Raw genomic sequence first — 222,744 nt, 5'->3', positions numbered from 1 at the left:
TGCGGCTGCGCCTGTGGATCGGGGAGGAGTGCTTCGGCGTCTTCTCAGGTCGGCGGGTGAGCCGAAATCCGTGACCGACACCGCTGACCGAATCCGCACCGCCGACTCCGCTCCCACCACCGCGACCTTCGCATCGGATGCGGAATCGCAGGCGTGGACTCCGCCCACCTGGGAGGAGATCGTCAGCACGCACAGTGGCCGGGTCTACCGCCTCGCGTACCGGCTGACCGGCAACCAGCACGACGCCGAGGACCTCACGCAGGAGGTCTTCGTCCGCGTCTTCCGCTCGCTGTCGACGTACACGCCGGGCACCTTCGAGGGCTGGCTCCACCGCATCACCACCAATCTCTTCCTCGACATGGTCCGCCGCAAGCAGCGGATCCGGTTCGACGCGCTCGGCGACGACGCGGCCGAGCGGCTGCCCAGCCGGGAGCCCTCCCCGCAGCAGGCCTTCAACGACACGCACTTCGACGCGGACGTGCAGCAGGCCCTCGACACCCTCGCGCCCGAGTTCCGGGCCGCGGTCGTCCTCTGCGACATCGAAGGACTGTCGTACGAGGAGATCGCCGCCACCCTCGGCGTGAAGCTCGGCACGGTCCGCAGCCGGATCCACCGCGGCCGCTCGCACCTGCGCAAGGCGCTCAAGCACCGTTCCCCCGAGGCCCGGGCGGAGCGTGCGCTGGCCGCCGTCGGCTGGGAGGGCGGAACGGCGTGAGCATCAGTCCTGCCGGCCCGACCCCCGCGGAGCAGCACCTCGGGGACCGACTCGCCGCGCTGGTCGACGGGGAGCTCGGCCACGACGCCCGCGAGCGGGTCCTCGCGCACCTCGCGACCTGTGCCAAATGCAAGGCGGAGGCCGACGCCCAGCGCCGGCTGAAGAGCGTCTTCGCCACCACCGCACCCCCACCGCCCTCCGAGGGGTTCCTCGCACGCCTTCAGGGGCTGCCCGGGGGCCCTGGCGATCCGGGGGGTGACGACCGTCGGGGACCCTTCGACGAGCTCTTCGGTCTGGGCGGCGGAGGCGGCGGCGTCGGAGGTGGCGGCGCCGGAGGCGTCGGGGGCGGACTCGGCGCGATGAGGTCGGACGGCTTCGCGACGGCCGCGCCCGTCTCCCCGCACCACTCCGGTTTCCGCATCCACGCCGTCGGCGGCCGCCCCGACCACGACCGCTCGTCCTGGCGGGGCCGGCGCTTCGGCATCGCGGCCGCCAGCGCGGTCTCCTTCGCCGCGATAGCGCTCGGCGGCGCCCTGCCGCTGGAGTCCACGGTGAACCTGGGCGCGCGCGGCGAGGGCACGGGCACGAACGTGACCCCGCTCAGGTCCGCCGCGGCCGGCACGGGCGCGGGATCCGGTACGGGTACGGGCTCCGGTACGGGCACGGCGACGAACGCGGGCACGGCCTCCGGGCGCGGCGGGCGCAGCGAGGAGCGGACGGCCATCGGCTCCTCGTCGAGCCCGATCGGCGCCGGTTCGACGACCGGCACGGTGGCGGCCGGACCCCTGCTTCCGGGCGGTTCGGCGGCGACCGCCTCGGCCGTCCGGCTCCGGGGTCCGTCGACGCAGTCGGTCTTCGAGCTCTCCCCGTTCGTACGACCCACGGGACCGGCCCTGAGCCTCGCGTTCACGTCCGGGTTCAACACGCTCGGCGGCTCGTCCGTCACCCCGGCTCCGTCCCCGCTCTCGGACTCCAGACCGACGACGACACCGCTCACCTCCCACCGCTGACGCCGGACCTGATTGAATCCTCGGCACGGGCGCCCGCCGTGAGGCGGGCGCGGACAGGCCAGCTGTTGCGGGGAGAGCATGAACGACGGGAAGTCGACCGGCCAGAAGCCGAAGTGGTGGAGTCGGCCGACGGGTACGCCGCCAGAGGCCGGGATACCGGAACCGCCGGTCGCGGACGAGGGTGACTTCACCCTCGCCGCCCCCGCGACCCCGGCCACGAACGACGCGCCCGCCTCCTCGACGGAGGACACGGCGCCCGTCCCCGTACCGCAGCAGGCACAGGCACAGGCGCCGGCTCCCGCGCCGGTCGAGCCGCGGGACCCGCAGGACCCTGTCCAGGCCCAGCCGCAGCCCCTGCACGAGCCCGACGAGTACCGGACACCGCCCTACGGTGAGCCCGGGCCCTGGGCGCCCGCGCCGCCCGTACAGCGGCCCATGGCGACCCCGGCCCACGGAGTCCCCGTACCGCCGCAGCCGACCGCACCGCAGCCGACGGCGCCGCAGCCGGTCGCCCCGCACCCCGTCGCGGCCCCGCCCGTCGCCGCCGCGCACCCGCCCGCGCCGCAGCCGGCGCAGTGGGTGCAGTACGACCCCTGGGGCGCGCCCGGCGCGTCCGGCGCGTCCGGCGCGCCGCTGACCATCGGGGCCGAGCCGATCGGCAAGCCGCGCCGCTCCCGCCGTGGCACCGCGATCGCCGGCGCGCTGCTGTTCGCGCTGCTGACCGGCGTCCTCGGCGGCGCCGTCGGCGCGTACGTCGAGCGCAACGGCGGCATCACCACCGTCGAGCTGCCGCAGGCGGGTGTCGAGGGCGGCGACCGCGCCCCCGAGTCGGTCGCCGGGATCGCCGCCAGCGCCCTGCCGAGCGTGGTCACGCTCCACGTCAGCGGCGCCGGTTCCTCCGGTACCGGCACGGGCTTCGTCCTGGACACCCAGGGCAACATCCTGACCAACAACCACGTGGTCGACGCGGCCGCCTCGTCCGGCGAGATCACCGTCACCTTCAGCAGCGGCGAGACCGCGCGGGCCAAGCTCGTCGGCAAGGACAGCGGTTACGACCTCGCCGTCGTCAAGGTCACCGGGGTGTCGGGCCTCAAGCCCCTCCCGCTCGGCAACTCGGACAACGTCCGTGTCGGCGACCCCGTCGTCGCCATCGGTGCCCCCTTCGACCTCCAGAACACCGTCACGTCCGGGATCATCAGCGCCAAGGAGCGCCCGATCACGGCCGGCGGCAAGAAGGGCGACGGCAGTGACATCAGCTATGTCGACGCCCTCCAGACCGACGCGCCGATAAACCCGGGCAATTCGGGCGGTCCGCTGGTCGACTCCAAGGCCCGGGTCATCGGCATCAACAGTGCGATCCGTGCGGCCGGTGACGGCTCCGGCGGCGAGGGCAGCGGTCAGTCCGGTTCCATCGGCCTCGGCTTCGCCATTCCCATCAACCAGGGCAAGCGGGTCGCCGAGGAGCTCATCAACACCGGCAAGGCCACCCACCCCGTCATCGGTGTGAGCCTCGACATGCAGTTCAACGGCGACGGCGCGCGCGTCGGCGAGAAGGGCAAGGACGGCACCGCCTCGGTCACCCCCGGCGGCCCGGCGGCGAAGGCCGGCATCCGGCCCGGTGACATCATCACCAAGGTCGACGGCCAGCGGGTGCGTAGTGGCGAGGAGCTGATCGTGAAGATCCGCGCCCACCGCCCAGGCGACCAGTTGGAGCTCACGCTGAAGCGTGGCGGCAAGGATCAGACCAAGACGTTGACGCTCGGTTCCTCGCAGGGCGACTGAGCGCCATGTGGGGGACACCGCAAGGTACCCGCCCGGCTGTTTCGGCGGGTACCGTGGAGCGGGCCCCGGACCCCGTGTAAGGAGCAGCAAGGTGTTCAACGACCTAGGCATACTCGAGCTCGTGGCGCTCGTGGTCCTCGCCGTGCTCGTCTTCGGCCCGGACAAGCTGCCGAAGGTCATCCAGGACGTCTCGCGGTTCGTCCGCAAGGTCCGGGACTTCTCCGAGAGCGCCAAGCAGGACATCCGTACCGAGCTGGGCCCGGAGTTCAAGGACTTCGAGTTCGAGGACCTCAACCCCAAGACCTTCCTGCGCAAGCAGCTGGACGGGAACGAGGATCTCAAGGAGCTGAAGGACCTGCGCAGCAGCTTCGACCTCAAGAAGGAGATGAACGAGGTCGCCGACGCGGTGCACGGCCGCGAGTCGGAGCCCTCGGCCGCCGCTGCCGCCACCGTCCCCGCGACGGTCAACGGCTCGCCGGACCTGCTGAAGAAGCAGGACAAGCCGGGCGCCGGCGAGCGGCCCCCCTACGACTCCGACGCGACCTGACTCTCCCTGACCACCTGGGCTGACGCACCCTGACGTGAGCCGGTGGCTATCCTCCATCTGTTGTCCGCCGTCGCGGACACGACGGATCGAGGAGGCGGCCGAGATGGAGACGACGAGTCGGGTGGAGGGAGTGCCCGCAGCCCGGCGTACCGCCGAAGGCTTTCTGCGCGCACCCTTCACCTGGTACGGACTTGACGACGCGTTCACCGGACCGCGCTGGCTGATGCAGGTCGGCACGGCGGCGGACGGGACCGTCCAGCACGGATCGATGGGCCACGGGGACGAGCCGTCGATAAAGTCCGACGCGAGTGCCGCCGAGAAGGAGCGCTTCGCCGTCGTCGTGACGGTCGCGGCGAGCCCGGTGCGGAGGTCGGGGGACGGTACGGGGGTGCTCGACGCGACCACGGTCTCGTCCGCGGCCTGGCTGGCCGGCTCGGGACTTCTCGCGTACACCTGGCCCGCGCAGCTGGACCACGCGCTGCGGGACGACTGGCTGGACCAGCAGACCGAGACGGCCTTCGAGCTGGCGGACGATCTGGCGGGGGCGGAGTGGTCGACCCTGTCGCTGCCGGTGGACGGGGTTCCGGTGCCGTTCCACTACCGGGAGTCCGAGTTCGGGTGGGTGCTGGCGGGGTCCGCGGGTGAGGTGCACATCGGGGCGTACGGGCGGGGGATGAGCGCGTACGGGTTGGGGTTCGCGGGAGTCCAGGACCTTGAGGCGTACGCCTCGTAGGAACGCGAAAGGGCGCCCCCGGCAGGGGGCGCCCTTTTCTCCGACCTCAGAACTTGTTGCGCGGGGTGATCCCCAGGCTCATGCCCGAGAGGCCCCTGGAGCGGCCGCCGAGTTTGGCGGCGATGGCGCGGAGGGCCGAGCCCGCCGGGGAGTCCGGGTCGGTGATGACGACCGGCTTGCCCTCGTCGCCGCCCTCGCGCAGGCGGACGTCGATCGGGATGGAGCCGAGGACCGGGACCGTCGCGCCCGTGGTCTTCGTCAGGCCCTCGGCGACCCGCTGGCCACCGCCCGTGCCGAACACGTCGACCATCTCGTCGCAGTGCGGGCACGGCAGGCCGGCCATGTTCTCGACCACGCCGACGATCTTCTGGTGGGTCTGGACGGCGATCGAGCCCGCCCGCTCGGCGACCTCGGCCGCCGCCTGCTGCGGGGTCGTGACGACCAGGATCTCCGCGTTCGGCACCAGCTGCGCCACCGAGATCGCGATGTCGCCCGTGCCCGGGGGCAGGTCGAGCAGGAGGACGTCCAGGTCGCCCCAGTACACGTCCGCGAGGAACTGCTGAAGGGCTCGGTGGAGCATCGGGCCGCGCCACACCACCGGGGCGTTGCCCGGGGTGAACATGCCGATGGAGATGACCTTCACGCCGTTCGCCGACGGCGGCATGATCATGTTCTCGACCTGGGTCGGACGGCCGTCCGCGCCCAGCATGCGGGGCACCGAGTGGCCGTAGATGTCGGCGTCGACGACACCGACCTTCAGGCCGTCGGCGGCCATCGCCGCCGCCAGGTTCACGGTCACGGAGGACTTGCCGACGCCGCCCTTGCCGGAGGCGACCGCGTACACGCGGGTCAGCGAGCCGGGCTTGGCGAACGGGACCTCGCGCTCGGCCGTCGTACCCCGCAGGGCCGACGCCAGCTCCTTGCGCTGCTCGTCGCTCATCACGTCCAGCGTGACGTCGACGGCGGTGACGCCCTCCACCCGGGCGACCGCGTCCGTGACGCGCTGCGTGATCGTGTCGCGCATCGGGCAGCCTGAGACGGTGAGGTAGACCGTGACGGCGACCCTGCCGTCGGATCCGATCTCCACCGACTTCACCATGCCGAGCTCGGTGATCGGTTTGTTGATCTCGGGGTCGTTCACCGTCGCCAGTGCTTCGCGCACCGCGTCTTCCGTAGCCATATGGAGATGGTACGGCGCGGACCACCGGCGCCGGAAAGAGTGTCAGCGGTCGGTTACGTCACGTCCGCGATCGCCGCCCGGGGGGAATAGATCGCGGCGGCCCCCTGACCCCTCCCGATGGCCGTCACGATGCCCGTCCCGGTGGCCGTCCACGCGCTCGTCCATCTCCTTGATCAGGTCCTGGAGCTCGGAGCGGATCCAGTCGCGGGTGGCCACCTCCCCGAGCCCCATCCGCAGCGCCGCGATCTCCCGGGTCAGGTACTCGGTGTCGGCGATGGACCGCTCGTTCTGCTTGCGGTCCTGTTCGAGATTGACCCGGTCCCGGTCGTCCTGCCGGTTCTGGGCGAGGAGGATCAGCGGGGCCGCGTACGAGGCCTGGAGCGACAGGGCGAGCGTCAGGAAGATGAACGGGTACTCGTCGAACTTCAGCGGACCCGGCGCGAAGATGTTCCACAGCACCCAGACGATGATCGTCAGGGTCATCCAGACGAGGAACCGCCCGGTCCCCAGGAAGCGGGCGATCCGCTCCGAGAACCGCCCGAAGGCCTCCGGGTCGTACTCGGGCAGCAGCCTGAGCCGTCGCTCCCGCGGCAGATCGAGCCGGATGCGGGGCATCGCCGCGCGCTCCCGTTCCCGCTCCCGCTCCTTCTCCCGCTCCCGGTCGTGCGTGCGCTCAGCCGCCATGCGTCACCCCCTCCTCGTGGAACTCCGTCTCGCGCCAGTCCTCGGGCAGCAGATGGTCGAGCACGTCGTCCACGGTGACCGCGCCGAGCAGCGACCCGCTCTCGTCCACCACCGGCGCCGCGACCATGTTGTACGCGGCGAGATAGCTGGTCACGGCGGGCAGCGGGGTGTCCGGGCCGAGCGGCGGCAGATCGCTGTCGACCAGCGAGCTGACCAGCGTGAACGGCGGATCCCGCAGCAACCGCTGGAAGTGCACCGTGCCCAGGTACTTCCCCGTCGGCGTCTCGTCCGGCGGCCGGCACACGTACACCTGCGCCGCGAGCGCCGGGGAGAGGTCCTGCTGCCGTACGCGGGCCAGGGCGTCGGCGACCGTGGCGTCCGGCCGAAGCACGATCGGCTCCGTCGTCATCAGACCGCCCGCGGTCCGCTCCTCGTACGCGAGGAGCCGGCGTACGTCGGCGGCGTCGTCGGGCCGCATCAGCGCGAGCAGCCGCTCCTTGTCCTCCTCGGGCAGCTCGGAGAGCAGGTCGGCCGCGTCGTCCGGGTCCATCGCCTCCAGGACGTCCGCCGCCCGCTCCTCCTTCAGCTTCCCGAGGATCTCGATCTGGTCGTCGTCCGGCAGCTCCTCCAGGACGTCGGCGAGCCGGTCGTCGTCCAGGGCGGCGGCGACCTCGGCACGCCGCTTGGGGGAGAGATGGTGCAGCACGTTGGCCAGGTCGGCGGGGCGCAGCCGCTCGAAGGTGGCGACCAGGTTCTCCGCCCCCTGGCCCTCCTCCTCCAGGGAGAAGCCGGTGACCGCCGACCACTCCACGGTCAGCGTCTCGCCCTTGCGGCGCAGCGCCCCCGGCTTGCCGCGCCGTACGAAGACCTTGTCGATCTCCCACTCGCGGCGGGCCGGGAGCTGCTGGATGGCGACGTCGAGGACGGTGACCTCCTCGTCCGACTCGACCAGCCGGACGCGGCGGTCGAGGAGTTCGCCGAGGACGAGTCGCTCGGTCGGGCGCTGCTCGAAGCGGCGCATGTTGACGACGCCCGTGGTGATGACCTGACCGGACTCGACGCCGGTGATCCGGGTCATCGGGAAGAAGATCCGGCGGCGGGTGAGCACCTCGACCACCATGCCGAGCAGCCGGGGCGGCCGGCGGCCCACCCGGAGCATGGCGACGAGGTCGCTGACCCGGCCGACCTTGTCTCCGTTCGGGTCGAAGACGGGGACACCGGCGAGGTGCGAGACGAAGATCCGGGGGGCGCCTGCCGCCATGCCACGCGCCTCCTCGGTGCCGCACGATTCGGGTCACTGCCGGGTCACTGCCGGGTCACTGCCGGGTCACTGCCGGGTCATTGCTGGGTCAATGCAGTGGTATGCCGGATTCAGGCTAGCCCGTGCCCATCCGTGGCGCCCGGGCGAGCGCACCCGTACGGCTGCCTGCGGCGACGGCGCCCGGCCCGGGTACGCTGCCACCTGCCGTCCTCCCCACCGACGACACGAGAGGCAGCGCAGGTGACCGCTCTCCCCACTTCGGCGCGCATCCGCAGGGCCGTCCTGCCGCTGGCGCTGTGCGCCGGTCTCGCGGCGGGACTCACCGCCTGTGCGGAGGATCCGGACGAGGGGACGAACGGCGTCGGGAAGCTGGCTCCGGGCGCGATCGAGGAGAAGGCGCAGGAGGCCGCCGACGGCGCGAAGTCGGTCCGGCTCGCCGGGACGCTGGTCAGCAAGGGCGGCACGTTCAAGCTGAACATGCGCCTCAAGGACGACGGCGCGACCGGCTCGGTCGTGACGAAGAACAGCACCTTCGAGCTGCTGCGGATTGGTGACGCGCTCTACATGAAGGCCGACGCGGCGTTCTGGGCGCACGGCGGCGGCGAGGCGACCACGGAGCCGTCGGAGACCGACAGCGAGGCCGCCGACAAGCTCGGCGACAAGTACGTGAAGGTGCCCCAGGGTGACCCCTCGTACAAGCAGCTGCGCGGCTTCACCGACATGGACCTGCTCCTGAACGGGCTGCTCGGCCTGCACGGAGACGTGGTCAAGGGTGACCGCGACAAGATCGGCGGCATCCGTTCGGTCAAGGTCAAGGGCGGCGCGGAGGGCGAGGGCGGCACGCTTGACGTCGCCCTGGAGGGCACCCCGTACCCGCTCCAGTTCGCGCGGGGCGGCGGCGCGGGTGTGGTCGTGCTCTCCGAGTGGGACCGGGACTTCCCGCTGGAGGCCCCCGCCCCGGGCCAGACGCTCGACTACGGCAAGCAGCTGCCGCGAACCTGACAGGGGCCTCCTGGCTCGGCTACTTCGTGGCGCGGGTCAGCCCCTGGGCGCCGGCGCCACGGGACATGACGGCCTCGGTGACGCGGGCGTCGACCGCCGCGTACCGCGCCTTCTTGCCGGCCGGCGCCTCGCACGACGCGCACACGACCCGGAACGGCGGGCTCATGTCGGAGTACTGGGTGAGGTACTCGGCCTTCGTCACCGTCCACCGGCCCGGGTGCTCCGTGGACGGCCCGAAGGTGAAGCGCGGGATCGAGGACATGTTGCCGCGCAGCTTGTCGGACGGGACGAAACTGGCGACCTGGTCGCCCATGCCGTAGACCACCCAGGTGCCGTTGACCTTCTCGTACGGCTGCGGCACGTGGTTGTGCGTCCCGATGACCAGGTCGATGTCGGGCAGGCCGTCCGTACGGGAGGCCGTCAGGGCCTGCGCCAGCTCGCGCTGCGCCTCGTCCGGGGCCTCCTGCCACTCGGTGCCCCAGTGGATGCTGAGCAGGACCACCTGAGCGCCCGCCTCCCGGGCGGCCCGCGCGTCGTCGATGATCCGCCGCTGGTCGGTCAGGTTGACCGCCCAGGGCTTGCCCTGGGGGAGCGGGATGCCGTTCGTCCCGTACGTGTACGAGAGCTGCGCGACCTTCGCTCCGCCGGCCGTGTACCAGGCGGGGGCCTTCGCCTCCTCGGCGTCGCGCGCCGAACCGACGTGCTTCAGGCCGACCCGGTCGAGCCCGTCGAGGGTCCGGGTCAGGCCTTCGAAGCCGGCGTCCAGGGTGTGGTTCGAAGCCGTCGAGCAGCCCTCGTAACCGGTCTCCTTGAGGGCGTCGGCGAGCTGGTGGGGGGCCTTGAAGGTGGGGTAGCCGGTGTAGGGGCCGCCGGGCTTCCCGTAGGGGATCTCGTGGTGGCATATCGCCAGGTCGGCGCCGGAGACGATGGGCTTGACGCCCGCGAGTATCTTCCGGAAGTCGTGGCTGCCGCCGCCCTCGGCGTCCATGGCGGCCCGCTGGATGATCGACGGGTAAGGGATGACGTCGCCGGTCGCGACCAGGGTGAACGGGCGGGCGTCCGGGTCAGGGGTGGGCTTCCCCGGGGTGTCGGAGGCGGCGGGGGCCGCGTTGCCGCCCGCGTCGCGCGAGGAGCCCTGCGAGGACCCCTGCGAGGCGGCCTGCGGGTCGCCGCCCGCCAGCCAGACGCCTGCCGCGCCGACGACGGCCAGACAGACGGCCGTCGCCACGGAGGTGGCTGAATTCCAACGCCACCTTCGGCGCTCCTCGTTGAGATTCGTCATGAACGCCCTGTCCCGAACTGAAGTAAATCGCCTGTCATATGAGCAGATGCGTGTCTTTCTGGTCAGGTTCCATCAGGAACGGACTATGCGCACGCCGAAGGCGCGCCGGTCCACAGGGCGAGGCGTGGGGCGCTGGGGGGTGCGGTTGCGTGCGGGTGAGGGCTCAGCCCTTGCGGCGGCGCTTGAACAGCAGGCGCGGGAGGCCGGCCGGGATCGGGCGGCGGGTGATCGCGTCGGAGGCCTGGGGGGCCGCCGCGAGCGAGCCCGTCGGAAGCTCGGTCGTGGAGTCGAGCGGAGCGAGCCGGAGCACCCGGCACTCGCGCGCCCACCGGTCCGGCATGGCCTCGCCGTCCGTCGCGTTCAGCCGCTTGCCCTTCAGCTCGGCGACCGCCGCGTCCCACTCCTCCGTACCGGGAGCGAGTTCGGAGACTGCCGCCGTCCAGGCGACGATCCGGCCGCCCTTGTCCTTGCTGCGGACCGTGACCTCGGCCGTCGCACCCGCGACGAGCCCCGGGAGCGGCTGCTCGCCCGGACCGTCGCCGACGACGTGCGCCGCGCCCGCGTGCCAGACGTGCCACAGCGCCCGCGCCGCGGGGGCGTCGCCCCGGACCCAGATGAGGCCGGACTTCTTCGTGGCCTCCTCGACGAGGGCGGGCCCGAGCGGCGTGTCAGTCATGGCCAGCAGCCTATCGGGAGCCGTCTAGAGCCAGCCGTTGCGCTTGAGGGTGCGGTGGATGGCGAAACAGATGGTCGTGATGCCGACGAGCACCATCGGGTACCCGTACTTCCACTCCAGTTCCGGCATGTAGTCGAAGTTCATCCCGTACACACCGCAGACCGCCGTCGGGACGGCGATGATGGCCGCCCAGGACGTGATCTTGCGCATGTCCTCGTTCTGCGTGACGGTCGCCTGCGCCAGGTTGGCCTGGAGGATCGAGTTGAGCAGCTCGTCGAAGCCGACGACCTGCTCCTGCACGCGCGCGAGGTGGTCGGCGACATCACGGAAGTACTTCTGGATGTCCGGGTCCACCAGCCGCATCGGGCGCTCGGACAGCAGCTGCATCGGCCGCATCAGCGGGGTGACCGCCCGCTTGAACTCCAGTACCTCACGCTTGAGCTGGTAGATCCGCCCGGTGTCCGTACCGCGCGTGGAGCCCTTCGCCGGCGGTGAGAAGACGTCGATCTCGATCTGGTCGATGTCGAGTTCGACGGCGTCGGCGACCGCGATGTAGCCGTCGACGACGTGGTCGGAGATGGCGTGCAGAACGGCCGAGGGGCCCTTGCTCAGCAGTTCGGGCTCGCCCTGGAGGCGGTGCCGGAGGTTGCGCAGCGAACCCTGGCCGCCGTGCCGGACGGTGATGACGAAGTCGGGGCCGGTGAAGCACATCACCTCACCGGTCTCCACGACCTCGCTGGTCGCGGTGAGCTCGGCGTGCTCGACGTAGTGGATCGTCTTGAAGACGGTGAAGAGGGTGTCGTCGTACCGCTCCAGCTTCGGTCGCTGGTGGGCGTGGACGGCGTCCTCGACGGCGAGCGGGTGCAGCCCGAACTCGGCGGCGATACCGGCGAATTCGGCCTCGGTCGGCTCGTGCAGACCGATCCAGGCGAAGCCGCCGCTCTCCCGCACCTGGGCCATCGCGCCGCGCGGCGTGAGGCAGGCACGGTCGTCCACGCGGCGGCCGTCACGGTAGACGGCGCAGTCGACGACGGCGCTGGAGGCGGACGGGTCGCGGGTCGCGTCGTAGTTGGCGTACGGCGAGGCACCGGCGGCGGTGGGCTTGCGCAGGGAGGTGCGCAGGGAGGGGCGGACCGCGGCGCGCAGGTCACGGATCATCGACATTTGGCATGCTCCTTCACGGAGAAGCCGTCGGCGAGACGTGGCACAGCCCGGAATGAGGACGTGGAGCTACATCGTCCACAAAGCGGGCGGCACCGCGGGATCGCGGTGACGGCGTTCGCTACAGACAGGCAAAGGCGAAGTGCTCTTCCGTCGTGCGAGATGCCGGGTGACGGTGGGCGGACCGGGTGCGGAAGGCCTCAGATCACCGGGGAGAACGCACCGGGCTCAGGTGCGGGGCGGAAGAGCGGTTGGTACTGCCCGATCGACTTCGATCCACGCAGCCCCACCTCCTCCAGCCGGTCCCCCTTGGGGGATGACGAGTGGTCGGGAGTACCGACCAGCGGCCAAGACTATCAGCCGACAGAGGGCCAATCCCTTTCTTTGCCCGTTTCCTACGGGCTTTATGCTCGCCGCATGGGAGAAGTTCTTGCTCTGGTCGAGGCCCGGCTGCGTTCGGCGCTCGGTGAACCGGACGCGCGCGCCGCGGTGACGTTTCTCGGCACGGATCGGATCGAGGTGCTCCGCTTCCTCGACGGCGATGTCGTGCGGTACGCGACCCTCGGCATGTCCGCGTACCCGATGACCGACCCGACGGCGGCGCTCGCCGACCCGGTGAAGGGCCCGCGCGCGGAGTTGGTGCTTTCGGTACGGGCCGGGCTCGCCGACACCGACAAGGTGCTGCGGCCGCTCGCCGTCCTCGCCTCGACGCCTCAGGTCGAGGGCGTGGTCGTGGCCGCCGGCGCCTCGCTCGACGTCGGCGAACCGCTCTGGCCGGGGGCGCCGTTCAGCTCGGTGCTCGTGGCGGAGTCGGGCGGGCTGGTGGAGGACCTGGATCTGAATGAGGCGATGTCGCGAAGCGACTCCTTGAGGGGTGGTGGTCGGGCGACGGGCGGGACTATGGAGCCGGTCCGGTTCCTGCCGCTGCTGCCGATGACGTCCAACGAGGCGGCGTGGAAGCGGGTGCACGGGGCGCAGGCGCTGGAGGAGCGCTGGCTCGCCAACGGCACGGACCTGCGCGATCCGCTGCGGCGTTCGGTGACCCTGGACTGACGGCGGGGTCCCTCGGTTGCGCGGTTGGTTGCCCGTTGTATCTACCACTCGGGGTGAACTGGTCGGTCCGGACGGGTGATCGTCCTTGACGCGGGCGCGGAGGGGTAGGACCGTTGGGCTCTATGAGGGGCGAACCCAGTTGCCCGAGGTGCGGTGGCCGGGTCAGGGCGCCCGGTCTTTTTGCCGACTCCTGGCAGTGCGCCGTGCATGGCCCGGTGCACCCGCTGCAGCCCGTGATCCCGCCCAGCGTCGAGGCCCTCGGTGTCGTCACACACCGGGCCCAGGTGCCGGTCTGGATGCCGTGGCCCCTGCCCGTCGGATGGCTCTTCACCGGGGTCGCGTACGCCGGTGACGACCGCAGCGGCGGGCGCGCGACGGCCGTCGCCTGCTCGGGGCCGGGGCCGCTCGGCGGGATCGGAGAGCTGCTGCTCGTGGCCGAGGAGCTGGGCGTCGGACTCGGCGCGCGGTACGCCGGCCTCGACGGCCCCGACCCCGGAAACGGCCTGTCCATCGACAAGCCCGCGCAGACCAAGGTCCTCGCGGCCGGCCGCCCGACGCCGCTCTGGCATGTGAACGGCACCCCGGAGGACCGGGCGGTCTTCGCGGGCGAGGCGCGGGGGCTGTGGCTGTGGGCGATCGTCTGGCCGGAGCAGTCGGGGCTGCTGATGTACGACGAGCTGGTCCTGACGGACCTGCGGGACGCGGGCGCGGAGGTCGAACTGCTGCCGTGCGGGGCGCTGACACCGCGTCTGCTGACGTAGTGCCGCCGTAGGGGATGACGTAGGGGGTGTAGGGGGCGCGCGGGCCGAGTGGGTGTGATTCGCCCGTTATGCTGGAGCGTCCCCTTGTCCGCCCCTCCTTGACCCTGGAGCAACGCGTCGTGCGCATCGACCTGCACACCCACTCCACGGCGTCGGACGGTACGGACACCCCGGCCGAGCTGGTCCGCAACGCGGCCGCCGCCGGGCTTGACGTCGTCGCCCTCACGGACCACGACACCACGCGCGGCTACGCGGAGGCGATCGGCGCGGTGCCCGAGGGGCTGACCCTCGTCACCGGCGCCGAGCTGTCCTGCCGCCTCGACGGCGTCGGCCTGCACATGCTCGCGTACCTCTTCGACCCCGAGGAGCCGGCGCTGGCCACCGAGCGCGAGCTCGTCAGGGACGACCGGGTGCCGCGCGCGCGGGCGATGGTCGGCAAGCTCCAGTTGCTCGGTGTCCCGGTCACCTGGGTCCAGGTCGCCCGGATCGCCGGGGACGGCTCGATCGGCCGCCCGCACGTGGCGGAGGCGCTGGTCGAGCTCGGGGTCGTACCGGACGTGTCCGGGGCGTTCACGCCCGAGTGGCTGGCGAACGGCGGACGGGCGTACGTGGAGAAGCACGAGCTCGACCCGTTCGACGCGGTCCGGCTGGTCAAGGCGGCCGGCGGGGTCACGGTCTTCGCGCACCCGCTCGCGGTCAAGCGCGGCGAGGTCGTCCCGGAGGCGGCGATCGCGCGCCTCGCGGAGGCGGGCCTCGACGGCATCGAGGTCGACCACATGGACCACGACGAGGCGACGCGGGCGCGGCTGCGGGGCCTGGCGAAGGAGCTGGGGCTCCTCACGACCGGGTCGAGCGACTACCACGGCAGCCGTAAGACGTGCGTGCTCGGCGAGTACACGACGGACCCCGAGATCTACGGCGAGATCACCCGCCGAGCCACCGGCGCCTTCCCGGTCCCCGGCACAGGCGGACCCGCCTAGGGCCTATGCGCCCTACCCCCTTACGGGGCTCCCGGCCCGTACGGGTCCTGCCACCCGCCACGGCATCCCTACGGGGAGGTCGGGGTCGGGCCCGCCCACGGCTCCCTTACGGGAGGCGGGGTTCGTCCCACGTCGGTCCTGGCGGCCGCCACGGCTTCCCTCCGGGGAGGCGGGGTTCCGGCCCGTGCACGGCCTGCCGGCTGTCTCGGCTCCCTGCGGGGAACCCGCTCCGGCGCCGCTTTCCGTCGTCCTCCCGCTTCCGCCTGAATATCCGGCCTCCGCCGGAGCCCCTACGGGACGCGAAGGCGGTGCCGGCCCGGGAAACCGGGCGCCGCTAGGTGGCGGGTCGCACGGCCCCGGGCCGTGTGGACCTGAGCCCTGGCAGGGCCCTTCCGGGACCCCTGGCGCCCGGGCGGCCCGTAGGCGCCCGCCCGGGCCCCTACGGGCCGCCCGCATCCCCCGCCGCTTCACCCACCCTCGTACACCCCTCATCGCAAGGCACACCGTGTTCGACGTCGCCGTATTCGGCTCGCTGTTTCTGACCCTGTTCGTGATCATGGATCCCCCGGGGATCACCCCGATCTTCCTCGCGCTCACCTCCGGCCGTCCCGCCAAGGTGCAGCGGCGGATGGCCTGGCAGGCCGTTGCCGTCGCGTTCGGGGTCATCACCGTCTTCGGGATCCTCGGGCAGCAGATCCTCGCCTATCTCCACGTCTCCGTACCCGCCCTGATGATCGCCGGCGGTCTGCTGCTCCTGCTCATCGCGCTCGACCTGCTCACCGGCAAGACCGACGAGCCCAAGCAGACCAAGGACGTCAACGTCGCCCTCGTCCCCCTGGGCATGCCCCTGCTCGCCGGGCCCGGTGCGATCGTGTCCGTGATCCTCGCCGTGCAGCACGCCGAGGGCGCCGACGCGCAGGTCTCCGTCTGGGCCGCGATCGTCGCCATGCACGTCGTGCTCTGGCTGACCATGCGCTACTCGCTGCTGATCATCCGCGTCATCAAGGACGGCGGCGTCGTCCTCGTGACCCGGCTCGCCGGCATGATGCTGTCCGCCATCGCGGTGCAGCAGATCATCAACGGCGTCACCCAGGTCATCCAGGGGGCGTAAGCGCCGCCCCGGACGCCACTGCGCCCCCGTACGGATTCCGGTCGACGGAGTCCATGCGGGGGCGCGGTGCGTTCGGGCTCGTACGCGTTACGAGGCCGTACTGTCGGCCGGGCGGATCCAGATGCGCTGGCCGATCGAGGCGGCCTGCTGCACGATCCGGTTGACGGAGGCGGCGTCCACGACGGTCCGGTCGACGGGCGTGCCGTCGATGTCGTCGAGTCGCAGGATTTCGAAGCGCATGGGCTTCTCCCTTCGTCTGGAGTTGATCCTCCTGTTGGAGAACTGCGGTGCGTGTTACGTACTGGTCCAACGAGATGCATCCTGCAAACATTCCCTACGCTAAGGAAATTTTTCGGATGGCTAACTACTAGGCGAGGTGGGACGTTGGCGGGAGCCGTGCGAGCGGCGGAGAATGAGCCCCGTATGAACGACGCAGAGGCACCCCCGACGCCGCCAGGCGACCCCGTCCACGCGCTGCAGGCCCGCCTGGAGCTCACCAATGAGCTCCTCCGGCGGATGCTGGCCGAAGTGGCGAAGACCCCCTCGACCCACGCCATCTTCGTCGACGCGGGTTACGTCTATGCTGCGGCCGGATTGCTGGTCGCGGGCACCGAGGACCGCCGCTCCTTCGAGCTCGACGCCGGGGGGCTGATCGAGGCCTTCATCGACAAGGCCCGCACGATCTTCGCCGACAGCCGCCTGCTGCGCGTCTACTGGTACGACGGCGCACGCCGCCGCATCCATACCCCCGAGCACCAGTCCATCGCCGAACTCCCCGATGTCAAGGTCCGGCTCGGCAACCTCAACGCCAACAACCAGCAGAAGGGCGTCGACTCCCTCATCCGCTCCGACCTGGAGTCCCTCGCCCGCCACCGCGCCATCAGCGACGCCGTACTGGTCGGCGGCGACGAGGACCTCGTCCCGGCCGTCGAGGCCGCCCAGGGCTACGGGGCCCGCGTCCACCTCTGGGGCATCGAGGCCGCCGACGGACGCAACCAGGCCGAGCCGCTGCTCTGGGAGGTCGACAGCCGGCGCACCTACGACCTCGACTTCTGTCGCCCCTACGTCACCCGACGGCCCGTCACGACGTACGAGAACGACGGCGAGCCCCCGCCCTCACGCGACGAGGTCCGCTTCATCGGCGCCCGGATCGCCGAGATGTGGCTCACCGAGAAGGGCCGCAATGCCATGGCCGAGCTGCTCCCCGGCCACCCCTACCTGCCCGGACCGGTCGACCAGGACCTCCTCGTCGAGGCCGAGAAGCTCCTCGGCCGGTCGCTGCGCGGCCACGCCGCCCTGCGCCGGGCGCTGCGCGACGGGTTCTGGCAACACCTGCAGGCGCGGTTCTAGCAGTTCTCGCGGTTCTAGCAGTTGTCGCAGCTCTCGCCGTTCTAGCGAGGCAGCGCCTGGGTCCGCGTTTCGTCGGCGTGGGTCCAGAACGCGGCAAGGCGTGCCGCCAGTTCCTCCGGGTGCGAGACGTTGGGGGAGTGGCCCGCGCCCGCGACCACCGTGTGGTGCGCGCCCAGGCTCGCCGCCGCCGCGGCAAGACCGTGCACCGGCCAGACCATCTCCTCCGCGCCGTACGCGATGTGCACCGGCAGCGGCAGCGCGGCCAGCCGTGCCGTACCGTCCGGATCGCGCAGCAACAGCCGCCCGGCGCCCGCGAGTTGGGCGATCCGGGTGCGCATCCAGCGCCGCCGCAGGAACCGTACGATCTCCGGCGGGTCGGCCGCCCCCGGCTCCTCGCCGCGGCTGTCCAGCCAGCGGGTCGCCAGCCAGACCCGCTCCTTGGGCAGCACGGCGAGTGCGCCGCGCAGCGCCAGGACCCTGACCCGCTGCGGGCGCGCGACCCGGCCGGGGCCCGAGGAGAGCAGCGTCAGCGAGCGGAACGCGGGGGGTGCGAGCTCGGCGGCCGCACGGGCCACCAGGCCGCCGAAGGAGTGGCCGAGCAGATGTACGGGACCGTCGCCCAGCACCGCCGCCTGCGCCACCACGTCCAGGGCGAGCGCCCGGCGGCTGTACGCGCGCCGGCCACGCGGCCCCGGGGTCTCGTGCTGGCCGCGCCCGTCGACGGCCACCGCGCGGTAGCCCTGCTCGCCGAGCGGGCCGAGCAGGGCGAGGAAGTCCTCCTTGCTGCCGGTGTAGCCGGGCAGCAGCAGCACCGTGCCGCGGGTCTCGCCCTCGGGCGCGGCGTCCAGGACGGCGAAGTCGCCGCGCGTGGTGCTCAGCCGGTAGGCACGGGTGCGCGGTGGCAGCGCCAGGGACCGGGGCTTGCTCATAGAGGGACTGTAACCGCTGTTCGGCGGGGGCCGGGAAGCACCGCGGCCCGGCCCCTGGGGAGGGACCGGGCCATCGGAAGGTGCGACCTCGCGTCAGCTCTCGGGCTGCGCGGCGGCCTTCTTCGTCGTACGGCGACGCGGGGCCTTGGGGGCCTCGGCCGCCTCGGCCGCGGCGGTGGCCTCCGCGGGAGCGGCGGCCGCCTTCTTGGTCGTACGGCGACGGGGCGCGGCCTTCGGCTCCGAGGCGTCCGGGGCCTCGGCGACGGCGGCGACGGCCTTCTTGGCCGTGCGGCGGCGCGGGGCCTTCGGGGCCTCCTCGGCGGCGGCCTCGACGGCCGGTGCCTCGGTGGTGGCCTCGGCGGTCTCGACGGCGACGGCCTTCTTGGCGGTGCGGCGGCGGGGAGCCTTCTTCGGCTCCTCGACGACCGTCTCGACCGTCTCGACCGACTCGGCGGCCACGGGGGCGGCCTCGACGACCTCGGCAGCGGCGGCCTTCTTCGTCGTACGGCGGCGGGGGGCCTTCTTGGGCTCCTCGACGACCGGCTCGGTGACCGCGACGGCGGCGACCGGCTCGGCGACGGTGACCGGCGTGGCCGCGGCGAGGGCGGCGGCCGCCGTCTCCACGGTCTGGAAGGACACCGTGTCCTCGGGCTTCACGACGCGCGCACGGCGGCGGCGCGGGGCCTTCGGGGCCTCGACGGCCTCAGGAGCCTTGGCGGCCCTGGTCACCGGCTTGGCGGCGACCGGCTTGGCCTGCTCGGCGCGCGGAGCGACGACGGCGACCGCGACCGGAGCGACGGCGACCGGAGCCACGGCGACCGGGGCCTCCGCGACCGGGGCAGCGGCGGTCTCGACGACCGGAACGCTAGACGCGCCCGTCGCACGGGTGCGGCGACGGCGGCGCGGGGTGCGCGGCTCCGCCGACACGTCCTCCGTCACCGGAGCGGCGGCTGCCGTGGTGGTGACAGCCGTCTCCTCGGCGGAACCGCCACGCGTACGGCGACGCTGGCGCGGGGTGCGCGTACGGGCCGGGGCCTCCTCGGCCGCCGGGGCGGCCTGCTTGGCGCCACGGCCGCCACGGCCACCACGGCCGCCGGGCTCGCCCAGGTCCTCGAGCTCCTCCGCGCCCAGACCCGCGCGGGTCCGCTCGGCGCGGGGCAGGACACCCTTGGTGCCCGCCGGGATGTCCAGCTCCTCGTACAGGTGCGGGGAGCTGGAGTACGTCTCGACCGGCTCGTGGAAGTCAAGGCCGAGCGCCTTGTTGATGAGCTGCCAGCGCGGGATGTCGTCCCAGTCGACCAGGGTCACGGCCGTGCCCTTGTTGCCCGCGCGGCCGGTGCGGCCCACGCGGTGGAGGAACGTCTTCTCGTCCTCGGGCGACTGGTAGTTGATGACGTGCGTGACGCCCTCGACGTCGATACCGCGCGCGGCGACATCGGTGCAGACCAGCACGTCGACCTTGCCGTTGCGGAAGGCGCGCAGCGCCTGCTCGCGAGCGCCCTGGCCGAGGTCGCCGTGGACCGCGCCGGAGGCGAAGCCGCGACGCTGCAGCTGCTCGGCGATGTCGGCCGCCGTGCGCTTCGTACGGCAGAAGATCATCGCGAGCCCGCGGCCGTTGGCCTGCAGGATGCGGGAGACCATCTCCGGCTTGTCCATCGAGTGCGCGCGGAAGACGTGCTGCTTGATGTTGGCGACGGTCACGCCCTCGCCGTCGGGCGAGGTGGCGCGGATGTGCGTCGGCTGCGACATGTAGCGGCGGGCGAGACCGATGACCGCGCCCGGCATGGTGGCCGAGAACAGCATGGTCTGACGCTTCGCCGGAAGCATGTTCATGATCTTCTCGACGTCGGGCAGGAAGCCCAGGTCGAGCATCTCGTCGGCCTCGTCGAGGACGAGGGCCTTGACGTGGGACAGGTCCAGCTTGCGCTGGCCCGCCAGGTCGAGCAGACGGCCCGGGGTGCCGACGATGACGTCGACGCCCTTCTTGAGCGCCTCGACCTGGGGCTCGTACGCCCGGCCGCCGTAGATGGCGAGCACGCGGACGTTACGGACCTTGCCGGCGGTCAGCAGGTCGTTGGTGACCTGGGTGCACAGCTCGCGGGTGGGGACGACGACCAGGGCCTGCGGGGCGTCGGTCAGCTGCTCGGGCTTGCGCCGGCCGGCCTCGACGTCCGCGGGGACGGTGACGCGCTCCAGGAGCGGCAGACCGAAACCGAGGGTCTTGCCGGTGCCGGTCTTGGCCTGGCCGATGACGTCGGTGCCGGAAAGGGCGACCGGAAGGGTCATCTCCTGGATGGGAAAGGGGCTCACGATGCCGACGGCTTCGAGCGCCTCGGCCGTCTCGGGAAGGATCCCGAGCTCTCGGAAAGTCGTAGTCAGGGTGCTGCCTCTTCTGTGAGACGCGGCGCGAGGCGAACGCTGGGGGTCGTACCGTGCCGATTCGCTTCCGGCCGGATCGACGAATGGATCACAGCCGGGTGGCGCGGGACCACTGCCGTCGCTCGAGCGTCGTGCCGCTGAGGGTCCCTCCTGCGGGTGCGCGGGGAGGGTTTGCGGGTCGGAGCCAGTCGGGCCACCGACCGGGCATCCTCATTCATGAGTCGGCCCACCGAGTACGTCCGAACGTGCGAAAACTTGTCCGCATACTCAGCAGGCGCTTTACCACTGTACCCCGGATTCGCGCATGTGTGTTGGGAGAATTGGTGATGAGGGCGCGGTCACAGTGACTGACCAGGGCCTTGAGCCCGCCGGGGAGCGGGCTATTGTGCGCTTCATGGAGACGCCTGACAACGCCACGCCCGCCGAAGAGCCCCTCACCGGGATCGCCGCCCAGGACTGGGCCACCGCTTCCGCCCAGCCGCAGTACCGCGCGGCGGTCGTCGATCTGCTCGGCGCGCTGGCCTACGGCGAGCTGGCGGCCTTCGAGCGGCTCGCCGAGGACGCCAAGCTGGCGCCGACCCTTGCGGACAAGGCTGAGCTGGCGAAGATGGCCTCCGCCGAGTTCCACCACTTCGAGCAGCTGCGGGACCGGCTGGCCGCGGTGGACGAGGAGCCGACGGCGGCGATGGAGCCGTTCGCCAAGGCGCTGGACGACTTCCACCGGCAGACCGCTCCGTCGGACTGGCTGGAGGGCCTGGTTAAGGCCTACGTCGGCGACTCCATCGCGAGCGACTTCTACCGGGAGGTCGCGGCCCGGCTCGACTCCGACACGCGCGGGCTCGTGCTCGCGGTCCTGGACGACACCGGCCACGGCAACTTCGCCGTGGAGAAGGTGCGCGCCGCGATCGAGGCGGACCCGCGGGTGGGTGGCCGGCTCGCGCTGTGGGCGCGCCGCCTGATGGGCGAGGCGCTCTCCCAGGCCCAGCGGGTCGTCGCCGAGCGCGACGCGCTCTCCACGATGCTCGTGGGCGGGGTCGACGGCATGGCGGCGGGCTTCGACCTGGCTGAGGTGGGGCGGATGTTCTCCCGGATCACGGAGGCGCACACGAAGCGGATGGCTGCGCTGGGCCTGGCGGCGTAACGGAGTACGTGTGGGCAATCGTCCCGCTGGGGCGGTGGCGGTCCCCCCGGACGAAGTCTGGGTGAGGGTGGGCACACGGGACGGCGCCCTTGCGGGCGCCTTCCGCACATGGCCCCCGTACCCCGGGACCGGCCGCGCGTCGGGCGGTCGTTGGTTGAGGCGCTGCTCACGCCGCCGCTGATCGGCGTAGGCGGGAGGCCGGGCGGATCAGGAGCGAGAGCAGGACCGCTGAGATCGCCACCGCGCCCGCGAGCGTCGACAGGGCGTGGCCCGGGCCGAGTGCGCCGTGGGTCACCAGGGCGCCGAAGACGGCCCCGAGCGTGCCGGTCGTGAGGACGACCGCGCGTGCGGGGAGGCGGTCGGGCAGCCGGTGCACGGCGGCCCAGGCCAGGGCGAATCCGAGCAGGGCCGAGCCGAGAGCTTCCAGGAACACGGGATCACCTCGCGTGCGGTGCGGGGCGGGCAGTGCGGTCGTAGGCGGTCCTACCCGGGCCGACTCACACGCAATCCTCCCCGCCCGCCTCACCTGCACCTTCGTCCCGTCCCCACACGCCCGCGCAGATACGAAACCCACCCGGACGGACGAAGGGCCCGGCGGAACGAATCCGCCGGGCCCTTCACCCATGTCTACGTGCCGTACGCCTCAGAGCGCGCCGAAGCCCACCCGGCGCACCGCCGGCTCGCCGATCTCCACGTACGCGATCTTCTCGGCCGGGATCAGGACCTTGCGGCCCTTCTCGTCCGTGAGGCTGAGCAGCTGCGCCTTGCCGGCCAGCGCGTCGGCCACGGCGCTCTCGACCTCCTCGGCGGACTGCCCGCTCTCCAGAACGATCTCCCGGGGTGCGTGCTGCACGCCGATCTTGACCTCCACGGCTATGTCCCTCCGAACGGTCAGCGTTGCGCGCCTCGCGCGCCGTACGCTGCACACATTAGCCCGGCGGGGGCACCCGCACGGCGTACCGGCGGAACGCCAGGAGCGAACAGCTCAGGAGCGAACAGCGGCGGAGCGGCTACTGCCCCTCGACCGGCTGCCCGTCCGTCGGGTGCAGCGGGAAGCCCGCGATACCGCGCCACGCCAGCGACGTCAGCAGCGCCACCGCCTTGTCGCGGGGGATGGCGGACTCGCTGGAGAGCCAGTACCGCGCCACGACCTGGGAGACACCGCCCAGGCCCACCGCGAGCAGCATGGACTCGTCCTTCGACAGGCCGGTGTCCTCGGCGATGACGTCGGAGATCGCCTCGGCGCACTGCAGGCTCACCCGGTCCACCCGCTCGCGCACGGCGGGCTCGTTGGTGAGGTCGGACTCGAAGACGAGCCGGAACGCGCCGCCCTCGTCCTCCACGTACGCGAAGTACGCGTCCATCGTGGCCTCGACCCGGAGCTTGTTGTCGCTCGTCGACGCCAGCGCGGTGCGGACGGCCTGCAGCAGTGCCTCGCAGTGCTGGTCGAGCAGGGCCAGGTAGAGCTCCAGCTTGCCCGGGAAGTGCTGGTAGAGCACCGGCTTGCTGACGCCCGCACGCTCGGCGATGTCGTCCATCGCGGCGGAGTGGTACCCCTGGGCGACGAACACCTCCTGGGCCGCCCCGAGGAGCTGGTTCCGTCGGGCTCGGCGCGGCAGGCGCGTGCCCCGAGGGCGTGCTGCCTCTGTCTGCTCGATGGCTGTCACGCCGCCTCCCAAAAATCGATCCATGCGCGCTGTGGCGCCGCGCCCGCCATCGTACTTTTGGGTAACCCGGCTGTGCGCGGTGCGGACGCAGAATTTCACGGACCGGACGCCGAGAGCGATAGGCGATTCAACGTTAAACCGAACAAATCAGCGGTAGTCGTCTTCGTCGAGCGCGACCACGCGCGCCTGTTCGGAGGAGTCCGCCTCGTTCGCCGAGTCCCGTTCGAGATGGGTGTGCGGCTCATCCTCACGCTGCTGAAGTTCCTTGCGCTGCTCGGCCGCGTCGGCCTCAGGGATTTCCTCGTCGAGCACGACGTCCTCTTCCTCGGCGAATGTGTTCGGCTCGGTCGGATCGACAGTCATGCGATTCCTTCCGGCATGCGGGACCGCTCCGATGGCCCTCACTACGAGCGTAGGAGCACACCCCGCGCGGCGCACCCGAGCCTGTGACGCCACACACACGCGCCGCCGCGTGATCGTCTCGTAATATTGCGGCCATGTCGTCGACCGAGCTTCCGGAGACCCGGACCGCCGCCGCCGCGCCGCACTCGTCGCGCATCCGCGCCGTACGGGTCGCCGACGGCGAGGAGCTGCGCTCCGTCGCGCTGCCCGGGCTCACGCTCACCGTGCGCGCCCGGCCCGGCCGGCGGCCGGGACTGCCGCCCGCGCTCTACGTCCACGGCCTCGGCGGCTCGTCGCAGAACTGGTCGGCCCTGATGCCGCTGCTCGCGGACCTCGTCGACGGCGAGTCCGTCGACCTGCCGGGCTTCGGCGACTCCCCGCCGCCCGACGACGGCAACTACTCGGTCACCGGACACGCCCGGGCGGTCATCCGACTGCTCGACGCCGCCGTCGGCGGCCCGGTCCACCTGATCGGCAACTCGCTCGGCGGCGCCGTCTCCACCCGGGTCGCCGCCGTCCGCCCCGACCTGGTCCGCACGCTCACCCTGATCTCCCCGGCCCTGCCCGAGCTGCGCGTCCAGCGCAGCGCCTGGCCGACGGCGCTGTTCGCCCTGCCGGGCGTGGCGCCCCTCTTCCAGCGGCTGAGCAGGGACTGGACGCCGGAGCAGCGCGTCCGGGGGGTGCTCTCGCTCTGTTACGGGGACCCCGGCCGGGTCTCCGAGGAGGGCCTGCGACACGCCGTGGAGGAGATGGAACGGCGCCTCGACCTCCCGTACTTCTGGGACGCCATGGCCCGCTCCTCGCGCGGCATCGTCGACGCGTACACGCTCGGCGGCCAGCACGGACTGTGGCGACAGGCGGAACGGGTGCTCGCGCCCACGCTGCTCGTGTACGGCGGCCGTGACCAGCTCGTCTCGTACCGGATGGCCCGCAGGGCGGCCGCCGCGTTCCGCGGCTCACGTCTCCTGACCCTCCCGGACGCCGGACACGTGGCCATGATGGAGTACCCCGAGACGGTCGCCCAGGCCGTACGGGAACTGATCGAAGCCAACGAACGCAGTACAGACGACAGTGGCGGGAGCTGATCCGGGGCGTGGGACGACATAGTCGCAAGGGCTCCGTGCCCGCTCCCCCCGCCGACGTGGGGCAGGGGCGAGAACCGGGCCAGGGGCGGGAAGCGACCGGGGCGGGGACGGGGTCGGGGCGCCGCAGGCGCGCACCGGGCGCCCCGGAGACCCACCGGCCGGACCCGTACGGACAGGCCGGCCCCGACCCCTACGGACAGGCCAGGCCGGACCCGTACGGACAACAGGACAGGCCGGACCCCTACGGGCAGGCCAGGCCCGACCCGTACGCGCAGGGCAGGTACGTCGCCGCACCGCAGGGGCAGCGGACCGGATACACGCAGGGCACGGGCGCCTACGGACAGCCGCCGAGTACGTACGGACAGCGGCGGCCCGCTCCCGCCGGGCGTCCCGTCTGGGACACGCCGATGCACGGCACCCCCGTCTACACCGCCCCCGCCGACGCATCCGTACGGGGCGGGCATCCCGAACACACCGAGACCGCGCCGCGGCCCGACCACTACGGCGACCGGCAGGGCAGGCGCCGGCACGGTCCCGCCGAGACCGCCGACGCGCCCCCGCCGTTCATCCCCGGTCCGCGCCGCGAGAGCGACGCCGAGGACCTTGCCGAGTCCCTCCCGGAGGAGGCGCCCGCCAAGACCGGCGGCAAGGGACGGACCTTCACCGGCATCGCGGCCGCCGCCGTCACCACCGTCCTCGCCGTCGTCGTGGCCGGTCAGGTCGCCGACCGGGACATCAGTGCCTCCGTCACCCGCTCGGCCGGAGGGCCCACCGACCGTGCCGCCGAGAACGGCGATGCCTCGCGCTCCGAGACCCGGCCCAAGCCCGTGTCCCCGGCGCCCGCCGCGCCCGCCAAGCCGCCCACGTACGAGCAGCTGATGGCCCGCCAGTTCCCGATCGACCCCAAGCTCACCGCTTCGGGCGAGTTCGAGGCCGTACCCGGCTTCGACAGGGCCCCGGGCAAGGGGCGCAAGATCCGCTACCGGGTCGACGTCGAGAAGGGGCTCGGGCTCGACGCCAAGCTCTTCGCGCAGGCCGTGCAGAAGACCCTCAACGACGAGCGGAGCTGGGCCGGTCAGGGCGCCATGACGTTCGAGCGGATCTCCAGCGGAGACCCGGAGTTCGTGGTCACGCTCGCCAGCCCCGGCATCACCGGCACGTGGTGCGCGAAGTCCGGTCTGGACATCACCGTCGACAACGTCTCCTGCGACTCCGCGGCCACCAACCGGGTCATGATCAATGCCTTCCGCTGGGCGCAGGGAGCGGAGACCTTCGGCGTCAGGGCGATGTTCGCCTACCGCCAGATGCTCATCAACCACGAGGTCGGGCACCGGCTCGGGCACGGCCACGTCAGCTGCCGCACGCCCGGCGCGCTGGCCCCGGTGATGCAGCAGCAGACCAAGTCCCTGGACATCGACGGAATCGAGTGCCGTCCCAACCCCTGGGTGCATCCCGGGAGTTGAGCCACCCGTCTATTCGAAGCCGGTCGGCCACGGATTTCCGTGCCTGAATTCCCTTCCTGAGGCGGGGACTTCACGTATTCGCCGTTCGCCGGGAATTCGCGCACCCCTTTTCCCCGGCCCTGCCGTGGCCGCAGCATGACTCTGCGTACGCGAAACATCCCGTAGCGCGACGAAACGCGATCCGGGTGGGAAAGTTACGTGCATTCACCCCTTCCGGTGGCGCGACGGACAACCGTCCATCGCGCCACCCGTGCATCCGCTTACGTTCTTCCCGCTGCGAGTCGCCGGACCACGGTGGCCGCCAGCCGAGCGAGATCGGGGGTGCACTCATGCGGATCGGACTGCTTACGGAGGGTGGCTACCCGTACGCCACGGGTGAGTCCAGGCTCTGGTGCGACCGGCTCGTGCGCGGGCTCACGCCGCACGAGTTCGATGTGTACGCCCTCAGCCGCAGCGCCCGCCAGGAGGAGGCCGGCCGGCTCGAACTGCCCCCGCAGGTGACCAGCGTCCGTACGGCCCCGCTCTGGGCCCCCGAGGACGACTGCAAGAGGGGCTGGCCGAAGGCCTTCGTCGAAAGGGCGGTGGTGGGCGACGGGCGGGCTTACGGGCGGCGCGAACGGCGGTGGTTCGCGGAGCACTTCGGCGCCCTCGTGACCGGGGTCTGCGCCGAGGACGGCGCGACCGGCGCGCGCGCCTTCGCCGAGGGGCTCTACGGCCTCGCCGAACTCGCCCGTGAGCGCGGCGGCCTCTACGCCGCCCTGCGCTCCGAACTCGCCGTCCGCACCCTGGAGTCCGCCTGCCACGCGCCCGGCGCGCGCCGGGGCGTGGCCGCCGCGACCGTCCCGGACTACCTCGACGTCGTCGACCAGCTGGAGCGCGCGCTGCGCCCGCTGTCGCTCGACTGGTACGGCGACGACGCCCTCGGCGCGGTCGACCTCTGCCACGCCGCCTCCGGCGGATCGGCGGCGCTGCCCGGGCTTCTGGCCAAACGCTTCTTCGGTACTCCGCTGCTGGTCACCGAGTACGGCGTCCGGCTGCGCGCGCACTACCTCGCCACCGGCGAAGCGCCCCGGTCCGCCCCCGTCCGCGCGCTGCTCGCCGCCTTCCACGGCCGGCTCGCGGGCGAGGTGTACCGGCAGGCCTCGCTCCTCACCCCCGGCAACACGCACGCCCGGCGCTGGCAGGAGAAGTGCGGGGCGGACCGGGCGAAGCTGCGCACGGTGTACCCCGGCATGGAGTCCGAGCGGTTCACCGAGGTCGGCGAGGACGAGGAGAGCGGCGACCCGGCGACGCTCGTCTGGGTCGGCCGGGTGGAACCCGCCAAGGACCTCATCGCCCTGCTGCACGCCTTCGCCGAGGTGCGCAGGGCCCAGCCCGACGTACGGCTGCGGATCATCGCCGCGCCGGTGCGCGAGCCGGGCGCGGACGCGTACGTGGCGCACTGCAGGGCGCTCGCGGCCCAGCTCTTCCCGGACGAGGCGCCCGGCGCGCACGCCGTCGGCGAGAACCCGGTCTCCTTCGAGGAGATCGGCGGGCCCGAGGCGCCGACGCTCGCCGAGGCGTACGCGGCGGGCGCGGTCGTCGTCCTTTCCAGCGTCGTCGAGGGCTTCCCGATCAGCCTGGTCGAGGCGATGTTCTGCGCGCGGGCCACGGTCTCGACGGACGTCGGCGCGGTCGTCGAGGTCATCGGCGGCACCGGCCTCGTCGTACCCCCGCGCAATCCCCGGGCGCTCGCGGACGCCTGCCTGGCGCTGCTGCGCGACCCCGAGCGCCGGTACCGGCTGGGGGCGGCGGCGCGGGCCCGCGCGCTCGAACTCTTCACCGTCGAGCAGAACCTCGCGGCGTTCCGCGGCATGTACCTCGAACTCCTCTCCCACTCCCCGGTGCGCCGCCGTGCCGCCGAGGACGTCCCCTTCGCCCACCCGGCGGAGGCGTACGTCCCCGGCACCTGGGCGGACCAGCCCGTGAGCGCCGCCGCAGGAGACCCTGATGCCTGAAGGAGGCACCCCCATGCGCGGCCCCGCCGCCCCCCTGAGCCCCGGCCCCCGGGACTCCCACTCGGAGACGCTGCTCGAGACGACGGCGTTGACGGTGGCCGTGACGGTCTCCGTGACGACGGACGGCCAGCCGACCGCACCGGCGCCGGCGACTGAGGGGCCTGTGCCGTCCGTGCCCGCGCCGTCCGTGCCAGCGCCGACCGTGCCTGTGCCGTCCGTGCCCGCGCCGTCCGTGCCAGCGCCGACCGTGCCTGTGCCGTCCGTGCCTGTGCCGTCCGTGCCTGTGCCGTCCGTGCCCGCGCCGTCCGTGCCCGCGCCGTCCGTGCCAGCGCCGACCGTGCCCGCGCCGTCCGTCGTACCGGACGCCGCGCGTCCGGTGCCGCCGTCGGACCTCGACCTGCGGTCGGACGCGGTCGCCGACACGATCCCTCTGCCCACCCCGACGCCCGCACCGGCGGCCCAGCCCACCCCCGCCCCCTCCACCCCCGCCCCCTCCGACGCCGGCCCGATAGTGGGCGGGGGCCGGCGGGGGCCCGCCGACCCCGTCAAGGCGCTCATGCACCGGCACCGGGAGCTGTGCGAGCAGGCCGTCGACCCGCTGGAGATCGCCGCCGGACTCGAAGCGCACGGCGTGACCGACCGGACCGCCGCGCGGTTCCGGCACCGGGACGTGTTCTCGCTCGCCGAAGAGCTGTACGCGCGCGTGCCGCGGGGAAACGGGGCGCCCGCACGCCCCGCGCACGAGGACGGGACGCGCGCCGGGTGGGCCGGGTGGACCCTGGCCGCCCTGGCGCCCGGCGCCGTCACCGCCCTCGCCGTCATCGGACTCGCGCTCACCGAAGGGCCCGTGCGCCTCGCCGTCGGCGTGGCCGGGGCCCTCGGCCTGGCCGCCGCGCTCGCCGTCGCCGTCCGGCGCGGCCCCCTGCGCGCCGCCGGCCGCACCGTCCCCGCCGCCCGCGTCTGGACCCTCTGGCTCCTCGCGTACGCGCTCGGCGGGGACGGTCTCCTCCGGGCGACGCTCACCGGCGGGCCCGAGGGCCCCTGGCCCGTCACCCCCGCCCCGCTCCTCGGCCTCGCGCTCGCCGTGGTCCCCGCCGCCTGGTGCGCCCGGCTCTTCGCGGCCCGGGCCCGCCGCAGGCTCGGCGCCAGCCGTGGCCTGGAGGACTTCGCGGCGGGTACCCGCCCCCTGCTCCTCGCCACCGTCGCACTCCATCTCGCGGCCCTCGCGGGCCTGCTGAGCCTGACCGGCTTCGCCCCCGGCGCCCTCGCCCTCGGCACCCTGCTCCTGCTCGCCCGGCTGCTCACCGTCCACGGCTTCCCCGAGACCGCCGCCGGCGGCCTCGCCGCGGCCTGCGCGGGCGAGGCACTCGCCCTCGCGAGCGTCCTCGCGGCCCGGGTCCCCGGCTGCGACCTCCTCGCCGTCCCCGTCCGGACCCTCGTCGACACCTGGGGCCCCGGAGCCGTACCGACCGCCGTCTGCGGCGCCGCGGCGCTCGGGCTCCTCGCCCACGCCACCGCCACCCTCTCCCGGGCCTCGGCCCACGCCCCGGCCCACACCACCCACTGAACCCCGGCGCACCCGCGGAGCCGACGCCGCGGGCGCACCTCTCGCGCAGGACCCCATCCCAAGGAGACGAAAGAGACATGACCTCCCTACCCCCAGCAACGGCCGGTCGGCACGAAGGGGCCGCACGATGAGGGTGCTGCTGCTCGGAGCCAACGGCTTCCTCGGACGTTTCGTCGCCGACCGGCTGCTCGCCGACCCGGCCGTGCACCTCACCGCCCTCGGGCGGGGCGATGACGCCGACGTACGGTTCGACCTCGCCGGGGGCAGCCCCGGCGCGCTGACCCGCTTCCTGGACGCCGTCCACCCCGGAGTCGTCGTCAACTGCGCCGGCGCCACCCGCGGCGGCGCCCGCGACCTGACCCGGCACAACACCGTCGCCGTCGCCACCGTCTGCGAGGCGCTGCGCCGCAGTGGCTGCGGCGCCCGGCTCGTCCAGGTCGGCTGTGCCTCCGAGTACGGCCCCTCCCAGCCCGGCTCCTCCACCGCGGAGGACGCCGTGCCCCGCCCCGGCGGCCCGTACGGCGTCTCCAAGCTCGCCGCCACCGAACTCGTCCTCGGCTCCGGGCTCGACGCCGTCGTCCTGCGGGTCTTCTCCCCGGTCGGCCCCGGCACCCCGGCCGGCTCCCCGCTCGGCCGGCTCGCCGAGGCGATGCGCCGCGCCATGCAGGCGGGCGACGGCGAGCTCAAGCTCAGCGGCCTCGGCGTGCAGCGCGACTTCGTCGACGTACGGGACGTCGCCCGCGCCGTCCACGCCGCCTCGCTCTCCGCCGCCCAGGGCGTCGTCAACATCGGCACCGGACGGGCCGTCAAGCTCCGTGACGCCGCCGCCGTCCTGGCCAGGGTCGCCGGTTACGCCGGGTCCCTGCACGAGCTCGACGGCCCGCCCCAGCGGCCGATCATCGGCGCCCCGCGCACCGAGACCATCGCCGAGCAGCTGGCCGCCGCGCCCTATCCGTACCCCGACGGCTGCGGCAGCTGGCAGCAGGCCGACGTGCGCACCGCCCGCGACCGGCTCGGCTGGCGGCCCCGGATCAACCTCGAGGAATCACTCGCCGACATCTGGATGGAGGCGGCATGCCGCATCTGACCTCGACAGGAACGACGGAAGCCGTCCAGGAGATGGGGTTCGGCGTCCCCGGCTACGCGCACCCGCTGCTCGCCCCCGTCGAATGGGCCGAACTGAGCCGCCCCGGCACGCCCCTGCACTGGGCGGTGCTCAACGTCGCCGACGGGCCGGGGGACCGGCCCGACCCGCACTGTCTGGAGGCGGCGGGCCGGCTCAAGAACGCGTTCATGGCAGCCGAGCGAAGCTCGTCGTTGAGGGGCGGTGGTCGGGCGACGGGTGGGCGAGTCCTGGGGCATCTGGATCTGCGGCACGGCTCGCGCGACTTCGGCGAGATCGTCTCGGACGCTCACCGCTTCCTCGACTGGTACAAGGTCGACGGCTTCTACCTGGACCGCTGTCCCACCGACCGGGCCGACCTGCCCGAGGTGCGGCGCGTCACGGCCACCCTGGAGGCGGTGCTCGACGGCGAGGCCCACCTCGTCCTCGGCCACGGCGCCCATCCCTACCCGGGCTATGCCGAGGCCGCCGACCAGCTGGTCACCTTCTGCGGGCCGTGGACCGACTACCGCTGGTCGCAGGTGGCCGAGTGGACCGCCGAGTACCCGCCCGAGAAGTTCGTCCACCTCGTCCACGGGGTGCCGCGCAGCCACCTCGACGAGGCGATGCGGATCGCCCGTTGGCAGGGCGCCGGGACGATCTTCTTCACCGACCAGACGGGCCGTATCGACCACAACGGAAGAATCGGGGCGTTCCAGACACTGCCCGGCTACTGGGACGAAATCGTCTCGCGCATTGGACCGGGTGTCTCGGAATGAGGAGGGCCGTGGCAGTGTTACGGGGAGAACAACCGTACTGACATACCGACCAACGGAGTCCCCGTGTCGCTGCCACCCCTGGTCGAGCCGGCTGCCGAGCTCACCGTAGACGAGGTCCGCAGGTACTCCCGCCACCTGATCATCCCCGACGTGGGGATGGACGGGCAGAAGCGGCTGAAGAACGCCAAGGTGCTCTGTGTGGGCGCCGGTGGCCTCGGTTCGCCGGCCCTGATGTACCTGGCCGCGGCCGGTGTCGGCACGCTCGGCATCGTGGAGTTCGACGAGGTCGACGAGTCGAACCTGCAGCGCCAGATCATCCACAGCCAGGCGGACATCGGCCGCTCCAAGGCGGAGTCCGCCAAGGACTCGGTCCTCGGCATCAACCCGTACGTGAACGTGATCCTGCACGAAGAGCGGCTCGAAGCCGAGAACGTGATGGACATCTTCAGCCAGTACGACCTGATCGTCGACGGCACGGACAACTTCGCCACCCGCTACCTCGTCAACGACGCGGCCGTGCTGCTGAACAAGCCGTACGTGTGGGGCTCGATCTACCGCTTCGACGGCCAGGCGTCGGTGTTCTGGTCCGAGCACGGCCCCTGCTACCGCTGCCTCTACCCGGAGCCCCCGCCGCCGGGCATGGTCCCCTCCTGCGCCGAGGGCGGCGTGCTCGGCGTGCTCTGCGCGTCCATCGGCTCCATCCAGGTCACCGAGGCGATCAAGCTGCTCGCCGGCGTGGGCGACCCGCTGGTCGGCCGGCTGATGATCTACGACGCCCTGGAGATGCAGTACCGCCAGGTGAAGGTCCGCAAGGACCCGGACTGCGCGGTCTGCGGCGAGAACCCGACCGTCACCGAGCTCATCGACTACGAGGCCTTCTGCGGCGTCGTGTCCGAGGAGGCCCAGGAGGCGGCGCTCGGCTCGACGATCACTCCCAAGCAGCTCAAGGAGTGGATCGACGAGGGCGAGAACATCGACATCATCGACGTCCGTGAGATCAACGAGTACGAGATCGTCTCCATCCCGGGCGCGCGGCTGATCCCGAAGAACGAGTTCCTGATGGGCACCGCCCTCCAGGACCTGCCGCAGGACAAGCGGATCGTCCTGCACTGCAAGACGGGTGTCCGCAGTGCGGAAGTCCTCGCCGTGCTGAAGTCCGCGGGCTTCGCGGACGCGGTGCACGTCGGCGGCGGCGTGATCGGCTGGGTCCACCAGATCGAGCCCGAGAAGCCGGTCTACTAGACCGTCGTACGTACAGGGTGAAGGGCCCGGACCTGGCATCAGGTCCGGGCCCTTCTCGCGTACCTCAGGAGCAGCGCGTGCCGTACGCCGGGACCTTGCCGTCCAGGAGATAGCCGTCGACCGTCCGCGTCACGCAGGCGGACGTGCCGTACGCGCCATGGCCCTCGCCCTCGTTGCTGACCAGGACGCCCACGCCCGCGCCCAGCTCCTTCGCCATCCGCTCGGCGCCCTCGTACGGGGTCGCCGGGTCACCGGTCGTACCGACGACGAGGATCGGGCCCGCGCCCGGCGCGCTCGCGTCCGGGTCGGCCCGCTGTCCCTCCACCGGCCACTCGGCACACCACGCGGCCGTGTCCCAGGCCAGGAACGGGCCGAAGACGGGCGACAGCTTCGTGAACTCCGGGACCAGCGCCTTCGCCTGCGCGAGCGTCGGACGTTCGCTGGAGTCGGCGCAGGAGATCGCCCGCTGGGAGTGCGACTGGGTGCCGTAGTGGCCCGTCCCGTCCCGGTCGTTGTACCAGTCGGCGAGGCGCAGCAGTTCGGAGCCGTCGCCGCGGTCGGCCTTGGCCAGGGCGGCGGTCAGCAGCGACCAGCTGCTCTCGGAGTAGAGCGTGATCGCGATGCCGGTGAGCGCGAGGCCGTCGGTCAGCTTCCGGTCGCCGACGGCCAGCGGCGCCCGGTCCAGCTTCGCCAGGAGGCGGACGATCCGGGCGTTGCCGGCGGCCGGGCCCTCGCCGGTGCTCTTGAAGTAGTTGTCCAGGGCCCGCTGGAAGCCGATGGTCTGGTTGCGGGCATGGCCCGCGCCGTCGGCCGTCGGGTCGACCACGGCGTCGAGGACGGTCCGGCCGACGTGCTTCGGGAAGAGATGGGCGTAGGCGGCGCCGAGTTGGGTGCCGTAGGAGATCCCGAAGTAGTTCAGCTTCGCGTCGCCGAGGACGTGCCGGATCAGGTCCAGGTCGCGGGCGGTGTTGTCGGTGGTGGTGTGCGGGATGACCGTGCCGGAGCGGCGGGCGCACCCGGCGCCGAAGGCGGCGCCGTCGGCGACGTAGCCGGCCTCCTCGGCGGCGGTGTCCGGCGTGACGTCGGTACTGGCCTCGGCGGCGGCGAGCTCCTTGTCGTCGCGGCAGACGACTCCGGAGCTGCGGGCGACGCCGCGCGGGTCGAAGCCGACCAGGTCGTAGCGGCGGTTGAGGCCGCCGTACTCCTGGGCCGCGCGGGGCAGGATGTCGACGCCCGAGGCGCCCGGGCCGCCGAAGTTGAAGAGCAGCGAGCCGAGCCGCCGGTCCTTGTCGCGGGCCTCCTTGCGGATCAGCGCGATGGTCAGGGTCTCCCCGTCCGGCTTCGTGTGGTCGAGCGGCACGCGGACCCCGGCGCAGCGCCAGTCGGCGCCGGGCCGCTCGCCGCCCTCGGGGGCGGCGCAGCGCTTCCACTCGGGGCGCTGCCCGGTGAGCGCGGCGGGGAGCGTGGGGGTGGCCGGTGCCTTCGGTGCCTTGGCGTCGGTGGAGGTGCCGCTGCCGTCGGTGCGCGGGGTGGCGGTGGGCGGTTCGGTGCTCGCGCAGCCTGCGACCAGCAGCCCGGCGGCGGTCAGGGCCGCCACCCGTATCCGTATGGACAAGACACGTGTGGACAAGACAACCCCCGTGATCCGGACCGGAAGCCGTCATCCTAGGGCTACTTGCAGACGGTCCCGGAGGCGGGCACCTTCCCGTCCAGGAAGTACGCGTTCACGGTGTTCCGCACGCACGCGTTGCCGCCGTTGTACGCGCCGTGGCCCTCGCCCTCGAAGGTCAGCTCCACGCCGACGCCCTCGCCCAGCGCGTCCACCATCGCGCGCGTGCCCTCGTACGGGGTGGCCGGGTCGCCCGTCGTGCCGAGCACGAGGATGGGGGCGGAGCCGGGCGCGGAGACGTCGGGGTGCTCCCAGGTGCCGGGGACCGGCCACTGCGAGCAGCTCGACAGCGCCCAGGCCATGTAGTCGCCGAAGACCGCCGAGGTCTTACGGAACTCCGGCAGCCGTTCCTTGGCCTGGCCGAGGGTGTAGCGCTCCTTGAAGTCCACGCAGTTGATGGCCGCGTTGGCGGCCTGGATGTTGCTGTAACTGCCGTTCTGGTCACGACCGTTCATGGAGTCGGAGAGGGCGAGGAGGAGTCCGCCGTCGCCGCCGTCCGCCGCGTCGAGGCCCTGCTCCAGGTACTGCCAGAACTCCTTGGAGTACAGGGACTGCGCGATGCCGTTGATGGCCTGCGTCTGGGTGAGCTTGCGGTCGCCGATGCCGGCGATCGGCTTCTTGTCGAGCTCGGCGAGCAGGTCGAGGATGAACGACTCGATCTCGGCGACCGTCGAACCGGGCAGCGTGCACTCGTCGCCCCGCGCCACGCAGTCCTTCGCGAAGTTGTCCAGGGCGAGCTGGAAGCCCTTGGCCTGGCCGAGGGCGCCCGCCTCGGTGCCCGAGGTCGGGTCGACGACCGCGTCGAAGAGGGCGCGGCCGACGTTCTCGGGGAACATGTGGGCGTACACGCCGCCGAGTTCGGTGCCGTACGAGATCCCGAAGTAGTGGAGCTTGTCGTCGCCGAGGACCTCGCGCATCAGGTCCAGGTCGCGGGCGGCGTTCTCGGTGCCGACGTGCGGGAGCATCGTGCCGGACTCGTCCTCGCAGCCGGCGGCGTACGTCTTCTGCCCGTCGGAGAGGGCCTGTTCCTCGGCCGCGTCGTCCGGGGTGAAGTCCATGGCGTAGTAGGCGTCCAGCTCCCTGTCGCCCAGGCAGTTGACGTCCGCGCTGCGGCCCACGCCCCGGGGGTCGAAGGAGACCAGGTCGTAGCGGGCGCGGAGCTTCTCGTAGTCCGGCGCGAAGGACGGCAGGCCGGTGACCCCGGAGCCGCCGGGGCCGCCGAAGTTGTAGATCATGGAGCCGATGCGGTTGGCCTGGTCGCGGGCCGGGGCCCGGATGAGGGCCAGCTCGATGGTCTCGCCGTCGGGCTTCGCGTAGTCGAGGGGCGCGTCCATGAAGGAGCACTCCCAGGCCGCGCCGCCGGGCAGCGGCGAGGGCGCCGCTCCGCCGCCCTCGGCGGCCGACGGCGGCGGGCAGGGCGCCCACTCCAGCTGCTGCGCCGTGAGCCCGGCGAGGTCCGTGGGCCGGTCCGACGCCTCGTCGTCACCGCCGTCCGAACATCCGGCGGCGAGCAGCACGGTGGTCGCGGTCACGAGGGCGGCGCGCTGCGCGGCGGAGATCGGCATAGGGCCATGGTCCGCCGGACCCCCGTCCCCCGCGCGGGCGAGTGGGCCAGCCGGGGGAGGGGTGGGTGGGGTTCGCCTACGCGGCGTGGACCAGCTGGATCAGGTTGCCGCAGGTGTCGTCGAAGACCGCCGTCGTGACCGTGCCCATCGCCAGCGGGTCCTGGGTGAACCGCACACCGCGCGCGCTCAGCCGGTCGAACTCCGCCTGCACGTCGTCCACGGCGAAGGAGGCCAGCGGGATGCCGTCCTGGAACATCGCGTCCCGGTACGGCTTCACCGCGGAGTGCCCCTGGGAGGGCTCGAGGAGCAGTTCGGTCCCGTCCGGGCTCTCCGGGGAGACCACGGTCAGCCACCGGGCCGCGCCCAGCGGGATCTCGTGCTTCAGCTGGAAGCCGAGCACGTCGGTGTAGAACTTCAGGGCCTTGTCCTGGTCGTCGACGTAGATCGGGGTCAGGTGGATCCTCATGGGGTGCTCTCCGGTGTATGGGGCCTGAGCCACCGGGTCACGATGAGCTCAAGTGGTTCGGTGTTCAGGTCGTGGAACTTGTAGCGACCCTGGCGCCGGGTGTGGACCAGGCCCGCGGATTCCAGTACGGCCAGATGCTGGCTGATCGCCTGACGGGACAGCCCGAGGCCGTGCTTCGTCACCAGCCGTGTGCATATCTCGAAAAGGGTCTGGCCGTCCCGTTCCACCAGCTCATCGAGGATGCGCCGGCGCGTGGGATCGGCGAGTGCCTTGAAGACATCCTCCGCCATGACCCCCACGATAGGCAAGTGAATGCTTGCCTATCAAGTTAGGCCGGATGCGGGGCTGGCTACTTGGCCGGACGCGGGGCCGGATGCGGATACGCCGTACGACCCGGACAGGCCCTAGAGAGCGCCCCTCTTCGTCAGCCAGTTGAAGCAGATCCACCCGGGCAGCACCGGCAGCCACAGCGTCAGGAGCCGGTACAGCAGCACCGCCGGGGTCGCTACCTCGATGGGGAGGCCGACCGCGACCAGACCGAGGGTCAGCGCGGTCTCGACCGCGCCCACACCGCCGGGCGTCGGCGCCGCCGAGCCGAGCGCGTTGCCCGCGAGGAAGACGACCGCCACGCTGGCGTAGCTCAGCCCCTGGCTCTCGTGGCCGAACGCGCGGATCGACGCGTCCAGGCAGAGCACGAACAAACCGGTCAGGAGCAGCATCCCGCCGATGCCCGTGAGGAGCTTCAGCGGCCGCTGGAGCACGTCCAGCATGCGCGGCACGACACCCGCGAAGAGCGAGCGCAGCCGCGTCGACACGAACTTCCGCATGAACGGGATCGCTGTGACCACGAGCACCAGGACGGCGACCGTCAGCAGACCGGCGATGACCGTCCTCGACGGGGTGAACGACTGCGACTTCTCCGTACCCGTCAGATAGCCGAAGGCGAGCAGCAGCAGGATGTGCGCCCCGAGCCCGAACAGCTGCGACGCGCCGACGCTCGCCACCGCGAGCCCCGGCCGCACCCCCGAGCGCTGGAGGAACCGGGTGTTCAGCGCGACACCGCCGACCGCCGCCGGGGCGACGATCTTCACGAACGACCCGGCCACCTGGGCGACCACCGTGCGCCAGAAGCCGACCCGTTCCGGTACGAAGCCGAGCAGGCTCATCGCGGCGGCGACGTAGCTCAGCGCCGAGAACAGCACGGCCGCGGCCACCCAGCGCCAGTCCGCCGAGCTGATCGTCGACAGCGGCGTCCGGGCGATCTGCGAGAGCAGGAAGTACGCGGCGACGGCGCCGGCGATGAGACTGATGAGCGTGCGGGGCTTGATCCGCTCCAGGCGGACCGGTTCGACCGGTGCCTGCGGCCGGATCAGCAGCACCTGCTGGCGGATCTGCGCCAGCAGGTCCTCCTCGCGGGCCTCGTCGAGGGCGTCGTCGATGGCCCGCTTCTCGGCCTGCTTCTCCGCCTTCTCCAGCTTCCGGTCCGACTTGCGGTCGATCTTGGCCTCGGCGGTGCCGGCGTCGGAGCCCGCCGCCTCCACGCGGGCCCGCTTGGTCGCCTCCGAGGCTTCGAGGACGGCCTCACGCTCGCGCTTCGACCGCTCGCGGGCCAGTCTCCTGAGCGTCGCGCGCGTGGAGCGGCTCAGCGCGATCGGCTGGAGGAGGGGCAGACAGTCGGCGATGGCGTCCGGGCCGAGGACCTCCACGGCCCCGGCCACCGCGCGCTCGGCGCCCACCCGCAGACCGAGGGTGGTGAGCAGCTGGGCGATGTCCATCCGCAGGACCAGGTCGCCCGCGGCGATCTCACCGCCCCGCAGATCCGTCAGGATCACCTTGCCGGAACGATCCACCAGAATCGCGTCGCCCGTGAGCCTCCGGTGCGCGATGCGGCGCGACTGGAGCGCGCGCACCTGACGCCAGGAGCTCCGTACCAGATCATCGGTGATCTCCGCGTCGTCCAGCGAGTCCAGGGTCCGGCCGCCCAGGTGCTCGTACACGAGCATGACGGCGTCCGGGCCGAGCTCCGAGGTGGCGATCAGCTTCGGCGCGTTCGCCCCGGCGGCGATCGCCGCGTACGCGAGCAGCGCCTCCTGCTCCAGGGCCTGGCGCAGCGACACGATCGAGCGGCGGGTGGTGATCGCCCGCAGGGTCAGCCGGCGCCACGCGCGGTAGAAGAAGCCGTGCGCCTGCTGCTCCCGGTCCACGACCGTGACGTCGAGCGGAGGCCCCTCCTCCAGGGTGACGATGTACCGGCGGCCGCGGTCCGCGCTGTCGGCGGAGTCCGGCACGCCCGCGCCCTCCGCGCGTAGAGCCGTGACCGGCTTGAACCCGACCCGGCGCAGACCGGCCAGGAGGGTCTGCCCGGTGGGGCGGACGTTGGGGGAGCCGACGGCGTAGAGCGTTCCGTACGCGACGGTCCAGCCGATCAGCACGGTCAGGATGACCGAGAACGCGGTGGTGTACCCGGCGACCAGCATCGTGAACGCGTCGAGCAGCAGCACCGCCCACAGGCTCACCCGCCAGCGAGGTCTACGGGCCATGCCGACGGCGGTCATGTACGCGATGACCGGCGCGAGGTAGTTGTGCACCGGGTCGGTGAGACCGCCCCCGGTCGCGGGCTGGGTCAGCGCGTCCTGGATGGTGCCGGGCGCGGCCTTGGCGACCCAGAGGTCGGTGGCGAGGGTGACGCCGTGGGCGAGGACGGCGGCGAGGACGCCGTCGGCGATCCGCAGGCCGTCGCGTTTGATCAGCCGCTCGATGGCGAAGGCGACCGGCACGAGGAGCACGGCGATGCTGGAGACGAGCCCGGCGATCTTGACGAAGACGTCGGGGGCGCCGCCCGCGCCCTTGTTGATGTCCTCCTCCAGACCGGAGGTGGTGCCGTGGGCGAACGCGGCGATGGCGATGACCAGGGCGATCGCGAAGACGCCGATGAGCAGCCGCATCAGGTCCGAGGGCCGGTGCACGCGGGCGGCGAGCAGCGGCTCGTCCTGCGACACGCGGTCGCTCGGCTCGCCCTCGGGGATGGACTCGGGAACGAGCTCGGGGGAGGGACCGTGGCCGTGACCGTGGCCGCGGTGCCCGTGCCGGGGGGCGGGCGTGCTTTCGGGCGTGGGAGCGCTTTCCGGGGTGGGCCTGTCCGGGGGCGGCGTGCTTTCGGGCGTGCTGCCGGGCTCGGGCGTGCTGCCGGGCTCGGGCGTGCTGCCGGGCTTGGGCGTGCCGCCGGGCTTGGGCGCGCTGCCGGGCTTGGGCGCGCTGCCGGGCTTGGGCGTGCTTTCGGGCGTGCCGGGGCGCGCCTCCTCCTCAGGAGGCTGAGCGTCGTGCCCCATCACCATGTCCGTCTCTGCCTGTGTCGTACGTACCGCGTGTTCGTCGTCTCGTACGAATTGTTGTTCTTCTTGTTCGTCTTGTCGCTCTTGATCTCGTATCACCAGTCACCGCCCGGATGATGGTGGCATGAAGCGGCGCCCCCCGGAGGCATCAGGGCGTTGTCGGTGGGGTGAGGCAGGATGGGGCGGATGAGCGTGGAGGAGCTTCCGGAGTACGCGGAACGGGTCCTTGAGGTCGCGGAGCTGATCCCGCCGGGCCGCGTGATGACGTACGGAGACGTGGCCGAATGGCTCGGCGAGGGGGGCCCGCGCCAGGTCGGCCGGGTGATGGCCCTCTACGGCGGGGCGGTGCCGTGGTGGCGCGTGGTGCGCGCGGACGGCGCGCTGCTGCCGGGCCACGAGCTGCGCGCCCTCGGCCACTACCGGGACGAGGGCACCCCGCTGCGCGAGACCGGCCGCTCGGCCTCGGCCGAGGGGCACATGCCGAAGCTCGACATGCGGCGGGCGCGCTGGGACGGGGAGGGCGGCGCGGGCGGCGCCGGCGGGGAGCCGCGTGCGGGAACTCACACGTGACAGCTTTGCCCATGGCCGGACGGGCCGGGTGCCGCGATGACGGTACGGAGGCCCGTAAGGAGTACGGCACGGGTGCCCTCCGTATCCCGTAACGTCGTCGTTCGCCCCGTACACATCTCCACCTCTCCGCCACTTCGCTCAGGACCGGTCGATCCACGTGAGTTCCTCCTCCACCACCCGGCGTACGCCGTACCAGGGGCGGACCACGGGCGCGTACCGGCTGGTGCGTACCGCCCCGGAGCGGGTGGATCCCCCTGTCCTTGACGCAACGCAGCGGGAAGTGGTTGACCACGCGGGCGGACCGTTGCTCGTCCTGGCCGGACCGGGCACCGGAAAGACGACGACGCTGGTGGAGGCGGTCGCCGCCCGGATCGAGCAGGGCGCGGACCCGGAGCGGATCCTCGTCCTCACCTTCAGCCGCAAGGCGGCGGTCGAGCTGCGTGACCGGATGGCAGCGCGAATCGGAGGGGCGCGGCCGCCGCAGGCGACGACCTTCCACTCCTACTGTTACGCCCTGATCCGCGCGCACCAGGACGCGGAGCTGTTCGCGGAGCCGCTGCGGCTGCTGTCGGGACCGGAGCAGGACCTCGCCGTACGCGAGCTCCTGGCGGGCCAGCTCGACCTGGAGAAGTCAGGTCTCGCGCGCGTGCGGTGGCCCGACGAGCTGCGGGCCTGCCTGACCACGCGCGGCTTCGCCGACGAGGTACGGGCGGTGCTCGCGCGCTCCCGTGAGCTGGGGCTCGGGCCGCGGGCGCTCGCGGAGTTCGCCCAGCGGGTGGGGCGGCCGGACTGGAAGGCGGCGGCCGGCTTCCTGGCGGAGTACCTGGACGTCCTGGACCTCCAGGGGGTCCTCGACTACACGGAGCTGGTGCACCGGGCGGTGCTGCTCGCGGAGCGGGTGACGCTGCCGGAGTACGACGCGGTCTTCGTGGACGAGTACCAGGACACGGACCCGGCACAGGTGCGGCTGCTGCGGGCGCTGGCGGGTGGCGGGAGGACGGTGGTCGCCTTCGGCGACCCGGACCAGTCGATCTACGCGTTCCGGGGCGCGGACGTGAACGGCATCCTCGACTTCCCGGACACGTTCGTGGGCCGGGACGGGCGGTCGGCGGAGGTTCGCGTCCTGACCCGTTCCCGGCGCTCGGGCAAGGAGCTCCTCGCCGCGACCCGCGAGCTGACCCGGCGGATGCCGCTGCCCCGACTGCCCGCCGACAAGGTCCGCGCCCACCGCGACCTGGCGCCGGTACGGGGCGGTGGGCGGGTGGACGTCTTCACGTACCCGACCCCGTCCACGGAGTCGGACAACATCGCCGACCTGCTGCGCCGCGCGCACCTGGAGGACGGGGTCCCGTGGCGCGACATGGCGGTCCTGGTCCGCGCGACCTCCACCGTCCCGGCCCTCCGCCGCGCCCTCACCTCGGCCGGCGTCCCCCTGGAGACGGACACCGCCGACACCCCGCTACGACACGAACCGGCGGTCGCCCCGCTACTGCTGGCCCTACGCGCGGCAGCGACCCCGCCGAGCGAGCCGCCGGTCCCCGCCGCGTCGGCCCCGGCTCCTGCGGGCCCTGACGGCCCGGCTCGGGGCCGAGCGGTGGGGTCGGCCGACGGCTCGTCGCAGCCGGACGCCGCCGGGCTCGTCCCCGAAGGGGACGGCCAGGGGTCTGCCGATGCGAGCGCGGCGACCTGTGGGGACGGGTCCGCCGACGGTTCGGCGCGGCCAGGCGTTGCCGGGCTCGGCGCGGCCGGCAACGCCGGCGCCGGGCCGGCGCCGACGGCCGACGGGCAGCCGACCGACGCCGCGCCGGTCGGCGAGGGGTCCACCGGCGACGCGCCCCGCCCCCAGGCACCCCCCGCGGAGTCCGCCGGGTGGCTCGACGTCGAGACCGCGCTGTCTCTCCTCGCCTCGCCGCTCGCCGGGATGGATCCCGCCGATCTGCGGCGGCTCGGGCGGGCCCTGCGGGACGAGGAGCGGGCCGGGGGGAACAAGGTGCCGCCGCCCTCCGACGTGCTGCTCGCCCGTGCGCTCGCCGAGCCCGAGCGGCTCGGCGCGCACGACCAGTCGTACGCCCGGGGCGCCAAGCGGCTCGGCGAGCTGCTCCTGCAGGCACGCAACCGGCTCGCCGCCGGCGGCACCGCCGAAGAGGCCCTCTGGCTGCTCTGGAACGGCACCCCCTGGCCCGGCCGCCTCGAGCGCGCCGCGCTCCGGAGCGGCCCGGCCGGCCGTAACGCCGACCGCGACCTCGACGCCCTGTGCGCCCTCTTCGAGACCGCCGCCCGCGCCGAGGACCGCGTCGGCGGCCGCGGCGCCCTGAACTTCCTCGAAGAGCTCGACGCCCAGGACATCGCCGCCAACACCCTCACCAAGCGCCAGACCCGCCCCGACGCCGTCCGCCTCATGACCGCCCACCGCGCCAAGGGCCTCGAATGGAGCTTCGTCGTCGTCGCCGGAGTCCAGGAAGGCCTCTGGCCCGACCTCCGCCGCCGCGGCTCCCTCCTCGAAGCCGACCGCATCGGCCGCGACGGCCTCGCCGAACCCCTCACCCCCGGCGCCCTCCTCGCCGAGGAGCGCCGCCTCTTCTACGTCGCCGCCACCCGCGCCCGCGACCGGCTCGTCGTCACCGCCGTCAAGGCCCCCGCCGACGACGGCGACCAGCCCTCCCGCTTCCTCACCGAACTCGGCCCCGAACCCAAGGACGTCCCCGGCCGCCCCCGCCGCCCCCTCGCCGTCGCCGCGCTCGTCGCCGAACTGCGCGCCACGACCGTCGACCCCGCCGCCTCCGACGCCCTCCGCGACGCCGCCGCGCAGCGCCTCGCCCAACTCGCCGCGCTCACCGACGACGAGGGCCAGCCGCTCGTCCCGGCCGCCCACCCCGACCGCTGGTGGGGCCTGTTCGAACCCACCCGCAGCCAGGTGCCGCTGCGCGACCGCGACCACCCCGTCACCCTGTCCGGCTCCGCCCTCGACCAGCTCGCCAACACCTGCGCCCTCCAGTGGTTCCTGGGCCGCGAGGTCAAGGCCGCCGCCCCCGCCACCGCCGCCCAGGGCTTCGGCAACGTCGTCCACGTCCTCGCCGACGAGGTCGCCTCCGGCCGTACCCCCGCCGACCTCGACGTCCTCATGGCCCGCCTCGACTCCGTCTGGGACGCGCTCGCCTTCGACGCCCCCTGGAAGTCCGCCCAGGAGAAGCAGCACGCGCGCGTGGCGCTGGAACGCTTCCTGAGCTGGCACGTCATGGACCGCGCCGGCCGCACCCCCGCCGCCACCGAGCACGACTTCGACGTGACCCTCGAAGCCGGCGCGTACGAGGTCCGGATCCGCGGCTCCATGGACCGCGTCGAGACCGACGAACACGGCCGCGCCTACGTCGTCGACTTCAAGACCGGCAAGTCCGCGCCCACCAAGGACGAGGTCGCGCACCACCCCCAGCTCGCCGTCTACCAGCTCGCGGTACGCGAAGGAGCCCTGGACGAGGTCTTCGACGGCCACCGCCCCGAACCCGGCGGCGCCGAACTCGTACAGCTGCGCCAGCCCGCCCCCAAGAAGGAGGGCGGGGACGCGCTCCCGAAGGTCCAGGCACAGGAACCCCTCGCGGGGGAGTGGGTCGGCGACCTCCTCGCCACCGCCGCCGGCCGCGTCCTCGACGAACGCTTCACGCCCAGCACCGGTACGCACTGCACCCACTGCACCTTCCGCTCCGCGTGCAGCGCGCAGCCGGAGGGCCGCCACGTCGTGGAGTGAAGTCGCGGGCTTACGTCCCTGGGGTCACCCTGGTGGGTGAACGGGGAATCGCGAGGAGGCTCGCCATGGCGCCGTCGTCCACCCACCGCAGGGCCCGCACCGCGGCGGCGACCGTCTGTGCGGTGGTGACGGTCGCGACCGCCGGGCTGACCGCCGGGTTCGTCGCCCCCGCAGCCTGGGCGCAGCCCGCAACCCCCACGGCAGCCGTCGCCGCCCCCACCCCCGACCCCTTCGCGAACCTCACCCCCGACGCCATCGCCGACCGCGCCGTGGACGCCACCCAGTCCGCGACCTCCCTCCGGATCACCGGGCGGGTCGTGTCGGAGGACCAGCCCCTCGACATCGACATCGCCCTCGACGACAAGAACAACTGCACCGGCCGGATGAAGGTCGACGGCGGCACCGCCGAGCTGCGCCAGGCCGACCGGATCACGTACCTGAAGGGCGACGAGAAGTTCTGGCGCGTCTCCATGACCTCCCAGGGCGTACCCCCGCCCCAGATCGACGCCACGATCGAACTCGTCGAGGGACGCTGGCTGAAGATCACGCCCGGGCAGGCGGGCAGCAGCGACCTGAGCGGCGTCTGTGACCTCGACGCGCTCCTCACCGACCTCGGAGAAGACAAGGACGAACGCCAGGGCCTGACCCGTGGCCCGGACGCCGAAGTCGAGGGAACGCCGGTCGCCACGCTCGTGAAGAAGGAGCCGGGCGGCGAGACGACCACGGTGTCCGTCGCGCAGGAGGGCAAGCCCTACATCCTCAAGATGGTCAAGACGGGCGGCGAGGAACCTGGCACCGTGGTGCTCTCCGACTACGACAAGCCGGTCAAGGTCGTCGTACCGCCGGCGGACGAGACGGTGGACCTCACGAAGCTGGACCCGGGCACGCGCGCGTGAGACGGCCGCCCGCGACGGCCACGGTCCGCGCTGTCAGTGGTGCCGGTTAGCCTCTCTGAGGTGACCGCACGCATCACCGACCCCGAACAGCTCAAGGAGCTTCTCGGCATCCCGTTCACCCCGGAGCAGACGGCCTGCATCATCGCGCCGCCCGCCCCGCAGGTCATCGTGGCCGGAGCCGGTTCCGGCAAGACGACGGTGATGGCCGCCCGGGTGGTCTGGCTGGTCGGCACGGGCCAGGTCGCGCCCGAACAGGTCCTCGGCCTGACCTTCACCAACAAGGCCGCCGGCGAGCTCGCCGAACGCGTCCGCACGGCGCTCGTACGGGCCGGTGTGACCGACCCCGACGTCATCGACCCTGACGAACCACCGGGCGAGCCCCGCATCTCCACGTACCACGCCTTCGCCGGCCAGCTCCTGACCGACCACGGCCTCCGCATCGGCCTGGAGCCCACCTCCCGCCTCCTCGCCGACGCCACCCGCTACCAGCTGGCCGCGCGCGTGCTGCGCGAGGCGCCCGGACCGTACCCCGCGCTCACCAAGTCCTTCCCGACCCTCGTCAGCGACCTCCTCGCCCTCGACGCCGAGCTCGCCGAACACCTCGTACGGCCCGAGGACCTCAGGGCGTACGACTCCGAGCTCCTCGACACGCTCTCCCGCGCCAAGCTGACCAACGCCGACCTGCGCAAGGTCCCCGAGGCGGCCGGCGCCCGCCGCGAGCTGCTCGACCTCGTCGTCCGCTACCGCGCCGCCAAACGCTCCCGCGACCTGCTCGACTTCGGCGACCAGATCGCCCTCTCCGCCGAGCTCGCCACCACCCGCGCGGAGGTCGGCACGATCCTGCGCGACGAGTTCCGCGTCGTGCTCCTCGACGAGTACCAGGACACGTCCGTCGCCCAGCGGCTGCTGCTCTCCGGCCTGTTCGGCGGGGGTACGGGACACGCCGTCACCGCCGTCGGCGACCCCTGCCAGGCGATCTACGGCTGGCGCGGCGCCTCCGTCGCCAACCTGGACGACTTCCCCGCCCACTTCCCGTACGAGGACGGCACCCCCGCCACCCGGTACGCGCTCTCCGAGAACCGGCGCAGCGGCGGCCGCCTCCTCGACCTCGCCAACGGGCTCGCCGCGCCCCTACGGGCCATGCACGCGGGCGTGGAGGCGCTGCGCCCGGCCCCCGGCGCGGAGCGGGACGGCTCGGTACGGATCGCCCTGCTGCCCACGCACGCCGAGGAGATCGACTGGCTCGCAGACTCCCTCGCCCACCTCGTCCGTACGGACAAGGAGCCCGGCGAGATCGCGGTCCTGTGCCGTACGGCGACCGACTTCCCCGCCATCCAGGCCGCCCTGGTCGCCCGTGACGTGCCCGTCGAGGTCGTCGGCCTCTCGGGACTCCTCCACCTGCCCGAGATCGCCGACCTGGTCGCCGTCTGCGAGGTCCTCCAGGACCCCGGGGCCAACGCCCACCTGGTCCGCCTCCTGACCGGCCCCCGCTGGCGCATCGGCCCCCGCGACCTGGCGCTCCTGGGCCGTCGCGCCCGGCTGCTCGTCCACCGCGAACAGGGTGGGGAATCGGACGCGGACGAACGACTGGCGGCGGCGGTCGAGGGCGTCGACCCGGCCGAGGTCATCTCGCTCGCCGACGCGCTCGACACGTTCCTGGACTCCGGCGGCGAGGACGACGGCCTGCCGTTCTCGGCCGAGGCCCGGGTCCGCTTCGCCCGCCTCGCCGCCGAGCTGCGCGCCCTGCGCTCCTCGCTCGCCGACCCCCTCATGGACGTCCTGCACCGGGTCCTCGCCACCACCGGCCTGGAGGTCGAACTCTCCGCCTCCCCGCACGCGCTCGCCGCCCGTCGCCGCGAGACCCTCTCGAACTTCCTCGACATAGCCGCCGGCTTCGCCTCCCTCGACGGCGAGGCGACCCTGCTGGCCTTCCTCGGCTTCCTGCGCACGGCCGCGCAGTACGAGAAGGGCCTCGACAACGCCCTCCCGGGCGGCGAGAACACGGTGAAGGTCCTCACCGCGCACAAGTCCAAGGGCCTGGAGTGGGACGTCGTGGCGGTGCCCGGCCTGGTCACCTCCCAGTTCCCGAGCACCAGGTCCCGCGAGTCGTGGACCTCCCAACCGCAGGTGCTCCCGCACGCCCTGCGCGGCGACGCGCCCACGCTCCCGGAGATCGCCACCTGGGACGCGACGTCGCTGAAGGCCTTCAAGGAGGCGATGCGCGACCACCAGCACACCGAGGAACTCCGCCTCGGCTACGTCACCTTCACCCGCCCCCGCACCCTCCTCCTGGCCTCCGCCCACTGGTGGGGCCCGACCCAGAAGAAACCCCGCGGCCCGTCCCCGTTCCTCCACGCCCTGTACGACCACTGCGCGGCGGGCTACGGAGAGATCGAGGAGTGGACGGACGAACCGGAAGAGGGCGCCGAGAACCCATCCTTCCAGGATCAGACCGAGGACCAGGCCTGGCCGCTCCCACTGGACCCGGATTCCCTCGCACGCCGCCGCAGGGCGGCGGAGCACGTACGCACCGCGTTGTGGGCAATCGTTCCGCAGGGCGGAACGGGTGGGCACAACGCCACGAACGCGCTGCCCGCGCAAGGGCCCGCCCCCCAGGCCCCGCACGAGGCCCCCTGGCCCGACGAGGAACCTCTCTGGGACGAGGAGCCTCCATGGGACGACGAGCCCCTGGCGGACGGCATCCCCGCCCCCCGGGCACCGGAGTCGGGCCAGCTGACCGCCGAAGAGGCCAAAACCATCGCCTCCTGGGACCGGGACCTGACCTCCCTCACCACAGAACTGAAACGCACTCGCGCCACCACCCGAGACGTCCACCTCCCCGCCTACCTCTCCGCCTCCCAGGTCCTCCGCCTCGCCGCCGACCCCGACGGCTTCGCCCAGGACCTGGCCCGGCCCATGCCCCGGCCCCCGCAGCCCGCCGCCCGGCGCGGGACGCGGTTCCACGCGTGGGTGGAGTCGCGGTTCGAGGAGCTGCCGCTCCCCATGCTCGGCCCGGACGAGCTCCCCGGCGGCGAGGAGTTCGCCGGCGAACCGGAGATCGCCGACGAGCGCGACCTCGACGCCCTCAAGGACGCCTTCGCCCTCACCCCGTACGCGAACCGCACCCCGTACCGCGTCGAGGTCCCCGTCCACCTCTCCCTCGCGGGCCGGGTGGTCCGGGGCAGGATCGACGCCGTCTACCGCGACCCGGACACCGGCGCGTACGAGATCGTCGACTGGAAGACCAGCCACCTCCGCACCGCCGACCCCCTCCAGCTGGCGATCTACCGCCTCGCCTGGGCCGAGCAGCACGGCCTCGACCCGGACGACGTCGCCACCGCCTTCGTGTACGTCCGCACGGGCGAGGTCGTACGCCCCAGGTCGCTCCCCGGCCGCACCGGCCTGGAGGGGATCCTGCTGGGCGGAGGCACTCACGACGCCGGATAGGCTCAGGAGCATGAGCGACACCCCGGACAGCGCCGTCCACACCGTAGGTACGCAGGCAGTGCGTACGTACATCGAGCAGCACCGCGCCGCCTTCCTCGACGACCTCGTCGCCTGGCTGCGCATCCCCTCCGTGTCGGCGCAGCCCGCCCACGCCGAGGACGTACGGCGCAGTGCGCGGTGGCTCGCGGACAAGCTGTCCGAGACGGGGTTCACGACGGTCGAGGTCTGGGAGACGGCCGGCGCGCCCGCCGTCTTCGCCGAGTGGCCCTCGGACGACCCGGACGCCCCGACCGTCCTCGTCTACGGGCACCACGACGTCCAGCCCGCCGCCCGCGAGGACGGCTGGCACACCGACCCGTTCGAGCCGCACGTCACCGACGGCAGGATGTACGCGCGCGGGGCGGCCGACGACAAGGGCCAGGTGTTCTTCCACACCCTCGGGGTCCGCGCCCACCTCGCCGCGACCGGACGCACCGCGCCCGCCGTCAACCTCAAGCTGATCGTCGAGGGCGAGGAGGAGTCCGGTTCGCCGCACTTCCGGGCCCTCGTCGAGAAGCACGCGGACCGGCTCGCCGCCGACGCCGTGATCGTCTCCGACACCGGCATGTGGTCCGAGGACACTCCCACGGTCTGCACCGGCATGCGCGGCGTCGCGGACTGCGAGATCGCGCTGTACGGCCCCGACCAGGACATCCACTCCGGTTCCTTCGGCGGCGCCGTGCCCAACCCGGCCACCGTCGCGGGCCGGCTGGTGGCCGCCCTGCACGACGAGGACGAGCGGGTCGCGATCCCCGGCTTCTACGAGGGCGTCACCGAGCTCTCCGACACCGAGCGCGCCCTCATCGCCGAGCTGCCCTTCGACGAGGCAGCCTGGCTGACCACCGCCACCTCCCACGGCACCCTCGGCGAGGCCGGCTACTCCACCCTGGAGCGCGTCTGGGCCCGCCCCACCGCCGAGGTCAACGGCATCGGCGGCGGCTACCAGGGCCCCGGCGGCAAGACGATCGTCCCCGCCTCCGCCCAGCTGAAGCTCTCCTTCCGGCTGGTCGCGGGCCAGCACCCCGACACGATCGAAATCGCCGTACGGGACTGGCTCGCCGCCCGCGTCCCGGCCGGCATCCGGTACGAGATCGTCTTCGGCGCCCCGACCCGGCCCTGCCTCACCCCGCTCGACCACCCGGCCCTCAAGGCGGTCGCGGGCGCGATGAGCCGGGCCTTCGACGGCGCGAAGGTCCGCTACACCCGCGAGGGCGGCTCGGGCCCCGCCGCCGACCTCCAGGACGTCCTGGGCGCACCGGTGCTGTTCCTCGGCATCTCCGTACCGTCCGACGGCTGGCACGCCCCCAACGAGAAGATCGAGCTCGACCTCCTCGTCAAGGGCGTCGAGACCGCCGCCCATCTGTGGGGCGACCTGCCCGCCGCCCTGCGTACCGCCGCGCGATGAACCCACACACCGATCAGGGGGAGTTGGAAGTACCTGTGTCCACCTTGAACAGCCAGTTCGCGGACCGGCCGATCTCGCTCACCGCGCCGAGCGGCATCGACCGCGCCGCCCACCACCGTCTCGACGAGGCCTGGCTCGCGGCGGCCTGGAGCCACCCCACGACCCGGGTCTTCGTGGTCTCGGGCGGCCAGGTGCTCATCGACGACACCCCCGACGGACGCACCGAACTCGTCATGACCCCGGCCTTCGAGGCCCCGGTCACCGAGACGCACCGCTACTTCCTGGGCACGGACACCGACGGCGTCTCCTACTTCGCCCTCCAGAAGGACGCCCTGCCCGGCCGCATGGACCAGTCCGCCCGGCCGGCCGGGCTGCGCGAGGCGGGCCTGCTGCTCTCGCCGCGCGACGCGGGTCTCATGGTGCACGCCGTGGCCCTGGAGAACTGGCAGCGCCTGCACCGCTTCTGCTCCCGCTGCGGCGAACGTACGGTCATCGCGGCCGCCGGGCACATCCGCCGCTGCCAGGCCTGCGGCGCCGAGCACTACCCGCGGACCGACCCCGCCGTGATCATGCTGGTCACGGACGACCAGGACCGTGCCCTCCTCGGCCGGCAGGTGCACTGGCCGGAGGGGCGGTTCTCGACCCTCGCGGGCTTCGTCGAGCCCGGTGAGGCGATCGAGCAGTCGGTGGCCCGCGAGGTCTTCGAGGAGGCCGGGGTCACGGTCGGCGAGGTCGAGTACATCGCCAGCCAGCCCTGGCCTTTCCCGTCCAGCCTGATGCTCGGCTTCTTCGCGCACGCCACCTCCTCGGAGATAAACGTGGACGGCGAGGAGATCCACGAGGCCCGCTGGTTCTCCCGCGAGGACCTGGCCGCCGCCTTCGAGTCGGGCGAGGTGCTGCCCCCGTACGGCATCTCGATCGCCTCCCGGCTGATCGAGCTCTGGTACGGCAAGCCGCTCCCGAAGCCGGGCGACGTCGTCTGATCCGTCGGCGCCGCATCGGCTCCTGACTGGCTGAAAAGAGGCCCCGCCCGGCACTGCCGGACGGGGCCTCCTCGCATGGGGCTCAGATGCGGGCGAGATGGCGTTTCAGGTACCGGCCGAGCGGCCGCTCGACGAGGCGGTGCACCAGGTACGACAGCGCCAGCATCCCCAGGACCACGGCGGTGATCAGCGCCCACGGGGAGACCTGCGGCGTGGCATGGCTGAAGTAGCGGAAGAGCTCCCAGCCGATGAACTCGTGCAGCAGATACAACGGGTACGTCAGCGCCCCCGCGATCGGCAGCCACTTCCACTGCACGCCGGAGAGCTTGCCGGTGGCGACCAGCGCCATCAGCCCGAAGAAGACGGCGAGCAGGACGAGCACGGGCCAGGCCGGCCGGTCACCGAGGAAGGTGAGCTTCTTGTACGTGTCGATCGCGGGCGCCAGGGAGGCGCAGTAGGAGACCCCGACGACGCCGAAGAGCATCAGGTTCGGGCGGAACCGGTACATCAGGTAGAACGCCATGCCCGCGATGAAGAACCAGCTGTGCTCGGGCATCAGGAGCAGGCGCAGCGGGCCGGGCGGTGCCGGTGCGACCAGGATGGTGGCCGCGCCCCACACGCAGCAGAACAGCAGCACCCTGCGGTACGTCAGCCCCCACCAGGCGAGCAGCGAGAAGAGCAGGTAGAAGCGGAGCTCGGCGAAGAGCGTCCAGTAGACGGCGTCGACGGGGGCGACACCCAGCGGCTCCTGGAGCATCGTCAGGTTGGTGAGGATGTCGTTCCAGGGCAGGTGGCCGCGGCCACCTGGGATCACCGCGACGGCGACGCTGGTGGCGATGACGGCGAACCAGTACGCGGGATAGAGACGCACCACGCGCGAGACGAAGAAGTCCTTCAGCGGCCGGCCCCAGGCGCTCATGCAGATGACGAAGCCGCTGATGAGGAAGAAGAGCTGCACGCCCAGGTAGCCGTAGGAGGCGATGGGGAAGGTCTCGGGGAAGATCTCCTCGACCGGCCTCGGCCAGCCGCCGTACGCCATGTAGTGGTACATCACCACCATGACCGCCGCGGCGAGGCGCATGCCGTCGAGAACGTGCAGGCGTCTGGGCTTTCTGCTCGTCGAGAGCGGCGGGACGCTCGGCGCGAAGGTCGGTTCGCGCGGCGCTGTGACGACAGGGGACTTCTGGTTGAGCACTGGGCTTTCCCCACCTGGATGTGCAGACGCAAATCACGGTCGGGGGGAGAGCATAGGTGCGACGTCGGGGGCCGATCAAAACTTCGCAGGTGTGACGCTCTTCACGGATGAACGGACGTCTGCGCGCGCCGATGCGGGGTACACGCGGACGCCGACCTGGACGCGAAAAGGCCCCCCGACCGGTGCTCACCGGCCAGGGGGCCTTCCGTGTCCGACCGCGCGCGATCAGGCGCTGAGCGCCTGCTTCACCTGCGCGAGGCTCGGGTTCGTCATGACGACCTCGCCGCCCGCGGCGGTGGGGATGCGAACGGTCGGCACCGTCTGGTTGCCTCCGTTGGCCTTCTCCACGAACGCGGCCGAATCCGGGTCCTGCTCGATGTTGATCTCCGTGTACGCGATGCCCTCGCGGTCGAGCTGGCTCTTCAGCCGACGGCAGTAGCCGCACCACGTGGTGCTGTACATCGTCACAGTGCCCTGCATGGCCTGGCGCTCCTCTTCTTCGCGGATGCGGTTGGGTCGGGTGGGTCCGCCCACTCAGAACGTACGGGGTCCCGCGGCCATTCCCGATTCGTATGACCGGCCGCCCCGCCCTGTGGACAAGGCACGACACCCACCTCCCCCGACCTGGCAGCATGGCGGGGTGACAGCAGCAACGCACTCCACTCTCTTCCCGCAGGTCCCCGAGTCGGCCGACGCGGTGCTCGACGGGCTCGACCCCGAGCAGCGCGAGGTCGCCCTCGCCCTGCACGGTCCGGTGTGCGTGCTGGCGGGAGCCGGCACGGGCAAGACGCGGGCGATCACGCACCGCATCGCCTACGGGGTGCGGGCGGGGATACTCCAGCCCGGCGGTGTGCTGGCCGTCACCTTCACCAACCGGGCCGCCGGGGAGATGCGCGGCCGGCTCCGGCAGCTCGGGGCGGGCGGCGTCCAGGCCCGTACGTTCCACTCCGCCGCCCTCCGCCAGCTCCAGTACTTCTGGCCGAAAGCAGTCGGTGGCGACCTTCCCCGGCTCCTGGAGCGCAAGATCCAGCTCGTCGCCGAGGCCGCCGCGCGCTGCCGCGTCCGGCTCGACCGCAACGAGCTCCGGGACGTCACCGGCGAGATCGAGTGGGCCAAGGTCACCCAGACCGTCCCCGCCGACTATCCGGCCGCAGTCGCCAAGTCCGTCCGCGAGGCGCCGCGCGACCCGGCCGAGATCGGCCAGCTCTACGCGATGTACGAGCAACTCAAGCGCGACCGCTCGGTGATCGACTTCGAGGACGTGCTGCTGCTCACGGTCGGCATCCTCCAGGACCGGCACGACATCGCCGACCAGATCCGCCGCCAGTACCACCACTTCGTGGTGGACGAGTACCAGGACGTCTCCCCGCTCCAGCAGCGGCTCCTCGACCTGTGGCTGGGCGACCGCGACACCCTCTGCGTCGTCGGCGACGCCAGCCAGACGATCTACTCCTTCACCGGCGCCACCCCCGACCATCTGCTGAACTTCCGCACCCGGCACCCGGACGCCACGGTGGTCAAGCTCGTCCGCGACTACCGCTCCACCCCCCAGGTCGTCCACCTCGCCAACGGACTCCTCAGCCAGGCCCGCGGCCGGGCCGCCGAGCACCGCCTGGAGCTGATCTCCCAGCGCGACCCGGGCCCCGAGCCCGCCTACACCGAGTACGGGGACGAGCCCGCCGAGGCCGAGGGCACCGCCCGCCGCATCCGCGACCTGATCGCCGCCGGCGTCCCGGCCGGCGAGATCGCCGTGCTCTACCGGATCAACGCCCAGTCCGAGGTCTACGAACAGGCCCTCGCCGACGCCGGCGTGCCCTACCAGCTGCGCGGCGCCGAGCGCTTCTTCGAGCGCCAGGAGGTACGGGAGGCCGGCATCGCCCTGCGCGGCGCCGCCCGCGCCGGAGGGAACGACTCGCTGCTCGACGACGTCGAGGACCTGCCCGCCCAGGTGCGCGCCGTGCTCTCCACCAAGGGCTGGACCGCCGAGCCGCCCGCCGGCTCCGGTGCCGTCCGCGACCGCTGGGAGTCGCTGGCCGCGCTGGTCCGGCTCGCCGAGGACTTCGCCCGCGCCAAGTCCGGCGCCACCCTCTCCGACCTGGTCGCCGAGCTCGACGAGCGGGCCGCCGCCCAGCACGCCCCGACCGTCCAGGGCGTCACCCTCGCCTCCCTGCACGCGGCCAAGGGCCTGGAGTGGGACGCCGTCTTCCTGGTCGGCCTCACCGAGGGCATGATGCCGATCACGTACGCCAAGACCGACGAGCAGGTCGAGGAGGAGCGCCGCCTGCTGTACGTCGGCGTCACGCGTGCCCGGCTCCACCTCTCGCTCTCCTGGGCGCTCTCCCGTTCGCCCGGCGGCCGGGCCTCCCGGCGCCCCAGCCGCTTCCTCAAGGGGCTGCGGCCCGGCTCCGGCTCCCTCGGCGTGAGCGGCACGGGCGGCGGCGGCTCCGTCGAGCGCGGCCTCGGCGCGGGCGCCGCCGGCCCCCGGCGCAAGCACCGGGGGCCGGTGCGCTGCCGCGTCTGCGGCGCCACGCTCACCGAAGCCGGCGAGATGAAGCTGATGCGCTGCGAGGACTGCCCCTCCGACATGGACGAGGCGCTCTACGAACGGCTCCGCGACTGGCGCGCCGACCAGGCCAAGGAGCTCGGCCAGCCCGCGTACTGCGTGTTCACCGACAAGACGCTGATGGCGATCGCCGAGCGCGTGCCCACCACCGACGGCGAACTCGTCGGAATCGCCGGGGTCGGCGCGCGCAAGCTGGGCCGCTTCGGCGCCGATGTTCTCGCCCTCTGCGCGGGCGAAGTGCCAGGTGGGACGGGTGGAGGAGACGACGAGGAAGCATGAGGAAAACTCGTCGAAAAAATAGTTTGCGCCCGCCCCGTCAAGCCCCATAGGTTCTTAACCACGGAAACAGCGGCTTCTAAGAAGCCCTCGCTTCGTGCTGTACTTGTCCAAGTAAACATGAGGGTCCGGCTCACACCGAGCCCTCCGAGACGCCGAGAGGAGGCGATTCCAGTGATCAGCAACATCATCAGCACCACCGTCAGTTTCGTCAGCACCGACAAAATGACCGATCGCTCGGTCGTCTCCGCCTGCTCGCTCGGCCTCTCCGGCTCGGCGTTCCTTGGTCATGGTCTCCCTGGCACCGGTCTGTCCGGCGCCGGTCTGGCTGCCGCCGCTTCCCTGCGGCCGGCCGCCGATCTGGCGGGTCTTCCCGTCATGGAGCGCAACGAGCGACCGACCGAGGCACTGGAAGCAGTAGCGGCAGGCAAGGCCACGGCCTATGCCTTTGCGGCGACCGGTGCCGGCATTCAGACGAAGCAGACGCAGCAGCACCACACGATGTGGGCCTTCCGTGGGCTCGAACCCTGGAGTGATCCAGCCTGACTTGATCAGGCCGGCGCCTTCAGGGCCGCGGAACCCCACCCGGGATCCGCGGCCCTTCTGTTTGTCCCCGAACGGGGACGACGGAGCGAAGGGGCCTCGGGACCAGCACCACCCGGTACCAGCCGAAACCCCGGCCCAACAGGCCGGAACGACCAGACGAGGAACAAAAACCGTGCAACTCGAAGCGCACGCCCCGTCCGTACCGCCTTCCGAAACGATCCCGCCGCCCGGCCTCACGGAGGACTCCACCTTGACCCCCCTCACCGCGCTCACCGCGCTCGACGACGCCATCGAGAACCTCGGCGTGCCCGTCCCCTGCCGCTCGTTCGACCCGGAGGTCTTCTTCGCCGAGTCCCCGGCCGACGTCGAGTACGCCAAGTCCCTCTGCCGTACCTGCCCGCTGATGGCGGCCTGCCTCGCCGGTGCGCAGGAGCGGCGTGAGCCGTGGGGCGTCTGGGGCGGCGAGCTGTTCGTCCAGGGCGTGGTCGTCGCCCGCAAGCGGCCGCGTGGTCGCCCGCGCAAGAACCCGGTCGCGGCATGAACGTCACCGGAACCATCGACCGACCCCTCACGCACGATCCCCAGAAGCTGGCCCCGATGACCTCTTCCACCAGCGAGCCCTCCGGCTCCGCGACCCCGGACACCACCATCACCGGCGCGAACGCCTCGCGTCAGAACAGGACCCGAGAGATGCAACTCATCCCAGAAGCCCTGGCTCGTGCGCATATGCACGACCGCCGGCGGGAAGCCGACGCGGAACGCCAGGCCGTACGCCTGGTCGCCGCGCGGCGGATGCAGCGGCGCGCCGAGCGCGTGTCCCTGCGCGCCCGCCGCGCGCTGGCCATGGCCGTCATGCACTGACCTGTCAGGCACCGAGCTGACAGCACCCCGCGGGGGCCGGTCCGAACGGACCGGCCCCCGCGGTGCGTTGCGGCGCGCCCCGGCCCTTGTCGGACTATCGTCGAAGGGTGAACGACGCTCGGAAACCCGAGGAGCCCATCGTCTGCGCCCGCTGCGGCAAGACCGCGGAGACGCTCCCGGTGACCTGGACCTGCTCGGTGGAGAACGGCAGCCGCCACTACATCTGCGACAGCTGCGCCCGCGAGAACATCCGGTCCATCGAGGGCCGGCTCGACTCCGCCTGGTGGTGACGGCCCACCGACCGACCCCTCACTCCACCCCGGCCTCCACCCCGGCCTCCACCCCGGCTTCCACCCCCGACTCCTCCTCTGACTCCTCCTCTGACTCCACTCCCGACTCCACTCCCGACTCCACTCCCGACTCCACTCCTGACTCCGCCTCGACGAAGCCGGGCAGCCACTCCGCCAGTTCGTCGCGCAGCCGCACCTGTGCGTTCAGCTGACAGAGCACACCGATCGTGCTCAGCGTGACGCGGTGTATCAACAGGTACGAGGGCGGCAGGTTCAGCTGCCTGCCCAACTGGTGTGCGGGAGAGCGCGGATCGGCGATCCGGGCGGCCTGGGTCCGCATCCAGCCGCGCGAGAAGTCGAACGCCTCCACAGCGGCCGGCTCGATGATCGGCACCAGATACTCCAGGACCGCCTCCGGGTCGAGATGCATCGACTCCTTGACGAAGCCCTCCTCCCGCAGCAGCTCGTACACCTCCTCGGCCTCCCCCTCCAGGGTCAGCCGCAGACAGGTGCCGATCGTCTCCGGGAGCCCGCCCGGCAGCCGGTCCACCGTGCCGAAGTCAAGGACTCCGAGCCGCCAGCTCTCCGGACCGTCCTCCTCGTTCGCCCCCGGCAGCAGCCGGAAGTTGCCCGGGTGCGGATCGGCGTGCAGGAGTCCCGTGCGGGCCGGACCGGAGAAGAGGAACCGGGCCAGGAGCTGACCGGCCCGGTTCCGCTGCTCCTCCGAACCGTCCGCGATCACCTCCGACAGCGGGATCCCGTCGATCCACTCCGTCACGAGCACCTGCTCGCCCTGGTGCACCACGCGGGGCACCACGACATCGGGATCGTCGGTGAACTCCTCCGCGTGCGTCTGCTGGGCGTGCGCCTCCAGGCCGTAGTCCAGCTCCTCGGAGACCCGGTCACGCATCTCCGCGATCAGGGGCTTGATGTCCATGCCGGGGATCAGCGGGCCGAGCAGCCGGGCGAACCGGCTGAGCTGCGTCAGGTCGGAGAGCAGCGCCTCGCCCGCGCCCGGGTACTGCACCTTCACCGCGACCTCGCGGCCGTCGTGCCACACCGCCCGGTGGACCTGACCGATCGAGGCGGCCGCCGCCGGCTTGTCCTCGAACTCCAGGAACAGCTCCCGCCACTCCTCGCCCAGCCGGTCCTCCAGGACCGTGTGGACCGTGCGGGTCGGCATCGGGGGAGCCGCGTCCTGAAGCTTGGTCAGCGCCGCCCGGTAGGGCCCGGCGACCTCCTCGGGGAGGGCCGACTCGAAGACGGACAACGCCTGCCCGAACTTCATCGCCCCGCCCTTGAGCTCCCCGAGGACCTTGAACAGCTGGTCCGCCGTGCGCTGTTGCAGCTCTCGGGCGACCAGCTCGGCGGACTTGCCGCCGATCCGCTTGCCCAGGCCCCAGGTGGCCCGACCCGCGATGCCCAGGGGCAACGCGGCCAACCTCGCGGTCCGGGTGACCGCCTTCCGGGGAAGATCAGACATGCGCCCCTCCAAATCCCAGACTGCCGTGCCACACAGGACTGTTACCCCGCCATTGTGTCGTGCGGGGCGGCGACCCCCGAGGCATGCTCCCCCTCTCGACCGCGTCCGGCGCCGCACGGACACGCCGGGTGAGGTCTCATCCGCTCCACGCGCCACTCCAGCAGCGGCAGCGACACCTCCCAACGGGCTCCCGTGCTGGCGGGCGACGCGCCGTCCAGGAAGGCCAGCGCATGCGCCGCGGCCAGCCCGGCGACCGCCGTCGCGAGACCGAGATCACACGCCGGGACTTCCGGCGGCGGGCCCGAGCGCCACTGGGCCAGCATGCGGGGCCACATGGGCAGGCGGTCCGTCCGCTCCTCCTGCGCGCACCGCGCACAGGCCGTCCCGCCGGGCAGCACGAGCGGGCCGACCACGCCGGTCGCCTCCAGCACCCCCGCGTAGAGATGAGGCGTGCCCGTGGTGATCCAGCCCTCGGCGGGGAGCGGGTCGGGGAGGTAGGCGGCCAGGCCGTCCCGAGGCGCCACCACGACGAGTGAAAGGCCGGGCTCTCGTCCGCCCTCACCCGGCAGTCGTCGCCGGCGCTCCCGGGGCGGGCGTCCGCCCGGTGCCGACCGCGCCACGAGCCGGTGCGCCGCCGCGGCCCTGCGGTCGCCCACGGCCTCGGCCGGCAGCCCGCCCGGGGCCACCTCCCAGGGCCGCACCGAGCCGGAGTCCAGTACGTCCACCCGGCCCACGCCCGAGGCCGAGAGGACCGCGGCGATGGCGGCGCCGACCCGTCCCGCGCCCCTGACCTGGACGCGGGCCGCCCGGCGGGCCTCCACCCGCCGTAACGCCCCGTCCGGCTCCCGATGGGCGACGGAGAGCGAGGCGAGGTCGGCGCGGAGGGGATCGAGCGGGTCGTCCGGGGACGCGACGGCGCCCGCCCTGCCGGGCCGGCCCGCCGAGGCGTCCGCGAGCACCCCCGCCTCCGCGAGCCGCCCGAGCAGCTCGTCGAGCCACTCGTCCCGCAGCCCCAGGGCCCTGGCCTCCGCCCGCAGGAGCTCCATGCCCCGGGTGCCGTCGAGCAGCCCGAGCAGGCTGCCGGTGGTCGTGTCGATCGGCCCCACCACGACCGCGTGCGCGGACGTGGCCCCGAACTGCACGCTCCGCAGGTCGCGCCAGGCCCTTCGCAGTGCCGGTTTCAGCATCGGATGCATTTCCGCCCCCGTGATCTTGATCGGTCGACTCATCGCTCGATCGTCAGATTGCCCGGGAGTCGAAGGGGACACGGAAAGTTGTCCACAGGGGTGGGGTATTAATCATTCAAATGGTGCGCGGTGTGACCGGATCCCCGGCGAACCGCCCCGGAGGCGGGACTTCCCCCGCTGACAGCGGGTAACGTCGGGGCCGTGCCCGCCGACCCACAGCGCAGCGTGACAAGCAAGCCGCCCCGCGGCTCGGGGACGAGTGCGGTCGAGGTCCGCAGAAGCTCCCGGCGGAGCAGAACCGTCTCCGCCTACCGCGAGGGCGACCGGACCATCGTGCTCATCCCGGCCCGGATGTCCGAGGCGGAGGAGCAACGCTGGGTGACGGTCATGCTGGACAAGCTGGCCGCGCAGGAGAGCAAGCGGGTCCTCGGGGACCGCGAACTCACCGAGCGCGCCGAGCGGTTGTCGGATCAGTACTTCGCCGGCCGGGCCCGGCCGACGTCCGTGCGCTGGGTGACCAACCAGAACACCCGCTGGGGCTCGTGCACCCCGTCCGAGGGCAGTATCCGGCTCTCGCACCGGCTCCAGGGCATGCCCGAGTACGTCGTCGACTACGTTCTCGCCCACGAGCTCGCGCATCTCCTGGTTCCCGGCCACGGCCCCCGGTTCTGGCGGCTCCTGGAGGCGTACCCGCGCACCGAACGGGCCCGCGGCTACCTCGAAGGGGTCGTCGCCGCCGAGCGGCTGCCCCACCTGCCGGCCGCGCGGGGAGAGTAGCGGCGCCCGCCTCGATCCTGTACCGAATTCGTACCGGCTTGGCTCAATGTCGTACGCAGCCGTTAGCCTGACGCGACGCATTCACATTCGGGATGGGGGACGGTCGTTACGCATGGCCAGGGAATTCCAACGCGGCCACAAGGCCAAGATCAGTGATCTGACACCGGGGACCGATCTGTACGTGGGCGTGCAGATCAACGCGCCCGGATTGACCTTCGACATCAGCTGCTTCGGCCTCGACGCGAACGAGCAGCTCTCCGACGACCGGTACTTCATCTTCTTCAACCAGCCGAAGTCGCCGGAGGAGTCCATCCAGCTGCTCGGCGCGCAGTCCGGCGACACCGAGTCCTTCCGTGTCACGCTGGACCGCGTCCCGGCGAACATCCACAAGCTGTCGTTCACCGCGACCATCGACGGCGCCGGCCAGATGTCGCAGATCGGCCCCGGCTACATCCGGATCGTGGCGGGCGGCGAAGAGGTCGTCCGGTACCCGTTCACGGGTGCGGAGTTCTCCACCGAGCGCGCCGTCATGCTCGGCGACTTCTACCTCAAGGACGTCTGGCGGTTCGCGGCCATCGGCCAGGGCTTCGACGGCGGCCTGGACGCGCTGCTGAAGAACTTCGGCGGCGAGGTCGCCGAGGAGCAGCCCGCCGGCCAGGCCCCGCAGGCCGCACCCGGCTTCGGGGCGCCGCCGCAGGCGGCCGCGCCGCCCGCGTTCGGCGCTCCCGCCGCGCCCCAGGTGCCCCAGCCCGCCCCGCCGGCCGCCGCGGTGCCGGCGCCGGCACCGCAGGCCCCGGTCCAGCCGATCCACGCGGCGCCGACCATGGCCGCCCCGATGGCCCCGCCCGCCCAGGCACCGGCCCCGCCGGCCCCGGCCCCCGCGCCGTACGGCCAGCAGCCCCCGGCCCCGCAGTACGGCCAGGTTCCCGGCCAGCCTCCGGGTCAGTTCCCCGGTCAGGCCCCGTACGGCCAGCCGCAGCAGCCCCAGTACGGCCAGGTCCCTGGCCAAGTGCCCGGGCAGTACCCCGGTCAGGTCCCTGGGCAGGTCCCCCAGGGGATGCCGCAGGGCGTCCCCCAGGGCGTTCCCGCCACCGGTGCCGGGCTCGCCGCCGCGCTCCAGCCGTACAAGGAGACCCCGACCGGCTCCCGTTGGACCCCGCAGAACCAGCAGCTCATGCGGGTCGACCTGCAGATGGGCGGCAACCCCGTCCTCGCCCGCCAGGGCAGCATGGTCATGTACCAGGGCAAGGTGGACTTCAGCCACAAGGGCGCCGGCTTCACCGGCCGGATCGTCGGCAACGCCACCGGCCAGGAGATGCAGCTGATGCGCTGCAGCGGCCGCGGTCAGGTCTTCCTCGCCGAGGAAGGTGCCCACCTGCACCCGATCGAGCTCCAGGGCGACGGCATCTGCGTCTCCGCGGAGAACGTGCTCGCCTTCGACGAGTCCCTCCAGTACGAAGTACGGAGGATCGAGGGCCACGGCATCCCCGGCGGCGCCCTGTTCACCATGCAGTTCCAGGGCACCGGCACCGTCGTCGTCAAGACGCACGGCGTCCCCGTCGTCCTGCCCGTCACGCCGACCACCTTCGCCGACTGCAACGCGGTCGTCGCCTGGTCGTCCGCGTCCCAGGTGATCCTCTCCAGCCAGGTCCGGCTGCGCCGCAACGCGTACCCGGGACACAGCGGAGAGACCGTCAACCTCCAGTTCCGGGGCGCTCCCGGCAACTTCATCGTCGTCCAGCCCTACGAGGTCTGAGGGAGCCCGAAGAATGAACCAGCAACTCGCGGGCTTCGCCCCGACCCCGATGGCGGCCCGGATGGAGAACCACGGCCGGGCGATGCTCAAGGTCGCCATGGCCTCCGGCCAGGACCTCTACGCGCGCACCGGCTCGATGGTCGCCTACGAGGGCTTCGTCACCTACGAGCCCAACCCGCCCGCCGCCCGCCAGGTAGCCCAGCAGTGGTTCACCGGCGAGGGCGCGCCCATCATGAAGTGCTCCGGCGACGGACTGCTCTACCTCGCCGACTACGGCGCCGACGTCGTCGTGATCAACCTCCAGAACGACTCGCTCTCCGTCAACGGCACCAACCTCCTCGCCTTCGACGCCCACCTCCAGTGGGGCGTCGAGAAGGTCAAGGGCCTTGCCAAGTTCGCCGGTCAGGGCCTGTTCAACGTCGAGATCGCGGGCACCGGCTGGGTCGCCCTGACCTCGCGCGGCACGCCGATCGTCGTCGACTGCGGCCGCGGCGAGGACGAGACGTACGTCGACCCCGACGCACTCGTCGCCTGGTCGCCCGCGCTCAAGGTCAAGGGCAAGCGCAGCTTCAAGGCCTCCTCCCTGATCGGGCGGGGCAGCGGCGAGGCGTACCAGATGGCCTTCTCCGGCCAGGGCATCGTCGTCGTACAGCCGAGCGAGGACAGCACCGACCGCCTGCGGGTCCGGGGCTGAGGGGGAGCGAGAACACACCATGCAGAGCCCGCTTTTCAACTACGCCGAGCAGCAGAGCCAGGAACGGTACGTCGTCCAGAACCCGCAGCTGCTGCGGGTCGCCCTGACCGGGACGGACGACGTCCTCGCCCGCAAGGGCGCCATGGTCGCGTACCAGGGACTCGTCGACTTCGACGGCGAGTACAAGACGCCCAGCCAGCGCCGCGCCCAGGCCCGCACGGGTGAGGGCCTCGACCTCATGCGCTGCTCCGGTCAGGGCACGGTCTACTTCGCCAACCTCGCCCAGTACATCCACGTCGTGGAGGTCGAGCAGGAGGGCATGACCGTCGACAGCGCCTACGTCCTGGCGCTGGACTCGACGCTGCACACCGAGGTCATCGCCGTGGACAGCCAGTACGGCATCTCCGGCTCGGGCAAGTACCAGCTCAACATCTCCGGCCGCGGCAAGGTCGCCCTGATGACCTCCGGCCAGCCGCTGATGATGCACGTCACGCCGGACAAGTACGTCAACGCCGACGCGGACGCGATCGTCGCCTGGTCCACCGGGCTGCGGGTGCAGATGCAGGCGCAGACGACGAACTCCAGCGTCCGTCGCCGCCGCGGCGACACGGGCGAGGGCTGGGAGCTCAGCTTCCTCGGACAGGGCTTCGCCCTCGTCCAGCCCAGCGAGGTCATGCCGCCGCAGAACGCCGCCATCGGACAGGGCATCGCCGCCCAGTTCGGCGCCGGCCAGCACGGCTCGCACGCCCAGAACCAGAACAACGCCTGGAACTGAGCGGACGGCAGACGCCGGACGGCATACGTAAGGGGCGGCCTCCCTTGAGGCCGCCCCTTACCCGTGCGGTGCTCAGGCCAGCCGGGCCCGGACGCCCTCCATGAGCCGCACCACCGAGGTGTCGGCCACCGCCGCCACCTCGTCGTACCCGAACCAGCGCAGGTCCAGCGACTCCTCGCTGATCGCCTCCACCGCGCCGGCCGGCGCCAGCGCCGCGTACTGCACGTCCAGATGCCAGTGGCACGGCGCCGGAATCGGATGCCGGTCAAGCCGCACCGGGCCGCCCGGAAGCAGCGTCAGACCCGGGATCCCGGACTCCTCCGTCGCCTCCCGCAGTGCCGCCTCCGCGAGCGTCGCGTCAGCCGGCTCGCAGTGGCCGCCCATCTGCAGCCACATGCCCAGCTTCTTGTGCAGCGTCAGCAGCACCCGGCCGCGCTCCGGGTCCACCACCAGCGCACTGGCCGTCAGATGCCCGGCCCCGCACGCCTTCCACATCCCGTCCTCGTGCGCCGCGAGGTGGTCCAGATAGAGCCCGCGCAGCTCGTCCTGGCCCTCGTACCCCTTCAGTACGAGGACCGCGTCGTCGTGCAGACTCACTTCTTCTCGCCGTCGCCCTCGTTGTCGCCCTCGTCATCGCCGCTGCCGGTGTCCGGCTTCGCGCCGCCGGCCGCCTCGCCGAGCATCTTGTCGATCTCCGAGAAGTCCAGCTGCTCGCGGTGGACGAAGCCGTCCGGGTCGTCCAGGTCGGACGCCGTCGGCAGCATGTCCGGGTGCTCCCACAGGTCGTCGCGGCCGTCGACACCGCGCGCGTCCGTGAGCGAGGCCCACAGCCGCGAGGCGTCCCGCAGCCGGCGCGGACGCAGTTCGAGCCCGATCAGCGTCGCGAAGGTCTGCTCGGCGGGACCGCCGCTCGCCCGGCGCCGGCGCAGCGTCTCGCGCAGCGCGTCCGCCGAGGTCAGCCGGGACTTCGCGGCCTCGTGGACCACCGCGTCCACCCAGCCCTCGACCAGCGCGAGCGCCGTCTCCAGACGGGCGAGCGCGGCCTTCTGCTCCGCCGTGTCCTCGGGCTGGAACATGCCCTGCTGGAGCGCCTCCTGCAGCTGCTCCGGGTGCGTCGGGTCCAGCTGGCCGACCGCCTCCTCCAGCTTGGACGTGTCGACCTTGATCCCGCGGGCGTACCCCTCGACCGCGCCGAACAGGTGCGAGCGCAGCCACGGCACATGGGCGAAGAGCCGCTGGTGGGCGGCCTCGCGCAGGGCCAGGTAGAGCCGCACCTCGTCCTTGGGGACGCCGAGGTCCTTGCCGAAGGTCTCGATGTTCAGCGGCAGCAGCGCCGCCTTGCCGACCGGGCCCAGCGGCAGACCGACGTCCGTCGAACCGACGACCTCACCCGCGAGCGCGCCGACGGCCTGCCCGATCTGCTGGCCGAACATGGCGCCGCCCATCGACCGCATCATGCCGATCAGCGGGCCCGCCATGGCCTGCATCTCCTCGGGCAGCACATCGCCCATGGCCGTGCCGACCCGCTCGGCGACCGGGTCGACGAGCTGCTGCCAGGCCGGCAGCGTCGCCTCGACCCACTCCGCGCGGCTCCACGCCACGGCCGTGCTCGCCCCGGACGGCAGCGAGGTCACACCGTCCAGCCACAGGTCGGCCAGCCGCACGGCCTCCTCGACCGCGGCCTTCTCCGCCGGACCCACGCTGGCGTCCTTGGTGCCGTCGGACGTGCCCTGGGCGACCACCTGGCGGGCGATCTGCTTGGCCATGTCCCAGTTCACCGGACCGCCCTCGTACGAGAGCATCTGGCCGAGCTGCTGGAAGGCGGCGCCCAGGTCGTTGGGGTTCAGCGAGCCGAACATCGCCGCGAAGGGATTGTCCGCGCCACCGGGCCCGCCCATGCCCGGCAGCCCGCCGAAGCCGAACGGATTGGCACCGAACGGGTTGTCGCCGCCCTGGCCACCGGACCCCTGGCCACCTCCGGCGGGGTCCTTCTTCTTGCCCTCGTCGCCGTTCTCCGGCTCCTCAGGCGGACCGAATCCGAATGGGGTGTCACTCACAGGTTTCCTCGGCTCGTAGGGCCGTCGGCTTCCTGCCGACGGCGGCTTTCCTGGCTCGGCTCGATGCCCGACTCCACACCACCAAGCGTAGACATCCGGGCCGGATCTGGGCTCGGTGCTCCGCCGGGCCGTGGCCTGCGGCAGGATGGACGCCACCTGGTACGTACGCGTCATTCGGGTACGTACTGAAGACAACCGCTGGAGACGCCCGGTGAGTTCCCCAGATCCTCAGGTTCGCGCAGCGCGAAACATGTCAACCCGGTCCGCCGGGCGCGGCCCCGTGGTCGCGGTCACCGGCGCCGCCTCCGGGGTCGGTGACCTGCTGACCAGGCGCCTCGCCGAGTCCGAGGAGATCAAGCAGGTCATCGCCATCGACGAGCGCCGGGGCGAGGTCTCCGAGGCCACGTGGCACATCCTCGACGTCCGCGACCCGGCGATCGCCGAGAAACTGCGCGGCGCCGACGTGGTCGTGCACCTCGCCGTCGACCTCGACCTGGAATCGGACGCCGCCGCCCGAACGGCCTACAACGTGCGCGGCGCGCAGACCGTCCTCACCGCGGCCGCGGCGGCCGGCGTGCACCGGGTGGTGCTCTGCACCTCCGCGATGGTCTACGGCGCGCTGCCCGACAACGACATCCCGCTCTCCGAGGACGCCGAGCTGCGGGCGACCGCCGAGGCCACCGGCGTCGGCGACATGCTGGAGATCGAACGGCTCGGCCGCCGCGCGCCCCGCGCCCACCCCGGTCTGCACGTCACCGTCGTCAGGCCGGCCGTCCTGGTCGGCGGTACGGACACGGCCCTGACCCGCTACTTCGAGTCGCCCCGGCTGCTCGTCGTGGCCGGCTCCCGCCCCACCTGGCAGTTCTGCCACGTCGAGGACCTGGTCAGCGCCCTGGAGTACGCGGCCCTCGAGAAGGTCGACGGGGAGTTCGCGGTCGGCTGCGACGGCTGGCTGGAGCAGGAGGAGGTCGAGGAGCTCTCCGGGATCCGGCGCATGGAGCTGCCCTCCGCGGTCGCCCTCGGCGCGGCGGCCCGGCTGCACCGGATCGGGCTCACCCCGTCCCCGGCCGGGGACCTCGCGTACACGATGCATCCGTGGGTGGTCAGCGTCGGGCGGCTGCACGACGCGGGCTGGCGCCCCAAGTGGACCAACGAGGAGGTGCTCGCCTCGCTCCTTGAGGAGGTCGAGGGCCGGCACACGGTCGCGGGCCGCCGGCTCGGCCGCAAGGACGCGACGGCGGCGGGAGCGGCCGGTGCGACGGTGGCACTGCTGGGCACGGCGGCGCTGGTACGCCAGATGCGGAAGCGGCGCGGCATGTAGCCCAGGGAGCCGCGGCCGGTGGATCGGGGAGCTGTAGGACCCTCCTACGGAGGGTCGGGTCCACCGGTCGAAAGCGCTATTCCGCGATGTCAGTGCCGTACGGCACCATGGGTTCCATGGCACGCACCCTTGACCACCCCGGCGAGCAGACCGCAGCGGACCCGATCAAGCTGCTGGCGATCCGTGACGCCCCGCTCTCGCTCGACGAGGTCTTCCGGGCCGTCGGTGACGACGCGGCCGGCGGCACGGCGCTCTTCGTGGGCACGGTGCGCAACCACGACGGCGGCGCGGACGTCGACGAGCTGGGGTACTCCTGCCACCCCTCCGCCCTGGACGAGCTGCGCAGGGTCGCCGAGAAGGTCGTCGCCGAGTACCCGGTCCGCGCGCTGGCCGCCGTCCACCGCGTGGGCGACCTCCAGGTCGGCGACCTCGCGGTCGTCGTCGCGGTCTCCTGCCCGCACCGCGGCGAGGCCTTCGAGGCCTGCCGCAAGCTGATCGACGACCTCAAGCACGAAGTCCCGATCTGGAAGCACCAGAAGTTCTCCGACGGCACGGAGGAGTGGGTCGGGGCCTGCTAGGCACCCGTGATGCGGGTCGGGCCTGCTAGGCGCCCGTGATGCCCCGATGATCCCGTTTCCGGCCCCTTAGGTGCCGGATCGGTAGCTGGCAAGGCGCCGCGCCGACGTGTTGTAGTCGAACGCCCCGATTTGCGTAACCGGGCCCCTGGCAGCAGCGTTGATGCTGCAGATCGTCAGTCTGCTGATCGGCCGGTTTCGGCCGGTTGCGGTCGCTCATTGGGGATGGGAGGTCGGGATGGCAGCGCTCGCGTGGTTGCTTATTCCGCTTTTCGCAGTCGTCGGCGCGGCGATATGGGGAAGCTGGGCCCAGAGGAACAAGACCATCGGAGACGTCGCCGAGCTCGCCGGCTACGCACGGTTCAGGGACGCCATGGAGCGGTCCCATTCCGGCATCGACGGCGTCGCATGCGAGATGGCTCCGGCCGCACCCACGTCGCCCGTACGCAGTAGCCACGTCTCCGGCTGACCGCTCCCCGCCGACCGCCTCGTACGGACCCGCCCCACGGGTGCACTCACAGACCGGTCCCGTACTGTCGTTCCATGCCACGCCGCACCGCGACGATGCTCGCCTCCACCCTGGTCCTGATCACCCTGCTCTGTGTGGGTGTCCTGGTACCGGTGCCGTACGCGGAGATGAGCCCCGGCCCCACGGTCAACACCCTCGGGGAGGCCAGGGGCGAGCCCGTGCTCCAGATCTCCGGTCGCAAGACGTACGCGACGGACGGCCACCTCAACATGACGACGGTCCGCGTCACCAGCGCGGACTACCGGATGAACGTGGTCGAGGCGGTCTACGGCTGGCTCGCCCACGACAACGTGGTCGTCCCCAAGGAGACCCTCTACCCGGACGGCAAGACGGAGGAGGAGTCGACCCAGGAGAACGCCGAGGAGTTCAGCCAGTCCCAGGAGAGCGCGAAGGTCGCCGCCCTCGGGGAGCTGGGCATCCCGGTGACCACCAGGGTCGTCGTCGCCTCCGTCGTCAAGGACAGCCCCGCCCAGGGCACGTTGCACGCCGGGGACGTCATCAAGGCCGTGGACGGCGTTCCGGTCAAGGAGCCGGGCGACGTCGCCAAGCAGGTGACCACGCACAAGCCGGGCGAGAAGGTCGAGTTCACGATCGTCCCGACCAAGGAGGCGGCGGCGGCCGAGAAGGCCGGCAAGGAGCCCACCGCCACCCAGAAGGTCACGGTCACCACCGTGAAGTCCCCGGAGGGCGACCGGGCGATCGTCGGCATCCAGGCCGGCACCGACCAGGTCTTCCCGTTCACGATCGACATCAAGCTCGCCGACGTCGGCGGACCCAGCGCCGGACTGATGTTCGCGCTCGGCATCGTCGACAAGCTGACCGCGGAGAGCCTCACCGACGGCAAGTTCATCGCCGGCACCGGGACCATCGACGAGAAGGGCCAGGTCGGCCCGATCGGCGGTATCGAGATGAAGCTCGTCGGCGCGCGCAACGCGGGCGCCCAGTACTTCCTCACCCCGGCCGACAACTGCGAGACCGCCGCCTCCGACATCCCCGACGGCCTCACCCTCATCAAGGTGAACACCATCGACGACGCGACGAAGTCGCTGGAGAAGCTCCGCAAGGGCGACACGAAGAACCTGCCCAGCTGCTCGAAGAGCTAGGACGGCCCGTACGACGCAAGGGGGCGCCCCGGTCACCGGACCGGGGCGCCCCCTTCTCGTACGTACGCGTCTCAGGACTCGAAGGTCGCCGCCAGGGCCTCCGCGAGGCCCGGCACCAGGTCCGCCCCCGTGAGCACCTCGTTCGGCGAGTCCTTCTCGCGCAGCCGGATCGCCGCCTCCCGCGCCCCGTCGCGGAGCACGGCCACGGTCATCCGGACCTCCTGCCGGTCGGGGTGGCGGGCCACCCACTTCGCCAGAGCGGCCTCGTTCAGCCCCTCCGGCACGGAGGCTTCGGCCGACGGCGGGAGCATCAGCCGCTCCACGGTCAGCGCGCAGCCGGCCACCGCGGCGGGCCAGGCGATGGTGCCGAGGAACTCGTCGAGGGCCTTCCCCTTCGGCAGTTCCTCCTGCTCGATCGGGGTGTAGGCGGCGGTCTCGGCGCCTTCGAGGCCCAGCTGGGAGGCGAGTCCCGGCTCCTGGGCACGCAGTCGGGCGGTGTCGACCAGGGCGAAGAGCCGGGCGGGCCGGTCCCAGCCGAGACCGGAGGCGTACTCGTCGATCTCGAGCACCGCGCGGGTGAGGGGGCTGGCGGCCATGGGGGTGCCGGAGGGGGAAACGTTGGACATGGACAACATCCTGCCTCCTCTCCCCCCGAAGACGGGAACTAGGTAAAGCCTCAGTAAGTTGCATCAGTGGGCTCTACGATCGCGGGGCCTGCTTATCGACGCATCAACCTCGAGGGGCGCACGTTGGCTTTCCAGATGCCGGACCGCGGAGGCGGCGGAGGCCCGTCCGGGCCAAGGATCAGAGTCGGCCGGCCGTCCCGGCGGGCCCGCACGCTGCTCATGACGCTGGGTGTGCTGGCCGTCCTGGCCATGGCGTTCGTCATGTTCGCCGGGTTCTGGACCGACTGGCTCTGGTACCGCTCGGTCCGATACTCGTCCGTGTTCACCACCACCCTGTGGACCAAGATCGGCCTCTTCGCCGTCTTCGGTCTGCTGATGGGGCTCGCCGTCGGGCTGAACATCTGGCTCGCGCACAAGCTGCGTCCGCCGCTGAGCGCGATGTCGCTGGAGCAGCAGAGCCTCGACCGGTACCGGATGGGCCTCGCGCCGTACAAGAAGTGGTTGCTCCTCGCGATCACCGCCCTGGTGGGCCTGATCGCCGGTGCCTCGGCCTCCGGCCAGTGGCGTACCTGGCTCATGTGGGTCAACGGCGTGTCGTTCGGCCAGAAGGACCCGCAGTTCCAGCTGGACGTGTCGTTCTACGCGTTCGACCTGCCCTGGTACCGCTTCCTGCTGGCCTTCGGCTTCGCCGCCACGGTCCTCTCGCTGATCGCCGCCGCCCTGACGCACTACCTGTACGGCGGACTGCGCGTCACCAGCCCCGGTGCCCGCGCCACGGCCGCCGCGACGGGCCACCTCTCGGTGCTCCTCGGCGTCTTCGTCTCCCTGAAGGCCGTGGCGTACTGGCTCGACCGGTACGGCCTCGCGGTGAAGTCCAGCGACTTCAAGGCGGCCGGCAACTGGACGGGTCTGCGCTACGTCGACGCCAACGCGTACCTGCCGGCGAAGACGATCCTGTTCTGCATCGCCGCGATCTGCGCCGTGCTGTTCTTCGCGACGCTCTGGCGCCGCACCTGGCAGCTGCCGGTGATCGGCTTCGGCCTGATGGTCCTGTCGGCGATCCTGATCGGCGGCCTGTACCCGGCCATCGTGCAGAAGTTCCAGGTCCAGCCGAACGAGCAGGCCAAGGAAGCGCCGTACATCCAGAAGAACATCGACGCGACCCGCAAGGCGTACGCCATCGACTCGACCAAGCCGGAGAACTACTCCGGCAAGTCGACGACGAAGAACAAGGACACGCTGCGGGCCGACTCGGACACGGCGGCCAGCTACCGCGTGCTCGACCCGAACATCGTGTCGCCGACGTTCCAGCAGCTGGAGCAGAAGCGGAAGTACTACCAGTTCCCGACCACCCTCGACGTCGACCGCTACGACGGCAAGGACACCGTCGTCGGTCTGCGTGAGCTCAACATCAAGGGCATCCCGAAGCGGAACTGGATCAACGACCACTTCACGTACACCCACGGTTATGGCGCGATCATGGCCACGGGTACGCAGACGGACGCCAACGGCTCGCCGATCTTCACCGAGGCCGGCCTGCCGACCACGGGCCAGGTCGGCACGTACCAGCAGCGGATCTACTACGGCGAGAAGACCGATCAGTACTCGATCGTCGGCGGGCCGCAGAAGGAGCTGGACTACGAGGACAACGGCGAGAAGACCACCAGCTACGAGGGCAAGAGCGGGGTCAACCTCTCCAACACCTTCAACCGCGCCGCCTACGCGGTCGCGTTCAGCGAGCCGCAGATCCTGTACTCGGGGGCCATCGGCGAGGGCTCGCGGATCCTCTACAACCGCACGCCCAAGGAGCGCGTCGAGGCGGTCGCGCCCTGGCTGACCATCGACGGCGACGCCTACCCGGCGGTCGTCGACGGCCGGATCCAGTGGATCGTCGACGCGTACACGACCACCAACGGGTACCCGTACGCCTCGCGTACGACGCTGGGGGAGACCACGGCCGACGCGCTGACGGTCGGCAACCAGCAGCGCGCGGTGGTCGCCCAGCAGAACCAGGTCAACTACATCCGCAACTCGGTGAAGGCCACCGTGGACGCCTACGACGGCACGGTGAAGCTCTACGAGTGGGACACCAAGGACCCGGTCCTCAAGACCTGGATGAAGGCGTTCCCGGACACCGTGGAGCCGCGCGGGGCGATCAAGGACAGCCTCATGCAGCACCTGCGGTACCCGCAGGACATGTTCAAGGTCCAGCGTGAGCTGCTGACCCGGTACCACGTCACGAACCCGGCGCAGTTCTACAGCGGCTCGGACGCCTGGCAGGTGCCGGACGACCCGACCAACAAGGACGGCAACGCGGTTCCGCCGTACTACCTGAGCCTGAAGATGCCCGGGGACGCCCAGCAGCGGTTCTCGCTGACGACGACGTTCACGCCGAACGGGCGGCCCAACCTGGGCGGCTTCATGGCGGTCGACGCCGACGCCAAGAGCAAGGACTACGGGCGCATAGAGCTGCTGCGCGTGACCTCCGACGTACCGGGTCCCGCGCAGGTGCAGAGCAAGCTCAACGGCCTACCGGACGTTGCCCAGTTCGTCCGGGACATGAAGGGCGCGGACTCCGACATCCAGTACGGAAACCTGCTCACGGTCCCGCTCGACGGCGGCTTCCTCTATGTCGAGCCGGTCTACGCCCAGGGCCGTAACGCGCTCTATCCGCTGCTCAAGAAGGTCGCCGTGTCGTACGTGGACGCGGATCAGCCGGACGGTGACACGACCAAGGACACCACGGTGTTCAAGGACAACCTCACCGACGCGTTGAACGCCGTCTTCGGGGTGGAGGGCACGACGCCGCCCCAGCAGCCGGAGGAGCCGGGCACCAAGCCGCCGACGACGCCGACGACGAACGACGCGGCGCTGAAGCAGGCCATCGCCGACGCGCAGAAGGCGTACGACGACGGTGAGGCCGCGCTGCAGAAGGGGGACTGGACCGCCTACGGCAAGGCCCAGGAAGCCCTGCAGGACGCCCTCCAGCGGGCTGCGGACGCGGGCGCGAAGCTGACGCCGCCGGCCGACCAGAAGCCGGCCGACAAGCCGGCGGACCAGAAGCCGGCGGAAGGCGAGCCGAAGCCGGGGGCGACACCGTCCACGAGCACCTCCCCACCGGGCGGCTGATCGGGCTGGTCAAGGCCCCCTCCCGCGTCGTGATACCTTAAGGACACAACGACGCGGGGTGGAGCAGCTCGGTAGCTCGCTGGGCTCATAACCCAGAGGTCGCAGGTTCAAATCCTGTCCCCGCTACTGAAGAAGAGGGCCCGGATCCTTAAGGATCCGGGCCCTCGTCGTTGTGCGCGAGGGTCGCACGACGCCCCGAAGAGCGGTAGGGATGGGGCGAGTTGGGGCGAGACGTGTTTGACTTATCTCTCTGTGGGCATGTCGACAAAACGCTGAAGTGACCTCACTGGCTGCGGTATACCAGGTGTACGCGCGTTGCGGGTGGTGCGACGATGGTTTTTATGGGGGACAGGGCAACTCTGTTGGAGACAGGGCGGTTTGTGCAGCGGCACGCTCGGCGGGCCGCGGAGGACATCATCGAGGCCGCGGAGGCCGCCGATGCGGCCGTCGACACGACCACCGCCGAGAGCGAGACGGAGACCGAGACCGAGGCACGCCACCGGCGCGCCGCCGAGAACGGTGACGCCGCGTCGATGAGCGTGCTCGGCGCGCTGCTGCTGCGCCGCGGTGACCTCGACGGCGCCGAGCCGTACCTGCGCGGCGCCACCGCCGAGGGCGACCGCGCCGCCGCCAACAACCTGGGCGTCCTGCTGCACCAGCGGGGGTACGCCGACGAGGCGGCCGGCTGGTGGCGGGTCGCCGCCGTCGGAGGCTCCGCGGCCGCCGCGCACGCGCTCGGCCGCCACCACCGCGAGCGCGGCGACGAGCCGGCCGCCGAGTACTGGCTGCGCCAGTCCGCCGAGCAGGGCCACGCCCTGGGCGCGTACGCCCTCGCCGACCTCCTGGAGCACCGCAGCGACGTCGGGGCCGAGCGCTGGCTCCGCGCCGCCGCCGAGCAGGGCCACCGCGAGGCCGCCTACCGCCTCGCCCTGGCCCTGGAGCGGCGCGCGACGGAGACGCCCGACGGCGAGCTCGCCGAGGCCGAGCAGTGGTTCCGGCAGGCCGCCGCACGGGGCCACCGGCGGGCCGCGCTGCACCTCGGCGCGATCCTGGAGAAGCGCGGCGAGCTCAAGGAGGCCGGGCGCTGGTACCTGAACTCGGCCAAGGAGGGCGAGGCGAAGGCCGCCTGCGCCCTCGGCTTCCTGCTGCGCGACGCCGGGGACGAGGAGAGCGCCGCCGTGTGGTGGCTCCGGGCCGCCCAGGACGGCGACGGCAACGCCGCCAACGCGCTCGGCGCGCTGCACGCCGCCCGCGGCGAGCAGCAGACCGCCGAGCGCTGGTACCGCGCCGCCATGGACGCGGGCGACGTCAACGGGGCGTACAACCTCGGGCTGCTCTGCGCCGCCCAGGACCGCAACCAGCAGGCCGAGCAGTGGTACCGCCGCGCCGCCTACGCCGGGCACCGCGAGGCCGCCAACGCGCTCGCCGTGCTGCTGCTCCAGGCCGGCGACGCGAACGGCGCCGAGCCCTGGTTCTCCAAGGCCGCCGAGGCCGGCAGCGTCGACGCCGCCTTCAACCTCGGCATCCTCTACGCGGGTCGCGACGACGACCGCTCCGCGCTCACCTGGTACGAGCGCGCGGCGGCGGCCGGGCACACCGAGGCCGCCCTCCAGGTCGGCATCGCCGGCCTCCGCGACGGCGACGAGCAGTCCGCCGAGCGTCACCTGCGGTGCGCGGCGGGCGGCGGCAGCGCCGAGGCGGCGTTCCGGCTCGCGAGCGTCCTGGACGCGCGCCGCCCCGAGCCCGGCCCGCCCGCGCTCGGCGCGCAGCGCGAGGAGAAGACCGAGTGCGAGGAGTGGTACGAGCGCGCCGCCCAGCAGGGGCACCGGCGCGCCCAGGTACGGGTGGGCATGCTGGCCGCCGGACGCGGTGACATGGCCCAGGCGGCCCACTGGTACCGCGAGGCCGCCGAGGCCGGGAGCCGTAACGGCGCCTTCAACCTCGGCCTGCTCCTGGCCCGCGAGGGCAGCGAGCGCGAGGCCGCCCTGTGGTGGACCCGCGCCGCCCGGGCCGGGCACGGCCGCGCCGCGCTGCGGCTCGCGCTGCTCGCGGCCCGGCGGGGCGAGCTGACCGAGGGCCGGCGCTGGTGCGCGCGGGCGGTGGAACTCGGGCCGGCGGAGGTGGCGGAGCGGGCGGCGCGGCTGAGCGAGGCGCTGCACCAGGAGCTCACCGCGTAGCCCTGGCGGGCGGCGGTCAGCGGGCGTGGGAACGGATTTGCGCTGGTCGTGGGCGTCCCGTAAGGTTGGGTTCACCGACGCGGGGTGGAGCAGCTCGGTAGCTCGCTGGGCTCATAACCCAGAGGTCGCAGGTTCAAATCCTGTCCCCGCTACTCAGTAGCAACGAAGGCCCGGATCCAGTCGCTGGATCCGGGCCTTCGTCGTACACGCATACCTACGCGCAGCGGCATACGCGAAAGCCCCCACCGAGGTGGGGGCTTCGTCGTACGTCGTGTCAGGCCTCGCGTCAGGCGGACGCCGCGCAGTTCGGGCAGAGGCCCCGGTACGTGACCTCGACGCCGGAGATCGTGAAGCCGAAGCGCTCCGTGTCCGGGAGGTCGGCCAGCGGGTTCCCGGCGGGGTGGACGTCGCGGATGGCGCCGCACTTGCCGCAGACCAGGTGCTGGTGCGGGCGGTGGGCGTTCGGGTCGTACCGCTTGGCGCGGCCGTCCGTCGCGACCTCCATCACCTCACCGAGCGTCACCATCTCGCCCAGCGTGTTGTACACGGTCGCCCGCGAGATTTCGGGCAGTCGCTCCACGGCGGCGGCGTGCACCTCGTCCGCGGTCAGGTGGACGTGGTCTCCGTCGAGCACCTCGGCCACGACGCGCCGCTGCGCGGTCATTCGCCAGCCGCGGCCGCGCAGTCGTTCCAACAGGTCACTCATAAGGGCCAGCCTAACAGCGGCGGGACCAAGGTCCCGAACGGGTGTGACTTTGGATAGAGCCTCGACTTAGACAATGTCTATTGTGGGGTGGAGTGCAGCACCGCAACCCGCGGAACGTCTTCGCCGAGGTCGAGCAGTCGATCTTCAGCCCGGCGCACTTCGTGCCCGCCATCGGCCCGTCCCCGGACAAGATGCTCCAGGGCCGGCTCTTCGCGTACGGCCACGCCCACCGCTACCGCGTCGGCATCAACGGCGACCACCTGCCGGTGAACCGCCCGCACGCCACCGAGGCGCGCACGAACTCCCGTGACGGCGTCCTCTACGCCGGGCGGCACGGCGGGGCGAAGAACTACGAGCCGAACAGTTTCGGCGGCCCGTTCCAGACGGACACCGTCTCGGGCGCGACCGGCGACCATGCGGCCCCGTCCCACGCCGAGGACGACGACTTCGTGCAGGCGGGCAACCTCCACCGGCTGATGTCAGGACGAGAAGGGCCGTCTGATCGAGAACCTGGCGGGCTTCATCGCCAAGGTCTCGCGCGACGACATCGCCGAGCGGGCGATCGACAACTTCCGTAAGGCGGACGGTGACTTCGGCAAGCGGCTGGAGGCCGCGGCCCAGGCCCTGCGCGGCTGAGGGAGCTTGCCGTAGAGAAGGAGCGGGCCGGGCTTCCGCACATCCGTACGGAAGGCCGGCCCGCTCCGGTGTCGGCTCAGCTCGCCATCGTCGTCGCGTGGCGGTGTGCCGGGGTCCAGCAGCGGATGATGTCGCGGACGGAGACGACGCCGACGGGCCCGTGGCCGTCGAGCACGACGAGATGGCGGAAGCCGCCGTGGGTCATGGCCGCGGCCGCCTCCTCCAGGGTCCAGGTGGGGGCGGCGAAGACGACGTCGGTGGTGGTGTGGGAGCCCGCGGTCTCGTGGTCGGGGTTCTGGTCTGCGCCGATCGAGTTGAGGATGTCGCGCTCGGTGAGGATGCCGAAGCCGCCGGCGTCGGTGTCGTGGACGACGGCCGCGCCGACGCGGCGCGCCGACATCAGCCGGGCGGCCTGGCGGAGGGTGTGGGCGGGGCCGATGGTGAGGACCACCGTGCTCATGGCGTCACGGACGAGCATGAAGGGAGCCACCTCCTTCGTGAACCGGTCCCGCCTTCAACGAGAACGAATTCACAAGTTCACAAGTGGGGGGACCTTCAGAGTGGCAGCGATGTGAGGGGGTGAGCAAGGGGCGCGGTGGGGCGCGTTGGCCTCAGAAGGGCGCCGCCCATTTCTGCTGGGGGTCCGGGGGTTATCACCCGGGCGATGCAGCACAAGTGGGGGGGACCTTCAGAGTGGCCATCGGGGGAGTGCGTCGACAAGGGGGCGCGCGCGGCGCCCCCAGGGGGCGTGTGGCGTGATCCTGGCGCCGGGGGTCAGCTTTCCTGGTTCAGGTAGCTCAGCAGTTCGCCGTGGAGCAGGCCGTTCGAGGCCGCCGCGTTGCCGCTGTGCGGGCCGTGCCGTCCGTCCAGGCCGGTGAACGTGCCGCCCGCCTCCTGGACCACGATCGCCGTCGCCGCCATGTCCCAGAGCGACAGCTCCGGCTCGGCGCAGAAGTCCACCGCGCCCTCGGCGACCATCATGTACGGCCAGAAGTCGCCGTACGCCCGGGTCCGCCAGCACGCGCGCGTGAGGTCGAGGAAACCGTCGAGGCGGCCCCGCTCCTCCCAGCCGCTCAGCGAGGAGTACGCGAACGAGGCGTCGCTCAGCTCCGAGACCTTCGAGACCTGGATCCGGGTCGCCGAGGTGAGGCTGCGGCCCGTGAAGGCGCCCGCGCCCTTCGCCGCCCACCAGCGGCGGCCGAGCGCCGGCGCCGAGACCACGCCCACCACCGGCTGGAACCCGGTGTCACCCGCCTCCATCAGCGAGATCAGGGTCGCCCACACCGGCACCCCGCGCACGTAGTTCTTCGTGCCGTCGATCGGGTCGATCACCCAGCGGCGCGGGCCCGTGCCCTCCACGCCGTACTCCTCGCCGAGGATCGCGTCACGCGGCCGCGCCCGCTGCAGCTGGGCCCGGATCAGCTCCTCGGCGGCTTTGTCGGCCTCGCTCACCGGCGTCATGTCCGGCTTGGTCTCGACCTTCAGGTCGAGCGCCTTGAACCGGTCCATGGTGGCCGCGTCGGCGGCATCCGCGAGGACGTGGGCGAGACGCAGATCATCGTGGTAATCGGCCATGGTCGAAACTCTATCCCTCGAAGGGACGTGGCCCCACGGGAGGCCTTGACAGTGCGTGGCGGCCCGTCAACTCTGAGCGCAGAACCGTTCCGGTCGGGAGGCGACGATGCCGACTGCGCGTGAGGCCCTGCTGAACGCCGCCCTCGCGGCACTCACGGTGCTGCCCTGGTCCGCGGTCCGGATGGTCGACATCGCCTCCGCCGCGGGCGTCTCCCGGCAGACCCTCTACAACGAGTTCGGCAGCAAGGAGGGCCTGGCCCGCGCGCTCGTACGCCGTGAGGCCGACGCGTACCTCCAGGGCGTCGAGCGGGTCCTCGCCGCACCCGCGGGAACACCCCGGCGGAACCTCGCCGCCGTCGCCGAATGGACCGTCTCCGAGGCCTGCACCCGCCCCGTACTGCGGGCCCTGCTCACCGGCTGCTGGGGCGAGCGGCTCCCCACGCCCCGCCCCGCCAGGGCCGGGTCCCGCGCCTCAGCCGTCCCGGCCCAGCGCCGCGCCGACGCGGGCGTGCCGTCCCCCGCCGACCTTCTGGGCCTCGCCCGCGACAGGGCCGCGACGGCACTCCACGATGGTGAGGGCGACGTACGGCACGACTGCGAGGTCGTCCTGCGGCTCGCGCTCTCGTACGTCGTCGCCCCGACCCCCGTCGTGACCCCGCCCGGCGGGCCGGACGGTCAGTGGGCGGACCCCGAGAGCTGGAGGCCGATGACCCCGACGATCACCAGCGTGATCGACAGGATCTTCAGCGTCGACACGACGTCACCGAGGAAGATCATTCCGTAGATCGCCGTGCCCGCCGCGCCGATGCCGGTCCACACCGCGTACGCCGGACCCACGTCCAGCTTGCGCAGCGCAAGGGTCAGCAGCCCGAAGCTGCCGAGGGCGAAACAGGCGAAGGCGACCGTCGGCCAGAGCCGGGTGAACCCGTGCGAGAGCTTCAGGCAGACCGCGAACCCCGTCTCCAGCAGTCCGGCGACCACCACCAGCAGCCACGCCATCGTCAGTGCCTCCCACGCCGTCGGTGACTGCTTCGTCGCACTTGGTGCGATTATGCACTTACCAGCACGCGCGGACCGCAAACGTGCGCGACTCAGTCGCCTTCGCGTCGCTCCCGGGTCGAGAGCAGCCGCCGCAGCGAATACAGCCGCGCCGGATCGGCGTGCCCCTCGGCCACCCACGTGTCAAGCGCGCAGTCCGGTTCGTCGTGGCTGCAGGCCCGCGGACAGTTCTCCGTACCCGGGACGAGATCGGGAAAGGCCAGGATCACCCGCGACGGATCGACGTGGTGGAGACCGAAGGAGCGTACGCCCGGAGTGTCGATCACCCAGCCGCCCTCCTCGTCGTTGAGCGGCAGGGCGAGCGCCGAGGTGGTGGTGTGCCGGCCGCGGCCCGTCACCGCGTTGACATGGCCGGTGCTCCGCCGCCGGTCCTCCGGGACCAGGGCGTTGACCAGGGTCGTCTTGCCGACACCCGAGTGCCCGACGAACGCGGTCGTGCGCCCCTTGAGGTGCTCGTGGACCCGCTCGGCGGCCACCCCGTCCACGAACTCGTCGCGCGTGGTGACGACGTACGGCACCCCCAGCGCGCCGTACATCTCGAGCAGCTCGTCGGGCTTCGCCAGGTCGGACTTGGTCAGCACGAGGAGCGGGGTCAGCCCGCCGTCGTACGCGGCGACCAGACAGCGGTCGATCAGCCGGGGGCGCGGCTCGGGGTCGGCGAGCGCGGTGACGATCGCCAGCTGGTCGGCGTTGGCGACGACCACCCGCTCGTACGGGTCGTCGTCGTCGGCCGTACGGCGGAGCACGGAGGTGCGGGCACCGATCCGTACGATCCGGGCCAGCGTGTCCTTCTCTCCGGACAGATCACCCACGATCGAGACCCGGTCGCCGACGACCGCGGCCTTGCGGCCCAGCTCGCGCGCCTTCATCGCCAGGACGATCCGGTCGTCGACGAGACAGGTGAGCCGGCCGCGGTCCACGGTGAGGACCATGCCCTCGACGGCTTCCTCGTGCTTGGGGCGGATGCTGGTGCGGGGACGGTTGCCCTTGGGGTTGGGCCGCTGGCGGATGTCGTCCTCGTCGGTGTGCTTGCCGTAACGCCGCATAACTCAGACTCCGAGCATTTCGGTCCACATCCTGGGGAAGTCGGGCAAGGTCTTGGCCGTCGTCGCCACGTTCTCGATCTCCACTCCCTCGACCGCGAGGCCGATGATCGCGCCCGCCGTCGCCATCCGGTGATCGTGGTACGTGTGGAAGACCCCACCGTGCATCGGGCGCGGGCGGATGAGCAGCCCGTCCTCGGTCTCCGTCACATCGCCGCCGAGCTCGTTGATCTCCTTGGTCAGCGCGGCCAGCCGGTCCGTCTCGTGCAGCCGCAGATGGGCGACCCCGCGCAGCGTCGAGGGCGAGTCGGCCAGGGCGGCGACCGCCGCGATGCCGGGCGTCAGCTCGCCGACCTCGCCCAGGTCCACGTCGATGCCGTGGATCCGGCCGGTGCCGGTGAAGGTGAGCCCCGCCTCGGTCAGCTCGCAGGTCCCACCCATCTCGGTGAAAATCTCGCGCAGCGCGTCACCGGGCTGGGTGGTCCGGGCCGGCCAGTCCGGGACCGTGACCCGGCCACCCGTGACCAGGGCCGCGGCCAGGAACGGCTGGGCGTTCGACAGGTCCGGCTCGACCGTCAGGTCCCGGCCGAGCAGCGCGGACGGGGAGACCCGCCAGACGTTCGGCTCGCCGCCGGTCTCCGGCTCGTCGACCTGCGCGCCGACCTGCCGGAGCATGTCCACGGTCATCCGGATGTGCGGGAGGGAGGGGAGCTTCGCGCCCACATGACGTACCTCCACCCCCTGGTTGAAGCGCGGCGCCGACAGCAGCAGGGCGCTGACGAACTGGGACGACGAGGAGGCGTCGATCTCCACCGCGCCGCCGTCGAGCGCCCCGCCGCCGTGCACGGTCATCGGCAGCGCGCCGCGCCCGTCGTCGTCGATCCGGGCGCCGAGCACACGCAGCGCGTCGATCACGCCGTGCAGCGGACGCTCGTGGGAGCGGGCGTCGCCGTCGAAGCGGACCGGGCCGTCGGCGAGGGCCGCGACCGGCGGCAGGAAGCGCATGACCGTTCCGGCGTTGCCGACGTCCACGGTCGCCGGACCGCGCAGCCCGGCCGGGATGATCCGCCATGCCTCGCCCGTACCGTCCGGGCCCACGCCCTCCTCGATCTTGACGCCGAGCGTGCGCAGGGCCTCGGCCATCAGGAGGGTGTCGCGGGAGCGCAGCGGGCGGCGGAGCCAGCCCGGCTCGGCGGCGAGCGCGGCGAGGACGAGGCCGCGGTTGGTGACCGACTTCGATCCGGGCACGGTGACGGTCGCGTCGACGGCACCGCGGGCATACGGCGCGGGCCAGAGGTCGGTGTGCAGGTCGGCGTGCGAGGAGGTATCGGTCATGCTCCTCACTTTAGTGGGGCACGCGGCGGCTACAGCCCGAGCAGCCAGCGGCCTCCGCCGATCAGGGAGCAGATCGACACCGCGTGGAAGAAGAAGAGCCAGAGCGCGGGGTGGACGTGGGTGAGGCGGGAGAGCTGGTCGGCGTCCGAGTCCGGCGCTCCGCCCGCCCGTCTCCCACCACCACCCTCAAACGACGCTGCGCGGCTGCCATATCCCCGCCGCTTGCCCTGGAGCTCGAAGACCGGCCGGACCCCGCCGACGAGCAGGAACCAGACGACGGCGTACGCGAAGACCGCCTGCACGTCCGGGCTCGTGAGCCAGGAGACGAGGAGGAACACGGCGCCGGTGAGGAGGACGGTGAAGATCCCGTACGCGTTCCTGACCATCACCAGCATGGCCACGAGCAGCGCGGTCGCCAGCCAGAGCAGGAGCGTGATCCGGTGGTCGGCGAGCAGCCAGGCGCCGCCGAGGCCGAGCAGCGGGGCGGCGGTGTAGCCGGCGGCGGCGGTGAGGATCATGCCGATACCGGTGGGGCGCCCGCGGGAGACGGTCAGGCCGCTGGTGTCGGAGTGCAGCCGGATGGACTGGAGACGGCGGCCGGTGACCAGGGCGATGAGGCCGTGGCCGCCTTCGTGGGCGATGGTGACGGCGTTGCGGGACAGCCGCCATATCGCGCGGGGGACGGTGACGAGGAGGGCCGCCACGCCGGTGACGATCACCAGCCACTCGTCGGGGGCGGGTTGGGTGCCGAGGACTTCGGTCATGTTGTGGACTGTCTCCTCGGGGTGGTCGGTCAGAGGGTGCCGGTGCGAAGCACCGTCGTTGACGGGTGGTGGTCGGGCGACGGGAGGGAGTGGCAGTGTGGCACGTATGTGCGGACGGTTTGCAGCGAGTCGGCGGCCCGAGGACCTGGTGGGCGTCTTCGGAGTCGAGAAGTGGGAGCCCGAGGAGACCCTGGCTCCGGACTGGAACGTGGCCCCCACGAAGGAGGTCCACGCGGTTCTGGAGCGTCCACTGAAAGACGCGGAATCGCGGCGACCGGTTCGCCAGCTGCGGACTTTGAAGTGGGGCCTGGTGCCGTCCTGGTCCAAGAGCCCGGAGGGCGCGGCCCGGATGATCAACGCGCGGGCGGAGACGCTGGCCGAGAAGCCGTCCTTCAAGAAGGCCTTGGCCGCGCGGCGGTGCATCATGCCGGCGGACGGCTATTACGAGTGGGTGACCGGGGCGGGGGAGCGGGAACTGGAGGTCGAGGGGAAGAAGAAGCGGACGCGGAAGCAGCCGTACTTCGTGACCCCGGCGGACGGCTCGGTCTTCGCGATGGCGGGCCTGTACGAGTTCTGGCGCGACCGCACGCTGCCGGACGACCATCCGTCGGCGTGGTGGGTGACGTGTTCGGTCATCACGACGGAGGCGGAGACGGGACCGCTGGGCGTGGCGCCGGCGGAGGGCCCGGGTTCGCTCGCGGAGATCCACCCCCGGATGCCGCTGATGCTGACGGCGGACCGCTGGGACGCGTGGCTGGACCCGCGCCGCACGGACGTGGACGAGCTGCAGGGGCTGCTGACGGCGCCGCCGGAGGGGCTGATGCGCGCGTACCCGGTGGCGACGGCGGTCAGCAACGTCCGCAACAACGGCCCGGAGCTTCTGGCGGAACTGGAGGGCCCGGAGTTCGGCACGCTGTTCTGACGGTGGGACCCCACCGAGCGCGGCAGCTTCGCGCCGCCGTCGGCGCCCCGGCACCATGGGGCGTATGAGCCGTACCGAAAGTGTTGCCACCGATGCCGGCGAGGGCCGGATCACCTGGTTTCCCGGGAAGAAGGCATGGGCGGTGCTTGCCCTTTCCCATGGGGCCGGGGGTGGGATCGAGGCGCGGGACCTTCAGGCGCTGGCCGGGGCGCTGCCCGCGGAGGGGGTGAGCGTCGCGCTGGTGGAGCAGCCTTGGCGGGTCGCCGGGAAGAAGGTCGCGCCCGCGCCGAAGACCCTGGACGTCGGGTGGCGCGGGATCTGGCCCGCCCTCGCCGAGCCCGGGCTGCCGGTGATCGCCGGCGGCCGTAGCGCCGGCGCCCGGGTCGCCTGCCGGACCGGGAAGGAGCTCGGGGCCCTCGCCGTCCTCGCGCTGAGTTTTCCGCTGCACCCGCCCGGCAAGCCCGAGAAGTCCCGGGCCGACGAGCTGCTCGGCACCGGCCTGCCCACCCTCGTCCTCCAGGGCGGCAACGACTCCTTCGGGAAGCCCGAGGAGTTCCCCGGAATCGAGAGGGGTCGCGCGCAGCGCGTCGGTGCAAGGGTGGTGGTGGGAGACGGGTGGGAGTACACCCTCGTCGAGGTGCCGTACGGCGATCACGGCTTCGCCGTCGCCAAGCGCGCGCCCGTCACCCCGGACGAGACCCTCGGTCTCATCGTCCGGGAAGTGTCCGCGTGGGTCGCGTCACTCCGGTCCTGAGCCCGGGAATGCTGAGCATGCGACCACGGTTGTGACCCATGTCGGTGTGAGAGCAAGGAAGAGGGAGTCCGTCGCATGGGTTCGACCATCTGCCCTGAGCGTGTGCAGGCCGCTGACCTCGACTGGACAGTGTTGCCTGCCCCCAAGGCTGCCCCTATTCGGGCGGCGGGCGGAGCGGTTCCTCGTCTATCCTCCGAAACGAGCGGGTCCGCCTTCGGATTCGCCGCAGCGTTGGAGGAGGTGGGTCCGGTCACTGGGACCGACACAGGGACCGACGACGGCCCCGAGGAGACGACCGCGGAGCGCAACGCGCGCTTCGAGCGGGACGCCCTCGGCTACCTCGACCAGATGTACTCCGCCGCGCTCCGCATGACGCGCAACCCCGCGGACGCCGAGGACCTGGTGCAGGAGACGTACGCCAAGGCGTACGGCTCGTTCCACCAGTTCCGCGAGGGTACGAATCTGAAGGCCTGGCTGTACCGCATCCTCACCAACACCTTCATCAACTCGTACCGCAAGAAGCAGCGCGAGCCCCAGCGCAGCGCCGCCGAGGAGATCGAGGACTGGCAGCTCGCCCGCGCCGAGTCGCACATGTCGACCGGACTGCGGTCCGCCGAGTCGCAGGCCCTCGACCACCTTCCGGACTCCGACGTCAAGGCAGCGCTGCAGGCGATCCCCGAGGAATTCCGCATCGCCGTCTATCTCGCGGATGTCGAGGGCTTTGCGTACAAGGAGATCGCGGACATCATGGGTACACCCATCGGTACGGTGATGTCCCGACTGCACCGGGGCCGCCGCCAGTTGCGCGGCATGCTCGAGGACTACGCTCGCGACCGCGGGCTCGTCCCGGCGGGCGCCGGAGAGTCGTCGAACGATCGGAAAGGCTCGGGCTCATGAGCTGCGGAGAGCCGCACGAGACGGACTGCTCAGAGGTCCTGGACCATCTCTACGAGTTCCTCGACAGAGAGATGCCCGACAGTGACTGCACCAAGTTCGAGGTGCACTTCGAGGAGTGCTCCCCGTGCCTGGAGAAGTACGGCCTGGAGCAGGCGGTGAAGAAGCTCGTCAAGCGCTGCTGCGGCAGTGACGACGTGCCCACCGACCTGCGGGCCAAGGTGATGGGCCGGATCGACCTGATCCGCTCGGGCCAGCTGGTGCCCGAGCAGGACATCACGGCGACCGTCCAGGAGTAACCCCCAGGGGTAACCCCATCGGCAGAGAAGGGCCGCCGCGACACGATCGCGGCGGCCCTCACGCATACATCAGCTTGTATCACCCGATGGTGCGAATCGGTCGGCGCGCGCCCGATCACCCCGCCCAACTCGCTAGCGTGACAGGCGTGATGGGCGTGAAGGCGACTCCGCGAGCGGCACGTGTGTACATCGGCTGCGCCGTTCTCGCCGCCGCCGCGTGCGCGCTGCCCGCGCTGCGACCGGCCGCGCACACCGCCTGGGGCGCCGTCGTGCCGCTCGCCGCCCTGTACGCCCTGTGCGAGCTGCCCGCGCGCTGCCGGCTCCTGGACCGGGTCCTCGGCGGTACGGCGCCGATGGGCGCCGGTTCCTTCTTCCCCGTACTGCTCGCCTCGGCCCTCCTCCTCCCGCCCTCCGCCGCCGCGCTCACCGCGCTGCCCGGGGCGCTGCTCGCCCGCGTCGAGCAGCGGCCGGCGGGGGTGCGGCGGGTCTGGCGGACGGCGCAGCTGCTGCTCGCCGTCGCGGCCGCCGCGCTGGTCGCCGGAGCCCTTGGCAGCCGCGAGGCCCTGGGGAAGGGGCCGCACGCCCCCGACTTCCCGTACGCCCTGCTCCCGGCCGCCGCCTCCGCGCTGACCTTCTGCCTGGTCCTGGCCGTCCTCGACGGTGGGATCCGGACCACCGCCGAGCAGATCCCGCCGCGTACCGCCTGGCGGGGGCTCCTCGGCCGGACTCTCGGCCCGCACGCCGTGCACGGCCTCGCCGGGCTGATGATGGCGGTGCTCTGGCGGAGCGCGTACGGGCCGGTCGCCGCGCTCTTCGTCCTGCTGCCGATGTACATCTCCTGCTGGGTCTTCGCCCAGTACCACCGCGAACGCGCCGCCCACCAGGCCACGATCCGCGCGCTCGTGCAGGCCGTCGACATCAAGGACCGGTACACCCGCGGGCACAGCGAACGCGTCGGCCGGGCCTCGGTGCTGATCGCCCATGAGCTCGGCATGGCCGAGGAGCGCCTGGAGATCCTCCGCTTCGCGGGGATCCTGCACGACGTCGGCAAGCTCGGCGTACCGACCCGGATCCTGCGGAAGGACGGGCCACTGACGCCCGAGGAGCGCCGGATCATCGAACTGCACCCGGAGTACGGACACGAGATGGTCCGGGGCATCGGCTTCCTCGGGGAGGCGCGGGCGGCGATCCTGCACCACCACGAGAAGCTGGACGGCAGCGGATACCCGTACGGGCTCAGCGGGGAGCAGATCCCGGAGTTCGCCCGGGTGGTCGCGGTCGCCGACGCCTTCGACGCCATGACCTCGACCCGTTCCTACAGCCGGGCCCGGCCCGTGGCGACGGCGGTGGCGGAGCTGGAGCGCTGCGCGGGCACGCACTTCGACCCCCGGATGGTCGCGGCCCTCGTCCAGGCCCTCGACCGCCACGGCTGGCAGACGTCGGTGACGGCGGATGAGCCGGGCGCGCGGGCGGGGGCGTCCGGTCCGGCTGGCCCGTCCGGCCCGGGTGCCGCTCGCGCGGCGGGAAGCGTCCCGCCCGCGCGCGTGCCCGCCGCGGCACCGACCACCGCACGGCCGCCGCGCGCGGATGCCGGACGGGCCACGACCGCTGACGTGCCCGGCGCCACGGCGCCCCACGCGCCCTCTCCCACCGCACCCCGCGCCACCGCACCCGCGCCCCACGCGCCCTCTCCCACCGCTCCCCGCGCCACCGCGCCCGCGCCCCACGCGCCCTCTCCCACCGCTCCCCACGCCACCGCACCCGCGCCCCACGCCACCGCACCCCACGCTCCCGTCCCGCCCGGTGGCCGCGCGTGAGGGCCGGGGCTCCGGTTGTCGGGGTCGTTCACGGAGCCGCGCTCGCGTTCACCGTCGCCGGGCTGGGCGGGACGCTCTGGAACGGGGTCAGCGAGCCCGGGAACGCGCTCGCGTTCGGCGTGCTCATCGCGCTGGGCGAGCTGGCCCGCTGGGGCGCCCTGCCGGGGGAGCGGGAGCCCGCGCCGCTCGCCGCCGCCGGGGCCCTCGCGTACGCGCTGCTCGGCGAGCAGGCCGGCAGCGCGACCACCCACGGCGTCCTCCAGATCGTCGCCGTCGTCGTCGCCGGCGGGCTCGTCGGGATCGTCCCGCACATCGCCCGCGGCAAGGGCCCCGGCCTCGACCGCATGGCCCGCCGCGTCCTCACCGTCGGCTTCGCCGCCCTCTGCTTCCAGCCGCTCTACAACTCCGGCGAGGTCACCGACCGCCTCGGCCACGGCCCCGCCTACGCCCTCTTCCTCCTGCTCCTTCTCGTCCTCACCGCCCTCTGCGACGCCGTCCTCGCCGCCCTGATGCTCCGAGCCCGTACGGTCCCCCGTAGCGCCCTGCGGCGCACGGGTGGGGGTGCCCCCGGCGAAGCCAGGGGGAGTACCCCCATCCCCTACGGCCCCCTCCTCCGCGACGAACTGCGCGCCCTCATCGGCATCGGCTCCGCCGTCTGCGCCACCGGCACCGTCATGGCCCTCGGCGTCGCCGCCGCCGGCCTCTGGGCCCTGCCCGTCTTCTGCGTACCGCTGCTGCTCACCCAGGTCTCCTTCCGGCGGTACGCGGCCGTGCGCACCACCAACCGGCAGACCATCGCCTCCCTCGCCCGCGCCACCGAGATCGCCGGCTGCACCCCACCGGGCCACGCCCGCCGCGTCGCCGCGCTCAGCGGCGCCGTCGGTCGCGAGCTCGGCCTCTCCGGGCCCGAGCTGACCGTCCTGGAGTACGCGGCCCTCATGCACGACATCGGGCAGCTCTCCCTCGTCGACCCCGTCCCCGAAGGCGCCACCGCCCTCCTCCCCGCCGAGGAACAGCGCCGGATCGCCCTCCTCGGCGGGGCCGTCGTCCGGCAGACCGGCGTCCCCGCCGCCGTGGCCGTCGTCGTGGAGCGGCAGGCCGACCCGTACCGCGACCAGCCGCTGCCCGCCCGGATCGTCCGTACCGTCAACGCCTACGACGATCTCGCAGGTCACAGCGCCGGTGGAGCGCTGACCGCGCTCGAACGGCTCCGCCTCGCCACCGCCCGCGACCACCACCCGGACGTCGTGGAATCCCTTGCCAGAGTCCTGGCGAGGGGCGGCGTTGCCCCCGCCCCTCCTGGGTAACCCATGGGTAATGAGCGCGCGTCCAACCGGGCATGGTTGGATGCGAACAAGAGGGTGAAGCGACCGGCAGGCGGGAATCGTGAAGATCTTCGGGAAGGTACGGCATCGGCCCTCCGCCTCGTGGCGGCAGGCCACCGACCGCGCGTTCACGCTGATCGGCGACGGCCGGTACGAGGACGCGGGCGCGCTGCTCACGCGCGCGGCGGATCTGGAGCCCTGGCTCTCGGAGTCCTGGTTCAACCTGGCTCTCCTGCACAAATTCCGGCACGACTGGGAGCAGGCCCGGGCCGCCGGGCTGCGCGCCGTCGCCCTGCTCGACAAGGAGACCGGCGCTCCCGACTGGTGGAACGTCGGCATCGCCGCCACCGCGCTCCAGGACTGGCCGCTGGCCCGCCGCGCCTGGCAGGCGTACGGGCTCAAGGTGCCCGGGGCCTCCGCCGGCACCGGTGAACCGGCCGGGATGGAGCTGGGCAGCGCCGCCGTCCGGCTCTCGCCCGAGGGCGAGGCCGAGGTCGTCTGGGGCCGCCGGCTCGACCCGGCCCGTATCGAGGTGCTCTCCATCCCGCTGCCGTCCTCCGGCCGCCGCTGGGGCGAGGTCGTCCTGCACGACGGCGTGCCCAACGGCGAGCGCACGACCACCGCCGGCCCCTCCTACCCCGTCTTCGACGAGATCGAGCTGTGGGCGCCCTCGCCCGTCCCCACCTGGGTGGTCCTCCTGGAGGCCGCCACCGAGGCCGACCGCGACGCTTTGGAGCAGCTCGCATCCGACGCCGGATTCGCCGCCGAGGACTGGTCCTCGTCGGTCCGGCTGCTCTGCCGCGCCTGCTCCGAGTCGACGATGCCCAGCGCCGAGGGCGAGGGCGAGCACCTCGACCCGCACGACCACAGCGAACCGGGCCACCCCGGCCCGCTCGGCCACCGCTCGCCCGGCGAGCTCTGGGTCCCCGAGCGGGAGTGCGGGATCGCCGCGCCCGTCGGCCTGGTCCGCGGCCTGCTCGACGGCTGGGTGGCGGACAGCCCGGACAGCCGCGAGTGGCGCGATCTGGAAGAGGTCTGCTGATCCTTCTGCTGATTCCGCCCAGATCCTGGCCTTAGGCTGTACGGGACCATTTGACTGGGGTTCTGAGGAAGGCGTGCGGCGGAATGGCGCAGCAGGAGACTGACGAGCAGATCAACGACGGGTTCGTCGTCGACACGGAGGACTGCGAGGCGCGTGAGCTCGCGTACCGCGAGCGGGGTACGGCGCGGCCCATCACCGTCGTCGGCAACCCGGTGCTGCACCGGGAGTGCAAGGACGTCACCGAGTTCGACGACAAGCTCGCCGCGCTGATCGACGACATGTTCGCCAGCCAGAAGGCCGCCGAGGGCGTGGGCCTGGCGGCGAACCAGATCGGTGTCGACCTCAAGGTCTTCGTCTACGACTGCCCCGACGACGAGGGCGCCCGCCACACCGGCGTCGTCGTCAACCCGGTGCTCCAGGACCTGTCGGCCGACCGCCGCAACCTGGACGACTCCAACGAGGGCTGCCTCTCGGTCCCGACCGCGTACGCCTCGCTGGCCCGCCCGGACTACGCCGAGGTGCACGGCCAGGACGCCCAGGGCAACGCGATCAAGGTCCGCGGCACCGGCTACTTCGCCCGCTGCCTCCAGCACGAGACGGACCACCTGTACGGCTTCCTGTACATCGACAAGCTCTCCAAGCGCGACCGCAAGGACGCCCTCCGCCAGATGGAAGAGGGCACCCCGCGCTACGAGACGGTCCCGAACGCCTGACCCTCGCCCTGTCCCGTACGTACGGCGCGGTGGACGGCCCAGCCGACCGCCGCGCCGATCGCGTACCAGAACAGGTCGGGCGCGTTGAACGACGTACCGAGCACCAGCCGGGCCAGGGTGCTGTGCGCCGCCAGCCCGGCCGGTACCCCGGTGAGCTGGAAGAACTCCACCGCGCAGCTGACCCCGAGCGCGATCCCCGCGGCGACCGGCGGCCGCACCCGGGGCACCACGCACACCACCAGGGCCAGGATCAGCACGGTGTAGAGGGCGTCCCCGGCGTACTTCGCCACGACACCCGCCGCCACGAACCTGACCCCCAGGCCGACGACGACGGTGAGCAGGGCGGCGGCCGCGGCCGCCGCCCTCACACGTATCAACTCGGCTCTCAGAAGTCCTCGTCCAGGTCCACCGAGCCCTCGACCGCCACCTGGTACGCGGACGGACGGCGCTCGAAGAAGTTCGTCAGCTCCTGGACGCCCTGGAGCTCCATGAACGCGAACGGGTTCTCGGAGCCGTAGACCGGGGCGAAGCCCAGGCGCTGGAGGCGCTGGTCGGCGACGCACTGGAGGTACTCGCGCATCGACTCCGTGTTCATGCCCGGCAGGCCCTCGCCGCACAGGTCTCGGCCGAACTGCAGCTCCGCCTCCACGGCCTCCTTCAGCATGTCGGTGACCTGCTGCTGAAGCGCGTCGTCGAAGAGCTCCGGCTCCTCCTTGCGGACGGTGTCCACGACCTCGAAGGCGAAGTTCATGTGCATCGTCTCGTCGCGGAAAACCCAGTTGGTGCCGGTCGCGAGGCCGTGGAGCAGGCCGCGGGAGCGGAACCAGTAGACGTAGGCGAAGGCGCCGTAGAAGAACAGGCCCTCGATGCACGCCGCGAAGCAGATCAGGTTGAGGAGGAAACGGCGGCGGTCGGCCTGCGTCTCCAGGCGGTCGATCTTCTCGACCGAGTCCATCCACTTGAAGCAGAACTGCGCCTTCTCGCGGATGGAGGGGATCTCCTCGACCGCGTCGAAGGCGGCCGCGCGGTCGTCCGGGTCGGGCAGGTAGGTGTCGAGCAGCGTCAGATAGAACTGGACGTGCACGGCCTCCTCGAACAGCTGGCGCGAGAGGTACAGCCGCGCCTCGGGGGAGTTGATGTGCTTGTACAGCGTCAGCACGAGGTTGTTCGACACGATCGAGTCGCCCGTCGCGAAGAACGCGACCAGCCGGCCGATCATGTGCTGCTCACCAGGCGTCAGCTTGGCGAGGTCGGCGACGTCCGAGTGGAGGTCGACCTCCTCCACCGTCCAGGTGTTCTTGATCGCGTCCCGGTAGCGCTCGTAGAAGTCCGGGTAGCGCATGGGGCGGAGAGTCAGCTCGAAGCCCGGGTCGAGGAGGTTCTTCTGGTCGTTGGAGCTCATTACTGGCAGGCCTCGCAGGACTCGGGGTTTTCCAGGGAGCAGGCGACGGCGTCCTCGTCGGGTGCCGCCTGCTGTACGGGGATGGGGGTCGCGGACGCCGCGCGGGCGATCCTCGTCGCCGGGCGGGAGCGCAGGTAGTACGTCGTCTTCAGGCCCTGCTTCCAGGCGTACGCGTACATCGACGACAGCTTGCCGATCGTCGGCGTCTCCAGGAACAGGTTCAGGGACTGGCTCTGGTCCAGGAACGGGGTCCTCGCCGCCGCCATGTCGATCAGACCGCGCTGCGGGATCTCCCACGCCGTCCGGTACAGCTCGCGCACCTCGGCCGGGATCCAGTTGAAGCCCTGGACCGAACCGCTCGCCTCGCGCAGCGCCTCGCGGGTCTGCGCGTCCCACACGCCGAGCCGCTTGAGCTCCTCCACCAGGTACGCGTTGACCTGGAGGAACTCGCCCGACAGCGTCTCGCGCTTGAACAGGTTGGAGACCTGCGGCTCGATGCACTCGTACACGCCCGCGATCGAGGCGATCGTCGCCGTCGGCGCGATGGCGAGGAGGAGCGAGTTCCGCATGCCGACCGCCGCGATCCGCTCGCGCAGCGCCGACCAGCGCTCGGGCCAGTTCAGCTCGACGTCGTAGTGGTCGGGGTGCAGCACACCGCGCGCGGCGCGGGTCTTGTCCCAGGCCGGCACCGGGCCGTTGCGCTCGGCGAGGTCGGCGGAGGCCTCGTACGCGGCGAGCATGATCCGCTCGGCGATCTTCGTCGACAGCGCGCGCGCCTCCGCCGAGTCGAACGGCATCTTCAGCTGGAAGAAGACGTCCTGGAGGCCCATCGCGCCCAGGCCCACCGGGCGCCAGCGGGCGTTGGAGCGGCCGGCCTGCTCGGTCGGGTAGAAGTTGATGTCCACGACCCGGTCGAGGAAGGTGACGGCCGTCCGGACGGTCTCGTCCAGCCGCTCCCAGTCGATGTCCGAACCGACCACGAACGCGCCCAGGTTGACCGAACCCAGGTTGCAGACCGCCGTCTCGCCGTCGTCCGTGACCTCCAGGATCTCCGTGCAGAGGTTGGAGGAGTGGACCGTGTGACCCGGCTCGGCCGTCTGGTTGGCGGTCCGGTTCGAGGCGTCCTTGAAGGTCATCCAGCCGTTGCCGGTCTGCGCCAGGGTCCGCATCATCCGGCCGTACAGGTCACGGGCCGGCATGGTCTTGCGGGCCAGGCCCTTGGCCTCGGCGGCGCGGTACGCGGCGTCGAACTCCTCGCCCCACAGGTCGACCAGCTCGGGCACGTCCGCCGGGGAGAAGAGCGACCACTCGGCGTCCGCGTTGACCCGGCGCATGAACTCGTCCGGGATCCAGTGCGCGAGGTTCAGGTTGTGCGTACGCCGGGCGTCCTCACCGGTGTTGTCGCGCAGCTCCAGGAACTCCTCGATGTCCGCGTGCCAGGTCTCCAGGTAGACCGCGGCCGCGCCCTTGCGCCGCCCGCCCTGGTTCACGGCCGCCACGGAGGCGTCCAGTGTCTTCAGGAACGGCACGATGCCGTTGGAGTGCCCGTTGGTGCCGCGGATCAGCGAACCGCGGGCGCGGATGCGGGAGTACGAGAGGCCGATGCCGCCCGCGTGCTTCGAGAGCCGCGCGACCTGGTGGTACCGGTCGTAGATGGAGTCCAGCTCGTCCTGCGGGGAGTCGAGCAGGTAGCAGGAGGACATCTGCGGGTGGCGGGTGCCGGAGTTGAAGAGCGTGGGGGAGGAGGGCAGGTAGTCGAGCCGGCTCATCAGCCCGTACAGCGCGGCGACCTCGTCCAGGGCGCGGACGCTCTCGTCCTCGGCGAGACCCGCGGCGACGCGGAGCATGAAGTGCTGCGGGGTCTCGATCACCCTGCGGGTGATCGGGTGGCGCAGCAGGTAGCGGGAGTAGAGGGTGCGCAGACCGAAGTAGCCGAAGCGGTCGTCCGCGGCGCCGTCGATGAGCGCGTCGAGGCGCTCGGCGTGCAGCTTCACGAACTCGGCGGTGCGGTCGGCGATCAGGCCCTCGTGGTGACCGACCGCGACGGACGTGGAGAAGGTGACCGAGCCCTGGGAGGCCGCCTCGTCGGCGATCGTGATCGTGAGCAGCCGGGCGGCGAGCCGGGAGTAGGCGGGGTCCTCGGAGATGAGACCCGCGGCCGCCTCGGTGGCCAGTTCGCGCAGCTCCGCCTCGTCCGAGCCGGCGTTGCGGCCGCGCAGCGCGGCGGCGGCGACCTTCCCGGGGTCGGTGTCGGTGAGGTCGGCGGTGAGGTCGGTCAGGGTCCGCAGAAGCACGGTCCCGGGTCCGTCGCTCACATTGCCGTCGCTCACGTTGCCGTGGCTCTCGTTGCCGTCGCTCTCGATCGCTGCGGCCGGATCGGCGGGCGCGATGGTCACGTGGGGCTCTCCCTCGCTCGGCTCGGGGCCGGGCGGAGGGAGGCGGGCAGCGGCCGCCCCGTACGCAGGGCTGCGCCGCGCCACGGCCCACTCCGCGAGGCCCGGACGTCTGTGGCACCCGGAACGGAAGGACCGGGCGCGCTGTCGGCAGGTCTTCGGACTCGGCAGGCGTGCACAGACACGCAGAAACCACACCGTTGCGGGACAGTTCCGGATTTCCACCGGATTCCCCTGCGAGGACAGCGAGGACGAGCATACATGTGGGGGGCGCTCCTCGAAGCACCCCCCACATGTTGTGTCGTTGGCGAGTCAGAGCTCCAGGGCGTAGGTGAGCAGCGGGTCCATGTCGGGGAGGGGTTTCCAGTCCCGGCCGGGCGTGCGGACGAAGCCCATCCGCTCGTAGATGCGGTGCGCGGAGGCCATCCGGTGCTGGGTGGAGAGCACCATGTGACGGCATCCCGGGGTCTCCCGCGCCCGCTCCACACAGGCCCGTACGAGCGCCTCGCCGACGCCACGGCCCCGCGCGTCCTTCGCCACGGCGAGCATCCGGAACTCGGCCTCGCCCTCGCCCGCGATGTCGGCCCACTCCTCGCCGCCCCGGGCGAAGGTAACCCCGCCGAGCACGACGCCGGCGCGGTCCACCGCCACCAGCACCTCCGCCTCCGCGACCCGCCGGGGTACGTCCCGCAGCAGATGGAGGTAGTCGTCGTCCTCGCCGAAGTCGAGGTGTCCGTCGTCGAGATAGGCGCGCGCGGTGATGTCGCCGAGGGCTTCGTGCTCCTCGGGCCGTACCGCCCTGATGGTGAAGTCCATGGGCGAAGTCTGCCTCGGGGGTACGGCGAAGGGCCCGGGATTTTCTGCCGGAGGGTAGGCGCGAAGGGCCCGGGATCCCCTCTCGGAGACCCCGGGCCCTTCGCGCCTACCGCAACGGTCAGTGACCGGCGCCGACCTTGGCCGGCGGCTTGGCGCGCGCGTCGCCCGCGTCCGCGTCCGCCGTGTAGTCCGACGGCGAGGTCTCGTCCACGCCTTCCGGCGCCTTGAGGGCCTTCAGGACGAAGGTCAGGACGACGGTCACGATGACGTTGAGCACGAAGGCGGTGAGACCGATGTAGCCGATCTCGCCGATGCCCGGGATCTCGGCGGACGAGCCGCCGAAGTGCTTCTGGGTCGGGCTGGCCACGCCGTACGCCGCCGCCGTGCCGTAGACCATGCCGACGGCCCAGCCGGCGAGCAGCGCCCAGCGGTGGGGCCAGCGGGTGAACAGACCGCCGACGAGGGCCGGGAGGGTCTGGAGGATCCAGATGCCGCCGAGCAGCTGGAAGTTGATCGCGACGGTCTTGTCCATCGTCAGGACGAAGGCCAGGGCGCCGACCTTCACCAGGAGCGACACCAGCTTGGACACCTTGGTCTCCTGGGCGGGAGTGGCGTCCGGCTTGATGAAGTCCTTGTAGATGTTGCGGGTGAAGAGGTTGGCGGCGGCGATCGACATGATCGCGGCCGGCACCAGTGCGCCGATGCCGATGGCGGCGAAGGCCACGCCCGCGAACCAGTCCGGGAACATGGTCTCGAACAGCTGCGGGATGGCGAGCTGACCGTTGGACACCTTCACACCCGCGGCGATAGCCATGAAGCCGAGCAGCGCCAGCAGGCCCAGCATCAGCGAGTACAGCGGCAGGATCGTGGTGTTGCGGCGGATCACGTCACGGCTGCGCGAGGAGAGCGTCGCGGTGATCGAGTGCGGGTACATGAAGAGCGCGAGCGCCGAGCCGAGCGCGAGCGTCGCGTAGCCCCACTGGCCCATCTCGCCGGGCACCAGCGCGCCGCGCGGCTTCTCGGTCGCCGGGTTGATCGTCGCGTACGCCTCGCCGGCCTTGGCGAAAATCTCGTCGAAGCCGCCCAGCTTGATCGGGATGTAGATGATCGCCACCGCGATGACGATGTAGATCAGGGTGTCCTTGACGAAGGCGATGAGCGCCGGGGCGCGCAGACCCGAGGAGTACGTGTACGCCGCGAGGACGCCGAAGGCGATGAGCAGCGGCAGGTCCTTGATGAACCAGTGCGTGTTCTCGCCGCCGCCGACGCCCATCACGTCCAGGACGGCCTGGATGCCGACCAGCTGGAGCGCGATGTACGGCATGGTCGCGAGGATGCCGGTGACGGCGACCGCGAGCGACAGGCCCTTGGAGCCGAAGCGGCCGCGGACGAAGTCCGAGGTCGTCACGTATCCGTGCTTGTGGGACACCGACCAGAGGCGGGGCAGGAAGGTGAAGATCAGCGGGTAGACCAGGATCGTGTACGGCACGGCGAAGAAGCCGGCCGCGCCCGCCGCGTAGATCGCCGCCGGGACGGCGACGAAGGTGTACGCGGTGTAGAGGTCGCCGCCGAGCAGGAACCAGGTGACCCAGGTGCCGAACGAGCGGCCGCCGAGGCCCCATTCGTCCAGGCTGTTCTCGTTCTCGGCCCTGCGCCAGCGCGAGGCGAGGAAGCCCATGACCGTGACGGCCAGGAAGAAGAAGATGAAGACGGCGAGTGCGACGCCGTTCACGCCGTCCTTCACTTCGACGCACCTGCCTTCCGGGCGCGCTGGTCACGCTGCCAGAGCTGGTACGCGATCATCGTCAGCGCGGTCGAGATGAGCACCCACGCCATCTGGTACCAGTAGAAGAACGGGATGCCGATGAAAGTCGGTTCGACCTTCGCGTACGAGCTCACCCAGAGCATCGCCACGAACGGGGCGAACAGACAGAGCGCCACGACGACCCGTAGGGGTGTGACGGTTGGTTGTCTTCCCTGCGCTTCTTCCGACATACGGCGGGCCGTCCCCTCGCTGATCACCTGTTGTAATGCGCAGGAAATCTAGGGGACGGTTTCGCGGTATGGAACCCCCGTCCGGATAGCGGACAGTGGGTGTGGGGTCTTTTGTCAGCCGTTGGGGCGCTTGAGGCGCGCAACGAACTTGTATCGGTCGCCGCGGTACACCGAACGCACCCACTCGACGGGCTCACCCTTTGCGTCCACCGAGTGGCGGGAGAGCATCAGCATCGGCAGGCCCACGTCCGTGCCGAGCAGGCCGGCCTCGCGCGGGGTGGCGAGCGAGGTCTCGATGGTCTCCTCGGCCTCGGCGAGGTGCACATCGTAGACCTCGGCGAGCGCGGTGTAGAGCGAGGTGTACTTCACCAGCGAACGGCGCAGCGCCGGGAAGCGCTTGGCCGACAGGTGCGTGGTCTCGATCGCCATCGGCTCGCCGCTCGCCAGCCGCAGCCGCTCGATCCGCAGCACGCGCCCGCCGGGGGAGATGTCGAGCAGCCCGGCGAGGGTGTCGTCGGCCGTCACGTAGCCGATGTCGAGCAGCTGCGAGGTGGGCTCCAGGCCCTGGGCCCGCATGTCCTCGGTGTAGGAGGTGAGCTGCAGCGCCTGCGAGACCTTGGGCTTTGCGACGAACGTGCCCTTGCCCTGGATCCGTTCGAGCCGGCCCTCGACGACCAGCTCCTGGAGGGCCTGGCGCACGGTGGTGCGCGAGGTGTCGAACTCGGCGGCCAGGGTGCGCTCCGGCGGGACCGGGGTGCCGGGCGGCAGGGTCTCCGTCATGTCGAGCAAGTGCCGCTTCAGTCGGTAGTACTTGGGCACGCGCGCGGTGCGGGTGGCGACCCCGCCCTCTTTGTCCGTGCTGCCCGCGTCCGTGGCCATGGCCTGCCTTCCCGACTCCTGTGCTGCTGCCGTCACCGGCTCCTCCGTCTGTAGCGGCTCACATGGTGGCACGGACCGGTCACGGGTCGTCGCCCTGCCTCAGGTGTCGGTCCGATAACGGACGCGACTGCCCTTCTTATACACCCTTGACACCCCTAAAGGTCTAGGCCAAGCTCCGGGTACTGGTCTAAACCATTAAAGACCAGGTCCCAGCCCCACGAGCACTACTCGACGTATGTCTTCGCGCGGTGGGGGGGTTGCAGGAATCCCTGAGGAGGGTGGCGTGAAGCGCAAGCTCATCGCGGCGATCGGCGTCGCGGGCATCATGGTCAGCGTCGCGGCATGTGGTTCTGAGGACGGGGGCGACAAGGGCGGCAAGACGGACGCGTCGGGCAACAAGACGCTGACCGTCTGGGTCATGGACGGCTCGGCTCCCGACGCCTGGATGGCCGAGGTCAACAAGGAGTTCGAGGCCAAGAACCCCGGCGTCAAGGTCAAGGTCGAGAAGCAGCAGTGGAACGGCATCCAGGAGAAGATCACCACCGCCCTCTCCGAGGACACCCCGCCGGACGTCCTTGAGCTCGGCAACACCCAGACCGCGGGCTTCGCCGTCACCGGTGGCCTCGCCGACCTGACCGCCGACAAGGCCAAGCTGGGCTACGACGGCTGGAACAAGGGCATGCTCGCCTCCACCGAGCTGGACGGCAAGCTCTACTCCACCCCGTGGTACGCCGCCAACCGTGTCGTCGTCTACGACAAGGCCGCCTACAAGAAGGCCGGCATCTCCGCCCCGAAGACCCGCGACGAGTGGATCGACGGCCTGAAGAAGCTGAAGGCCTCCGACCCGAAGTCGCAGCCGATCTACCTGCCCGGCCAGAGCTGGTACGTCTACTCCGGCTTCGTCTGGGACGAGGGCAGCGACCTCGCGGTCAAGGACGGCGACAAGTGGAAGGGCAACCTGTCCTCCCCCGAGGCCGTCAACGCCGTGAACTTCTACAAGGAGCTCGCGTCGTACTCGACCGCTCCGAAGGACAAGGACGAGGCGACCCCGCAGCAGTCCACCGACATCATCCCCAAGGGCGGCGTGGCGTCCTGGATCGGCCTCGGCTGGGAGGCCGGCGGCGCGATCGAGGCCATGAAGAAGGCCGGCAAGACCGCCGACTTCGGCTACTTCCCGATCCCGGGCAAGACCGCCGACAAGCCGGGCTCCGTCTTCCTCGGCGGCTCCAACCTCGCCGTCGCCGAGCGCTCCGCCAACAAGGAGCTCGCCTCGGCGTGGCTGTCCCTGGCCGCCGGCAAGGACTTCATGACGAAGTACGCCGCCGCCACCGAGGGTGCCCTGCTCCCGAACACCGACGCCGCGCAGTTCAAGCCGGCCGCGGGCTCCTTCGCCGAGGCCATGACCCTGGCCGCGGCGTCCGGCAAGATCACCCCGGTCACCCCGGGCTGGGCGAACGTCGAGACCGCTCCGAACCCGATCAAGGACTACATGACCAAGGTCCTGAACGGTGAGGACCCGAAGGCCGCCGGCGAGGCCGCCGACAAGGTCATCAACGAGCGTCTCAACCAGCAGTAAGCCGTAGCCACCCGGTGGGCGCGGGAGCCCCAGAACCGCGAGGAATAAGACCATGACCGTGGACTCCCAGGGGGCGGCGACCGCCGTTCCCCAGGACGCGCCCGGGAGGGCGGCAGGGACGTCGAAGACTCCGCCACCCCCTTCCGGCTCGAAGGAAGTCCTCCAGCCTCCACTCGGCAGACGCTCCCTGCCCGGCGGGCTGCTGCCGTACCTGCTGATCGCGCCGGCCCTGCTGTCGATGGCGGCGCTGCTGCTCTACCCGCTGATCCGCAATGTGATCCTCGCCTTCCAGCAGCTCGACCGGAAGGAGTTCATCACCCGCGAGACGGTCTGGATCGGCTTCGACAACTTCACCGAACTCCTCGGCGACCCCGACTTCTGGACCGTCGTCGTCCGAAGCCTGGTCTTCACCGCCGCCAACGTCGTCCTGATCATGGCGATAGGCACCGGCATCGGTCTCCTGCTCAACCGCCTCGGCAAGAAGATGCGGCTGGTGCTCTCGCTGGCGCTCATGCTCGCCTGGGCCATGCCGATCGTCGCCTCGGTCACCGTCTTCCGCTGGCTCTTCGACGAGCAGTTCGGCGTGGTCAACTGGCTCATGCGGACGCTCGGCTTCGACGGCTACGAGCAGCACAACTGGTTCGAGAGCGGCTTCTCCGCCCTCGTCATCATCCTGGTCCTGATCGTCTGGGGCTCGATCCCCTTCGTCGCCCTCAACATGTACGCCGGCCTGACCACCATCGGCTCGGAGCTGTACGAGGCCGCCAGGATGGACGGCGCGAACGGCTGGCGCACCTTCTGGGCCGTGGTCTTCCCGAACCTGAAGCCCTTCTTCATGATCACCACGTTCCTGGAGATCATCTGGGTCTTCAAGGCCTTCGCCCAGGTCTACGCCATGAACGCGGGCGGCCCCGACCGAGGCTCCGAAACCCTCCCCGTCTACGCCTACATCGAGGGCGTGGGGCAGTTCCACTACGGACTCGCGGCGGCCATCTCGGTCCTGACGATCGTGATGCTGATCGCGGTCATGTCCTTCTACTTCCGCCTGATCCTGAAGCAGGAGGAGGAGCAGTGAGCAGCACCACCACCAGGTCCAGCATCAGTACCGGCAGCACCACCCGGCCCCCGCAGAAGCTGCGCACCAGGAAGCCCCTGCGGGCCGGCACGGTCGTCAAGAACCTCAGCGCGCTCGTCCTCGCCGTGGTGTTCGTCTTCCCGGTCTACTGGATGTTCTCGTCCTCGCTGAAGCCGCAGCACCAGATCCTGACCAAGGACCCGGTCTTCGTCTTCAGCCCGACGTTCGAGAACTACTCGACCGCGACCGGCGTCGACCTCTTCTGGACGTACGTCACGAACAGCCTGCTCGTCACGGTCGGCGCGGTGCTGCTCGCCCTGCTCGTCGCCCTCGCCGCGAGCTTCGCGATCGCCCGGATGAAGTTCAAGGGCCGCAAGGGCGTCGTCCTCGTCGTCATGATGGCGCAGATGGCCCCCTGGGAGGTCATGGTCATCGCGATGTACATGATCGCCCGCGAGAACGACATGCTGAACAGCATCCCGCTGCTCACCCTCGTCTACTTCGTGATGGTGCTGCCCTTCACGATCTGGACACTGCGCGGCTTCATCGCCGCCGTCCCGGTCGAGCTGGAGGAGGCCGCGCAGATCGACGGCTGCACCCGCGGCCAGGCCTTCCGCAAGGTGATCTTCCCGCTGCTCGCCCCCGGCCTGATGTCCACCTCGCTCTTCGGATTCATCACGGCGTGGAACGAGTTCGCGATGATCCTGATGCTCAACAAGGACAAGGAGTCGCAGACCCTGACGCTCTGGCTGACCCAGTTCCAGACCGCGTTCGGCAGCGACTGGGGCGCCACCATGGCCGCCTCCTCGCTCTTCGCCCTCCCCGTGCTCGTCGTGTTCCTCTTCCTCCAGCGCAAGGCCGTCGGCGGCATGACCGCCGGCGCGGTGAAGGGATAACGCCTCCCCATGACCACACTCGTCAGCGCCTCGGACACCCTGACCCGTGACGCGCTCACCGTCCTCCAGCCCGGATTCGTCGGCACCACCGCGCCCGACTGGCTGCTCCGCAGGATCGGCGAAGGCCTCTCCTCCGTCGGCCTCTTCGGCCGGAACATCGCCTCCCCCGAGCAGCTCGCCGCGCTCACCGCGCGCCTGCGGGCCGAGCGGGACGACGTCCTCGTCGCCATCGACGAGGAGGGCGGCGACGTCACCCGCCTGGAGGTCCGGCAGGGCTCCTCCTTCCCCGGCAACTACGCGCTCGGCACGGTCGACGACGTCTCACTCACCCGGGCCGTCGCCGAGGAGCTCGGCCGCCGGCTCGCCGCCTGCGGCGTCGACCTCAACTGGGCGCCCTCGGCCGATGTGAACTCCAACTGCGAGAACCCGGTCATCGGCGTCCGCTCCTTCGGCGCCGGCCCCGATCTGGTCGCCCGGCACACCGTGGCGTACGTCGAGGGCCTCCAGGCCGTCGGCGTCGCCGCCTGCACCAAGCACTTCCCCGGACACGGCGACACCAACGTGGACTCGCACCACGCGATGCCCCGCATCGATGTGGACCTCACCACACTGCACGCCCGTGAGCTGGCACCTTTCCGGGCCGCGATCGCCGCGGGTACCAAAGCTGTCATGAGCGCGCATATCCTGCTCTCCGCGCTCGACCCGGAGCGCCCGGCGACCCTGAGCCCGCAGATCCTGACCGGTCTGCTCCGCCAGGAGCTGGGCTTCGACGGGCTGATCGTCACCGACGGCATGGAGATGCAGGCCATCGCGTCGGTGTACGGCATCGAGCGCGGATCCGTCCTCGCGATCGCCGCGGGCGCCGACGCCATCTGCGTCGGCGGCGGGCTTGCCGACGAGGACACCGTCCTGCGACTGCGCGACGCGCTGGTCGAGGCGGTACGGACCGGTGAACTGCCCGAGGAGCGGCTGGCCGACGCCGCGGCGCGCGTGCGCGCCCTGGCGGCCTGGACCCAGGCGCACCGGGCCAGGGGGGCTCGAACGGGGCCGGGCGCGGCAGTGCAGGAGGGGACCGCGCCCGGCACCGACATCGGACTCGTCGCGGCCCGCCGGGCCGTGGCCGTCACCCCGGGGGAGCGGCCGTACACGCCGATGACCAGCGCCCCCTACGTCGCCGCCTTCACCCCGGTCGCCAACATCGCCGTGGGCGACGAGACGCCCTGGGGTGTCGCGGCCGAGCTTGAGCGGCTGCTGCCCGGCACCGAGACCGGTTCGTACGACGAGCCGGCGGTGGACGCCGTGCTCGCCGCCGCCAAGGAGCGCCGGATCGTCGCCGTCGTACGGGACGCCCACCGGCACCCGTGGATGACGGAGGCCCTCGACGCCCTGCTGGCGGCCCGCCCCGACACCGTCGTGGTGGAGATGGGCCTGAACCAGGCCGAGCCGCGGGGCGCCCTGCACATCGCGACGCACGGCGCGGCCCGGGTCTGCGGCCGCGCGGCGGCGGAGACGATCGTCGGGATCTGAGAGCGGTACGGAAGAACGCGAGAGGGGCCCGGCACCTGAACCAGGTGCCGGGCCCTTCGCCGTAACGGGACGCGTGCGGGGACGCGTACGTCCTAGATGCCCTGCCAGGCGGGCTTGTTGGCGAAGGCGTGGCGGAAGTAGTCCGCGAGCTTCAGCTTGGACGCGGCGGCCTCGTCCACGACGACCGTGGCGTGCGGGTGCAGCTGCAGCGCGGAGGCCGGCACGAGCGCGGCGACCGGGCCCTCGACGGTCTGCGCCACGGCGTCGGCCTTGCCCTCGCCGGTGGCCAGGAGCACCAGGTGCCGGGCCTCCAGGATGGTGCCGATGCCCTGGGTGATGACGTGGTGCGGCACCTGCTCGATGTCGTTGTCGAAGAAGCGCGCGTTGTCGACACGGGTCCGCTCGGTGAGCGTCTTGATCCGGGTCCGGGAGGCGAGCGAGGAGCACGGCTCGTTGAAGCCGATGTGCCCGTCGGTCCCGATGCCGAGGATCTGGAGGTCGACCCCGCCGGCCTCGCGCAGGACCCGGTCGTACGCCTCGCACGCCGCCTGGACGTCCTCGGCGGAGCCGTCGGGCCCCATGAAGGCGTCCTCGGCGAGCCCGAGCGGCTCGACGACCTGGCGCAGCACCGTGGAGCGGTACGACTCCGGGTGCCCGGCGGGCAGCCCGACGTACTCGTCCAGCTGAGCGATCCGGGCGCGCGAGGCGTCCACGGAACCGGCCTTGACCTGGGCGATCAGGGCCTCGTAGATGGGCAGCGGAGTCGAGCCGGTGGCAACGCCGAGCAGCGCGTCGGGCTTGCGGCGCAGGAGGCCGGCGATGCCGTCCGCGATGAGCTCTCCGCCTGCCGTGGCGTCCGGGACGATGACAACTTCCACGCTGTGCCTGCCGATCTGGTGAGGGGCTGGTGAGGGCCTGGTGGTATAGACCAATCAAAGTTCAATCTAGCAGAGCGGAGCCCGTCCGCTCAGGCCCTTCCGACCGGCGGACGGCGCCGACGGATCCCCTCCCCATGGTCGAACGGCACGCCCCACGCAGCCACCGGAACCTCACTCCTCCGTCAGGCGAGCGAACCCCCCGTCGCGTCGATCCACTGCCCCGTCACCCACCGCCCGTCGTGCGAGGCCAGGAAGGCCACCACATCGGCTATGTCCTCGGGGGTGCCGACCTTCCCGAGCGCCGACATCGCCGCCGCGTCCGCCCACGCCGCGTCGTTCCCCCGCAGCCAGCCCGCGTTGATGTCCGTGTCGACGATCCCCGGCGCCACCGCGTTGACCGTGATGCCCCGGCCGCCCAGCACCTTCGACAGATAGCGCGTGAAGGTGTCCAGGGCGCCCTTGGACATCGCGTACGCGATCAGCTCGGGCATCATCGCCGCGTGGCTCAGCCCGGTGGAGACGTTGATGATCCGGCCCCCGTCGCGCAGCCGCTCGGCCCCCTGCTGCGCGAGGAAGAACGGCGCCTTCGTGTTCACCGCGAAGACCCGGTCGTACTCCTCCTCGTCGATCGTCGCGAACGGCCGCGAGGCCGCGATCCCCGCATTGTTGACGAGGATGTCGAGGCCGTCCGCCCGCTCGTCGAACCGCTTCCAGAGCCCCTCCGCGTCCCCCGGCGCGCCGAGCTCCTGGCCGAGCGAGAACGCCTCGCCGCCCGCCGCCTCGATCGCGGCGACGGTCTCCTTCGCCGCCGCCTCGTTGGTCCCGTAATGCACCGCGACCCGCGCGCCGTCCCGGCCCAGCCGCTCCGCGATCCCCCGCCCGATCCCCCGGCTGCCGCCCGTGACCAGTGCCGTCTTCCCTGTGAGCGCACGCATCGGACGCCCCCCTTACTTCCGTAGTGGTCGTTACAGAAAGAACCGTAGCACCCTTTCCGTAGCGCGCGCTATAGAATTGGCGGCATGACGACGAAACAGCGCGGCCGCCCCCGCTCCTTCGACCGCCCGACGGCGCTGGAGCAGGCCACGATGGCCTTCTGGGAGCACGGGTACGAGACCACCTCGGTCTCCGACCTCACCCGCGTCATGGGCATCAGCGCCCCGAGCCTCTACGCGGCCTTCGGCGACAAGAAGGCCCTGTTCGAGGAGGTCGTGGAGTCGTACGCCGTCAACTACGGCGCGTACGGCGGCCGGGCCTTCGCGGAGGAGCCGACGGCGCGCGGCGCGCTCGGCCGGATGCTCGTGGAGGCGGCGGACGTCTTCACCGACCCGTCCCACCCGCGCGGCTGCCTGATGATCTCGGCCGCGACGAACTGCTCGAACCCCGAGGTCGAGGAGGCCCTGCGCGCGCGCCGCGCGAGCAACCTGGCCTCGTTCGAGGAGCGGATCCGCCGGGGCGTCGACGCGGGGGAGCTGCCCGCCGGCACGGACACCGGCACCCTGGCCCGGTTCTACGGCGCCGTCCTCCAGGGCATGTCCCAGCAGGCGCGCGACGGGGCGACGAGGGCGGAGCTCGAAGCGATCGGCGAAACGGCGATGCGAGCCTGGCCGACGGCGGGAGGGCCGGACGGAGTCCGGCAGGCCACTCGAAGCCTGTGAGGCCCCCCGGGCCGAGCAGTGCGAGAGGGGCAGAAGGAGGAAGGGGTCACCCGCGGGCTACGGCGCCCGACGGGACCCTCAACCCGTCCGGCACCGCAGCCCGGAGTTACCCGGCCGGGGATGTGCGGTCCCGCGGCCGTATGGGAGGTCTCGACGCAGTCAGGGCAGAGAGCGTCGATCACCTCGTCCGCCCTCCTGTGCGGGGAGGGCGGAGGTCTTTCACAGGGTAGTGCTCCGCCATTGTGGACTAGACCATTCTCGTCTGTCCATCCATCGGCGGCCCCGCGTTCCCGGCCCATCCTCCAACACGAACGCCGAGAGATCCAGATTCATCGCCCGCCGATTCCGCAGGTACGCTCGCCTCTGTGCCCTCCATGAACGACCTCGTACGCCAGCACACCGCTCTGAGTGAGTCCGACCTCGAGTGGCTCCATCTGCTGGTCTCGGAGTGGCAGCTGCTCTCCGACCTGTCCTTCGCCGACCTCGTGCTCTGGGTCCCCACCCTGGACGGCACCCGCTACGTCTCCGTCGCCCAGATGCGGCCCAACACCGGCCCCACCTCCTACCAGGACGACATGGTCGGCCACCTGGTCCCGCGCGGCCGCCGCCCGCTGCTCGACGCCGCCCTCGACGAGGGCCGGATCGTGCGCGAGGGCGACCCGGAGTGGCGTGAGGAGGTTCCCGTACGGGTCGAGTCCATCCCCGTCCGCCGCGAGGGCCGCGTCCTCGGCGTCATCGCCCGCAACACCAACCTGCTCACCGTCCGGACCCCCTCCCGGCTGGAGCTCACCTACCTCCAGTCCGCCTCCGACCTCGCGCAGATGATCGCCGCCGGAACGTTCCCCTTCCCCGGCGAGGCCGTCGACATGGACTCCTCGCCGCGCGCCGGCGACGGACTCATCCGCCTCGACGCCGACGGCATCGTCCAGTACGCCTCGCCCAACGCCCTCTCCGCGTACCACCGGCTCGGCCTCGCCGCCGACCTCGTCGGCCAGCACCTCGGTCAGATCACCGCCGAACTCGCGCCCTCCCGCGGCCCGGTCGACGAGGCCCTGGTCAAACTGGCCTCCGGCTACGCCCCGCGCGAGGCGGAGGTCGAGGGGAACGGCGGTGTGATCCAGCTCCGGGCGATCCCGCTCAAGCCCAAGGGCACCCGCATCGGTTCGCTCGTCCTGCTCCGTGACGTCACCGAACTGCGCCGCCGCGAGCGTGAGTTGATCACCAAGGACGCCACCATCCGGGAGATCCACCACCGGGTGAAGAACAACCTCCAGACGGTGGCCGCGCTGCTGCGCCTGCAGGCCCGCCGGATGGACTCCGACCGGGGCCGCGAAGCGCTCAACGAGGCCGTACGCAGGGTCGGTTCGATCGCCATCGTGCACGAGACGCTCTCCCAGAACCTGGACGAGCGGGTGGAGTTCGACGAGATCGCCGACCGGGTGATCGCGATGGTCGCGGAAATCTCGCCGGGCAAGGTGACCTGCCGGCGCAACGGCCGCTTCGGCATCCTCGACGCCGAGGTGGCCACCCCGCTCGCGATGGTCCTCACCGAGATCCTGCAGAACGCGCTGGAGCACGCCTTCGCGCCGGGGGAGCAGGGCACGGTCGAGGTCACGGCGGTCCGCGGCGAACCCCGCGCCGACGCGCGGCTGCTGATCACCGTCAAGGACGACGGTCGCGGTCTGCCGGCGGGCTTCGACCCGCAGCGCGCCGGCAACCTCGGCCTGCAGATCGTACGGACGCTGGTGGAGGGGGAGTTGGGCGGCACGTTCGACATGCAGCCGGGCGCGGAGCGCGGCACCAGGGTCGTCCTCGACATCCCCGTACAGCCGCAGAAGTGAGACGAGCGACCGTCTGACGCGGTACGACAGTGGTACAACAGCAGCGAGCCCCGGACCGAAGACGATCGGTCCGGGGCTCGAATGCTGTGGGTTACTGCTGCGCGCTGCGGCTCGGGGGCGGTGATTGCGTACGCGATGTACGCGCCGCTTGCCTCAGGCTTGTCAGGGTGTTCAGGCGCTGGCGTTGCGCGCCCGGTTGCGAGCGGCACGGCGCTTCATCGCGCGGCGCTCGTCCTCGCTGAGGCCACCCCAGACGCCGGAGTCCTGGCCGGACTCGAGCGCCCACTGCAGGCACTGCTCCATGACGGGGCAGCGGCGGCAGACGGCCTTGGCTTCCTCGATCTGCAGCAGCGCAGGACCGGTGTTGCCGATGGGGAAGAACAGCTCGGGGTCTTCCTCACGACAAACGGCGTTGTGACGCCAGTCCATGGCTGCTACCTCTCTTGGTATTACGTGCGGGTTGCTTGTGAATGTGAACGCTTTCACGAATCCCCCCGCAAGGGAAGGGCCGACCGCCAGATGAACCGGCGTGGTCCTTGGATTGAGGAGGGGTTCTGACTCTCAGTGGAGGCCGGTGTTGCGGGCCGTCCCGATCGCCAAGAAGAGACTCCCAAACCCCAGCAGCGGATACAACCCCTTCCGGAAAGTTTTTTTTGATTCCTCGGTGTCGGCTAGGTCACAGCCGTACTTCTAAGGGGTGGATGGCAGCCTAAACGTTCGAGTGAAAGGACTTTCGGCCCTTCCACTCACACAATCACACGCAGTGCACGGCGTACGCCTGTGAACGTCACGCTCGTACGCAGTCCGAGGTGGTCTCCGTCCATCTGCAGGGGGAGCGGAACCTTCGAATGCAAGGTGAAGTCCGTCAGATCGTGCAGAGACAGTGCGTGCTTGCCGTGCGGGCCGCGCTCGGGGCTTGAGGTGAGCAGCTGGGTGGCGTAACGGGCCACCGCCGGGGTCGACAGACGGCTCAGTCCGAGGACGTCGAGCGCGGTCTCGAAGGAGGCCTCCGGAGACGCGTACACCGGACGATTGCCCAGGTAGGTCCAGGGGGAGGTGTTGCAGATTATGGAGAGGACGAGCTCCTCGACCGGGGCCTGGCCGGGGCGCTCCAGGGTGATCGTGCCGTGCCGGCGGTGCGGCTCCTCCAGGAACTGGCGGACCACCTGCCGGAGGTAGAGCGCGTGCGTGGATCTCTTCCCGCGTTCCCGCTGCTGTTCGACTCGCCCGATGACACTGGCGTCGAAACCGAACCCGGCGCAGAACGTGAACCAGCGGGCCGGGACGCCTTCGTCCTCGGTCCCCGGCGTGCCGGACGCGAGCCCGAGGCTCACTGTGCGTGCACGGCGCTCACGGAGCGCGTCGAGCAGCGCGCCGGTCGCCTCGACCGCGTCGTTCGGCAGCCCGAGCGCGCGGGCGAACACATTGGTGGAGCCGCCCGGGACGATCGCGAGGCCCGGCAGCCCCTCCGGATCCGGCCCGTCGTGCAGGAGTCCGTTGACGACCTCGTTCACCGTCCCGTCGCCACCGAGGGCGACGACCAGCTCGACATCGTCGGACTCGGCGGCCCGGCGACCGAGGTCACGGGCGTGGCCCCGGTACTCGGTGGTGACGACCTCCAGCTTCATCTCGCTCGCGAGGGCGTGGATGAGGACGTCACGCGTGCGGGCACTGGTGGTGGTGGCTGCCGGATTGACCACGAGAAGTGCGCGCATGGCCGCCAGGGTACCTACCCGGCGGTACCGATTCCCAGTCGTGGCCACCAGCCGGACGGGCCCCTGGCCTGAGGGCCGGCCCCCGGGCCCCGCTACCCTGCCGGGTATGAGCAGTACGGAGCAGACTCCCCGCCCCGCCCGGTTGACCGCGGCGGCCGCGGTGGCCGGAATCGAAGCCCTCGCGCTGATGGTCGGGGGCGTCTACGTGCTCGTCACCGCGTTCACCGGAGACCCCGACGGTCTGACGCAGGCGGTCATGGGCGGGGCGACCCTGATCGCGCTCGGCCTCATCCCGGGGGCCGCCGCGCGCGGTCTGCTGCTGCGCCGGAGCTGGAGCCGGGGGCCGGCGATCATCACCCAGATCCTGGCCCTGCCGGTCGCCTGGCAGCTCCTCCAGGCGAACAGCGCGCTGATCCCCGGCGGCATCGCCCTCGCCGTCCTCGCCGTCACCGGCCTGGTGCTCCTGGTGAACCCCGCGACGACCGAGGCCCTGGGCATCGGCCGCCGCGGCGAGGCGTAACGGCTTCTCCTGGAGAGGCTCCTACTCCTCGACGAGGAGCTTCTCCCGCAGCTGGGCCAGCGTGCGCGCCAGCAGCCGGGACACGTGCATCTGCGAGATGCCGACCTCCTGCGCGATCTGCGACTGGGTCATGTTGCCGAAGAACCGAAGCAACAGGATCCGCTTCTCCCGGGGCGGCAGGTCCTCCAGGAGCGGCTTGAGCGACTCCCGGTACTCGACCCCCTCCAGGGCCTCGTCCTCCGCGCCGAGCGTGTCCGCGACCGCCGGGGACTCGTCGTCCGTGTCCGGCACGTCCAGGGAGAGCGTCGAGTAGGCGTTCGCCGACTCCAGGCCCTCCAGGACCTCCTCCTCCGAGATCCCGAGCCGCTCCGCGAGCTCGTGGACCGTCGGCGAGCGCCCGTGCAGCTGGGACAGCTCCGCCGTCGCCGTCGTCAGCGACAGCCGCAGCTCCTGGAGCCGGCGGGGCACCCGCACCGCCCAGCCCTTGTCCCGGAAGTGCCGCTTGATCTCGCCGACCACCGTCGGCGTCGCGTACGTCGAGAACTCGACGCCCCGCTCCGGGTCGAACCGGTCCACCGACTTGATCAGGCCGATCGTCGCCACCTGCGTCAGGTCGTCCAGCGGCTCGCCCCGGTTCCGGAACCGCCGGGCCAGGTGCTCGACCAGCGGCAGGTGCATCCGTACCAGCTGATTGCGCAGCTCCGCCTTCTCCGCCGAGCCCTCGGGGAGCTCCCGGAGCTTGACGAAGAGCGCGCGCGCCCCGCTCCGGTCGTGCGGATCCGGAACCTCCGGGGCTTCCGGAACCTCGGGAACGTCCTCGGCCTTCTGCGCCTCGGCGTCCTTCGGGACCTCGTTGTGCTGCTCGTGCTCGCTCATCTGGACCGCCTGCTCCGTAGCGACCTCGACCTCGACCTCCGGATGCGGCCTCGCCTGCTGCTCAGGGATGCCGGCCGTCGCGTCCCCGCTCCTCACGCCGGGCCTGGCCCCGCGCCGCGCTGTTTGTACAGGCTGATGGAGACCGTCTTGTCGTCCGCCACGGACGACTCCACCTTGCCGGCCAGCGCGGAGAGCACCGTCCAGGCGAAGGTGTCGCGCTCCGGCGCCCGGCCGTCCGTCGTCGGGGCCGAGACGGTCACGTCGAGCGAGTCCCCGACCAGCCGGAAGACACAGCTGAGGACGGATCCCGGTACGGCCTGCTGGAGCAGGATGGCGCACGCCTCGTCGACCGCGATCCGCAAGTCCTCGATCTCGTCGAGGGTGAAGTCCAAGCGCGCCGCGAGACCGGCCGTGGCCGTACGCAGCACGGACAGGTAGGCACCCGCAGCGGGCAGCCGGACTTCCACGAAGTCCTGGGACCCGGGCTCGCCTGCGATCTGGGACACCCTCACCTCCAAGGTGGCACAAGCTCATTCGGGGCCCGGGGGAGAAAGCCCCCCGAACCGGGCGGTACGCAGTCGGTTGCGCAATCCGCCGTGACGCTATCGCGATCCATGCCGCCGTGTCGCCGTCGGCCCCGGTCAGGACCCCGCCCCCGTCTGTCACTCATGGTAAGGCCATGAGTACGGACAGTGGCTAGAGGTCTGCGGGGCCCAATTCTGAGCGACCGGCGGAGGATTGTCGTACCCAGCACTCAGACGATCGAACCGTCCACGAAGCACCACCGCCAACGCTCGTTCGGCTCGAAGGTCCGCATCACCGGATGACCGGTGGTCGAGAAGTGCCCGGTGGCGTGCCGCCCCGACGAGGAGTCGCAGCAGCCGACGTGCCCACAGGTGAGGCAGAGCCGCAGCTGCACGGGGTGCGTGCCGTCGGCCAGGCACTCGGGACAGGTGTCGGTCACCGGCACCGGTTCGGGGCGCGGCATTTCGGCAACGTGTGGGCACTCGCTCATGATGGCCAGGTTACGTGCTGGAACAAGCCGGGGAGTGGGCCGAGGAATGGACGCACTGCAGTTGGTGGGGCTGGTCGCGGCGAGCGCCGCGGTGGCGGGCCTGGCCCGCAGGACACCCGTACCGGCGCCGCTGCTCCTCGTCGCCGCCGGCCTCGCCGCCTCGTACGTGCCCGGCGTCCCTGACTACACCCTCGACCCGCACATCATCCTGCCGCTCATCCTGCCGCCGCTCCTCTACACGGCGGCGGTGGACTCCTCGTACCTCGATCTGCGGGCCAACATCCGGCCCGTCGCGCTGCTCTCGGTCGGGTACGTCCTCTTCGCCACCGTCGCCGTCGGCTGGCTCGCGTACGTCCTCGTCCCGGACCTGCCGCTGACCGCGGCGCTCGTCCTCGGCGCGGTCGTCGCGCCGCCGGACGCGGTCGCCGCGACGGCGATCGCCCGCAAGCTGGGGCTGCCGAACCGGATCACCACGATCCTCCAGGGCGAGTCCCTGGTGAACGACGCCACCGCGATCACCGCCTTCAAGGTGGCGCTCGCGGCCGCCGTCGGCGAGGGCGTCAGCTGGGCGGGAGGCCTCGGCGAGTTCGCGCTCGCGGCGATCGGCGGGGTCGGCGTGGGCCTCGTCCTGATGGTCCCCATCCACTGGCTCCGGCTCCGCATCGGCGAGGCCCTGCTGCAGAACACCCTCTCCCTGCTGATCCCCTTCATCGCCTACGCGGCGGCCGAGGAGGTCGGCGCCTCCGGGGTGCTCGCCGTGGTCGTCGTCGGCCTCTTCCTCGGGCACCGCAACTACCAGGTGGACTTCGCGACCCGCCTCCAGGAGGAGGCCGTGTGGAAGATGGTCGCCTTCGTCCTGGAGTCCGCGGTCTTCGCCCTCATCGGGCTCCAGCTGCCGTACGTCGTCCAGGGCCTCGGGCGGTACGGGATCGGCGAGGCGATCGGGTACGCCCTCGGAGTCTTCGTGGCCGTGGTCGTCGTCCGCTACGTCTGGGTCTACCCCGCCACCTTCCTGCCCCGGCTCTCGGAGCGGATCAGGAAACGGGAGCCGGGCGTCGACTGGCGGGCCCCGCTGATCGTCGGCTGGGCCGGCATGCGGGGCGTGGTCTCGCTCGCCATCGCCTTCTCCATCCCGGTGATGACGGACGGCGTGGAGTTCCCGGCCCGCAACCTCGTCCTCTTCCTCACCTTCACCACCGTGATCGGGACCCTGGTGGTCCAGGGCCTCACGCTGCCCCCGCTGATCCGGCTCCTCAAGCTCCCCGGCCGCGACACGTACCAGGAGACCCTGGCGGAGGCCCAGGCCCAGAGCGAGGCGTCCCGGGCGGCGGAGGAGCGCCTGGACGCCCTCCTGGCCGACGAGCGCAACGCCCTGCCGCAGCCCCTCTCCGACCGGCTCCGCACGGTCCTGGAACGGCGCCGCAACGCGGTCTGGGAGCGCCTCGGCGCGGTCAACGAGGTCACCGGCGAGACCGCCGACGACACCTACCGCCGGCTCTCCCGCGCGATGATCGAGGCCGAACGCGAGGTGTTCGTACGGCTCCGGGACGAGCGCCGCATCGACGACGAGATGCTCCGCACCCTGCTGCGCCGCCTCGACCTGGAGGAGGCGGCGGCCTACCGCGAGGAGAGTGCCTGAGGTCTCATGACGGCGCGCCCGTGACCACCGCCGCGACCCTCGTGCCGGGCGCGAACGCGCCCTCCTCGGCGAGGGCGACAAGTCCGTAGAGCATTTTGGCGACATACAGTCGCTCGACGGCGAGTCCGTGCCGCGCTTCGAAGTCCTCGGCGAACGCGTCGAGCGCCGGGCTCGTACGGGCGTACCCGCCGCCGTGGAAGCGCTCGTCGAGGCTCCAGTCGCCCCGGGGACCGCCGAACGCGGCGCGCTGCAAGGCCTGTACCTCCTCGCCCAGGAAACCGCCCTTGAGGACCGGGACGCCGAGCGTCCGCTGCCCGGGGCCGAGGCCCGCCGCCAGGCCCGCCAAGGTGCCACCGGTGCCGCAGGCGACGGCCACCACGTCCGCGGCCCCGCGCAGCTCCCGGCCGAGCTCCACACAGCCCTCGACGGCGAGGGCGTTGCTGCCGCCTTCGGGGACGACGTACGTCCCCGAAGGGGACTGTGCGAGGAGTTCGGCCAGCACCTCCGGGTCGGACTTCCTCCGGTACGTGGCGCGGTCCACGAACACCAGCCGCATCCCGTCCGCCGCGCACCGCGCCAGCGACCGGTTCAGGGGGCGGTCGGCCAGCTCCTGGCCGCGTACGACCCCGATCGTCTCGAAGCCGAGCAGCCGGCCGGCGGCGGCCGTCGCCCGCAGGTGGTTGGAGTACGCGCCGCCGAAGGTCAGCACCGGGCGGCCGTCCGCGGCGCGCAGATTGAGCGCCAGCTTCCGCCACTTGTTGCCCGGCAGGTCCGGGTGGATCAGGTCGTCGCGCTTGAGCAGCAGCCGCAGGCCGTGGCGGGTGAAGCGTTCGTCCTCGACCGGCTCCAGGGGGGACGGGAGCCGGGGGCGCAGGCGGGCGAGGTCGAACGCGTTCACCAGGCCATTGTCTACGGAGCGGTGACTCGGGCTACCGAAGGCGGTCCGCGATGCGTTCCCGCATCGAGGCCATCGTGAAGCCGCGCGGATCGACCTTCCCCGGCTGCCACTCCAGGTGCCCGATCACCGAGCGCTGGTTCCAGCCGTGCACCCGGCACACCGCCGCCGCGGCCTTCTCGATGGCCTCCAGCTGGACCTTCGGCCAGGGGTCCTTCCCGTCCCCGAGGTTCTCGCACTCGAAGCCGTAGAAGTACCGGTTGCCGTCCGTGGAGGTCTCGTTGTCCGGCGGGAGGCCCTGCTCGGCGATGACCGCCCTGAGGACATCGTCGTCGCCGGCCCCGGCGTGGTTGGCGCGGCCGTAACCGACCAGGTGGACCCTGCCGTCCTTGGCGATCACGCCGTGGCAGAGCGGCCCGGGCAGGCCGCTGTAGCCGTCCCGGCAGATCCGGACGGTGTTCGCGGTGCCGCGGGTGACCGTGTGGTGGATCATCACGCCGTGGACCGGGCCCCAGGGGCCCTTGTGGTTGCGGTTGTGCGTACGCCAGTCGCCGACCTGGACGACCGAGAGGCCCTCGTCGCGCAGCGCGTCGAGGAACCTGCTCGCGGACATGGGTGGGGCCATGACCGACTCCTTCGGGATAAGCAGAACGGGACGGGGACCGAGGTACCCGGAGTACCGGACGTACCCCCGGGGTACCGGAGCGAACGACTCCGCGCCATCTGTTCGGATCCTGTGCGAGTCGATCCGGACACCGGGCAAGAGGCGGGCAGGGGTGGGCTGTTCGAGTGGAAACCGAGTGACATGCCCAGCCAGAGGCTGATCACTCCCACTCATTTGTGTAATGGCGCCCGCACTCTCCGTGCTGAAAGGCTTCCTCTCGCAGGTCATTCACATCGAGAGGGAGTTCCATGTCCGTTGGTTCGGTTGGCGACGAGGTCCGCGCGGATCAGGCGACGCCGCAGCAGAGTCTCGGTACCGCCGCCGCGCGGAACCTGGCGACCACCACCAAGTCGGCACCGCAGATGCAGGAGATCACCTCCAGGTGGCTGCTGCGGATGCTGCCGTGGGTGCAGGTCCAGGGCGGTACCTACCGGGTGAACCGGAGGCTCAGCTACTCCGTGGGGGACGGTCGCGTCACGTTCGTCCAGACAGGCGAGCGCGTCGCCGTCATCCCCGCGGAGCTCGGCGAGCTCCCCGCGCTGCGCGGCTACGAGGACGAGGAGGCCCTCACCGAGCTCGCCTCGCGGTGCCGCCAGCGCGAGTACGCGCCGGGAGAGGTGATCGCCGTCGCCGGCGAGCCCACCGACCGCGTCCACCTCCTGGCGCACGGCAAGGTCGAGCAGATCGGCGAGGGGCCGTACGGTGACGAGGCGGTCCTCGGAGTCCTCGCCGACGGCGCGCACTTCGGCGACAGCGCGCTGACCCACCCGGACGCCACGTGGGAGTGGACCGCCCGCGCGGCCACCGCCTGCACCGTCCTCGAACTCACCCACGACGACGTGCGCAACCTGGCCGAGCGGGCCACCTCGCTCGCCGCGCACCTCGCGAGCGTCGCCGCGCTGCCGCACCAGCGCACCAACAAGTTCGGCGAGGCCGCGATCGACCTCTCCGCCGGCCACGTCGGCGAGGCGGTCGTCCCGCACACGTACGTCGACTACGACGCCTCGCCGCGCGAGTACGAACTGTCGGTCGCGCAGACGGTCCTGAAGGTCCACAGCCGCGTCGCCGACCTGTACAACCAGCCGATGAACCAGACCGAGCAGCAGTTGCGGCTCACGGTCGAGGCGCTCCGCGAGCGCCAGGAGCACGAGCTGATCAACAACCGCGAGTTCGGCCTGCTCTCCAACTGCGACTACGGGCAGCGCCTCCAGCCCCACGACGGCGTGCCCAGCCCGGACGACATGGACGAGCTGCTGTCGCGGCGCCGGGGCTCGAAGATGTTCATCGCCCACCCGCGCGCCATCGCCGCCTTCGGCCGCGAGTGCAACCGGCGCGGACTCGTCCCCGAGTCCATCGAGATCAACGGCAACCGCATCCCGACCTGGCGCGGAGTCCCGATCTTCCCGAGCAACAAGATCCCGGTCTCGGACGCCCGGACCACGTCGATCATCTGTATGCGTACCGGCGAGGCCGACCAGGGCGTCATCGGTCTGCACCAGACCGGCATCCCGGACGAGATCGAGCCCAGCCTCTCCGTGCGCTTCATGGGCATCGACGAGCAGGCGATCATCTCCTACCTGGTCACGGCGTACTACTCGGCGGCGATCCTCGTGCCCGACGCGCTGGGTGTCCTGGAGAACGTGGAGGTCAGCCGCTGGCGCTGACGCGCCGGCCCCGGTGACCGTGGCGGGGGGCCGCGCCGACCGGCCCCCCGCCACGGCCCCACACGCCAAGAGCTTCAGGAATGAGGGGGAACTGTGACCATGACTCGGGCGGATGCCGTGGGAGACACCCAGGGCGCCGTGGCGCTCCTCGACCAGACACGCAGCGTCGTCAATCCCCAACTGCGCTCCACCATCGACTCGTTGCCGGGATCCATACGGCGCGTCGCGATGTACCACTTCGGCTGGGAGCAGGCCGACGGCTCCCCGGCCGCCGGGCAGCAGACGGGCAAGGCGATCCGGCCGGCGCTGGTGCTCGCCGCCACCCGCGCGCTCGGCGGTGACCCGGCGCCCGCGGTGCGGGCCGCCACCGCGGTGGAGCTCGCGCACAACTTCACGCTGCTCCACGACGACATCATGGACGAGGACCCGACCCGCCGGCACCGGCCCACGGCCTGGACGGTGTTCGGCATCCCCGACGCGCTGATGGCGGGCGACGCCATGCTCGCGCTCGCGCTGCGGCTCCTCGCCGAGGACGGCCACCCGGCTTCGGCCGCCGCCTCGGCCCGGCTCGCCGCCTGCGTGATCGAGCTCTGCGCCGGCCAGCAGGCGGACTGCGCCTTCGAGCGGCGCGGCCCGCACGAGGTGACCCTCGACGAGTGCGTGGCGATGGCCACCGCGAAGACGGGCGCCCTGCTCGGCTGCGCCTGCGCCCTCGGCGCGCTGTACGCGGGCGCGGGCGAGGAGGAGGTCGCGGCGATGGACGCGTTCGGCCGGGAGGCCGGGCTCGCCTTCCAGCTCATCGACGACCTGATCGGCATCTGGGGCGACCCGGAGCGCACGGGCAAGCCGGCCGGCGCGGACCTCGCCGCCCACAAGAAGTCGCTGCCGGTGGTCGCGGCGCTCGCCTCGGGGACGTCGGCGGGCAAGGAGCTGGCCGAGCTGTACGCCCGTACGGAACTGGACGCGGCGGCGGTACGGGCGGCGGCGGACGCGGTCGAGCGGGCGGGCGGCCGGGACTGGGCGCAGACCCAGGCGGCCGACCGGATGGCCCGCGCGGTGCAGCAGCTCTCCCACGCGGTACCGGACCTGGCGGCGGCGGGGGACCTGCTGGCCCTGGCGGAGTTCGTCACGCGCCGGACGAGGTGAGGGATCGGGACCGGCTCGGACAGGGCGACCGACCGGTCAGGCCTCCGGGACGATTCGGCTGACGACGGTCTCGATGAGGTCGTCGAGGTCCCGGTCGCCGTGGAGGCCGGGGACCGTGAAGTGGTCGAAGAGCAGCCCGGTGAGGGCGAAGTAGAGCAGCCGGACCGTGTCCGCGTCGCCCGGCATGCCGGACTCGATGTGCGTCCGGATGTTGAAGTCGAGATCGGCGCGCAGGACCTTGGTGAGCTGGGTGCGCAGCTCGGGCCGGCGGGTGGCCTCCAGGCGGAGTTCGAAGAGCCCGAGGTAGCAGGTGCGTTCGGCGGCCATCCGCCGGGCGAGCCAGCGCATCAGCTCGACGACGAGTTCTCGGCTGGGCTCCGGCCGGAAGGCCGTGGCCAGGGAACCCGGCTCCGGGGTCATCCGGACGAAGATCCGGTCCGCGACCTGGGAGAGCAGCTGGTCCCGGTCGGTGAAGTAATTGGACGAGGTGCCCGTGGGGACGCCCGCCCGGGCGTCGACCGCCCGGAAGGTGAGCCCACGGGCACCTTCGTCTCCGAGTACCTCGATCGCCGCGTCGAGCAGGGCCGTGCGTCGCTCCGGGTTTCTGGCCACCGGACCTCCTGATTCCACTTCTCGTCGGAAGATAGCTCTTGCGTAACCACTACAGGTGAAGCACTATAGCCGTCGTGGTTGTGACCGCAGCTCACACCGTAAAGACGAAAAGGACTGGTTTGCGCAAGCTCACCTATTACATCGCCTGCTCCATCGACGGCTTCATCGGTGACCCCGAGGGGGACGCCACGTCGATGTTCGCGTTCTCGACCGGGACGTACCTGGAGTTCATGGTCGGCGAGTTCCCCGAGACCATCCCGACCCAAGCGCGTGGCCCGCTCGGGATCGACGCCGACAACAAGCACTTCGACACCGTCATCCAGGGCCTGAACTCGTACCAGCTCGCCCTGGACATCGGCGTCACCAGCCCGTATGCCCACCTGCGGGAGATCGTCGCGACCCGCTCGCTCACCGAGTCGCCCGACCCGAACGTCGAGCTGATCGCCGACGACCTGGTCGGCCGGGTCCGCGAGCTCAAGGCCGAGGACAGCCCGCTGGGCATCTGGCTCTGCGGCGGCTCCCAGATCGCGGGCGCGCTGATCGACGAGGTCGACGAGCTGATCATCAAGACGTACCCGCAGGTCTACGGCTCCGGCATGCCGATGTTCGGCGCCGGCTTCGAGCCCCGCGACTTCGAACTGGGCGAGGTGCGCACCTTCGACAACGGGGTGCTCGTCCGGACGTACACCAGGAAGCGGTGACCGGACGCGCGCCCTACCCTGGGTGGTATGGGCAGCGAGACCCCGCGAACGGTACGGGACCCGCAGGCCACGCCCACGTGCCCGGCCTGCGGACAGCCCCGTGAGAAAGTCGCGAAGCGGCACAAGGTCCTGGGGGCCTGGGTGCCGGAGTGGGAAGTGCAGCCGTGCCGGAATCCGCGATGCAAGCTGTATGTCCGGCCGGGGGGCGGTGACGCCGCGGACGACGCTCGGGACGCCGTCCCGGACACCGCTGCCGGCGACGGAACGGAAGCCGCTACCACGCACGTGACCGGCAAGAACGGCGAGACCGGGAGAAGTCCGGCCACAGGGTGACCGGCCGCGCGGAGGACCCGTCCGGACCGCTACAGTCCGCGCATGTCATCGGAGTCGACAGAAGTCTGGACCGGCTGGTACCGGGACCGCAGCGGCGCGGAAGCGATCGCGATCACGGTGGACGGACGCCAGGTGTCCGCCCGCATCAGGGGAGTCGCGTACACCGGCGCGAGCTTCGCCGCCCTGTGCGCGGCGGAGAAGGGCGGCGAGGTCCTCACCGGGTGCGTCCTGGAATGGGACCTGCCGCTTCCCGTCGTCGTGGACGGTGTCAACCAGCAGGCCACCCTCGGCTGCCTGCTGACGCTCGGCGAGCGGGCGGACCTGAGCCTGACGCTGCACTACGGCGGGGCCGCCTTCGAATCGGGCATCGCCGGCGGCGACTTCGACGAGGCGCTCGACCGGGTGCGCCGCCAGCTCCCGGCCGGGGCGACGTTCGGCCGCCGGCTGCTGCAGACGGCCTGAAGGCCGCCCGTTCGCCGCGGGCGGCCTGAGCCGTACCGCCGGCCGCGCGCGGCCCGAGCGTACCCGCGCGTCAGGCGAGGCCGTTCCAGCCCCAGCGGGGAGTGGGGCCGGGGTCGCCGAGGTCCGTGCCGGGCGCCGAGGCCGAGACGTCCTTGGCGATCCGCGTCCCCCAGTCGAAATACTCCACCACCCGGCGGCGCAGCAGGGCGTCGTCCGGCAGCTCCTTCTCCACCGCCGCCGTCATCAGCTCCATCCAGCGCAGCCGCTGCTCCTCGGTGATGGAGAGCCCGAGGTGGGCGCGGAGCAGGGCCTGGTGCCCGCCCAGTTCCGCCGTGAAGTCGGCGGGCCCGGAGAAGACCTCGGCCAGCCAGACGGCGACGTGCTCCACATGGGCGGCGGTGAAGTCGGCGAAGACGGGCGCGAGGAGGGGGTCGGCGAGGACCGCCTCGTAGAAGGTGTCGGAGAGCCGGCGCAGCGCGTCCGCGCCGCCCACCGCCTCGTACAGGGTGTTCGTGTGCTCGGCGGTCACGTGACGCCTCCGGGTTCCGGGTTGTGTCCTCCCAGCATTCACACAACTCGGCCCGGATCCAAGGATGTTCGCCCACGGCACGCGCGCGGCGGGGTGGCCGGCCGCGGCCGTCCACCCCGCCGCGTGTTTCAGGGCCGGCTCAGAAGGTCTTCGCGGCGGAGGCGAGACCGTTCTGCCAGAGCTGGTCGACGCGGGCCCGCTCCTGGGCGTTGGGCTGGGCGTTCTGGCAGGACGTGCCCGGGCCGCCGCCGGACATCAGCTCGCTGCACGGGCCCGAGTAGCGGTCGGGGAGGCCGAGGACGTGCCCGGTCTCGTGGGCGGTGACGCGGGTGGAGTTGTACTGCTGGTTCTGCCGGTAGTCGAGGAAGATGTAGCCGTTGCCGTGCCCGTCGGTGCTGGCGTACGAGCCGCGCGAGTCATTGCCCTCGTAGTACGTGAAGTCGGCGTTGCCGCCCTCCACCAGCCGTACGTTGACGACCGAGCTGTTCCATATCTGGGTGCTCCGGGCGATCTGGGAGCGGAAGGTGGGGGCGTTGGCGGCGTTGTAGACGACGGTGACGGCGGCGGCGCCGGGGTTGGCGGCGCGCTTCTTCGCCACGGACTTCATGACGGCCTCGTGGAAGGCCTTGGTCGCCTTGGCGTCTTCGGTGGACCCGGCGTAGGCCGCGTATCCGGACGTCGTCGTGGCCGGTCCGGCGGGTGCTGCAACGGCCACCGGGGCGGCGCCGAGGGCGGCGGCGAGGCCGAGACCGAGGGTCGCGGCGAGGGAGGCGGTGAGGACCTTGGGGTGTCGCATGGGGGGGCTCCTCCTGGTCGGTTGGAGAGAGTGTCGGGGGAGCCGGGGTGCGTACGGATGATGGCAACAGGCGATAGCGCGAACACATCGCCGTCGATGGGTCGTTCGTTCGGTTCGTCCGTTCGGTTCGATCGTTCGGTCGTTCAGTCTGTCTCAACTTCCTTGGAATCACAGGGAATTGGTGTGACTTGGGTGTCTGGTGTGACCCCCGGTGCCGCCCTACCCTCGGGGCATGGAGCTGGAGGTGAGGCATCTGCGCGCGCTCTGCGCCATCGCGGAGACGGGCAGTCTGCACAAGGCGGCGCGCCAACTTGGAATGAGCCAGCCCTCGTTGACGACACAGCTGCGCCGGATCGAGAACTCCCTGGGCGCCGAGCTCTTCGCCCGCGGCCGCACCGGCTGCCGGCCCACACCGTTCGGCCGCTCGGTGCTCAGCAGGGCCCGGCCGCTGGTGGACCAGATGGCCACGCTGATCACCGAGACCCGGGCCGAGGCGGCCCGTTCCGACGGGCCGAGGCTGCGGGTCGGTTCGACCGCGAGCAGGGCCCTGGCGGGCTGGCTGCGCAGGCTGCGGCAGGGGCTCCCCGGCACGGACATCGCGCTCCACATGGACGTCTCCGCGAACGCCCTGCTGCGGTCGGTCGCGGTGGGTCAGCTGGACGTCGCCTTCGTCCACGAGGTCGAGGGCTGCCCACTGCGGGTGCCGGACGGGCTTCAGGAACGGGTCCTGGTCGAACGGGAGCCGCAGTTCGTCGCGATGGCCCGGGACCACCCGGCCGCGGAGCGCCCGGTGGTGGAGCTGGCCGATCTCGCCGGGGACCGGTGGATGGTCGACCCGACGGTGGACGGCGAGATGGGCGGGCTGCGGCGGGTCCTGAGCGCGGCAGGCATCGATCCGCCGCTGCTGCACGGCGATTACCACACGGCCGCCTCCCTGATCGTGCTCGGCGAGGCGGTGGCACCCTGCCAGCCGACATCGTTGCCGCGCGAGGACATGGCGATCAAGCCGTTACGGAACGACCCGCTGGCGGTGCGTCTGCTGCTGTACGCGCGCGAGGGGGCGCTGCTCGACCCGCTGTACGACGACCTCGCGGCGGCCTACCAGGAGGCGGCGCTGCGGGCGGCGCCGTACCGGCAGTGGCTCGGTCGGAACGGGATGTCAGTGGGGCCGGGCATGATGACGGTATGACGGATGGTGTGACGGATGGTGTCCTCAAGGATCGTGCTGGGGATGCGGCGGTGGGTCCTGCGGCGGATCGCGTGGCGGATCGTGTGACGGATCGTGTGACGCCTGTGGACGAGGCGGCGCTGATGGCGCTGGCGGCTGGGCACCACACGCGGACCGCTCGGGCGTGGGGCACGCGGGAGGCCGGCGGTCAGCTCGCGAAGGTGTACGCGATCGAGGCGCCCGGCCGCACGGTCGGCGAGGCCGAACTGGCGCCCGCCCTGCGGATGGCGGCGGACCAGTTGGCGCTGGGCCGGCGTGCGGGCGGTCTTGGGCTCGCGGTGGTGATCCTGCACGCGGGCGGCGACGGCGACTACGTCCTCGTACACAGCTGGATCGAGGACCATATGTCCGAGCTGGCGATCTGGACGGGCCCGGCGGGGCGGCCGGAGGAACTGCGTCCGGGGCGGCTGGGCCTCGCGCCCTGCGTCTGGGAGGCGGCGGTGCTCGCGCACGAGCGGGAGGCGTTCGTACGGCAGGTCCTGGACGGCACGGGGACGGCCGCCGAGCGCGTCGGGGCGTGGGCGGCCGACGTTCTTGAAGGGGACCTCCGTTGACCGCCGCACGCGTCCGCCACGCCCGTCCGGAGGACCTCGACCGCGTGGCCGAGCTGGCCGCCGAGCACGCCGCGTACGAGAAGGCCGCACCACCGGCGCCGGGCCTGGCGAGCCGTTTGGCGGCCCTGCTCTTCGGGGCGTCGGTGGCCGGGTCCGGTTCCGCGCGACCGCGCCTGCGCTGTCTGGTGGCGGAGGTCCCCGACGGCCGCCTGGTCGGCTACGCCACGTGCGCCCCGGAGCTCTCCACCTGGGACGGCGCCGAGTACCTCCACATGGACTGCCTCTTCCTCTCCCCGACGGAGCGCGGCCTGGGCCTGGGCCCCCTCTTCATGGAGGCGCTGCGGGCCGAGGCCAGGTCCCTCGGCCTGACGGAGATCCAGTGGCAGACGCCGACGTGGAACGAGGGCGCGATCCGCTTCTACGACCGCCTGGGCGCCACGTCGAAGGAGAAGCTCCGCTACTCCCTCCCGGTGGAGCCGCCCCGCTGACGCCGGTCCCGGGGGTCAGCGCAGCGGTGGCCAGGGGCCGGCGAGCAGCCGCTCGGCCTCCGCGACGATCGCCGCGGCATGCTGCTCGCGTGCGCCGTCCCGGAGCGCCGCCCAGCCGTTGTACGCCTCGACCTTGTCGACAAGCGGCCGAAGCGACTCGGGCCGATCGAGGTGGCCCCAGCCTTCGTGCGTGATGATGTCGCCGCCGGGCCCGGGTGCCAGGCTGCCGTTCACGATCAGCCCGAGCCAGCATCGTACGAGCTCCCAACGGGCCGACTCGGCGGGGAGCCCCTCGGACAGTCCCTCGGACAGTCCCTCGGACAGCCCCTCGGACAGCCCCTCGGACAGTCCCTTGGACAGCCCCAGCTCGTCGACCACCCGCTCGAACAGGGCGTCGGCCTCCGCGTGTTCGGCTTGCGTGAGACCGGCGAGCAGCGGGAGCGACTCGGCTTCGACATCGAGCACCAGGGCCGAGAGCCCGGCTTCGATCAGCTGCTCGGGGCGGTGCCGGCGCCCGATCAGGCGCTCAAGCACCAGCATCCGGAGGCACTCGATCGCCTCGTCGGCTGTGATGGCGTACGGGGTGTAGGGCGTGGGCGCGGTGACGTCGATGCCCGGACCGCCTCCGACGAAGTACGACCAGAAGTCGACGGTCGAGCGGGCGGGGAGGCTGCTCGCCCGCCCGGTGAACTCGTGCCGTACGTAATCGGCGAGATCGTTCCCGTAGAAGATGATGTCGGTCTGGTGGACGGAGAGCACGGGGTGGCCGCACTCGCCCGCCGTACCCGGCAGATAGCGGTGGCCGTAGACGGGAACCAGCTGCGGCACGGAGGCCAGCGCGGCCTTGGCGACCCTCAGCGCGTCGGACATCTTGGACGGCCGGGGAGCCCAGTCGGGGTGCCAGAACCCGCTGTGCTCCACGTCGAAGAGCACGCCCTCGGCGGGCTGGGCGAGCCGCTCGGCCAGCCGCTCCGGGTCGCCGTTCCGCCAGTCGGGCCAGCTGCGGGATCCGAGCGGGAGGCCGGCGGACAGGAACACCCGGTGGTCCGCCGCGAAGACGAAGCCGAACCGGCGCTCGACCGCGTCGAGTTCACGCTCGCTGAGCCCCGGCCCGATCTCGGCCCCGAGCATCTTCTGAAGGTCCCTGGCGGCGTCGAGGGTGAGCGGCGGGGGCAACTGCGTGGTCATGCCGGCAGCTTAACGAGCGCGTCGGTCAGGGCTGCTCACCAGCGAGTTCGGCGTTGGCGCGGGCGGTGACGATCGACAGGACGCGCCCGGCGGTGGCCAGCTCCTCGGGGGTGAAGCCGGCGTAGACGCGGGCGGCGATGGCCGCGCCGTATCCGCTGGCCTGCTCCTGCAGGGCCCGGCCCCGGTCGGTCAGGCGGACGTCCGAGCCGTCGGCCGCTTCGAGCAGCCCGGCCGCGAGCAGTTCCGTGACCGGGGCGAGGGCCGCGGCCTCCTCGATCTTCAGGTTCTCCCGAAGGCGGCCGGCGATGCTCCCCCGGGCGGCGGAACCGCCTTGCGCCGCGACGAAGTTCAGTGACAGGGACTGCAGATGGGTGAGGCCCAACGGGGCGATTGCCCGCTCCATGACGGCCTTCGTGGCGTAGTGCGCCAGGCCGACGACCTGGCCGTTCACGCTGGGGGTGGTGGCGGTGGACATGGTCACAACTCCTTCGGAGAGGGATCGAGGGGTACGTCGAGCAGGGTCCGCAGTTCGTCGGCGAAGGCGGCGGTGCGGGGCCCGTCGAGGCCGCCGAGCGGGGCGAGCAGCCGGCTCAGGAGCTCCTGGACCAGGCCGATCGCCTCGGTGGTGATCGCGCTGCCCCGCGGGGTGAGCGCGAGCTGGACCGCGCGGCCGTCGTCGGGGTCCTTGGCGCGCTGGAGCAGGCCCGAACTCTCCAGCGTGCGGACGAGTTTGGACACGTAGAGGGATTCGAGTCCGGTGTGGTCGGCGAGCCGCCGCTGACTCGGCCGCTCGCCGTCGGCGGCCATGCCGTACAGGGAGGAGAGCAGCGAGTACTGGGCGTGCGTGAGCCCCAGCCCCCCAAGCTCCCGATCTACGGCGACCCGCCACTTCATCGACAACCGCCACACAAGAAATCCGGGCGTAGGCCCGGTCGGGTGGGCGGAGTCATGGGGGGCCGTCGGGCCTTCCGGTGCAGCGCTCATGGGAAGTACAGTACATGGCTACAGTAGCCATGGCTACTAAAGTCCGACGCCAACCCCGCGCTCCACGAACGGAGTTGGCGTGGCACCTGCGCTTGCGCCGCCGATGCCGCACACTCTCCAGGTGATCGTCCTACAGCCCGTAGACCTGCGCCACCGATGGCTTCGCGCTTTGGCCGGTGGCCGAGTCCGGGGCGTACGGCTTCCTTCCGCTGAGTGGTGCGCTCGGCGCTGCCGAGGTCGGCACGGCTGTCATGCGCATCGCCGAGTGCAACAGCGTCGATCTGGAGGGTGAGCCCCGCCGACCCCAGCGGCCTGCCGATCCGCTGGGGCACTTTCTGCACGGGCTCCTCACCCTGGACGAACTCTTCGCCCCGGGCGGCCTGCGGGTGACGGACACAACGACCGGCGTCGTCCTGTCGCCGGGCTGCTGCAACGGGCTGGACGAACGAGGCGATTGGCCTGAGGTCATCGACGGCGCCGGCTGGGCCTCCTTCGGACATGATCCGTCCCCGTTCGCCGAGCGCGTAGGCGACGTGGTGCGGCTGACCGTTGACGCCGAGCGGCAGGACAGCCCGGTGATCGAGCTGCCCCTCACCGATCTGCGTGGCCTGATCGCCGATGCGGAGCGTGACCTGATCGCCTTCCTCCGCCTGGCCGCCGAATGGGCAGCCCTGCACCTCTGTGACTACGCCGACCCTGTAGGCACAGCTCTCGCTCGCGCCCTCGACCTGCCCGCGCCTGCCCTGCCCGCGCCTGCCCTGCCCGCGCCTGCCCTGCCCGCGCCTGTTCTACCGCCGAGGCGGTAGAACAGGCGCGGCGACCCGCATCACGCGACGGCGGTACCCTCCAGTTCGACCAGCTGGCCGGGGAGCGCCAGGCGGGTCACCCCGAGCATCGTCATGGTCGGGGCCACCCCGGCGGCGCCCAGCCGGGCCGCCAGTGCGCCGTAGTGCTGGAAGAGCAGATCGACGTCGGTCGTGTAGACGTTGAGGCGGACGAGGTCCGCGAGGGACATGCCGGCCTCGCCGAGCACGGCCTCCACGTTGTCGATGCTCAGCGCCAGCTGCGCCGCCATGTCGCCGTCGTGCTGGGGCTTGCCGTCGTCGCCCATCGCGGTCTGGCCCGAGATGTACAGGGTCCGGGTGTGCCCGGAGACGAGTTCGCCCTGGTTGAAGCCCAACTCCGCCGACCACGTCACCGGGTTGATCGCCGTTCGTTCCATCGCCACGTCCGCTCCGTTCGATTCATGGGGAGTGCGTACGTGACCAGCCTCGCAACGAATCACGACACCCTTAGTCATGTATTTCGATAGAGTTTTGGCATGCGCGCCGACCGGTTGGTCTCACTCGTGCTGCTGCTGCGTCAGCGCGGCCGGCTGACCGCGGACACGCTCGCCCGCGAGCTGGAGGTATCCACCCGCACCGTGCTGCGCGACATCGAGGCGCTCTCCGCGGCCGGCGTCCCGGTCTACGCCGAACGCGGCCGGCACGGCGGGTTCGCGTTGGCGCCCGGGTTCCGGACCGAGCTCACCGGCCTGAACCACGACGAGGCCCTCGCCTTGCTGGCCGCCGGATCGGGGCGTGGTGAGCAGGTGTTCGGCCTCGGCTCGGCGCTCGCCTCGGCCATGCGGAAGGTGGTCGACGCGCTGCCCGAAAGCCACCGGGCCACCGCCGGCGACGCGGCCCAGCGATTTCTCGTCGACCCGGAGACCGACCTGCTCTCACGCCGGCTGGTCACCGAGGAGGTACCCGACACCACCATGGCCGTGGTCCGGCGGGCGGTGCTCGCCGGGCACCAACTGCGCATCCACTACGCGGCCACGGGCCAGGCGCCCCAGTGGCGCACCGTGGACCCGATCGGCCTCGTCACCGTACGAGACCGGGCCTACCTGCTGGCCACGCGATCCGGCGAGGACCGCACCTACCGGCTGTCGCGGGTGCTGGCCGCCGAGGAACTCCCCGAACCGGCACAGCGACCGAAGCGGGTCGATCTGGACCGGATCTGGCGGGAACGCTCCGCGCGCTTTCTCTCCGGCGGCGACCACATCACAGTGCTGGCACGCGTGAACCCGGCGCGGCGGGAGGAGCTACTGGACACCGCGCTGGCCGTCCGCGCGGAAGAACCCGACGCGGACGGCTGGCTGCGCCTGGAGCTCACCTTCCAGGACTCACGGCACGCCGAATGGGCGCTCTGGCAGCTCGGCACGGACGCGGAAGCCCTGACCCCGCGGTCGTTGCGTACCTCCCTACACCACCGCGCCACCGCGCTCGCCACCCGCTACGGAGACTCCTGACCACGACGAAGGGCCCGACCGGGGTTGCCGGGCGGGCCCTCGCGGTGCCGTCGGGGACGAAGGTCAGGCCTTCTTCGTCTCCCAGAAGATGCGGTCGCTCCATTGGGGTCCTTCGCCGAGTTGATTCTGACCTGGCCGTATGTCGCTGACCTGCATCTTCCCGGTGTAGGTATCTAGCAGTATCTAGCAGGAACTCGCAGCGTCGCGTAACAACGTTCCATGATCATCTCCCATGGAATCTCCCACCCCTCCCAGGCCTGCACAGCAAAAGACCGCCCACCTGCCGGGGGTGCTCGGCAGATGGGCGGCCGCTGAGGGGTGGGCGTCATGATCAAATAATGCGTCACTGCTGACGCTGACATGGGATCATGCAGCTCAGAGCGTTGTCGAGTGCACGAACAACCGGCCTGGGTCCACGACCGCCGACGCGCTCTCGGCCGCCGCATCCGCGACCTCCGCATACACGCGGGCCACACCCAGGAGGCTTTCGTGGAGATGACCGATATCGACCGGCGAACGTTCCAGCGCATCGAGGCCGGCGAGAGCGACCCGCGCTACGGCCACCTGCTCCGCATCGCCGACGCCTTGGGAGTGCCGCTCGCCGAGCTGGTGAGGTAGCCCCGGCCGGGGGACGGTCCGACCGGGGCGGACAGGGTGCGGCTACTGGCCGCAGGTGTTGCAGTTGTACATCTGCTGGCTGATGCAGTTGCCGTGGTCGTCGTAGACGTACACGGTCGACCGCGTGCCGGGGCACTGGCCGCCGTCGGGCAGCTGCCTACCGCACGGCGTGGCGTGATCCTGCTGGTGACCCATGAGCGAACTCCTGCTTCTGGGAAGGGGTGGGCTCCCAGACGCCCGTACAGCCGGTGCAGTACCAGCGCCACCGATCCGGCTGGGCCGGGATGATGCGGGTCGTGTCTTTCCAGAGCATCGGCCGCCCCGGGCATCGGGGGCATGACGGCGGCTTGGGCACCATGCGGGTCTCCTTCAGGTCGTGCATCAGCCTGGTGCTTCTGCCGGGTGTGCACTGTGCTGAACCGCCTCGACCACCCGTACGAGGGACGCACGGGGGCGGGGCGGCGATCAGGGGGTGACGACGCCGTGCGCGATCACGGCGAGGACGCCGAGGACGATCAGGCAGTACAGCGTCTGCCGCTGCCACTCGGTCAGCGCGACCACCCCTGGGGCCGGCCCGTGAGGTGGCAGGGGCAGTCGCAGCGAATCCTGAGGGCCGTGTCCCCGGACGGGGTGACGACATAGCCGGGGCGGCACAGGCCGCAGGCCTTCAACTGGCACTCCGGGGTCAGGACCCGGGGATTCGTGGGCGCGGTCACTGAGCGCTCCCTCGGTGGCGAGGGCAGGCGCAGGGCGCCCACACCAGGACGTTGTCCTTCAACCGCTCCGGGTCACCTGACGGCACCGTCACGGGTTCCCCAACAGGCTGCCGTTCCTCGGTACCGGGTGATGCCCGGTAGACCTTGATCGTCATCATGTAATGCTCTTTCCGACCCGACTCGGATAGGGACATCACCAGCGTGGCAACGCATTCCGCCGGACGCGATACGCACCTGTTATCACCCGGCGTATCGTCGCAACATGAGTGGTCGGGAACCCTGGGCAGACCCGGGCCTACGTGCGGCTTGGGCGCAGCAGGACTGGGCGGCGATCCTGCGCGAGTACCGGCGGGCAGCCGGACTATCGCAGCGTGGCCTGGAGGCACAGATCGGCGTGGCCCAGCCCTACATCGCTGCTATCGAGAAGGGCCGCCGCCGGGTGACCACACCTGAGCTGAAGGCCCGCATTGCCGAAGGGCTGCATGTGCCACCAGAGTTGACCGGTGCCGCCAAGCACACCCACGACGGATGGACGCCGCCGGCCGAGCTGCAAGAGCGGATCGCCCACGGACACACCGTGGGGCGTACTGACCTGCGCACTGCTGACTGGATCGGCGAGGTTCTGGCCCGGCATCGACGGGCTGAAGATGAGGTCGGCGGTCAGAGCTTGTGGCCGGTCGTCCAGTCCCAGCTCGATGCTGTGACACGACTCCTGCCCAACACGTCCGGCGAAGCTGCCGACCGGCTGCTGTTGCTGGCCGCCGAGCACGCGCACTGGCTGTCGTGGGTCGCCTGGGCAGAGCGGCAATCCGGGCCCGCGCTCTCCTGGCTCGGCCTCGCGCACGGCTGGGCCATCGACGGCGGCCACGCCGATATGGCGTCATGGGTGCTGCGGGTCCGGTCGTACTACACGCTCCAGGGAGGCGACCCCGTACGCGCGCTACGGACTGCCGAGGCAGCTCGGGCCGGCAGCCTGTCTCCGGGAGCTGCGTCAGCTGCCGCGCACCAGACGGCCTTGGCGGCGGCAGCCCTTGGGGAGCGCACGCGGGCGCGGCGTCTTGCGGATGAGGCGCTCGCCCTGGCGCTCGAAGTCCCCGACGAGGAGGACCGGCCGGGCTGGCTGTACTGGCTCGATGGGACACGGGCGCGCCTCGATGCGGCGGCGGTGGCGTACGCGTGCCGGGACTGGGCGGCGGCGGCCGAGGGGATCCGCGCTGCACTGCCCGGCCTGGAGAAGGGGTACCCGCGGGACTACGCCCACTACGCGGCCCAGCTCGCGGACGCGGAACGGCGAGCCTAGGCCTCGGTGGCGATTTCCACCTTCGTGATGATCGGGTGCTCGCCGACGGCGAGCTTCGGACCGAGCGCAGCCCCGAGCTCCTGATAGCTGGGCAGGTACCGCCGCATCTCACCCGCGATGACCCCGGCCTCTTCCGGGTCGGACGCCTCGACCAGGTCGATGCGCGTCTCCAGGTCGGCCGGCTCGTAGTCTTCGGGGCCGACGCCCTCGGGGAGGACTCGGTAGGTGATGCGGTACGTGGTCGCCATGGCCGGGATCGTAGCCGGGGCCACTGACAGCGGCGCCCCCGAGGGTCGGGCCTCGGGGGCGGCTCGGGCCAGCGTAGCGGGCCCGGGGCGTCTCGACCCCAGACATGACGAAACCGCCCCCTCCCGCCCGAAGGCGAGAGGGGGCGTCGTGCTGCGGGGGCCGGACTCGAACCGGCGTCTGAGCCAGGTATGAACCGGCTGCTCTGTGCCTGTTGAGCTACCCCGCAGCAGCTCGTGTCGTCTGGGACAGGGGGCGTGGTTCAGGGGTAGATGCGTCGGGCCGGGTCGAGCGCCGCCTCCGTCGCACGCTTCACCGGGCCCGGCGCGGGCGCCTGGTCGCGGCGGCAGACCAGTGCATCCGGATCACCAGGCGGCGGCTGCAGCGAGTACCCGGTGGGGCAGGTCTGTCCGTTGGTGCCGTCGGCTCCGTCCCGGCCGTCGGACCCATCCCGCCCCGGCGCCCCCGGCTCGCCCGGCGGACCCGCCGGACCCGCGGGACCCGTCGGCCCGGGCGGACCCGTCGGGCCCGCGGCGCCGGTCGCCCCGACACCGTCCGTACCGGCGGCACCGGGACTCCCCGACGGACCAGGCGACCCAGTCGGGCCCGGGCTCCCCGGGACACCCGCCGGCCCCGACGGGCCGGGCTCACCCTGCGGGCCGGGCGGGCCCTCGATGCTCTGCCCCGGCTGGCCGCGTGACCCGGGCGGGCCCGCGACCGGCGAGGCGCCGAGGCGTTCCACCTGCGCGGCCAGCTGGTCGCGGGCGTCGTTCGCAGCACGGAGATCGCGCGCCATGCCCTGCATCGTGAGGATCACGAACACGAACCCCGCCAGCATCGTGGCCGCCGTCAGCCAGAACGCCAGATCCCCCCGCCGCCGAGGGCCAGTCGTGGTGCTTGTATGTCGCCTCACGCTCCGGCCCCCCGGGCTTGGATGTACACGGTGAGGAGCAGCAGAAGCACCGGCGCGATCAGCGCGCTGAACAGGAGACGCCGGTCGGCTGCCCGCCGGTCGATGGCCCGCTGGTCGTCCTGCTGCTTCTTCTCCTTCTCCTGCTCACGGGCGTTCTCGATGGACGTGACCCGCTCGGCCAACAGGCGTTCGGCTTGCTCGCGGGCCAGCTGCTCCAGCTGGTACCGCTCCATCGAGACCTTGCCGTCGAGCCTGGAGCCCAGCTCCCGGAAGTCCTCCTTCAAGTCCTGGCGGACATCTTCGAGGCGACGCATCACCTCGCCGAGAGTCGGGTCAGTCGTCACGCCCTACTCCGATCAGACGTGCGTGTTCTTGGTGACCCAGCCGACGGTGGTCTTGTCACCGATCAGCGTGCCGACCGCGGCCTTCAGCACGGACAGGCCGGCGGGAATCGCAGCGATCGCGGCGGCCTTCACAGCGGACAGGCTGGTGAGGTCGAAGCCGTCGGCAAGGAGCAGGCCGAGGAACGCGACCGCGTACGTACCAGCGACGCGCTCGACGGTGTCGAGGACGAGACGAGACATGGAGGTTCTCCGATCAGGGGGTGATGGTGAAGCCGCGCTTCGTCGCCAGCTTCTTGAGGGACTCGGGGCCGGGAATGCCGTCGGCGTCCGCGCCCTTGTAGCCGCACTTCCGCTGCCACGCCGCGTACGCCCGCACGGTGGCGGTGCCGTAGTGGCCGTCCGCGACATCGCGGGCGAGCAGCCCCTCGGCAACGAGCGCGCTCTCGACCGTCTTCGTGCCGTAGTACGACACCGGCGTACCGCGCTTCGGCGGGTCAGCCTTCGCCGCGGCAACCAGCTTCGACAGGTCCACGGACGGCTTCGGGCCGGGCGTCGGCTTCGGCTCCGCAGCGGTCGCCGGCCGAGGGGCGCCCCGCTGCACCCAGTCGTACAGCGCGTCCCCGGGGCACGAGGTGGGGTGCCCGTCCTTGTGGCCGCCTACCCAGGAGCCTGCGCGGCCGTTGGCGCGGAGCTCCTCGATCGCGTCACGGAGGCCGTGGAGCATGGCCTCGGTGGGCTTCGTCAGCCCGGACGAGCCGAGCAGCGCACAGACCGCGTAGTCCTGGGTGTTGAGTGCGGCAGTGCCGTTGGCGCCGGTCCGCTTATGGGCGCCTCGGCCCTCGAATACGTCGCCGTGCTCGCAGACGAGGAAGTTGTACGCGATGTCGACGTAGTTCTCCGTCTTGTTCGCCAGGTGCGAGGCGCGGATCTGGCGGACGTATGCGGCGCACTCGGCGTGCGGGCGCGAGGAGTACGCGGTGCCCAGGTAGTGGACCTTCACGCCGCGCGTGGAGCCGATGTAGCTGGCGGGGCTGGTGGCGGGCGCGCCCCACTGGGAGCGCCGGATGATGGCCATGAGGGCCTCCAGACATGACGAAAGCCCCAGCCAACAGGCGTGGGGCGCACGGAAGTAGGACGGGTCAGACGGGGTTGTCGATGTACATGCCGTTCAGCAGGATCGCGTTTGTACTGGCCCCGGCGGCCGTCGGGACGCCGACGCGCAGCTGGCCGCTGGTCTGCAAGGTGCAGCGGACCGAGTAGAACGCGCTGGCCGCGCCAACGAGCGGCCAGCCCTTTTCAAACGCGGGCCTGTAGCCGGTGTTGAAGGTGAACGCGAGGGTGTCGGTGTTGACGGCCAGCGCGGCCACCTGGATCCGGCCCTCGTACTCCCAGCGCTCCTCCCCCATGATCCGGACCTTCCGCATTCGGGGGGCGTCCGAGCCCGACGCGGTGAAGTTCGTGGCGAAAGAGCCGATCGAAGCGAAGGGCGTCCACTCCATCACCTCCTCGACCAGCCGAGTGTTCAGCTTTCCGGCGGTGACGGTCTCGCCCGCCAGGAAGGGCGTGTAGACCATGGTTCCTCCTCTACAGGGCGACGATCATGGGCTGGGCCAGGCGGACAGCCGTCCCCGCCGAGTGGGCCTTGACGATGCCGTTGACGGAGCGGGTCACCGTCATCAGCTGCGGAGTGCTCGCCAGGTTGTCCATCGAGACCGTGACGGGCAGGACGTTGGACAGCGAGGCGCCCGCCTGCGTCCGCAACCCCACGGATCCGGCAGCCGTGAATGCGGAGTCCGTGGCGGTCGCCTGCGGGGCCGGCGGCGGCGTGCCGCTCGCGAGCCAGATGCTGGCCGACAGGGCGTCGCCGGTCACCGTGAACCGCAGCCGGTACAGCGTGGCCGCGACGTACGTGAGCCCGGTCGCGAAGGTCGCAAGCTGGGTGTCGACACCCGCGACGGTCTTGCGGATGGACAGCGTCATTGCGCCGCCCGCAGCGATCTGCACGCGGGCGTTGTAGAAGTTCGAGCTGTCGACCCGGCGCGCCATCGACTGGATGAACACGTTGTCGCCGGTGGGGACCACGGAAAGTGCGAAGTCGAACGTCACGTCGACGTCCGGGGAGACGATCGCAATGGTCGTGGCCCGGGGGGCGTTGAGCGTCGTGATCGAGTGCTGCCCCACGGTCCCGTTGACGCTGAAGTTGGCGGCGGTGCCGCCGGCCGTGGCCCACGCCTGCCCGGAGTCGGCCGTCCCCCACCCGTTGGAGACGCTCCGCGTGAACGCGTCCTGCGCCACGCCCGTGACCGCGGTGACTGTGGCCTCCTCTCCGCCGAACTGCATGTCGAACGGCATCTCCGCCGGGTCCTGGATCCATTTGGGGCCCGCGGTCGCCGTCACCGGCAGCAGCGTGGCCGTGTCCGTAACAGCTGCGATCAGCTCCGAGCCGTCCGTGTCGCCCCGACCGAGTACCGGGTCATCGAGGACGCCGACCGTCCACGGGCCCGCCGGGGAGCAGATGAGGGCGACGTCCCAGCGGTGGGGCTGCATGTCGTCGTCGATGCGCTGCACGATCAGGTCGACCGGGCCGGGAGGCATCGTCGAGGGTGTGTCCTCGATCCGGATGCGGTCACCGACCTGGAGCGCGGTCACCGCCGGAATGAGGTCCGGCCGGTGGTGGAGCATGATCCGCACCGTTGGGTAGCGGGCCTCATCCCACGTGGCAATGTGCAGGCGCCACCCGGCGACTTGGAGCGGCTGGTCGTCGGCGTACAGATTGAGGGTGACGGCCTCGTCGTACAGGCCGACCTCGTCGACGGAGAGCGGCCCGGTCTCCAGTACGGCGCGCCCGGATGAGCCGTTCTCGCGGCTGACCGTGATGTCGTTGCGCAGACGCGTGTCGTCCTCCGTCGGCGCGAACGGGGGCGCCACATCCCCGCCCGCGTAGTCGAGGACGAGCGCAGGGGTCTGGTTCTCCATGCTCTGCCGGTCCCGGTACACCAGGGCCAGTCGCGCGGAGTCCTCGTAGAGGATGCCGCCGTCGGCGTCTGCCGCCTCCTGGAGCAAGTCCAACAGCTTCTTCTGACGCTGAGGGCCCAGTTGCGTGGAAGGGCGGCCCGGGTCCCCTTCGTAGATGCTCGCGGACACCGTGTGGGCTTCCTCGGAGGCCAGCCGAGCTACGCGCTCTGTGGCGGTGTCTCCGTTGAAGCCGTCATCTGCGCCGTTGTACGGCGCAGCTGGATCGTCTCCGTCGTCGAATGCGAACACCGAGACGTGCCCGACCTTCAGGTCTGGCAGGGTGCCGAAGGGCGTGTTGATCTGGGTGATGATTCCGGGCTCGGCGGAGGTGGTGGTGCTGAATTCACCGGCGACACCGCCGACGTTGTACCAGGTGACGGTCCAGTCGAGGACGTTGAAGCTGGCAGGGAAGACCCGCAGTTGAAGGCGGTTCCAGCCCTGGAAGAGGTCCGCTCCGATGCCGATTGCCTGGTTGACCAGTGCAGTGTTCTCGAAGTCGATGGCCTGCACCGTTGCCACACCGCTGCGCATGAGGATGCGCCACCGCTTCAGTGACCCGTCGGTGCGCCAGGAGAAGACCTCTTGGTCCGACCCGGGCGCGGACGACATGTTGTAGATCATCTCGACCATCCAGCCGGTGCCCGACGTCTGGCGGGGCACGGTGCCGCGCATCGTGCCGCCTGAGGCGACCGCGGGCAGTGGACCGGATCCGGCGAGGCTGTCGTCCTGGCCGAAGGTGAAGCCCGTGACGGTCATCGGGGCGACGCCGTCGATGGGCGAGTACGCCTGGGTGGCCTCCTCGGCCTCTTCGAGGGGCCAGTACGCCAGCGGGCTGTAGGAGGGGATCCGGCGCCGCAGCGTCGATGCGAGCTCCTTCCTGCCCTGCCCCAGACGTCCCAGAAGTCCAGCGGTCTGGATCGGGGCGCGGACGTCGTGGCCGCTGGTGTGCCAATGCGACGGCCAGTGGGGCACCGCGTGGACAACCCGGGTACGGCGGTCGGTGATCGTGGCGCCGTTGTCGATGGTCCACGCACGGCCGGCGGAATCGGTGAAGCTGGTGGCGCCGGCCGCTTGCTGATCGAACCGGGGGCTGGCCACGACCGTGCCGCCGATGCCGCTGCGGACCTCGACGGCGTGGATACGGCGGCCGACGTTGGCGAAGAAGACGGTGGTGATGTCGCCGATCTCCAGCGCCGCGGTGGAACTGAAGAGCGAGGTCGTTCCGGCGGTGGTCACGAGCTGGTCGAACTGCGTCCACGTGCCGTCGATGGTGGCGGCGGTGTACATGGTGATCGTGTAGCCGCCGGCGCCGTTGTCGACGTCGACGGTGACACGCAGGGCGGCACGCTTTCCGGGGCCGAACGGCAGACGCAGGGTGGAGCGCCGTTCTGTGATGGTGCTTCCGTTGGTGGACCAGGTGAAGAGGGCTTCGCCTTCGCCCGTGATCATGAATCGCCAAGAGCGCTGATTGCCGGTGGTCAGGTACTTGCCGAACAGCTCGTAGCCGCCGTGCGATCCGCCCCACTCCTCCGGAGTGATGTCGATCCGGACGTCGATGTCGCCTGTGATATCCAGCGACGCGTGGTCAGGGGTCGTTGCGCGGCCTGCCACGCCCTGAGGCACGTCGAGCACGGTTTCCCCAGCCACTGTGGAGATCCGGATCGGGGTGTTACGCGGCAACTTCTCGTAGTACTGGCTGTTCGGGTTCCGGTTGGAGTACAGGCCGCCCGGTGACAACAGGGTGAGGCTGCCGGCCCCCGGGTCGACGACACGCCCCTCGTCCGAGCGGCCACGGGACAGTTTGATCCCGTCGCTCTTGACGACGTGGTGGGTGACGTCGGTCCATGTGCCGTCGATCTGGAGCTCGACGCGCGCGTCGGGGACCGGCATGGCGCCTCCTTGTCAGTACTGCCCGAAGGCGAGTTGGACGTCGCCGCGGCCGTCGCGCTGGACGATGCCGCGGATCAGTTCCCGCATCTCCCGCGGGCCGGACAGTTCGATGACCACGCGCTGGGGCCCGCCCGCGCCCGCGTAGCCGCCGCCGGTCGGGCCGCCCATGGTCATGCCGGGCAGACTCGTGGTGATGCCCTGCAACTGGCGCTGAAGGGCAGGCACCTGATCGGAGATGCCGCGCTGGAAACCCCCGATGACCAGCCGTCCGGCGGGCCGCAACAGGCGGGCGTCGACGTCGGCCGGGCCCTTCCAGTCCGGGATCATGTTGGTGATCCCGGAGAACTCGGCCCGCAGGCTGCTGATCATCGACTTCACGCCGTTGATCAGGCCCTGGAGGATGCGGCGCCCGGCGCCGTACAGCAGGTTCCCCTGGTCGCTGAACGACTTCCTGATTCGGCCCGGGATCCCGCGGAACCAGTTGATGGTGTCGTTGGCTGCCTTCGATACCGAGCGGCCCAGGTTGGTGGCCATCTCTGTGGCGCGGCGGGATGCCCAGTCTCGGAGCTGGCTGAGGGCCTGGGAGGAGCGGTCCCGCATCCGCGTGATGCTGTTGGCGAAGTCCGTCGCCAAGTTGCGGCCCAACGTCTTCACGTGCTCCAGGGCGCCGGAAAAATCTCCGGAGAGCAGAGCGCCCAACGCCTTCACGGCGGGGATGACGTAGCGGGTGATGAAGTCGGCGAGCGCGGTGAGGGCCCCGGCCGTGAGCTTCGTCATCAGGGCGATGATCGGGCCGATGTAGGGCATCAGGTCTTCGAGGAGCGCGGTGCCCATTTCGATGATCTTCACGACCAGCGGAGCGGCCTCCACAAGGAGGTCGGCGAAGGCGAGCGCGAGGTCCGTCAGGCTCGGCGTCAGGCCGACCAGTACCTCGGTCAGGAGCGGGAAGATCCTGTTGGCCATGTCGACGAACGGCGGCAGGAGCTTGGGCAGCACCTGCGTGGCCAAAGTGTTCAGGATCGGCAGGAGTACGGCGCCAGCCGTCTGGGCGAGCTGCGCCAGGAAAGGGGCCGCCGCCTTGACGACCTCGCCGAACGATGCGAACAGCGGGACCAGCGCGGGGAGGATCGAGGCGACCAGGTCGGCGGCCAGGTCGACGAACGGGAGCGCGGCCTCGACGATCAGCCCGACGACCTTGGCCAGTTCGACGAGTACCGGGCCCAACGCATCCGCGATCTTCAGCAGCCCGGCGCCGAGGTGCCTCACGAGCTCCTCGACCGGCGGCCCGAGGACCTCGAAGACGCGGCCGAGGGTCTTCAGCAGCGACACGAGGATCGGGCCGACCGACTTCCCGATCTGCGCCATCACACCGAAGATCGCCTTCAAGCCGCCCAGGGCCTCCGGGGAAGCGAAGGCATCGGCGATCTGGCCGGTCAGCTCCTTCAGCATGCCGATCAGCCCGCCGCCGGACACCTGCGCGGCGGAGAAGACGGAGCCGATGATGTAGACGACGTTCCCCGCGATCTCGGCCAGATCCCCCAGGAGGGACACAGCCCGCTCGATCGCGGCCTGCATGCGGCCGTCGGCGAACGCGTCCGCCATCCGCGTGCTGAGCTGCTCGAACGCGCCGCCAGCCGCAGCGGTCAGCTTGGCGAACGAGGGCCCCGCGGCGGCCGCAACTTGAGTCAGCCCCTGCACGAGAACTCCGGGCACGTGGGCCAGGTTGTTCAAGCCCCTGTTCGCCCCGGAGATCGCCTGCCCCAGCGCCCCGGACCTGGACAGTCCGATGGCCACGTTGCCGATGTTCTTGGCCACCAGGTTCAACGTGCCAGCGGTGACCCTGAGCCCGTTCTTGAGGATGGGCAGGGTGGTCTTGCCCATCTCCTTGAGGATCTTGTCCAGGCCCTTGAACATGCGTTCCTGGACCATCTGCTGAATCTCACGGAACTCAGGCGCGAGAGCCTTGACCTGGAGCGCGAACGCCCGCGCGCTGGGCGACAGCTTCTTCAGCGCCTCGTTGAACTCCTCAGCCTTCGAAGGGTCCAGAGCCGCCGAGACCGCGTCGCCGACGCCCACCATGCCGAGCTGCAGCGTCTTCGTGGCCAGCTGGACCGCGAACAGGCCGCTCGCTGCCAGCCCGGCCGCCGGGGCGATGCTGCCGACAGCCGAAGCCAGACCGGCCGCCAGCGGCACAGCCGCGCCGAGCTTGGCCGCGATCCCGCCGATGGACGTGGCCAGCCCGCCGAGCTTCCCCACCATCCCGCCGAGGCCACCCAGGCTGAGGCCGAAGCGCCGACCCTCGTCGGTGCCCGTGCGCAGCCCAGCCGCGATCAGCTCGCCAGTCGACACGAACCGGCCGTCGAGCCGCCGCAGGCGGCCCTCAACGTCTCGCTGAAAACCCCGCATCCGCAGGTCGGCGTCCGACAGGCCGCGGCGCATGCCCGAGTCGTCCGCGTCGATGAGAGCAGTGAGTTCGCCGACGGTCAGCCCAGCCATGCGGCCCCCTCTCGGGTCAGGTGCGCCGCAGTGCGGCGCGGATCAGGTCGGGGTCGTCGACGATCGATAGCTCGTCCCCCGCCACGCGCCGGAACGCGGCCTCCGGCGAGAGGCCCCCGAGGAGGGCGTGGAAGCGGCGGCGGGTCAGGCGCGCGATCTCGTGCGGGCCGAGCTGGTACTCGCGCTGGAAGTCGGCTTCGATCGCCCACCAGTGCTCGCGGACCGCGGCTTCGAGGCGGCTCGGCGGGCGGCTCGGTTCGGGGCTTTTCCCTCGTCAGCCTCCGCCGCTACGACGGTGTCGTACGCCTCGCGGAACGACACCTTCGTGCCGGTGGCATGGGCCATGCCCCAGGCGATGACGGTCTTGAACTCCATCAGGCCCATGCCTGCGTCGATCCACTGGTCGAGGACGGTGTCGCCGAAGAGCAGGGCGACCATCTCCCGGATGGCCTCCTCGGAGCTGTCGGATTCCAGGTCCTTGAGGCGCATCTCCATGGCGAGCGGGACGTCCGTGGGGATGGGGACCTCAACGCCACGGATGACCTCGGTGCCAGCGCCCTGGACCTCAGCCCAGAACGCATCCCACGACTCGGCCTTGCGGGCGGTCACGCCTTGGCCGCCGTCGTCGCTGAGCCGGAGCGAGTGAACACAGCGCTCCACGACACTTTGTCGTTGTTGCCGCCGCCCTCGTCGCCGAGCTGAACGGTGGCCTGCCAGACCTCCCAGGTGCTGTCTCCGGGGGCGGCGAAGCGGAAGCCGCACAGAGAGTCGTTGCCCTTGCGCTCGGACTGGAGCTCGGCGAGCGACATGGCCGGGTCGAGCGCCCCGGTCGACGGGTCCTTGAGGCGGAAGCCCTCCAGGGTGAGGGACTTGCCGATCTGCATGTTCTGCGTCTCGGCGTCGCCGTCGGAGCCGAACGTCGTCGTGTCGGTCGCTTCGTACTCGCGGCTCTTGGAGAACGTGTTGATGCCGCCCTCGCCGCTGCCTCCCTCGGCCGTGCGGAACGCCGTCCAGGTGCCGGGGTTGAGCTTGTCTTCGATCTCAAACTCGCAATCGCGAGCGTTGTACTTCTCGGCGGCCATGTCTCCTCCAGGGCATGACGAAGAGCCCCCGGCCGGAACGGCTGCGGGCTCGAAGGTGGTGGGGTCAGACTCGGTGCGTCGTGGGGTTGCGGATCTCCATGCGGAAGTTCGCCACGTGCTCGTGCCGGCGGCTCTCGTCGACACCGATGGACGCCGGGGCGCCCTGGATGCAGACCGACAGGATCAGCTCCGTGCCGTCGGGCAGGGTCACGGAGCCAAGGCCGTGGAGCTCGGACCGGATGCGAGCGCACCGGCGGCGGGAGACCCGAGGGTCGGTGGTTCCCCGTACGCGGAGCTGCACGCGGGGCTCGTCGTACGGGAGCAGGCTGTCGGGCTCTACCCGGTCGTCGTAGATGGTGAGGGCAACCGCCTCGTCCGGGCTGGACGGCATGTCCTCCAGGAAGCAGTCTTCGCCTTCGCCGCCACCGCTGGTGTACGTGACGAGGCCCCGCTCCGCGAGGAAGCGGGCGAGGCCGTCGAGGAGTTCGGGCTCGTCATCCACGGAACCACCGCCTGATGTCGACCGCCATGAGCTGGAGGACGGTCTCCCGCTCGCGGTTCATGGGGATTTCCAAGTACTTCGCCGACCGGCCCGGGAGATGCTTCCAGGTCAGCTCCTCGTGCTGCCTGCGGGCGTAGACGGTGTCGTAGGTGATCGCGCCGTTCAGGCCGTCCCGGACGACCCGGCCCGAGCGTTCAAGGGTGCCCTCGTCGAGCGGGACCAGCTTGTTCGCCTCGAACAGCACATGCTCCAGGCCCCGCTGAAGTCCCTCGCCCGCGAGCCTGCGCCCGCGCGACGTCCACAGCCGCTGGGCGTTCCCCGGACGGAACCGCGTGTACTGGCTCACAGCAGTTGCACCTCCACATGATCCGGGGTCGGCATCCCGCCGCCGTCCCGGTCCAGCCGGGCAATCACGGTGGTCTTCCGGCCGTCGGGCAGGGTGACGCGGGACTCCGCCGGGCAGACGAGCCCGGGTCGGGCGTAGAACGTCGACGAGGAGGTCACCTCGCGGCCGGTCTTGTCCCGCACGGTCCGCGACTGCTGGTCGAGGAAGCAGGCCACGGCCACTGCGGGGCCGTACCGGGGCCCGATCGAGCTGGACCCCAGGTACGGCTCCACGGTCACCTCGCGGCCGAACAGCAGGCCAGGAAGGACCGTCAGCACGAGACCACCAGCCCCAGCACGAAGAGATCCCGAGTGAGGTCCGGGGAACGGAGAGCGTCCCAGACCGCCGGGGCGATCTGCCGGCCCGGCGCCTGGTCCCCAGTGGAGACGGTGTCGCTGCGCCGCAGCTTCGCCGTCCCGATCTCGACCTCACTCCAGCCGACCGCAGCCGCGCCGGTAACGTCGCCCACCTCGATGCCCCACTGCACCTGCGCGCAGCAGGCGTCAGCGAACGCGGCGAGCACCAACTCGTTGGTCGGCATCCCGGTGTCGTCGACCTCGTACCAGCACAGCCGGAACACCGCCGCGTCCAGGAACTGGGAGGCACGGCGCAGGCGGATCGTGATGTCCGCCGGCGCCGTGTCCCCGGTGTACGTCTCGTACTGGGGGCTGGTCGCGTAGACCCTGGCCACGACGGCCACCTCCCTCAGGCGCTCGTGCCGACGATGACGATGTCGTACGTGACCGACGTCGATCCGGCCGAGTTGGCGATCTTCAGCAGGTCCCCAGTACCGGCGGTGACCGCCATCCCGGTGGCGTCAGCCGCCCCGGACATGGCCGCGAACGTCGCGCCCGGCCGAAGGGTGATCACACCGGCCGCGTTGAGCAGGCCCACGAACTGGGTGGCGGACGCGGCACCGACCAGGACGTTGTTCGTGTTCCCGGCCGCCGCTGAGACGGCGATGTACTTGATCTTGGCGAAGGTGATCGCGGCGCCGTAGACGTCCGTGAGGACACCCGCGAGGTCGAGATCCTCCGACGCCGACGCGGCCAGCGTCCGCTGGTCGTGGAAGACCTTGTCGGCCTTCCCCGCGGTCGTGCCGCTCTCCAGATGGACACCGCGGACGAAGTCGAGCACGTCGGCGGTGGTCGTCAGGTCCGACGCCTTCGTGTTCCGGACGCTGGCCCGGATCCCGAAGTCAGAGGTCACGGCCATCAGCCCTCACCTCCGTACGCGCTGATCAGCTCGTCCTTCGTGGTCTTCTCGGCCTCGGCCTCGTCCGCGCCCTGGGCGACCGCATAGGCCACCCAGTCGCCCTTGGACGCGGACTTGGCCGGCGGCCCGGCGGGCGCCGGCGGCTCCTCGTCCACGCGGCGCCAGCCGGATGCGGGGTTGGCTGCGAGGTTTTCGAGCTCGACGGCCTCCTCGCTGTCCGGCATCGGGCGCAGGCTCTCGGCGACGTGCCCGCCGTTCGTGCGCTGGTAGATGGCCATGGGTCAGACCTTCAGACCGGTCATGGCCGCGTGGGCCTTCTCGTTGCCGTACTCCAGGCCGATCTCTCCGTACAGCTGGACCTCGTCCGACGCGCCGGTCTTCGCGAGCGGCTCCTCGAACATCACGCCCTTGCTCGGGACGTTGAGGAACACCGGCCGGCACTGCTCCAGCGACGCGACGGTGATGACGTCCTGCGGCATGTGCCGGTCCATCATCACGTTGAGGGTGCCGAAGTCGGTGATGAGGGTGTCGACGGCGACGCCTCCGACGGTGCGGGACGTCTCGTGGAACTGGCCGTACGCCGAGGCGAAGGCCTTGGTGACCGCACGGCGTTGCGCCGAGTTGACGACCAGCGTCGCGGTCTCCTGCTCCGAGATGCCGCCGTTGTCGTAGGCGAGCTGGAGCAGGTCGGACACGTGGTCCGTGGTGAGCGCGGTCTCCCACGGGTTGGTGTACGCGATGCCCGTCACCGTGCCGAGGGTGATCGCAGCGCCGCCCGAGCTGGACGAGACCTTGAACGTGTTCGCGTCGATGGCGTCCACGTAGTAGATCCGGCCGGCGACGATGCCGGTGGCGGTCGACGTGTTCGTGAACACGATCTTGTCGCCGTCGACGAGGCCGTGAGCGGTCGAGGTGATCGTGTCGGTGGCCGCGGTGGCGCCGGTGGTGGTGACGCCCTTCGCGATCCGGTTCGAGGTGATCGCGGCGAGCAGGCCGCGGGTCTTGCGGGCCGTGGCGTTCGTCGTCGGGTTGGAGTACGCCCCGTTGATGAAGCTGTAGTTGACGTCCAGGGCGATGGACTTCAGGGCCTGCGCGACCTGCCAGTCCAGCTCGTTGTTTACCGGGTTGGAGCCGTCGACCCCACGGAACGGCGCTGCGCCGGGGGTGGCCAGCATCCCCATGGCGGCCTGCTTGGTGTACGAGACGGACACCTTCTCCTGGTGGATCTGGGCCACGTTCCGCACGTTCGCCCGGACCCGCTCCTCGGCCGTCGGCGCGGTCGCGCCCTCGACGCGGGTGCGCTGCGACGGGTCGCGCAGGTCGTAGGTCTGCCACTCGAACTCGACGCCGGACGTCATGCCGCCGCCGGTCAGGCCGCCGATCGCGGACAGGAACGGGGTGTCGGCAGGGGTGAGGGCGAACAGTTCGCCCGCGTAGTTGGGGAGGTCGAAGGTGGTGCCCATCCCGGTGATACCGGCCATGAGGGTCTCCTAGGTCAGGTGGCGGCCTTCTGCCGCTTCAGTCGGATGACGGTCGCGAAGTCCCGGCGGGCGGTGGCTTCGGCGATCTGCTTGTCGATGGAGGGCTGGTCTCCGGATCCGCCGGATCCGCCCATGTCGCCGCCAGAGCGGCCGGGCCCGCGCGGGGCGAGCTTCGCAAGCTTCTTCACCGCGGCCTCGATGGCCTTGGTGTCGACCTCGCCGTTGTCGACGAACTGGGTGACGTCGATCAGGGCGCTGGCTTCGCCGAGCTCAATGCGGGCGGCGGCGAGCGCGGCCCGGAACTCGGCACCGGCGAGCTTCGCGGCGTACTCGGAGGCGGCGGCCGTGCGGCCGGCCTTCTCCGCCGCGGCGACGGCCTTCTCCTGGTCGCTCATGTTCTGCTCGCGGATCTGGGCGAGCTCGTCGACGGCGCCCTTATTCTCCTTGGCGCGCTTCTCCCACTGGCGGGCGAGCGCCTTCCAGTCCGTCTCCTCTCCGGATCCTCCGGACGTCTGTCCGCCCTGGTCACCGGCAGGCGGGACGGGCGGGGTCGGGGGCTGTCCGGACGGGTCCGGGCTACCGGCGGGGGGCTGTCCGGATGCGGATCCGGCGGCGCCCTCGTCGCTGCCACCCGCGATGACGTAGATCGGCTGGCCGTTGCGGCGATAGCCGACCACGGTCCCGGCAGGATGCGTGGCGTACGGGTGCTGGAAAGGGTGGGGCATGGTGTTCTCCCGTTTCGGGTGTGCCCGTGGCCGTGCAGCCGTGGGGCGGGTGTTCAGCGCGCGGAGCTGATCTGCTCGCGTGCGGGCTTTCGGCGGAGGTCTTCGTGCGCGGCCACGTGGGCGCGCGCTTCGGCCTGCCACTTGCGGACGAAGGTTCCGGCGCGGCGCCGGGCGTCCTCGTTCATCGCGGCGGCCTGGACGCGCTTCCACCGGCGGATGTGCCGCTCGATCTCACGCTGCCGCTGCGTGTCCTCGTACGTCGTACCGGGCGTCGGGTGGTGCGGCGGCCGGGTTGTCACTCCAGGCAGATAAGCCCCTAGACTGTGACGACAGTTGTGCACCACCAAGCCCCCGGCGACGTACCAGCCGTCGCCCGTCTGGAGGTTGTAGACGTGGCCCGCAAACTCACGCCGTCGCAGGTCGACGACATCATCGACCGCTACCGCTCCGGACAGACTCAGGACCAGATCGCGACCTCCTTCGGCATCAGCCAGGCGGCCGTCAGCCGCTGGATCCTCAAGCGAGGCGCCAACATCTCCCGCACCGAGGCCGAGCTCCGGAAGTGGGCCGACAAGACCCCCGAGCAGCGCGCCGCGCAAATGGCGGCGGCACATGACGCTGTACGCGGGATGACCCGCTCCGCCGACGACCTCGCCCGCCGCGCCCTCGGGAAGCAGCGCACTGAAGCCCATGCCACCGACGAGGAACGAGCCATCGCCCAGCACCTCAACAGCCTCGGAATTGAGACCATCAGCCAGCAGGCCATCGGCAAGTACAACCTCGACATCGGACTCGAACCCGTCGCCGTGGAACTGTTCGGCGGCGCCTGGCACATGCACGGACGCCACTGGGACCGACTTCCGCAGCGTGTCAAAGACATCGCTGATGCGGGCTGGAACCTGCTCATCGCCTGGACCCACGCCGTCCACCCACTCGACACTGCCGCCGTAGCGCAGGACGCGGCTGCCTACCTTGAGCGCTCCCGCCGCGACGCATCCTTCCGGCGTCAGTACCGGGTGATTTGGGGTGACGGACAGTTCCTTGCCGCCGGCTGTGTGGATGACGACGAGGTCACCCTCGTACCAGCGGGCATCCGCGGCGCGTACGCCCGACGGCGCGGTGACGAGGGTGTCGCCGGGGAAGCAGTTGGGGTGGAATAGCCCGGCGCCGCGGGCCTCCGCGAGGGATCCCGCAACGTGCACGGCGACCGACGTCCGGCCGTGGTCCCCCTCGTTGGGCAGGCGCACGGTGTGCGGGCCCGGGGTGCTGCCTAGTGTGAGGATCTCGCCCTCCCACGGTCGGCACAGCGGGCACTCCAGCGGCGCATCCGAGACGATGACCAGCCCAACGCGGATCTCCGCGAGGGCGTCGATATGGCCCTCGATCGCGGCGCGAGCCGTCACGCTGCGGACAGCCATCTCGGCGTAGGACGCCATGTCCCAGGAGCGGTTGGCGGAGTCGACGAACCCAGTGACGCCGCGCTGCGCAAACTCGTCGAGCGCCCGCTGTGACGCCTGCCTCCGGGTGATGCCGGTGAGGAGCTGTGTCCCGGAGGCGCGGCCGATGACCCGCCGGTAGGTGTCGACGACGGCCCGGGTGATCCGCTGGTAGAGCGGCCGGGTGTCCTCGGCCATGGACGCGGCGAGCCGGTCGACGGCGGGGGCGTTCGGCAGAGTGCCGCGGGCGACGAGTTCGCGGCCGATGTCGAGCGCCCCGAGCTCGGCTACGGCGGCCTGGCGGCCGCGGTTGTAGGCGGTCACCAGGGCGCGCCGTACGGCCCCGGTGGTGTCCTGCTGGAGCGCGTCGGCGACCTGCTCGACGGCCGTGCGGAGGTTGCCCAGGCTCGCGAGCTTCAGCTCCGCCCACCGGGGGGACTCGATGTCGGCCTCCAGGGCCGCGGCGAGCAGCTCCAAGAGGGCGGCCTCGGCGTCCTGGTAGAGGAGCCCTACCTCACGGGCGAGGTCCTCCGCCATCGCTGGGGAAACCGGCATCGCTGGCCCCCTCTGCTCCGGTCATTGCGGGGTCAGAGACTGCGCGCCCGGACTCGCCGAGGATCGCGTCCACCTCGGCCTTCACCTGGGTCTTGTCCCAGTCCGGGTTGAGCATCTTCACCAGCGTCTCCGTGGACGCGGCCTCGGCCCGGCGTAGGAGTTCCGCCGTGGTGGCCAGCTCGCCGGCGCTCTCGCTAATCGAATCCTGGAACTCGACGCGGGGCGGGGTGCTCAGGTCGAGGCCCGACACGCGGAACCGAGGACCGGCCAGAACCGCAAGCCAGGCTGCCGAGATGCTGGAGAGAGCGGGATCGGCGTACAGCGACTTCTTCGACCGGGTCATCAGCGTCCGGCGCTGCCGGGCCCGGATCTCCGTCGCCGTGACCGCGGTGCCGTCGGTCTCCCCGAACGTGCTCGCGGAGTAGCCGGCCTGGCGGGCCGCCTGGTCCAGGAGTGCGGCGCAGGTGTCGGCGTGCTCCTTGACCCGGATTGCGAACTGGACGTCGGTGATCGGGTTGGGGTCGCCTGCGCGCGGGAGCATGTTCAGCCCGGCGTAGACCTCTTGGTCCTCGTTCCAGGTGGCGCCCTGGCCGGGGCCGAGGGGCTGGAGGAGTGCGTCGGCGACGATGATGCGGCCCTTGCCGATGCGGATGTCCCGCATCCAGCTGGACCATGCCTCGTCGAGCGCATCCATGATGCCTTCGATGCCCTGGAAATCACTCTGTCCCCAGTAGGCGGCGCTCGGGATGTGGCGCCAGCCGCGTGCGGGGCGCACGTTGGGCATGTACGAGGCGGTGAGGTGGTCCGGGGCGCCGGTGTCGATGCCGCCATCCTCGTTGACCATGGCCGCCAGGGGGGCGGTAGCGGGGTGGTCCTGAAGCGCGCGTACGGCGCCGAGCGCGGTCGCGGATCCCTCGTAGAGGCCGTGGTAGATCCGGCCCTTCTCGTGCTTCTCCAGGTGCCGGAACACGCGGCGGTCGTCGCCCTGGGAGTCGAGGACGGTCCAGAACGTCACCGCAGTCAGCTTGCCGTAGGAGAACTCGGGGACGGCCCGGTCGGCGGCCACCGTATCGATCCACGGCCGGTCCGAGACGGTGTCGTCCCACACGACGCGGAAGTACGCGCCGCCGAGCGCCGCGCACAGCTCCCCAGCTTCGAGGAGCGTCGGGTGCAAGCCGCTCTCGACGAGCTGATCGAGGCGGTCCTGCGTCGCCGTGTCGTCACTGATCAGCTTCGGAGGCTCGGAGAACAGCAGCCCGGACGAGGTGCGCGCGATGTCGCCGGCCAGCGGGATGTGGAGCTTGGTGCGCTTCTCCCCGTCCGGGGTCGGGTTGCCCCAGAACCAGCGCGCGAGACGGCCACGGAGGCCGCCGGCGTACTGCACGGGCCGGTTGGGGGTGGCGAGGGCGCCGCGGCCTTCGTAGCGCTGCTCCAGCCGGTCGGGTTCGGCGGAGTACCAGGCGTCCCAGTCGGCGAGGTCGGACTGCACGATCGGGTCGGTCGGCGGCCATGTCGTGCCGCTCGCGGGCAGGGGCATCAGTCGTCCTCCTGCTCCGGGGTCTCGTACGCGTCGGCGGCGGAGCGCAGCATCGCGGCGAACTGCGCTCGGTCGAAGTCGATGGTGCCGTCGCCGGACACGGGGATCTCGATCCTGCCGACCTCCACTTCGGCGCTGCCGCCCAGGCGCATGTACACGGGCATGTTCACCAGCGCAGCCATCAGGCAGCCACCTCCATCAGGGTCGGGATGTGCGGCCGCCACAGGGCCTCGGTCGTACGGACGCCGTACCGCAGCGCGTCACAGGAGTGGTCGTCGAGCTTGATCGGGGCGTCCTCGCCCTTCTCCGACTTGTCGTCGTCCCACGAGTAGCCCGGGAGCTCCTCGATCAAGCCGACAGCGGACTCGTGGACGAACAGCCGGTTCGCGGCGAACAGCGTGCCGACCGTGCGGATCCCGTCGAGGACTGCGTTGTCGGCCTGGGTGACGCCGGAGACGCCGTCGCGGTGAAGCTGTTCGATGTACGACGCGGCGGACGGGTCCACGATCGTCCACTCTGGCTGGACCCCCACCACGTTGGTGCCGGGGTGAGGTACGGCCTGGAGCCACGCTCGGCGGGCGGCGGAGTACTCGGCGTCCGTCTTCTTCCGCTTCTCCTTGCGGGAGTCCCACCGGTACTCGCTGACGACGTACAGGTTGCTGTCGATGCCGAGGCCGATGAGCAGGTCGGAGTAGGCGTTGGTCGTGCCGTAGTCGATGCTGTCGCACAGCCAGCGCGCAATCGGCGGGAGCCTCTTCACGATGTGGCGCTCGGGGTCGAACGCCTCGTAGATCGCGCCCTCTGCCTGGACCCAGTGCCCGAGGATGTTCCGCCGGTAGAAGACACCCTGGTGGGTCGACTTCATCTGGCTCTTGTACGACTCGGACAGCGACGGGTTGTCGTCGAGGACGAAGTGCCACGACCGCAGGTCGGTCTTCTCCGGGCGGAGCAGGTAGTCCTTGCGGAGCCAGTGCCCGGGGTTGTCTGGGTTCGTTGTGAGGAAGATTTGCGCGCCGTCGACCGAGCAGCGTGCGTTGAGCTGGTTGAAGAACGTCTTCGGCAGCGTGGTCGCTTCGTCGACGTACGCGCCGGCGCAGGTCATGCCTCGGATCTTCGGTTCGGCCTGGGCGTCGTTGGCGCCGAGGACGTGCACGATCCGGCCCATGATGCGGGCGGTGGCCGCGCCGTTGGTGTACTTCACCTGATGGGCGAGGGGCCCGAAAATCTCGGGGTTCATCAGGGGTAGGAACGCGTTGCGGAAGATCGAGTCGCGGGTGCGGCCGACCATGACCAGCTCGCCGCCGCGGGGTGCGGAAGCTACGTAGATGAGCCAGCGGAGCAGGGACGCGATCGTCTTGCCGGAACGGACCGAGCCCTCCCAGGCGTTGATGCGGGCCTGGGAGTCGACGATGCTGATGATCTGGCGGCGGGACAGGGGCAATGCGTCAAGGAGATCCACCCTCCGCCTCCTCGTCGCTGGCTTCCTCCGCCCTGATCCGCTTCGCGATCTCCGCGAGCCCGGCGCCGATCTTGCCGACGACGGACACAGCGTCCTCGGCGCCGGTGTCGGCGGCCGGGGGCACAAGGCGCAGGGACTGAGCTGCCGCGTTGGTGGCGGCGGCCATGAGGGCGCGCTTGTCGGCGGCCGGCGGCTCGGGGACCTCGCGCTCTTCGTAGGTGTTGTCCTTGCCGCCGAAGTTGAAGACGGTCGCCGGCTCCCACACCTGCGCGCTCAGGCGCAGTGCGTCGTCGGTGAAGGCGTCGGCGAGGATGGTGCGCTTCTCGGCGAGGTCGGCGATGCGGGCGCGGGTGGCTTCCTCGGTGGCGGTGCGGTCGAAGCTCAGGTTGAGGCGGGCGGCGATGACGGAGACGGTGCGCTGTCCGCGCCCGATCTGGCGGGCGATCTCGTTCCGGCCCAGCCCTTGCGCGTGGAGCTCGCGCACTCGCTGCTCGTCCTCTTCGGTGACGCGGGCGTGTTGTCCTCCCACGGGGTCACCTCCGGGCTAGGGCCCACCGCCCTGGTCGCTGGCCAACCGCGCGATGTCCCGCTTGTCCTCGGGGGCTACGGCCAGGCTCTCTACACCCGTCGCCGGGCAGTGGGGGCATGGGGAGGGCCCGTCCGCAACGGGGGGATGTGCGGACGGGCCCGGTCTGCTGGGCTACTGGCCGAGGAGGCGGGCTTTCTGCGCCTCGAACTCGGCCGGGCTGAGGATGCCTTGGTCGCGGAGCTGCGCGAGGCGCATCAGCTCGCCCGAGATCAGGTCCTGCTGGCCGCCGGTGCTAACGGTGGGGCGCTGCTGGCCGTGCGCGGGCGTCTGCTGCTGCGCCCAGGACGGGGCCGTGGGCTGCGGGTGATGCTGCGGCGGCGGGGGGATGGCCGCCGGCTGCTGGGGCGGGGCGTACTGCTGCTGCGGGTACTGCTGCGGGTAGGTCGGGACCCGGGTGACGGTCTTGCGTCCCATGGCGGCGGCGATGGGCCAGCCGGTGATGGCCCAGATGCCGCAGCTGATGATGGTGAGGAAGACGTGGAGTCCGTGGTTGGCGCCGCGCTTTTCGACGATGCGTTGTGTCATGTGCCCACCCCTGGGTTGCTGGTGGGGGCATCGTGACATGCGGCTGGCGGGGGTGTGAGGGAAATGCGAAGGCCCACCTGTTCGGGGTGGGCCTGAAGTTTCCGGGCACGCCGGATCTGCCGCCCATGATGGGGCACACGCAAGGGTTTTGCAACTAGGTGCAGAAAGGCCCCGCCACGACGGGGGATGCGTGGCGGGGCCTTGCGGGTCTGGTGCCCCAGGGCGGGGTGGGCTACGCCTGCGGCCGCCACTCGTCCCGGTAGTCGGGGTGGTCGGCGTACGGCAGGGCAAGCAGACGGATGTGGTGGGCCCACATGTCCTCATGGTCGGGCCCACCCCACAGGTCGTTAAGGATCCGCCGCTTGGCGTCGACCTCGGCCAGCACCCGCGCGGGGGTGTGGCGGGCGATGTGCTGGGTGTCCTCGACGGGTACGAACGCGATGGCCTGCTCAGGGTCGTACAGGTACCACCCATCGCTGGCTGCGCGGGCGGTCTGCTCGTCTTCGTCGAGGCGGGCGCGGAGGAACGCGATCAGGTCGTCCATGGGGTCCTCTTGCTACAGCTTGTTCGGCTGGATGTCGAAGGCGATGACCGTGCCGTGCTCGGTCTTGGGGTCGACCTCGGTGACCTTCTTGCGGAGTTCGTTGAACAGGTCGAACCGGGTTCGGCCGCGTGACGGGCTGATCGTCCCCGAGAAGTCCCGGATGTGGAAGCCGCCGGTGGTGGGCGTCTGAATGGTCATGAACCAGAAGTGCGTGCCCTGCGTCGCCATGCCGCCATCATCCCTTCTTCGGGGGTGGCGGGGGCGGGGTCTTCGCGGCCTGCGCGGCGGCCTGGGACTGCTCGTTGCGGTCCCTCAGTTCGCTGATGGACATGGTGGTCTTGAACTCGCCCATGGTGGGCTCCTATCGGGTCACGGGGGAGTGGCGGTGGGTTTCGGAGAGGTCGTAGACGGTGACCCCGGCCTGTCCGGTGTGCTCTACACGGAACCCCTCTCGGGGCGCGCCCTCGCCGTCGTTGTTGGCGTTGGTGTTGGCGTCTGACCTGCACAAACAACTGGGCTCACACAGCGCCTCGACCGGGGGGATGTCGTCGTGGTGGACGCCCGGGCCGTTCTTCCCGCCCGCGCGCACCCCCGTACGGACCGGGATGTCGGCCTCGTCGAGGAGGGCGCGCACGGCCTTCGTGCCGGGCAGGCCGGCGGCCTCCTGGAGCTGTGTGAGGCGCACGTGCTGCCCGCCCTCGCCGAGCTCCTGGAGCACGGTGACGATGTCGACTGGCTGCTCCTCGTCCGACTCTTCGTCGGTCCGGCGGCGGCCGGCGGCCCAGGTTCGGGCCCGGCGGATCCCGGCGGCGGTAAGCAGCCCGGCGGCGTAGTACCCGGTCTCCGGGACGGCGTAGGCGACGGCCCCCGCGGCGGCCACCCCGGCGACGAGGACGCAGCCGCCCGCGAGCCTGCTTGGCTGCTCCGCCGCCTCCTCGACGACCTCCTCGGGCGTAGTCACGCGACGATCCCGGTGAACCAGATGCCCGACGCGTTCACGGCCGAGGCGAGAGGGACGGCCGCGTATCGGGCGATCCCGGCGGACAGCCCGAGGCCGACACCAGCACCCCAGCCGCGCCACTTCGAGCCCGTGGAGCCCTTCCTGCGGCGGGCAAGGAACCCGGCGAGGACGAGGCCGGTCATGAACAGGCCGCCCTCGGTGAGGGGTGCTGCTGTGGAGCCGGGTGCGGTGCCGGCCTTGGCTCCGACGCCGTAGACGAGGAGGCCGTCGCCGAAGGTGTTGAGGCCCCAGAGGGCGGTGTCGCCGATCCAGCCGACGAGGCCGCCGACGACCATGGCGGTGAGGGCGCCGATGCACCAGCAGATGAGGAAGGGGAGGAGGTCGCCGAGGTAGGCGATGCCGTTGGTCTGGAGGGCTTTGGTGCCGGGGAACCAGACGGAGAGCTCCCACACGAGGAAGGCGAAGCCGATGAAGACGGCGCCGAGGGTGGGGGTCATGTGCGGGCTCCGTGGATGAGGGCGGCGACGTAGATGGTTGCGGCGGTGACGAGGGCGATGGTGCGGACCGCGGGCAGGACGAAGGCGAAGCGGTTGCGGGGGCCGGCCAGGGCGACGAGGGCGGCCAGGGCGAGGATCGCGAGCATCGGGAAGACGATCAGGCCGAGGAGCATCAGGCGGTCCTCCGGGCCATCCGGAGAGTCCTCCGGACGGACTCCTCCTTGGCGTTGGCGTCGGCGACCTTCCGGACGTAGCGGAGGACGGCGTCCGGTTCGTTGATGCCGCAGGAGACGGCTGTCCGGACGGCATCCGCAATGGTCATCGGCCCGGAGCCGGGCAGTTCCGGAGCGTCGTCCGGAGTCTCCGCCTCGTCCTCCGGGGTCTCCGGAGAGGGATCCGGAGTCGTCCGGAGGGCTGCCTGTTCGGCCTCCACGAGCGCGTCCGCGCGGGTCAGCTCGCGCCGTACGGCGACCATGGCGAGCCGTCCGCCAGCCTCGGCGCGCTGGATGTCGACCCACTGCTGGGTGCGGGAGTCGAGCGGGGTGGCGTGGTGGGCGAGGACGAGGGTCCACAACCCTTTGGCGAGTCCGGAGACGGTGGCGCCGACGATGCCGATGACGAGCTGGGCCTCGATGTGGCCGTGGACTCCGACGGCGGCCATGGCGATGGCGAGCGCGACGTACCCGGCGCGGCGCGGGAGGGCGGCGCGGGCGGGGTCGTAGCGGGCCAGCCACTCCAGGGCCATGCACGCGATCCACACGAGGTCGAACACGGCGGCCGCGGCGTAGGCGGCGGGCGTGATGACGACGAGGTCGAGGAGGGCGCCGATGCTCGCTGTGGACCAGCCGATCGAGGCGGCGCCGATGATGCCGGCGACTGCGACGACTCCGGTTCGTACGGTGCGGTCCCAGTCGCGCGGGGGCACTGGGACATGGACGTCGTAGGGCTCGTCGACGAGGACGGTGCGGCCGTCGATGGTGTGGGGGACCTTGCGGGTCTCACGGATGGTGCGGGTACGCATCAGACGGCGCTCCCAGCGGCGCGGCGGAGGATCAGGGCGTACTCGCCGCGGCTGATCTCCTGCTCGATGTGCGGCATCCGGGCGAGGAGGTCGCGCTCCAGGGCGTGGGCCTCGTCGGTGTAGCCGTGGACGTCGAGGCCGACGCGGAGGGCGAGGGCGAGGCGGGCGGCGGGCAGCATGTCGTGCCGGGGGCGTTGGTCCGTGAGGCGGTCGGCGATCCATGTGAGGCCGGCGCGTACGGCGGCGTCGGTGCGGGTCTGGCGGAGGGCTTCGTCGGGCTGGGACAGCTCGGTACGCTCCATGTGCCTGCTCCTGTCGTGATCAGGGTGGGCAGGCCCCGACCGGAGGTGCGAACTCTGGCCGGGGCCGTTGTGCATCAGCAGCGTGGACTGCTTGTCGCCAATGTATGGGCGCCCATACACTCAGCGCAAGCGGCTCGTCCGAGGAAGGGACGGAATGGCCGAGGAACCGATCGAAGAGGAGGCGCAGCGCGTGTTCGATGCCCTCGACGCAGCTGAGGCGATGGCAGATCCCTTGGCGCGGGCGCGCGTTATCGGGCGCCTACTCAAGGACCAGGCCGAGCGGAACAAGCGGTTCACGGAGTACCGGCGTCAGGTCGTGATGGAGCTCCGGGCGCAGGTGCCGCCCGTCCCCTACCGGAAGATCGCGTCCGAGCTGGGCGTGTCCCTCGGCACCGTGCAAGACATCGAGCGTGGCGCGGCCAAGTGGTCGTCCCGGCCGAAGCCGGCCGCCGAGTAGCCGTACGCGCGAGGCCCCCGCCGGATCCGGACGGGGGCCTTCGTGCTGCCCGGGGTCAGGCCGCCACGATGCCGGCCTCAGACCAGATCGCCCCGCAGCTGCGACAGTTCGCGGACGGATCGGCTCCGTTGCCACCTCGGACGACGATCCGGCCGCCGCACTGGCACGTGTGTTCGCTACTCAGCTCGCGCTGTCCGTCCGCCAGGTCGAGCGCGCTCTCGATCCGGGCGACCGCGCCAACGGCCACGTTGTGGATGTGGCGGCGCTGCGTCTCCGTGAGGGGCCGGAACGGGCCGGGACGGTGCTCGATACGGGCGAGGAGCCACAGGGCCGTGTAGCGGGCGCCTGGCGTGTTGCCGCGGAACCGCCAGCGCTTCGGGTCTGCGAGGTCCGCGACCGCAGCGGCGTGGCGGCGGTCCCGGTCGTGGGCGGGCCAGTCATTCCCAGGGAAGCTGATGGGCTCGATCTGTGCCTCGGCGGCGATTGCGTCGGCGCATTCGGCGAGGGCTGCCTCGACGGCGCGCATGGTGCCGAAGATCGGGATGCTGATGGGGACGGGCCGGGCGCCGATCTGGTCCGGGGAGCGCTCCAGGGCGCGGAGGGCGGCAGCTTCGGTAGCGTCGTGCTGCTGCAGGGCTTGGAGGTAGCCGCGGAGCCCGAGGCCGAAGGCTCCGATGGTGGTCCGGCCGCCGAGTGCGTCGTGGAGGTCGGGCCAGAGGTTGATGAGCCGGCGGAGGTGGCTGCTGGTGGTGGCGGTCATGGTGCGCTCCGTGGTGTGCGTCAGAGGTACGGTGATCGCACCGTGTGGGGCGTGCCCGCAGGTGTCTTGGCGGACTGGGCGCGCCCCTTCGCGCTGTTCAGCGGCGGTGGTTGATGCTGCGGTAGATGGCGGCGGCCTTGCGGTAGTCGCGAGTCGCGCGGCAGGCGTAGTGGATCGATCCGGCGCTCAGGATGAGGGCGATGCCGGACAGGATGAGTGCGGTCATGTCTGCTGCTCCTGGTGCTCGTCGAGGGCGGCGAGGGCGTAGCCGAGTTCCTGCCGGGTCCCGCCGCGTGCCTCGTCGGTGATGGCCTGCACGCGGTCACGGAAGGCGGCGAGCTTGGCCTCGGCCTGCTCGGCGCGCCGCTGCTGCTCGTTCCGCTCCCTCTGGAACTGATCGCGTTCGGCGGTGCGCCGGTCCTCGTAGTCGCGTGCGGCGAGGAACGCCTGGTGCCACCACTCACGTTCGGCGTACAGGGCGTCGAGGGCGTCGCTGGTGATCGAGTCGACTGTGTGCCGCTCGGCGGGCTCGGGCTTCGGGGAGTTGGGGCCGCGTCCGTCGGCGCAAGGCCAGCAAAACGGCTGCTCGCGGTAGTTGTGGTAGCGGACGTCCGAGCTGCCGCACTCGCAGCACTGCTCGGCGGGCGTGGGCTGGGTCATCGGGCGCCTGCCTTCCGCGTCCGGCCGCTGTACCAGGGCAGCGCCAGGCCGTCATTCTCGGCCCGGGGTACAAGGTGCAGGTGGAGGTGGAACACGGACTGTGTGGCGTGTACACCTCGGCTGGTGATGAGGTTGGCATGCATCAAGTCCAGGTCACGGCAGAGCTGCGCCGCCCGCCGCGCGGTCGCCCCGGATACGTCGGGGTTGTCCGCAAAGTCGGTGACGTGGGTCTTGGGGATTACGAGGGTGTGCCCATCGACCACGGGGTTCAGCGGGGTGATCGCGATGGCGTCGGACCACTCGTGCACGAACGTGGCGGGCGCGCGCCCGGCGTTGATCTCGCAGAACGGGCAGGGGGCGGGGTGGGTCATCTCGGGCTCCGGTGGATGTGTCGGGCGAGGAGGAGGGCGAGCGCGAGTGCGGTGGGTGGCCAGAGGGCGAGCCAGGCCCAGCCGCTCACCGCGGGCCCTCGGCGTTGAGTGCGCGGCGTGCCTCGTCCACGGCGGTGGCCGCGTCGGGCCAGCAGAAGAGCCGGTCCACGCTGAGGGCGCTGATGGATTCCTGCCAGCCCTCTGTGGTCCAGGCGCGGCCGCCGCCGTATGCGGGGACGCTGACGGCCCAGCCCGTGCCGTGGACGAGGGCCTGACGGCGGACGAGGAGGGTGGTGCCGCCGCCTTCGGGTACGGGGACGTGGTACTCGGTGGCGCAGTCGGCGAGGAGGTCGGCGGGCTTGTCCCCGACCCCGTCGGCGATGCGGCGGAGGCGGGCCATGGCGGCGTCGTCCGCGTCGTCGAACTCGTCGCCGCGGGAGTACATCTGGTCGGCGGCGAGCTCCAGGGCGAAGGTGAGGAACTGGCGCTCGGCGTCGGTCAGCGGCGGGTGGGCTTCGGCCGGCTGCTCGACGGCGGGCTGCTCGTCCGGCCCGGCGAGGTCATCGCGCAGTACGGCGGCCCGCTCGGGGTCCAGCTCCAGCCAGTACGGCTCGCGGTCGGGGGCGGGCCCGGACATGCAGACGGTGATCGTGTCGTCGTCGCCGTAGAGGATGTCGTTGAGGCCCCAGCGGAGCGGGGTGGGGTCGTCGGCGATGGTGGGGTCGGCGGACGGCTGTCGAAGAATGTCGGCGATCTCGTCGTTGCTGAAGCCGTCTCGTCGGAGGCTGGCAGCCATCTCGTCCTCGGCGGCGGCCGGTTGTCCGGCGGCTTGGCGGGCGGCGTCCCGAACCCCGGCGACCAGCTCCTCGACGCGGTCCAGGGGGACGCGGACGGGGATGCTGACGCCGTACTCGCCGTGGGTCCAGAGCTCGACGACTGGGTTGTTGTCGAGGTCGGCGCCGGGGCCGAGGTTGAGGCGGCGGCCGTAGTAGTCGCGGTACTCGAAGGTCACGGTCTTCTCCTGGCTGGGTAGGGTCTGGGTTGGCGCCCGCCCCTGATAGCGACAGGGGCGGGCGTGTGGCGTCATACGGACTGCTGGTGGGGGTTGTGGTCGGGGCAGTAGTCCCGGGCCTCGGCGTCGGTCCACCCGTCCTCGACGAGGACCTTGAGGTGCGAGGGGTGGCGCTGGCCGGCGGGCGTGGGCTGGTGGGGGTGTCCGGTGATCGTGTAGGCGTCGCAGTCGTCGGCGTCGCAGGTGGTCTGGCTGGTCTGTCCGGTGTTGCTACGCATCGGGACTCCTCGGGGTCGGATCGGGGGTGGGGCGGCCTTCGTGCATCACGAGGCGGTCAGGCGGTCGTGCAGGTGCAGTTGGGCCCCATCCCGGCGGCGTAGGCGCATGGGTTGTTGTGGCCGCCGCGCGGGGGCCACGGGGCGGCCTCGGTGTCGGGCTGGCAGGGGACGAGGTTGGAGTGGGCGTCCTTGCCGCAGCCGCAGCGGTAGCCGGACGGGCCGTATGCGATCGGGTCGGGCGCCTGCTGGTTGAGCCGCTCCAGCTCGGCAGCGATGGCGGTACGGGTCCGCTCGTCGTCGTGCATGGGCTCGTTCCAGACGCAGGTGACGCACCAGAACGCGGCGGGCTCGGGCTTGGCCTGGAAGTCGCGGCAGAGCGGGCGGGGGTTGTTCGGGACGTTCCGGAAGGCACTGGCCTCGGGGCTGAAGTCGGCGGGTCCGTAGACGGTCATGTCGGGTCTCCTGTGTGCGTGGGCGGGTGGAACCGGGGCGACGGTCAGGCGGTGTTGGCGCGGTCGTGGAGCAGTCGGATGGCTGCCTCGGCTTGCTGGGGCACGACGCCGTTGCCGAGGGCTTTGAGTTGCTGGGTGCGGGTCAGGCCGGGGACGTCGGTGACGTGGCCGGCGGGGAGGCCCATGAGCCATTCGACGAAGGCGGGGTTCAGGCGATTGCGAGCGTCAGTTGCCCAGGGGGCGGGTCGGCCGGTGATGGCTTCCCAGCGGGCGATGGCGGGGGCGTAGGCGCCCCAATCCGGTGTGCTGCTGAGGGCAACGTCAGGTCGCCCTTCGAGCCGCGCTGGTTCGGGCCGCCCTTCTCCCCGTCCGATGCTCTGGGGGTCGGCAGGAGCATCGGGGCGAGCAAGTTCAGCGACGGCCGTACTGCGGCGCCTGGGCTGGGTGACTGGTTGTTCCCGTAGGGCGTTGCGGTGGGTGTCGGCAGGAGCGTCGCTCGGAGCGACTTCCCGCCCTGCTTGTTCGGTGCGTGCTGCCCGCCGGTCGCTTCCGACGCGGTCGGTGTCGGCAGGAGCTGCACCACGTTCGGCAGTGCGTCCTCGAATCCCTTGCCCCGAGAGTCGCGGGCCCTGGGTGTCGGCAGGCCAGGCGTAGAGGAAGAGTCGGCTGCGCTGGTGGGGAGCGCCGACCTCCGACGCGCGCACAAGGCACCACTCCGCATCGAACCCGATTGCGGCAAGGTCCCGCAGGACTTGGTCAAATCCAAGCCGAAGGTGGTTCGCGACGTTCTCAAAAATCGCGAGTTGGGGTCGTAGAACGCGAAGGGCACGGGCGATGTCGGGCCAGATGTGCCGCTCATCCGAGGTTCCTTTCCGTTTGCCGGCGGTGGAGAAGGGCTGGCAGGGGTAGCCGCCGCAGACGATGTCGACGGGTTCGGCCTGGTCCCAGTTGGTGGTGGTGAGGTCGCCGAGGTTCGGGGTGTTGGGCAGGTGGTGGGCGAGGATCTTGCTGGCGCCGGGGTCGATGTTGGAGACCCAGGCGGTGGTGCCGCCGAAGACGGCTTGTACGGCTGTGTCGAGTCCGCCGTAGCCGGTGCACAGGGAGCCGATCCGGAGGTCGGGCATGTGGGTCTCCTGGGTCAGGCGGCGGGGGTGCCGGTGGTGGGGTCGCAGCCGAGGTGGGTGGTGTATCCGCGGGCGGCCCAGTCGGCGTTGAGGGTGGTGTTGCAGATGTCGCAGAGGGGCTTTGTGGGGGGCGTTCCCTCCCCGTCCCCCCTCCTAGAGGGGGGTGACGGGGGAACGGTGGGTGTTCCTGGCGTTCCCTCGGTGTTACCGGGGAACGTTTGACCTGCATCTTTACCGTCCCTTGACCCGTTCCGGGGAACGTTCCCGGGGAACGTCTCCTGGAGGGGGCCGGGGGAACGTCCCGGGGGAACGTCTGCGGCGCGCGCCTGACGGGCCTTCACGATGCGCGAGACCTTGTCCGACCCGGCCGGGATTTGGAGTTCGGCGAGCTTGGCCTTGACGACGCGGTTGCCCGCTTCGAGGGGCACGCCGTGCTGGGTTAGGACGGCCATGATGTGCTCGTCCGTGCCCGGGGCCTGGGCGGCTTCCGGGGACTCCCACTCCATGACGACATGGCGGGTGCCGCCGTGGGCCCAGTTGTCGCCGTCGCGGCGGGACTGGCGGACGAGGGAGAACTGATCGGGCCCGATGCCGGTACGGGTGTGGGTGCGCTTGAGGGTGAGGGCGCCGCCGCCGAGGGCGGACAGCTCCCACACGTGGTCGACGTCCTGCGTCTTCGCCGACGAGCCGCGGGCGCCGCGCTCGGAGTCTTTACCGCGGTGGTCGAGACGGACGGACCCGATGCGGTCGCGCTTGAGGGGGAGAAGGGTGTGGCGGTAGAGGGACAGCCACGTGTCGGCGTCGTTCTCGGGTCCGGAGATGAACCGGGAGACGGTGTCGATGACGACGAGCTCGGCGCCGGTGGCCTTGACGAGGGAGAGGAGGTCGGCGCCGCCGCCGGGGGTGTCGAGGGGGCGTACGGGCGGGAAGCTGGCGTAGGCGAGCTGGCCCATGTTCCGGGGGCCGGCGCCGAAGGACAGGAACCGTTCCTGGACCTGCTCTTGGCCGTTCTCCGCGTCCAAGTAGAGGATCCGGACGGGGTCCTGAGGCTTGTCGCCGAGGAACGGCTGTCCAGTGGCCATCCGCCACATCCACTCCTGCGCGAACAGGGACTTTCCTGCCTTGCCGTCGCCGACGACTGTGATCTGCTGGCCGGGGGCCATGAGCTTGCCGGGGAGGAGCTGGATGGAGCCGAAGTCGGTGGCGAAGAAGACGCCCCAGTCGAGGAGGGCGGCGGTGAGGTGGGAGGGGCCGCGTCCGGTGGATTCGCGGAGCTGTTCGCCCTGGTGGAAGTCGTTGAGGAGCGCGTCGAGTTCGTCGCCGGTGGCGCCGCGGCCGATGGCAGCCTTGAGGGCGTTGGCGTGGACGTCGTACCGGCGTTCGCGGGCCTTGTCGTAGACCTGCTGGGCGAAGTGCGGGGCCATGGTGCCGGGGAGGTAGTCGGCGCCGAGGCGGTAGATGGTCTGGCCGCCTTCAACCTCATGGAGGCGGCCGGCGCGCTCGATCTCGGCGCGGACGAGCGCGGGGTGGGGCGTGGTGCCGGCGGCGACGAGTCCAGCGACGGTGTCCCAGATGAGGCGGAGGGACGGCCGGTAGAAGTCGTCGCGGTCGATGATTGCGGAGCACGCGGTGTAGGCGTCGGCGTCGTGCATGACGGCGCTGATGACCAGGGCCTCGGCCTCGGCGTCGTGGGGAGCGCGCAGGTTGAGGCCGTCAGGGTCCGCCTGGTGCGGGAAGGGGCGGACGTTCTCCACGGGCTCTCCTAGAACAGGGTGGTCGGCTCGGTGATGCAGCGGTGTTCGGTGACGTGCGGGTGGCCGCAGTCGGGCGGGTGCGGCGGGGTTGCCCAGCGGAGCCGGGGCGGTGTGTGGGGTCCGCCCTGGTAGAGGCACCACACGAGCCGGTTGGGCTCCCGCACGGTGGCCTGCTGCTCGGGGGTGAGCGGCGTCAGGTCGACCGTGGCGCGGAGGGCCGCGACCTGGCCGACCCACTGGGTGATGACGGGGGCCGCGCACGCTGGGCATCGGGAGTCGACGGCGCCCGTCGTGCGCGGCCGGCTCATCAGGCCGCGTCGATCTCGTCGAGGGTTCCGGAGTCGGTGCGGCGCTGGTACATGTCCCGTTGGAGGCTGCGGAGCCGGTCGGCCGTGAAGGCGTCGGCGGCGACCTCCACGGACGTGATGCGGACCTTCACGGACGGGTTCTTGTCCTCCTCCGGGCCGGGCTCGGTGCGCTCGGTGTGGGCGAGTTCGACGACGGCCATCCAGCGGCCGGCGCGCTGCTTGAACATGGCCTCGGCGAAGGGTTCGAGGGCTTCGGCGACGTCGGTGAGTACCTTGCTGTCGATCTTGACGTCGGCGTCGATGTGGATCGGGTGGCTCATGCGGCTTGTGCTCCTTGCTGGTGGTGGGTCTGGTGGTGGGTGGCGCGGATGGTGGGGACGAAGGCCTTGACGGCGTGCTCGCCGACGACGGGGCCTTCGGTGGTGTGGCAGAGCAGGCACTCGTACTTCGCGCGCGGGTGGCGGGCCCAGGTGAGGTTCTGCAACTGCTGGCCGCAGTCGATGTAGAGGGCGCCGGTGATGCGCTGGGGCCCGGTCATGCGGCAGGTGCCATGTGGTCGCGCTGCCAGCGCATCCGGCCGTCGGACAGGTGCTCCGCCGCCATGCAGTACCGCTGACCGCACGACGTGCGGACCGGCCCTTCCGGGCGTCGGCCGTAGCCGACCTCGAACGCGATCTTCCCGGGGGTGAGGACGCGGCCAGCGACGGTGTACGACGACTTCTTCCCGCGCCACCAGACGTGGCCGTCGTCGCCGGGCTCGGTGCGGGCGAGGTAGGCGTCGACGATCGGGTCACGGGCGTCCTTGGCCCACACCGCGCGGATCTCCTTGGCGAGTTCCGCGTCGGTGTACTGGTCCCGTGCGGCGCGCCGGTTGAGGCTGCGGCGCTGGTCGGTGTCGAGGCCGCCGAAGATGCCGTCGTCGAGGCGCAGTTCGAGGGCCATGCGGGCGCACTGCATGGCGACGGGGCACTCGCGGCAGACGGCCTTGGCATCGGCGGCCTGCTCGCGATCCGAGTCGGTGGTGACGCCCTTGGGGAACCACCAGTTGAGGCCACGGCCAGACCGGCGGCAGTCGGCCTCGTCACGCCAGTCGGCGGTGCGGGGAAGGTCCAGGCCGTAGGCGCTGCTCATTGGGCCACCGCCGGAACCTGCTCGGGCCACTGCACTTTGGCCAGGGCGGCTGCGGCGCGCGCGGGGACGTCGGCCAGGCGGTAGCCGAGCCAGTCCATGCCGGCGGCCATCGCGACGTAGGCGTCGGCCTCGTCGTACCGTGCGGCACCCTCCGTGTGGAGGCCGTACCGGTCGGCGACCGCCGAGCGGATCTCGCCCTTCGTGGCGCGGCCGTTGCCGGTGCCGTACAGCTTCAGCGACGACGGGGAGATGACGCCGTACGGGATGCGGTGGCGGTAGCAGAACTGGCGGACCATGCATCGGAGTCCGGCCATGTCCTCGTGTCCGGCGAGCGCCGCGTGCCCGTAGCTCGGGCCTTCCATGACGACGAGGTCGGCGGCGCGGATGAACGTGGCGACCTGGCCGAGCAGGTAGTGGAGTCGGTGGTCGCCGCGGGTCTTGGTGCGGATGTGGTCGGTCCAGCCGTGTCCGGCGATGCCGGTGGAGGTGAGGGAGAGGTCGAGGCCGATGACGAGGGGCTTGGTGCCCGCGCCCGGGAGGATGGTCGGCATCCCGGGCGCGGGGGTCTGGGTGAGCGTCACTGGGAAGCTCCGTTCTGCTGGTGCGGGACGAATGGCCAGTCGGTGCGGACCCCGTCGGCCTGGTGCTCCTTGCCTGGTGTCCGGCGGAAGTAGGCGGCCAGGCTTCGGCCCTGGGCTGCCGCCCACTCGACTTGCTGCTTGTGCAGCTGCGGCAGCGGCGTCTCCCGGATCCGCGCCGTGGTGTTGGCGATGCGCCAAGCCACGCGGCAGGCTGCGATCGCGTCGGCGTCGGAGGAATGGGCGCCGTCGAGCTTCACCGCGTAGTGCTTGCACAGGTCGGTGAGTGTGCGGGGGCCCTTGCGCCGGCTGATCTGCTTGTCGATGACGCGCGGGTCGACGACGAGGAACTCGGTGCCGACGATGTCCGTCAGCGGCTGTACGCCGTGCCGGCGGGCCTCGCGGTCGAGGAGCGTCAGGTCGTACGAGGCGTTCATGATGACCAGCGGTGTCCCGGCGAGGATGACCTGTGCAAGCGCGGCGGTGATTTCCTCGACCGCTTCGGCTGCGGGCTGGCCTTCTGTGCGGGCCTGCTCGGTGGTGATCCCGTGCACCTTGGCCGCAGCGTCGGGAATGTCGATGCCCGGGTTGGCGAGCCAGTTGGCGGTGACGGGCGGGAGGCTGCCGCCCACCTCCACGACGCAGGCGGTGACGACGCGGTCGTTCTCGGCGTCGACGCCGGTGGTCTCCAAGTCGAAGCCGCACATGCGGCCCAGGTGCCAGCTCATGCGCGCACCCCCTTGAGGGCGGCGAGGAACTCGCGGAGCCGGGCGGCCGACGCGGTCGACGGGTGCAGTCCGCTGTTCTGCTCGGCGAACTGCGCCTCGACCTGCGCGGTGGTCAAGCCGAGCGGTCCGGCGGCGGCGATGATCTGGAACCAGATGCCCTCGATGTCGTCGTCGTCGACGATCTCCGCCTCAACCGCGCCGTCCTCGTCCGGCATCGCGTCCGGGTAGGGGTCGGAGGTATCCGCGTCGGGGGCGGGTGCGGGTTTCTTCAACTCGGCGGCGCGAGCGGTGAGCGTCGCCTTCAGCGCGTCGTCCATGTGTCCAGCACGGACCGCTCGGGTCCACAGCTTGCCGACCTCGTCAGCCGTCTTCGCATCGGCGGCGAGCGCCGCATAGTCAGGCCGCCCACCCGTGATGGCCACCCGCTCCGGGCCCGATGCGACCGCCGGGGCGCCGGTGACCTTGCCCTCCATGAGCGCGGCCGGGGTGATCTCCACGTCCAGCGTCGGAACCATGAACCGGGCCGGTCCCTCCGCCCGCTGGACGAGTTTCTCCTCCATGCCCAGCCACCCGGCGACGTAGCCGCCAGCCTGCGCCAGGAGCTCGGCCGCAGGCGGCAGCTCGACGGCCGCGTAGTAGCCCTTGGAGACGAGGAGCCACTGGCCGAGCGCGGGGACGTCGCGGAGCATGACGTTGACACGGGTGGTGATGGAGCAGTCCCGCTTCTCCGGGTTGCACATGCACGGCCGGTCCTGCTTGTGCTCGGTGACGCCGTCGCAACGGCGCTGGCACTTCGAGCCGGCGTACAGCTCGTACCACTGCGACACGGCGTTCTGCGGCGGGATGAGGACCGGGAGCCGATTGGTGGTGGAGTACACCTCGAACTCGGACGGTCCGCCGTTGGCCGGGGTCCAGGGCTTGACTTCGCCGCCGTACAGGTCGGCGACCGAGGCGAGGATCTCCCGGGACGGGCTGGTGAAGCGGAAGTGGTTCAGCTTGGCGGGGCGGGTGCCGGGCTTGCCGTCTCGGCGGACCTTTCCGGTTGGCACGACGTGGCCGATACGGATCTCGCCGAGCTGCCGCATGCGGCGCTGGAGGTCGATGATGGGCATCAGGCAGCCCTCTTCTCAGTGTTGGCGGGCGGCACGAGGGCCTCGCCGACGACGGACTTGGACAGGACCCGCTTGAACTCGGCGACCTGCTGAACGTGGAGGAACGCCTCGTACACGTCGTCGCCGCACAGCAGCGGGTGGGGCCGGTATCCCTCGGGCCGCAGGTGCAGCACGATTCCGGTGGAGTGCACTGCGGGCATTGGGACCTTCGTGCCGTCGCGGAGCCAGGCGACTTCGGCACGGCGGTATGCGGACATCTGGAGCCCGGCCTCGGGGTAGACACCCTTCTCGTCGAGCTCGCCACCGGTCTTGGTGTCGCCGATGAACAGGGTGTCGGCGGGCACCCGCAGCGCGGCGGCGATCCGAGCGGAACGGAACAGGTAGTCGAGCTTCCCGGCCCATCCGTCGGTGAAGTTCCCGACCGTCATCTCCGAGGCCTCGAAGACGACCTGCCAGTCGGCGACGAACTGAAGGAAGTTCTCCAGGTACGGCGCCATCTCCGAGTCGTTCAGCAGAGCCTCGGGCAGCGGCTCGCCGAGGACGTGGGCCTCAACGAGGTCGTGGGCGGCGCTGCCGATGTCGCCGCGCTCGTCCTTCTTGCGGATGTGGCCCTTGCGCAGCCAGTCGTACGCGGCTTCCCGCTCGGCCGGGCGCAGCGAGGCGGCGACGAGTGTGGGCAGCGTGGCGAAGGCGTCGGCTGCGGTGAGGTTCGCCGCCCAGAACACCAGCTCGGGCTTGGGGAAGCCCTGGCCGAGGATCGTGGTGACGCGGCGGAGCTTGGTTCCGGTCTCCGGGTCGCGATACCAGCCCTGCGAGGGCTGGGGGATGCGGCCGGGGCCGGCGGCCGGGGCCGAAGCCCCGGCCAGCGCGGTGTTCGTCACGCGGTACCTCCGCAGACGTTGCAGGTGAATCCGGCAGGCGGCGCGCCGTTGCACGTGGGGCACTTGGCGACGCCACAGCGGACGAGGAGTGTGGCCGGGCTGAGCTCCAGCGAGCGGGCCGCGAACACCATGTGGTCCACCGAGATCTCCGCCCGGCGGCCGGTCTCGCAGTTGGCGATCACGGAGCGCTTGATCGGGTAGCCCAAGCCCGTCATTCGGTTGGCCATCTCCAGCGCGGAGACCTTCTGCGCGCGGCGGGCGGTGGCCAGTTCGTCGATGACGCGGCGGGTAATCGGCAGGGCGGTCACGCGGCAGCACCGGCCTGGCGCGGTCCGGGGACCGCCTTCGGCGTGCCGATCGCGGTCAGCCGCTCGGCGAGGCGGAGCACCTGCCCGCCGTACACCGGGACCTTGCCGTCGTTCGCGACCTCGGCGAGGAGGTCGGCGACCCGCTCGTCCCGTTCGTGCGCGGCGTGGGAGTCCGATCCCTGGTGTGCGGCCTGGCGGGCGCACTCGGCGATGTGGACCAGCTCCGCGAGGAGCCCTTCGCCGTCCTCCTCGGCCGCCGCCGCGAGGTTCAGCAGCACGCTGGTGAGGTAGTGCGACATGTCGAGCGTGGCCCCGGCGGGGATGGCCTCGACGTGGACGCGGAACGGCCCGTCGACGGGCGTACGGTCGTCGCTCACAGGGCGCTCCCGGAGATTTCGATCGTGGTGGTGGTACGCGGGGCGAGTGCTTCGAGGGCGTGGTCGAGCGGGTCGACGAGGTGCCGCTGCTCGGCCAACTCGCCCTCGTGGTAGCGAGCCGCCTGCGCGGCAGCCATGAGGCCGTGGAACTTGCATGTGCTGCACGGCTGGCCGTAGTCGTAGCCCGCGCCGCAGGTCCGGCACGTCTGGATCGGCGCGGGCTTCAGCGTCTCCAGTTCGGCGATTCGGTCGCGGCGCGCACGCAGCTCCTCGGCCGCGTCGGACAGCGCCTCGTTCGTCGCGTGCCGCTCCGCCTCCAGCTCGGCCACCCGGGCCCGCAGCGCAACCAACTCGGCCGACGGAGAGTCCGCACGCATCGACTCCCACAGGCCCAGCACCGCACCCATGCCGATGTCGAACGCGGCCGTGTCCCACGTGCCCATGAAGTAGTTGCCGCTACTTGCGCAACTGGCCGGCCAGTCCCGGCAGGCGCACAGGTCCTGGTGGTAGTGGTCGTTCAACGCCCGGTTGCCCGCGTCGGACAGCGCATCGCGCTGCTCCTCGGTCAGTTCGACCGGCTGCGCGTTGAGCAGCAGCCGAAGCCGCTCCAGCTCCGCGGCGCCGCCCTCCGGGACGAGCATCCCGAGCCCGTCGAGGCTCGCGACGGCCTGCGAGGCCAGCTCCTCCGAACTGCCCTGCCACGCGGCCCAGATCAGCGACCGGGCATGGGCCATGAGCTTCTCGTGCGTCATGCCGCCACCGCCTCAACGCGCACCAGCGCCCAGGCGCGGACCGACACGCCGTCGACCATGACGTCGGCCGACGAGTACGACGACCCGTCGTTGCCGTAGTCGGGGTCCGTGCTCACCGGCACGCGGTACTGCCCCGCGAATGCCGCAACGCGGTCCGGGGCGCGGTGGAAGTACAACTCCACCCGGTACCCACCGCGGTAGTCGTCGTTGAGTGAGGCGGTCGTCGGCCGGTCAGCCAGCTGCGCAACGACCGTCTCGGCCACCGCGAACGCGTGCATCATCGCGTCACGCGGGTCGGCCGGCGCGGGGACCGGTACGACCTCGATGGCCGGTACCGGGCGGGTAAGGTTGATGGTCACGGTGTCCTCATTTCTCTGTGGGTGAGGTCTTGCCGAGGGGCTTCCTGGACCAGGCCCGGTCCGGGCGGCCCCGCTTTGTTTGGTCAGGCGGCGCGGCGGCGGGTCTTCTGCTGCGCGGGGATGCGGTGCATGGCCGCGATCTCGGCCCGGTCCTGCGGGCTGAACATCAGTCGGCGGCCCATGCGGTGGGCCGGGAAGCCCATGTGGTTCACGCCGTCGCGGAGCCGGCGGGCGCCGATGCCGAGGCGGCGGGCGGTCTCGGAGACGTCGGTGAAGTCCTCCGGCGCGAGCGTGGCGAGAGCCGTGGCGGACATGGAGTCACCTCATTCGGTGTTGGGCTCGCGGGGTGCGAGCAGCTGCTCGTCTTCGGGGTCGAGCTCAAGGGCGGTGCGGAGTGCCGCGTAGGTGGGGGGCCGCATGTTGGTCCGAACGCCGATTTCCAGCCGCGTCAGGTAGCTGCGGCTGATGCGGGCGTTACGGGCGAGGTCGGCGATCTTGATGCCGCGTGACATGCGGATCTTTCGGATTGCCGCCCCGTCCACCTCGTAAGTGGGTCGGGGTGCCTTCATGCACAGAACCTAACAGGTTCTGCTGGCAACTCCTAGCAGTACTTGGAAGTAACTAGCAGGAACTCGCAGGAGATGTGATCCGGAACCTTTGGCTCAGCTCAAGAGAGCGTGATGAACGCGTAGAGGCTGAAAGGTGTTCCTGGCGGTACCTGGCAGTTCCTGAGAACATCAAGGCATGACTGATCCCAGCCCCGCCGACAGGCTGAGACTCGCCAAGCTCGTTATCCGTCGCCGCCAGGAACTGGGCTGGCACAAGGCGGATGCCGCGCAACAGGCCGACCTCACACACACCACGTACATGCGCGTTGAGAAGGGCGAGGCGGTACGCGACGTCACCTACGCCAAGATCGACGCTGCGTTTGGCTGGGCTCCTGGCGCCTGCATCGCCATCCTTGAAGGCGCCGAGGAGGCGCAGCCCGCCGGCGAGGTGGAAGCGGGCGTCCGGTTCGCACCTGTCGCGAATATGGACGAGGTCGCGCGCAAGGCCGTTCAGGATGTGGTGATCGCGGTCATGCCTGACGTGCCTGCTGGCCGCATGGCCGAATTCAGCGAAGCGGTGGTCGAGATGCTGCGGGAGCGGGGTGTCATCCCTCTGAAGGACGACAGTGCAACCCCCTAGCCGTACAACCTTTCGGTTGTAGTTGGATCGTTACATTGAGTTCGATTCAAGATTCACCGACCTTCTATCGGTCACCCGTTCGGTATGTAAGGCTCGTCTCCTTGGGGTTTCCGAGCGCACCGAAAGGAGGCCCATGCACGAGCTGTTCACGCACGACCCTGGGCCCGGATTCGTCGGCATGTCTGGGCGGGTAGGCGACAGAATCGTGTGCGTAGTGACACCGAGAGTCCATACCGACGAGTCCGTACGACAGGACGCGCGGAAGCTCATACGGCGTCAGGGAGGCGACTGCGACACGTGCGACCACCCGAGCTGCCCGCTCAGGTGAACCGCACCCCGCAGTCCGGAAGAAGATGACTGACAGTCAGGGGTGCCTGTCGGCCATCTCCGCACCAGGAGGGGCGGACTGTGGCATACGCAGAGAAGCGCGGTAAGTCGTGGCGCGTCAGGTACCAACTCCCCAACGGCGAGTACGCCTCCGAGAGCGGGTTCGCCACCAAGCAAGACGCCCTCGACTGGGGTCGCGCGCAGGAAACCGACGTCCAGCGCAAGGTCTTCGTCAACCCCAACGACGGACGGAAGCTCCTTGGTGAGTGGGTCACCGAGTGGCTTCAGGTGATGGATGTTGCCGAGACCACGGACCGCACCTACAACAGCCGCCTGAATGCTGTCATCCTGCCGAAGTGGGAGAACGTCCCGCTCGGCGACATCACGGCCATGGCCTACAAGGCGTGGCGCATGCAGCTTGCCGACCAGTTCTCGAAGAACTACGTCGAGAGCGTCGAAGGCATCATGCGGATGCTCCTTGATGACGCGGTCGACGAGCGGATCATTCCCTACAACCCGATGCCCACCGGCTCGAAGCGCCGCCGCGGCCGGCACGTGCCGGTGGAAGTCGAGGATGTCTACGTTTGGCCGACACCCCGACAGGCCAGGCTCGTCGCCGAGAACGCCCGGGCGCTCCGCGGGTTGCAGTGGTACGTCATGATCCTGACCATGGCCTACACGGGCATGCGGATCGGTGAGATCGCCGGCCTCCGCCGCGACCAGGTCCACCTTCTGGGGCTGGAGTACGGCCGGTCCCTGCGTGTGCAGTGGCAGGGCCAGTGGCTGACCACACCGGCTAAGCACATCGTGACCAAAGGCGACACGTGGGAGTCCATCGCGGCCCTACGACACGCCGACCCCAAGCGCGCGGCCGACGTCGCCAAGGCGAACGAGATGGAGCCAGACGCCAAGCTGCGGACCGGCCAGAAGCTCAAGTTGGCCAAGGGGTTCACGCTGCTACCGCCGAAGTACAGCAGCTACCGCACCCTCATCCTGCCGCCGTTCGTCGCCGACCTGCTCGCGGAGGTCATGGCGCTGAACGCACACAGCCTCCTGGTCTTCGCGTCCCAGCGCGGCAAGCCCCTGCGGGTGGACGATCAGTTCTACGGGCGGTTCTGGAACCCCATCGTGAAGGGGCAGGACGCTGAGCCTTCACGCCGGGGGCGTCCCGCCCAGTTGGCCCTGCCGGCTGTTGAGGGGGTCGAGGAGATGGTTCCGCACGGTACCCGTCACGGGCACAAGGTGTGGCTCGACGAGGCGGGCCATCCGCGCGTCGCCGTGGAGGAGCGGATGGGGCACCGGCTGAAGGGCGTCGAGGGTACGTACTCGCACACCTCGCCGGAGATGGAACTCGCCATCGCCAAGGGCTTGCAGGAGACTTGGGAGAAGTCGTTGGTCGAGGAGATGGAGCCGGCGGAGTGGGTGCGCCGGCGCTCTTCATGATCGTCTCCCAAACGCCTCCCATTGGATCTTGAAACAAGCGAGCGGCCCGGCCCCCGGAAGGGGGTCGGGCCGCTCGTTTTGCCTTCTGACCTGCCGTCCAGCCGCAGGGGCCGGACTGCTTGGATCAGGCCTTCTTCGTCTCCCAGAAGATGCGGTCGACCTCGGCGATGAGTTCCAGCGCCTTCTCGCCCGTCTTCGGGTCCGTCGACGCCTTCGCGGCCGAGAGGGCCTTCAGGGTGTCGTTGATGAGCGCGTGCAGCTCGGGGTACTTCTCGAAGTGCGGGGGCTTGAAGTAGTCGCTCCACAGCACCGAGATGTGGTGCTTCGCGAGCTCCGCGCGCTGCTCCTTGATGACCGTGGCACGCGCGCGGAAGTGCGCGTCCTCGTTGGCCTGGTACTTCTCCTGAACGGCCTTGACCGACTCGGCCTCGATCCGGGCCTGGGCCGGGTCGTAGACACCGCAGGGGAGGTCGCAGTGGGCGCTGACCTTCACCTTGGGGGCAAACAGGCGGGAGAGCATGCAGCTGGTCCTTCCTCGTGATCGTCTTCTCAGGTGGGAGATTACTCCCCGAGAAGACGGTTTTCGCGAGCGCCCCCAGGGGCTTAGGACAAAAGTCCAGGGTCACCATGGGACTCGTGGATGAGTGGACGATCGGATCAGATCGGATCAGATCGGATCAGGTATCGGGTCGGGTATCGGATCGGACCGGATTCAGGTCGGATGGAGGAGGTGTCGGATGGCGGACGCTGGGCGCGCGCCGAGGCAGGGCTCAGGGGCCCCGTTCGGGATCGCCGAGGTGACCGGGGTGTCGATGGTGCCCACGTTGCTCCACGGTGACCAGCTCCTCGTGCACTACGGGGGACGGCTGCGGCCCGGGAACGTGGCCGTGCTGCGTCACCCGCTCCAGCAGGATCTGCTCATCGTCAAGCGGCTGATCGAGCGACAGGGTGGCGGGTGGTGGGTCCTCGGGGACAATCCCGATGCCGAAGGCGACAGTCGTGTCTTCGGCGCCGTGCCCGCCGAGCTGGTGCTCGGGCGCGTACGAGCCCGGTACCGGCCCGTCACGCCCGGGCGTCAGCGGTCGGCCGGTGTGGTGCTCTCCTGGCTGTTCTCCGCCGTCAGGCCCGTGGTGGCCGACCGTTCCGCCTCCAGGCGTTTGCGGGCCCGGTAGGCCGCCACGTTCGCCCGGGTCGCGCAGCGGTCCGAGCAGTAACGGCGGGAGCGGTTCGTCGAGGTGTCCAGGTACGCGTTCCGGCACGGTGGCGCCTGGCAGAGGCCCAGCCGGTCGGCCCCGAACTCCGTCAGATGGAAGGCGAGCCCCATCGCCGCGATGGCCGCGAAGCCCGCGGTCGCGTTCGAGGGGTGGTCGGCGAGATGCATGTGCCAGCGCGGGTGCCCCTCGTCGTCCAGGTAGTCGTGGCCCGAAATCTGCGGGCTGACGGGGAACTCCAGGAGCAGTGAGTTCAGCAGGTCCACCGCCTGGGTGTGGTCGCCCTCGTCCGCCGCGGTGAAGACCGCCCGCAGCCGGGCGCGTACCGAACGGAAGCGCGTCACATCGGCGTCCGTCGCCCGCCGGGCCATCTGCGAGGCCGCGCCGAACAGCTCCCGGACCGCCTCGACCGACGTCAGGGAGTCTTTGTTGCGGGCCGGCTCCTCGGTGTTGACCAGACGCACGGCGTAATCCGAGTAATAGGCCAGTTCCACTTGTAGTCCTTACGGCGGAGGTCTAGTGTCGGGTCCGGAGGGGGTAATGGACGATCCCCCTTCTAGGGTATTACGAAGAGGGTGAGGGAGTGTCATGACGGACGTGACGGACCCGGCTGCCACCGGAACCGACTGGGCGGCCTGGCAGGAGAGCTGGGACCGACAGCAGGAGTGGTACATGCCGGACCGCGAGGAGCGGTTCCGCGTGATGCTCGACATGGTCGAGGCCGTGGTGGGGCCGGAGCCCCGCGTCCTCGACCTGGCGTGCGGTACAGGGAGTATTACGGATCGGCTGCTCAAGCGGTTCCCGAAGGCGACCAGCGTCGGCGTCGACCTCGACCCCGCCCTCCTCGCCATAGCCGAGGGGTACTTCGCCGGGGACGAGCGGGTCACCTTCGTCAGCGCCGATCTCAAGGACCCGGAGTGGGCCGAGGCCCTGCCGCACCGCTCGTACGACGCCGTGCTCACCGCCACCGCGCTCCACTGGCTGCACACCGAACCGCTCACCGCGCTCTACGGGCAGCTCGCCGGCCTCGTCCGCGACGGCGGCGTCTTCATGAACGCCGACCACATGATCGACGAGACCACCCCGCGCATCAACGCCGCCGAGCGCGCCCACCGCCACGCCGCCATGGACCGCGCCAAGGCCGCGGGCGCGCTCGACTGGGCCGAGTGGTGGGCCGTGGCCGCCCAGGACCCCGTCCTCGCCGAGCCGACCGCCCGCCGCTTCGCGATCTACGGCGAGCACGCCGACGGCGACATGCCCTCCGCCCGCCGCCACGCCGAGATCCTCCGCGCCGCCGGCTTCGACGAGGCGCGCCCGGTCTGGGCCTCGCCCTCGGACACCCTGCTGCTCGCGCTGAAGTAGGCGGATAGGCGGGTAGGCGGGTACGCACGAAGGGGCGGTACGGATCGTGCTCCGTACCGCCCCTTCCGTATCCGCGCCTACAGCACTGTCCGCTCCTACAGCACCTTCGACAGGAACGCCTTCGTCCGGTCGTGCTGCGGGTTGCCCAGGACGTCGCGCGGGTGGCCCGACTCGACCACCACGCCGCCGTCCATGAACACCAGGTTGTCGCCCACCTCGCGCGCGAAGCCCATCTCGTGGGTCACGACGATCATCGTCATGCCCGACTCGGCCAGGTCGCGCATGACGTCGAGGACGTCACCGACCAGCTCCGGGTCGAGCGCCGACGTCGGCTCGTCGAAGAGCATCAGCTTCGGCTCCATCGCCAGCGCGCGGGCGATCGCGACGCGCTGCTGCTGACCTCCGGAGAGCTGCGAGGGGTAGCTCGCGGCCTTGTCGGCCAGGCCGACCCGGTCGAGCAGCCGCTCGGCCCGCTCGCGGGCCACCGCCCGGGACTCGCCCTTCACCTGGATCGGCGCCTCCATGACATTGCCCAGGGCCGTCATGTGCGGGAACAGGTTGAAGCGCTGGAAGACCATGCCGATGTCCCGGCGCTGGGCCGCGACCTCGCTGTCCTTCAGCTCGTAGAGCTTGTCGCCCTTCTGCCGGTAGCCCACCAGCTGGCCGTCGACGGACAGCCGTCCGCCGTCGACCCGCTCCAGGTGGTTGATGCACCGCAGGAACGTCGACTTGCCGGAGCCGGACGGACCGACCAGGCAGAAGACCTCACGGGGGGCGACCTCCAGGTCGATGCCCCGGAGAATGTGGGCGGGCCCGTAGGACTTGTGAACGCCCTCGGCCTTCACCATCGCGCTCATCCCGAAACCTCCGAACGCTTGAACATGGTGAGGTTGGTGCGGACCCGCTGCCACGGAGTCGGCGGCAGGCTTCGCAGCGAACCGCGGGCGAAGTACCGCTCCAGGTAGTACTGGCCGACGCTGAACACGCTGGTCAGGGCCAGGTACCAGATGGAGGCCACGAACAGCATCTCCATCACGGCGCCGGCCGTGCTGCCGATGTTCGACGAGGCCCGCAGGAGCTCGGTGTACTGCACGGCCGAGACCAGCGACGAGGTCTTCAGCAGGTTGATGAACTCGTTCCCCGTCGGCGGCACGATCACTCGCATCGCCTGCGGAAGGACGATCCGGCGCATGGTCTTCGTCTGCGACATGCCGATCGCGTGCGCGGCCTCGGTCTGTCCCTCGTCGACCGACTGGATGCCGGCCCGGACGATCTCCGCCATGTAGGCGCCCTCGTTGAGGCCGAGACCCAGGAGCGCGACCATGAACGGCGTCATGACGTCCACGGTCTCGTTCTTGTAGATCGGCCCGAGGTTGATGAACTCGAAGATCAGCGACAGGTTGAACCAGACCAGCAGCTGGACGTAGACCGGCGTGCCGCGGAAGAACCAGATGTAGAGCCAGGCGACCGCGCCGGTCACCGGGTTCTTGGAGAGCCGCATCACCGCGAAGACGACGCCGAGCACGAGGCCCAGCGCCATGGAGGCGACGCTGATGATGATCGTGTTCCCCAGGCCTTCGAGGACCGAGGTGTCGAACAGCTTGTCCCAGACCGTCGCCCAGATGATGTTGCCCTGGGAGAAGGCGTAGACGAGCCAGCCGAGGAGCGCGACGACGACGACGGCGCTGATCCAGCGGCCGACGTGCCTCACGGGGATTGCCTTGATCGCCTCGTACGGAACACCCGAGGCGCCGGGTCCGACCGGTGCGTCGGCCGGACCCTTGTCGATCTTGTCAGTCACAACGACTGCCCTTCAGCGGAGCGCGGACGTCACTTGCCGGCGTTGATGGTGGCCTGCTTGACGGCGCTTTCCTTGACGTCCCACTTCTCCAGGACCTTCTCGTACGAGCCGTCCTTGATGATGGCGTCCAGGGCTTCCTTGACGGCGTCGCGCAGCTGGGTGTTCTCCTTCGCGACACCGATGCCGAAGAGGCCGACGTCGCTCTGGCTGCCGACGACCTCGAAGTCGTTGCCGCCGCCCGAGGTCTTCGCGATGTACGCGGCGACCGGGTAGTCGTTCAGGTCGGCGACGGCGCCGCCGGCCTTCACACGGGTCTGGGCCTCGGCGTCGGTGTCGAACGCCTGGATCGTCAGCTTGTTCGAGCCACACTTCTCGGCCTGCGCCTTGAAGGTGTCCTCGTAGATCGTGCCGCGCTGGACGGCGACCGTCTTGCCGCACAGGTCGTCGAGGGTGTTGACGCCCTGCGGGTTGCCCTTCTTGACGAGGAGCGAGACGCCGGAGCTGAAGTAGTCGACGAAGTCGACGCCCTTGCCGATCTTCTTGCCGTCGTCGTCCAGGCCCTCCTGACGCTTCTTGTTGTCCGTCATCGAGGACATGATCAGGTCCTGGCGGCCGGTCTCCAGCGAGGTGATCAGGCCGTCGAAGGTGCCCGAGGTGAACTGGAACTTCACACCGAGCTGCTTGGAGAGGGCCTCGGCGATGTCGGGGTCGACACCGACGATCTTGCCGCCCTCGGTGAACTCCATCGGGGCGTAGGAGGCGTCCGTGCCGACCTTGACGACACCGGCCTTCTGGATGTCGGCGGGCAGCTTGGCGAAGAGCGGGGCGGTGTTCCCGGTCTTGGTGCCCTCGGCGGTCGAGCCGCCCTCGGTCTGGTCGCCGCAGGCGGTCAGCAGCATGGAGCCGGCGACCGCGATGGCGGCGACCGCGGCAAGACGGGAAGTGCGGGTCTTGGCGGTCGTACAGCGCGTGGAGCGTGCGGTCATGGTCGGGTTCCTCCGGCGTGTGAGGCGTTGCCATAGGCCGCGCGCACGCACCTTCGGGTGTCGCGACCTCGTGTGATTACGCGCATCTTGCCATTCGGACGGCGTCATTCAGACGGCCACGCATGTCAAAATCGGGTAACGGGTGACCCCCGAACTCCGGAGGGCCGGTGGACACGGGCCGGACCTCTTCCGGGAAATGCCTCTCAGGGCCGGAAAATCTCCGGTTGATCTCGCCATCCGGGCGACACGAAGGCCACCATCCGGTCTACAGGAGAACGTGTCCTGACATGGCGCGACGCGCCCGCTCTGCGCAAGACGCCATTGCGTCCGTATGAGCCGCATCACCGCTCCGGAATGGACTCGTCTACGGTGACGTACGTCCGGTAAGAAGGATCCTTACACCCCTCATCCGGGGCTCAGGGCGCGTTGTGCGGCGCGCCCGCGCGGTTGCCAGACACGGCGACCGCGGGACCCGCCCACCCCTCCTCAACAAGGAGTGGCAACCCTCAAATGAAGAAGACTTAAGGGGTCAACCCAATGGCAGCGGAGATCGTCAATCCTCGGAGCGAGAGCGGTACGGAAGGGGCTCAGGAGCCCTTCGATCCGGCCTTCGCGCTGCACCGCGGCGGCAAGATGGCCATCTCGGCCACGGTGCCGCTGCGTGACAAGGACGACCTGTCCCTCGCGTACACGCCCGGCGTCGCCAAGGTGTGCACCGCGATTGCCGAGCAGCCGGAACTGGTCCACGACTACACCTGGAAGTCCCAGGTCGTCGCGGTCGTGACCGACGGTACGGCGGTGCTCGGACTCGGCGACATCGGCCCGGAGGCCTCGCTTCCGGTCATGGAGGGGAAAGCGATCCTCTTCAAGCAGTTCGGCGGCGTGGACGCGGTGCCGATCGCGCTCGCCACCAAGGACACCGACGAGATCGTCGAGACCGTCGTCCGGCTCGCGCCCTCCTTCGGTGGCGTGAACCTGGAGGACATCTCGGCCCCCCGGTGCTTCGAGATCGAGCGGAAGCTCCAGGAGCGCCTGGACATCCCCGTCTTCCACGACGACCAGCACGGCACCGCCGTCGTCACCCTCGCCGCCCTCCGTAACGCGGCGAAGCTGACCGACCGTGGCCTCGGCGACCTGCGCGCGGTCATCTCCGGCGCCGGCGCGGCCGGTGTCGCCATCGCCAAGTTCCTCCTCGAGGCCGGCCTCGGTGACGTGGCGGTCACGGACCGCAAGGGCATCGTCAGCCGCGACCGGGACGACCTGAACCCGGTCAAGCGTGAGCTCGCGGAGCTCACCAACAAGGCCGGCCTCACCGGCTCGCTCGAGACCGCCCTGGCCGGCGCGGACGTCTTCATCGGCGTCTCCGGCGGTACGGTCCCGGAGGCCGCGGTGGCGTCCATGGCGCCGAACGCGTTCGTGTTCGCCATGGCCAACCCGAACCCCGAGGTCCACCCCGACGTCGCGCACAAGTACGCGGCCGTCGTGGCGACCGGCCGTTCGGACTACCCGAACCAGATCAACAACGTGCTCGCCTTCCCCGGCATCTTCGCGGGCGCCCTCCAGGTCCGGGCCTCCCGGATCACCGAGGGTATGAAGATCGCCGCCGCGAACGCGATCGCGGACGTGGTCGGCGACCAGCTCGCCGCCGACTGCGTGATCCCGTCGCCGTTCGACGAGCGCGTCGCCCCGGCCGTCGCGACCGCGGTGGCCGCGGCCGCCCGCGCCGAGGGCGTGGCGCGCCGCTGACGCGCCGGTACGCCTGAGGGCCTCGCTCTGTGCGGAGCGGGGCCCTTTCGCGTACCGCCGGGGGGACGTGCGTCACAGAGGCGCCTGGTTCCGCCGTGCGGGTGGGGACCCTACGCTCGGGGCCATGTTCGCTGCCTACGCCGCCCGAATCGACCGCGACCAGCCGCTGAACGGCCTTGAGCTGGGGGAACGGCCCGAGCCCGAGGTGCGTCCCGGGTGGACCACCGTCACCGTCAAGGCCGCCTCGCTCAACCACCACGACCTCTGGTCCCTGCGCGGGGTCGGACTGCCTGCGGAGAGGCTGCCGATGATCCTCGGCTGCGACGCCGCGGGCATCGACGAGAACGGCGACGAGGTCGTCCTGCACTCGGTCATCGGCCAGACCGGCCACGGGGTCGGCCCCGACGAGCCCCGCTCGATCCTGACCGAGCGGTACCAGGGCACCTTCGCCGAGCGCGTCACCGTGCCCTCCTGGAACGTGCTCCCCAAGCCCAAGGAACTCTCCTTCGAGGAGGCCGCCTGCCTCCCGACCGCCTGGCTCACCGCGTACCGCATGCTCTTCACCAACGCGGGCGTGCGCCCCGGCGACTCGGTCCTCGTCCAGGGTGCGGGCGGCGGCGTCGCCACCGCCGCGATCGCCCTCGGCAGCGCCGCCGGCCTGCGGGTCTTCGCCACCAGCCGGGACGAGGCCAAGCGCAAGCGCGCCGTCGAACTCGGCGCGGTAGAGGCGTACGAGCCCGGCGCGCGGCTGCCGAAGCGGGTGGACGCCGTCATCGAGACCGTCGGCGCCGCCACCTGGTCGCACTCGGTCAAGTCGCTGCGCCCCGGCGGCACCCTGGTGATCTCGGGCGCGACGAGCGGCGACCGCCCCTCGCACGCCGAGCTCACCCGGATCTTCTTCCTGGAGCTGAAGGTCGTCGGCTCGACCATGGGCACGAAGGACGAGCTGGAGGACCTGCTGTCGTTCTGCGCCGCCACGGGCGTACGGCCGGTGATCGACGAGGTGCTGCCGCTGGACCGGGCCCGCGAGGGCTTCGAGAAGATGGCCGCGGGCGATCTGTTCGGGAAGATCGTCCTGACGACGTCCTGAACGTCGTCCGGAACTCGTCCGGAACGACGTCCTGACAAAGGCTTGATGCATCGTCAGATGTGCTGATGGGATCTCCGGCACTGCGATCACACCGTCGTGCCGGAGGTTCTCATGTTGCGAACGACCCTTGCCGCGGGCGCCGTTGTCGCCGCGCTCCTCGCCCCGCCCGGCGTCGCCCACGCCGACACCGCGGGCGCGATACCCGTGCTCACCGACGACCGCGGCCGCGCCCTCACCCTGCGCGGCTGGAACGTCGAGGACAAGACGAACCGCGGCGAGCAGGCCCTCTCCGCCATCACCGAGCGCCATTTCCGGGACATGCGCGCCCAGGGCTTCAACTTCGCCCGGCTGCTGGTCTTCTGGGACGACCTGGAGCCGAAGCGGGGCCAGTACAGCGAGTCCTATCTGCGGAAGATCGAACGCGTCCTGGACTGGGCGGAGAAGTACGACGTCAACGTCCTCATCGACGCCCACCAGGACGTCTTCGGACCGGCCTTCGGCCACCGGGGCGTGCCCGCGTGGGCGACCAGGACCGACGGACTGCCCTTCACCCCGCACCCGGACGACTGGTTCGCCGAGTACTTCGAACCGGCCGTCCAGCGCGCCTTCACCCATCTCTACGAGGACGAGGACCTGCGGCGCGCCCAGGCCGCGATGTGGCGGGTGCTCGCCGACCGCTTCGAGGACCATCCGGCCGTCCTCGGCTACGACCTGATCAACGAGCCCATGGGCGAGCTGCGCGCGGACGAGGACCTGCCGACGGCCGCCCGCCGCATCGAGCGCGAGCAGCTGACCCCGATGTACAACCGGCTCGCGGACGCGGTCCGTTCGGTGGACCGGGACACCTGGGTCTTCGTCGAGCCGACCCCGATCGTCGGCGAGGGCGTGCCGACGGGCCTCGGCAGGATCGACGACCCGAAGATCGTCTACGCCCCGCACTTCTACAACACCGCCATGGAGGCGGGCGCCGACTACGACCCGGCGGCCGGCTGGATCGAGACGTACGAACAGGCCGTGACGCAGTACCCCAGGGATTACCAGGTCCCGGTCGTCGTGGGGGAGTGGGGGCCGCTCAACAACTCCCTGCCGAACATGAACCGCTTCTACCGCGAGGCGATGGCCTCCCTCGGCCGGTACGGCAGCGGGTGGGCCGGCTATGTGTGGTGCTACGGCGGCGGGTACTGCGCGGTGGACGGCGCCGGGACCTTCCGTACGAACAAGGAGCTGACCGCCGAGCCCTACGCGGAGGCCGTCGCGGGCACGGTCGCCTCGGCCGCGTACGACTCCGGGGCGGGCGTCTACCGCCTGGAGTACACCGCCTCCCGCCAGGGGTCCCGGGTCACCGAGCTGTCCCTTCCCCCGGGCGCCTGGCAGGTGACGGCTCGGGGGAAGGCGATCGTGCTCCGCACGGACAAGGCCGCCGGGCAGTCGGACAAGGGCGGCCGGACCGCCTGGGTCCTCGCCGCGCCGGGCGCCCGGGTGACGGTGACCGCAACCCGGGCCGCCGCCCGCCAGGCCGCCGCCCGCTAGGCGTCCTTCCGCTCCGGGCGCAGCAGGGACGTGAGCCGGTCCGCCGCCGTCGACAGATGGCGGCGGGCCTCGGTCAGCTGCGCCGCCGTCACCCCGTGGTCCCGGGCCGCGTCACGGACGTCGTCGCGGAAGCGGTCCAGGAGCCGGTCCAGGTCACGGGCCGGTTCCCTGGTGGACTCGACCGTCCGGGCCCAGTCCCGGACGGCTTCCTCCGGTACGCGGTCCTCCGGGGCGTGGTCCTCGGCGACGGGCCCCGCCGGGGCGGGCTCCCCGGGTGCGGAGGTCCGGCCCGACGCCTTGGGGTGCGTCGTGCCCGTGACCAGGCCGCCGAGCTGCGCGGTGATGTCCGAGAGGCCCTCCCAGACGCTCGTCGGCCAGTCGCCGCGCGCGAACCGGTTCTGGACCTCGTCCTGGACCTGCTGGGCGATCCGCTGGAACTCCTTGGCCTGCCGGCGCGCCGACTGGGCCTCCTCGCGGGCCTGGCGGGTCTGCTCCCGCCACTCCTGCTTGGCGCGGCGCAGCTCCTCCTTGGCGTCGGCGAACGAGGAGTCCTTCTGCCGGGTCTCGCTCGCCGCCGCGCGCATCTCGCTGCGCAGCTTGCCCGCCGCCCCGCGCACGTCGTCGCGGATCTCGGCCGCGAGCTCGGAGACCGAGTCGCGGATCTCCCGCTCCAGGTCGGCCAGTTCGCCGACGCGGCCGGCCAGCTCCGCGCGGCCCGCGTCGGTGATCGAGTACACCTTGCGGCCGCCCTCGGTGGCGTGCGTGACGAGCCCTTCGGCCTCCAGCTTGGCGAGCCGTGGGTAGACCGTACCGGCCGACGGCGCGTACAGACCCTGGAACCGCTCCTCCAGGAGCCGGATCACTTCGTAGCCGTGGCGGGGGGCCTCGTCGAGGAGCTTGAGGAGATAGAGACGCAGGCGGCCGTGGGCGAAGACGGGCGGCATGTCACAGCACCTTTCCGGAGGGCGAGGACGCGGACGTGGTGGAGGAGGACGACGACGAGGACGGGGGCGAGGCGTCGACGTCGTCGGAGCCGACCGGGTCCGGGCGGCGCAGCAGGGCGATCGAACCGGAGACCGTCGTGGCCTTGAGCGTGCCGCGGCCGTCGCCGAGCGTGCCGGTGATGCTCTTGGTGCCCCACTGCCCCCAGACCCGCAGGTCGTCGAAGGCGTTGGAGACGGCGCCGCTCGTCGTGCTGGCCTCGACCCGGGCGTCCGTCGGGTGCGGGATCCGGATCGCGACCTCTCCGGAGACGCTGGTCAGCCGGATGTCGGCGGGCGGGCCGGCCGGCTCGCCGGCGTCGAGATCGATCACCATGTCCCCGCTGACCGTGTCGGCCTTCACGGAGGCCCCCGAGCCGTCGATGACGGTCAGATCGCCGGTCACCGTGTTGACCCGGAGCGCGCCCGTGACGGACTGGGCCTCGAAGGAGCCCGCGACGCTCTCGGCGCGGACCGGACCGGAGAGCCCGACGAGAGTGGTGTCACCCGTGACGCCCTGGACGTCCGTACGCCCCTTGATGCCGGAGATCACGGCGCCGGCCGCGATCACGCCCACCTCGACGTCCGTGCCGGCCGGAACGGCCAGGGAAACGACGGCCCGGCGGCGGTGGCCCTTGCGGTCGAGCCACTTGAGGAAGCCCTTCCAGTGCAGGTCCTCGTAGCTGACGGTCAGGGTCGAGCCCTCCTGGGTCACGATCAGCGGCGGGCCCTCGATCTCGGAGACCTCCAGGCGGGCGGTGGTCTCGTCGGTCCCCACCACGTTCACCGTGCCGTGGACGACACGGACCCGGAGGCGGGTGACGGGCTCGGTCAGCGTGAGTTTCGTCGGCTCGGCCACGGACCACTCTGTCATCGTGCTGACCTCCCGTTCGGCGACGCAACATATCGCGTCTCTCCGTAGACACGATATATCGCGGCACGGGGAAGTCAACCCCCGTTCGGTGGGCGTGCGGGCCGACATTCATCCTCATAACGGGAGAAATTGGCCTAGCGTAAGGCCCATGAACGCGACATCCGGATCGCGCCGCCCCGCCGGCGCGCTGCTGCTCTGCCGCGCCGAGCCCGCGGCGGTCCGCCCACCGGCCCAGCTGCTGCGCGAACAACTGCTCCTGGCGCCGGCCGGAACGGAATGGAGCGTCGTCGTCCCCGAGGGAAAGCCCTGGCTCCACGGCGGTGAGCCGGTCGAGCGCGTGGTCACCGGCTGGGCCACCGCACTGGCCGTCTCGGCCGCCACCTGGCCCGTCCTCGCGCTCTGGTGGGACGCGGACCGGGCCGGCTTCACCCTCGCCGCCGGGTTCCGCCGCACCGTCGGCTACACCTGGCTGGCGGACGGCACCCCGGTCGGCGAGGACGAGGCGATGCGCACCTTCGCCGCCCGGCTCGCCCTCGACCCCGTCCTGGACGTCCAGGCCCTGGAGCCGCTCACCCGCCCCGACGGCGACGCCGACGCGCACACCCGGCTCATCGCCCTGACCGCCGTCCTCGCGCGCGTGGGCCTGGTCATGCCCACCGGCCTCACCCCCGGCGAGAGCGCCGACCGGCTCCGCTCGGTCGCCCTGGCGCAGGGTGCGGAACAGCTCGAATGGTCCGGCTGGCGCGACGCCGTACGCGCCGAACTCGACGCGGTGGAGGGCGGCCCGTTCGGCCCGTATCTGCGCGGCCCCAGGGCCCGGCTGCTCGGCGCGGCCCAACTCGGGGCGGGGCTGCCGCTGCTCGCCTGGGGGATCAGCCGCCGCAGCGGAGGCTGGACGGCGGCGGGGGGTCTGCTGGTCGTGCACGGCGCGCTGGGGCTCGCGTACGACCGACTGCGCGGTCAGTGACCCCCGAAGGGGGTCACCCGCACCTGGGGCGTCCTACTCGTCCTCGTCCTCGTCCTCGTCGTCGAGGCGGGCCAGCCAGGTCGCGAGGCGCTCGACCGGCACCTCGAAGTCGGGGTTGAGGTCGACGAACGTACGCAGCTGCTCGGCGAGCCACTCGAAGGAGACCTCCTCCTCGCCACGCCGCTTCTCCAGTTCCTCGATGCCACGGTCAGTGAAGTACATACGATCAGGATAGGCCGTGGTCCGCGCGGACCTATCGCGCTTGTCAGCGGCAGGGACTAGCCTTCTTCATCATCGTTTCGGGGAGCGGGGGGCCGCTGTGACGCATGGGATCGCTCGGATACGACTGGACGACGGAACGCCCGTCTGGGCCCGCGTCAGCGAGCCGGAGGAACTCCGCCGGGGCGGCGGTTTCACGGACACCGGCATCGGGGACCGGGTGGTCTCCATGGCCGAGGGGCTCACCGACGTGGTGCGCGGGGTGGTCGGTTCCCTGCGGGGCGGGCTCGACCCGCAGTCGCCGGTCGAGGTCTCCGTCAGCTTCGGCATCGAACTGTCCGCGCAGGCGGGCAAGGTGATCAGCGTCCTCGCGGAGGGCGGCGGCACGGCCTCGATCGCGGTCTCCCTCACCTGGACCGAACCGGGCCCGGCGCAGGAGCCCGCTCAGGAGCCGCAGGAACCGGCGCCCGTACCCGGATCGGCGCCGGAGCCGGCCCCCGTCACGGGCCCGGCCACCGTGCCCGGCCCCGCGCACGCGCGCGATGACGGGCCGTCGCACCGGCCGGCGGCCGATGGCGCCGTATGAGCGCCTTCGAATCACTCGTGCGCCCCGCACTGGTACGCATCGCGGCTCCCGGTGACGGGTATGACCCGCTCGGCGACCGGTACTGGGGCACCGGCTTCTTCATCGCCCCCGGCTGGGTGCTGACCTGCGCCCACGTCGTGGCAAAGGGGGGAAGCGCGGTGTGGAAAGGCGAGCGGGCCGTCGGCATCGTCTGGGACGGCGGAGTGACGACCGGCGAGGTCGTCCTCGCCAGCCCGCGCCCCGCCGAGCCCGAACAGCGGCTCGACCGCTGGGACTTCCCGGACCTCGCGCTGGTCCGCGTCCCCGACGCCCGGGACGCCAGCTGCGTACGGCTCAGTGAGCGCGCCCCCGTCATCGCGGAGCCCATCCCGGTCGCGCTGCACGGCTGGTCCCGGGTGACCGGCCGGCTCGCGATCCGCGAAGCCCTCGGCCAGGTCCACGGCGTCGACGGCGGGGCCCTCCTGCTGAGCGGGACCCAGCCCGTGGAGGGGCTCTCCGGGGGACCCGTGGTCGATCTGAACCGCGCGGTCGTCATCGGCCTCAACAAGGGGCGCGGCGCGGACGAGGGCGCCGCCGTCCCCATCACCTCCCTGCAGTGGCTCCGCCGGGAGCGCGGCGGCGAGGTGCTCTCCGAGGTCATGCGGGACCACGACCGGCACCATCTCGCCCGGTACCACTCGCTCTCCGACGAGGCCGACTGGACCAGGGCGCAGCTCCACCACCGGCCGCCCACCGCCCAGGGCCTCGACCCCGGACGCCGTATCGATCTGTACGGCCGGCTCGCCGAGCTGCCCCCACCCACCGGCCCCGGAGACGTGCTGCACCTCGTCGACGAGGCCCGCCGGCTGACGGTCGGCCACGACCTGCGCCCCGTGCTCGAAGTCGCCCCGCAGACCTGGCGCGAGGGCGTCGGACTCCTCCACGAACTCCACGAGCCGGACCAGGAGTCGGCCGCGGACCTCGGCCCGAACGCCGTGTTCGTGTACGCGGCGAAGGTCGCCCGGCACGTCAGGGAGCGGCACGGGGACAGCGTCGCGCTACGGAGTCTGGCCACCTGGGTCACCGAGGCGGCGACCGAGATGCCGCTCCGTACCCGCAAGGCGATCGCCGGCGCCCTCGCCGTCGGCCGGGCGGCGGCCGACGGCCGTCCCACCGGCGGCGGCCCGGTGCGGGAGCCCGGGGCGCGGGCCGACGTCCTCATCGAGATCGACCCCCCGCGCTACGGCCGGAAGTTCCCCTGGCAGGTGAAGCTGCTCTTCGACGGGCGCACGATCACCCCGCTGCACGGCGACGACGAGGGCGTCGAGCGCGAACGGCTCCGGGACACCCTGCGGGAGCCCCTCGCGGACGCGCTGGCCCGGGGCGACCGGGGCGAGCATCTGGCCGCCGTCGAGGCGCTGCTGCCGCGCGAGCTCTTCGACGAACCCCTGGACACCTGGCGTCTGTCGCCCGACGACGAACTCTTCGACGAACGCTCGCTGCCCCTCGGCCACCGCCGGATCGTCGTCATCCGGGACGCCGGCCGGCGCACCCGCGCGCCGGCGCCCGAGTGGCACCGGCGGTGGCGTACGGCAGGGATCGGACCGCTCCGGGCGGTACCGCTGCGCGCCGAGGTGCTCGCGGCGCGGCGGGACCTCCACGCGGCGCACCGGATCCGCCGGGAGTCCCCCCGACAGGCCTGGGTACGGCTCTCCGAGGCGGCGGACGGCTCCGTTCCGGTCTACTGCGGGCCCGTGGGCAGCGGAGACGGACTCAAGGCCATGGCCGCCGCGCTTGCCGCCGGTCACCCCATCGCCCTCTGGCGCACCGGCGCCCACGATCACGACCACGCCGCCTGCGTCGAGTTCCACGAGCGGGCCGACCGGCTGCTCGCCGAGGCGGGCCGGGCCGAGGGGCTGCACGGGCCGGTCCTCTCGCTGCGCAGGCGGGTGGCAATGGACATGGACCTGGCCGACATGCCTCTGGACCTGGACCTCGACCTGGACCCGGGCCTGGACCCGGATCCGTACTTCGACGAAGACCCGGCCTTCGACCCGGCTTTGGACCCGGCTTTCGACCCGGCCTTCGGGCCGGACGGTTCCGAGCACGCCTGGGCCACGAACCTCGCCGTCCTCTTCGATCCCCCCGACCGCCCACCGCACGAAGATCCGCTCCAGGGTCCGCCGATGCTCGGCGAGGAGGAGTGGTGACCCCGCGACCGCCCGGTGGACCGCCCGGTGGACCACCCGGTGGACCACCCGGCCAAAAGGTCCGGTTAGCCCATCGGCAGCGGGTGCGGTCGGGCGGTACGTTCGAAGGGCCGGGCCACGACACCACACCAGCCAGGAGGAGTTCGACGTGAACGATTGGCGGATCTACCGTGGTGCCGGCCACCCGCACGACGAGATACGGCGGTTGCCCGCCCCGCCGCCCTGGCGGGACTTCTCGACCGGGGGAGCGGACGACACCCTGGCCGGCTCCGACCGGCGGCTCGGGGTGCGCCGCCGCCTGGTCCAGAACCACCACCCCCGGCCCGCCGAGACCGACGCCGTCAACGCGGCGCTCTACCTGCGACGCCCGCTCCTGGTCACCGGCAACCCCGGCACCGGCAAGTCCACGCTCGCCCACGCCGTAGCCCACGAACTGGGCCTGGGCCGGGTGCTGCGCTGGCCGATCGTCAGCCGCTCCACCCTCCAGGACGGCCTGTACCGCTACGACGCCATCGGCCGCCTCCAGGACGTCCAGCTGGAGCGGGCCCAGGCCGGGTCGACGGTGCCCGCCGCGACCCCGGCGGGCATCGGCTCGTACATCAGGCTCGGACCGCTCGGCACCGCGCTGCTCCCCTCCGAGCAGCCCCGCGTCCTGCTCATCGACGAGCTCGACAAGAGCGATCTGGACCTGCCGAACGACCTGCTGAACGCCCTGGAGGAGGGCGAGTTCGCCATCCCCGAGCTGGAGCGGCTCGCCGACCGGGAGCCGGTCGTCGAGGTGCTGACCGACGACGGCCGGAAGGTGCCGGTCCAGGGCGGCCGGATCCGCTGCTCCACGTTCCCGTTCATCGTGCTCACCTCCAACGGCGAACGGGACTTCCCCGCCGCCCTGTTGCGCCGCTGCATCCGCCTGGAGCTGGAGCCGCCGGGCGAGGAGCAGCTCGGCGCCATGATCGAGGCACACCTCGGACCCGACGCGGCGGCCGGCGAAGAGGGCCTGGTCAGCCGCTTCCTGAACCGCGAACCCGGCGAGGTCATCGCCACCGACCAGCTCCTGAACGCGATCTATCTGACCCAGCACGCCCCGCGCACCGAGCGGGTGACCCGGGAACGCATCGCGGACATGCTCATGCAGCCGCTCGATCAGCCGAGGTGATGGCCGGATGCACCGGATGCATCTGGAAGAGCTCACCCGCAGACTGCGGGCCGGTGGCCAGGACCCCACCGCCGAGGAGGTCGCGGACGCCGTCTGGCTAGCCCAATGGCTGCCGAGTCCTCCCCCGGACCCGGACCCGGACGCGGACCCCGACGCCGACCCGGACGTGGGCCCGGACTCGGACCTGGCGGCCCACTCCGGGGCCCGGCCGCACGACCCGGAGCACCGCGAGCCGTCGGGGGAGGGGCGAGATCCGGCCAACGGCGACGGCGGCGACGGTGGCGACGCCCCGTCCTCGCGTACGGGTACGGACACGGGTCCGGGAATCGACGGCGAACGCGCCCCCGGCGGCGGCACAGGCCCCGGTGACGACGGAACCCGGCCCGCCCGCCCCTCCGACACCGTGGACATCAGGCCGTTCCTCAGCTCTTCAGGCGCCGGCACCAGCGCCGCGCGCGGGACAGCGGGCAGCAGGGCCCTCCCCGTCCGCGCCCCCGGCGCCAACGCCCTGCCCGGCCTCCTCGGCCTGCAGAAGGCCCTCCGCCCGCTGCGCCACTACGCCCACTTCCCGCTGCGCCCCGGCGAAGGCCTCCTGGACGAGGAGGCGACCGCCGAACGCAGCGCGGCGGCGGGCATCCTTCTGCCCGTCCTGCGCCCGGCGGCCGGCCGCCGCCCCGACATCCAGCTCCTCATGGACACCGGCCCCGCCATGGTCGTCTGGACCCGCATGGTCGAGGAACTCCGCCAGGCCTGCCAGCAGTCCGGCGCCTTCCGCGACGTCCAGGTGCACCGGCTGTACGACACGGGCGACGGCGCGCCGCTGGTCACCACCACCTCCGGCGCCGACGGCCGGCCCCGGCTGCGCCCGGGCGACCAGCTCCACGACCCCACCGGCCGCCGCCTCACCCTGATCGTCAGCGACTGCGTCGGCCCCTTGTGGCAGCGCGGCGCGGCCCAGCGGCTCATCCACCAGTGGCCCCGGCAGTCCCCGCTCGCCCTCGTCCAGCCCCTGCCCCCACGGCTCTGGCCCCGGACCGCGCTCTCCGTCGAACCGGGCCTGTTGCTGCGCCCCGCCGCCCCCGGCGGGCACACCGGGTTCCAGCCCGACGAGGAGCCCTGGGAGCCGACCTCCCCCGACACGCGCGCGGTGCCCGTGCTCACGCCCACCCCCGAGGCGTTCGCCTCCTGGGCGCGGCTGCACGCCGGCCACGGCTCGGGCGCGGTGCGCGGCTGGGCGGCCCTGATCGCCCCCGAGCCGCCGCGGACCGCGGCCACGGTCACGTCGGCCACCACGCCCCGCACGCCCGCCAAGGCCCGTGCCCCCCGCAGCGACGAGGAGTTGCTGCGCGCCTTCACCGCCGGCGCGTCGCCCGGCGCCCTGCGGCTCGCCGTCCATCTCGCCGCCGCCCCGCTCGCCCTGCCCGTCATGCAGCTCGTCCAGCGCGCCATGCTCCCCGACACCGGCCCCATGGAGCTGGCCGAGGTCCTGCTGAGCGGCCTGCTGCGGCAACTGCCCGGCCCCGCCCCGTACCCGTGCTTCAGCTACGCGCCGCGCGTCCAGCAGCATCTGCTCGGCTCCCTGGACCGGGGCGCCGCCGCGCTCGTCCTCAAACACTGCTCGGAGTACGTGGAGCGCAATTTCGGCCAGGGCATGCGGAACTTCCCGGCGCTCGCCGCCGCCCGGCTCGCCGGCCACCGCGCCGACGGCGAGCCGTCGGCCGCGCCCGGCCCGGTCGAGGGCGACGAGGGCACCGACGAGCCCACCGGCCCGGTCGGTACGGAACCCGAACTCTTCGCCCGGATCCCCGCGCGCGTGCTCCGCTTCTACCACCCCGACCTCATCACCCCCGATCCGCTGGCCGCCGCGCGACGGCTCTTCGACCAGTGGCTCGGCCAGTCCGACTCCTCGCTGCTCGGCAGGGCCCGCGGGCAGGCCGAGGCCGCGCTGCCCGACCACCCCGTCGAGGCCGGGATCCTGCTCGGACGCGTGCTGTACGCGGAGTCCGGCACCGCCGCCGTCCAGGGCACCGAGCGCCGCCAGGAGCTGCTGAGCCGGGCGCTGACCGAGCTGGAGCGGGCCGGCGGCCTCGCCGAGCCGGGCGGCGCCGAGTGGGCCGAGGCACGGCTCGAACAGGCCGTCGCGCACCACGGGTTGTGGCGCCACACCGCCGACCCCCAGCACCTGGACGACGCCCTCGCCGCGCTCTTCGGCGATGTGCCGGACTGGCCCGAGGTGCACCACCACACGCTGCATCTGCGCCGGGGGCGGCTGCTCCTCGCGCGCGGTGACGGCGCCGCCGCGGCGACCGAACTCACCACCGCGCTCTCCCTCCGGGAGAGCGCCCCGGCGCTCCTGGACCTCGCCGACGCCCTGCACCTCGCCGGCGCCGACCCGGCCGAGGTCGTCCCCGTACTCGACCGGGCGGAGCCGCTGCTCGGCGAGGCCACCGCGCTGCGGCTGCGCTGGACCACGGCGCGCGCCCGGCTGTACGACGCGGCGGGCGACGGTCCGGCCGCCGACACCGCCTACGAGGAGGCCACCCTGCTCGCCCCCGCCGACAGCGGCCGGCGCGGCCGGATCCTGATGACCTGGGGCGAGTCCCTGATGCGCCGCGCCGCCACCGCCCCCGGCCAGGCGCCCGTCGACCGCGCCGAGGGCGTGCTGCGCGAGGCCCTCACCAGCCTCCCGGCCGACGCCCCGGAGCGCGCCCGGGCCGGGATCCTCATCGGCACCGTGCTCGCCCTCCGCTTCCACCGCGCCGGATTCCTGCCCGACCTCTTCGAGAGCCGGCACCTCCTGGAACAGGCCGCGCGCACCACGCGGGACATCGGTCTGCGCTCGGAGGTGTGGCTGCAACTGGGACGGGTGAGACTGGAGTTGAGCGAGTCCGCACGGGTCGGCGTCCTGGGCGACGCGCTCACGGCGTTCGAACGCGCCGGGGAGGACGCCCGGTCGGCACACGGCGACACCCCCGGGACGATCACCGGCGCCCGCGCGCTGCACGCCCAGGGGGCCGTCCTGTCCCTGATGGGCCGGAACGCACGGGCCCGTACGGTCCTGCGCGCGGCGGCCGATCAGTGGCGGCGGCTGACGGCCGCGCTGGTGGAGGTGGACTGGAGCGACGTCGAACGGACCAGGACGCTCCTGGCGGAGGTGGGCGCGGAGCAGAACCCGTACCGGCCGCCGCTCTCCGCCGAGGACCGGCGCCGGATAGCGCCGCCGTGGTGGACGTGGAGCGAGACGGCCGGCTGACGGACGGACGGCCGCTGCCGTCGACGAGGGGAAGCCGGTACGGAGAGCCGGTACGGACAACGGCTGAATAACGGGGGCGCGAATGGGCGCAGTTGAGTCGAACGGGTTTCTGACTTCCTGGCGTCGGGAAGAACCGCTGCGCCGCTACGACCGTGGGGGACTGGCGTCGGTGAGGAGGAGCCGAGGGTGTTGGAGCACATGGAGTGGGTCGCCGGCGTCGACCGGGGCGAGGGCCGCCCACCGCACCTGCCCGATCTCACGGCCGTCGACCTGCGGACCCTGCGATTCATGGACGATCCCGAGCTGGCGGACGCCGTGGAGCGGGTCCTCTGGCAGCCCCGGGATCTCGCCGAGTCCTGGCAGGAGGGCGCGCTCGTCGACAGCTGCACGTCCGGTGGCGGCCATTGACCTCCGAGGCCGTCTCCACCGTCTGATTCCGGTCAGAAGCGCGAGCCCGCCCCCGGCGCGTCCGGGGAGGCGGGGATGACCCTCGCGCCGCCGCACGCCGAGGCCTTCGCGGAGCTGGCCCGTACCCGCTCCGCGACGCAGAGCGTCTCCCTGCTGCGCTCGACGCTGCACGCCCGGCGTCTGCTGCTGCTCAAGGCACTGCTCGTCCGCGTCCACCGGCAGCGGGACTCCGTCGACCCCGTCGTGTACCGCCGGTTCACCGAGGCCTGGCGGCTCCTGGAGCGGATCGAACGGCGTCACCCGGCGGTGGTCCGCGACCTGCTCGACTACCCGACGACCGGGACATGGCTGGCCACCGCGCTGAACGAGCCGCCCGGCCCGCTCCTCGACCGGCACCTCGCCCGCCTCGACCTGCTGGCCGTCACCGCCGCCCTGCGCTCCGGCGCACCCCTCGACGTCACCGTCGACGCCCCCGACGGACTCCTGTCGCTGCCCGGCGTCGGACGGTTGCGGACCGGGCCGCGCGCGGGGCACGCGGACCGGGTCCGGATCCGGGCCCGGTCCCGTACGGTACGGATCCGGCCCGAGGGACACGCCCGCCGGCCGCCCGTCGTCCTGCTGCTCACCGACCGGCGGACCGGAGCCCTCACCGGACGGGGCCCCGGCTGGACCGGTCTGACCGTCCTCAGCGGCTCCGTCGCCCGGCTCGACGACCTCGACCCGTACCGGGTCCCGCCCGGCGGCATCGGCAGCCCCGCCCGGGACGGAACGGAGCACTCCGCCACCGACCGGGCGGCCTGGTCCGCCTGCTGGCGCTCCGCCCAGACCCTCCTGGCCCGCACCGACCCGGCCCGGGCGGCCGAGGTGCGCCGGGCCGTGCGCGCCCTCGTGCCGCTCGTCCCCCGCGGCCCCGGCTCCTCCGGAGCCACCCTGAGCGTCGCCCCCGGCGCCGTGCTGACCTCGCTGCCCTCCGGGGCGCAGGACATGGCCGAGACCCTCGTCCACGAGCTCCACCACAGCAAACTGGCCACCCTGCACGAGCTCGTCCCGCTCTACCTGCCCGGCCGGGCCGCCGTGCACCGGGTCGGCTGGCGTTCCGACCCGAGGCCCATCGCGGGCGTGCTCCACGGCGCGTACGCCCATCTGGCGCTGACCGACCTGTGGCGGCGCGCGGGCACCGCCGAGAGCGCGCCCGCACCCTGGCGGACCAGTGCCGGGCAACAGTTCGACCGTATCCACGATCAGGTGGGTGAGGCGCTGTCGATCCTGCTTGAATCTGATGAACTGACCAGTGAGGGGCGGGAGTTCGTCCATCAAATGAGGCGGCACCACGCGAGCCTGGGCGCAGCCCCGAGGGCGGCTGGGTAACACTGTGCCAAGCGCACATGACACTGCGTTGCGCGGGAGCGGGACGGGAGACGTACAGATGGCGGAACAGCGGTCGGGTGGCGGCGCGGCGGCGGACCACGGAGGGAGAGCCGCACCGGAGCATGTCCTCGTGGTCTTCCCCGGCTATCACCGCCCGTGGTCGGCCTGGATCGGCCAGCGCCTGGAATCCCACGGGGTGCGGACCACGGCCCTGCGCTGGGACCCCCCGCGCGAGTCAGCCCTTGAGGACTCCCTGGGCGACCTGCTGCTCGCCCGCGGGCAGGTGCTGCTCGTCCTCGACGACTGGTTCTTCCAGCTCGGCCCCCGGCCGGCCGGCGAGTGGAACGACGTCCTGCGCGGCTTCGTCGCCGCCAACGCCGACCGGTTCGCGGCCGTCAACCTGACCAACCGCACCCTCCTCCCGGCCACCGCCGTCCTCGAACCCGTCAGCCTCTGGGGCGTCGGCGAGGAGGAGGCCGAAGCACGGCTCCTCAGCAGGCTCGGCATCGAACCGCGCCGCACGGCCGCCCGCCGCATCCCGGCCGGCGCCCTCGTCCGCTACCCGGAGACGCCCCCCGACGTCTGGGGCGAGGTCCCGCGCCGCAACCCGCGCTTCACCGGCCGCGACGACCTCCTCACCAAGCTCCAGGAACGGCTGATGGACGCCGAGCGGGGCAGCGCCGCCTGCACGCTGCTCGGCATGTCCGGCATCGGCAAGACCCAGATCGCCGCCGAGTACGCCCACCGCTTCAGCCCCGACTACGACGTCATCTGGTGGGTCAACTCCGACGACCGCAACGTCCAGCGCGACCGCTTCGGCGAACTCGCCGCCGAACTGCGCCTGCCCAGCGGCAACGAACCCGGCGAGCGCATCCGGGCCGTCCGCGAGGCCCTGCGCCGCGGCGACCCGCACAGCCGCTGGCTGATCATCTTCGACGGCTGGGACGACACCGACGGCGCCGGCGTGCTGCTCCCGCAGGGCCCCGGCCATGTGCTCATCACCTCCCGCAACCGCGGCTGGGGCGACCACACCGACATCCTCGAAGTCCCCGGCTTCGACCGCGCCGAGTCCACCGCCTACCTGATGCGCCGCGCCCCGCACATCTCCGGACCCGAGGCGGACGAGGTCGCCGCCGAGTTCGGCGACGTACCCCTGCCGCTCGTCCAGGCCGCCGCCTGGCTCGGCGAGTCCGGCATGGAGGTTCCCGAGTACCTCCGCATGGTCCGCGACGGACGGCTCTCCACCGTGGACGAGCCGTCCGGCGACGGCTTCCCCAACGCCTCCCTCACCTCCTGGTCGATACTGATCAACCGGCTCCGACGCGCCCAGCCGCAGGCCATCGACGTCCTCAGCCTGTGCGCCTCCTTCGCCCCCGGCCGCATCCCGCTCGGCATCGTGCGCGCCTACCCGCAGGCCGAGCTCCCCGAGGACCTTCGCTGGATGGTCACCGACCTCCCGGCCTGGACCCGGGCCCTCGACACCCTCGTCAACTACTCGGTGCTCAGCCGCGAATCACGCGGACCCGTCACCAACGTCGAGGTGGGACCCCACCAGGAGTCCGTGCACATGCACCGGCTCGTCCACGACATCGTCGCCCGGCTCACCGACGGCGAACACCGCGAGGCCCACCGCAAGGCCGTCCGCACCCTCCTCGCCGAGGCCGACCCCGGCAACCCCATGGACAGCCGGCACTGGCCCCGGTACGCCGAACTCCTCCCGCACCTGGAGCCGTCCGGCGCCCTCGCCAGCCGCAACCCCCGCGTCCAGACCGCCGTCCTCAACTGCCTGCGCTACTGCTTCCGCAGCGCCGAGTTCCGGGCCGGCATCCGCCTCGCGGAGAAGATCCGCGACCAATGGTCCCGGTTCATGGACCCGGTCAGCCCCGAGATGCTCGAACTCACCACGCAGGAGAGCTACATCCTGCGCTCCTTCGGCCGCTTCCGGGACGCGTACGAACTCGACATCTCCGTACGGGACCGGCTGAACGCCGCCGAGACCCGGGACGAGCTGGGCTCCCTGCGCTCCGCCATCTCCATCGCCAGCGACCTGCGCTTCCTCGGCCAGTACCAGGAATCGGAACGGATCCAGCGCGAGTCCTACGCCGAGGCCCAACGGCTGCTCGGCGAGACCGAGTTCCTCACCCTCGTCGCCGGACACAACCTCGGCGTCGTGCTGCGCATGCTCGGCCGCTACCGGGAGGCGTACGACCAGGACGTCGCCTCCCTCGCCCGCAGCGAGAGCGTGCTCCGCACCCGGCACGCCCACACCCTCAACTCCAGCAACGCCGTGGCCCAGGACCTCCGCCTCCTCGGCAACTACCGCGAGGCGCTGGCCCGTCAGGAGGCCAACGTCCGGGTGCACGTCCAGGTCCTCGGCCCCCAGCACCTCCAGACCCTGTACGCCCGCGCCCAGCTGGCCCTCTGCCGCCGCCGCGAGGGCGGCTTCCAGCAGGACCTCGGCGCCACCATGGCCAGCCTGCTCGAACAGCAGGAACAGGTCCACGGCCGCACCCACTACACGGCGCTCTCCTCCATCAACAACTACGCCAACTACCTGCGCGAACACGGCGACCTCGACCACGCGCGGGAGCTCAGCAACGAGGCCGAGGCCGGCTACCGCGCCCTCCTCGGCCCCGCCCACCCCATCGCCACCGGCGTCCTCGCCAACACCGCCCTCGTCATGCAGGCCGCCGGCGAACGCGCCGATGCCCTCGCCATGCTGGAGGCCGCGCTCGCCGGACTGACCGCCTCCCTCGGAGCCGACCACCCCTGGGCCCTCGGCTGCGCCCTCAACGCCACCGCCGCCCGTAACTTCAACGGTCGCGTCGGCGACGCCGCCGAACTCAGCCGCGAGACCCTGCGCCGCGCCCGCCACACCCTCGGCAACGAGCACCCGCTCACGCTGTCCTGCCAGGTCGCGCTCGCCACCGACCTGCGCGGCCTGCGCGAGGTCGAGGAGGCCGGGAAGCTGGAGGAGGACGCCCTGCTCACCCTCACCAGGACGCTGGGCGCCCAGCACCCGCACACCCTCTCCGCTCGCCAGCGCAACCGCCCGTACTGGGACTTCGAGGCCAACCTCGGGTAGGCCGGGACGGAACGCCGGAGGCCCGGCGCCCCTCGCGGGGTGCCGGGCCTCTCGACGTACGTGTACCGGAATCGGTACCGCAACGGGTCAGGCGTCGAAGACCTCGTTGACCAGCTGCTGCTGCTCGGCCTGGTGACGCTTGGCCGAACCGACCGCCGGGGACGAGGAGTGCGGACGCGAGATCCGGCGCAGGCGCTCGCCGTGCGGGATGTCGGCGCCGACCGCCAGGTCCAGGTGGTCGATCAGGTTCAGCGCGATGAACGGCCACGCGCCCTGGTTCGCCGGCTCCTCCTGCGCCCACAGGTACTTCTCGGCGTTCGGGTACTTGGCGATCTCGGCCTGCAGCTCGGCACCCGGCAGCGGGTACAGGCGCTCCAGACGGATGATCGCGGTGTCCGTGAGGCCGCGCTTCTGCCGCTCGGCCTCCAGGTCGTAGTAGACCTTGCCGGCGCAGAAGACGACCTTGCGGACGTCGGCCGCGTTCACGCTGTCGTCGCCGATCACCGGGCGGAAGCCGCCGGTGGTGAACTCCTCCGCCTTCGACGCCGCGGCCTTCAGACGCAGCATCGACTTCGGGGTGAAGACGATCAGCGGCTTGTGGTGCGGGTTGTGGACCTGCCAGCGCAGCAGGTGGAAGTAGTTCGACGGCAGCGTCGGCATGGCGATGGTCATGTTGTCCTGGGCGCACATCTGGAGGAAGCGCTCCGGACGCGCGGACGAGTGGTCCGGGCCCTGGCCCTCGTAGCCGTGCGGCAGGAGCAGCGTGACGCCGGAGGTCTGGCCCCACTTCTGCTCGGCCGAGGAGATGAACTCGTCGACGACGGTCTGGGCGCCGTTGACGAAGTCACCGAACTGGGCCTCCCAGATGACCAGGGAGTCCGGGCGGGCCAGCGAGTAGCCGTACTCGAAGCCCATCGCCGCGTACTCGCTGAGCAGCGAGTCGTAGACGTTGTAGTGGGCCTGGTCCTCGGCCAGGTAGAGCAGCGGGGTGTAGTCCTCGCCGGTCTCCTGGTCCACCAGGACCGCGTGCCGCTGACCGAAGGTGCCACGGCGGGAGTCCTGGCCGGACAGCCGCACCGGGGTGCCCTCCATGAGCAGCGAGCCGATGGCGAGGGTCTCGCCGAAGCCCCAGTCGATCGTGCCGTCGTCGAGGGAGGCCGCGCGGCGCTGCATCTGCGGCATCAGACGCGGGTGGACGGTGATCCGCTCCGGGATGTTGACCTGCGACTCGGCGATCCGCTTCACGACCTCCTGGGAGACCGCGGTGGTGACCGAGACCGGGAACTCCGGCTTGGCGTCCGGGACGTGCGCCGGGGCCGGCGCCGAGGTGGCCTCGCGGACCTCCGCGAAGACCTTCTCCAGCTGGCCCTGGAAGTCCTGGAGCGCCTGCTCCGCCTCTTCGAGGGTGATGTCGCCGCGACCGATCAGCGACTCGGTGTACAGCTTGCGCACCGAACGCTTCTTGTCGATCAGGTTGTACATCTGCGGGTTGGTGAACTGCGGGTTGTCGCCCTCGTTGTGACCGCGGCGGCGGTAGCAGATGAGGTCGATCACGACGTCCTTGTTGAACGTCTGGCGGAACTCGAAGGCGAGCCGCGCGACGCGGACCACGGCCTCCGGGTCGTCGCCGTTCACGTGGAAGATCGGCGCCTCGATCATGCGGGCCACGTCGGTCGCGTACATCGAGGAACGCGAGGACTCCGGGGCGGCGGTGAAGCCGACCTGGTTGTTGATCACGATGTGGACCGTGCCGCCGGTGCGGTAACCGCGCAGCTGCGACATGTTCAGCGTCTCGGCGACGACACCCTGGCCGGCGAAGGCCGCGTCACCGTGCAGCGCGACGGGCAGGACGGTGAAGTCCGTGCCGCCCTTGTTGATGACGTCCTGCTTGGCGCGGACGACACCCTCCAGGACCGGGTCGACCGCCTCCAGGTGCGAGGGGTTGGCGGCGAGCGAGACCTTGATCTGCTCGCCGTCCAGGCCGGTGAAGGTGCCCTCGGCGCCCAGGTGGTACTTCACGTCGCCGGAGCCGTGCATCGACTTCGGGTCGAGGTTGCCCTCGAACTCGCGGAAGATCTGCGCGTACGACTTGCCCACGATGTTCGCGAGGACGTTCAGCCGGCCGCGGTGGGCCATGCCGATGACGACCTCGTCCAGGCGGGACTCGGCGGCGGAGTCGATGACCGCGTCGAGCAGCGGGATGACGGACTCGCCGCCCTCCAGGGAGAACCGCTTCTGACCGACGTACTTGGTCTGCAGGAAGGTCTCGAAGGCCTCCGCCGCGTTCAGCCGGCGCAGGATCCGCAGCTGCTCCTCGCGCTCCGGCTTGGAGTGCGAGCGCTCGACACGGTCCTGGATCCACTTGCGCTGCTTCGGGTCCTGGATGTGCATGAACTCGACGCCGGTGGTGCGGCAGTACGAGTCGCGCAGCACGCCGAGGATGTCGCGGAGCTTCATCATCGACTTGCCGGCGAAGCCGCCGACGGCGAACTCGCGCTCCAGGTCCCAGAGCGTCAGTCCGTGCTCGGTGATGTCCAGGTCGGGGTGCTTGCGCTGGCGGTACTCCAGCGGGTCGGTGTCGGCCATGACGTGGCCGCGGACCCGGTAGGAGTGGATCAGCTCGAAGACGCGGGCGGCCTTGGTGACGTCGTCGTCGTGCGAGGCGTCGATGTCCTTGAGCCAGCGGACCGGCTCGTAGGGGATGCGCAGGGCCTTGAAGATGTCGTCGTAGAAGCCCTCCTCGCCGAGGAGGAAGTTCGCCACGACCCGCAGGAACTCGCCGGAGGCGGCGCCCTGGATGACCCGGTGGTCGTACGTCGAGGTCAGCGTCATGACCTTGGAGATGCCCAGCTTGTTCAGGGTGTCCTGGGAGGTGCCCTGGAACTCTGCCGGGTAGTCCATCGAGCCGACGCCCATGATGACCGACTGTCCGGGCATCAGGCGGGGGACCGAGTGGACCGTGCCGAGGCCGCCCGGGTTGGTCAGGGAGACCGTGACGCCGGTGAAGTCCTCCATCGTCAGCTTGCCGACGCGGGCGCGCTTGACGATGTCCTCGTAGGCCTGCCAGAACTCGAAGAAGTTCAGCGTCTCGGCGTTCTTGATGCCGGCGACGACGAGCTGACGGTCACCGTTCGGCTTCACCAGGTCGATCGCGAGACCGAAGTTCACGTGCTCCGGCTTGACCAGCGTCGGCTTGCCGTCCTTCTCCGCGAAGGAGTAGTTCATCGACGGCATGGCCTTGATCGCCTGCACCATCGCGTAGCCGATGAGGTGCGTGAAGGAGATCTTCCCGCCCCGGGCGCGCTTCAGGTGGTTGTTGATCACGATCCGGTTGTCGAAGAGCAGCTTCACCGGGACGGCGCGGACGGACGTGGCCGTCGGCACCTCCAGGGAGGCGTTCATGTTCTTCGCGACGGCGGCGGCGGGGCCGCGCAGCGTGATCAGCTCGGGACCGGCGGGCGCCTCGGTGGCCGGCGCGGCGGCGGGCTTCGCGGCGGCCGCGGGCTTCGCCGCCGGGGCCGCGGGGGCCTTGGCGGCGGGCGCGGCCGTGACCGGAGCCGGGGCGGCGGCCGGGGCGGCCGGAGCCTGAGTGGCGGCGGGTGCCGGGGCCGGAGCGGCCGGGGCCGGGGCGGCCGGAGCCGGGACGGCCTTGGCGGGCGCCGGAGCGGCGGGCGCGGCAGGTGCGGCCTGTGCGGGGCTCACCTGAGGCGCGGCGGCCGGGGTCTCCGTGGCACCGGGCTTGTAGTCGGCGAAGAAGTCCCACCAGGCACGATCGACCGAATTCGGGTCCTGGAGGTACTGCTGGTAGATCTCGTCGACGAGCCACTCATTGGCGCCGAAGGCGGTCGCAGGGTTCTGACCCTGCCCGTCTTGGCCGGTGGAGGTACTCGGGGTACTGGGGGACTGAGACGACACGGCGGTAACCGCCCTCTTCCGCTTCACAAGGTGATGGACAGCGGAAATAAAGGCTACGCCTCCCTGGCCGAGAGGTGCAGGCCGGGCACTACCAACGTCGCGCAAGTCACACTTGACGCGGTGTTTCGGGGCAGGGAATGGCGGGAAACAAGCGTGGTTCTGCCCTCTCGCGGGTACGAGAGGTCTGGGTTGCGGCCCGTGAGGCGCGCATCCCCGACCACGTACTGATCGTGTTCCTACACAGGACCACGCAGAACATGTTCTTCCGGTTCGACCCTACGTCAATCCCGCGCCGGAAGGCTGCCCGGAAGAGTGACCTGGATTCGGCAGCCACGTGACGATTCGGCCACTCCGATCTCGCCGCCGTGCAGATCCACCGCCCAGCGGGCGATCGCGAGCCCCAGACCCGTACCGCCGTCGCTGCCCGGACCGGACTGGGCCGGCACCTGTCCCCGGTTGAACCGCTCGAAGACCATGTGCCGCAGCGCCTCCGGGATGCCCGGGCCCTCGTCCTCGACCTCAAGGGCCAGCGAGTCCGCCCAGTCCCCGCGCCGCGCCCGTACGGTCACCCGGCCGTGCGGCGGCGAGTGCTTCACCGCGTTGTCGATCAGGTTCGCCATCACCTGGTGCAGCCGCTCGGCGTCCGCGTGCGCGGTCAGCTCGGGCGGCGACACGTCGAGGTGCAGATGGACGTCCGTACGGTTGTGCAGCCCGGACGTGGAGGACAGGCCGCGCTGCGAGGCGGCCAGATTCGCCTCGCGGAGCACGCCCGAGAGGTACGGCCAGACTTCGAAGCGTCGTGCCTTGAGCGTGACGACACCGTTGTCGAGCCGTGACAGGTCGAGCAGGGTCTCCACCAGCCGCCCGAGCCGCTCGGTCTGCTTCAGGGCCGTCCGCATGGTCTCCGGATCGGCTTCCGAGATGCCGTCCACGACGTTCTCCAGGACGGCGCGGAGGGCGGCGATGGGGGTGCGCAGCTCGTGCGAGACATTCGCCACCAGCTCCTTGCGGTGCCGGTCGACCGACTCCAGGTCGTCCGCCATGCGGTTGATCGTGGAGGCGAGGTCGCCCAGCTCGTCGCGGCGGTCCGCGCCGCGCACCCGCCGGCTGAAGTCCCCGTGCGAGATCGACCCGGCCACCGTGTTCATCTCGTCCAGCGGCGCCGTCAGGGACTGCGCCACGAACTGGGTGATCAGCAGCGTCGCGATCATCGCGAAGATCGTGATGTACCGGAACTCCGTGGAGGTCCGGATCGCCACCAGCGCGAGCCCCGAGGTCAGCAGGACCGCCCCGACGACCAGCGTGCCCAGCTTGGTCTTGATCGAGATCACGATCCGGCGCCTCCTCCGGGGCTCGGGGCGCTGCCCCCGGCGGCTCATGACGCCGGCGTCTCCAGCGCGTAGCCGACGCCGTGGACCGTACGGATCCGCTCGGCCCCGATCTTCCGGCGCAGCGCCTTGATGTGGCTGTCCACCGTCCGCGTGCCGGAGGCGTCCGCCCAGTCCCAGACCTCGGCGAGCAGCTGCTCGCGGGAGAGGACGGCGCGCGGGGTGTTCGCCAGGCAGACCAGCAGGTCGAACTCGGTCGGCGTCAGGTGCACGTCGTCGTTGCGGACGCGGACCCGGCGCTGCGCGTGGTCGATCTCCAGCTCGCCGAGGCGCAGGATCCCGCTGCGCGGGGTGACGGCCGCGAGCGCGGCGCGTTCCACCCGGCGCAGCAGCACGTGCACGCGCGCGGCCAGCTCACGCATCGAGAACGGCTTGGTCATGTAGTCGTCGGCGCCGACGCCGAGGCCCACCAGCATGTCCGTCTCGTCGTCCCGCGCGGTGAGCATCAGGACCGGGACGGGACGCTGGGCCTGGACCCGGCGGCAGACCTCCAGGCCGTCGAAGCCGGGCAGCATCACGTCGAGCACCATGAGGTCCGGCTGCCAGGCCTCGGCGGCGTCGACCGCCGCCGGACCGTCCGTCGCCGTCTGGACGAGGAATCCTTCCGCCCGCAGCCGGGCGGAGATCGCATCCACGATCGTCGTGTCGTCCTCGACGACCAGCACCCGCCGCTGCGCACCCGGAGTGGCCGCCGCACCGTGGTGAGTGGTGTGTGTCTGCTCCATTGCCCCGCCTCGCATCGCTGGTGTCGGCCAGCAGCCTAGAGGCACTTGCCGCGTCCCGGCTACGCAGGCCTGATGCCGAGGTGCACCACGTCAGGGACGCCCCGGGCAACGGGGATCTCTTCCGTCCGTACCCCGCTGAATCCGGCATTCCGCAAGGACTCTTCGAAATCGGCGGACGGCTGGGCCGACCATACGGCGAGGATTCCGCCCGGATTCAGGCACCTGGCGCAGGCCGCCAATCCCTTGGCGGAGTACAGGTTTTGGTTGTCCTCCGTGACCGTCCAGTCGGGGCCGTTGTCGATGTCCAGACAGAGTGCGTCGTACGTGTCGGGGGAGCTGTGCACGTACTCGACCAGGTCCGTGTGCAGGATCACGTTGCGCGGATCGGCCAACGCCGCTCCCGAGATGGCCGAGAGTGGACCCTCGCGGTGCCATTCGATGATCGCCTGCTCGCGTTCGACCACCGCGATCCGGCCCCAGCGGGGGTCGGCGGCGGCATGGGCGAGGGAGAATCCGACCCCGAGGCCGCCGATGAGGACACCGGCCCCGGCCCGCCCGTCGAGCGCGCTCATCGCGGCGTCGACGAGCAGCCGCTCCGAGCGCCCGTCGGAGGTGTCCATCAGGAAGGTCCCGTTGGCGATGATCTCGAAATGCTCGTCGCGCCGCCGCAGCACGACTTCTCCGTACGGGCCTTCGCGGCGGTCGAGGGTGACGGGGCTGGACATGTTCGCTCACTCCCGGTCTCGGCAGACGACTGTCGGGCCATCCTGGCGGGGCGGGCGGGGCCGGGACAAACGGGATATTGGATCCGATGGATCCAATCATGGATCCAATATCCAATATCCAAGTTCGTGGATCCAGTGGATCGGATCCTGGATCGTGGATCGTGGATCGTGGATCTTGGGTACTGGCTCCGATGGTCTGGATATTGGATCCGATCTATTGGATCCGATGCGTTGGATCCAATGTGTTGGATCCGGTCACCCGTTCCGTACGGGGTGACGGGCGCCGCGCCAGGTGTAGAGCGCCGTGCCGCCGGCGAACGCGCCCAGCGCGACCGCCCAGGCGCCCGGTTGCGGGCCCGGCTGCATCGGCCAGGCCCACAGTGCGGCCGTTCCCCCCGGTTCGGGCGGCGCCGCCACGTAGACCGAGCCGACGTACGCCGTCATCGGCAGCCAGCTCGGCCGGGCGCCGAACAGCGCCGCCGCCGCGGCCGTCACACCCACCGAGCCCAGGGTGTTTCGGACGATCGCCGGCGCACCGAACTCCTCCGGGTGACCCGGCACCGCGAGTGCCAGCAGGGCGACGGCCAGGGCGGTCAGGGCGAGCAGGTGCGCGAGGCGACGCGGGGGCCATGGGCGGGTCGCCGTACGGTCCAGCTCGTCGCTCGCCGCGTACAGGCTCGTCCCGATCGTCGACGCGGCCAGCAGCGGGCCGAGGACGACGACCGGCGCGCGGCCGGCGTGGTCGAAGCCCGACTGCAGCCAGGACGCGGACCAGGCGGCCGCGGCCGCCGTGCCGAGCAGGGCGGCGACGGCGCCGGGGAGCGTACGCGAGCGGGCGTAGAGGGCGAGGCCGCTCATGGGATCGGCACCTCCTCGGGGCGGCAGCGGTCCGCGGCCAGGTAGCGGGCGAGGTAATCCCGTTGGGCGGCCGGGGACTTGGCGCGCAGGGCGTCGAGATGGCGTTCTGTGGACGGGCCGACGGGGACTCCGTAGCCCTCCGGCGTCGGCGCCAGCCACTCCGACACGGCGAGATGGACTTCGCCGAGCCGTTCGACCTCCGGACCTGCGAAGTCCTCGGAACGGCAGGTCTCGGAGAAGAGCCACTGGACGGCCGAGTTGAGGTACAGGTCAGGGTTCCGGAGCCGGCCCCGTACCGCGTCCAGCGACGGGTCCGGCAGTTCGGTCTCCCCCGCGCCGGGGCCGTTCGGGCCGCCGACCCAGCGCACGGGGGCGCCCGGCAGCCCGCGCAGCCGCTCGTTGAGCGGCGCGAGCGTGCGGGAGATGTCCGGCAGCAGTCCGCGGTCCAGGGCCGGTACGCAGACCTGGGGTGTTCCGGAGTCGCAGACCGGGCGGCTCGCCTCGTGGTCCGGGCGCCACGGCCCCTCGTCGGGCAGCCGGAGGACCGGCACGGCCGCGGCGACCGCGGCGGCGAGCGGAAGCAGGGCGAGCAGCCGCAGCCGCGCGGGGCGGGCGGCGTACGCGAGGAGGGCCGCCAGGGCGAGACCGCCGGTCCAGACGGCCGAGGCCGGGGCGAACCACCACACGGGCTCGTCCCAGGGGGAGGAGTGCTCGGCGGCCGGACTGAGCCAGCGCGCGGCGCTCTCCGTGTACGCGCCGATCCCGAGCCCGGCATACCCGGCCACCGCGAGCAGCGGTGCCGTCAACCGCCACGGCACCAGCAGGCCGACGAGATGGCCGAGCGTGCCGAGGGCGGCGAGCGCGACCGCGTCGGCCGCGACGAGTTCGAGGTACGGCCGGCCGCCACCGACGTACGGCCAGGTCGCGAGCAGACACACCGCCGTGGCGAGCAGCTGTCCGGCGGCCGGCCAGAGCGCGGAGGGCGCGACGGCGAGCAGCGTACGGCGCAGCCGGCCGCGCGGGACGGAACGCAGCAGCTCCAGCGTCCCGCGGCGCCGCTCCCGGCCGCCCTGCCAGCAGCCGGCGGCGAGCGCGAGCGGGCCGGCGAGCAGCCCGGTGGCGACGTGCAGGGTGTCCGTGGCGTCGGTCCAGCGCGACTGCCAGTCGGGTGCCTTGCCGTACATCGTCACGAGGATCGTGACCGCGACGGCGGCGCCGACCCAGGGCCCGGCGCCCCGTCGCAGCTCGGCGCGGAGGACGGAGGTGCGGGGCGGGCCGACGGCCTCGCGGGGCGGGGTGGCGGTCGCGGTCACCGGAGGCCCCCGGTGGAGTCGGCCGACGGCGCACGGTGGGCGCGGAGCGCCGACGTGTAGCCGCGTTCGATCGCGTTGCCGGCGTCCCCGGCCTGTCCCGAGCCCGCCGACTCCTCGCCGAGGGCGGTCAGTTCCGCGGTCGTGCCCCGGAAGGCGATACGGCCCGACTCGATCAGCGTGACCTCCGAGCAGGCCGCCGCCACGTCCTCCACCAGGTGGGTGGAGACGATCACCGTGGACGACGCGCCGATCTCCTTGAGGAGCGTCCGGAACTCGACCCGCTGCTCGGGGTCGAGGCCCGCAGTCGGCTCGTCGAGGAGGAGCAACTCCGGTTCGTTCACGATCGCCTGGGCGATCCCCGCCCGCCGGACCATGCCCCCGGACAGGGTCTTCAGCCGGGCGTCGACCCGGTCGGTCAGGCCCACCCGCTCCACGGCACGCTCCACGGCGGCGGGTGCGTGGTCCGCGGGCATCTCCTTGAGCCAGGCCACGTACGCCACGAACTCACGGACCGTGAAGCCCGGGTAGTACCCGAACTCCTGGGGCAGGTAGCCCAGTCGGCGGCGGATCTCGGACCGCTCGCGGTGGGCCGCGGCGTCCCTGCCGAGGAGTTCCACCCGGCCGTCCGACGGGGCGGCCACGGTCGCGAGGACGCGGATCAGGGAGGTCTTCCCGGCGCCGTTCGGGCCGAGCAGTCCGTGGACGCCGGGGCCGAGGGTCAGGTCGAGGCGGTCGAGCGCGACGGTCCGGCGGTGCCGGACGGTCAGACCGCTCGCCGTGACGGTGGTCGCCGAGGCACCCGGCGTACGGTGTGTGCTCGGCGTGGTCCGGGTGGTCACCGGGTCTCCAGATGGTCGAAGGAACGGCGGCGCAGGGCCAGCAGGCCCGCGCAGGCGACGGCGGCGGCGGCCCAACCGCCTTGCGCGGCGGGGCCCGCGAGGTACTGGGCCAGCCCGGTCGTGGCCCCGGGCCGCCCGAGCACAGGACCGGCCACGGCGAGCAGCCAGCCGCCGGTCAGCGTGAGGGCGGCCGCCCGGCACCCCACGAACGAGCCGAGGGCCAGGGCCGCCAGCGTCAGCGCGAGCCCGGGCAGCAGCCAGGCGGCGGCCCCCGGTACGCCGGTGACCGGCGGCAGCAGGGCCCCGGCCGCGGTCAGCACCGGTACGCAGACCCCGAGGACGGCCGCCGCCCGGGTGAGCAGCAGGCGCAGCCCACCGGAGGGCGTCGCCACCCCGATCTCGTACATCGGGTCGGCGTGACGTCCGTACGAGACCGCCACCCCGACCAGCGGCAGCACCGGGGCGACCGCGAGCAGCACCGGCCGCGCCCCCCGGAAGCCCGCTCCGTACGCGAGCCCCATCGCCGCGGCGACCACGACGAACACCGCCACCAGCCACGCCCCTCGCAGCGCGGGGCCCGCGGCCCAGAGCACCCGCGCCCAGCGGGACGCGCCCATGCGCCGGTGCGGCCCGGCCGGCCACGGGTGGGCCGGGCCCCGGTGCGGCTCCGCCCCCGTGCGGACCGTTTCAAGCAGTGCGGCCCGGACGTCGGCGAGGACCGGACCCGATTCCCCCGCCCGGACGGCCGCCGAGACGCGGGCGGCGCAGCCGCCGCACACTTCGACGTGCTTCTCCAGGGACCAGGCGTCGGGCTCGGCCGCCGAACCCGTCGCGTAACGGGCGGCCAGCGCTTCGCTCACGTGCCACGGCGCGGTCATGCGGTGCCTCCCAGGGGGTGCGGGCCGAGGGCGGCGCGCAGCTCGCGACGGGCCCGTAGCGCCCGGGTCTTCACGGTGCCCTCCGGTATCCCGAGCAGCCGGGCCGTCTCGCGGGTGGTCAGGCCGTCCACGACGGTGGCCCGCAGCACCTCGCGCAGCTCGGGCGAGATCCGGTCGAGGGCGGCGCCGACGTCTCCGTACTCGAGGCCGGTGAGGACGCGGTCCTCGGCCGAGGGGGCGGGGGCGACCGGTTCCGGTGCGGCGCGTTCGGCGCGAGCCCGGACGCGCTGGGCGTCGACCAGGCGGCGCGCGGCCACGACCCAGAGCCAGCCGCCGGCCTCGCCCCGGCCCCGGTGGGAACCGGCGGAGCGCCAGACGGTGACGAAGGTGTCCTGGAGGACCTCCCGTACGGTCTCCTCGTCCGCGCACCGCCGGGCCAGCCGGGCGTGCAGCCACCCCGCGTGCCGGTCGTACAGCTCCGCCAGCGCCTCGGCGTCGCCCCGGGCGACCGCGCGCAACAGCGCGGAGTCGTCCCGCTCTTCTCCCCGTTCGGGGCGCAACAGTCTCACGCCCCTCTATCGCTCGGCGGACGGTCGGCGGTTCACGCGGCCGCCGACGCCGGTTTCGAGACTCAGGGGCTCGTCGGGGGGCCGCCGTCGGGGAGGGCGGCGAAGACGCGTTGCAGGGCCGGTGGGCGGTCGCCGTCGGCGGTGACCACGACGCGGTAGCGGTGGGTGAGGACGTACTGGAAGCCGTCGGCCACCGGCTTCCCCGTCGGTCGCGTGGGCACCTTCTCGTACGCCGGGTCCTCCAGCGCCGCGCGGAGTTCGGCCACTTCGGCTGCGGTCATGCGGCCGGTGCGCGGGGACTCCGTGCCGGAGCGGGTGGTGTAGGTGCCGTCGTAGTGGACGATCAGCTGGTTGCGGACGCCGGCGAGGCCGCCGTTCACGTTCACCTCGACGAGGACCTCGCGCGGGCCGGGCTCGTGGTCGTTCTTCACGGTCCCGTCCGTGCCGGTGGGGACCGGGGGCGCGGGGACGGTGCCGGTGGCGGGCGGGGCGGTTCCGGTCGGCGCGGTGGCCGCCGGTGCCGTCGCGGCGGGTGTCGACGGGGGGCCCTGCTCGCCGCAGCCGGCCACCGCGAGGACCGGGACCAGGACCGCCGTGGCGGCCCAGAGCCTCCCGTACCGCCTTACGTTCACCGCTCCGCCGTTCACCATGACCCCGAGCATGCCCTCACCCGATCCGGTTGACCAGGGCCGCGTGCAGGGCGTCGAGGCGGGGGCCGTGCGGGCCGCCGCGTACCGCCAGGTCGACGGCGTCGACGCACGGCCGGCACCGGTCGAGGTGGGCCTCGGCGTGGCCGAGGAGCTCGGGGGAGAGCTCCCCGCGCGCGTACGCCTGCACCCAGTGCGCCGGGAGGTGCCGGGTGGGGACGGGCGTCACGGGGGGAGAGAGCTCGGTCATGCGGGGGCCGCTTTCGGACGTGGGGGTGGGGGTGGAGGCGGGGGATTCCCGGGGGTTACGGGCGGGGGCGGGGGACCCTGTCGCGGTCATGGGCACCTCCTCCGCCGGTTCCGTGGGCACCGTCCGGGGCCTCCGCCTCGCGCTCGGCCACGATCCATTCGCGCAGCCGGGCGCAGCCCCGGGCGGCGCGGGCCTTGACCGTGCCCTCCGGGACGGCGAGGCGCTCGGCGGTCTCGCGGACGCTGTAGTGCTGGAGGTAGCGCAGCTCGATGACCTCGCGCTGCGGGGCGGGGAGTCCGGCGAGCGCGTAGGCGACGGCCGCGTAACGCGGCGAGGAGGCGAGCAGGCAGTCCTCGGCGGAAGGGGTCGTTCCGGCGCAGGCGGGGGTGTGCTCGCGCGCCCGGTCGGCGAGGGCGCGCTGGCGGCCGGCGGCCCGTTCGAGGTCGATCGCGCGGCAGTGGGCTATCCGCCGCAGCCAGGCGGGAACGCTGCCCTCGTGGAAGCCGGACGCGCTCTTCCACACCGTCAGGAAGGTCTCCTGGACGGCGCCCTCGACGGTCTGGGCGGGGAAGCCGCGGTTGAGGAGATGGGCGAAGAGGGGGCCGGCGTGCCGGGTGAACAGCTGGGACAGCGCGTCCCTGTCGCCTTCGGCGACGGCGTGGACGAGATGCCCGTCGCACGCGTCGTCCTCGCCGGCCGGCCTGCGCGGGGCCGGCGCGCGGGTGGGTGGCACGTCGGCGGAGGGCCCGTCCGCCGGTGGCCGGTCGGCGGACGGCCCGTCCGCCGGTGGCCGGTCGGTGGATGGCCGGTCCTCGGATGGCCGGTCGGTGGATGGCCGGTCCTCGGCCCCCGACCCGTCCTCGGTGCACTGCCCGCACCCGGGGAAGCTCGTCGTCACGACCTCTGAACGCGCGGGAGGGGTACGGAGGTTGCAATTCCGCGCCCCCTTCTCACACGCGTTTCACGCGCGCCCCCGGCCGGCCCTTGCCGCCCCGACCCCCGCTCCCTACGCCTCCCGCACGATCCCCGTCAGCGGGCACTCGTAGCGCCAGTCCAGGCTGTCGTAGAGGGCCAGGCCGTCGCGGGTGGCGAAGAGGACGCCCGTCGTCGCGCCCGCCTGGGCGGCGGCCGCCTCCAGGGTGCGCATCACGTTCGAGCCGAGGCCGCGGCGGCGGTGGCCGGCGTGGGTCTCGATCTGGTCGGCGACGGCCGTCGCCCCCGTCGGGGCGATCCGCCCCCACGCGGCGAGCGTGCCGTCCGGCGCCACGATCCGGACCCGGATCACGCCGTCCCGGGTCTCCGTCGTCCGTGCGTACCCCTCCGGTGCCGGCGGGCGCGTGCCCGGGTCCAGGGTCTTGCTCATCATGTAGCCGGGGTCGTCCGGGACGGTCCACCCCGGAGTGATCCATTCCGCGACCTCCTCCGGTCCGGCCATCACCTTCAGCCAGGCGCCCGGCACGGTGATCTCCGCGCAGAGCTTCCCGACGGACACCGCGTCCGGCGCCGGCAGGACGTGTCGGAAGACGTGCGTCGGCAGGCCGACGTCGATCCGCCAGCCCCAGGGCTCGACGACAGCGGGCGAAGTGCCCCGCGCGACGGTCCAGCCCGCCACCCAGGCAGAAGTAATAGACGCAGTATCCATGTGCTCATTACAGGGTGGAGGCGACGGCCTGCGCCAGAGTGATCGCTCAGGGCGAACAGTCCGTGGGGAACATCCCGAGGCTCACGTGCATTGAGTCCACATAGCTCAACTTGACTGCCGAAGGGGAGATCATGGCTGCGACGTCCTCACCGCTCACTCTGCCTGTGCTGCCGCTCGACGACGAGGTCGTGCTGCCCGGAATGGTGGTGCCGCTGGACCTGTCCGACAACGACGTACGGGCCGCGGTCGAGGCCGCCCAGGCCGCCGCCCGTTCCGGGAACGGCACCGGAAAGCCCAGGGTGCTCCTCGTGCCGCGCATCGACGGCACGTACGCCGGTACGGGTGTGCTCGGCACCGTCGAGCAGGTCGGCCGGCTGTCCGACGGCGACCCCGGCGCGCTCATCCGCGGCCTCGGCCGCGTCAGGATCGGCGCGGGTACGACCGGCCCCGGCGCCGCCCTCTGGGTCGAGGGCAGTGCCGTCGACGAGACCGTGCCCGACCCGCTGCCCGGCTCGGTGGCCGAACTGGTCAAGGAGTACAAGGCGCTGGCCACCAGCTGGCTGAAGAAGCGCGGCGCCTGGCAGGTCGTGGACCGTGTCCAGCAGATCGACGGCGTCTCCGCGCTCGCCGACAACTCCGGCTACTCACCCTTCCTCACCGTCGAGCAGAAGGTCGAACTCCTGGAGACCGCCGACCCGGTCGCCCGCCTCAAGCTCGCCACCGCCCAGCTGCGCGAGCACCTGGCCGAGCAGGACGTGGCCGAGTCCATCGCGAAGGACGTCCAGGAGGGCGTCGACAAGCAGCAGCGCGAGTTCCTGCTGCGGCGCCAGCTGGACGCCGTACGCAAGGAGCTGCGCGACCTCAACGGCGAGACGGACGGCGACGAGTCCGACGACTACCGGGCCCGCGTCGAGGCCGCCGACCTGCCCGAGAACGTACGGGAGGCGGCGCTCAAGGAGGTCGAGAAGCTGGAGCGGTCCAGCGACCAGTCCCCGGAGGGCTCCTGGATCCGCACCTGGCTCGACACCGTCCTCGAACTGCCGTGGAACGAACGCACCGATGACCAGTACGACATCCTGGGCGCCAAGGCCGTCCTCGACGCCGAGCACGCGGGCCTGGAGGACGTGAAGGAGCGGATCACCGAGTACCTGGCGGTGCGCAAGCGGCGCGCCGAGCGCGGTCTCGGCGTGGTCGGCGGCCGGCGCGGCGGCGCGGTGCTGGCCCTCGTCGGCCCGCCCGGTGTCGGAAAGACGTCGCTGGGCGAGTCCGTCGCGCACGCGATGGGGCGGAAGTTCGTCCGCGTCGCGCTCGGCGGCGTACGGGACGAGGCGGAGATCCGCGGCCACCGGCGTACGTACGTCGGCGCGCTGCCGGGACGGATCGTACGGGCCATCAAGGAGGCCGGGTCGATGAACCCGGTGGTGCTCCTCGACGAGATCGACAAGGTCGGCTCGGACTACCGGGGCGACCCGGCGGCCGCGCTGCTCGAAGTCCTCGACCCGGCGCAGAACCACACCTTCCGCGACCACTACCTGGAGGTCGAACTCGACCTCTCCGACGTCGTCTTCCTCGCGACGGCGAACGTCCTGGAGGCCATCCCGGAGGCGCTGCTCGACCGGATGGAGCTGGTGCGGCTCGACGGGTACACGGAGGACGAGAAGGTCGTCATCGCCCGTGACCACCTGCTGCCGAGGCAGCTGGAGCGGGCCGGCCTGGAGCCGGGCGAGGTCGTCCTGGAGGACGCGTCGCTGCGGAAGCTGGCGGGCGAATACACCCGTGAGGCGGGCGTACGGAACCTGGAGCGGTCCATCGCGCGGCTGCTGCGGAAGGTCGCGGCACAGCACGAACTGGGCGACCGGGAGCTGCCGTTCACGGTCGGCGTGAACGATCTGCGCGGGCTGATCGGCCGGCCGCACCACATCCCGGAGTCCGCCCAGGACCCGGCGGAGCGCCGTACGTCCGTACCCGGCGTGGCGACCGGTCTCGCCGTCACCGGCGCGGGCGGTGACGTCCTCTTCGTGGAGGCGTCGCTCGCCGACCCGGAGACGGGCGCGGCGGGGCTGACCCTGACCGGCCAGCTGGGCGACGTGATGAAGGAGTCCGCGCAGATCGCGCTCTCCTTCCTGCGGTCGCACGGCGCGGAGCTGGAGCTGCCCGTGACCGGTCTGAAGGACCGGGGCGCGCACATCCACTTCCCGGCGGGCGCGGTCCCGAAGGACGGTCCGAGCGCGGGCATCACGATGACGACGGCACTCGCGTCGCTGCTGTCCGGGCGGCTGGTCCGCACGGACGTGGCGATGACCGGTGAGGTGTCGCTGACCGGGCGGGTCCTGCCGATCGGCGGCCTGAAGCAGAAGCTCCTCGCGGCGCACCGGGCGGGCATCACGACGGTCGTGATCCCGAAGCGGAACGAGGCGGACCTGGACGACGTCCCGGCCGAGATCCTGGAGAAGCTGGAGGTCCACCCGGTGACGGACGTCCGCCAGGTCCTGGAGATCGCCCTGTCCCCGGCGGAGGTGTCGGTGAGCGCGGTGGCGTGAGCCGGTTCGGTACGTGGGTACATCAGTAACCACGTCGGTACGAGGAGTGCGGCGTCCCCGCGCGGGGACGCCCCACTCCTCGTCGTGCACCGGGTGTTCGGAGTACCTCCGGGCAGCCTCTCTTCATCCCCGGGTGTCCTTTCCGCCCTTGAGCGCGGTCGGTCGGACCCGCAGCATGGGTGCGCGATCCGTGCGTTCACGAGAGGAGAAGCCGCCATGCATATACCTCGGCGAGATCACCGGCGCACGCGCCGACAAGATCACCTCGCTTTGAGCGGGGAAGCCGACATCCGTATCCTGGCCACCAGGTTGGGGGGCCGATGGGACAGTCGAAGAGGAAGCGCCGACAGCTGGACGAGGCGCGGCGGGCCGCTGCCTTCGACGGGGAGTCGACGCGGGTGGACATCCTCTGCGGGCGTCTGAGGCAGCCGACCGTCCACCGGCTCAGCCAATTCGTGCCGCACGCCGACCGTGCGTCACCACCCCCCTCACCATCACCGCTCCGCACTCTCGACGTGAACGTGAACCGAGGAGAACCCGCCATGCCCCCACTGCCGTCGCTCTCCGCCCAGGCGGACCACCTCGTCGACCTCGGGGTGGCCGAGCTCGCCGGGATATCCGCCGACGAACTGCGCGCCTTCGCCGAGCGCTCCGGGGCCGAGCGCACCGACGTGCTGCTCGCCGTCCACCCGGAGCGGGCGCCCGCGTCCGCGCTCGCGCCGCTGCTCCGCCGGGAGGACAAGCCCGGGTTCGTCGTGGTCGACATGCCCGACGTCGACGACTTCGCCCCGTACGACATCGAGGTGCCCGACGCGCCGCTCTACCTCGTCGCCGGGGTCGACCGGGGTGACCAGATGTCCAACTGGAGCCCGGAGGAGGCGCTGCCCGCGCTCACCAAGGAGGAGCGCACCCCGTTGCTGCTCACCGAGGGCATCCACTGGGTGCTCCAGGAGCCGGCCGCACTGGAGCGCAACCGCTGCTTCATGACCATCGGCTCCCGGCTCCGCAAGGCGAACGGCGCCCTGGACGCCCGTACCCCGGCGATCTGGATCAGCAACGGCACCGGTCGGGACGGCCGCGAGCGGCGCGACGCGCCCAAGGTCGGCTGGTGCTGGTGGGGCAACCGCCACACCTGGCTGGGCTTCGGCTCCACCACCGGCCGGAGCGCCTAGGCCCGGACCGTCGATCGATCCTGGAACACTGCGCGGATGACTACCTTGGCTCAGCTGCGCACGTACGCGGTGGCGCCCTCCCGGAGGTCGAGGAGGGCACGCACGTCGGCATGGCCGCCTTCGCCGTACGGGGCAAGGGCTTCGTCTCGGTGACGAAGGACGGCCACGTACAGCTGCACCTGCCGTAGGACGAGGCCGAAGCCGCCGTGGCCGCGCACGCGACCGGCGAGAGCCTCGTCCGGGCGGGCAGGCCGATCGGATTCCGCGTACCCCTGGCCGACATCAATGGCAAGGACCTGAACGCCCTGGTCCGGGCCGCCTGGTTCAGCCGCGCCCCCAAGCGGCTCGCGGCAGCCCTGGCCACGGCGGAGGCGCCGGCCGGCGAAACCGGCGGCGACCTGCCCGCCGGCATCGGCAGGCCGGCGACCCGGGCCCTGCTCGGTGCGGGGCTGACGACGCTGGACCAGGTGGCGCGGCACACCGGACGCGAGCTCCTGGCCATGCACGGTGTCGGCCCGAAGGCCGTGCGCGTCCTGTCCGAGGCGCTGGAACAGCGGGGCCGGTCCCTGCGCGGGTAGCCGTGATCGCGCAGGGATCCGAAGGACCTTACCGATTCCTGACGCCGCCCCCTCGGGACGCCCACAACTCCCCAACCGCCTCAAGCGTGTTCGTCAGACCCCCGTCCTCTGCGCCTACCCGGAGTGCACGAACCACCCCGAGGCGCCGACGCCCGGCAACAGCGGTTCGAGGAGGAGACGGCGAAGTTCCGCGAGGTGACGACCGGCTGCGCCGGCTGCCTCGCGGCGAGCGGAATCCCGCTCGCCGCGAGGCTTTTCCGTCAGGTCGTACACCGATGCCCCGTCATGCCGTACGCCGTGACGACGCCCGCCGTTACGACGCGTTCCGGCGCCGCGTCAGGAGCAGGCTGCCCGCGCCGAAGGCCGCGAGCGCGCCCGCGCCCGCGAGGGCAAGCGGGAGCGGGGAGGAGGGGGGCTGCGCGGTGTCGGAGGACAGGGCCGGGGCGTGTTCGTCGCCGCCGTGGCCCGCGTGGCTCACCGTGGAGCGGTCCGCGCCCGCCGCGATCTTCGCCTCGCTCGGGGCCGACGCCGCCGACGCCGTACCGCCGAAGGCGACGTCCGAGCAGCTGTAGAACGCCTCCGGGCTGTCGCTGCGCTGCCAGACCTTGTAGACGATGTGGCGGCCGGTGCGCGCGGGCAGGTTGCCGGTGAAGTTGTAGTAGCCGTCCGCCGAGGTACGCGTCGTGGCGTAGGTGGCCACCGGGGTCGCGTCCAGGTCCGACCACTTCAGCGGCTTGGTCGGGTCGAAGCCGGGCTTGGTGATGTAGACCGTCATCGTGCCCTGGTGCGGCGCGGTCACTCGTACCTTGAAGTCGAAGGAGCCCGCCGACACCGCCGTCGCCGGCCAGTCCGTCCGGGCCCAGTCCAGCGCCCGGTACTTCTCGCGGTTGGCCGAGCAGAGCTTGCCGTCCGGGATGACCACCTGGTGCTGACCGTCCGCGTTGGCGATGTTCACCTCGTTCCAGTCGTAGAGCGGCTGCGTGCCGGAGTCGGCGACCAGGTCCTTGCACACCTGCGACTTCGGCGTCTCCGGGCCCTCCGCGTAGCAGGCAGCCACCCGGCTCACCGGGTTGAAGACCGCGCCGTGCGCGCCGGCGGTCGACGGGGTGAGCGGGATCAGTGCGGCGGCGGACAGGGTGACGGCGGCGGCGGTGCGGCGGTACGACGACGGCATGCGGGGCTCTCTCTCGCGCGTGGGGGTCGGACGGGACGAGCAACGAGGGGATCGCGTACGGGAGTTGGGGAGGTCCGTACGCGCCCGTCCGAGCCTCGCATTGGTCCATACCAATGAGCAAGAGGGAGGGAGGACGGAAAGTCGGGCGTGGCCTTCCGGGTGCGCCGCCGCACGCCCGGAAGGCCGCCGTATGAGTCCTGCTCAGCCGTTCGCCAGTGCCACCACGCGCGAGAGGTCACCGTTGAACCGGTTGTGGTCGCCGACCGTCGGTCCGGTCGAGGTGTACTGCCACATCGTGTAGTACGGCCACCCGGCCGGCAGGGTGCCGACCGTGGACGCGTACCGCGCGATCCACAGCGGGTTGCTCGCGCCGAAGCCGGAGTAGTTGCCGGTGCACTGCGTCCACCAGCTCGTCGCCGTGTAGATGACCGCGTCCCGGCCGGTCCGCGCCTTGTAGCGGTTCAGGAAGTCACGGATCCAGGTGACCATCGCGGACTGGGACTTGCCGTAACAGGTCGCGCCGTACGGGTTCCACTCGATGTCCAGCGCGCCCGGCAGGGTCTTGCCGTCCCGGGACCAGCCGCCGCCGTTGTTCACGAAGTAGTCGGCCTGGGCCGCGCCCGTCGTCGTGTCCGGGGTCGCGAAGTGGTACGCGCCGCGGATCATGCCCACGTTGTAGGAGCCGTTGTACTGCTGCGCGAAGTAGGGGTTCTTGTAGTAAGTGCCTTCCGTCGCCTTGACGTAGGCCCACTTCACCCCGCTGTTCCACAGGGTCGACCAGGCCACGTTCCCCTGGTGGCTGGAGACGTCGACGCCCTCCGTCTGGGCGGCGCGGGGCGTGCCCGGCGTGCCGGAGGTGCCGTCGTGGGCGACGACGCCCATGCCCATGTGGGCGGAGCCGCGCGGGGGAACGGCCTCGGCGTCGGTGCCGGCGGCGCCGGCCGGGGCGGCGAGAGTGAGGGGCAGGAGCAGGGCCAGGGCCGCGAGCGCGGCGCCGGCGAGGGTCTTTCCGGATCTGTGCACGGGCATTGCGTGCCTCCGAAAGGCTCGGCGGGGGGAGCGAGTCGACCGTCCTGGTGTGGACATGTCACCGACGACGCTACGCACGTAGACCCGCCGGGCGGAAGGGGGCCCGGGTGCTGCCGTTGGTCTACGCCTGCGAAATACTGAGAGAGCTGCGGTGATGACCGCGGATGGAAGAAACTTTCAGCGACCGGAAAGCGCGCGAGGGGTGCTGACGTGCACGGAAGCGGTACGGGGAGTGAAGCCGAACCCACCGGCGGGGCTCGCGGTGGGAGTGGTGTGGACCAGGAATTCCTGGCCCTCGAAAGGGAACTGGCGGTCTTTCTGCGCCGCGCCCGCGCGTCGTCCGGCGAGATGGCCCGCGAGGTCCACCCCGAGCTGGAGTCCTCCGCGTACGGCCTCTTCGTACGGCTCGACGACACCGGGCCGCAGCGCGCCACCGAACTCGCCGGCTACTTCGGCGTCGGCAAGGCGACCATGAGCCGCCAACTCCGCACCCTGGAGGACCTCGGGCTCGTCGCCCGCGACCCCGATCCGGCCGACGGACGAGCCTCGCTCGTCCGGCTCACCGAGGAGGGGCGGCTCCGCTTCCGGCGGGTACGGGACGCCCGGCGCGGGCGGTACGTCCGCAAGCTCGCCGACTGGGACCGTGGCGAGGTCGCCGAACTGGCCCGCCTGCTCCACCAGCTGAACGCGCGCGCGGAGGGCTGAGGCCTTCGGGGGCTCCTCGGAGGAGACCCCTCCTCAGGCCCCCTCAGCCCTCAGCCCCCTCGGCCCCCTCAGAGAAGCGCGTGGACCGCCGTCGCGTCGTCGTGGCGCTTCCAGCGGTGGGCGGCGGCGCCGGACTCCTCCAGCGCGCGGACCCGGGCAAGCAGTCCGTGCGCGCCTTCCTCGGCCAGCACCGCGAAGCAGTCCGTCCAGTCGCCCGCCCCGAACAGCTCCACCCAGCGCGACGCCCCGTCCGTGAGCGCCGCCAGGGCCCGTACCTCCGACCGGGGCGTCGTCCCGGTCACCGCCCGCCGCGCCACCTCCGGGTCCGCCGCCGCCGTGAAGAAGCCGCCCTCCTGGTTCCGTAGCCGGTCCGTGGCCGCCAGGGAGCGGCGGACCTCGGCCGGGATCCGGTCAAGCCGGTCGTCGAGCACGGCCCGCACCGCCCCGTCCGGCGCCTCCAGGAGCAGTACGGAGTCGGACAGCACCAGGTGCTCCACGTCCGTCGCGTCCCAGCGGGCCATCACGACGGTTGCCTGGGGAGTACGTACGTGAGAAAGGTCACAGGTATCGCGGTGGGCGTTTGCGGTGCGCCGGATTGCCTCGGCCAGAATCCCGGGCAGCGTCATGTCGCGCCGCGAAGCGGACAGTTCGGTCAGGGCGCCGCCGAGGCGGGCGGTGAACCAGGGCACGTCGTGCACACAACCGTCATCACCGGCCGGCGGTGTCACCCCGTCGAGCACCACGACCGTCCCGCCCCCGCCGGACGCGGGTAGAGCGGTGGCCGCCCAGTCCTCGTTGGGGCGTTCGGGACTGCCGGGAAGAGTGACGACCTCGGTGCGCATGATCCCCAGTCTGCCCCCGACGTCGTCGGTGGCCGCATGGCGCCTTCACAGCACCTCCCAATGGCCGAAATTGGCCTGTACCAGGCCTTCGAGGGCCGTACGAGAGGCGGAAGCTGAGCCTCCGTCGAGCTGCGGGCGGGCATCTTGCCAAAGCCCGAGCGGAAGATCCAACCGGCGCCCCGCACGGCCGCGCGGACGGGCCCGCGCGAAGTTGTTCGCCAACTCAGGAGTGTTGTTCACTCGTTCGGGTGGCGGAGCGGCCGATGCGCGTCCCCTTCCCAGAAGCGCTGGAATGGTCGGAAGCCGTACCAGGGGTGGGGGCGCTCTAAACACGTGACCGGTCGTCACCTCTGCTTCATGGGCGGACGAGTCGAGAATGCGAGCACCGGTGCAGAAGAAGCGGCCTCGGAGCAACAACGGCACGCGGAGCCAGGCCCCCGGTGACCCGCAGACGACGGGCGACGCCACGGGCCCCGGCGCCGTACCCGGAAACGGGAGCACCGCATCCGTACCCGTCGTACCCGCGCCCACCGGGCGCCCCAAGCGCGTCCGTAACCGCCTCGTCGCCGGGGTCGCCCTCGTCGGAGTCACCGTGCTCGCCGCCGGCGCGCCCGCGGTCCTCACCGCCTCCGGCGAACTGAGCGACGCCCAGCGCCTGGTCACCCTCGCCGAGCTGGACCGGCAGGCCGTCACCCTCGCCCACTCCCTCGCCGACGAGCGCGACGAGGTCGTCGCGTACATCGCCGCGGGCCGCGACGAGCAGCAGGGCGACACCGACGACAAGCGGCAGATCACCAGCACCCGCTCGACCCGCGTCGACCGCCAGATCGACGAGATCCGGCCCGCCGCCCCCGCCGAGCTGCGCCGCGACCTCGCGGGCCTGCCGTCCATCCGCCGTACCGCGCTCACCGGCAAGGGCACCGCCCTCGAAGCCCACCGGGCGTACACGGAGGTCATCGCCAAGCTCCAGGCCCTCGCCGACGAGCTCGCCGAGCAGACCCCCGCCCGCGCCGCCGACGCGACCCGGGCCCCCGCCGCCCTCGGCCGCGCCGTCGAACAGGCCTCAGCCGCCCGCGGGCTGCTCCTCGCCGCCTTCGCCGTACCCCAGCCGAAGTCCACCGGCGTCATCTACGACCCGATCACCGGCACCTACGTCCCCGCCAAGGCGGAGGGCGCCGACGAGGCCGAGCGGACCCGCGACGCCCTGACGGCCGCCGCCCAGCAGGCCCGGGTCCGCGAACTGGCCGCCCTCGCCGACTTCGACCAGGCCGCCACCACCGCCGGCCGGGACTCCCTCGCCGCCACGGTCGCGGGACCCGACGTCAAGAAGGCCGAGAGCCTGCTCGCCAAGCTCACCGACCAGCCGCAGCTGACCAAGTCCGAGCGCAGGACCGACCCCGAGCAGCTGGACGCCGCGCTCTCCGCCCGCATCGAGCAGATGCGCGGCGTGGAGTCCTCGCTCGCCGCCACCCGGGTCGACCGCCTCGCCCAGCTCCGCGACGACGACGTCACCGCCCTCGAAGTACGCATCGCCTACCTCGGCGGCTTCCTGCTGGTCGCGATCGGCATCTCCACCTTCGTCGCCCGCACCCTCACCCGCCCCCTCGCCGTCCTGCGCATCGGCGCCGCGCGGCTCGCCGCCGCACCGGAGCCCGAGACGGAGGAGCCGGTCCGCTTCACCGGCCGCAACGACGAGTTCGCCCAGGTCGTACGGTCCCTCAACACCCTGCACGGCAAGCTGGCCGACCTCGGCCGGCGCGCCGGGCGGCTCGACAGCGAGCGCGCCGACCTGGCCGGGGCCCGGGAGGCGCTCGGCGCCGAACTCGCCGCCCAGCGCGCCGAACTCCAGGGGCAGACCGCCGTGCTCACCGCCGAGCTCGAACGGCTCCGGCACAGTGTCCACCACACCTTCGTCAACCTCTCGCTGCGCAGCCTCGGGCTCGTGGAGCGGCAGCTCGGCGTCATCGAGAAGCTGGAGGAGCGCGAGCAGGACCCCGACCGGCTCGCCACCCTCTTCAAGCTCGACCACATGGCGACCGTCATGCGCCGCCACAGCGAGAACCTCCTCGTCCTCGCCGGTCACGAACACGTCCACGGCCACCCCGGTCCCGTCCCGCTGGTGGACGTGCTGCGCGCCGCCGTCAGCGAGATCGAGCGGTACGAGCGGGTCACCCTCCAGTCCCTGCCGCCGCACGCCCAGATCGCCGGGTTCGCCGCGGACGACCTCAGCCACCTGATCGCCGAACTCCTCGAGAACGCGACCTCCTTCTCGCCGCCCGACGCGCAGGTCCAGCTCTCCGGGTGGCTCCTGGAGAGCGGCGAGGTCATGCTCTCCGTCCAGGACGAGGGCATCGGCATGACCGAGTCCCGGCTGGCCGAGCTCAACGCGCGGCTCGCCTCGGCCGACCCGGCCGACGTGGAGGGGGAGGGGCTCGGCATCCGCGTCACCGCGCTGCTCGCCGCCCGCCACGGCGTACGGGTGGAGCTGCGCGCGCAGAAACAGGGCGGCATCACGGCGGTCGTCGTCCTCCCGCTGCCGCTGCTCCCGGACGCGCCGCCGACCGCGGGCCCGCCGGCCGTCCCGGTCGCGGGCGCCGCGCCCACGCTGAACCTCCCGGGCTCCGTCGCCGAGGCCAACTCCAACACCCTGCCCTCCCGCACCCGCGACCCCCTCGTGGAGGCCGCGGAACGCGCCATCGAGGCGGCGGTGACGGAGGCGGCGGAGGCGGAGGCGGCGGAGGCGGCGGCCACGGTGGAGGAACAGGCCGCCGAGGAATCCGCGGTGGATCCGACGCCCGAGCGGGAATCGGATGGTGGATCCGAGATAGCGGATATTGGATCCAATGTCCAGGATCATGGATCCGATATCCAAAATCCGGAGTCCGGCCCGGAGTTCGTGGACCCCGCCCCCGAGGCCCCCGCGGCCGCGGAGGCCCCCGCCGCCCCCCAGCCTTCCCCCGCCGAGACCACCCTTCAGGTCCGGCTGCCCGACCCGCCCCCCGAGCCCGACGCGCACGAGCGTGCGCGCGAGGAGGGCGAGCCGCAGCCGTCGGCCGCCGCCCCCCGCGTCACCGACAAGGGGCTCCCCAAGCGGACCCCGAAGGTCGTCCGGCAGACCGGGGCGGACATGCCCGCCGCGCGCTCCGGTGGCGTGGACCCGGAGGCCCTGCGCCGCAGGCTCGGCGGCTTCCACCGAGGAGCAGAGGAGGGCCGTAAGGACGTCGAGGCCGAGATCGAAGCACGTACCGAGGAGAAGACGGGGGAGACAGTCGAGGAGGCACGCGGTTGACCGCGACCGGAACATCTGAGACCGGCACACCTGAGACCGGAACGTTCGGACCGAGCACGGAAGCCCGCAACCTGCACTGGCTGCTGGGCAACCTCGTCGAGGAGGTGCCCGGGGTCCGCTCGGTCGCCGTCGTCTCCTCCGACGGACTGCTGCTGCTGTCGTCCGACCCGGCGGCCCAGGACGCCACCCCCGCCGAGGACCGGGCGACCGGCCCCCGGGGCTCCAGCGCCGACCTCGCCACGATCGTCTCGGGCATCGCCAGCCTCACCATCGGCGCCGCGCGGCTGATGGACGGCGGCGGCGTCAAGCAGACGATGGTGGCCATGGAGGAGGGCAGTGTCTTCGTCATGTCCATCAGCGACGGCTCGCTGCTCGGCGTGCACGCCGAACCCGACTGCGACATGAGCGTCGTCGCGTACCACATGGCCCTCTTCGTCGGCCGCGCCGGACACGTCCTCACCCCCGAACTCCGCAGCGAGCTGCGCAAATCGATGGAGAGCGCCCAGTGACGTCCGTGTCGACCGCCCACCCCGTCAGGCTGCCGGTACGGGGTGAGGGGCGCCGCCCCGCGCGCGTACGCCCGTACTCGCTCACCGGCGGCCGCACCCGCTTCGGCCACGTCCTGCTCGTCGAGACCTTCGTCGCCGCCCTGGAGGCGGCGCCCGGGAGGAAGGTCCTGACCGATGGCGGGCCGGCCGCCCGGGGCCTCATGCCCGAGATGCGGGCCATCGTCGAAATCTGCCGCCGGATGCGTACCGTCGCGGAAATCTCGGCGCTCCTGAAGATGCCGTTGGGTGTCGTCCGAGTGCTGCTCAGCGACTTGGCCGACCAGGGAAAGATCCGTGTGTACGGGACCGGTCACGGCACCGGCCAGCCCGACCGCGCGCTCCTCGAAAGGGTGCTGAGTGGACTCCGCCGTCTCTGAAGCCGCCGTCTCCGCAGCCGCCGTCTCCGAAGCGGCTGCCCCGGCCCTCGCCGGAATCCCAGCCCAGCCCGAAGCCCAGCCCGAACGCCACGAAACGGGCACCGAAGAGGGCGCGCAGGACTGGCAGCTCGACCACACCCGCGCCCCCATCGCGACGAAGGTCGTGGTCGCCGGCGGCTTCGGGGTCGGCAAGACGACCTTCGTCCGGGCCGTCTCGGAGATCACCCCGCTCCAGACCGAGGCCCTGATGACCCAGGCCGGCGAGGACACCGACGACATCACCGCGACGCCCGACAAGCTCACCACGACCGTGGCGATGGACTTCGGCCGGATAACCCTGGACGACGACCTCGTCCTGTACGTCTTCGGCACGCCCGGCCAGCAGCGCTTCTGGTTCATGTGGGACGACCTGGTGCGCGGCGCGATCGGCGCGATCGTGCTCGCCGACACCCGCCGGCTGACCGACTGCTGGCCCGCACTCGACTACTTCGAGAGCTGCGGGCTGCCGTACGTCGTCGCCGTCAACCACTTCGAGGGCACCGAGCGGTTCGAGCCCGAGGACGTCCGCGAGGCGCTCACCGTGCCCCCGGACGTACCCGTCGTGATCATGGACGCGCGCAAGCGGTACAGCGTCGTGGAGACCCTGCTCGCGACGGTCGCGCACGCGCTCGAAGCCGCCCCCGAATAGGCCTGCCCCCCGAATAGGCCCGCCCCCCGAACAGGCTGCCGCCGCACCCGAACAGCCTGAACGACTCGTTAGGAACGCCCGCCATGCGGAAGATACTCATCGTCGGAGCCGGCCAGTCCGGTCTCCAGCTCGCCCTCGGACTCCAGTCGCAGGGGTACGAGGTCACCCTCATGTCCAACCGCACGGCGGACGAGATCCGGTCCGGCCGGGTCATGTCCACCCAGTGCATGTTCGACACCGCGCTCCAGCACGAGCGCGACCTCGGCATCAACTTCTGGGAGTCCCAGGCCCCGAGGATCGAGGGCCTCGGCGTCTCCGTCGCCGCCCCGGACGCGTCCCGCCCGATCGACTGGGTCGGGAAGCTCGACGGCTACGCGCAGTCCGTCGACCAGCGCGTGAAGATGGCCGGCTGGATGGAGACCTTCGCCCAGCGCGGCGGCCAGCTCGTCATCCACGGCGCGGCCGTCTCCGACCTGGACTACTTCTCCCGTACGTACGACCTGGTGCTCGTCTCCGCGGGCAAGGGCGAGCTGGTCTCCATGTTCGGCCGGGACGCCGCCCGTTCCCCGTACGCCGAGCCGCAGCGCGCGCTGGCCGTCGCGTACGTCCACGGCCTCGGCCCGCGCCCCGAGCACCCCGACTTCGACGCGGTCCGCTGCAACCTGGTCCCCGGCGTCGGCGAGCTCTTCGTGATGCCGACCCTGACCACCTCCGGCCGCGCCGACATCCTCTTCTGGGAGGGCATACCCGGCGGCCCGCTCGACGTCTTCCAGGGCGTCAAGGACCCCTCCGAGCACCTCTCCCTGACCCTTGAGCTGATGGAGCGGTTCACGCCCTGGGAGTACGCCCGCGCCACCAAGGTCGAGCTGACCGACGCGGGCGGCACCCTGGCGGGCCGCTACGCCCCGACCGTCCGCAACCCCATCGGCCGCCTCCCCGGCGGCGGCCTGGCCCTGGGCGTCGCCGACGTCGTCGTCGCCAACGACCCGATCACCGGCCAGGGCTCGAACTCGGCCGCCAAGTGCGCCGCGGCCTACCTCGCCGCGATCGTCGAGAACGGCGACAAGCCCTTCGACGAGGACTGGATGCGGTCCACCTTCGACCGGTACTGGAACACCGCACAGCACGTCACCAAGTGGACGAACGCGATGCTCGGCGTCCCGCCGGAGCACGTCCTGAACCTGATCGGCGCGGCCGGCCAGCTCCAGCCGGTCGCCGACCGCTTCGCCAACGGCTTCAACGACCCGGCCGACTTCGAGAACTTCTTCTACGAGCCGGAGAAGACCGATGCCTACCTGGCGTCGGTCGCCGGGGCCTGACGGTCGGGGAGAGCC

The 222,744-nt window shown here is 71.6% G+C and carries 227 protein-coding genes, 3 tRNA genes, 1 pseudogene and 1 riboswitch (1 of these 232 only partly in view); of the genes and pseudogenes, 96 read left to right on the top strand and 135 right to left on the bottom strand.

Features of this window, described 5'->3' with window-relative positions:
- The 5 genes from sigE to Q5762_RS08150 form a co-directional block, all read left to right on the top strand.
- Positions 1-715 carry the 3' portion of an RNA polymerase sigma factor SigE gene (gene sigE / locus Q5762_RS08170; protein ID WP_260229026.1) on the top strand. The gene continues 44 nt to the left of window position 1, outside the view, so 715 of the gene's 759 nt are visible here — the last part of the coding sequence; its start codon lies beyond the left edge, outside the window; its stop codon occupies positions 713-715.
- Between the two features lie 2 nt (positions 716-717).
- A complete protein-coding gene (locus tag Q5762_RS08165) occupies positions 718-1,725 on the top strand; it encodes a zf-HC2 domain-containing protein (RefSeq protein ID WP_315891511.1) in 1,008 nt (335 codons plus the stop codon).
- A 78-nt stretch (positions 1,726-1,803) separates the two neighbouring features.
- Positions 1,804-3,507: a trypsin-like peptidase domain-containing protein gene (locus Q5762_RS08160; RefSeq protein WP_315891320.1), complete on the top strand. Its 1,704-nt coding sequence runs from the start codon at positions 1,804-1,806 to the stop codon at positions 3,505-3,507.
- Positions 3,508-3,598: 91 nt separating this feature from the next.
- Positions 3,599-4,054 (top strand): sec-independent translocase, encoded by a 456-nt coding sequence (locus Q5762_RS08155; RefSeq protein ID WP_315891319.1) that lies wholly within the window; start codon positions 3,599-3,601, stop codon positions 4,052-4,054.
- Between the two features lie 103 nt (positions 4,055-4,157).
- A complete protein-coding gene (locus Q5762_RS08150) occupies positions 4,158-4,787 on the top strand; it encodes a hypothetical protein (protein ID WP_315891318.1) in 630 nt (209 codons plus the stop codon).
- Between the two features lie 46 nt (positions 4,788-4,833).
- On the opposite strand, the gene Q5762_RS08145 is transcribed toward Q5762_RS08150, so the two are convergent.
- The 3 genes from Q5762_RS08145 to Q5762_RS08135 are packed head-to-tail and all read right to left on the bottom strand — an operon-like array spanning position 4,834 to position 7,912.
- On the bottom strand, positions 4,834-5,967 hold the full coding sequence (locus Q5762_RS08145; RefSeq protein WP_315891317.1) for an Mrp/NBP35 family ATP-binding protein: 1,134 nt from the start codon (positions 5,965-5,967) through the stop codon (positions 4,834-4,836).
- Positions 5,968-6,009: 42 nt separating this feature from the next.
- Positions 6,010-6,651, bottom strand: coding sequence for a DUF1003 domain-containing protein (locus tag Q5762_RS08140; RefSeq protein WP_315891316.1), 642 nt, complete (start codon positions 6,649-6,651; stop codon positions 6,010-6,012).
- A complete protein-coding gene (locus tag Q5762_RS08135; protein WP_315891315.1) occupies positions 6,641-7,912 on the bottom strand; it encodes a magnesium transporter MgtE N-terminal domain-containing protein in 1,272 nt (423 codons plus the stop codon). Before Q5762_RS08135 ends, Q5762_RS08140 begins: the two co-directional genes overlap by 11 nt.
- A gap of 240 nt (positions 7,913-8,152) precedes the next feature.
- Here Q5762_RS08135 and Q5762_RS08130 point away from each other — a divergent pair, with 240 nt between their 5' ends.
- A complete protein-coding gene (locus Q5762_RS08130; protein ID WP_315891314.1) occupies positions 8,153-8,914 on the top strand; it encodes a hypothetical protein in 762 nt (253 codons plus the stop codon).
- A 19-nt stretch (positions 8,915-8,933) separates the two neighbouring features.
- On the opposite strand, the gene Q5762_RS08125 is transcribed toward Q5762_RS08130, so the two are convergent.
- The 3 genes from Q5762_RS08125 to Q5762_RS08115 all read right to left on the bottom strand — a co-directional run bounded on the left by Q5762_RS08125 (position 8,934) and on the right by Q5762_RS08115 (position 12,036).
- The gene (locus Q5762_RS08125) at positions 8,934-10,196 is read right to left on the bottom strand and encodes a CapA family protein (protein WP_315891313.1); all 1,263 of its coding nucleotides are present in this window, start codon (positions 10,194-10,196) and stop codon (positions 8,934-8,936) included.
- A 163-nt stretch (positions 10,197-10,359) separates the two neighbouring features.
- The gene (locus tag Q5762_RS08120) at positions 10,360-10,872 is read right to left on the bottom strand and encodes a hypothetical protein (RefSeq protein WP_315891312.1); all 513 of its coding nucleotides are present in this window, start codon (positions 10,870-10,872) and stop codon (positions 10,360-10,362) included.
- Positions 10,873-10,896: 24 nt separating this feature from the next.
- The gene (locus Q5762_RS08115; protein WP_315891311.1) at positions 10,897-12,036 is read right to left on the bottom strand and encodes a magnesium and cobalt transport protein CorA; all 1,140 of its coding nucleotides are present in this window, start codon (positions 12,034-12,036) and stop codon (positions 10,897-10,899) included.
- A 414-nt stretch (positions 12,037-12,450) separates the two neighbouring features.
- Here Q5762_RS08115 and Q5762_RS08110 point away from each other — a divergent pair, with 414 nt between their 5' ends.
- The 4 genes from Q5762_RS08110 to Q5762_RS08095 all read left to right on the top strand — a co-directional run bounded on the left by Q5762_RS08110 (position 12,451) and on the right by Q5762_RS08095 (position 15,938).
- Positions 12,451-13,086: a suppressor of fused domain protein gene (locus Q5762_RS08110; RefSeq protein WP_315891310.1), complete on the top strand. Its 636-nt coding sequence runs from the start codon at positions 12,451-12,453 to the stop codon at positions 13,084-13,086.
- Between the two features lie 122 nt (positions 13,087-13,208).
- The gene (locus tag Q5762_RS08105; protein WP_315891309.1) at positions 13,209-13,847 is read left to right on the top strand and encodes a DUF6758 family protein; all 639 of its coding nucleotides are present in this window, start codon (positions 13,209-13,211) and stop codon (positions 13,845-13,847) included.
- A gap of 119 nt (positions 13,848-13,966) precedes the next feature.
- The gene (locus Q5762_RS08100) at positions 13,967-14,827 is read left to right on the top strand and encodes a PHP domain-containing protein (RefSeq protein WP_315891308.1); all 861 of its coding nucleotides are present in this window, start codon (positions 13,967-13,969) and stop codon (positions 14,825-14,827) included.
- Between the two features lie 505 nt (positions 14,828-15,332).
- Complete coding sequence (locus Q5762_RS08095) at positions 15,333-15,938, top strand: MarC family protein (RefSeq protein WP_315891307.1); 606 nt, start codon at positions 15,333-15,335, stop codon at positions 15,936-15,938.
- Positions 15,939-16,025: 87 nt separating this feature from the next.
- Here the strand turns inward: Q5762_RS08095 and Q5762_RS08090 are convergent, their stop codons facing one another.
- Positions 16,026-16,178 (bottom strand): hypothetical protein, encoded by a 153-nt coding sequence (locus Q5762_RS08090; RefSeq protein WP_315891306.1) that lies wholly within the window; start codon positions 16,176-16,178, stop codon positions 16,026-16,028.
- A gap of 183 nt (positions 16,179-16,361) precedes the next feature.
- Here Q5762_RS08090 and Q5762_RS08085 point away from each other — a divergent pair, with 183 nt between their 5' ends.
- Positions 16,362-17,288, top strand: a complete 927-nt coding sequence (locus tag Q5762_RS08085; protein WP_315891305.1) for an NYN domain-containing protein — start codon at positions 16,362-16,364, stop codon at positions 17,286-17,288.
- A 41-nt stretch (positions 17,289-17,329) separates the two neighbouring features.
- Here Q5762_RS08085 and Q5762_RS08080 read toward each other — a convergent pair whose 3' ends face one another.
- On the bottom strand, positions 17,330-18,217 hold the full coding sequence (locus Q5762_RS08080) for an alpha/beta hydrolase (RefSeq protein WP_315891304.1): 888 nt from the start codon (positions 18,215-18,217) through the stop codon (positions 17,330-17,332).
- 93 nt (positions 18,218-18,310) lie between these two features.
- On the bottom strand, positions 18,311-20,503 hold the full coding sequence (locus Q5762_RS08075; RefSeq protein ID WP_315891303.1) for a DEAD/DEAH box helicase: 2,193 nt from the start codon (positions 20,501-20,503) through the stop codon (positions 18,311-18,313).
- Positions 20,504-20,990: 487 nt separating this feature from the next.
- Between Q5762_RS08075 and Q5762_RS08070 the strand changes: the two genes are divergently transcribed.
- Positions 20,991-21,737, top strand: a complete 747-nt coding sequence (locus tag Q5762_RS08070) for a ferritin-like fold-containing protein (RefSeq protein ID WP_315891302.1) — start codon at positions 20,991-20,993, stop codon at positions 21,735-21,737.
- A gap of 166 nt (positions 21,738-21,903) precedes the next feature.
- Here Q5762_RS08070 and Q5762_RS08065 read toward each other — a convergent pair whose 3' ends face one another.
- The 4 genes from Q5762_RS08065 to Q5762_RS08050 all read right to left on the bottom strand — a co-directional run bounded on the left by Q5762_RS08065 (position 21,904) and on the right by Q5762_RS08050 (position 23,767).
- Positions 21,904-22,170 (bottom strand): hypothetical protein, encoded by a 267-nt coding sequence (locus tag Q5762_RS08065; RefSeq protein WP_315891301.1) that lies wholly within the window; start codon positions 22,168-22,170, stop codon positions 21,904-21,906.
- A gap of 210 nt (positions 22,171-22,380) precedes the next feature.
- Positions 22,381-22,608 carry a DUF3107 domain-containing protein gene (locus Q5762_RS08060; protein ID WP_260229006.1) on the bottom strand — a complete coding sequence of 76 codons (228 nt, stop codon included), beginning with the start codon at positions 22,606-22,608 and terminating at the stop codon, positions 22,381-22,383.
- Positions 22,609-22,747: 139 nt separating this feature from the next.
- Positions 22,748-23,404 (bottom strand): TetR/AcrR family transcriptional regulator, encoded by a 657-nt coding sequence (locus Q5762_RS08055; protein WP_315891300.1) that lies wholly within the window; start codon positions 23,402-23,404, stop codon positions 22,748-22,750.
- 147 nt (positions 23,405-23,551) lie between these two features.
- Positions 23,552-23,767 (bottom strand): hypothetical protein, encoded by a 216-nt coding sequence (locus Q5762_RS08050; RefSeq protein ID WP_315891299.1) that lies wholly within the window; start codon positions 23,765-23,767, stop codon positions 23,552-23,554.
- A gap of 134 nt (positions 23,768-23,901) precedes the next feature.
- On the opposite strand from Q5762_RS08050, the gene Q5762_RS08045 reads away from it, so the two are divergent.
- From Q5762_RS08045 to moeZ, 7 genes are all read left to right on the top strand, one after another.
- Positions 23,902-24,891, top strand: a complete 990-nt coding sequence (locus Q5762_RS08045) for an alpha/beta hydrolase (RefSeq protein ID WP_315891298.1) — start codon at positions 23,902-23,904, stop codon at positions 24,889-24,891.
- Between the two features lie 8 nt (positions 24,892-24,899).
- A complete protein-coding gene (locus Q5762_RS08040) occupies positions 24,900-26,354 on the top strand; it encodes a DUF3152 domain-containing protein (protein WP_315891297.1) in 1,455 nt (484 codons plus the stop codon).
- Positions 26,355-26,683: 329 nt separating this feature from the next.
- Positions 26,684-28,351, top strand: a complete 1,668-nt coding sequence (locus tag Q5762_RS08035; protein ID WP_315891296.1) for a DUF3492 domain-containing protein — start codon at positions 26,684-26,686, stop codon at positions 28,349-28,351.
- A gap of 397 nt (positions 28,352-28,748) precedes the next feature.
- Positions 28,749-29,918, top strand: coding sequence for a hypothetical protein (locus tag Q5762_RS08030; protein ID WP_399494754.1), 1,170 nt, complete (start codon positions 28,749-28,751; stop codon positions 29,916-29,918).
- 127 nt (positions 29,919-30,045) lie between these two features.
- A complete protein-coding gene (locus Q5762_RS08025) occupies positions 30,046-31,005 on the top strand; it encodes an NAD-dependent epimerase/dehydratase (RefSeq protein ID WP_315891294.1) in 960 nt (319 codons plus the stop codon).
- Positions 30,993-31,799, top strand: a complete 807-nt coding sequence (locus Q5762_RS08020) for a spherulation-specific family 4 protein (protein WP_315891293.1) — start codon at positions 30,993-30,995, stop codon at positions 31,797-31,799. Before Q5762_RS08025 ends, Q5762_RS08020 begins: the two co-directional genes overlap by 13 nt.
- A gap of 63 nt (positions 31,800-31,862) precedes the next feature.
- On the top strand, positions 31,863-33,041 hold the full coding sequence (gene moeZ, locus Q5762_RS08015; protein WP_315891292.1) for an adenylyltransferase/sulfurtransferase MoeZ: 1,179 nt from the start codon (positions 31,863-31,865) through the stop codon (positions 33,039-33,041).
- 64 nt (positions 33,042-33,105) lie between these two features.
- Here moeZ and Q5762_RS08010 read toward each other — a convergent pair whose 3' ends face one another.
- The 5 genes from Q5762_RS08010 to Q5762_RS07990 form a co-directional block, all read right to left on the bottom strand.
- Entirely contained in the window at positions 33,106-34,671 is a 1,566-nt protein-coding gene (locus tag Q5762_RS08010) for an alpha/beta hydrolase (RefSeq protein ID WP_399494675.1), read from the bottom strand.
- A 41-nt stretch (positions 34,672-34,712) separates the two neighbouring features.
- Positions 34,713-36,275: an alpha/beta hydrolase gene (locus Q5762_RS08005; protein WP_315891291.1), complete on the bottom strand. Its 1,563-nt coding sequence runs from the start codon at positions 36,273-36,275 to the stop codon at positions 34,713-34,715.
- A gap of 76 nt (positions 36,276-36,351) precedes the next feature.
- The gene (locus tag Q5762_RS08000; protein WP_315891290.1) at positions 36,352-36,741 is read right to left on the bottom strand and encodes a VOC family protein; all 390 of its coding nucleotides are present in this window, start codon (positions 36,739-36,741) and stop codon (positions 36,352-36,354) included.
- On the bottom strand, positions 36,738-37,031 hold the full coding sequence (locus Q5762_RS07995) for a metalloregulator ArsR/SmtB family transcription factor (protein ID WP_315891289.1): 294 nt from the start codon (positions 37,029-37,031) through the stop codon (positions 36,738-36,740). The genes Q5762_RS08000 and Q5762_RS07995 overlap by 4 nt, the downstream gene beginning before the upstream one ends.
- 114 nt (positions 37,032-37,145) lie before the next feature.
- Positions 37,146-40,070, bottom strand: a complete 2,925-nt coding sequence (locus Q5762_RS07990) for a lysylphosphatidylglycerol synthase domain-containing protein (protein ID WP_315891288.1) — start codon at positions 40,068-40,070, stop codon at positions 37,146-37,148.
- 180 nt (positions 40,071-40,250) lie between these two features.
- Between Q5762_RS07990 and Q5762_RS07985 the strand changes: the two genes are divergently transcribed.
- The 6 genes from Q5762_RS07985 to nudC all read left to right on the top strand — a co-directional run bounded on the left by Q5762_RS07985 (position 40,251) and on the right by nudC (position 51,155).
- The gene (locus tag Q5762_RS07985) at positions 40,251-40,643 is read left to right on the top strand and encodes an MGMT family protein (RefSeq protein WP_315891287.1); all 393 of its coding nucleotides are present in this window, start codon (positions 40,251-40,253) and stop codon (positions 40,641-40,643) included.
- 157 nt (positions 40,644-40,800) lie between these two features.
- Complete coding sequence (locus Q5762_RS07980; protein ID WP_315891286.1) at positions 40,801-44,385, top strand: ATP-dependent DNA helicase; 3,585 nt, start codon at positions 40,801-40,803, stop codon at positions 44,383-44,385.
- A 65-nt stretch (positions 44,386-44,450) separates the two neighbouring features.
- Positions 44,451-45,281 (top strand): hypothetical protein, encoded by an 831-nt coding sequence (locus Q5762_RS07975; protein WP_315891285.1) that lies wholly within the window; start codon positions 44,451-44,453, stop codon positions 45,279-45,281.
- A 60-nt stretch (positions 45,282-45,341) separates the two neighbouring features.
- Positions 45,342-48,728 carry a UvrD-helicase domain-containing protein gene (locus Q5762_RS07970; protein ID WP_315891284.1) on the top strand — a complete coding sequence of 1,129 codons (3,387 nt, stop codon included), beginning with the start codon at positions 45,342-45,344 and terminating at the stop codon, positions 48,726-48,728.
- A 10-nt stretch (positions 48,729-48,738) separates the two neighbouring features.
- Complete coding sequence (locus Q5762_RS07965; RefSeq protein ID WP_315891283.1) at positions 48,739-50,172, top strand: dipeptidase; 1,434 nt, start codon at positions 48,739-48,741, stop codon at positions 50,170-50,172.
- Positions 50,173-50,207: 35 nt separating this feature from the next.
- A complete protein-coding gene (gene nudC / locus Q5762_RS07960) occupies positions 50,208-51,155 on the top strand; it encodes an NAD(+) diphosphatase (RefSeq protein ID WP_315891282.1) in 948 nt (315 codons plus the stop codon).
- Positions 51,156-51,237: 82 nt separating this feature from the next.
- On the opposite strand, the gene Q5762_RS07955 is transcribed toward nudC, so the two are convergent.
- Complete coding sequence (locus Q5762_RS07955) at positions 51,238-52,350, bottom strand: acyltransferase (RefSeq protein ID WP_315891281.1); 1,113 nt, start codon at positions 52,348-52,350, stop codon at positions 51,238-51,240.
- Between the two features lie 225 nt (positions 52,351-52,575).
- The gene (locus Q5762_RS07950; RefSeq protein WP_315891280.1) at positions 52,576-52,830 is read right to left on the bottom strand and encodes a mycoredoxin; all 255 of its coding nucleotides are present in this window, start codon (positions 52,828-52,830) and stop codon (positions 52,576-52,578) included.
- Positions 52,831-52,990: 160 nt separating this feature from the next.
- Here Q5762_RS07950 and Q5762_RS07945 point away from each other — a divergent pair, with 160 nt between their 5' ends.
- The 5 genes from Q5762_RS07945 (at position 52,991) to Q5762_RS07925 (ending at position 56,886) form a co-directional block, all read left to right on the top strand.
- Positions 52,991-55,192, top strand: a complete 2,202-nt coding sequence (locus tag Q5762_RS07945) for an ATP-dependent DNA helicase UvrD2 (RefSeq protein WP_315891279.1) — start codon at positions 52,991-52,993, stop codon at positions 55,190-55,192.
- A 183-nt stretch (positions 55,193-55,375) separates the two neighbouring features.
- Positions 55,376-55,735, top strand: a complete 360-nt coding sequence (locus Q5762_RS07940) for a hypothetical protein (protein WP_399494752.1) — start codon at positions 55,376-55,378, stop codon at positions 55,733-55,735.
- 172 nt (positions 55,736-55,907) lie between these two features.
- Positions 55,908-56,276, top strand: coding sequence for a WhiB family transcriptional regulator (locus Q5762_RS07935; protein ID WP_315891277.1), 369 nt, complete (start codon positions 55,908-55,910; stop codon positions 56,274-56,276).
- On the top strand, positions 56,273-56,596 hold the full coding sequence (locus Q5762_RS07930) for a hypothetical protein (protein ID WP_315891276.1): 324 nt from the start codon (positions 56,273-56,275) through the stop codon (positions 56,594-56,596). The genes Q5762_RS07935 and Q5762_RS07930 overlap by 4 nt, the downstream gene beginning before the upstream one ends.
- A gap of 107 nt (positions 56,597-56,703) precedes the next feature.
- Positions 56,704-56,886: a hypothetical protein gene (locus Q5762_RS07925; RefSeq protein ID WP_315891275.1), complete on the top strand. Its 183-nt coding sequence runs from the start codon at positions 56,704-56,706 to the stop codon at positions 56,884-56,886.
- 19 nt (positions 56,887-56,905) lie between these two features.
- Here Q5762_RS07925 and Q5762_RS07920 read toward each other — a convergent pair whose 3' ends face one another.
- Positions 56,906-58,369 carry an AarF/ABC1/UbiB kinase family protein gene (locus tag Q5762_RS07920; protein ID WP_315891274.1) on the bottom strand — a complete coding sequence of 488 codons (1,464 nt, stop codon included), beginning with the start codon at positions 58,367-58,369 and terminating at the stop codon, positions 56,906-56,908.
- A gap of 41 nt (positions 58,370-58,410) precedes the next feature.
- Positions 58,411-59,565 (bottom strand): TOMM precursor leader peptide-binding protein, encoded by a 1,155-nt coding sequence (locus Q5762_RS07915; RefSeq protein WP_315891509.1) that lies wholly within the window; start codon positions 59,563-59,565, stop codon positions 58,411-58,413.
- Between the two features lie 192 nt (positions 59,566-59,757).
- Between Q5762_RS07915 and Q5762_RS07910 the strand changes: the two genes are divergently transcribed.
- The 4 genes from Q5762_RS07910 to Q5762_RS07895 all read left to right on the top strand — a co-directional run bounded on the left by Q5762_RS07910 (position 59,758) and on the right by Q5762_RS07895 (position 63,558).
- Entirely contained in the window at positions 59,758-60,333 is a 576-nt protein-coding gene (locus Q5762_RS07910) for a M48 family metallopeptidase (protein ID WP_315891273.1), read from the top strand.
- Between the two features lie 112 nt (positions 60,334-60,445).
- Entirely contained in the window at positions 60,446-62,089 is a 1,644-nt protein-coding gene (locus tag Q5762_RS07905; protein ID WP_315891272.1) for a TerD family protein, read from the top strand.
- Between the two features lie 13 nt (positions 62,090-62,102).
- Complete coding sequence (locus Q5762_RS07900; protein WP_315891271.1) at positions 62,103-62,783, top strand: AIM24 family protein; 681 nt, start codon at positions 62,103-62,105, stop codon at positions 62,781-62,783.
- 19 nt (positions 62,784-62,802) lie between these two features.
- Positions 62,803-63,558 (top strand): AIM24 family protein, encoded by a 756-nt coding sequence (locus Q5762_RS07895; protein ID WP_315891270.1) that lies wholly within the window; start codon positions 62,803-62,805, stop codon positions 63,556-63,558.
- A gap of 72 nt (positions 63,559-63,630) precedes the next feature.
- On the opposite strand, the gene Q5762_RS07890 is transcribed toward Q5762_RS07895, so the two are convergent.
- Together Q5762_RS07890 and Q5762_RS07885 are read right to left on the bottom strand one after the other, a co-directional pair.
- The gene (locus Q5762_RS07890; protein WP_315891269.1) at positions 63,631-64,155 is read right to left on the bottom strand and encodes an NUDIX hydrolase; all 525 of its coding nucleotides are present in this window, start codon (positions 64,153-64,155) and stop codon (positions 63,631-63,633) included.
- On the bottom strand, positions 64,152-65,615 hold the full coding sequence (locus tag Q5762_RS07885; protein WP_315891268.1) for a zinc-dependent metalloprotease: 1,464 nt from the start codon (positions 65,613-65,615) through the stop codon (positions 64,152-64,154). The genes Q5762_RS07890 and Q5762_RS07885 overlap by 4 nt, the downstream gene beginning before the upstream one ends.
- A gap of 211 nt (positions 65,616-65,826) precedes the next feature.
- Between Q5762_RS07885 and Q5762_RS07880 the strand changes: the two genes are divergently transcribed.
- The 4 genes from Q5762_RS07880 (at position 65,827) to Q5762_RS07865 (ending at position 69,143) form a co-directional block, all read left to right on the top strand.
- Positions 65,827-66,936, top strand: coding sequence for an SDR family oxidoreductase (locus tag Q5762_RS07880; RefSeq protein ID WP_315891267.1), 1,110 nt, complete (start codon positions 65,827-65,829; stop codon positions 66,934-66,936).
- 116 nt (positions 66,937-67,052) lie between these two features.
- On the top strand, positions 67,053-67,514 hold the full coding sequence (locus Q5762_RS07875) for a molybdenum cofactor biosynthesis protein MoaE (RefSeq protein WP_315891266.1): 462 nt from the start codon (positions 67,053-67,055) through the stop codon (positions 67,512-67,514).
- A gap of 235 nt (positions 67,515-67,749) precedes the next feature.
- Complete coding sequence (locus tag Q5762_RS07870; protein ID WP_315891508.1) at positions 67,750-67,980, top strand: hypothetical protein; 231 nt, start codon at positions 67,750-67,752, stop codon at positions 67,978-67,980.
- Between the two features lie 74 nt (positions 67,981-68,054).
- Positions 68,055-69,143 (top strand): PDZ domain-containing protein, encoded by a 1,089-nt coding sequence (locus Q5762_RS07865; RefSeq protein ID WP_315891265.1) that lies wholly within the window; start codon positions 68,055-68,057, stop codon positions 69,141-69,143.
- A 71-nt stretch (positions 69,144-69,214) separates the two neighbouring features.
- On the opposite strand, the gene Q5762_RS07860 is transcribed toward Q5762_RS07865, so the two are convergent.
- Positions 69,215-69,769 (bottom strand): PPA1309 family protein, encoded by a 555-nt coding sequence (locus Q5762_RS07860; protein ID WP_315891264.1) that lies wholly within the window; start codon positions 69,767-69,769, stop codon positions 69,215-69,217.
- A 135-nt stretch (positions 69,770-69,904) separates the two neighbouring features.
- On the opposite strand from Q5762_RS07860, the gene Q5762_RS07855 reads away from it, so the two are divergent.
- The 4 genes from Q5762_RS07855 (at position 69,905) to Q5762_RS07840 (ending at position 75,227) form a co-directional block, all read left to right on the top strand.
- On the top strand, positions 69,905-72,898 hold the full coding sequence (locus tag Q5762_RS07855; protein ID WP_315891263.1) for a UPF0182 family protein: 2,994 nt from the start codon (positions 69,905-69,907) through the stop codon (positions 72,896-72,898).
- 52 nt (positions 72,899-72,950) lie between these two features.
- A tRNA-Met gene (locus Q5762_RS07850) sits at positions 72,951-73,024 on the top strand.
- A gap of 206 nt (positions 73,025-73,230) precedes the next feature.
- Positions 73,231-75,075, top strand: a complete 1,845-nt coding sequence (locus tag Q5762_RS07845) for a tetratricopeptide repeat protein (RefSeq protein WP_315891262.1) — start codon at positions 73,231-73,233, stop codon at positions 75,073-75,075.
- Positions 75,076-75,153: 78 nt separating this feature from the next.
- Positions 75,154-75,227: transfer RNA gene (locus tag Q5762_RS07840), tRNA-Met, on the top strand.
- Between the two features lie 134 nt (positions 75,228-75,361).
- Here the strand turns inward: Q5762_RS07840 and Q5762_RS07835 are convergent.
- Positions 75,362-75,781: a Fur family transcriptional regulator gene (locus Q5762_RS07835; protein ID WP_315891261.1), complete on the bottom strand. Its 420-nt coding sequence runs from the start codon at positions 75,779-75,781 to the stop codon at positions 75,362-75,364.
- Positions 75,782-75,879: 98 nt separating this feature from the next.
- Here Q5762_RS07835 and Q5762_RS07830 point away from each other — a divergent pair.
- Positions 75,880-76,417, top strand: a pseudogene (locus Q5762_RS07830) (catalase); the annotation flags it as partial.
- A gap of 76 nt (positions 76,418-76,493) precedes the next feature.
- Here the strand turns inward: Q5762_RS07830 and Q5762_RS07825 are convergent.
- Both Q5762_RS07825 and hisN read right to left on the bottom strand, forming a co-directional pair.
- On the bottom strand, positions 76,494-76,895 hold the full coding sequence (locus Q5762_RS07825; protein WP_315891260.1) for a CBS domain-containing protein: 402 nt from the start codon (positions 76,893-76,895) through the stop codon (positions 76,494-76,496).
- A 296-nt stretch (positions 76,896-77,191) separates the two neighbouring features.
- Positions 77,192-77,992 (bottom strand): histidinol-phosphatase, encoded by an 801-nt coding sequence (gene hisN / locus Q5762_RS07820; protein WP_315891259.1) that lies wholly within the window; start codon positions 77,990-77,992, stop codon positions 77,192-77,194.
- Positions 77,993-78,098: 106 nt separating this feature from the next.
- On the opposite strand from hisN, the gene Q5762_RS07815 reads away from it, so the two are divergent.
- Positions 78,099-78,776, top strand: coding sequence for a TetR/AcrR family transcriptional regulator (locus Q5762_RS07815; RefSeq protein WP_315891258.1), 678 nt, complete (start codon positions 78,099-78,101; stop codon positions 78,774-78,776).
- Here Q5762_RS07815 and Q5762_RS07810 read toward each other — a convergent pair.
- The 4 genes from Q5762_RS07810 to Q5762_RS07795 form a co-directional block, all read right to left on the bottom strand.
- Positions 78,668-78,991: a multidrug efflux SMR transporter gene (locus Q5762_RS07810; RefSeq protein ID WP_315891257.1), complete on the bottom strand. Its 324-nt coding sequence runs from the start codon at positions 78,989-78,991 to the stop codon at positions 78,668-78,670. The two genes, Q5762_RS07815 and Q5762_RS07810, sit on opposite strands and share 109 nt — an antisense overlap.
- A gap of 92 nt (positions 78,992-79,083) precedes the next feature.
- Complete coding sequence (gene rsgA / locus Q5762_RS07805) at positions 79,084-80,097, bottom strand: ribosome small subunit-dependent GTPase A (RefSeq protein WP_315891256.1); 1,014 nt, start codon at positions 80,095-80,097, stop codon at positions 79,084-79,086.
- Positions 80,098-80,100: 3 nt separating this feature from the next.
- Positions 80,101-81,429: a 3-phosphoshikimate 1-carboxyvinyltransferase gene (gene aroA / locus Q5762_RS07800; RefSeq protein WP_315891255.1), complete on the bottom strand. Its 1,329-nt coding sequence runs from the start codon at positions 81,427-81,429 to the stop codon at positions 80,101-80,103.
- Positions 81,430-81,458: 29 nt separating this feature from the next.
- Positions 81,459-82,193, bottom strand: coding sequence for a M50 family metallopeptidase (locus Q5762_RS07795; protein WP_315891254.1), 735 nt, complete (start codon positions 82,191-82,193; stop codon positions 81,459-81,461).
- A 106-nt stretch (positions 82,194-82,299) separates the two neighbouring features.
- Here Q5762_RS07795 and Q5762_RS07790 point away from each other — a divergent pair, with 106 nt between their 5' ends.
- The 8 genes from Q5762_RS07790 (at position 82,300) to def (ending at position 89,959) form a co-directional block, all read left to right on the top strand.
- On the top strand, positions 82,300-83,115 hold the full coding sequence (locus Q5762_RS07790; RefSeq protein ID WP_315891507.1) for an SOS response-associated peptidase: 816 nt from the start codon (positions 82,300-82,302) through the stop codon (positions 83,113-83,115).
- Between the two features lie 55 nt (positions 83,116-83,170).
- Positions 83,171-83,869 (top strand): alpha/beta family hydrolase, encoded by a 699-nt coding sequence (locus Q5762_RS07785; RefSeq protein ID WP_315891253.1) that lies wholly within the window; start codon positions 83,171-83,173, stop codon positions 83,867-83,869.
- A 240-nt stretch (positions 83,870-84,109) separates the two neighbouring features.
- Positions 84,110-84,766 carry a sigma-70 family RNA polymerase sigma factor gene (locus Q5762_RS07780; protein ID WP_315891252.1) on the top strand — a complete coding sequence of 219 codons (657 nt, stop codon included), beginning with the start codon at positions 84,110-84,112 and terminating at the stop codon, positions 84,764-84,766.
- Complete coding sequence (gene rsrA / locus Q5762_RS07775) at positions 84,763-85,062, top strand: mycothiol system anti-sigma-R factor (RefSeq protein ID WP_315891251.1); 300 nt, start codon at positions 84,763-84,765, stop codon at positions 85,060-85,062. Before Q5762_RS07780 ends, rsrA begins: the two co-directional genes overlap by 4 nt.
- Positions 85,063-85,217: 155 nt before the next feature.
- Complete coding sequence (locus Q5762_RS07770) at positions 85,218-86,879, top strand: HD domain-containing phosphohydrolase (RefSeq protein WP_399494749.1); 1,662 nt, start codon at positions 85,218-85,220, stop codon at positions 86,877-86,879.
- Positions 86,876-88,186 (top strand): HD domain-containing protein, encoded by a 1,311-nt coding sequence (locus Q5762_RS07765; protein WP_315891250.1) that lies wholly within the window; start codon positions 86,876-86,878, stop codon positions 88,184-88,186. The genes Q5762_RS07770 and Q5762_RS07765 overlap by 4 nt, the downstream gene beginning before the upstream one ends.
- 79 nt (positions 88,187-88,265) lie before the next feature.
- Entirely contained in the window at positions 88,266-89,246 is a 981-nt protein-coding gene (locus Q5762_RS07760) for a hypothetical protein (protein ID WP_315891249.1), read from the top strand.
- An 83-nt stretch (positions 89,247-89,329) separates the two neighbouring features.
- On the top strand, positions 89,330-89,959 hold the full coding sequence (def, locus tag Q5762_RS07755; protein WP_315891248.1) for a peptide deformylase: 630 nt from the start codon (positions 89,330-89,332) through the stop codon (positions 89,957-89,959).
- Here def and Q5762_RS07750 read toward each other — a convergent pair.
- The 7 genes from Q5762_RS07750 to Q5762_RS07720 all read right to left on the bottom strand — a co-directional run bounded on the left by Q5762_RS07750 (position 89,935) and on the right by Q5762_RS07720 (position 97,444).
- Entirely contained in the window at positions 89,935-90,327 is a 393-nt protein-coding gene (locus Q5762_RS07750; protein ID WP_315891247.1) for a DUF2809 domain-containing protein, read from the bottom strand. The genes def and Q5762_RS07750 overlap by 25 nt on opposite strands.
- Before the next feature lie 17 nt (positions 90,328-90,344).
- The gene (locus Q5762_RS07745) at positions 90,345-91,361 is read right to left on the bottom strand and encodes a ribonucleotide-diphosphate reductase subunit beta (RefSeq protein ID WP_315891246.1); all 1,017 of its coding nucleotides are present in this window, start codon (positions 91,359-91,361) and stop codon (positions 90,345-90,347) included.
- Positions 91,361-93,757, bottom strand: a complete 2,397-nt coding sequence (locus tag Q5762_RS07740; protein WP_315891245.1) for a ribonucleoside-diphosphate reductase subunit alpha — start codon at positions 93,755-93,757, stop codon at positions 91,361-91,363. Before Q5762_RS07740 ends, Q5762_RS07745 begins: the two co-directional genes overlap by 1 nt.
- Before the next feature lie 150 nt (positions 93,758-93,907).
- Positions 93,908-93,988: riboswitch (cobalamin riboswitch) on the bottom strand.
- A 78-nt stretch (positions 93,989-94,066) separates the two neighbouring features.
- Positions 94,067-94,570 carry an N-acetyltransferase gene (locus Q5762_RS07735; protein ID WP_315891244.1) on the bottom strand — a complete coding sequence of 168 codons (504 nt, stop codon included), beginning with the start codon at positions 94,568-94,570 and terminating at the stop codon, positions 94,067-94,069.
- Positions 94,571-94,688: 118 nt separating this feature from the next.
- Positions 94,689-96,314 (bottom strand): monocarboxylate uptake permease MctP, encoded by a 1,626-nt coding sequence (gene mctP, locus Q5762_RS07730; protein ID WP_315891243.1) that lies wholly within the window; start codon positions 96,312-96,314, stop codon positions 94,689-94,691.
- Positions 96,311-96,565 carry a DUF3311 domain-containing protein gene (locus tag Q5762_RS07725; RefSeq protein ID WP_315891242.1) on the bottom strand — a complete coding sequence of 85 codons (255 nt, stop codon included), beginning with the start codon at positions 96,563-96,565 and terminating at the stop codon, positions 96,311-96,313. Before Q5762_RS07725 ends, mctP begins: the two co-directional genes overlap by 4 nt.
- Before the next feature lie 114 nt (positions 96,566-96,679).
- Positions 96,680-97,444, bottom strand: coding sequence for a GntR family transcriptional regulator (locus Q5762_RS07720; protein WP_315891506.1), 765 nt, complete (start codon positions 97,442-97,444; stop codon positions 96,680-96,682).
- A gap of 283 nt (positions 97,445-97,727) precedes the next feature.
- Here Q5762_RS07720 and Q5762_RS07715 point away from each other — a divergent pair, with 283 nt between their 5' ends.
- Genes Q5762_RS07715 through Q5762_RS07700 form a run of 4 tightly spaced genes read left to right on the top strand, consistent with a single transcriptional unit; the run spans position 97,728 to position 102,518 of the window.
- Positions 97,728-99,020, top strand: coding sequence for an extracellular solute-binding protein (locus tag Q5762_RS07715; RefSeq protein ID WP_315891241.1), 1,293 nt, complete (start codon positions 97,728-97,730; stop codon positions 99,018-99,020).
- A gap of 52 nt (positions 99,021-99,072) precedes the next feature.
- On the top strand, positions 99,073-100,095 hold the full coding sequence (locus Q5762_RS07710) for a sugar ABC transporter permease (protein WP_315891240.1): 1,023 nt from the start codon (positions 99,073-99,075) through the stop codon (positions 100,093-100,095).
- Positions 100,096-100,154: 59 nt separating this feature from the next.
- Entirely contained in the window at positions 100,155-100,991 is an 837-nt protein-coding gene (locus tag Q5762_RS07705; RefSeq protein WP_315891505.1) for a carbohydrate ABC transporter permease, read from the top strand.
- A 9-nt stretch (positions 100,992-101,000) separates the two neighbouring features.
- Positions 101,001-102,518 (top strand): glycoside hydrolase family 3 N-terminal domain-containing protein, encoded by a 1,518-nt coding sequence (locus tag Q5762_RS07700; protein WP_315891239.1) that lies wholly within the window; start codon positions 101,001-101,003, stop codon positions 102,516-102,518.
- A 92-nt stretch (positions 102,519-102,610) separates the two neighbouring features.
- Here the strand turns inward: Q5762_RS07700 and nagB are convergent, their stop codons facing one another.
- On the bottom strand, positions 102,611-103,396 hold the full coding sequence (nagB, locus tag Q5762_RS07695) for a glucosamine-6-phosphate deaminase (RefSeq protein WP_315891238.1): 786 nt from the start codon (positions 103,394-103,396) through the stop codon (positions 102,611-102,613).
- 182 nt (positions 103,397-103,578) lie between these two features.
- On the bottom strand, positions 103,579-104,331 hold the full coding sequence (locus tag Q5762_RS07690) for an SDR family oxidoreductase (protein ID WP_315891237.1): 753 nt from the start codon (positions 104,329-104,331) through the stop codon (positions 103,579-103,581).
- Between the two features lie 84 nt (positions 104,332-104,415).
- Here Q5762_RS07690 and Q5762_RS07685 point away from each other — a divergent pair, with 84 nt between their 5' ends.
- Positions 104,416-105,051 carry a TetR/AcrR family transcriptional regulator gene (locus Q5762_RS07685; protein ID WP_315891236.1) on the top strand — a complete coding sequence of 212 codons (636 nt, stop codon included), beginning with the start codon at positions 104,416-104,418 and terminating at the stop codon, positions 105,049-105,051.
- Between the two features lie 374 nt (positions 105,052-105,425).
- Entirely contained in the window at positions 105,426-106,892 is a 1,467-nt protein-coding gene (locus Q5762_RS07680; RefSeq protein ID WP_315891504.1) for a PAS domain-containing sensor histidine kinase, read from the top strand.
- Between the two features lie 171 nt (positions 106,893-107,063).
- Here Q5762_RS07680 and Q5762_RS07675 read toward each other — a convergent pair whose 3' ends face one another.
- Positions 107,064-107,321, bottom strand: coding sequence for a WhiB family transcriptional regulator (locus Q5762_RS07675; protein WP_003953983.1), 258 nt, complete (start codon positions 107,319-107,321; stop codon positions 107,064-107,066).
- A 317-nt stretch (positions 107,322-107,638) separates the two neighbouring features.
- Positions 107,639-108,607, bottom strand: coding sequence for a diacylglycerol kinase family protein (locus tag Q5762_RS07670; RefSeq protein WP_315891235.1), 969 nt, complete (start codon positions 108,605-108,607; stop codon positions 107,639-107,641).
- 106 nt (positions 108,608-108,713) lie between these two features.
- On the opposite strand from Q5762_RS07670, the gene Q5762_RS07665 reads away from it, so the two are divergent.
- Positions 108,714-109,127: a hypothetical protein gene (locus Q5762_RS07665; protein WP_315891234.1), complete on the top strand. Its 414-nt coding sequence runs from the start codon at positions 108,714-108,716 to the stop codon at positions 109,125-109,127.
- A gap of 21 nt (positions 109,128-109,148) precedes the next feature.
- Here the strand turns inward: Q5762_RS07665 and Q5762_RS07660 are convergent, their stop codons facing one another.
- The 3 genes from Q5762_RS07660 to Q5762_RS07650 form a co-directional block, all read right to left on the bottom strand.
- Positions 109,149-110,099 carry an RNA polymerase sigma factor SigF gene (locus Q5762_RS07660; protein WP_315891233.1) on the bottom strand — a complete coding sequence of 317 codons (951 nt, stop codon included), beginning with the start codon at positions 110,097-110,099 and terminating at the stop codon, positions 109,149-109,151.
- Positions 110,096-110,509 carry an anti-sigma regulatory factor gene (locus tag Q5762_RS07655; protein WP_315891232.1) on the bottom strand — a complete coding sequence of 138 codons (414 nt, stop codon included), beginning with the start codon at positions 110,507-110,509 and terminating at the stop codon, positions 110,096-110,098. Before Q5762_RS07655 ends, Q5762_RS07660 begins: the two co-directional genes overlap by 4 nt.
- Before the next feature lie 248 nt (positions 110,510-110,757).
- Positions 110,758-111,018: a UBP-type zinc finger domain-containing protein gene (locus Q5762_RS07650; RefSeq protein WP_315891231.1), complete on the bottom strand. Its 261-nt coding sequence runs from the start codon at positions 111,016-111,018 to the stop codon at positions 110,758-110,760.
- A gap of 46 nt (positions 111,019-111,064) precedes the next feature.
- Between Q5762_RS07650 and Q5762_RS07645 the strand changes: the two genes are divergently transcribed.
- Positions 111,065-112,657 carry a Na+/H+ antiporter gene (locus tag Q5762_RS07645; RefSeq protein ID WP_315891230.1) on the top strand — a complete coding sequence of 531 codons (1,593 nt, stop codon included), beginning with the start codon at positions 111,065-111,067 and terminating at the stop codon, positions 112,655-112,657.
- A gap of 4 nt (positions 112,658-112,661) precedes the next feature.
- On the opposite strand, the gene Q5762_RS07640 is transcribed toward Q5762_RS07645, so the two are convergent.
- Positions 112,662-113,555 carry a pyridoxal-phosphate dependent enzyme gene (locus Q5762_RS07640; RefSeq protein ID WP_315891229.1) on the bottom strand — a complete coding sequence of 298 codons (894 nt, stop codon included), beginning with the start codon at positions 113,553-113,555 and terminating at the stop codon, positions 112,662-112,664.
- Between the two features lie 31 nt (positions 113,556-113,586).
- A complete protein-coding gene (locus Q5762_RS07635) occupies positions 113,587-114,177 on the bottom strand; it encodes an N-acetylmuramoyl-L-alanine amidase (RefSeq protein WP_315891228.1) in 591 nt (196 codons plus the stop codon).
- A gap of 287 nt (positions 114,178-114,464) precedes the next feature.
- On the opposite strand from Q5762_RS07635, the gene Q5762_RS07630 reads away from it, so the two are divergent.
- The gene (locus tag Q5762_RS07630; protein WP_315891227.1) at positions 114,465-115,880 is read left to right on the top strand and encodes a family 2B encapsulin nanocompartment shell protein; all 1,416 of its coding nucleotides are present in this window, start codon (positions 114,465-114,467) and stop codon (positions 115,878-115,880) included.
- 99 nt (positions 115,881-115,979) lie between these two features.
- Positions 115,980-117,026 carry a family 2 encapsulin nanocompartment cargo protein polyprenyl transferase gene (locus Q5762_RS07625; protein WP_315891226.1) on the top strand — a complete coding sequence of 349 codons (1,047 nt, stop codon included), beginning with the start codon at positions 115,980-115,982 and terminating at the stop codon, positions 117,024-117,026.
- Between the two features lie 36 nt (positions 117,027-117,062).
- On the opposite strand, the gene Q5762_RS07620 is transcribed toward Q5762_RS07625, so the two are convergent.
- Positions 117,063-117,638 (bottom strand): TetR family transcriptional regulator, encoded by a 576-nt coding sequence (locus tag Q5762_RS07620; RefSeq protein WP_315891225.1) that lies wholly within the window; start codon positions 117,636-117,638, stop codon positions 117,063-117,065.
- A 119-nt stretch (positions 117,639-117,757) separates the two neighbouring features.
- On the opposite strand from Q5762_RS07620, the gene Q5762_RS07615 reads away from it, so the two are divergent.
- Positions 117,758-118,339 (top strand): dihydrofolate reductase family protein, encoded by a 582-nt coding sequence (locus Q5762_RS07615; protein ID WP_315891224.1) that lies wholly within the window; start codon positions 117,758-117,760, stop codon positions 118,337-118,339.
- Between the two features lie 375 nt (positions 118,340-118,714).
- On the top strand, positions 118,715-119,134 hold the full coding sequence (locus tag Q5762_RS07605) for a DUF6304 family protein (protein WP_315891222.1): 420 nt from the start codon (positions 118,715-118,717) through the stop codon (positions 119,132-119,134).
- A gap of 70 nt (positions 119,135-119,204) precedes the next feature.
- Here the strand turns inward: Q5762_RS07605 and Q5762_RS07600 are convergent, their stop codons facing one another.
- Together Q5762_RS07600 and snpA are read right to left on the bottom strand one after the other, a co-directional pair.
- The gene (locus tag Q5762_RS07600; RefSeq protein WP_315891221.1) at positions 119,205-119,663 is read right to left on the bottom strand and encodes a group II truncated hemoglobin; all 459 of its coding nucleotides are present in this window, start codon (positions 119,661-119,663) and stop codon (positions 119,205-119,207) included.
- 139 nt (positions 119,664-119,802) lie between these two features.
- Complete coding sequence (gene snpA / locus Q5762_RS07595; protein WP_315891220.1) at positions 119,803-120,459, bottom strand: snapalysin; 657 nt, start codon at positions 120,457-120,459, stop codon at positions 119,803-119,805.
- Positions 120,460-120,691: 232 nt separating this feature from the next.
- Here snpA and Q5762_RS07590 point away from each other — a divergent pair, with 232 nt between their 5' ends.
- The 3 genes from Q5762_RS07590 to Q5762_RS07580 all read left to right on the top strand — a co-directional run bounded on the left by Q5762_RS07590 (position 120,692) and on the right by Q5762_RS07580 (position 122,729).
- On the top strand, positions 120,692-121,648 hold the full coding sequence (locus tag Q5762_RS07590) for a LysR family transcriptional regulator (RefSeq protein WP_315891219.1): 957 nt from the start codon (positions 120,692-120,694) through the stop codon (positions 121,646-121,648).
- 83 nt (positions 121,649-121,731) lie between these two features.
- On the top strand, positions 121,732-122,241 hold the full coding sequence (locus tag Q5762_RS07585; protein ID WP_315891218.1) for a hypothetical protein: 510 nt from the start codon (positions 121,732-121,734) through the stop codon (positions 122,239-122,241).
- On the top strand, positions 122,238-122,729 hold the full coding sequence (locus Q5762_RS07580; RefSeq protein WP_315891217.1) for a GNAT family N-acetyltransferase: 492 nt from the start codon (positions 122,238-122,240) through the stop codon (positions 122,727-122,729). Before Q5762_RS07585 ends, Q5762_RS07580 begins: the two co-directional genes overlap by 4 nt.
- A gap of 15 nt (positions 122,730-122,744) precedes the next feature.
- On the opposite strand, the gene Q5762_RS07575 is transcribed toward Q5762_RS07580, so the two are convergent.
- The 3 genes from Q5762_RS07575 to Q5762_RS07565 are packed head-to-tail and all read right to left on the bottom strand — an operon-like array spanning position 122,745 to position 124,901.
- Positions 122,745-123,917 (bottom strand): hypothetical protein, encoded by a 1,173-nt coding sequence (locus Q5762_RS07575; RefSeq protein WP_315891216.1) that lies wholly within the window; start codon positions 123,915-123,917, stop codon positions 122,745-122,747.
- A 25-nt stretch (positions 123,918-123,942) separates the two neighbouring features.
- A complete protein-coding gene (locus Q5762_RS07570; RefSeq protein WP_315891215.1) occupies positions 123,943-124,392 on the bottom strand; it encodes a MarR family transcriptional regulator in 450 nt (149 codons plus the stop codon).
- A gap of 2 nt (positions 124,393-124,394) precedes the next feature.
- Entirely contained in the window at positions 124,395-124,901 is a 507-nt protein-coding gene (locus Q5762_RS07565; RefSeq protein ID WP_315891214.1) for a MarR family transcriptional regulator, read from the bottom strand.
- Between the two features lie 176 nt (positions 124,902-125,077).
- On the opposite strand from Q5762_RS07565, the gene Q5762_RS07560 reads away from it, so the two are divergent.
- Positions 125,078-125,707: a hypothetical protein gene (locus tag Q5762_RS07560; protein WP_315891213.1), complete on the top strand. Its 630-nt coding sequence runs from the start codon at positions 125,078-125,080 to the stop codon at positions 125,705-125,707.
- Between the two features lie 20 nt (positions 125,708-125,727).
- Here the strand turns inward: Q5762_RS07560 and Q5762_RS07555 are convergent, their stop codons facing one another.
- Positions 125,728-126,123 carry a RidA family protein gene (locus tag Q5762_RS07555; RefSeq protein ID WP_315891503.1) on the bottom strand — a complete coding sequence of 132 codons (396 nt, stop codon included), beginning with the start codon at positions 126,121-126,123 and terminating at the stop codon, positions 125,728-125,730.
- A 99-nt stretch (positions 126,124-126,222) separates the two neighbouring features.
- Here Q5762_RS07555 and Q5762_RS07550 point away from each other — a divergent pair, with 99 nt between their 5' ends.
- On the top strand, positions 126,223-127,194 hold the full coding sequence (locus Q5762_RS07550) for a WYL domain-containing protein (RefSeq protein ID WP_315891212.1): 972 nt from the start codon (positions 126,223-126,225) through the stop codon (positions 127,192-127,194).
- A 360-nt stretch (positions 127,195-127,554) separates the two neighbouring features.
- Positions 127,555-127,812: a helix-turn-helix transcriptional regulator gene (locus tag Q5762_RS07545; protein ID WP_315891211.1), complete on the top strand. Its 258-nt coding sequence runs from the start codon at positions 127,555-127,557 to the stop codon at positions 127,810-127,812.
- Positions 127,813-127,854: 42 nt separating this feature from the next.
- On the opposite strand, the gene Q5762_RS07540 is transcribed toward Q5762_RS07545, so the two are convergent.
- On the bottom strand, positions 127,855-128,007 hold the full coding sequence (locus Q5762_RS07540) for a hypothetical protein (RefSeq protein ID WP_315891210.1): 153 nt from the start codon (positions 128,005-128,007) through the stop codon (positions 127,855-127,857).
- Positions 128,008-128,790: 783 nt separating this feature from the next.
- Between Q5762_RS07540 and Q5762_RS07535 the strand changes: the two genes are divergently transcribed.
- Entirely contained in the window at positions 128,791-129,828 is a 1,038-nt protein-coding gene (locus Q5762_RS07535; protein WP_315891209.1) for a helix-turn-helix transcriptional regulator, read from the top strand.
- Here Q5762_RS07535 and Q5762_RS07530 read toward each other — a convergent pair.
- From Q5762_RS07530 to Q5762_RS07375, 32 genes are all read right to left on the bottom strand, one after another.
- Positions 129,825-130,076: a hypothetical protein gene (locus Q5762_RS07530; protein WP_315891208.1), complete on the bottom strand. Its 252-nt coding sequence runs from the start codon at positions 130,074-130,076 to the stop codon at positions 129,825-129,827. The genes Q5762_RS07535 and Q5762_RS07530 overlap by 4 nt on opposite strands.
- A 151-nt stretch (positions 130,077-130,227) precedes the next feature.
- A tRNA-Met gene (locus Q5762_RS07525) sits at positions 130,228-130,303 on the bottom strand.
- A 33-nt stretch (positions 130,304-130,336) separates the two neighbouring features.
- Positions 130,337-130,870 carry a collagen-like protein gene (locus Q5762_RS07520; RefSeq protein WP_315891207.1) on the bottom strand — a complete coding sequence of 178 codons (534 nt, stop codon included), beginning with the start codon at positions 130,868-130,870 and terminating at the stop codon, positions 130,337-130,339.
- Positions 130,871-130,983: 113 nt separating this feature from the next.
- Positions 130,984-131,331: a hypothetical protein gene (locus Q5762_RS07515; RefSeq protein WP_315891206.1), complete on the bottom strand. Its 348-nt coding sequence runs from the start codon at positions 131,329-131,331 to the stop codon at positions 130,984-130,986.
- A gap of 12 nt (positions 131,332-131,343) precedes the next feature.
- A complete protein-coding gene (locus Q5762_RS07510) occupies positions 131,344-131,571 on the bottom strand; it encodes a holin (RefSeq protein ID WP_315891205.1) in 228 nt (75 codons plus the stop codon).
- A gap of 13 nt (positions 131,572-131,584) precedes the next feature.
- Positions 131,585-132,406, bottom strand: a complete 822-nt coding sequence (locus Q5762_RS07505; protein WP_315891204.1) for an N-acetylmuramoyl-L-alanine amidase — start codon at positions 132,404-132,406, stop codon at positions 131,585-131,587.
- Between the two features lie 64 nt (positions 132,407-132,470).
- A complete protein-coding gene (locus Q5762_RS07500; RefSeq protein ID WP_315891203.1) occupies positions 132,471-132,905 on the bottom strand; it encodes a hypothetical protein in 435 nt (144 codons plus the stop codon).
- 10 nt (positions 132,906-132,915) lie between these two features.
- Positions 132,916-136,236, bottom strand: a complete 3,321-nt coding sequence (locus tag Q5762_RS07495) for a hypothetical protein (protein ID WP_315891202.1) — start codon at positions 136,234-136,236, stop codon at positions 132,916-132,918.
- Positions 136,237-136,248: 12 nt separating this feature from the next.
- Positions 136,249-138,732 carry a hypothetical protein gene (locus Q5762_RS07490; RefSeq protein WP_315891201.1) on the bottom strand — a complete coding sequence of 828 codons (2,484 nt, stop codon included), beginning with the start codon at positions 138,730-138,732 and terminating at the stop codon, positions 136,249-136,251.
- A 144-nt stretch (positions 138,733-138,876) separates the two neighbouring features.
- Entirely contained in the window at positions 138,877-139,341 is a 465-nt protein-coding gene (locus Q5762_RS07485; RefSeq protein ID WP_315891200.1) for a hypothetical protein, read from the bottom strand.
- A complete protein-coding gene (locus Q5762_RS07480) occupies positions 139,338-139,814 on the bottom strand; it encodes a phage tail tube protein (RefSeq protein ID WP_315891199.1) in 477 nt (158 codons plus the stop codon). The genes Q5762_RS07485 and Q5762_RS07480 overlap by 4 nt, the downstream gene beginning before the upstream one ends.
- A 64-nt stretch (positions 139,815-139,878) precedes the next feature.
- Entirely contained in the window at positions 139,879-140,316 is a 438-nt protein-coding gene (locus Q5762_RS07475; RefSeq protein WP_315891198.1) for a minor capsid protein, read from the bottom strand.
- A complete protein-coding gene (locus Q5762_RS07470; protein ID WP_315891197.1) occupies positions 140,309-140,662 on the bottom strand; it encodes a minor capsid protein in 354 nt (117 codons plus the stop codon). Before Q5762_RS07470 ends, Q5762_RS07475 begins: the two co-directional genes overlap by 8 nt.
- Positions 140,659-140,979, bottom strand: coding sequence for a hypothetical protein (locus Q5762_RS07465; RefSeq protein ID WP_315891196.1), 321 nt, complete (start codon positions 140,977-140,979; stop codon positions 140,659-140,661). The genes Q5762_RS07470 and Q5762_RS07465 overlap by 4 nt, the downstream gene beginning before the upstream one ends.
- Positions 140,973-141,392 carry a hypothetical protein gene (locus Q5762_RS07460; RefSeq protein ID WP_315891195.1) on the bottom strand — a complete coding sequence of 140 codons (420 nt, stop codon included), beginning with the start codon at positions 141,390-141,392 and terminating at the stop codon, positions 140,973-140,975. The genes Q5762_RS07465 and Q5762_RS07460 overlap by 7 nt, the downstream gene beginning before the upstream one ends.
- A 14-nt stretch (positions 141,393-141,406) precedes the next feature.
- Entirely contained in the window at positions 141,407-141,916 is a 510-nt protein-coding gene (locus Q5762_RS07455) for a hypothetical protein (RefSeq protein ID WP_315891194.1), read from the bottom strand.
- Positions 141,916-142,194 (bottom strand): hypothetical protein, encoded by a 279-nt coding sequence (locus tag Q5762_RS07450; protein WP_315891193.1) that lies wholly within the window; start codon positions 142,192-142,194, stop codon positions 141,916-141,918. Before Q5762_RS07450 ends, Q5762_RS07455 begins: the two co-directional genes overlap by 1 nt.
- 3 nt (positions 142,195-142,197) lie before the next feature.
- On the bottom strand, positions 142,198-143,397 hold the full coding sequence (locus Q5762_RS07445) for a DUF5309 family protein (protein WP_315891192.1): 1,200 nt from the start codon (positions 143,395-143,397) through the stop codon (positions 142,198-142,200).
- A 14-nt stretch (positions 143,398-143,411) separates the two neighbouring features.
- Positions 143,412-144,122 carry a hypothetical protein gene (locus Q5762_RS07440; protein ID WP_315891191.1) on the bottom strand — a complete coding sequence of 237 codons (711 nt, stop codon included), beginning with the start codon at positions 144,120-144,122 and terminating at the stop codon, positions 143,412-143,414.
- Positions 144,123-144,175: 53 nt separating this feature from the next.
- Entirely contained in the window at positions 144,176-146,113 is a 1,938-nt protein-coding gene (locus tag Q5762_RS07435; RefSeq protein ID WP_315891190.1) for a phage minor capsid protein, read from the bottom strand.
- A complete protein-coding gene (locus tag Q5762_RS07430; RefSeq protein ID WP_315891189.1) occupies positions 146,073-147,650 on the bottom strand; it encodes a capsid protein in 1,578 nt (525 codons plus the stop codon). Before Q5762_RS07430 ends, Q5762_RS07435 begins: the two co-directional genes overlap by 41 nt.
- Positions 147,650-147,832 (bottom strand): hypothetical protein, encoded by a 183-nt coding sequence (locus Q5762_RS07425; RefSeq protein ID WP_315891188.1) that lies wholly within the window; start codon positions 147,830-147,832, stop codon positions 147,650-147,652. Before Q5762_RS07425 ends, Q5762_RS07430 begins: the two co-directional genes overlap by 1 nt.
- Positions 147,832-149,109, bottom strand: a complete 1,278-nt coding sequence (locus tag Q5762_RS07420; RefSeq protein ID WP_315891187.1) for a PBSX family phage terminase large subunit — start codon at positions 149,107-149,109, stop codon at positions 147,832-147,834. The genes Q5762_RS07425 and Q5762_RS07420 overlap by 1 nt, the downstream gene beginning before the upstream one ends.
- Positions 149,096-149,638 carry a hypothetical protein gene (locus tag Q5762_RS07415; protein ID WP_315891186.1) on the bottom strand — a complete coding sequence of 181 codons (543 nt, stop codon included), beginning with the start codon at positions 149,636-149,638 and terminating at the stop codon, positions 149,096-149,098. Before Q5762_RS07415 ends, Q5762_RS07420 begins: the two co-directional genes overlap by 14 nt.
- 171 nt (positions 149,639-149,809) lie before the next feature.
- On the bottom strand, positions 149,810-150,223 hold the full coding sequence (locus Q5762_RS07410; RefSeq protein ID WP_315891185.1) for an SHOCT domain-containing protein: 414 nt from the start codon (positions 150,221-150,223) through the stop codon (positions 149,810-149,812).
- A 232-nt stretch (positions 150,224-150,455) separates the two neighbouring features.
- On the bottom strand, positions 150,456-150,767 hold the full coding sequence (locus Q5762_RS07405) for a DUF6221 family protein (RefSeq protein ID WP_315891184.1): 312 nt from the start codon (positions 150,765-150,767) through the stop codon (positions 150,456-150,458).
- Positions 150,768-150,779: 12 nt separating this feature from the next.
- On the bottom strand, positions 150,780-150,995 hold the full coding sequence (locus Q5762_RS07400) for a hypothetical protein (protein ID WP_315891183.1): 216 nt from the start codon (positions 150,993-150,995) through the stop codon (positions 150,780-150,782).
- A 133-nt stretch (positions 150,996-151,128) separates the two neighbouring features.
- Positions 151,129-151,728 carry a hypothetical protein gene (locus tag Q5762_RS07395; RefSeq protein WP_315891182.1) on the bottom strand — a complete coding sequence of 200 codons (600 nt, stop codon included), beginning with the start codon at positions 151,726-151,728 and terminating at the stop codon, positions 151,129-151,131.
- Complete coding sequence (locus Q5762_RS07390) at positions 151,725-152,225, bottom strand: hypothetical protein (protein WP_315891181.1); 501 nt, start codon at positions 152,223-152,225, stop codon at positions 151,725-151,727. The genes Q5762_RS07395 and Q5762_RS07390 overlap by 4 nt, the downstream gene beginning before the upstream one ends.
- On the bottom strand, positions 152,222-152,398 hold the full coding sequence (locus tag Q5762_RS07385; RefSeq protein ID WP_315891180.1) for a hypothetical protein: 177 nt from the start codon (positions 152,396-152,398) through the stop codon (positions 152,222-152,224). The genes Q5762_RS07390 and Q5762_RS07385 overlap by 4 nt, the downstream gene beginning before the upstream one ends.
- Positions 152,398-153,246, bottom strand: coding sequence for a protein transporter Sec31 (locus tag Q5762_RS07380; RefSeq protein ID WP_315891179.1), 849 nt, complete (start codon positions 153,244-153,246; stop codon positions 152,398-152,400). Before Q5762_RS07380 ends, Q5762_RS07385 begins: the two co-directional genes overlap by 1 nt.
- Complete coding sequence (locus Q5762_RS07375) at positions 153,246-153,548, bottom strand: hypothetical protein (RefSeq protein WP_315891178.1); 303 nt, start codon at positions 153,546-153,548, stop codon at positions 153,246-153,248. The genes Q5762_RS07380 and Q5762_RS07375 overlap by 1 nt, the downstream gene beginning before the upstream one ends.
- Positions 153,549-153,702: 154 nt before the next feature.
- On the opposite strand from Q5762_RS07375, the gene Q5762_RS07370 reads away from it, so the two are divergent.
- Positions 153,703-154,005, top strand: coding sequence for a hypothetical protein (locus tag Q5762_RS07370; RefSeq protein WP_315891177.1), 303 nt, complete (start codon positions 153,703-153,705; stop codon positions 154,003-154,005).
- Between the two features lie 55 nt (positions 154,006-154,060).
- On the opposite strand, the gene Q5762_RS07365 is transcribed toward Q5762_RS07370, so the two are convergent.
- From Q5762_RS07365 to Q5762_RS07255, 23 genes are all read right to left on the bottom strand, one after another.
- Positions 154,061-154,765, bottom strand: coding sequence for a hypothetical protein (locus Q5762_RS07365; protein ID WP_315891176.1), 705 nt, complete (start codon positions 154,763-154,765; stop codon positions 154,061-154,063).
- A 97-nt stretch (positions 154,766-154,862) separates the two neighbouring features.
- On the bottom strand, positions 154,863-154,991 hold the full coding sequence (locus Q5762_RS07360) for a hypothetical protein (RefSeq protein ID WP_315891175.1): 129 nt from the start codon (positions 154,989-154,991) through the stop codon (positions 154,863-154,865).
- Complete coding sequence (locus tag Q5762_RS07355; protein WP_315891174.1) at positions 154,988-155,425, bottom strand: hypothetical protein; 438 nt, start codon at positions 155,423-155,425, stop codon at positions 154,988-154,990. The genes Q5762_RS07360 and Q5762_RS07355 overlap by 4 nt, the downstream gene beginning before the upstream one ends.
- The gene (locus Q5762_RS07350) at positions 155,422-155,796 is read right to left on the bottom strand and encodes an HIT domain-containing protein (RefSeq protein WP_315891173.1); all 375 of its coding nucleotides are present in this window, start codon (positions 155,794-155,796) and stop codon (positions 155,422-155,424) included. Before Q5762_RS07350 ends, Q5762_RS07355 begins: the two co-directional genes overlap by 4 nt.
- Positions 155,797-155,881: 85 nt before the next feature.
- On the bottom strand, positions 155,882-156,808 hold the full coding sequence (locus tag Q5762_RS07345) for a hypothetical protein (protein WP_315891172.1): 927 nt from the start codon (positions 156,806-156,808) through the stop codon (positions 155,882-155,884).
- 71 nt (positions 156,809-156,879) lie between these two features.
- Positions 156,880-157,086: a hypothetical protein gene (locus Q5762_RS07340; protein ID WP_315891171.1), complete on the bottom strand. Its 207-nt coding sequence runs from the start codon at positions 157,084-157,086 to the stop codon at positions 156,880-156,882.
- A gap of 56 nt (positions 157,087-157,142) precedes the next feature.
- Positions 157,143-157,538, bottom strand: a complete 396-nt coding sequence (locus tag Q5762_RS07335) for a hypothetical protein (protein ID WP_315891170.1) — start codon at positions 157,536-157,538, stop codon at positions 157,143-157,145.
- Positions 157,539-157,582: 44 nt separating this feature from the next.
- The gene (locus Q5762_RS07330; protein WP_315891169.1) at positions 157,583-158,662 is read right to left on the bottom strand and encodes a DNA cytosine methyltransferase; all 1,080 of its coding nucleotides are present in this window, start codon (positions 158,660-158,662) and stop codon (positions 157,583-157,585) included.
- Between the two features lie 14 nt (positions 158,663-158,676).
- On the bottom strand, positions 158,677-160,416 hold the full coding sequence (locus Q5762_RS07325; protein ID WP_315891168.1) for an AAA family ATPase: 1,740 nt from the start codon (positions 160,414-160,416) through the stop codon (positions 158,677-158,679).
- 8 nt (positions 160,417-160,424) lie between these two features.
- Positions 160,425-160,724 carry a hypothetical protein gene (locus Q5762_RS07320; RefSeq protein WP_315891167.1) on the bottom strand — a complete coding sequence of 100 codons (300 nt, stop codon included), beginning with the start codon at positions 160,722-160,724 and terminating at the stop codon, positions 160,425-160,427.
- Positions 160,724-161,044 (bottom strand): hypothetical protein, encoded by a 321-nt coding sequence (locus Q5762_RS07315; protein WP_315891166.1) that lies wholly within the window; start codon positions 161,042-161,044, stop codon positions 160,724-160,726. The genes Q5762_RS07320 and Q5762_RS07315 overlap by 1 nt, the downstream gene beginning before the upstream one ends.
- A complete protein-coding gene (locus tag Q5762_RS07310; RefSeq protein WP_315891165.1) occupies positions 161,041-161,262 on the bottom strand; it encodes a hypothetical protein in 222 nt (73 codons plus the stop codon). Before Q5762_RS07310 ends, Q5762_RS07315 begins: the two co-directional genes overlap by 4 nt.
- A complete protein-coding gene (locus tag Q5762_RS07305) occupies positions 161,259-161,855 on the bottom strand; it encodes a WhiB family transcriptional regulator (protein ID WP_315891164.1) in 597 nt (198 codons plus the stop codon). The genes Q5762_RS07310 and Q5762_RS07305 overlap by 4 nt, the downstream gene beginning before the upstream one ends.
- Entirely contained in the window at positions 161,852-162,436 is a 585-nt protein-coding gene (locus Q5762_RS07300) for a hypothetical protein (RefSeq protein ID WP_315891163.1), read from the bottom strand. The genes Q5762_RS07305 and Q5762_RS07300 overlap by 4 nt, the downstream gene beginning before the upstream one ends.
- Entirely contained in the window at positions 162,433-163,161 is a 729-nt protein-coding gene (locus tag Q5762_RS07295) for an exonuclease domain-containing protein (RefSeq protein WP_315891162.1), read from the bottom strand. The genes Q5762_RS07300 and Q5762_RS07295 overlap by 4 nt, the downstream gene beginning before the upstream one ends.
- Complete coding sequence (locus tag Q5762_RS07290) at positions 163,158-164,273, bottom strand: hypothetical protein (protein WP_315891161.1); 1,116 nt, start codon at positions 164,271-164,273, stop codon at positions 163,158-163,160. Before Q5762_RS07290 ends, Q5762_RS07295 begins: the two co-directional genes overlap by 4 nt.
- Complete coding sequence (locus Q5762_RS07285) at positions 164,273-165,154, bottom strand: hypothetical protein (protein WP_315891160.1); 882 nt, start codon at positions 165,152-165,154, stop codon at positions 164,273-164,275. Before Q5762_RS07285 ends, Q5762_RS07290 begins: the two co-directional genes overlap by 1 nt.
- Positions 165,151-165,462 (bottom strand): hypothetical protein, encoded by a 312-nt coding sequence (locus Q5762_RS07280; protein ID WP_315891159.1) that lies wholly within the window; start codon positions 165,460-165,462, stop codon positions 165,151-165,153. Before Q5762_RS07280 ends, Q5762_RS07285 begins: the two co-directional genes overlap by 4 nt.
- Entirely contained in the window at positions 165,459-165,839 is a 381-nt protein-coding gene (locus Q5762_RS07275; protein ID WP_315891158.1) for a hypothetical protein, read from the bottom strand. The genes Q5762_RS07280 and Q5762_RS07275 overlap by 4 nt, the downstream gene beginning before the upstream one ends.
- Complete coding sequence (locus Q5762_RS07270; RefSeq protein ID WP_315891157.1) at positions 165,836-166,591, bottom strand: hypothetical protein; 756 nt, start codon at positions 166,589-166,591, stop codon at positions 165,836-165,838. Before Q5762_RS07270 ends, Q5762_RS07275 begins: the two co-directional genes overlap by 4 nt.
- Positions 166,588-166,950 carry a hypothetical protein gene (locus Q5762_RS07265; RefSeq protein WP_315891156.1) on the bottom strand — a complete coding sequence of 121 codons (363 nt, stop codon included), beginning with the start codon at positions 166,948-166,950 and terminating at the stop codon, positions 166,588-166,590. Before Q5762_RS07265 ends, Q5762_RS07270 begins: the two co-directional genes overlap by 4 nt.
- An 83-nt stretch (positions 166,951-167,033) precedes the next feature.
- Positions 167,034-167,264 carry a hypothetical protein gene (locus Q5762_RS07260; RefSeq protein WP_315891155.1) on the bottom strand — a complete coding sequence of 77 codons (231 nt, stop codon included), beginning with the start codon at positions 167,262-167,264 and terminating at the stop codon, positions 167,034-167,036.
- A 9-nt stretch (positions 167,265-167,273) separates the two neighbouring features.
- A complete protein-coding gene (locus Q5762_RS07255; protein WP_315891154.1) occupies positions 167,274-167,519 on the bottom strand; it encodes a helix-turn-helix transcriptional regulator in 246 nt (81 codons plus the stop codon).
- Positions 167,520-167,694: 175 nt separating this feature from the next.
- Here Q5762_RS07255 and Q5762_RS07250 point away from each other — a divergent pair, with 175 nt between their 5' ends.
- A complete protein-coding gene (locus Q5762_RS07250; protein ID WP_315891153.1) occupies positions 167,695-168,138 on the top strand; it encodes a hypothetical protein in 444 nt (147 codons plus the stop codon).
- A gap of 408 nt (positions 168,139-168,546) precedes the next feature.
- On the top strand, positions 168,547-169,908 hold the full coding sequence (locus Q5762_RS07245) for a LysM peptidoglycan-binding domain-containing protein (protein WP_315891152.1): 1,362 nt from the start codon (positions 168,547-168,549) through the stop codon (positions 169,906-169,908).
- Between the two features lie 124 nt (positions 169,909-170,032).
- Here Q5762_RS07245 and sodN read toward each other — a convergent pair whose 3' ends face one another.
- Positions 170,033-170,428 (bottom strand): superoxide dismutase, Ni, encoded by a 396-nt coding sequence (gene sodN / locus Q5762_RS07240; protein WP_315891151.1) that lies wholly within the window; start codon positions 170,426-170,428, stop codon positions 170,033-170,035.
- A 217-nt stretch (positions 170,429-170,645) separates the two neighbouring features.
- On the opposite strand from sodN, the gene sodX reads away from it, so the two are divergent.
- A complete protein-coding gene (sodX, locus tag Q5762_RS07235) occupies positions 170,646-171,080 on the top strand; it encodes a nickel-type superoxide dismutase maturation protease (RefSeq protein ID WP_315891150.1) in 435 nt (144 codons plus the stop codon).
- Here the strand turns inward: sodX and Q5762_RS07230 are convergent.
- The gene (locus tag Q5762_RS07230; RefSeq protein ID WP_315891149.1) at positions 170,984-171,613 is read right to left on the bottom strand and encodes a CGNR zinc finger domain-containing protein; all 630 of its coding nucleotides are present in this window, start codon (positions 171,611-171,613) and stop codon (positions 170,984-170,986) included. The two genes, sodX and Q5762_RS07230, sit on opposite strands and share 97 nt — an antisense overlap.
- Positions 171,614-171,707: 94 nt before the next feature.
- Here Q5762_RS07230 and Q5762_RS07225 point away from each other — a divergent pair, with 94 nt between their 5' ends.
- Positions 171,708-172,481 (top strand): class I SAM-dependent methyltransferase, encoded by a 774-nt coding sequence (locus tag Q5762_RS07225; protein ID WP_315891148.1) that lies wholly within the window; start codon positions 171,708-171,710, stop codon positions 172,479-172,481.
- 95 nt (positions 172,482-172,576) lie between these two features.
- Here the strand turns inward: Q5762_RS07225 and Q5762_RS07220 are convergent, their stop codons facing one another.
- Genes Q5762_RS07220 through Q5762_RS07210 form a run of 3 tightly spaced genes read right to left on the bottom strand, consistent with a single transcriptional unit; the run spans position 172,577 to position 175,268 of the window.
- The gene (locus Q5762_RS07220) at positions 172,577-173,338 is read right to left on the bottom strand and encodes an amino acid ABC transporter ATP-binding protein (protein ID WP_315891147.1); all 762 of its coding nucleotides are present in this window, start codon (positions 173,336-173,338) and stop codon (positions 172,577-172,579) included.
- Positions 173,335-174,282: an amino acid ABC transporter permease gene (locus tag Q5762_RS07215; RefSeq protein WP_315891146.1), complete on the bottom strand. Its 948-nt coding sequence runs from the start codon at positions 174,280-174,282 to the stop codon at positions 173,335-173,337. Before Q5762_RS07215 ends, Q5762_RS07220 begins: the two co-directional genes overlap by 4 nt.
- A gap of 29 nt (positions 174,283-174,311) precedes the next feature.
- Positions 174,312-175,268, bottom strand: coding sequence for an ABC transporter substrate-binding protein (locus tag Q5762_RS07210; protein ID WP_315891145.1), 957 nt, complete (start codon positions 175,266-175,268; stop codon positions 174,312-174,314).
- Positions 175,269-175,805: 537 nt separating this feature from the next.
- On the opposite strand from Q5762_RS07210, the gene Q5762_RS07205 reads away from it, so the two are divergent.
- The 3 genes from Q5762_RS07205 to Q5762_RS07195 all read left to right on the top strand — a co-directional run bounded on the left by Q5762_RS07205 (position 175,806) and on the right by Q5762_RS07195 (position 179,634).
- Positions 175,806-177,014 (top strand): NADP-dependent malic enzyme, encoded by a 1,209-nt coding sequence (locus tag Q5762_RS07205; RefSeq protein ID WP_315891144.1) that lies wholly within the window; start codon positions 175,806-175,808, stop codon positions 177,012-177,014.
- Positions 177,015-177,138: 124 nt separating this feature from the next.
- Complete coding sequence (locus tag Q5762_RS07200; RefSeq protein ID WP_315891143.1) at positions 177,139-178,104, top strand: zinc-binding dehydrogenase; 966 nt, start codon at positions 177,139-177,141, stop codon at positions 178,102-178,104.
- Positions 178,105-178,215: 111 nt separating this feature from the next.
- Positions 178,216-179,634, top strand: coding sequence for a cellulase family glycosylhydrolase (locus Q5762_RS07195; RefSeq protein ID WP_315891142.1), 1,419 nt, complete (start codon positions 178,216-178,218; stop codon positions 179,632-179,634).
- On the opposite strand, the gene Q5762_RS07190 is transcribed toward Q5762_RS07195, so the two are convergent.
- Together Q5762_RS07190 and Q5762_RS07185 are read right to left on the bottom strand one after the other, a co-directional pair.
- Entirely contained in the window at positions 179,631-180,578 is a 948-nt protein-coding gene (locus tag Q5762_RS07190; protein ID WP_315891141.1) for a helix-turn-helix transcriptional regulator, read from the bottom strand. The two genes, Q5762_RS07195 and Q5762_RS07190, sit on opposite strands and share 4 nt — an antisense overlap.
- 1 nt (position 180,579) lies before the next feature.
- The gene (locus Q5762_RS07185; RefSeq protein ID WP_315891140.1) at positions 180,580-181,488 is read right to left on the bottom strand and encodes a DUF4097 family beta strand repeat-containing protein; all 909 of its coding nucleotides are present in this window, start codon (positions 181,486-181,488) and stop codon (positions 180,580-180,582) included.
- Positions 181,489-181,636: 148 nt separating this feature from the next.
- Here Q5762_RS07185 and Q5762_RS07180 point away from each other — a divergent pair, with 148 nt between their 5' ends.
- The gene (locus Q5762_RS07180; RefSeq protein WP_315891139.1) at positions 181,637-182,455 is read left to right on the top strand and encodes a hypothetical protein; all 819 of its coding nucleotides are present in this window, start codon (positions 181,637-181,639) and stop codon (positions 182,453-182,455) included.
- 33 nt (positions 182,456-182,488) lie between these two features.
- On the opposite strand, the gene Q5762_RS07175 is transcribed toward Q5762_RS07180, so the two are convergent.
- A complete protein-coding gene (locus Q5762_RS07175) occupies positions 182,489-182,677 on the bottom strand; it encodes a DUF6104 family protein (protein WP_315891138.1) in 189 nt (62 codons plus the stop codon).
- Between the two features lie 97 nt (positions 182,678-182,774).
- Between Q5762_RS07175 and Q5762_RS07170 the strand changes: the two genes are divergently transcribed.
- From Q5762_RS07170 to fxsT, 7 genes are all read left to right on the top strand, one after another.
- Positions 182,775-183,260 (top strand): CU044_2847 family protein, encoded by a 486-nt coding sequence (locus Q5762_RS07170; protein WP_315891137.1) that lies wholly within the window; start codon positions 182,775-182,777, stop codon positions 183,258-183,260.
- Positions 183,257-185,449: a trypsin-like peptidase domain-containing protein gene (locus Q5762_RS07165; protein ID WP_315891136.1), complete on the top strand. Its 2,193-nt coding sequence runs from the start codon at positions 183,257-183,259 to the stop codon at positions 185,447-185,449. The genes Q5762_RS07170 and Q5762_RS07165 overlap by 4 nt, the downstream gene beginning before the upstream one ends.
- Positions 185,450-185,597: 148 nt before the next feature.
- Positions 185,598-186,605 carry a MoxR family ATPase gene (locus tag Q5762_RS07160; RefSeq protein WP_315891135.1) on the top strand — a complete coding sequence of 336 codons (1,008 nt, stop codon included), beginning with the start codon at positions 185,598-185,600 and terminating at the stop codon, positions 186,603-186,605.
- Between the two features lie 7 nt (positions 186,606-186,612).
- Positions 186,613-189,858 carry an SAV_2336 N-terminal domain-related protein gene (locus Q5762_RS07155; RefSeq protein WP_315891134.1) on the top strand — a complete coding sequence of 1,082 codons (3,246 nt, stop codon included), beginning with the start codon at positions 186,613-186,615 and terminating at the stop codon, positions 189,856-189,858.
- Between the two features lie 186 nt (positions 189,859-190,044).
- A complete protein-coding gene (locus Q5762_RS07150) occupies positions 190,045-190,266 on the top strand; it encodes a hypothetical protein (protein WP_315891133.1) in 222 nt (73 codons plus the stop codon).
- Positions 190,267-190,341: 75 nt separating this feature from the next.
- The gene (locus Q5762_RS07145; protein ID WP_315891132.1) at positions 190,342-191,634 is read left to right on the top strand and encodes an HEXXH motif domain-containing protein; all 1,293 of its coding nucleotides are present in this window, start codon (positions 190,342-190,344) and stop codon (positions 191,632-191,634) included.
- Positions 191,635-191,692: 58 nt separating this feature from the next.
- A complete protein-coding gene (gene fxsT / locus Q5762_RS07140) occupies positions 191,693-194,719 on the top strand; it encodes an FxSxx-COOH system tetratricopeptide repeat protein (protein ID WP_315891131.1) in 3,027 nt (1,008 codons plus the stop codon).
- Positions 194,720-194,806: 87 nt separating this feature from the next.
- On the opposite strand, the gene Q5762_RS07135 is transcribed toward fxsT, so the two are convergent.
- From Q5762_RS07135 to Q5762_RS07075, 13 genes are all read right to left on the bottom strand, one after another.
- Complete coding sequence (locus tag Q5762_RS07135; RefSeq protein ID WP_315891130.1) at positions 194,807-198,634, bottom strand: multifunctional oxoglutarate decarboxylase/oxoglutarate dehydrogenase thiamine pyrophosphate-binding subunit/dihydrolipoyllysine-residue succinyltransferase subunit; 3,828 nt, start codon at positions 198,632-198,634, stop codon at positions 194,807-194,809.
- A 281-nt stretch (positions 198,635-198,915) separates the two neighbouring features.
- On the bottom strand, positions 198,916-200,013 hold the full coding sequence (locus Q5762_RS07130) for a HAMP domain-containing sensor histidine kinase (protein ID WP_315891129.1): 1,098 nt from the start codon (positions 200,011-200,013) through the stop codon (positions 198,916-198,918).
- A complete protein-coding gene (locus tag Q5762_RS07125) occupies positions 200,010-200,747 on the bottom strand; it encodes a response regulator transcription factor (RefSeq protein ID WP_315891128.1) in 738 nt (245 codons plus the stop codon). The genes Q5762_RS07130 and Q5762_RS07125 overlap by 4 nt, the downstream gene beginning before the upstream one ends.
- Positions 200,748-200,806: 59 nt before the next feature.
- The gene (locus tag Q5762_RS07120; protein WP_315891127.1) at positions 200,807-201,472 is read right to left on the bottom strand and encodes a spermidine synthase; all 666 of its coding nucleotides are present in this window, start codon (positions 201,470-201,472) and stop codon (positions 200,807-200,809) included.
- Between the two features lie 255 nt (positions 201,473-201,727).
- Complete coding sequence (locus tag Q5762_RS07115) at positions 201,728-202,330, bottom strand: hypothetical protein (RefSeq protein WP_315891126.1); 603 nt, start codon at positions 202,328-202,330, stop codon at positions 201,728-201,730.
- Positions 202,327-203,643 carry a hypothetical protein gene (locus Q5762_RS07110; RefSeq protein ID WP_315891125.1) on the bottom strand — a complete coding sequence of 439 codons (1,317 nt, stop codon included), beginning with the start codon at positions 203,641-203,643 and terminating at the stop codon, positions 202,327-202,329. The genes Q5762_RS07115 and Q5762_RS07110 overlap by 4 nt, the downstream gene beginning before the upstream one ends.
- Positions 203,640-204,482, bottom strand: coding sequence for an ABC transporter ATP-binding protein (locus Q5762_RS07105; RefSeq protein WP_399494623.1), 843 nt, complete (start codon positions 204,480-204,482; stop codon positions 203,640-203,642). Before Q5762_RS07105 ends, Q5762_RS07110 begins: the two co-directional genes overlap by 4 nt.
- Positions 204,479-205,360, bottom strand: coding sequence for a zf-HC2 domain-containing protein (locus Q5762_RS07100; RefSeq protein WP_315891124.1), 882 nt, complete (start codon positions 205,358-205,360; stop codon positions 204,479-204,481). The genes Q5762_RS07105 and Q5762_RS07100 overlap by 4 nt, the downstream gene beginning before the upstream one ends.
- Positions 205,357-205,929, bottom strand: a complete 573-nt coding sequence (locus tag Q5762_RS07095) for an RNA polymerase sigma factor (protein ID WP_315891123.1) — start codon at positions 205,927-205,929, stop codon at positions 205,357-205,359. The genes Q5762_RS07100 and Q5762_RS07095 overlap by 4 nt, the downstream gene beginning before the upstream one ends.
- A 62-nt stretch (positions 205,930-205,991) precedes the next feature.
- Positions 205,992-206,579: a hypothetical protein gene (locus Q5762_RS07090; protein ID WP_315891122.1), complete on the bottom strand. Its 588-nt coding sequence runs from the start codon at positions 206,577-206,579 to the stop codon at positions 205,992-205,994.
- Positions 206,580-206,595: 16 nt separating this feature from the next.
- The gene (locus Q5762_RS07085; protein WP_315891121.1) at positions 206,596-206,916 is read right to left on the bottom strand and encodes a zf-HC2 domain-containing protein; all 321 of its coding nucleotides are present in this window, start codon (positions 206,914-206,916) and stop codon (positions 206,596-206,598) included.
- Positions 206,882-207,724, bottom strand: coding sequence for a sigma-70 family RNA polymerase sigma factor (locus Q5762_RS07080; RefSeq protein WP_315891120.1), 843 nt, complete (start codon positions 207,722-207,724; stop codon positions 206,882-206,884). Before Q5762_RS07080 ends, Q5762_RS07085 begins: the two co-directional genes overlap by 35 nt.
- Positions 207,725-207,832: 108 nt before the next feature.
- Positions 207,833-208,468, bottom strand: coding sequence for a GNAT family N-acetyltransferase (locus Q5762_RS07075; RefSeq protein ID WP_315891119.1), 636 nt, complete (start codon positions 208,466-208,468; stop codon positions 207,833-207,835).
- Positions 208,469-208,599: 131 nt separating this feature from the next.
- Between Q5762_RS07075 and lon the strand changes: the two genes are divergently transcribed.
- The 3 genes from lon (at position 208,600) to Q5762_RS07060 (ending at position 212,758) form a co-directional block, all read left to right on the top strand.
- Positions 208,600-211,008 (top strand): endopeptidase La, encoded by a 2,409-nt coding sequence (lon, locus tag Q5762_RS07070; RefSeq protein WP_315891118.1) that lies wholly within the window; start codon positions 208,600-208,602, stop codon positions 211,006-211,008.
- A 542-nt stretch (positions 211,009-211,550) separates the two neighbouring features.
- On the top strand, positions 211,551-212,180 hold the full coding sequence (locus Q5762_RS07065; RefSeq protein ID WP_315891501.1) for a DUF5701 family protein: 630 nt from the start codon (positions 211,551-211,553) through the stop codon (positions 212,178-212,180).
- A 206-nt stretch (positions 212,181-212,386) separates the two neighbouring features.
- Positions 212,387-212,758: a hypothetical protein gene (locus tag Q5762_RS07060; protein ID WP_315891117.1), complete on the top strand. Its 372-nt coding sequence runs from the start codon at positions 212,387-212,389 to the stop codon at positions 212,756-212,758.
- A 313-nt stretch (positions 212,759-213,071) separates the two neighbouring features.
- Here Q5762_RS07060 and Q5762_RS07055 read toward each other — a convergent pair whose 3' ends face one another.
- Positions 213,072-213,932, bottom strand: a complete 861-nt coding sequence (locus tag Q5762_RS07055; protein ID WP_315891116.1) for a lytic polysaccharide monooxygenase — start codon at positions 213,930-213,932, stop codon at positions 213,072-213,074.
- Positions 213,933-214,133: 201 nt separating this feature from the next.
- Positions 214,134-214,961 carry a lysozyme gene (locus tag Q5762_RS07050; protein WP_315891115.1) on the bottom strand — a complete coding sequence of 276 codons (828 nt, stop codon included), beginning with the start codon at positions 214,959-214,961 and terminating at the stop codon, positions 214,134-214,136.
- Between the two features lie 210 nt (positions 214,962-215,171).
- Between Q5762_RS07050 and Q5762_RS07045 the strand changes: the two genes are divergently transcribed.
- Complete coding sequence (locus tag Q5762_RS07045; RefSeq protein WP_315891114.1) at positions 215,172-215,666, top strand: MarR family transcriptional regulator; 495 nt, start codon at positions 215,172-215,174, stop codon at positions 215,664-215,666.
- Positions 215,667-215,734: 68 nt separating this feature from the next.
- On the opposite strand, the gene Q5762_RS07040 is transcribed toward Q5762_RS07045, so the two are convergent.
- Entirely contained in the window at positions 215,735-216,508 is a 774-nt protein-coding gene (locus tag Q5762_RS07040) for a hypothetical protein (protein ID WP_315891113.1), read from the bottom strand.
- A 376-nt stretch (positions 216,509-216,884) separates the two neighbouring features.
- Between Q5762_RS07040 and Q5762_RS07035 the strand changes: the two genes are divergently transcribed.
- The 5 genes from Q5762_RS07035 to Q5762_RS07015 all read left to right on the top strand — a co-directional run bounded on the left by Q5762_RS07035 (position 216,885) and on the right by Q5762_RS07015 (position 222,729).
- The gene (locus Q5762_RS07035) at positions 216,885-219,797 is read left to right on the top strand and encodes a nitrate- and nitrite sensing domain-containing protein (protein ID WP_315891112.1); all 2,913 of its coding nucleotides are present in this window, start codon (positions 216,885-216,887) and stop codon (positions 219,795-219,797) included.
- The gene (locus tag Q5762_RS07030; RefSeq protein WP_315891111.1) at positions 219,794-220,306 is read left to right on the top strand and encodes a roadblock/LC7 domain-containing protein; all 513 of its coding nucleotides are present in this window, start codon (positions 219,794-219,796) and stop codon (positions 220,304-220,306) included. Before Q5762_RS07035 ends, Q5762_RS07030 begins: the two co-directional genes overlap by 4 nt.
- Positions 220,303-220,722 (top strand): DUF742 domain-containing protein, encoded by a 420-nt coding sequence (locus tag Q5762_RS07025; protein WP_315891110.1) that lies wholly within the window; start codon positions 220,303-220,305, stop codon positions 220,720-220,722. Before Q5762_RS07030 ends, Q5762_RS07025 begins: the two co-directional genes overlap by 4 nt.
- A complete protein-coding gene (locus Q5762_RS07020; RefSeq protein WP_315891109.1) occupies positions 220,703-221,410 on the top strand; it encodes an ATP/GTP-binding protein in 708 nt (235 codons plus the stop codon). The genes Q5762_RS07025 and Q5762_RS07020 overlap by 20 nt, the downstream gene beginning before the upstream one ends.
- A gap of 83 nt (positions 221,411-221,493) precedes the next feature.
- On the top strand, positions 221,494-222,729 hold the full coding sequence (locus Q5762_RS07015; RefSeq protein ID WP_315891108.1) for a styrene monooxygenase/indole monooxygenase family protein: 1,236 nt from the start codon (positions 221,494-221,496) through the stop codon (positions 222,727-222,729).
- The last annotated feature ends 15 nt before the right edge of the window (positions 222,730-222,744 follow it).

Source organism: Streptomyces sp. P9(2023) (assembly GCF_032436795.1).
Taxonomy (GTDB): Bacteria; Actinomycetota; Actinomycetes; order Streptomycetales; family Streptomycetaceae; genus Streptomyces.
The sequence above is the reverse complement of the archived record's forward strand: the minus strand, read 5'-3'. Positions and strand labels throughout refer to the sequence as shown.

Coding starts and splice junctions, on each gene's coding strand:
- Q5762_RS08160 (WP_315891320.1), top strand. CDS start 1,804: ATGAACGACGGGAAGTCGACCGGCCAGAAGCCGAAGTGGTGGAGTCGG.
- Q5762_RS08150 (WP_315891318.1), top strand. CDS start 4,158: ATGGAGACGACGAGTCGGGTGGAGGGAGTGCCCGCAGCCCGGCGTACC.
- Q5762_RS08145 (WP_315891317.1), bottom strand. CDS start 5,967: ATGGCTACGGAAGACGCGGTGCGCGAAGCACTGGCGACGGTGAACGAC.
- Q5762_RS08140 (WP_315891316.1), bottom strand. CDS start 6,651: ATGGCGGCTGAGCGCACGCACGACCGGGAGCGGGAGAAGGAGCGGGAG.
- Q5762_RS08135 (WP_315891315.1), bottom strand. CDS start 7,912: ATGGCGGCAGGCGCCCCCCGGATCTTCGTCTCGCACCTCGCCGGTGTC.
- Q5762_RS08125 (WP_315891313.1), bottom strand. CDS start 10,196: ATGACGAATCTCAACGAGGAGCGCCGAAGGTGGCGTTGGAATTCAGCC.
- Q5762_RS08120 (WP_315891312.1), bottom strand. CDS start 10,872: ATGACTGACACGCCGCTCGGGCCCGCCCTCGTCGAGGAGGCCACGAAG.
- Q5762_RS08115 (WP_315891311.1), bottom strand. CDS start 12,036: ATGTCGATGATCCGTGACCTGCGCGCCGCGGTCCGCCCCTCCCTGCGC.
- Q5762_RS08110 (WP_315891310.1), top strand. CDS start 12,451: ATGGGAGAAGTTCTTGCTCTGGTCGAGGCCCGGCTGCGTTCGGCGCTC.
- Q5762_RS08105 (WP_315891309.1), top strand. CDS start 13,209: ATGAGGGGCGAACCCAGTTGCCCGAGGTGCGGTGGCCGGGTCAGGGCG.
- Q5762_RS08090 (WP_315891306.1), bottom strand. CDS start 16,178: ATGCGCTTCGAAATCCTGCGACTCGACGACATCGACGGCACGCCCGTC.
- Q5762_RS08085 (WP_315891305.1), top strand. CDS start 16,362: ATGAACGACGCAGAGGCACCCCCGACGCCGCCAGGCGACCCCGTCCAC.
- Q5762_RS08080 (WP_315891304.1), bottom strand. CDS start 18,217: ATGAGCAAGCCCCGGTCCCTGGCGCTGCCACCGCGCACCCGTGCCTAC.
- Q5762_RS08075 (WP_315891303.1), bottom strand. CDS start 20,503: ATGACCCTTCCGGTCGCCCTTTCCGGCACCGACGTCATCGGCCAGGCC.
- Q5762_RS08070 (WP_315891302.1), top strand. CDS start 20,991: ATGGAGACGCCTGACAACGCCACGCCCGCCGAAGAGCCCCTCACCGGG.
- Q5762_RS08050 (WP_315891299.1), bottom strand. CDS start 23,767: ATGACTGTCGATCCGACCGAGCCGAACACATTCGCCGAGGAAGAGGAC.
- Q5762_RS08045 (WP_315891298.1), top strand. CDS start 23,902: ATGTCGTCGACCGAGCTTCCGGAGACCCGGACCGCCGCCGCCGCGCCG.
- Q5762_RS08035 (WP_315891296.1), top strand. CDS start 26,684: ATGCGGATCGGACTGCTTACGGAGGGTGGCTACCCGTACGCCACGGGT.
- Q5762_RS08025 (WP_315891294.1), top strand. CDS start 30,046: ATGAGGGTGCTGCTGCTCGGAGCCAACGGCTTCCTCGGACGTTTCGTC.
- Q5762_RS08020 (WP_315891293.1), top strand. CDS start 30,993: ATGCCGCATCTGACCTCGACAGGAACGACGGAAGCCGTCCAGGAGATG.
- Q5762_RS08005 (WP_315891291.1), bottom strand. CDS start 36,275: ATGCCGATCTCCGCCGCGCAGCGCGCCGCCCTCGTGACCGCGACCACC.
- Q5762_RS08000 (WP_315891290.1), bottom strand. CDS start 36,741: ATGAGGATCCACCTGACCCCGATCTACGTCGACGACCAGGACAAGGCC.
- Q5762_RS07995 (WP_315891289.1), bottom strand. CDS start 37,031: ATGGCGGAGGATGTCTTCAAGGCACTCGCCGATCCCACGCGCCGGCGC.
- Q5762_RS07990 (WP_315891288.1), bottom strand. CDS start 40,070: ATGGGGCACGACGCTCAGCCTCCTGAGGAGGAGGCGCGCCCCGGCACG.
- Q5762_RS07985 (WP_315891287.1), top strand. CDS start 40,251: ATGGGGCGGATGAGCGTGGAGGAGCTTCCGGAGTACGCGGAACGGGTC.
- Q5762_RS07975 (WP_315891285.1), top strand. CDS start 44,451: ATGGCGCCGTCGTCCACCCACCGCAGGGCCCGCACCGCGGCGGCGACC.
- Q5762_RS07965 (WP_315891283.1), top strand. CDS start 48,739: ATGAGCGACACCCCGGACAGCGCCGTCCACACCGTAGGTACGCAGGCA.
- Q5762_RS07950 (WP_315891280.1), bottom strand. CDS start 52,830: ATGCAGGGCACTGTGACGATGTACAGCACCACGTGGTGCGGCTACTGC.
- Q5762_RS07930 (WP_315891276.1), top strand. CDS start 56,273: ATGAACGTCACCGGAACCATCGACCGACCCCTCACGCACGATCCCCAG.
- Q5762_RS07920 (WP_315891274.1), bottom strand. CDS start 58,369: ATGTCTGATCTTCCCCGGAAGGCGGTCACCCGGACCGCGAGGTTGGCC.
- Q5762_RS07915 (WP_315891509.1), bottom strand. CDS start 59,565: ATGCATCCGATGCTGAAACCGGCACTGCGAAGGGCCTGGCGCGACCTG.
- Q5762_RS07905 (WP_315891272.1), top strand. CDS start 60,446: ATGGCCAGGGAATTCCAACGCGGCCACAAGGCCAAGATCAGTGATCTG.
- Q5762_RS07900 (WP_315891271.1), top strand. CDS start 62,103: ATGAACCAGCAACTCGCGGGCTTCGCCCCGACCCCGATGGCGGCCCGG.
- Q5762_RS07895 (WP_315891270.1), top strand. CDS start 62,803: ATGCAGAGCCCGCTTTTCAACTACGCCGAGCAGCAGAGCCAGGAACGG.
- Q5762_RS07875 (WP_315891266.1), top strand. CDS start 67,053: ATGGCACGCACCCTTGACCACCCCGGCGAGCAGACCGCAGCGGACCCG.
- Q5762_RS07870 (WP_315891508.1), top strand. CDS start 67,750: ATGGCAGCGCTCGCGTGGTTGCTTATTCCGCTTTTCGCAGTCGTCGGC.
- Q5762_RS07865 (WP_315891265.1), top strand. CDS start 68,055: ATGCCACGCCGCACCGCGACGATGCTCGCCTCCACCCTGGTCCTGATC.
- Q5762_RS07860 (WP_315891264.1), bottom strand. CDS start 69,769: ATGTCCAACGTTTCCCCCTCCGGCACCCCCATGGCCGCCAGCCCCCTC.
- Q5762_RS07855 (WP_315891263.1), top strand. CDS start 69,905: ATGCCGGACCGCGGAGGCGGCGGAGGCCCGTCCGGGCCAAGGATCAGA.
- Q5762_RS07845 (WP_315891262.1), top strand. CDS start 73,231: ATGGTTTTTATGGGGGACAGGGCAACTCTGTTGGAGACAGGGCGGTTT.
- Q5762_RS07835 (WP_315891261.1), bottom strand. CDS start 75,781: ATGAGTGACCTGTTGGAACGACTGCGCGGCCGCGGCTGGCGAATGACC.
- Q5762_RS07825 (WP_315891260.1), bottom strand. CDS start 76,895: ATGCTCGTCCGTGACGCCATGAGCACGGTGGTCCTCACCATCGGCCCC.
- hisN (WP_315891259.1), bottom strand. CDS start 77,992: ATGGCCGATTACCACGATGATCTGCGTCTCGCCCACGTCCTCGCGGAT.
- Q5762_RS07815 (WP_315891258.1), top strand. CDS start 78,099: ATGCCGACTGCGCGTGAGGCCCTGCTGAACGCCGCCCTCGCGGCACTC.
- Q5762_RS07810 (WP_315891257.1), bottom strand. CDS start 78,991: ATGGCGTGGCTGCTGGTGGTGGTCGCCGGACTGCTGGAGACGGGGTTC.
- rsgA (WP_315891256.1), bottom strand. CDS start 80,097: ATGCGGCGTTACGGCAAGCACACCGACGAGGACGACATCCGCCAGCGG.
- aroA (WP_315891255.1), bottom strand. CDS start 81,429: ATGACCGATACCTCCTCGCACGCCGACCTGCACACCGACCTCTGGCCC.
- Q5762_RS07795 (WP_315891254.1), bottom strand. CDS start 82,193: ATGACCGAAGTCCTCGGCACCCAACCCGCCCCCGACGAGTGGCTGGTG.
- Q5762_RS07790 (WP_315891507.1), top strand. CDS start 82,300: ATGTGCGGACGGTTTGCAGCGAGTCGGCGGCCCGAGGACCTGGTGGGC.
- Q5762_RS07785 (WP_315891253.1), top strand. CDS start 83,171: ATGGGGCGTATGAGCCGTACCGAAAGTGTTGCCACCGATGCCGGCGAG.
- rsrA (WP_315891251.1), top strand. CDS start 84,763: ATGAGCTGCGGAGAGCCGCACGAGACGGACTGCTCAGAGGTCCTGGAC.
- def (WP_315891248.1), top strand. CDS start 89,330: ATGGCGCAGCAGGAGACTGACGAGCAGATCAACGACGGGTTCGTCGTC.
- Q5762_RS07745 (WP_315891246.1), bottom strand. CDS start 91,361: ATGAGCTCCAACGACCAGAAGAACCTCCTCGACCCGGGCTTCGAGCTG.
- Q5762_RS07735 (WP_315891244.1), bottom strand. CDS start 94,570: ATGGACTTCACCATCAGGGCGGTACGGCCCGAGGAGCACGAAGCCCTC.
- Q5762_RS07725 (WP_315891242.1), bottom strand. CDS start 96,565: ATGTCGGAAGAAGCGCAGGGAAGACAACCAACCGTCACACCCCTACGG.
- Q5762_RS07720 (WP_315891506.1), bottom strand. CDS start 97,444: ATGGCCACGGACGCGGGCAGCACGGACAAAGAGGGCGGGGTCGCCACC.
- Q5762_RS07710 (WP_315891240.1), top strand. CDS start 99,073: ATGACCGTGGACTCCCAGGGGGCGGCGACCGCCGTTCCCCAGGACGCG.
- Q5762_RS07700 (WP_315891239.1), top strand. CDS start 101,001: ATGACCACACTCGTCAGCGCCTCGGACACCCTGACCCGTGACGCGCTC.
- Q5762_RS07690 (WP_315891237.1), bottom strand. CDS start 104,331: ATGCGTGCGCTCACAGGGAAGACGGCACTGGTCACGGGCGGCAGCCGG.
- Q5762_RS07685 (WP_315891236.1), top strand. CDS start 104,416: ATGACGACGAAACAGCGCGGCCGCCCCCGCTCCTTCGACCGCCCGACG.
- Q5762_RS07680 (WP_315891504.1), top strand. CDS start 105,426: ATGAACGACCTCGTACGCCAGCACACCGCTCTGAGTGAGTCCGACCTC.
- Q5762_RS07675 (WP_003953983.1), bottom strand. CDS start 107,321: ATGGACTGGCGTCACAACGCCGTTTGTCGTGAGGAAGACCCCGAGCTG.
- Q5762_RS07670 (WP_315891235.1), bottom strand. CDS start 108,607: ATGCGCGCACTTCTCGTGGTCAATCCGGCAGCCACCACCACCAGTGCC.
- Q5762_RS07665 (WP_315891234.1), top strand. CDS start 108,714: ATGAGCAGTACGGAGCAGACTCCCCGCCCCGCCCGGTTGACCGCGGCG.
- Q5762_RS07650 (WP_315891231.1), bottom strand. CDS start 111,018: ATGAGCGAGTGCCCACACGTTGCCGAAATGCCGCGCCCCGAACCGGTG.
- Q5762_RS07645 (WP_315891230.1), top strand. CDS start 111,065: ATGGACGCACTGCAGTTGGTGGGGCTGGTCGCGGCGAGCGCCGCGGTG.
- Q5762_RS07635 (WP_315891228.1), bottom strand. CDS start 114,177: ATGGCCCCACCCATGTCCGCGAGCAGGTTCCTCGACGCGCTGCGCGAC.
- Q5762_RS07630 (WP_315891227.1), top strand. CDS start 114,465: ATGTCCGTTGGTTCGGTTGGCGACGAGGTCCGCGCGGATCAGGCGACG.
- Q5762_RS07625 (WP_315891226.1), top strand. CDS start 115,980: ATGACTCGGGCGGATGCCGTGGGAGACACCCAGGGCGCCGTGGCGCTC.
- Q5762_RS07605 (WP_315891222.1), top strand. CDS start 118,715: ATGTCATCGGAGTCGACAGAAGTCTGGACCGGCTGGTACCGGGACCGC.
- snpA (WP_315891220.1), bottom strand. CDS start 120,459: ATGCGACACCCCAAGGTCCTCACCGCCTCCCTCGCCGCGACCCTCGGT.
- Q5762_RS07590 (WP_315891219.1), top strand. CDS start 120,692: ATGGAGCTGGAGGTGAGGCATCTGCGCGCGCTCTGCGCCATCGCGGAG.
- Q5762_RS07575 (WP_315891216.1), bottom strand. CDS start 123,917: ATGACCACGCAGTTGCCCCCGCCGCTCACCCTCGACGCCGCCAGGGAC.
- Q5762_RS07570 (WP_315891215.1), bottom strand. CDS start 124,392: ATGTCCACCGCCACCACCCCCAGCGTGAACGGCCAGGTCGTCGGCCTG.
- Q5762_RS07565 (WP_315891214.1), bottom strand. CDS start 124,901: ATGAGCGCTGCACCGGAAGGCCCGACGGCCCCCCATGACTCCGCCCAC.
- Q5762_RS07555 (WP_315891503.1), bottom strand. CDS start 126,123: ATGGAACGAACGGCGATCAACCCGGTGACGTGGTCGGCGGAGTTGGGC.
- Q5762_RS07550 (WP_315891212.1), top strand. CDS start 126,223: ATGCGCGCCGACCGGTTGGTCTCACTCGTGCTGCTGCTGCGTCAGCGC.
- Q5762_RS07545 (WP_315891211.1), top strand. CDS start 127,555: ATGGGATCATGCAGCTCAGAGCGTTGTCGAGTGCACGAACAACCGGCC.
- Q5762_RS07540 (WP_315891210.1), bottom strand. CDS start 128,007: ATGGGTCACCAGCAGGATCACGCCACGCCGTGCGGTAGGCAGCTGCCC.
- Q5762_RS07535 (WP_315891209.1), top strand. CDS start 128,791: ATGAGTGGTCGGGAACCCTGGGCAGACCCGGGCCTACGTGCGGCTTGG.
- Q5762_RS07530 (WP_315891208.1), bottom strand. CDS start 130,076: ATGGCGACCACGTACCGCATCACCTACCGAGTCCTCCCCGAGGGCGTC.
- Q5762_RS07520 (WP_315891207.1), bottom strand. CDS start 130,870: ATGGCGCGCGATCTCCGTGCTGCGAACGACGCCCGCGACCAGCTGGCC.
- Q5762_RS07510 (WP_315891205.1), bottom strand. CDS start 131,571: ATGTCTCGTCTCGTCCTCGACACCGTCGAGCGCGTCGCTGGTACGTAC.
- Q5762_RS07505 (WP_315891204.1), bottom strand. CDS start 132,406: ATGGCCATCATCCGGCGCTCCCAGTGGGGCGCGCCCGCCACCAGCCCC.
- Q5762_RS07500 (WP_315891203.1), bottom strand. CDS start 132,905: ATGGTCTACACGCCCTTCCTGGCGGGCGAGACCGTCACCGCCGGAAAG.
- Q5762_RS07495 (WP_315891202.1), bottom strand. CDS start 136,236: ATGCCGGTCCCCGACGCGCGCGTCGAGCTCCAGATCGACGGCACATGG.
- Q5762_RS07490 (WP_315891201.1), bottom strand. CDS start 138,732: ATGGCTGGGCTGACCGTCGGCGAACTCACTGCTCTCATCGACGCGGAC.
- Q5762_RS07480 (WP_315891199.1), bottom strand. CDS start 139,814: ATGGCCGCCGAGAAGTACAACGCTCGCGATTGCGAGTTTGAGATCGAA.
- Q5762_RS07455 (WP_315891194.1), bottom strand. CDS start 141,916: ATGGCCGTGACCTCTGACTTCGGGATCCGGGCCAGCGTCCGGAACACG.
- Q5762_RS07450 (WP_315891193.1), bottom strand. CDS start 142,194: ATGGCCATCTACCAGCGCACGAACGGCGGGCACGTCGCCGAGAGCCTG.
- Q5762_RS07445 (WP_315891192.1), bottom strand. CDS start 143,397: ATGGCCGGTATCACCGGGATGGGCACCACCTTCGACCTCCCCAACTAC.
- Q5762_RS07440 (WP_315891191.1), bottom strand. CDS start 144,122: ATGCCCCACCCTTTCCAGCACCCGTACGCCACGCATCCTGCCGGGACC.
- Q5762_RS07435 (WP_315891190.1), bottom strand. CDS start 146,113: ATGCCGGTTTCCCCAGCGATGGCGGAGGACCTCGCCCGTGAGGTAGGG.
- Q5762_RS07430 (WP_315891189.1), bottom strand. CDS start 147,650: ATGCCCCTGCCCGCGAGCGGCACGACATGGCCGCCGACCGACCCGATC.
- Q5762_RS07425 (WP_315891188.1), bottom strand. CDS start 147,832: ATGGCTGCGCTGGTGAACATGCCCGTGTACATGCGCCTGGGCGGCAGC.
- Q5762_RS07410 (WP_315891185.1), bottom strand. CDS start 150,223: ATGACACAACGCATCGTCGAAAAGCGCGGCGCCAACCACGGACTCCAC.
- Q5762_RS07405 (WP_315891184.1), bottom strand. CDS start 150,767: ATGGACGACCTGATCGCGTTCCTCCGCGCCCGCCTCGACGAAGACGAG.
- Q5762_RS07400 (WP_315891183.1), bottom strand. CDS start 150,995: ATGGCGACGCAGGGCACGCACTTCTGGTTCATGACCATTCAGACGCCC.
- Q5762_RS07390 (WP_315891181.1), bottom strand. CDS start 152,225: ATGACCCCCACCCTCGGCGCCGTCTTCATCGGCTTCGCCTTCCTCGTG.
- Q5762_RS07385 (WP_315891180.1), bottom strand. CDS start 152,398: ATGCTCCTCGGCCTGATCGTCTTCCCGATGCTCGCGATCCTCGCCCTG.
- Q5762_RS07380 (WP_315891179.1), bottom strand. CDS start 153,246: ATGCGTACCCGCACCATCCGTGAGACCCGCAAGGTCCCCCACACCATC.
- Q5762_RS07375 (WP_315891178.1), bottom strand. CDS start 153,548: ATGGAGCGTACCGAGCTGTCCCAGCCCGACGAAGCCCTCCGCCAGACC.
- Q5762_RS07370 (WP_315891177.1), top strand. CDS start 153,703: ATGGCCGAGGAACCGATCGAAGAGGAGGCGCAGCGCGTGTTCGATGCC.
- Q5762_RS07365 (WP_315891176.1), bottom strand. CDS start 154,765: ATGACCGCCACCACCAGCAGCCACCTCCGCCGGCTCATCAACCTCTGG.
- Q5762_RS07360 (WP_315891175.1), bottom strand. CDS start 154,991: ATGACCGCACTCATCCTGTCCGGCATCGCCCTCATCCTGAGCGCCGGA.
- Q5762_RS07355 (WP_315891174.1), bottom strand. CDS start 155,425: ATGACCCAGCCCACGCCCGCCGAGCAGTGCTGCGAGTGCGGCAGCTCG.
- Q5762_RS07350 (WP_315891173.1), bottom strand. CDS start 155,796: ATGACCCACCCCGCCCCCTGCCCGTTCTGCGAGATCAACGCCGGGCGC.
- Q5762_RS07340 (WP_315891171.1), bottom strand. CDS start 157,086: ATGCGTAGCAACACCGGACAGACCAGCCAGACCACCTGCGACGCCGAC.
- Q5762_RS07335 (WP_315891170.1), bottom strand. CDS start 157,538: ATGACCGTCTACGGACCCGCCGACTTCAGCCCCGAGGCCAGTGCCTTC.
- Q5762_RS07330 (WP_315891169.1), bottom strand. CDS start 158,662: ATGCCCGACCTCCGGATCGGCTCCCTGTGCACCGGCTACGGCGGACTC.
- Q5762_RS07320 (WP_315891167.1), bottom strand. CDS start 160,724: ATGAGCCGGCCGCGCACGACGGGCGCCGTCGACTCCCGATGCCCAGCG.
- Q5762_RS07315 (WP_315891166.1), bottom strand. CDS start 161,044: ATGAGCCACCCGATCCACATCGACGCCGACGTCAAGATCGACAGCAAG.
- Q5762_RS07310 (WP_315891165.1), bottom strand. CDS start 161,262: ATGACCGGGCCCCAGCGCATCACCGGCGCCCTCTACATCGACTGCGGC.
- Q5762_RS07305 (WP_315891164.1), bottom strand. CDS start 161,855: ATGAGCAGCGCCTACGGCCTGGACCTTCCCCGCACCGCCGACTGGCGT.
- Q5762_RS07295 (WP_315891162.1), bottom strand. CDS start 163,161: ATGAGCTGGCACCTGGGCCGCATGTGCGGCTTCGACTTGGAGACCACC.
- Q5762_RS07290 (WP_315891161.1), bottom strand. CDS start 164,273: ATGCCCATCATCGACCTCCAGCGCCGCATGCGGCAGCTCGGCGAGATC.
- Q5762_RS07270 (WP_315891157.1), bottom strand. CDS start 166,591: ATGACGCACGAGAAGCTCATGGCCCATGCCCGGTCGCTGATCTGGGCC.
- Q5762_RS07260 (WP_315891155.1), bottom strand. CDS start 167,264: ATGTCCGCCACGGCTCTCGCCACGCTCGCGCCGGAGGACTTCACCGAC.
- Q5762_RS07255 (WP_315891154.1), bottom strand. CDS start 167,519: ATGAAGGCACCCCGACCCACTTACGAGGTGGACGGGGCGGCAATCCGA.
- Q5762_RS07250 (WP_315891153.1), top strand. CDS start 167,695: ATGACTGATCCCAGCCCCGCCGACAGGCTGAGACTCGCCAAGCTCGTT.
- sodN (WP_315891151.1), bottom strand. CDS start 170,428: ATGCTCTCCCGCCTGTTTGCCCCCAAGGTGAAGGTCAGCGCCCACTGC.
- sodX (WP_315891150.1), top strand. CDS start 170,646: ATGGCGGACGCTGGGCGCGCGCCGAGGCAGGGCTCAGGGGCCCCGTTC.
- Q5762_RS07225 (WP_315891148.1), top strand. CDS start 171,708: ATGACGGACGTGACGGACCCGGCTGCCACCGGAACCGACTGGGCGGCC.
- Q5762_RS07220 (WP_315891147.1), bottom strand. CDS start 173,338: ATGAGCGCGATGGTGAAGGCCGAGGGCGTTCACAAGTCCTACGGGCCC.
- Q5762_RS07210 (WP_315891145.1), bottom strand. CDS start 175,268: ATGACCGCACGCTCCACGCGCTGTACGACCGCCAAGACCCGCACTTCC.
- Q5762_RS07205 (WP_315891144.1), top strand. CDS start 175,806: ATGGCAGCGGAGATCGTCAATCCTCGGAGCGAGAGCGGTACGGAAGGG.
- Q5762_RS07200 (WP_315891143.1), top strand. CDS start 177,139: ATGTTCGCTGCCTACGCCGCCCGAATCGACCGCGACCAGCCGCTGAAC.
- Q5762_RS07195 (WP_315891142.1), top strand. CDS start 178,216: ATGTTGCGAACGACCCTTGCCGCGGGCGCCGTTGTCGCCGCGCTCCTC.
- Q5762_RS07190 (WP_315891141.1), bottom strand. CDS start 180,578: ATGCCGCCCGTCTTCGCCCACGGCCGCCTGCGTCTCTATCTCCTCAAG.
- Q5762_RS07185 (WP_315891140.1), bottom strand. CDS start 181,488: ATGACAGAGTGGTCCGTGGCCGAGCCGACGAAACTCACGCTGACCGAG.
- Q5762_RS07180 (WP_315891139.1), top strand. CDS start 181,637: ATGAACGCGACATCCGGATCGCGCCGCCCCGCCGGCGCGCTGCTGCTC.
- Q5762_RS07175 (WP_315891138.1), bottom strand. CDS start 182,677: ATGTACTTCACTGACCGTGGCATCGAGGAACTGGAGAAGCGGCGTGGC.
- Q5762_RS07165 (WP_315891136.1), top strand. CDS start 183,257: ATGAGCGCCTTCGAATCACTCGTGCGCCCCGCACTGGTACGCATCGCG.
- Q5762_RS07155 (WP_315891134.1), top strand. CDS start 186,613: ATGCACCGGATGCATCTGGAAGAGCTCACCCGCAGACTGCGGGCCGGT.
- Q5762_RS07145 (WP_315891132.1), top strand. CDS start 190,342: ATGACCCTCGCGCCGCCGCACGCCGAGGCCTTCGCGGAGCTGGCCCGT.
- fxsT (WP_315891131.1), top strand. CDS start 191,693: ATGGCGGAACAGCGGTCGGGTGGCGGCGCGGCGGCGGACCACGGAGGG.
- Q5762_RS07130 (WP_315891129.1), bottom strand. CDS start 200,013: ATGAGCCGCCGGGGGCAGCGCCCCGAGCCCCGGAGGAGGCGCCGGATC.
- Q5762_RS07125 (WP_315891128.1), bottom strand. CDS start 200,747: ATGGAGCAGACACACACCACTCACCACGGTGCGGCGGCCACTCCGGGT.
- Q5762_RS07120 (WP_315891127.1), bottom strand. CDS start 201,472: ATGTCCAGCCCCGTCACCCTCGACCGCCGCGAAGGCCCGTACGGAGAA.
- Q5762_RS07115 (WP_315891126.1), bottom strand. CDS start 202,330: ATGAGCGGCCTCGCCCTCTACGCCCGCTCGCGTACGCTCCCCGGCGCC.
- Q5762_RS07100 (WP_315891124.1), bottom strand. CDS start 205,360: ATGACCGCGCCGTGGCACGTGAGCGAAGCGCTGGCCGCCCGTTACGCG.
- Q5762_RS07090 (WP_315891122.1), bottom strand. CDS start 206,579: ATGGTGAACGGCGGAGCGGTGAACGTAAGGCGGTACGGGAGGCTCTGG.
- Q5762_RS07085 (WP_315891121.1), bottom strand. CDS start 206,916: ATGACCGCGACAGGGTCCCCCGCCCCCGCCCGTAACCCCCGGGAATCC.
- Q5762_RS07075 (WP_315891119.1), bottom strand. CDS start 208,468: ATGGATACTGCGTCTATTACTTCTGCCTGGGTGGCGGGCTGGACCGTC.
- lon (WP_315891118.1), top strand. CDS start 208,600: ATGGCTGCGACGTCCTCACCGCTCACTCTGCCTGTGCTGCCGCTCGAC.
- Q5762_RS07065 (WP_315891501.1), top strand. CDS start 211,551: ATGCCCCCACTGCCGTCGCTCTCCGCCCAGGCGGACCACCTCGTCGAC.
- Q5762_RS07055 (WP_315891116.1), bottom strand. CDS start 213,932: ATGCCGTCGTCGTACCGCCGCACCGCCGCCGCCGTCACCCTGTCCGCC.
- Q5762_RS07050 (WP_315891115.1), bottom strand. CDS start 214,961: ATGCCCGTGCACAGATCCGGAAAGACCCTCGCCGGCGCCGCGCTCGCG.
- Q5762_RS07040 (WP_315891113.1), bottom strand. CDS start 216,508: ATGCGCACCGAGGTCGTCACTCTTCCCGGCAGTCCCGAACGCCCCAAC.
- Q5762_RS07035 (WP_315891112.1), top strand. CDS start 216,885: ATGCGAGCACCGGTGCAGAAGAAGCGGCCTCGGAGCAACAACGGCACG.
- Q5762_RS07015 (WP_315891108.1), top strand. CDS start 221,494: ATGCGGAAGATACTCATCGTCGGAGCCGGCCAGTCCGGTCTCCAGCTC.